Consider the following 229385-nt stretch of genomic DNA (forward strand, 5'->3'; position numbering starts at 1 on the left):
GAAATGGCATGTGATAGCATCGTGCAGAAAGTTAACACTTCCGGCAGTCGTTTACAAGAAAAATGCCGCTAAGAGCTTAACTTAGCGGCATTAGGGTCAGTGCCGACATTCGGACACGCACTCAACCATATGGCTGTTGGGCCCGTGTCTAAATGTCGGCACTGACCCCGAAGTAGACCCGAAGTAAGGGCGAAAAAAAAGCCGGCGCTGAGCCGGCTTTTGTTGTGCTGCGCGCGCTTATTTTGCGGCTGGTGCCTGTGCTGGTGCTGCTGCTGCCGGCTTGTTCTGGTAGATGATCCAGAAGCGGGCCAGGTCGCCGCGGCCGTCGTCGCCTTTGATGGTTTCGAGCAGCTTGATCGATTCGTCCTTCTTGCCGGCCATGGCCAGGGCATAGCCCAGGCGCAGTTTGGCGTCTTCAGGATTTTTCGCCACGCCCTTGGCAATACCTTGCTTCATCAGGTCGATACCCTTGTCGAACTGGCCCAGGGTGATGTAGTTGTAACCGAGGTTGACCAGGCCGATGCCGTCTTTCGACTTCTGGGCGGAGGCGATGCCCGAATCGATGTTCTTGGCATCGTCGGCAGCACCACGGGTGGCGGTGTCGCGGATCTTGGTGATCGCTGCCTTGTCCTTGCCGGCCGGAATGTTGCCGTTCGGGTAGGCCTTGTCGATGGCGATCTTCGCTTCGGTGAAGAAGCCGCCCAGCGAGGCCAGCTCGGCTTGTTCCAGGTAGTCTTCGGTTTCCATTTTGCTCGGGGCAGCCACCATTTTCAGGCGGGCCATGTCCAGGTCCAGGCGCTGGGCATAGGTTTTCTTGCCGCGCGTGCGGTTCAGCAGGTCGAACCAGTAGTCTTCGCTCGGGTAGTAGCGTACCAGTCCTTCCACGGCGGACAGGTACAGGTCGGTGTCCTTGAGCTTCAGGCCGATGTTGCCGAGCAGGTTGAGCGTGTCTTTGGTTGGCGCGGTGCCGGCCTGCTTGGCAGCTTCGATGTCTTTCAGCACTTCGGTCTTGGCGCTGGCGAAGTCATCTTTCAGGTAATACGAGCGGATGATGAACTGGCGCTGCTTGGTGGTATCGCCCGACTCCTTGCCATAGCGATCGAACCACACCAGCGCCTTGTCGTAGTCCTTGACGTTGCTGTAGTAGATGGTGCCGATGGCGTCGATGAAGCGCAGCTTGACGTCCTGCGTCAGGCGGCCCGAATCGATCATCGATTCCAGCGCCGCGATGGTCATGGCGTTGTCGCCCATGCCCTGGCCCACCTGCACACGCATCTGGTTCAGCACGAAGGTTTCGTACGGGGTCAGGTTGGGCATGGCCGCTGCGGTGTCGATGCGGGTTTTGACTTCGGCGTAGTTCTTGGCGTCGAGCAGTGGCTTGACCTCTTTCGGGTCGATCAGCTTGAAGATCTCGGGACGGACCGTGTCTTTCGGTGCTTCGGCAGCGGCCTTTTCCTTGTCCTGGGCGTGGACCATGTTCATGCCCAGCATGGCGGGAGCGGCGTTCAGGCCGATGGCGGCCAGGATCAGGCTAATACGAGCGAGACGAATGTGGGACATGTGTAATCCTTCAATCATAGACATTGGTTTTCTCAAGGCCGCAGGCGCAGGCACGGCGGCCAAACGCGCGTATTGTTACATAAAATACGTCATTTGCGCCGGATTCAAGCGTGTGCCGGCAGTGTCAGGCGGCGAAGCCCGGCACCGGCGCGGTTCCTGTCGCGGGCAGTTCCCCCGCCAGCCAGGCGTTGACGGCATCGAGCGCCGGCGCCGCAAAGCCATACGTGAGCAGGGCCGGGGCGGCGATGTCGAGCGCCTGGTACGGGTTCCACAGCGCCAGGTGCAGGTCCGGGCGCCAGGTGCTGCGCGCATGGGCGCCGTAGCGCAGGCGCGAGGTGGACGCCAGCACGGTAAAGCGCCCGTCCTGCGGCAGCGCGCTCCAGTCGAAGCTGTCGGCGTCGGCATACGTCAGCAGCTCGACGTCGTACAGGCGGCGCAGCGAGTCTGCCACCCGCGCCGCCGGCACGCCCGCTTCCGACACGCCGTCGCTCACCACGTCCTGCCGCACCACCAGGCGCAGCCTGGCGCCCGGTGCCGGGCGCTGTGGATTGCCGTGCGCGGTCAGCGCCCGTTGCCAGCCTTCGGCCATCACCGCGCGGTCGGCGGCGTCGTCCAGGTAGGGTGGTTGTGCGCACGGGTAGTCGCGCGCCAGCGCCGCCAGCTGATCGAGCCGCTGCTGCACTGCATCGACCGGCAGCTCGCCCGAGGCGATGGCGGCGGTAATCGACGCCAGGGTTTCTTCCTGGGTTTGCGGGGTGCCCAGCGCCATCACCATGTCGGCGCCGGCGGTGAGCGCGCGCACTGCCGCGTGGCCCACGCCGTAACGGTGCGCGATCGCGTGCATGTCCATGCCGTCGGTGATGATGATGCCGCGGTAGCCCCACTGCTCGCGCAGCAGGTCGTGCAGGATGGCGCGCGACATGGTGGCGGGATTGTCGGCGTCGAGCGCCGGATAGACGATGTGCGCGGTCATCAGCGCCGGCGCCGCCCGGTCGCCCGACGCGGCGGTGCGAAACGGCGCCAGCTCCAGCCGTGCGAGCTCGGTCACCGGCTTGTCCACCGTGGGCAGGTCGCGGTGCGAATCGACGTTGGTGTCGCCATGGCCGGGGAAGTGCTTGACGCAGCAGGCCACGCCTTCGGTGTGGCTGCCGTCCATCCAGGCCAGCGCCAGTTCGGCTGCGCGCTGCGGATCGGCGCCAAACGAGCGCTCGGCGATGACCGGGTTGTACGGGTTGTTGTTGAGGTCCAGCACCGGCGCGAAGTTCCAGTTGAAGCCCAGCGCTTTCACCGCGCGCGCCACCGCCGCGCCGGTGCGCCGCGCCAGGTCGACATCGTCGGCCGCACCCAGCGCCATGGCCGACGGCGGCGCCGGCACCCAGGTGGCGCGCACCACGGCGCCGCCTTCCTGGTCGATGGCGATCAGCGACTGCGGCCCCATCACCGCGCGCAGGTCTGCCGTCAGTTTGGTCAGTTGGGCGGCGTCGGTCATGTTGCCGCGAAACAGGCACACGGCGCGGATGGCGTTCGCCTTGATGAAGTCGGCTGTGGCGGCATCGAGCTCGGTGCCGGGGAAGCGGATCATGATCAGCTGGCCGGCCAGTTTACGTAAATTGTTTATATCGTTCACAGTCGTTCGCCTTCCAGGTACACGGCTTTCAGTTGCAGGTCGCGGTCCAGAACGACGACGTCGGCCCAGGCGCCGGGGACCAGGCGGCCGCGGTCGGCCAGGCCCAGGTAGTCGGCCGCATAGGTGGACACGCGGGCCGACGCATCGGCCAGATCGAGTCCGATGCCCACCAGGTTGCGCAGTGCCTGGTCCATGGTGAGCGCGCTGCCGGCCAGCGTGCCGTCGGGCAGGCGCACGCCGCCCAGGCATTTCATGACCACCTGCCGGCCCAGCATGTATTCTCCGTCCGGCATGCCGGTGGCGGCGGTGGAATCGGTCACGCAGTAAAGCTTGGGGATGCAGCGCAGCGCGGTGCGGATCGCGCCCGGGTGCACATGCAGCAGGTCGGGGATCAGCTCGGCGTACTGTGCATGTGCCAGCGCTGCGCCCACCATGCCGGGTTCGCGGTGGTGCAGGCCGGTCATGGCGTTGAACAGGTGGGTAAAGCCGTGCGCGCCATGCTCGAGCGCCGCCTTGCCGTCTTCGTACGAGCCGGCGGTGTGGCCGATCTGCACGCGCATGCCGGCGTCGGCCAGTTCTTTCACCAGCGCCAGGTGGCCGGCGATTTCAGGCGCCACCGTGATCAGTTTTAACGGCGCCAGCGCTGCCAGCGCGTGCACGTCTGCCAGCGTGGCCGCGCGCGCGTAGTCCGGTTGCGCGCCAAGCTTGCCGGGGTTGATGTACGGTCCTTCCAGGTGCGCGCCCAACACACGCGCCTCTCCCTTGCCGCGCCGGGCGGCGGCGCGGCCGATGGCGGCCAGCGCCAGCTTGATGTCGTCCGCCGGCGCGGTCATGGTGGTGGCCAGCAGGCTGGTGGTGCCGTGGCGGGCATGGATGGCGGCGATGGTGCGTACCGCGTCGCCGGCTTCCATCACGTCCTTGCCGCCGCCGCCGTGCACGTGCAGATCGATAAAGCCGGGCAGGATGTAGTCGCCGCCGTTCGATGCCGGATCGACGGCGCCGCCGGAAATCGACGCGATACGCGTGTCGAAGCCGATCTCGCCGTGGACCCAGCCTGCGGGAGTGAGGATGTTGCCGGTGATTGCAGCACGCATGGTGCGACTCCTCTAGGTGCGCTGTGGTTGGTCGAGATGCTGGCGGATCAGCCGCAGCGCGCCGGCCGCCGAATCGCCGCGCGCTGGCACCACGCGCGCCAGCAGGGCCGGTGGCAGGTACGGGCGCAGCGGTGCGGCCAGCCCGCCGCACAGCGCAATCGGCAGCGTGGCGCCGGCGTCCAGCGCCCGGGCCAGGCGTTCGACCTGCAGCCCCGCCGCGTGCACGATGGCGCGCGCGGCGTCGTCCGAGGGCGCGTGCCGCAGCACCACCGGCGCCAGCTGCGCATAGCGGGTTTGCGAGGCGCCGGCCAGCCATTGCTGGAGCACCTCGCGCGCGGCCGGGTCGCGCAGGCCTGCGGGTGCGCCGCAGGCCTGCGCCACGTCGTCGGCAAAGGCATTGGCGGGCAGGCGGCCATCGAAGCTTTGCTGCATGTGATTAATCGCGCGCAGGCCGATCCAGGCGCCTCCGGCCTCGTCGCCGGACGGGAAGCCCCAGCCGCCCACTTCCAGGTGGCGGCCGTCGGCCAGCTTGGCTTCGCCCACGCTGCCGGTGCCCAGCGCGATGATGGCGCCGGGCTGGCCGTCGTGCGCGCCCAGCACGGTGGTGTGGCCGTCCGATGCCAAAGCCAATGCGGCATAACCGGGGTTGGCGGCGATGAATTGCGCCGACCACTGGCGGTTGTGGACGCCGGCCAGGCCCAGGCCCAGCGCGGTTGCCGCGCGCGGGGCCACCGGCAGGCCGGCAGCGGCAAAGGCGGCCGCGATGGCTTGCTCGACAGCGGTCCAGGCGCTGGCGATGCCGTGCGCCAGGCCGGAGGGACCGGCGGCGCCGGTGCCGAGCAGGGCAGGTAGGCCGGGTAGGCCGGGTTGGCCTGTCTGGCAGGAAGGCGCGGGGGCCAGGATGGCGCGGGTGCCGCTGCCGCCGCCGTCCACGCCGAGGAGAAATTTGATCATGCGGCACTATAGTGGGAGGTAAAGCACACTGTCAAAAGGAGTTTGGCCCGGGTTGAACGGTAGGCGATTCAATTTGCCGCGCGCCGCGCCGATAATGTCATAATAAAGACGCATGGAAAGGGACCACATATGATCAGATACCTGGGAACCAAAAATACCAAGGACGGTGGGGTGCTGTATATTTTTCTGATTAACGGCTTGCAGAAAGAAATTCGCGAAGCCGCGTTAAAGCAATACCCCGGCTGTTACGACGCCTTGCCGGCCACCGCCAAGGCGCGCATCAGCGCCAACCGCGCCTGGTTGTCGAAGACCTGAGCCGGTGGCGTTTCTTTCTTCCTCGTTGCAGCGCGGCGCGCTGGCGATTGCTGTGACTTTGGCGCTGGCCACCGCGCCGGCGCGGGCGCAAAACGTGCCCACCACGTTCGGCACCATCATCGGCAACGGCCTGCTGTGCCGCGACCAGACCGCCAATTTTTATTACTACGATTACCTGCTCAAGCATTTCGGTCCGGCCTACAAGCACGAGGGCGGCGCGTACTGGTTCCGCACCGACGGCGCGTCGCTGTGGGGCCGCGAGATTTCCGAGGTGATGGTCAGCGACGACACCAGCACCTATATTTTCGTGGGCGCCGTGGCCGAGGCCACGCCCGAGGAACTGCAGCAGGCCATCATCACCCAGGTGGGCGTGCACCATATCCGTATCGACACGTCGGCCTTCCCGGTGCGCGAGGCCAAGCCGGCCAGCCGCATCGTCTATTTCGATACCAAATCGAAAATCTACTGCGCCAAATACAAGCCCCTGCCGCCGGTGCAACCACCGCCGGTGCGCTCACGCCCCAAGTAGGGGCTAGAATACCGGCACGCGCACTCTCAAGGTTTTCATGTACACGCAATACTTCAACCTGAAACAATCGCCGTTCTCCATCGCGCCCGACCCGCGCTACCTGTTCATGAGCGAACGCCACCGCGAGGCGCTGGCGCACCTGCTCTATGGCATCGGCAGCGGCGGCGGCTTCGTGCTGCTCACGGGGGAGATCGGCGCCGGCAAGACCACGGTCTGCCGCTGTTTCATGGAGCAGATCCCCGACAACTGCAAGCTCGGCTATATCTTCAATCCCAAGCTCACGGTCGAGGAATTGCTGCTGACCATCTGCGACGAGTTCGGTGTCGATTTGCCGCCGCAGGGGGGCGGCGCGGTCAGCGTCAAGGGTTATGTCGATGCGATCAACGCCTACTTGCTGGCCAGCCACGCCCAGGCCAAGAACAATGTCCTGATCATCGACGAGGCGCAAAACCTGTCGGCCGAGGTGCTGGAACAACTGCGCCTGCTGACCAACCTGGAAACCAGCGAGCGCAAGCTGCTGCAAATCATCCTGATCGGCCAGCCCGAACTGCGCACCATGCTGGCCCGGCCCGAACTGGAACAACTGGCGCAGCGCGTGATTGCCCGCTATCACCTCGGCTCGCTGTCGGAGGCCGAGACCTCGGCGTATATCGAGCACCGCCTGGCGGTGGCCGGGGCGGCAGCGATTGCACCGTTTCCACGCAGCCTGATGGGGCTGGTTCACAGCCTGACCAAGGGCGTGCCGCGCCGTATCAATCTGCTGTGCGACCGCGCGCTGCTGGGGGCCTACGTGGAAAACCAGCCGCAGGTGTCGCGCACCATCTTGCGGCGGGCGGCGGCGGAAGTGTTTGCCGGCGCCGATAACGTCGGATCGGTTGGGCGGGGCAGTGGCGCTGGCGGCTTCGCGCCCGGCGCGCGCTGGCCGCTGGTGGCGGCCGGCGTGGCCGGCGGCGTGGTGCTCAGCGTGCTGCTGTTGCAGTTTGCCGAGCGACAGCGGACCAGCGCGGCGGTGCCGATGGCGGCCGTGGCGGTGCCGGTCGCGGCGGGAGCCGGTAGCAGTATCGGTATCGGTACCGGTAATGGTCAGGGTACCGTGCGCGGGAGCGCGCCCGGGACGACAACCGCGACCGGGACCGTCACGTCGCCCGCGACGACAGGCGCGCCGGTGCCGGCGTCCACGTCGTTATCTGCCGTTACTCCCGCGCAGGCGGTTTCCTCTGCCGAATCCGGCGTCACTACCGACAAGGCTGCCGCCTTGCGCCAGCTGGCTGGCCTGTGGGGCCTGGCGCTCACCGACAGCGACCCGTGCGGCGCCGCTGCGCGCCTGAACCTGCGCTGCCTGCAAACCCGGGGCGGCATCGACGAGCTGCGCCAGCTCGACCGGCCGGCCGTGTTGACGCTGCGCGACAATCCGGTGATCCCCGGTTACGTGCTGCTGACCGCGCTCGACGCCAGGGGCGCCACCATCACCGCGCCGGGCGGCAAGACCGAACGCATGACCTTGGAAGCGCTGGCCGCAAGGCTCGACGGTGAGTTCACTACGTACTGGCGCGCGCCGGCCAACTGGCGCGACCAGGTGGTGGCTCGCGACCGCGGTGCCGACGTCGACTGGCTGGCCCAGCGCCTGGCGCAGCTGTACGAACTGGCCGCGCCGGCCGAAAACCAGCCGCTCGACGCCGCGCTGCGCAAACGCCTGCGCGACTTCCAGGCGTCGCAGCAACTCAAGGCGGACGGCGTGGCCGGTCCGAAAACATTTATCCGGCTGTACCAGCTGGGCGGCGTGCAGGAGCCGCGCCTGGTCGCGCAGTCCACCGCCGGAGCGGGGAAATAATATGTCTTACATCCTGGAAGCGCTGAAAAAAGCGCAAGCCGAACGCCAACTCGGCAACTCACCGACCATCCACGCGCCGACCTTGCAGGCCGGCGCGCAAGCCTCGGCGTCGGGCCGCCTCAAGCGGCCGGTCGTGCTGGCGCTGGTGGCGATGGCGGTCGCCATCGTGGTGCTGGTAGTACTGGTGTTGCGGTCAGCCACGCCGGTGGTCACCGCTGACGCCACCGCGCCGGCGGCCAGCGGTGACACGGCCGCCGCCACGCTGCCGCAGCCACCGACAGCAGCGCAACAATCGGCAGCAGCGCAACAATCGGCAGCAGCGCAACAATCGGCAGCAGCGCAACAATCGACAGCAGTGCAACGATCGGCCGCTATGCAGCCATCGTCAACCGCGCAGCAATCCGTCGCCGCGCTGCCTGCGCCGGTCACGGCCCTGCCGCCGCCGGTCGCCACGGTGACAACACCGTTGGCCCAGCCCGCCACGCCAGTTGCAGCCCCGGCGCCGGCCACCACTGCCGCGCCCGCATCGGCCACCAGGTCTGCACCGGCCCCGGCAGCGGCCGCCGTTGCCAAGGTTGAAGAACCGGTTGTCAACCTGCGCGAGCTGCCGGAACCGATACAGCGCGCGATTCCGCAGGTGGCTGTGGGCGGTTACATCTACTCTAAAAATCCTGCCGACCGGCTGCTGCTGGTGGACAAAATACTGCGCCGCGAGGGCGAGGAAGTCGCGCCCGGGCTGTTGCTGGAAAAACTGAATCCGAAAGAGGCGGTGTTCAGCTATAAAGGCTACAGGTACCGCGTTCCGTACTAAATTGTCATCAAAGCGTCACGGCGCGGTGATAACGTCGTTCCCATGCCAATCATTGCAGGGGATGATCATGAAATACCTGACGTTATTGCCTTTCCTGATAGCCGCCACCATGGTCATGCCGCGCGCCCACGCGGCGGTCCATACCATTTACACCGCCATCGATAGCGAGCCGAGCACCTATATGACGGCGCTGGTCTGCCTGCTGTTGATCCTGCTGGCCAACAGCCGCTCGCGCAGCGAGCGTTTCCGTCAACTGGACGAGGAGCAATAGGCCTTTCGGTGTCTGCCACGTGAAATATTGCTGGGTATAATGCCAGGCAAGAGCAACGATGTGGCAGGGAGAGTAGCAATGTATCAAGCAAGTTCCGCGCCGCTGCGCCAGGTGCTGGGTGTGATCGGCACGTCGGGCAGCGGCAAGACCACTCTGCTCGAGTACCTGATCGCGCAACTGGCCAACCGTGGCCTCAAGGTCAATGTCATCAAGCACAGCCATCACGACCTGGAGCTGGAGCCACCGCGCAAGGACAGCGCGCGCCTGCGCATGGCAGGCGCGGCCGAGGTGATGGTGGCGTCGCCGTTTCGTTATGCCATCGTCCACGAATTGCGCGGCGCCCTCGAACCGTCCCTCGAAGAGCAACTGGCTCGCCTGTCGCCGGCCGACCTGACGCTGCTCGAAGGGTTCAAGCAATATCCGATCGACAAGCTGGAAGTGTATCGCCGCGAGCAGGGGCGCGAACCCCTGTATCCGCACGATGCGCACGTGGTGGCGGTGGCGTCCGACCTGCCACGGCCTGCAGAGTTGTCGGCCAGCACAGCCTGGCTCGATTTGAACGCGCCGCAGGAGGTGCTGGACTGGCTGCTGGCGCTGGTGGAAAAAAAACGCCATGAAATGTCGCCACCGGCCTAAAGTTCCGGCGCGTCCTTCCGTAAATAAGGGATACGCCTTAAAGGAGGACACCATGGACGTTTCCAACATTGCCCAGCTTGCAACCAGCATCGCCGACACCGGCAACAAGCAGGCGGTAGGTATTGCCGTTTTGAAAAAGGCGCAAGATATCCAGGCGTCCAGCGCCACTGCGCTGATCGAGGCGATTCCGCCGGTGCCCTCGGCGCCGCGCCTGCCTTCCAATCTCGGCAATACCATCAACACCACTGCATAATGGCGCCATCTTCCGGGTGGACCGGCCGCGCAGACTAGCCGTGGCAGCATGATTGCTGCTACGCTGCGCCTGCACACCACCACCTTCGAGGAGAACCGACCATGAACCAACGCCACGCCCTGATCGCCGCCGCCCTGGCCGCTGTTTGCAGCGCCAGCACGGCCACCGCTGCGACCACCGGCATGAACGGCAGCGCCGATACCGAGAAATGCTATGGCGTGGCCAAGGCAGGCCAGAACGACTGCGCCGCGTCCGATGGTTCGCATTCGTGCGCGGGCCAGGCCACGACCGACAATGCCGCAGTCGAGTGGAAGCACGTGCCCAAGGGCACCTGCGAAAAAATCGGCGGCAAGACCACTGCGCCTGCCAAGTAAGCCGCCCGGTCAGCCGGCTGTGATCCCGTAGCACAAGTGACCGGTAACGATGCCGCGCCTGCTGTTGCACCGCGCCCGCTGGGCGTGGGAATCGGCTTGCGCGCGCCGCACCATCGCCAGTTCCTCGATGAACGGCCGGCGGTGGACTGGCTCGAAGTCCACACCGAAAACTATCTCGACCAATCCGGCCGCGACTGGCATGTGCTGCACCGGTTGCGGCGCGATTATCCGGTCAGCCTGCATGGCGTGGGGCTGGGCCTGGGCTCGGCACGGGGATTTTCCACGCAGCATCTCGAGCGCGTGCGCACACTGGTGCGCAGCGTCGCACCTTGCCTGGTGTCCGAACATCTTTGCTGGGGCGCGGTAGGCGACCGCCACTTGAACGACCTGTTGCCGTTGACGCTGGACGCCGCCGCGCTCGACCTGCTGTGCGAACGCGTGGACCAGGTGCAAAACCTGCTGCAACGGCAACTGTTGCTGGAGAACGTGTCCACCTATACCAGGTTCCACGGGGACAGCATGAGCGAAGCGCAGTTCCTGGCGGCGCTGGCCGCGCGCACCGGCTGCGGCCTGCTGCTCGACATCAACAACCTGTATGTCAACCAGTGCAACCACGGCGAAGATGCGCTGGCCGCCTTGCAGGCGATCGCGCCCGCCACGGTGGGCGAACTGCACCTGGGCGGTCACCTGGTAACGCCGCAGGCAGTCATCGATCACCACGGCGCTGCCGTTGCCGCGCCGGTCTGGCAACTCTACCAGGCTGCGCTGGAACGCTTCGGCGCCGTGCCAACGCTGATCGAGTGGGATACCGATATTCCGCCGCTGGCGGTGTTGATGGAAGAGGCTGCCAAGGCGCAGGCGCTGCTTCGTTGCCAAGGAATTGCGCCGACCTTGCAGCAAAGCAACGCAGCAGCGGCGACCCGACTGCCGCGCCACGCAAAGGCACCAGTTCCAGCTCCAGCTCCAGCTCCAGCTCCAGCACCAGCACCAGCATCGTCGCATGACATCGGCGCCCTCGCCACGCCTGGCGCCCAAGCTTACCCCACGCCGGCCCAAAGCCAGCAACTGTTCGCCGACGCCCTGGTGGACCCGGGTGCCGCGCCGCCGGCACTGGCCCTGTGGCGCCCGCATCAACATAACGCCCACCGGCTGACGCTGTATCGCGGCAACCTGGCGGCGACCGCCACGAAGGCGCTGGCGGCCGCCTACCCGGTGATCGCCGCGCTGGTCGGCCACGCATTTTTCGGCGCGCTGGCGCACGCGTACGTTCGCGCCCAGCCATCGCAAGACGGCGATCTCAACCGCTTCGGCGCGCAACTGGGCGATTTCCTCGACGATTTTCCACCTGCGGCCACGTTGCCATACCTGGCCGACATGGCGCGCCTGGAGTGGGCCGTGCACCTTGCTCACTACGCGGCCGACGCGGCGCCAGTGACGGCGCAGCAACTGGGCGCACTGGCGCCGGCGCAACTGGAAGCGGCCCGGCTGCGCCTGCACCACGCCTGCGTGCCGGTGCAGTCGGCGTGGGCGGTGGTGTCGCTGTGGCTGGCGCACCAGCCGGCGCACGGTCACGCTTTTCCCGCCGATATGGCGGTGGCGGAAGTTGGCGTGGTGGCGCGGCCTGGGTGGTATGCAATGGTGGCGCCGCTAGGGCGGGGCAGCCATGCCGCGCTGGCGGCGTTGCACGCGGGCGGCACCTTCGGGGGGGCGCTGGACGCGGCATTCGCGGTGGATGAACAGTTCGACGTGGCGGGGCAGTTGCAGCGCTGGCTCGCGCTGCAGCTGATCGTGGAAATCCGGACTTAATCTTCGCGGTGGAAGGCGCGCAAGAGGCGTGCTTCGCCGGTGAGATCGCGATGCAACTGGTTGGCGCGGGCGGTCAGCTCCATCATGCGGCCGATGTGGGCGTCTTCGAAGCGGGCCAGTTCTTCGGTGGCGGCCAGCAGCGCCTGCGCCAGCTTGCTGCGGGCGGTTTCGTACATGGCGCCGTTGTATTGCGTGGTGTTGTTCAACAATTCTTCGGCATTTTCGATCACTTCGCGCAGATCGCCCAGCAGGCGTTCCTGGGTTGGTGTGGTTGGTTGCGGACCGTCCATAACTTCCCCCTGTTCAAGTTCGACACATAACGGTTTTGATGAGATGACAGCAGCCGACTCCGAACTATACGAGGCGGGAATAACGGCCGGATTACGCGGCGTCATGGAAAACGCAGCGTTTCCAGCTTAGACCATTATTGCTCAAATGCAAGTAAGTTTATACGGGATCGACACTGATGCGGATGTCGCCGACGGTGACCAGCTGGCCCGCGCGGATCTTGGCGGTCTTGCGCAGTTCCTGCTTGCCATCGACCTTGACGTCGCCGCTGGCCACCAGCATCTTGCCGGCGCCGCCGCTGTCGCACAGCCCCACGAGCTTGAGCAACTGATTCAACTCAACAAATTCCCCATTCAACTCAAAACTGACTTTCTGCATTTTTTCCTCTGATACCATGGTTTTCAAGTGCGGCGCCGCGCGACAAGGATAGTGTAGCGGCATTCCGACAGGCGCACAGTTTACCGTGCCAACGCGTATTTGCCAGCAAGAAAAACTGGTAGGCTGGTTCGTACGCTCGACCCGCAACACTCAACACTCAGCGCTGTTCTACCTCTCGGGTGGCATCATGCACAAGTTTTCGATGGCGATCATCAGTTCCATGGCAAGCTGGTCTTGCTGCGCTGCCGACATGCCGCTGCCGCTGCTGGTCCAACCGGACCAGGCGCGCGCCGACTTCCGGCCGCTGCTGGCCGAGCGCAACCGCCGCTATTCGAGCATCGCGGAATTCGAAACCCATATGGGCCGCGCGGTCGGTGCCGTTACTGCCGGCATCCTGCGCCAGACCGGCCCCGAAGCCGAGCGCAACACGGCGCTGGCGCTGCGGGCGCGGCCGACCACGGCCTTTACTTCGTTGTCGATGGGCTATGCGGTCACTCCGCGCAGCTCGGTGATGGCGATGGCCACCTACGGCAAGACCGACGGCTATGGCAGTGCGGACAGCCTGATGGCGCAAGTATCCTCGGTGCGCACGGTGGCGTTCAGTGTCGGCTGGACCACGCGCGAAATATTCGACCACCGCGACCGCATCGGCGTCACCGTGTCGGTGCCCGCCAAGGTGCGCACCGGCGGCCAGCAGGGCGGCAGCCAGGCCGCCTACATGGGCAGCCAGGCGTTTGGCGCGCCGGCCTTCAACCTGCAGCCGACCGCCACCGAGCGCGATATCGAATTCGGCTACAGCACCATGCTCGGCCGCGCCCGCGACGGACGCGGCGGCAAGCTGACCGGCGCGGTGATGCTGCGCTTCAACCCCGGCCACGACGCCAACGCCGCGCCGGACTGGCTGGCCGGCGTGCGTTACGCTTACGGGTTCTGATCAGCCAGGACGCGTCATGTCGATGGGGACTATCCACTGCTCGAATTGCTCGGCCGTGACGTAGTCCAGCGCCAGCGCTGCCTGCTTGAGCGTGGTGCCTTCGTGCTGGGCCTTCTTGGCGATCGACGCCGCCTTGTCGTAGCCGATGTGCGGCGCCAGCGCGGTGACCAGCATCAGCGAGCGTTCCATCAGTTCGGCGATACGGTCGCGGTTCGGCTCGATGCCGTGGACGCAATGTTCCTCGAAGCTGCGCATGCCGTCCGCCAGCAGGCGCGCGCTCTGCAGGAAGTTGTGCGCGATCAGCGGCTTGTACACATTCAGTTCGAAATTGCCCGAGGCGCCACCCATGGTGATCGCCACGTCGTTGCCGAACACCTGGCAGCACAGCATGGTGACCGCCTCGCACTGGGTGGGATTGACCTTGCCCGGCATGATGGAGCTGCCCGGTTCGTTTTCCGGGATGGTGATTTCGCCCAGGCCCGAGCGCGGGCCCGAGGCCATCCAGCGCACGTCGTTGGCGATTTTCATCAGCGATGCCGCCAGGGTTTTCAGGGCGCCGTGGGCCGACAGCAGGGCGTCGTGGCCGGCCAGCGCGGCAAACTTGTTGTCGGCGGTGCGGAACGGCAGCGCCAGCGTGTGTTCGAGCTCGGCGGCGATGCGGGTGGCGTATTCCGGGTGGGCGTTCAGGCCCGTGCCCACCGCCGTGCCACCGGCGGCCAGTTGCAGCACGCCGGGCAGGGCGGCTTGTATCGCGTGTTCGGCAAAATCGAGGTGCGCCACGTAGCCGGAAAATTCCTGGCCCAGGGTGAGCGGGGTGGCGTCCTGCAAGTGGGTGCGGCCGATCTTGACGATGTCGGCAAAGGCTACGGCCTTGGCGTGCAGGCTGGCGCGCAGCTGGCGCAGGGCCGGCAGCACGTTGTTGGCCAGCGCCTGGGCGCACGCGACGTGGATGGCGGTGGGGAAGATATCGTTGGACGACTGGCCCTTGTTGACGTCGTCGTTCGGGTGCAGCAGGCGCGACTCGCCGCGCACGCCGCCCATCAGTTCCGAACCGCGGTTGGCCAGCACCTCGTTCATGTTCATATTCGATTGCGTGCCCGAGCCGGTTTGCCACACGGCCAGCGGGAATTCGGTGGGGTGCTGGTTGGCCAGCACCTCGTCGGCCGCGCGGGTGATCGCGGTGGCCTTGGCGCCGTCGAGCAGGCCCAGGTCGAGGTTGACACGGGCGGCGGCGCGCTTGACGCTGGCCAGCGCGTGGATCAGTTCGGGCGGCATGCGCTCGGTGGAAATATGGAAATGCTCGAGGGAGCGCTGGGTTTGCGCGCCCCACAATTGTTCAGACGGTACATCGATGGGACCAAAGCTGTCTTTTTCGCTGCGGGTACTCATAACGGTTCCTTTGTGAAATTGGTAATCATTCTCATCTGACATGCGTCAGCCAGTGTAGCGCAGTTCGGAAAAATTAACTGAGGGCTACAAAAAGTCGATTTCCAGCCGTTAATAGAGAAGATCCCCAGATGTCGCCCGGCGGCCCACCGATTATGCAACGCTACCTTCTTGATATTTTGCTTCGCCTTGTGGCCGTGCTGGCGCTGGCCATGCTCGCCGTGCTGGCGCCAACGCTGCATGCCGCCGAGTTGGGCGACGTCGCCGCGCGTTCCTATATCGGGCAGCCGCTGTCGGCCGATGTCGAACTGCTGGCTGGCGACGGTGGCCCGGTGCAGGCACGGCTGGCGCAGCCCGACGTTTATCGCGGCGCCAATATCACCATGAATCCGGCGCTGGCGTCGGTCAGGATGGCCGTGGCGCGACGCGACGGCAAGGATGTCCTGCACATCACCACCGCCGGCGCGGTCAATGCCGAATACGTGCACGTGTACGTGGAATTGAGCGCGGGCGGGCGGCGCGATATCCGCCTGGCCACGGTGTGGTTGCAGCCCGACCCCAACCCGGCGCCGCCGGTGCGGATGGCGCCGGCCGCCATCGCTGCCGCCGAGCCGGCCAGGGTGGCGGACAGCGCAGCGCCGGCGCCAGCGCGCGCGGTACGCGACCGCACCCGGCCGGCGCCGATGCCGTCGTTCCACGAGTCGGAAGTGGGCGGACCGGGCGGCTTGAAAGCGGCGCCAGCGCAGGCCCGGCCGCCAGCGCTGGTGCCGGTGCGCGATATCCCTGAACGCATTTCCGAGGCGCTCGGTTCCCGGTTGATTGCGCCGGCCAGGGTGGCTGAGAAAACGGCAGACAAAACGGCTGACAAAACGGCTGACAAAACGGCGGAAAAGCTGGCGTCAAAAGCCGACAACAAGCTCGCCGCCAAGCCCGAAGGCGCCGTTGCCAAACCAGAGGCATTAGCCGCCAAGCCCGAAGCCGCCTCTGTCAAACGCGAGGCCGTCGCCACCAAACCAGCAGCAGCCACCAAGCCTGCGGCGGTCGCGAGCACCCCAGCCACCTCTGCGCCACCACCGCTAGTGGCGCAAGCGTTGTTGCCGATGCCGCCCTTGCCATTACCGGTCGGCGTGAAAAAGGCGGCCGCTCCTGCCGCCTGCGCGCCAAGCAGTTCTGGCGCCAAAGAGTGCCAGGTGCTCGATGCCCAAAGCCAGGCGCTGTCGACCAAGCTGGTGGAGCTGGAAGGCAAAGTGAAGCAATTACAAACCGCGCTGGCCGGTTCCACCGGCGCTGCAGCTGCGGCCCAGGTGGCAAGCAAAATGGCAATCCCGATCGCAACTCCGCCCGCCCCGGCCGCCAAGCCGTTGACGATCGCCTCCGGCATGGGCGAAGCGCGGGCCGCAGAGATCAAGCCGGAGACACCGGTCGCGGCCAAGCCAGCCGCGCCCACGCCAGCGCTGAAGGCCGAGGCCGGCGTCGAGGGCGCCAAGGAAGCCGCCAAGGAAGCCGCTGTACCGGCGCCGGAAGCCGCACCAGTACAGCAACGCCGCGTGCTGCCCAAGCTCAAGTACAAAAAGGAAAAGCCGCCGGAGGAGCAATCGAGCAAGCTGCCGCTGATTCTCGGTGCGCTGGCCGCCGCCTTGCTGGCTGGCGCTGGTGTGTGGTTCTACCTGCGCCGCAAGAAGTCGGGCAAGCCGCTCAAGATATGGCAAGGCTTCCGCAAGAAGCCGCGCACGACCGAAGCGGCTGGTGACGAGTTCCGCGAAGTGCCCACGCCCGAGTGGGCCGCCCCGGGACCGGCGGTCCAGCCCTGATTCCATGTAAGAACTTTTTTCGCATAAGTATATAACTTGAAGCTCTGTCAACGCTCTGACGAACTGGGGTATAGTTATCGACGCTTTCGAGCCTCGCCTTCCCATTTTGAAAGAGCCCCATGACTGCAGCCGACCTTCCATCCCAGGACCAACAACAGTACCAAGCGTTCAAGCAACTCGGTCTCAAACTCGATATGTCACGTGGCAAGCCATCGCCCGAGCAGCTCGACCTGTCGAACGCCTTGCTCGAGGCCGTGCACGGCTACAAGGCCGCTGACGGCACCGACGGCCGCAACTACGGCGGCACGGTTGGCCTGCCGGAGGCGCGCGCATTGTTCGGCGAATTGCTGGCCGTGCCGGCCGCGCAGGTGGTGGTCGACAGCAGCGCCAGCCTGTCGCTGATGCACGACGTCATCGTCTATGCCCTGTTGAACGGCACGCCCGGCAACGCGCCGTGGGTGCGCGAGCCGGTGACCTTCCTGTGCCCGGTACCGGGCTACGACCGCCACTTCGCCATCTGCGAAACGCGCGGCATCAAGATGATCAACGTGCCGATGAACGACGATGGTCCGGACATGGACCTGGTGGAAAAACTGGTGGCCGAGGACGCCAGCATCAAGGGCATGTGGTGCGTGCCGAAGTACAGCAACCCGGGCGGCGTGGTGTATCCCGACGCCGTGGTGCAGCGCCTGGCCGCGATGAAAACCGCCGCTCCCGACTTCATCCTGATGTGGGACGACGCCTATCGCTTCCACCACTTGGGGGCGCAAAAGCTGGAGGTGCAAGATATCCTCAAAGCGTGCGCCGCCGCCGGCAACCCGGACCGTGCGTTCGTGTTCGCCTCCTCGTCGAAAGTGACCTGGGCCGGTTCGGGCATCGCCGCGCTGGCGTCGTCGCCGGCCAATATCGCCTGGTGGACCAAGCTTGCCGGCATCCGCAGCATCGGCCCGGACAAGATCAACCAGCTGCGCCACGTGCGCCTGCTGAAAGACCTGCCGACCGTGGAAGCGCTGATGGAACAGCACGCGGCCCTGCTGAAGCCGAAGTTCGACGCGGTACTGGCGCAATTCGAAGAGTACCTGGGCAATGTGCCGGGCGTGAGCTGGACCCGTCCGCAAGGCGGCTACTTCATCGACCTGGTGACGCCGGACGGCGCCGCGAAACGCACGGTGGCGCTGGCCAAGGAAGCGGGCATCACCCTCACGCCAGCCGGCGCGGCCTTCCCGTATGGTAACGATCCGAAAGACCGCCACATCCGCATCGCCCCGAGCTTCCCGTCGCTCGACGAAATCACCCAGGCAGCCCAAGGCATCGCCCTGTCCCTGCGCGTCGCCCTCGCATAAGACTTCGGGGTCAGTGCCGACATTCGGACACGAGCGCATCAATTTGCTGACCAGTGCGGTGCAAATAAGTTCAAAAATGTCCGAATGTCGGCACTGACCCCGAAGTAGGGGTGAAAAAAAAGCGCCGGGTGGGCGCTTTTTTGTTGGGCTGGCTGGTTTTACTGGCGGGCCATGCCGGGGATGGTGTTCATCCAGGGATCGGCCAGGTCGCGGATTTCGCGGTCGTTGGCCAGGATTTGTTTGAGCAGGTCGATCTTGCGCAGGCGTGGTGCGCCTTCCATTGGCGGTACGCCGGTGGCCGTGGCGCGCGCGGCGCTGGCGCAGCGGGCTTCCAGTTTGCCGACGCCATCCCAGTCGCCCATGCGCGCGGCGGCAGCCATCTGGGTGCTCAGGCCGGCAATGTTTTCGTACATCGAGAGGACTTCGGAAGTGTTCATCAGCTCACCAGGATAAGTTGCGAGATTAAGACGGATTACCGCATGTCTTGATTAACGTCCGCTTAAACGGGAACTTGAGGGCAAAATCAAAATAATTTGAAAAAAGATGAAAAAAAAGCTGCCGGACCGAAATCAGGCAGCTTTGGCGGCGAAACAGTGCGAAATATTGTCGCTTACTTCACCAATTCTTCCAGGCCTGCGGACAGTTCGTCCGGTGACGGCATGTCGTCGATCAGGGCGTCGTCTTCCAGGCCCAGTTCTTCGGCCAGCTCGGTCGGGTAGCAGGCGGTGATTTCTTCGGCCGTGAGGCCGGCCTGTTCCACGCGGGCGCGCCAGGCGGCCAGCGACACCACCGCTGCCAGGCGGTTGAGCTCGCCATCCTTGTGCGGCTCGGGGAAGGCCATGATGGTTTCAGCGAAGGTTTCCGGGAATTTCCAGCGGCGGGCCAGTTCGGCGCCGACGTCGGCGAAGGTGTAGCCGAACGAGGCCACTTCGGCGTCCAGGCGGCGCGAGTCCATCGGACCGGCCACTTTATCGAGGGCCATGGCCTTTTCCGGCATGGCCGAGTGGATCACCAGTTGGCCGATCGCGTGCATCATGCCGATGGTGAAGGCGAGGTCGGTGTTTTCGCGGGTTTTCTTGGCGATCCACTTGGCCGAGACCGCCGTGTGCAGGCTGTAGCGCCAGAATTGCTTGAGGTCGAGGCCGGGCACGGTCTTGAAACCGCTCACCAGGCCGGAGCTGATAACGAGCGTACGCACCGTGACGAAACCGAGCATCAGCACCGCATCTTCCACCGTGCCGATGCTGCGCGAGACATGGTAGTAGGCCGAGTTGGCCAATCGCAGCAGCTTGGCGCTCAGCACCGGGTCCGTCGACAGCTTCTTGGCGATCTCCTCGGTGGAGACGCTGGCCTTGTCAAAGCTGCTGATCAGTTCTTCGACGACTTTCGGGGCGGTAGGCAACGCGGTCGGATTCTGGAACAGTGCATCAAGTTTCATCTGGGATCTCCTGGGTGTTCGTCGTTGTTAGCACGTTGCTATGGGTTAACTATATAGCGATTCGCCATCAGAAAGAAGCCTTTTGCACCCGACCGTATCTTTTCTGTCGCCCACGGTTTTACATTCTTGGTGAGTGACCGCACAGAAGCTCGACCATGACCGGCCTATAGTGAAACCCATGCACACAACGTTGTGTGTCCGGTAGCTTCAACATTGACCCAAGGAGTGCATCATGAACGAAGATCAAGTCAAAGGTAAGGCGAAGGAAATCGGCGGCAAAATCCAGGAAGGCGCCGGTAAAGTAGTCGGCTCTTCGGAACAGCAGGCCAAGGGCCTCAACAAGCAAGCCGAAGGCAAGCTGCAAAAGAACGTCGGCGACGCCAAAGAAGCCATTGACGACACCCTCAAGGGCAACCGCAACTAAGCCACGCTTGGGATGCAGGTAAAACAAGGGCCGCAATCGCGGCCCTTTTGACGTCTGTCTACATTACTTGGTGGGTTCCGGCATCAGGTTCTTCTTGAAGAAGGCCTCGATCATGCCATACACGTGGCGCTGCGGCACCTTGCCCGAGATACCGTGCTTGGCGCCCGGGTAGGTCATCAGGTCGAACTGCACGTTGCGCGCCACCAGCGCATCGATCATGCGCGTGGTGTTAGTGAACAGCACGTTGTCGTCGGCCATGCCGTGCACCAGCAGCAGCTTCGATTTCAAGCCATCGACGTGCGAGAACACGCTGCCCGACTTGTAACCGGCCACGTTCAGCTTCGGCGTGCTCATGAAGCGCTCGGTGTAGTGGGTGTCGTACAGCGACCAGTCGGTCACCGGCGCCACCGACACGCCCATGGCGATCTTGTCCGAACCCTGCGACAGCAGGCGCAGGGTCATGAAGCCGCCGTAGCTCCAGCCGAACACGCCGATGCGCTTCGGATCGATAAAGCTCTGCTTGCTCAGCCACTCGATGCCGGTCAGCTGGTCTTCCACTTCGGCGCGGCCCATGTCGAGGTAGATCGGGTCGGTGAACGCGCGCTCGCGGCGGCTCGAACCGCGGTTATCGAGGCGCCACACCACGAAGCCCTGCTGCGCCATGTACTGGTCGAACAGGTTGCCCCACTTGCGCGCGACATGCTGCGCGCCCGGGCCGCCGTAGGTGGACAGAAACACCGGGTACTTTTTGGCCGGATCGAAGCCGGATGGCTTGGTGATCGAGTAGTACATGGTCTGGCCGTCTTTCGACTTGATGGTGCCGTATTCGGGGCGCAGGTGGGCGTCCAGGTATTTCGCGTACGGGTGGCTGGCGTTCAGCTCATTGTGCTCGAGCCAGCTGATCATGGTGCCGTCGGGCCGGCGGATGCTCACCTGGGGCGGCGTGCTTGGATCGGAGTAGGTATCGACGAAGACTTCGCCATTGCCGGCAAAGTTGGAATCGTGCCAGCCGTCGCCTTGGGTGATGCGGGCAGGCTTGTCGGCGCTGGAGCCGTCGAGCCTGAGCGCGTAGGTCTGGCTGTCGGTCACCGCGTCGCGGTTCGACTGCACGAACACGCGACCGGCTTTCTCGTCCACGGCCAGCACGCGGTCCACGCCCCATTCGCCGCTCGAGATCGGATGCAGCAGCTTGCCATTCATATCGTACAGGTACAGGTGCTTGCGGCCCGTGCGTTCCGACGACCACACAAAACCCTTGCCTTTGGCCAGGAAGCGCAGATCGTCGAAGATATCGACCCAGGTTTTCGAGGTTTCGGTGACCAGCACGCGCTGCGCCAGCGTGGCGGCATCGACCGAGATCAGTTCGAGTTTTTTCTGGTCGCGGCTCTGGCGCTGGAACAGCAGCGCTTTGCTGTCGCTGCTCCAGTCGGCGCGCACCAGGTAGATATCCTGTTCGCTGCCAAGGTCCACATTGCGAATCGCGCCGCCGGCAGGCGAGACGATCTTCAGTTGCACGGTGGCGTTCGGGTCGCCGGCGGCCGGGTAGCGCTGGTCGATCACGTCGGTACGGTCGGCATAGATCTCGAAGCGGCGCACCACCGGCACCTGCGCTTCGTCGTAGCGCTTGAAGGCGATGGCCGAGTCGTCCGGCGCCCAGTAGTAGCCGGTGGTCTGGTGCATTTCTTCCTGCGCCACGAACTCGGCCTCGCCGTTGTGGATGGTGCCGGCGCCGTCGCTGGTCAACTGGCGCTCGGCGTTGGTAGTCAAGTCGATCACGAACAGGTTCTGGTCGCGCACGAACGAGAGGTAGCGGCCCTTGGGCGAGATCTTCGGATCGAGCACATTGCCCTTGGCGACCAGGCGCGCGGCGTCGGGTTTGGCGGCGTCGATCAGGTACAGGTTGCCGGCGATCGGCACCAGCAGCTGCTTGCCGTCCGGCGACCAGCTGTAGTTGAGGATGCCCTTGAGGGCGGCGGTGCGGGCGCGTTCGCGGCGCGCTTTTTCGGCGTCGGACAGGTTCTCTTCCGGCACCAGGGTTTTCGAATCGACCAGGCGCTGGGTCGATTTGTTCTTCAGGTTATATTCCCACAGGTCGAGCTGGAACTGGTTGTCGTCGCGGCCCTTGAGGAAGGTGACGCGCGCGCCGTCCGGCGAGACCTTCAGGTTGCGTACGCCAGGGCCGCTGAGCGACGGGTCGGAGTGGATGCGGTCCAGGGTAAGTTTCTCGGCGGTGGCGTGGCCACCGGCAAGCATTGCACACAGCGTGATTGGTGCGAGAATAAAGCGCATGAAGAATGTCTCGGAAATTATGCAATCCGTGACGATACCAGACTGACTCACTGCTGGCGAGGTAGCAATGTTCTGAATAAGACGGTCAATACCGTTGATAGTTTGGTGCGGTTTTGGCGAACCGCACCACCGTGGTGATCAGGCCGGCGCCGTCTTTACACGCGCCAGCGAAAGTCGTTGCAGGGCCCAGCTCAGCAGCACCGCAGCCACCGTCAATCCCACCACCAGGCCGATCCAGAAACCGGACGCCGCCATCGGCTGCGCCGGCGCGAACGGCAGCCATTGCGGCGCCAGGCCCAGCCAGCAGCCGATCGGCAGTGCGAAGCCCCAGAACGCCGTCACCTGGATCACCATCGGCTGGCGCGACACCTTGTAGCCGCGAATCGCGCACGACGCCGCCACCTGGGTGGAATCCGATAACTGGAACAGCGCGGCAAACAGCAGCAGGTGCGCACACAGCTCCTGCACCGCCAGGTCCGACGTGTAGGCGCGGGCGATCTGGTAGCGGAACAGCACGATGAAGATGGCCGAGAGCACGCCGAACGCCAGCGACATCCACACGCCCACCCACGAAATGAAGCGCGCCCGCGCCGGTTCGCCTTCGCCCATCGCCTGGCCCACGCGGGTAATCAGGGCAATGCCAAAGCTGAGCGGCACCATGAACACCAGCGAGGTGAAATTGAGCGCGATCTGGTGCGCCGAAATCGGTATCACGCCGTAGCGCGCCACCAGCAGGCTCACTGCGCCGAACGCGCTGACCTCGGCAAAATAGCTGATGCCGATCGGCACACCGAGGCGCAGCATCGAGGCGATCTCGGGCCAGTGCGGGCCTTCCCAGTGCGAAAACGGATACGTGGCGCGGTAGGCCGGCGCGCGTCGGATCCACAGCAGCATGGCCGCGAGCATCAGCCACATGCACAGCGCGGTGGACACGGCGCAACCGACGCCGCCCAGTGCCGGCAGCCCCCAGTTGCCGAACACCAGCAGCCAGTTGACGAACACATTGAACAGCAGGCCCAGGATGGCGATCGCCATCACCGGCCGCGTCTCGTTGATGCTGGTGCTGTAGCCGTACAAGGCGCGGTAGGCTGCAAACGGCGGCAAGCCGAAGCTGATGATGTGGACGAACAGCTCGGCCTGGTGCTGCACGTGCGGGGTCAGGTACAGGTGGTCGAACAGCAGCGTGGCCAGGTTGGCCAGCGCCATGGCGATCACGCCCACGCCCAGCGACTTCCACAACGACTGCCGTACCGCGTGCGGCACCCGCGCCAGCTGGCCGGCGCCGATGTCGTGCGCGACGATGCTGTTAATCGCCATCATGGTACCGCTGACGGTGACCAGGATGATCGACCAGATCGAAGCGCCCAAGGAGACGGCCGCCAGCTCGTCGGCGCTGGTGTGGCCTGTCATGGCCACGTCCGCCACGCCCATGCCGACGGTGGCCAGCTGGCCGATCAGCATCGGCCAGGCCAGTTGCCACAGCGAGATGACTTCGGCGCGGATATTACGAACGGTGAACGTGTGCTGCATGGAAACCTGCCAGATGGGAGAAACCCTTGATTTTACTGTGAGACACACCAACTTGCGGATTATCATTTGCATCACGAACTCACTGCCCCCTCAAACTGCGCTAGACTGCTTTTCAGGATAGCGGGCAGCCCATACAGGAGCATCAAGGTGGAATACAAGGATTATTACCAGACCCTCGGCGTGGCCAAGACGGCCTCCGAAGACGAGATCAAGAAGGCCTACCGCAAGCTGGTCCGCAAGTATCACCCGGACGTCAGCAAGGAAGCGGACGCGCAAAAGAAAACCCAGGAGCTCAACGAAGCCTACGGCGTGCTCGGCGACGCCGAAAAGCGCGCGGCCTACGACGACCTCGGGCGCGGCCAGCAATTCCGCGCCGGCCAGGAATTCCGGCCGCCACCGGGCTGGGGCGGTGGCGGCGGCCGTGCCGGTGGGGCAGGGGGCTTTGGGGGCGGCGCCGATCCCAACGACTTTTTTTCCGACCTGTTCGCCAATTTCGGCAACGGCGGTGGTCGCCGGCGCCAGGCCTACCAGCCGCAAAAGGGCGACGATACCCACGCCAGCATCACCATCGACCTGTCCGACTCGTACACGGGCGCCACCCGCAAGATCAGCCTGATGGTGGCCGAGCGCGACGAGCACGACCGCATTCACACGCGCGAGCGCACGCTCAGCGTCAACATTCCGAAAGGCGTGACGGCCGGCCAGCAGCTGCGCCTGAGCGGCCAGGGCCAGAATGGCGAAGCGGGGCCGGGCGACCTGTACCTGGAAATCCAGTTCAGCGCCAACGCCCGCTACCGCATCGACGGCCGCGACGTCTATCAGACAGTGCCGGTGGCGCCGTGGGAAATGGCGCTGGGCGGCGAGATCGAGGTGACCACGCCATCGGGCAAGGTCAACGTGACGGTGCCGGCCGGCTCGCAAACCGGCCGCAAGCTGCGCCTGCGCGGACGCGGCATTCCGGGCAAGGAAGCGGGCGACCTGTACCTGCTGCTGGAAGTGGCGCTGCCGCCGGCTGCCACCGATAAAGCCAAAGAACTGTATCAGCAGATGGCGCGCGAGATGGCGTTCAATCCGCGCGCGGGAGGATGAGCATGGCAACGAGCAATGAAACCATCGTCACCGCGGTGGTGATCGACGAAGTGGCCCTGACCCTGGACGAACTGGCGCACGCGTGCGCGGTCGAGCCGGGCTGGGTGGTGCAGCGGGTGCGCACCGGCGTGCTGCTGGAAACCGCGCCGGACGATCACTCGGTATGGCGCTTCACCAGCGCCGACCTGGTGCGTGCGCGCCGCCTGTGGCAGATCGAGCGCGACTTCGAGGCCAACGACGACGTTGCAGCGCTGGTGGTGGACCTGACCGAAGAAATCTCGCGCCTGCGCCAGAAACTCAACGCTGCCGGAGTGCGATAGGCGCTGGCGCCGCCGGGGTTGTCAGCAACTCAGGGGGCGCATCGGCCATCGGCGGCAGCGGGCCATCCTGCGCAGCATTACCCAGCCGGTAAAAATGCGCCGGCGCTTCCTGCGCATGGTGTGGTTGCGCGTGCGCGGCGGAGTCGGCCTCGTGGCCCGCGTGTTCGAGATCGAGAAACTGCTGCATCAGCCAGCGCGTGGCCGGCCCCGGCTCCTCGTCGCCACGGCGGATCACGTACAGCGGGAAGCTGAACGAGCTGCCTTCGGCGACGTCGAGCTGCACCAGGCGGCCCGCGTCCAGGTCCCACTGCACGAATTCCACCGGCATGTTGCCCCAGCCGATGCCGCTGCGCAGCAGCGCGTGCTTCGAGCTCAAGTCGCCTAGGCGCCAGTCGCGCAGCGCCATCACGCCGAAGTCCTGGCCTTTGGTCAACGTGCTGCGGTCGGTGAGCACCAGTTGCGTGTGCTCGCGCAGTACCGCGCTCGGAATCTTGCCCTGGATCTGCGCCAGCGGATGGTCGGGCGCGGCCACCGGCACCATGGTGACATAGCCGCAGCTCTGGCGCTCGATGGTATCCGGCGTGCCCGGCATCCAGCCGCTCACGCCGATCTTGCACGTTCCCTCCATGACCAGTTGGGTGACCGCGCCCAGCGCCTCGGTGCGCAAGCGCATGGAGACCGTGGGGAACTCCTTCTGGAACGCGTGCAGGATGCGCACCAGCTTGCAAGTGGAAAACATCACATCGACCACCACCGACACTTCCGCCTCCAGCCCCGAAGACATGGCCTTGGCGCGCGCGCGCATGCCATCGACCTTGAGCGAGACGGCGCGGGCGTCGGCCAGCAGCGCCTTGCCCGCCTCGGTCAGCACCGGCTTGCGCTTGCTGCGGTCGAGCAACTCGATATTGAGCTGTTCTTCCAGGTTGGCGATGGTGTAGCTGATCACCGACTGGGTGCGGTGCAGCGCCCGCGCCGCGTGGGCAAAGCCGCCATGGTCGATGACGGCGATGAACACGCGTAGCTGGTCGAGGGAGGGGAGGCCGGGGTCGCGCATGGTGTCAGTCCTTATATCTACAATATCGATAGATATCATTGAAACTTAGTGTATTTCCTCGATACTAAACCCGATCTATGATGGATGCAACTCACCACTTACCAGGAGCCCATCATGGCAACCATTCTTCATATCGATAGCAGCGCACGTCAAACCGGTTCCCTGTCGCGCCAGTTGGGCGCCGAACTCGTGGCCAAACTGCAGGCCACCAACCCGGCCGCCACCGTGGTCCGCCGCGACGTGGCCCAGAACCCGCTGCCGCACATCACCGAACAGCTGATCGGCGCCTTCTTCACCCCGGCCGAGCAGCGCAACGCCGACCAGGCTTACGCCATCAAGACCTCCGACGCCCTGGTCGATGAACTGTTCGCTGCCGACACGATCGTCATCGGCACGCCGATGTACAACTTCTCCGTCGCGTCGACCCTGAAAGCCTGGATCGACCACATCGCCCGCGTCGGCCGCACCTTCCAGTACGGCGCCAACGGCCCCGAAGGCCTGGTCACCGGTAAAAAAGTCTATGTCGTCGTCGCCAGCGGCGGCGTGTACAGCAGCGGCCCTGCCGCCGGCTACGACCACGTGACCACCTACCTGGCCGCTGCGCTGGGCTTCATCGGCATGACCGACGTAACGTTCATCCGCGCCGAAGGCGTGTCCATGGGCGAAGCGGCCGTGGCCGACGCCATCGCCAACGCGCGCAGCCAGATCGCCGCCATCGCCGGCTAAGTTCCACCAGGCTTTATCGATGCAAGCTCCGCTCGGCGGAGCTTCGTCGTTGGCGCGCCACAAGTCTGCAAGGCTGGCAGCCGGTCCGGGATATGATGGGGACTACCCGTTACGGAGCCCTGCATGAAACGCCACCTGCACCTGTTGATCATCGACCCGCAAAACGATTTTTGCGACCTGCCGCCAGCCTATTTACCGGTGCATCCGGTCACCGGCGCCGCGCGCGCTCCGGCCTTGCCCGTGCCTGGCGCCCACGCCGACATGCAGCGCCTGGCCAGCCTGATCAATCGCGGCCGCGACGGCATCACCGCCATCAGCGTCACGCTCGACTCGCACCACCGCTTCGACATCGCCCATCCCACTTTCTGGACCGCCGGCGACGGCCAGCCGGTGACGCCCTTCACCGAAATTACCGCCGCCCAGGTGCGCGCCGGCCAGTACCTGCCGCGCGATGCGGCCGGCCTGGGCCGCGCACTGAACTACCTCGACCGCCTGGAAGCCGCCGGGCGCTACAAGCTCATGGTCTGGCCCGTGCACTGCGAAATCGGCAGCTGGGGCAACAACGTCCACGACGACGTGCGCACCGCCTACAACGCCTGGGAGGACAGCCAGCACAAGATGGTGACCAAGCTGGCCAAAGGTTCCAATCCGTGGACCGAACATTACTCGGCCGTGATGGCCGAAGTGCCGTACGACGACGACACCGCCACGCAATTCAACACCGCCTTCGTGGCAGCGCTGGCCGCCGCCGACACCATTTACGTGGCAGGAGAGGCCGGCAGCCACTGCGTAAAAGCCACGGTCGAACACATCGCCGACCATTTCGGCACCGATGCTGCGAAACTGGTGCTGGTCACCGACTGCATCAGCCCGGTTGCCGGCTTCGACGCCCAGTACCAGGCCTTCCTGCAGGCGATGGCCGCGCGCGGCGTACGGCTGATGCAGTCGGGCGACGTGCTGCCCGAACTGCTGGCCAACGCTAGCTGACGCTGCGATGATCACCCGGCGCCAGCTGCTGGCCGCCTCGGCTGCGCTGCCCATCGCGGGGCACGTGGCCGCTGCTGCGCCGGCGTCGGACGTGCTGCGGTTCGTGTTCTCGCGTCCGCACGACAACCCGCGCACCCAGTGGCTGATCCGCGTGTACACCCAGCTCACCACCGAGCTGGGGCTGGGCTTCGACTTCGTCGAGGTGCCGCCCAAGCGCGCCACCGCGATGGTGCTCAGCGGCGAGGTCGATGGCGAGCTGGGCCGCACCTTCGATTACCAGTTGCTGTACCCGAGCCTGGTACGGGTGCCCGAGCCCAACAACGCGGTGCGCTTTGCCGCCTACGCCACCCGCCCAAGCCTGCGCTTCGATACCTGGCAGGCACTGCGCGCCGGCGGCATCCAGTGCGAATACCGGCTCGGCATCGTCGAACTCGAACACATGCTGCTGCGCGAACTGCCGGCCAGGCAAGTATCGACCATTGCCACCATCGCCCAGGGCGTGAAGAAATTGCAGCTGGGGCGCACCGACCTGTACTTCGACGTCGAGGAAGCGGTGAGCGATTACCTGTATTTTCTCGGCGCCGAGCAGCGCAAGGCCGCCAGTGCCATGCGCCAGGCCGGCGTGGTGCTGGCCACCACCGGCCACGCCTACCTCAATTCGTCGCGGGCGGCGCTGGCGGGGCCCATGGCCGCCGGCCTGGCCCGCCTCAAGCGCCAGGGCGATGTGCAGCGGCATTTGCTGGCCAGCCTGGCTGCCTACAAAGCCAGGCTGTAACAGGTGGACAACGTTCCCGGCCGTGATCGCGTAAGATCATGGACACAAGCAATTTGGAGACCCACAGACACCATGAAGCAGCCCATCGTCCGCAGCCTGCTGGAGACAGATTTATACAAATTCACCATGTGGCAGGCCCTGCTGCATGGCCATCCGAACGCCCACACCGAGTACGAATTTGTATGCCGTAACCAGACCGCCTATCCGCTGACGGAATTGATCGAGGAAATCGAGCGCGAGCTCGACCACCTGTGTTCGATGAGCTTCCGCGACGAAGAACTCGATTTCCTGCGCGCGCTGCGCTACATCAAGAGCGATTTCGTCGACTTCTTGACCGTGTTCCGCTTCCAGCGCAAGTTCATCGACGTGCGTGCCGACGCCGCCTCCAATACGCTGGTGATCCACGCGGCCGGTCCTCAGGTGCACGTGATGGGCTTCGAGATTTATGTGCTGTACATCGTCAACGAGCTCTACTTCCGCCGCTTCGACCAGGACGCTGCGCTGGCCGAGGGCCGCCAGCGCCTGGGCGCCAAGATCGCCTTGTTAAAGGAATTCGGCCAGACCGAGCCGCAGCGCCTGAACCCGTTCGAGTTTTCCGACTTCGGCGTGCGGCGCCGCTTTTCCGGCGCCTGGCACGACGAGGTGGTGCAGCGCCTGTCGCGCGAAGTGCCCGAGTATTTCAAGGGCACGTCCAACGTGTACCAGGCGATGAAGTTCGACCTGGTGCCGATCGGCACCATGGCGCACGAATACATGCAATCGTTCCAGGCGTTCGGCGTGCGGCTGCGCGATTTTCAGAAGGCGTCGCTCGAAGCGTGGGTGCAGGAATACCGCGGCGACCTGGGCGTTGCGCTGACCGACGTGGTGGGAATGGATGCGTTCCTGGACGACTTCGACCTGTATTTTGCCAAGCTGTTCGACGGCCTGCGCCACGATTCGGGCGACCCGGTCGTGTGGGGCGAAAAGGCGCTGGCCCATTACACCGCGCTGCGCATCGACGCCAAGACCAAGCGCCTGGTATTTTCGGACAGCCTGAACCTGGAAAAAGCGATGTCGCTGTACCGCCATTTTGCCGACCGCATCATGACCGGCTTTGGCATCGGCACTCATCTGACCAACGATGTGGGCCTGGCGCCGCTCAATATCGTCATGAAGCTGGTGGCCTGCAACGGCCAGTCGGTGGCCAAGCTGTCCGACTCGCCGGGCAAGACCGTGTGCAAGGACGAGACTTTCCTCGCGTACTTGCGGCAGGTGTTTCACCATCCTGCCGCATAAGAGGAAGACCTGGAGCGCTTAACATGACCTTCAGGGCAAGGCGCAACGACGAAGACAGTACGCAAGTACGGCGCGGAGCGGCAACGAAGCCATGGAGGTTTTGTTACGCGCTCTACGCCGCGCGGGCGCCGAAAGTGGCGATAATGGCGTCGGCCTGCTCCTGCTGCTCATCTTCGTAGATGTCGATGGTGAGCATGGCGCCGTTGCGCTCGCGCGCGTGCTCGGCAGCGTCCGGGCCGCCCGGGGTCAGGTTGTCGAGCAGGTGGCTGACGGTGCTGGTGGCGCCGTTTTGCGGCAGCGGCTTGTGACGGGTGAGGGTCACGCTGGCCGGTGGAAAACCCTTGGCCAGCAAGGCGGTGCGCGCGCTTTCGGCGTCCGTGACTTCCGTAAAATTGCGGTGGATGGTGCGTGTCATGAAGCCTCCGTGTAGTGATTGGGTGATGGGGCTTAGAAGCCGTCCACCACGGTTGCGAAATGCTCCACCTTGGGCGGCCGCGCAAAGTGGTCGCCCACCAGCGCGCGCCAGGCATGGAAATCCGTGCTCTCGCGAAAATCGACGGTGTGGTTTTCGAGCGTTTCCCAGCCGATCACCAGGTGATAGGTATCGGGGGTTTCGATATCGCGATCGAGGCGCATCGACACGCAACCCTTGGCGCCCCGGAACAGCGGCACGGCTTCGGCAACGCCAGCCTGGAAGGCGGTGTGCGACTCGGGCTTGACATAGATTTCGGCGACTTCGTAAATCATGGATTTCCTTGCCTGGTGGAGAGGATCCTATTGTGCCTCAAGTCGCGTATTTACGTCTGTGCGTCCGGCGCCGCTGGTGTGCGCAGGATGAAGCGCAGCGCCTGGCGCGCCAGCTCGGGCACATCGGCGCCCGCGTCGGGCTTGTACCACTGCACCGTCCAGTTGAGTGCGCCGAAGATCAGCAGCCGGTCGAACTGCGACGGCGTCATCCATTCGCCCGACTGGTGCAGCGCCACGATGGCGCGATCCCACACCGCCTCGTAGCGGTCCTTGAGCGCCACCACGCGCGAACGCGACGGCTCGTCGAGCGAGCGCCATTCGTACAACAGCACGGCAATATAGTGGTGGTCAGGTGCGAGCAGGGTATGCAGGTGCGCCTCGACCAGCTGCGACAGGATCTGGCAAGGCGGCAGCGGCTGCTGGCCAATGCGTTCGATGTCGGCCAGCGCCTGCTCCATGCCGTGTTCCATGATGGCGGCCAGGATATCCTGCTTGGACTTGAAGTGATAAAACCAACTGCCCGCCTGCACGCCGGCCGCCGCCGCGATATCGCGCACGGTGGTGTTTTCGTAACCTTTTGCGCGGAACAGCACGGCCGACTTCTCGATCAGCTCCGCGCGCAACCCCCCGCCTTCTCCCTTGAGTGGCCGGCCCCGTTTTTTCGGGCGGGATGCGTCGATGACGTCTGGGAGTCGCATAGGTGAAAAATCGATCATGAGAGTCGTGTCACCGTTGATTCTAATGCAGGCAATCACGAACCAATCAACAATCCGCGTGATTTTGACGCTTTTATTCTGGAAGTTGATCAGTTTGTGTTGCGTTGCAACAGCCAACTGCGCAGTCCACGCTCGTTGCCAAGTATGAGGGGAGGCGGGATCGGGTCGTGGCCCCGATCCCGCAGGAAGATGGTGCCGGTATATTTCCCGACCGCCGGCGCCGGTAGAAGCGCCCCGTAGAGCGCTAATGAGTCGTTCCATGTGAGAACTGAAGCCATCATAGCGACCGATTGTGACGGGCGTTTGACGCGGTGACGTGTGGTGAGTGCGTTCGTGGTCAAAGTGGGGTAGAATCACAAGTCTGTGGGGACGACCTGGTTTCGACGTGGGTTGCAAAGCAGAGCAGGGCATACCGAGGGCGGGCTACCTCGTAAATACAACCTGAAAAAACTTAACTGCAAACGATAACTCGTACGCACTGGCAGCTTAATTGCTGTTAGCTCCACAACACCTCGTCCCTGGGGTGGGCCGTTAAAAGCTGTGGAGTCATTTACAGGGACTCGCGCTGTGAGGGGTCACTTCAATCAGCGCTAAATCTAAGGTGAATCGCTAGTCCAAAACGTGCACGTCCGTGTTGTACTGGTTAAATTAAATGATAGTGCTAAGTATGTAGAACTGTCTGTGGAGTGCTTGCGGACGCGGGTTCGATTCCCGCCGTCTCCACCAAAAAACACTTTAATTCAAGGAGTTATGAAAATTAGGTGGTCAGTGAATGGGGTTTTCTGGGCTGTTAGGGCATCGGAATGACAACATAATAACAGCATCGTTTTCAGGTTCTTGAAGACTCGGTAAAAGAGAAGGCCTGCCAACAAGCGGGCCTTTTCTTTTGGAGAGCAACTCCGCTCGCGCTCGACCGATGACTTGCGGCCCAACTGCCGGCTGCCATACCGTCGCGCAATCATCCCCGGCCTTATCGCCCATCTGCCTGGCCGCTCGAGTAGCAACATGCCGCTACCGGCAACTCCGCCGTTCGATCGACAGTGTTCCCTAACCACTACCTCCTGCCCGGGTCATGGCTGGACGGCATCAAGAAATTTGGTCATAATATTTTTCAAACAGGCCAATGCCTTATCTTTCATCCGAGGTTCTGCACATCATGTCGAGCATTGCTGTCACCGATCTCTCTGTCTCTGGGCACATCGACAGCGTCTCGCGCCCCGTTGTGGCCTTGAGCGCAACATCGGTAGCAAAGGACTGGGAACATGCGAGGCATCGGCACCGCAAGGCGCAACTGATCTACTCCGCGCGCGGCATCCTCACCTGCGAAATCGAAGACGGCGTATGGATCGTGCCGCCGCAGTGCGCCATATGGATACCTGGAGAGGTGGTCCACTCGTCACGCGGGGCGGGTGAAACGGAATGCTATTGCCTGTTTGTCGAGCCTGACGCCGCACCGGACCTTCCCAAAACCTGTTGCACTATTTCGGTATCGCCATTGCTGCGCGAGTTGCTGCTGAAGGCGGCCGGTGTTCCTGAGTTATACACGCTGGGAGGGCGGGAGGAGCGGCTGCTTGCGACTTTGCTCGATGAGTTGGTGGCGGCGCCGGTGGAAGACCTGCATCTGCCCATGCCGCGCGACCTCCGATTGCGCCGCCTCGCAGAAATGATGCTGGCCAACCCAACGGACAAAACCTCGAAGGCCGATTGGGCGACCCGCATCGGCATGAGCGAGCGAAGCATGAGCCGTCTGCTGTTGCACGAAATCGGCATGAGCTTCGGGCGCTGGCGTCGGCAACTGCATGTGATTCTTGCGCTTCAACGTTTGACCAAGGGTGACAGCGTGCAAACGGTGGCGTTGGAACTTGGGTATGAAAACGCCAGCGGGTTCGTCACCATGTTCCGCAAGGCGGTGGGCAAGCCCCCGGCACGCTACCTCTCGGATCGCACGAGCGGCGCGGAGCTTGCTCCCGTGCCCGGCATCCTGCTCCCCGACGGCATCTCAATCTGACTGTGGCAGGCGGTCTTGCCCCGAGACCGGCGACAGCGGTCTCCCGCCCTCTGTCCTACCAGGCACGCCGGTCTGGCGCAGCCGGTCCACGTTGGCAACCGGCCGCGTTGTAATATCAGGCCAAAGTATTACTCAATACGGCCAGATTGCGTGAACTGAGCGCGGTTGGCCTGAATGAATAACAATCTGTCCTGATTTCGCTATTTGCTCAGCTTCTCCGCATTGTTAAATAAGACATCTAAATGCAAATGAGTCTTATTTATGTCTATCGTCACAGCTGCTGGGAAGTTCCGTTGGTCAATCGATGTGCGCGCAGATGCCGCCCTCCATCCTCATCTGGACGGGGCGTCCAAGGGCGCCACCTGGAGCCCGCCCCGCACCGTGCTGGGCTCGGCAGTTGCGGCGGCAGTTCTCCTTGCCGGGCAGGGCGCATTCGCCGCCGAGTCAGCGCAGATACAAACCAGGGCAGCGGAGACGTCAGAGGAAGTAGCCTTGCCTGCCATCACGGTAATGGGCCGCATGGAGCCGGCGACCACCGAAGGTACCGGCTCCTACACCACGGGCCAGACGGCAGCGGCGACGCACCTGCCGCTGTCGCTGCGGGAAACACCACAGTCGGTGACGGTGATCACGCGCCAGCGCATGGACGACCAGCAACTGAATTCCGTGCAGGGCGTGTTGGAGAACACCACGGGCGTCTCGTCGTACCAATCCGACAGCGACCGGACGAGTTTCTATTCTCGTGGTTTCTTGATCAACAACTTACAGTACGACGGCATACCCACCGAGGTCGGCAACATCATCAATGGAAGCGGTATCGGTTCTATCGATACGGCGTTCTACGATCGTGTCGAGGTCGTGCGCGGCGGCTCCGGTTTGCTCACCGGCACCGGCAATCCCTCGGCCGCCATCAACCTGGTGCGCAAACGACCGACCCGTGAATTCTCGGCAGCCGTCTCGCTTGGTGCGGGAAGCTGGGACACCTACCGGGGCATGGGCGACATCTCGACGCCGTTGAGCGAGGACGGCAGCATCCGCGCGCGCATGGTGGGGACGTACCAGGACGGACACTCGTACATCGACGGCTACAAGCCGAAGAGGAAGGCGTTCTACGGCATCGTCGAGGCGGATCTGACACCAGGCACGACGGTGAGCCTGGGCTATGATTACCAGGACATCACGCCGAAGGGTTCCACCTGGGGCGGTATGCCTTTATGGTTCAGCGACGGCACGCAGGCGCAGTATGCCCGCTCCGCGAACTACGCGCAGGACTGGAGCCATTGGGACAACACGCTCAAGACGGCATTTGCCGGGATCGAACACCGCTTCGACAACGGCTGGAACCTGCGGGGCATCGCCAACCAGTACCGCACGCAATACGGTGCCGAACTGCTAGGCCTGATCGGCCGCCCCGATCGCGCCACGGGATTGGGCACTTTTCCCAACGGGGCCTATCCGGTGGCACTGGCGTTCGACGGTCGCAGCCGCCAAAACAGCGTCGACGTGATGGCGACCGGCCCGATCGAACTGCTGGGGCGCCGACACGACCTGGTGGTGGGGGCGACGAGTTCGCGCCGCACGGCCAGTCAGGATGCCGCGCCATTCTCTCTTGGCTTTACCCCGGTCAATGTCTATGACCTGAGCCCGGCCTATCCCCGCCCTGACTTCGATGCCATGGCTTGGGTACCGACCCGCACCCGAATCAAGCAGAGCGGTGTATACAGCGCAGCCCGGTTTTCGCTGGCCGACCCTCTGAAACTCATCGTCGGCGGCCGCTTCAGCAATGTCGAAATCGACGACGCCGCCGGCGGCACGTCTTTGCACTACAAGAAGAACGGGAAATTCACACCGTATGCCGGGTTGGTCTACGACATCGACAAGACCTATTCGGCCTACGCCAGCTACACGGGCATCTTCAATCCGCAAACCGACTATCGGGACAGCAAGGGCAACGTGCTCACGCCGTCAAACGGAAAAACCGGAGAAATCGGCCTCAAAGGCGCTTACCTGGACGGGCGCCTGAATGCCTCGGTGGCCTGGTTCAGGACCCAACTGGACAACGCGGCACAGATGGTCGCCGGAACCTTTACGCCAGCCGGCGCCCAGGCCTATCAAGGCGCCGATGGGACGAAGTCGCGCGGGATCGAACTGGACTTGCAGGGCGAATTGGCGCGTGACTGGAACATCTACGCCGGTATCGCCTACTTCACCGCGCAAGACGGCGCTGGCGTCCGCTTGAATTCGCAGCTACCGCGCACCACGGCCCAGCTTTTCACCACCTGGCGGTTGCCCGGCGGGTGGAGCAAGTTGTCGCTCGGTGGCGGCGTCAAATGGCAAAGCCGCTTTTACCAGGCGCCCAACACTGGCACCAGTTCCTTGGGTGGGGAACAAAATTCCTTTGCGCTGGGATCACTGATGGCGCAATACGCGATCACGCAGAAGACCAGCCTGGCCGTCAACCTCAACAATTTGTTCGACAAGAAGTACGCGCTCCAGAAGGGCGATTTCGACACCGTCACTTATGGCGCACCACGCAACGTGATGGTGACGCTGAACTACCGGTATTGATTTGCCCCTACATCCATTGATTATCGAGAAAGTTCCTATGCCCCTTCAGTCCCCCATTAACCCCACCCAAGACCTGGCCATGCCCAACGCAAACAAGGTCGCCCTGTTCTGGTTGACGACAGCGGCCGGCGCCGTGCTGTTTGTAACCTTCCAATTGTTCTTCTATGTAAACGACTTTGTGAGGGCGCATGGCGCGACACCGGCGATTACGTTCGAGCCCGACATACTGTGGATGTTTTCCGCGTTCTATGGTTGCTGGATCGTCACGGTACTTGTCGCATTGATCGGAACCCGGACGGCCCTGTGGGTAGTCCTGGTCCTCGGCAGTTTGATGGTCTTCCTCAATACCCTCGGGGGGATCGCCGACGGCTTGCGCGACGGCTGGCACATTGCCTTCTCGGCAGTATTCTTCATCACGTTACCCGGCGTGTTCTCCATTGCGGCCACCTGGCGCCGCATCAAAAGCAAAGGCAACAACCATGTCTATCAATAGTTCCAACTTCCCCTTGGTCTGGATGAATTTTACGCAAGAACCAGGACATGATCCCCAAAAAGACTTCGACGAATTCGAGGCCAATTTGCAGCGGGGAGAGCCCTTCGTGCTCCTGACCGATACCGTACCTGCTGAAGACCACGAGCACTCGCCGGAAGACAATAAACGCAGCGCGCTCTGGATGAAAAAGCACAAGGTTCAATTGCGAAAGCTGGTTCTGGCAGCGATCATGATCGAACCCAACGCGGCCAAACGTCTTGGCTTCAAGGCCTTTGCGGTGGTTTTTGCCAAGTTCTGGGGCTACCCTCTGCTGCTTGCCGCTACACGCGAGCAGGCAATGGAGATGGCCGGAGAACTGCTCGCCAAGGATGGCATGTCATCGCACGGATAGCTCGCTGCCGATGTTTTTGGATGAAAAAAAGCCGCGCTCCGAAGAACGCGGCTTCAAATACCACCCTCCGATTAAACCATCAACCCCGACGCCGGCGACGTAACATCAAGCCCATCAACCCCAGTCCCGCCAGCATGGCCGCGTACGTCTGCGGCTCCGGCACCGCGCTCAGGTTGGTGACGTTGAGCGTGTAAGCGCCCGTGCCTTCGTATTCGGTCAGGGCGAACGTGCCCAGCTTGAACACCGGGCTGTCTTCCGGCCCGGAATACAGTTGCGGGCCATCGGTGACCAGCAACGGGTTACCCAGGTAGAAGTCTTCGATCACCAGTCCTCCGCCCGATGCCGCCGAGAAGAAGGTGATATCGGCAATCGAGAAGATCGCGTCAGGGAATCCTTCCACGTCATACACCAGGAAACCCACGCCGTCTTGCGACACGTCCGGCGTCACATTCGAGTCCAGGGTCCACTGGGCACTGTAGTCCCCCGTGACAGTGAATTGATACAGCGCTGCGTTTGCCGCCCCGGTCCACAGCAGTGCTGCGGAAATGGCGACCTGGCTCAGGAGACGTTTCACATTCATCGGACTACCTCTCATTGAAAGACTATGGTGGAAGTACTTGGCGTGCCGCAAATGATGCACTGCGGTATTGTAATATTAGCATTGTCTTTAAAATAAGTATAAATAGTTTTATAGATATGTTGTCATTACGCCCGTCAAAATCCCGGCGCCGGTACTTCGGGAATCTGGTTATGCAAGCTGGCGTTGATCACGTTCCAACCGCGTATCACGGCGATGCCATAGCTCAGTTCGATGATCTGGTTGTCGTCGAAGTGGGCTTTAAGCTGTGCGAAGTCGTCATCGCTTGGCTGCTGGTGGGGCAGGGCGTTGGCGGCTTCGGCCCAGTTGAGGGCGGCGCGTTCGCTGGCGCTGAAGAATGATGGCGGGGCTTCGCGCCAGCCGCCAATAGCATTCACGTGGCGCGGGTCCATGCCTTGTTTGATCAGGTCGCGCCAGTGCATGTCGATGCACACGCCGCAGCCGTTGATTTGCGAGACGCGCAGGTTGACCAGTTCCACCAGGCGGATGCCCAGCGAACTTTTCTTGACGCTGGTGGATAGCGCGATCATCGCCTGCAGGCTGGCGGGGGCGGCGTGGTAAAAATCGTTGATGCGGGCGGCTTGGGTCATGATGTTCCCTTTCGAAGCAGTGGAGGGCGCACCATTGCGCGCCTCATGCTCCTTAGACGCGGCAGCCACCGCGCTTGTGACAGCCTTCTAAAAAATAGCGTGGGGCACGTTGGCAAGCTTGTCGGGGTTGCGCACCACCAGCACCGCCGCGATCTTGCCGTCCTCGATCACGAACGATTGCGCCGATTCCAGCTGGCCTTCCACGTAGCGCAGCAAGCCCGGCTCGCCATTCACGCGTGCCTGGCGGTAGTCCACCCGCAGCGGGTGCTGGTGCTCGACCGACCAGAACACGCCCGCCACCCGGCCGGCTCCGTGCAGGATGCGCATGAAGGAACGGATCTTGCCGCCGCCGTCGGACACCAGTTGCACGTCGTCGGCCATCATGGCTTTCATGGCGTCGCGGTCGCCGGCCTTGGCAGCCGCCATGAAGCGGCCGAGCAGGGCATGATGAGTGTGTTTCGGGACGTCAAAGCGCGGCTGTTGCTGGCGCACGCGGTCCTGGGCGCGGTGCACCATCTGCCGGCACGCCGCTTCGGTCTTGCCCAGCATGGCGGCGATGTCGGCGTAGTCGTGGTCGAACACCTGGCGCATCAGGAAGGCGGCGCGCTCTTCGGGCGACAGGCGCTCGAGCACCCACAGAAAGGCCATCGAGATGTCGCTGGCCATCTCGGCGCTGGTCTCGGGTGTGCGTTCGTCGAGCTCGACAATGGGTTCGGGCAGCCACCAGCCGATGTAGGTGGCGCGCTCGGCCTGGCGACCGCGCAGGTAGTCGATCGCCAGCCGGGTGGTGGTGGTGACCAGCCAGGCTTCGGGTGACTGGATGGCGGCTTGGTCGCTGCCGTGCCAGCGCAGCCAGGCGTCCTGCACCACGTCTTCGGCATCGGCGCGCACGCCCAGCATGCGGTAGGCGATGGCGAACAGGCGCGGGCGCAGGGTGTTGAAGGTGTTGGCGTCGGTCATGGTTGTCGCGAACGAGTGGGCTTGGATCATAGACGGCTAACCGCCGCGGTTTGTGACAGCATCCGCGAAAATATCTTTGGTCAATATCAAGCCACCGCTACCCTGAATTCCAGGCCTGTGGAACTTATCCAGCCACCCACAGTCCAACCCTTTCCGCCGCTGCGAGCCTGAAATCCACTCAGGCTTATACACGGGGTTGCCGGGAGGCTGCACGACGGGCTGCCGGCGCCCCGGTATGCATGTTTGCGCCGGCGGGTTCGTCAGGCGCGCGCCTTGCTCGGTGCTGCCAGCGGCACCGGTGCGGTCATCACCGCGCCATCGTTGAAGGTGCAGTCGAATACATGCGCGCGCGAGGCGGGCGCGGCCACCGAATACAGGTCGTTGTACGGGTTGTCGTCGGCGATGCGCAAATCGATGCGTACGCTCTCGAGGTGGTTACTGGCCTCGATCTCGCGCAGCCGTTCGCGCCGCACGTCCACCTCGCGGCTGGTGCGTCCCTGCATGATCGGTCCCTCGAAATACCGTATCAGCGCGCATTCGATGGCGTCCACCCGGTCCTTGAGCAGCATGTCGGCCGCCACCGCGTTCTGGTTTACCGGCTGGTCGCCAGGGTCGCCGTCGTCGCACAGCACTTCCACCTGCATGCGCTGCACCAGCAGCAGCAGGTCGTTGTCTTCGCTGTTGTTGTGGTGGATGCGTTGCACGGCCGACAGCCGCGCGCGCACCAGGCGCCCGGCCGGATCCTTGGTTTGTCCCACGTACTGCACTTTGCTGGGAATTTTCAGGCTATGGTCGTAACGCTGCAGCACTTCGTGAATCGAGAAGGCCTCCACCAGGCCGCCCCAGTTGAGCGTGATGAAGCGGTCGGTCATGCTCACGACCGGCTTCTTGAGGGTGGCGGCAAACGGCACTTCCAGGTCCATTTGCACGGTGGCGCGCTTGCCTTCGCTGCCGACCAGGATCGGCACGGTGAGCTTGAGCGAGAAAAACGCCCAGCTCACGCTGCGCGTTGGATCGAAGCGCACGATGGGGCGGTTGATGACGAAATAGATCAGCCGCTTTTCCATGGTCGCCTCGAGATCGAACTGCATACGGCGCAGCTGGCGGCCAACCGGGTCGCGAATGTCGGGCCGTTCGGGAAAACCGGCAAACAGGTCGTACCAGTGGTACTTGGCGTCGGAGACGGTCACGCGCCAGGTTTGCGGCGCGCTGCTGCGCTGGGGCAGCAGCGGCAGCAGGTCGTCGAAAGCCTCGGGTGCCGTCAGCAGATCGTTGAACGGTTCGGGTGCATCCTCCGGCGGCGTTACCAGGCCCAGTTCTTCCAGCGAAGGCTCTTGATCGTCCTCGCCGGCGACCTGGTCGGGTAAATCGCTCGTCATGTGGATGCTCCAGTCTGTCAGCTCAATTGGCCAGTATAGACCTTACCGTGACTTATTTCTATCCAGCAATCTCCAAAATGTCACACTTGGCGCTTCACTTTTGCGCCGCCGGCAGGCGCCGGTGGCGTCATGCGCGACACCACCACGTCGTCGTCGGCGACAAAGCAACTGAGCAGGTGGCGCGGCGCCGCAGCTGCCAGCGCCGAGCCGATGGTGTCATACGCGCCCATTTCCGGCCACTCCAGGTCGAGCGTGAATTGCACCAGGTTGTTGGCTTGCTGCACAGCGGTGACCCGCTCGCGCCGCGCCTGGCGTTCGGCCTGCCTGCGCGTCTCGGCGGCGGTGCCTTCGAAATGACGGATCAGCGCCGCTTCCAGCAAGTCCATGCGCTCGCCTTGCAGTACGGCGGCGGCGCGCGGATGGGCGTTGTGGGGCAGTTCGGCCGGGTCGCCGCTGGCGCAGTTGACCTTGACATCGAACTGCTGCACCAGCAGCAGGGTGTCGAAGTCTTCCTTGTGTTTGGCGTGCAGCTTTTGCAGCGCCGGCAGTTGCGCGCGCGCCAGTTGCGCTTCCGGATCATGGGTCTGGCCCACGTACACCACCTCGCACGGCACCTTGTCCGGCGCGTGCGCTTGCAAGATATCGTGGACCGAGTAGGCCTCCACCAGCCCGCCCCAGTTGAGCGTGACGAAATTGGCGGTCAGTTTGACGGTCGGCTTTTTCAGCGTGGCGGCAAACGGCACGGTGAGCTCGAAGGTGATGCTGTCGCGCTTTTTTGCCTGGCCCACCAGCAGCGGCAAGGTCAGCTTGAGCGAAAAGAAGCCCCACTGGATGGCCGCTGCAGGATCGAAGCGCACCTGTGGCCGGGTGAGGGCGAAGAACAGGTGGTGGCGCGATGCCATCGCTTCGAGCTCGAACTGCATGCGGCGCTGGTAGCGGCCGATCGGGTCGTGAATGTCGAGACGCTCGGGGAAGCCGGCGATCAGGTCATACCAGTGCATCCTGGCGTCGGCCACGCTGGCGTACCAGCTTTGCGGGGCAGTATGGCGCTCGGGCAGGTATGCCGTGTAATCGGCGATTTGCTCCGCTTGAGGCCGCAGGGTTGGGGCAGCCAGCTCGGTAAGAGTCATGATGTTGGAGTGTAGGTTAAAAGGTCTCGCTGCTTTCTAGTTATTAGATTACTAATCAGTAATTCTACGCAGCAAGACGCAGGCTACCCCTGCTTTCCATGCAAATCAACAGTTTTTCGACACTGCTGAAAAAATACGCAACTTCTACAACGATTCCTGCATCAACGCCAGCAGCGCGAGCGGGTCGTTCAGCACCCGGTCGGCCTGCCAGTCCAGCGGCTTGTGCGGGCCGCAATAGCCCCAGCCGGCGGCAATGGTGGGCATGCCGGCGGCCTTGCCGGCCTGGATGTCGCGCAGGTCGTCGCCCACGTACCAGCAGTCGCGCGGGTCGAGGCCCAGGCGCGCGGCCGCCTCGAACAGCGGCGCCGGGTGCGGCTTGGCGTGCGCCGTGGTGTCGCCGGAGATCGAGCAGGCCGCGTGATCGAGGCCGATCAGCGGCAGCAGCGGGTCGGTAAAACGCTTGGGCTTGTTGGTGACCACGCCCCATTGCACGCCGGCCGCTTCGATACCGGCCAGCAGTTCCGGCACGCCGTCGAACAGCGTGCTGTGGTCGGCGATGTTGGCTGCATAGTTGTCGAAGAAGCCGTCGCGCAGCGCCAGGTAGTCGTCGTCCTCGGGCGTCAGGCCAAAGGCCACGCCGATCATGCCGCGCGCGCCGGCCGAGGCGGTAGGGCGCAGCAACTGGTAATCGGACGGCGCCAGGCCGCGCGTGGTGCGCAGCAGGTTGACGGCGGCGGCCAGGTCGGGCGCAGTGTCGGCCAGTGTGCCGTCGAGGTCGAACAGGATGGCGCGCGGCGCAGCCAGGGCAGCTAGGGCAGTGGTCATTGAGGTCAGTCGAGTGGGCGGGTGGTGGCGATCATGTAATTGACGCTGGTGTCGTCATTGAGCGAATAGATCTTGGTGAGCGGGTTATAGGTCAGCCCTTTCATGGCGCGCGTTTCGAGCCCGGCGCTGCGGACGTACTGCGCCAGTTCCGACGGCGTGATGAACTTGGCGTAGTCGTGGGTACCCTTGGGCAGCAAGCGCAGCACGTACTCGGCGCCGATGATGGCGAACAGGTAGGACTTCGGATTGCGGTTAATTGTGGAAAAGAACACGTGGCCCCCCGGTTTGACCAGGGTGGCGGCGGCGCGCACGATGGCGCCCGGATCGGGTACGTGTTCGAGCATTTCCATGCAGGTGACCACGTCGTACTGTCCCGGCTCCTGCGCGGCCATGTCTTCGGCGGCGATCAGCTTGTAGCGCACCTGCACGCCCGACTCCAGGCTGTGCAGGTCGGCCACCTTCAGCGCTTTTTCGCTGAGGTCGATGCCGGTGACGTCGGCGCCCTTGCGCGCCATCGATTCGCTGAGAATGCCGCCGCCGCAACCGATGTCGATCACCTTCTTGCCGGCCAGCGGCACGCGGGCGTTGATCCACTCCAGACGCAGCGGGTTCAGTTCGTGCAGCGGGCGGAATTCGGAGGTGGGGTCCCACCAGCGGTGAGCCAGGTCGGAAAATTTTTGCAGTTCTAAGGGATCGGCGTTCATGGTGCGGCTTTCATGAAAAGGGTTGCCGCTATTCTAGCCGACAACCCCGCAATCCGACGCGGTCGGACCCTGTACAGGGTCCGACCCCAGGTTTTGCCGTGCGGGCGAAAAAAAACCCTGCCGAAGCAGGGTTTTTTTACCGGGGTACTACGCTCAGCGAATATTACTTGCTGGTGCCAACGACTTCGATTTCCACGCGACGGTTCTTCGCACGGCCTTCGGCAGTCTTGTTGTCGGCTACTGGCTGTTTCTCGCCTTTGCCTTCGGTGTACACGCGGGTTGCGTCAACGCCTTTGGAGATGATGTAGGCTTTAACGGCTTCAGCGCGGCGTACCGACAGCTTCTGGTTGTACTCGTCCGAACCAACGGAGTCGGTATGACCAACAGCGATGATGACTTCCAGGTTGATGGCGCCCAGTTTCGAGGTCACTTCGTCCAGTTTCGACTTGCCTTCTGGTTTCAGGACCGATTTGTCGAAGTCGAAGAACGCGTCAGCTGCGAAGCTCACTTTTTGTGCGGTTGGCACTGGTGCTGGCATTGGTGCTGGAGCTGGTTGTACTGGTGCTGGAGCAGGAGCTGGTGGTGGTGGCGGTGCTACGCATTTGCCATTTTCCAGTTTCTCTGGCTCAACGCACAGTGGCAGGTCGCAACCTGGCACGGCATCGGCTGGCGTCCAGTAGCCGGTGCGCCAGCACAGACCGAACGGATCACGCACGATCACACCGCGTGCATCTTGCACGTAGGCGCTTTTAGGGGTGGCAGCCTTGATGTCCTGGGTCACAGGAGCGTAAGGTGGCGCGGTAGGCGCGGTTTGCGCGAATGCCGAACCTGCAAAGGCAGCCGAGATGGCCAACAACGAAATAAGTTTCTTCATATTTTTTTTCCTTTCGGGGGTGATATCCGCAGAAAAACTGCGCGACGTGCATTACGTGGGCCGGATTTTACCACGCAGGGGCGTCACGCCCGTCTCCCGATTGCGAAACAAGCAATTGACTTCTAATTCATTTTGCCACAATAGATCGTGGTGCGCGAAAGAGGTGCACTTATGCACCATTTTGCCCACTACCAATATGTTGTTTCGGCGCAACGTGATTCTGGATAATAATTGAGTAATGTGTCACGAATATTACATCGTGTTACAAGCGCCTATCGTGCGCCATCCCGCATAGGCGCTGGGCTGGCGGTCTATTTGTGCTGGCAGCCCGGTCGGCATGGTAAAATCGAATGCTTGCCTCTCTGGTAAAACAGCGTCGGCAAGCATGCAGCAAGTGCGGCATACATTGCTTAATGCTCAAGAGTTAACCCCACAGTCAAAGATCAGTCGACCCGCCAATGGATCAATTCGCAAAAGAAACAATCCCTATTTCCCTCGAAGAAGAGATGCGCAAGAGCTACCTCGATTACGCCATGAGCGTGATCGTGGGCCGCGCGTTGCCTGACGTGCGCGACGGCTTGAAGCCGGTGCACCGCCGGGTTCTGTTCGCGATGCATGAAATGAACAACGTGTGGAACCGTCCGTACGTCAAGTGCGCGCGCGTGGTCGGCGAAACCATGGGTAAATACCACCCGCACGGCGACGCCTCGATCTACGACACGCTGGTGCGCATGGCGCAGGACTTCTCGCTGCGCTACATGCTGGTCGATGGCCAGGGCAACTTCGGCTCGGTCGATGGCGACGGCGCGGCGGCGATGCGTTACACCGAGTGCCGCCTCGACAAGATCTCCAGCGAACTGCTGGCCGATATCGACAAGGACACCGTCGACTTCCAGCCCAACTACGACGGCAAGGAAAAAGAGCCGACGGTACTGCCTACCCGTATTCCCAACCTGCTGATCAACGGTTCGTCCGGTATCGCGGTGGGTATGGCCACCAATATTCCGCCGCACAATCTGCACGAAGTGATTGCCGGCGCGATGCACGTGCTGCAAAACCCGCAGTGCTCGATCGACGAACTGATCGAACTGATCCCTGCGCCCGACTTCCCGACCGGCGGCACCATTTATGGCGTCTCGGGCGTGCGCGATGGTTATCGCACCGGCCGTGGCCGCGTGGTCATGCGCGCCAAGACTCACTACGAGGAATACGGCAAGGACGGCGGCCGCACCGCCATCATCGTCGACGAGCTGCCATACCAGGTCAACAAGAAGTCGCTGCTCGAGCGCATCGCCGAAAACGTGCGTGATAAAAAGCTCGAAGGCATTTCCGACATCCGCGACGAGTCCGACAAGTCGGGCATGCGGGTGGTGATCGAGCTCAAGCGTGGCGAAGTACCTGAAGTGGTGCTGAACAACCTGTACAAGCAAACCCAACTGCAAGACACCTTCGGCATGAACATGGTGGCGCTGGTCGATGGCCAGCCGCGCCTGCTGAACCTGAAGGAAATGCTGCAGTGCTTCCTGTCGCACCGCCGCGAAGTGGTCACGCGCCGCACCGTGTTCGAACTGCGCAAGGCGCGCGAACGCGGCCACGTGCTCGAAGGCCTGGCCGTTGCGCTGGCCAATATCGACGACTTCATCGCCCTGATCAAGGCCGCGCCTACGCCGCCGGTGGCGAAAGCCTCGCTGATGGACCGTTCGTGGGATTCGTCGATCGTGCGTGAAATGCTGGCCCGTACCGGCGAAGGCGACACCGTCGGCGGCATCGATGCCTTCCGTCCCGAGCACCTGCCCAAGCACTACGGCATGCAGGCCGACGGCATGTACCGCCTGTCCGACGACCAGGCCCAGGAAATTCTGCAAATGCGCCTGCAGCGCCTCACCGGCCTGGAGCAGGACAAGATCGTCAACGAGTACAAGGACGTGATGGCCGAAATCGCCGACCTGCTCGACATCCTGTCCAAGCCGTCGCGCGTGACCACCATCATTACCGACGAAATGACCTCGGTGCTCAACGAGTTCGGCGACCGCGCCAAGGATCCGCGCCGTTCCAACATCGAACTCAATGCCACCGACCTCGGTACCGAAGACCTGATCACGCCGCAGGACATGGTCGTGACCTTGTCGCACACCGGTTACATGAAGGCGCAGCCAATTTCCGAGTACCGTTCGCAAAAACGCGGCGGTCGCGGCAAGCAGGCCATGGCCACCAAGGAAGAAGACTGGATCGACCAGTTGTTCATCGCCAACACGCACGATTACATCCTGTGCTTCTCCAACCGTGGCCGCATGTACTGGCTCAAGGTCTGGGAAGTGCCGCAAGGCTCGCGCAATTCGCGCGGCAAGCCAATCGTCAACATGTTCCCGCTGGCCGACAACGAGAAGATTACCGTGATCCTGCCGCTCTCCGGCGAGAACCGCACCTTCCCTGAAGACCACTACGTGTTCATGTCCACCAGCCTGGGTACGGTCAAGAAGACGCCGCTGAAGGACTTCAGCAACCCGCGCAAGGCCGGCATCATTGCCGTGGACCTCGACGAAGGCGACTTCCTGATCGGCGCCGCGCTTACCGATGGCGAACACGATGTGATGCTGTTCTCCGATTCCGGCAAGGCCGTGCGCTTCGACGAAAACGACGTGCGTCCGATGGGCCGTAACGCCCGTGGTGTGCGCGGCATGAATCTCGACGAAGGCCAGCGCGTGATCGCGCTGCTGGTCGCCGAGAACGAGCAGCAGTCGGTGCTCACCGCCACCGAGAACGGCTACGGCAAGCGTACGCCGATTACCGAGTACACGCGTCATGGCCGTGGCACCAAGGGCATGATCGCGATCCAGACGTCCGAGCGTAACGGCCGCGTGGTCGCCGCCACCCTGGTGGAGCCGACCGACGAGATCATGCTGATCACCACCGGCGGCGTGCTCATTCGCACCCGCGTGGCGGAGATCCGCGAAATGGGCCGCGCCACGCAAGGCGTGACCCTGATCGCGGTCGAAGACGGCACCAAGCTGTCCGGCCTGCAGCGCGTGGTGGAAACCGACATCGATGAAGTGGAGCTGGAACCAGGTCCGGACGGTGCTGCTGCTGCTGCTGTCCCTGCCGCTGCTCCCGCCGATCCTGATGCCAACCCGGATGACACAGCCGCCGAATAAGGCGTAGCCTATTTCCTGGACTCGTTCCGGGGCCGGCGGGGCCAGGTCTGTCGCAGCGATGCGGCGAGGACTGGCCCCGTTTTTATTTGAGGATCACATGAAGAAAATCGTCGCAATCCTGGCCGCATCGGCCACCCTGGCGCTGTCCGGCGCAGCTGCGGCCCAGGCGCCAGTTGCTGCTCCGGTGGCTGCTGCTGCCCCGGCAGCGCTCGACCCGGCCGCACTCAAGGCCGCGCGCGAGTTGTTCGACTCGATGAACTATCGCCAGTCGATGCAGGAAATGATGCGCCAGATGTCGCAGTCGGCCATGCAGTCGATGCGGCCGATGATGGAAGCCGCCACCAGCCAGGACAAGCGCCTGAGCGAAGCCCAGCGCAAGCAGATGCTCGACAAGATAGACGCCAAGATGCCGCAACTGAACCAGATGATGATGGAATCGATGGGCGACCCGGCGCTGGTGGACGAGTTGCTGGCGCAGGCGATTCCGATCTATGCCCGCAATTTCACTGTAGACGAATTACACCAACTGGCAGCGTTCTACGCCACCCCCGTTGGCAAGAAAATGATGGCGGTGATGCCCAAGCTGGCCAGCGAAAGCATGGCCTCGAGCCAGCAGCTGATGGCGCAGCGCATGCAGCCAATGATGGCCAGGCTGCTCACCATTTTGCAGGACTAGCATTCATTGTTTAATAAGGAACGCAACGTGACTCACATCTATAACTTCTCCGCCGGCCCGGCCGTCCTGCCCAAGGAAGTGCTGGCGCAAGCCGCCGCCGAAATGCTGGACTGGCATGGCAGCGGCATGTCGGTGATGGAGATGAGCCACCGCGGACCAGAGTTCATTTCGATCTACAAGGCGGCCGAGCGCGACCTGCGCGAGCTGCTGGCAATACCGGACAATTACAAGATCTTGTTCATGCAGGGCGGGGGCTTGTCCCAGAACGCCCTGGTTCCGTTGAACCTGGTGGGCCACAAGCCGCAGCCAGCAACCATCGATTTCATCCACACCGGTTCGTGGTCGGGCAAATCCATCAAGGAAGCCGCCAAGTACGCCAACGTCAACATCGCCGCTTCGTCGATGACGTCGGTGCCGCCGCAGTCCACCTGGCAGCTCACGCCCGGCGCGGCCTACCTGCACATGTGCACCAACGAGACCATCGACGGTGTCGAATTCGATGTCGATGCCGGTGTGCCGGCAGTGCAGCCGGACGTGCTGCTGGTGGCCGACATGTCGTCGCACATCCTGTCGCGTCGCATCGACGTGTCGAAATACGGCGTGATCTTTGCCGGCGCCCAGAAAAACATCGGCCCGGCGGGACTGACCATCGTCATCGTGCGTGACGACCTGCTGGGCAAGGCGCTGCCAGCGTGCCCGTCGGCGTTCGACTTCAAGCTGGTGGCCGACAACGACTCGATGTACAACACGCCGCCCACCTACGGCATCTACATCGCCGGGCTGGTGTTCCAGTGGCTGAAAAAGAACGGCGGCGTGGCGGCCATGGAAGAGCGCAACATCGCCAAGGCCAAGCTGCTGTACGCGGCGCTCGATGCCGACGATTTTTACCAGACCCGCGTGGATGCGGGCAGCCGCTCGCGCATGAACATTCCCTTCTACCTGAAGGACGAAAGCCGGAACGACGAATTCCTGGCCGGCGCCAAGGCGCGCGGCCTGCTGCAGCTGAAGGGCCACAAGTCCGTCGGCGGCATGCGCGCATCGATCTACAACGCCATGCCTATAGAAGGTGTGCAGGCGCTGGTAGACTATTTAAACGAATTCGCTGGGCGGCGATAACCGTTGCCTTTACCAACGTCATCCTCGCGAACGCGGGGATCCATACTGAGCGTACTGAAGACGCGTTCTATGGATTCCCGCCTGCGCGGGAATGACGGCTTTGCGTTTAGCTGATAAAGAAACCGCCATGAACGACAAACTCAAACCCCTGCGCGAACAGATCGATGCGATCGACGCGCAAATCCTCGACCTGCTCAACCGCCGCGCCCAGGTGGCGCAGGAAGTGGGCCACGTCAAGGCCGAAACCAACGCCCCGGTATTCCGTCCCGAGCGCGAAGCGCAGGTGCTGCGCGGCGTGGCCGACCGCAACCCGGGCCCCATGGGCAACGCCGAGATGCAGACCATCTTCCGCGAAATCATGTCCGCCTGCCGTTCGCTGGAAAAACGCGTGACCGTCGCCTTCCTGGGACCGGCCGGCACCTACAGCGAACAGGCCGTGTACCAGCAGTTCGGCACTGCGGTCGATGTGATGGCGTGCGCTTCCATCGACGAAGTGTTCCGCGCCACCGAGGCCGGCACCGCCGACTTTGGCGTGGTGCCGGTGGAGAACTCCACCGAGGGCGCCATCGGCCGCACGCTCGACCTGCTGCTCAACACGCCGCTGACCATCAGCGGCGAGGTGGCCATCGCCGTGCGTCACAGCCTGCTCACCGGCAGCGGCACCATGGACGGCGTGACCGCGATCTGCGCCCACGCCCAGGCGCTGGCGCAGTGCCAGATCTGGCTGAACAACAATTACCCCGAGATCGAGCGCCGCGCCGTCTCGTCCAACGCGGAAGCGGCGCGCATGGCGCGCGACGATCACTCGGTGGCGGCGATTGCCGGCGAGCGCGCCGGCGTACGCTACAGCCTGGGTACCGTGAAAGCCAATATCCAGGACGACCCGCACAACCGCACCCGCTTTGCCGTGATCGGCACCTTGCGCACCGGTCCATCGGGCATCGACCGCACGTCGATGGCGCTGGCCGCGCCGCACAAGGCCGGCTCGGTTTACCGTCTGCTCGGTTCCCTGGCGCAGAACGGCGTGTCGATGACGCGTTTCGAATCGCGCCCGGCCCGCAACGGTAACTGGGAATACTATTTTTACGTGGACGTCGAAGGCCATATCGAAAACCCCGCCGTGGCCAAGGCGCTGGAAGAATTGCAGGGCAATGCTGCCTTCTTCAAGGTACTGGGTTCCTACCCGGTAAGCCTGACTTGAACCTATAAAAAAGAGAGACCACCATGACCAAGAATTTCGGGCCGGAGTACGTCCGCGCCATTGCTCCTTACCAGGCCGGCAAACCGATCGCTGAAGTCGCGCGTGAATTCGGTTTGCAGGAAGACGCCATCGTCAAACTGGCATCCAACGAAAACCCGTTCGGCGTGCCGGAATCGGCCAAGGCCGCCATGAGCGCTGCCGCCGCCGAACTGGGCCGCTACCCGGACGCCAACGGCTTCGACCTGAAAGCCGCGCTGGCCAAGCGCTACAACGTGCCGGCCGACTGGATCACGCTGGGCAACGGCAGCAACGACATCCTGGAAATTGCCGCCCACGCCTTCGTGGAGCGCGGCCAGTCGGTCGTGTATTCGCAGTATTCGTTTGCCGTGTACGCGCTGGCCACCCAGGGCGTGGGGGCACGCCACATCGTGGTGCCGGCCAAGGCCCACGGCCATGACCTCGACGCCATGCTCGCCGCGATTGCCGAAGACACGCGCCTGGTCTTCATCGCCAACCCGAACAACCCTACCGGCACTTTCATTCCGGCTGCCGACATCGAGGCGTTCCTGCAGAAAGTGCCGGCCAGCGTGGTGGTGGTGCTCGACGAGGCGTACAACGAATTCCTGGCGCAGGAAAACCAGTTCGAGTCGGCCGACTGGGTGAAAAAATACCCGAACCTGCTGGTCTCGCGCACTTTCTCCAAGGCCTATGGCCTGGCCGGGTTGCGCGTCGGTTTTGCCATCGCCCAGCCGGCGCTGACGGACCTGATGAACCGGATTCGCCAGCCGTTCAACGTCAACTCGCTGGCGCAGGCTGCTGCCATCGCTGCGCTCAACGACAAGGAATTCCTGGCCAAGAGCGCGACCAACAACGCCGCCGGCTACCGCCAGTTTACCGAAGCGTTCGAGCAGCTTGGGCTCGAGTACGTGCCGTCGTACGGTAACTTCGTGCTGGTCAAGGTGGGCGAAGACACCGGCGCCGGCGCGCGCGTCAACCTGTCGCTGCTCAAGCAGGGCGTGATCGTGCGCCCGGTGGGCAACTACGGATTGCCCGAGTGGCTGCGCATCTCGATCGGCCTGCCGCAGGAAAACGCGGTGCTGATCGCGGCGCTGACCAAGGCGCTGGCCGAAAGCTGAAGATGAAGAAGGCAGTCATTTTTGGCGTGGGCCTGATCGGCGGCTCGTTTGCCCGTTCGCTGAAAAAGGCCGGCGTGGTCGAGACGGTGGTGGGCATGGGCCGCTCGCAGGCATCGATGCAGCGCGCGCTCGAATTGGGCATCATCGACGTGATCGGCGCCGACGTGCAGCAAGCGCTGGCTGGCGCCGACCTGGTGCTGCTGGCCGCGCCGGTGGCGCAGACCGAAGCGATCCTGGCGGCCATCGCCCCGCACCTGCAACCGGGCACCGTGGTGACCGACGCCGGCAGCACCAAGTCGGACGTGGTGGCCGCTGCGCGTAGTGCGTTGGCAGGGAAGGTAGCGCAGTTCGTACCGGGTCATCCCATCGCCGGGCGCGAAACCAATGGTCCCGAGGCGGCGATCGACGACCTCTATGTCGGCAAGAAGGTGGTGTTGACGGCGCTGGCCGAGAACAGTGCGGCCGACGTCGAGCGAGTGGCGGCCGCGTGGCGCGCGTGCGGGGCGATTATCCATCGCCTGTCGCCGGAAGAGCACGACAAGGTGTTCGCGGCGGTGAGCCATCTGCCGCACCTGCTGGCGTATGCGCTGGTGGACGATATCGCCCGCAAGCCCCATGCGGACCTGCTGTTCCAGTACGCGGCCAGCGGCTTCCGCGACTTCACCCGCATTGCCGGCTCGTCGCCGGAAATGTGGCGCGACATCAGCCTGGCCAACCAGGCCGCACTGCTGACCGAGCTCGATGCCTACATGGCGCAGCTGGCGGCGCTACGTGGCCGGCTGGCCGCTGGCGACGGCGCTGGCCTGGAACACGTGTACGGCAATGCCCAGCGCGCAAGACATCAATGGATTACCGCGATTGAAACGGCGGAAGCGCCGCAGTTGGCGGATAAAGCGGATTAACCAGATAGACCGCAAATAGTCTGCGGCCGCCGCTCCGTCATCCTCGCGCACGCGGGGATCCATACGGCATTCGAACGATGTTGGCTGATGGTGAAGCTGGCACTGCTCGAGTGTTCCATGGATCCCCGCGTCCGCGGGGATGACGGATTCGAGGGCGGCGCGTTACTGTTATTGCGGCTGTCTTTAAGGAATACCTATGAACCACGACTACATCGACCTGCAACCGGTCACCCACGTACAAGGCACCGTGCGCCTGCCGGGCTCCAAGTCCATCTCCAACCGCATCCTGCTGCTGGCCGCGCTCTCGCAGGGCGACGTCAATATCATCGACCTGCTGGCCTCGGACGACACTGCCGTCATGCTGGCGGCGCTGCGCTCGCTGGGCGTGGAATGGAGCGAAGAAGCAACCGCCACCGGCACCATCCACCACGTCAAAGGCGTGGCTGGCGTGCTGCCCAATAAATCGGCCGACCTCTTCATGGGCAATGCCGGCACGGCGATCCGGCCGCTGACCGCCGCGCTGGCCGTGATCGGCGGCGACTACACGCTGCACGGCGTGCCGCGCATGCACGAGCGGCCGATCGGCGACCTGGTCGATGCCCTGAACGCGGCCGGCACCAATGTCGACTACACGGGCAATCCCGGCTACCCGCCACTGCACATCAAGCAGGGCAAGATCCACGCGCAGCGCCTGTCGGTGCGCGGCGATGTGTCGAGCCAGTTTCTGACGGCCTTGCTGATGGTCGCACCGCTGATGGCGCGCGAGCACGCGATCACCATCGACGTCATCGGCGAGCTGATTTCCAAGCCGTATATCGAAATCACCCTGAACCTGGTGCGCCGCTTCGGCGTGCAGGTGGCGCAGGACGGCTGGTCGTCGTTCACGATTGAACCCGGCCAGGTGTACCAGTCGCCGGGCACCATCCACGTCGAGGGCGACGCGTCGTCGGCGTCGTACTTCCTGGCGGCCGGCGCGATAGGCGGCGGCCCGGTGCGCGTCGAAGGCGTGGGCCGGCAGAGCATCCAGGGCGACGTGCGCTTTGCCGCAGCGCTCGAACAGATGGGCGCGACCATCGTCATGGGCGACAACTGGATCGAAGCGAGCAGCAATGGCCCGTTAAAAGCCATCGACGCCGACTTCAACCACATTCCCGACGCCGCCATGACGATCGCGATTGCCGCCCTGTACGCGGACGGCACCAGCACCTTGCGCAACATCGCCAGCTGGCGCGTGAAGGAAACCGACCGCATCGCCGCCATGGCCACCGAGCTGCGCAAGCTGGGCGCCACGGTGGAGGAGGGCGCCGATTTCATTCGTGTGACGCCGCCCGCCGCCCTCGGTCCTGCTACTATCGATACCTACGACGACCACCGCATGGCGATGTGCTTCTCGCTGGCGTCGCTCGACGGCCTGGCGCGCAAGGGCACGGCCGTGCGCATCAACGACCCCAAGTGCGTCGGCAAAACCTTCCCTGAATACTTCGCTGCGTTTGCGGCGATTGCAAAATAGTAAACACATGCCAACATCCCAGATTCCAGTCATCACCATCGACGGCCCTACCGCATCCGGCAAGGGCACTGTCGCACATCGCGTTGCCGATAAACTCGGCTTCCACTACCTGGATTCGGGCGCGCTGTATCGCCTGACGGCGCTGTCTGCCTTGAGGCGCGATACCGACCTGGCCGACGAACATGCGCTGGCCAAGCTGGCCGAACACCTGCAATGCAGCTTCCAGGGCGAGCATATTTTGCTCGGCCACGAGGACGTGAGCGACGCCATCCGCGCCGAGGTGGTGGGCAATACCGCGTCGAAAATCGCCACGTTCCCGGCCGTGCGCCATGCGCTGGTGGGCCTGCAACTGGGCTTTCGCAAGGCGCCGGGCGTGGTGGCGGACGGGCGCGACATGGGCTCGGTGATCTTCCCGCACGCCCCGCTCAAGGTGTTTTTGACGGCAAGTGTTGCTGCCAGGGCCGAGCGGCGCTACAAGCAATTGATCGGCAAGGGAATTTCTGCTAAGATGGAAGACCTGCTGATGGATTTGCAGGCGCGGGACGACCGGGATACAAACCGGGCCATCGCGCCGCTGGTCCCTGCCGAAGGGGCGCATGTGCTCGAAACGTCGAATCTGACTGCTGACGAAGCGGTCGAACAGGTGTTGAAGTGGTACGCCGCCCTGGGGCATAAGCATTAAGTCGTATGTTTTTGGTAAGGTGTCTGGCCGCTCTGCGGCCTAGACGTGTTTCAACCCTAACCCAACTGAAGTCGCATATCGCGAGCCTTGTTGGCAAACCTGGAAGTTACAATGTCTAATATGGAAAGTTTTGCAGCCCTCTTCGAAGAATCCCTGTCGCGTCAAGACATGCGTTCGGGCGAAGTGATCTCGGCTGAAGTCGTTCGTCTGGATCACAACTTCGTGATCGTGAACGCCGGCCTGAAATCGGAAGCATTCATCCCTGTTGAAGAATTCAAGAATGACCAAGGCGAACTGGAAGTCAAAGTAGGCGACTTCGTTTCCGTGGCCATCGAATCGCTGGAAAATGGTTTCGGCGATACCATCCTGTCGCGCGACAAAGCCAAGCGTCTGGCTTCGTGGCTGGCACTGGAAAAAGCAATGGAGTCGGGCGAGATCGTCGTCGGCACCGTCAACGGTAAAGTCAAAGGCGGCCTGACCGTCCTGACCAACGGCATCCGCGCATTCCTGCCGGGTTCGCTGGTTGACACCCGTCCAGTCAAGGACACCACCCCGTTCGAAGGCAAAACCCTCGAATTCAAAGTTATCAAACTGGACCGCAAGCGTAACAACGTGGTTCTGTCGCGTCGCGCCGTCATCGAAGCTTCGATGGGCGAAGAGCGTCAGAAACTGATGGAAACGCTGAAAGAAGGCACGGTCGTGACCGGCGTTGTGAAAAACATCACCGACTACGGCGCGTTCGTGGACCTGGGCGGCATCGACGGCCTGCTGCACATCACCGACCTGGCATGGCGTCGTGTGCGTCACCCATCGGAAGTTCTGACCGTTGGTCAGGAAATCACCGCTAAAGTGCTGAAATACGATCAAGAGAAAAACCGTGTTTCGCTGGGCGTGAAGCAACTGGGCGACGATCCTTGGACCGGTCTGTCCCGTCGTTACCCACAAGGCACCCGTCTGTTCGGTAAAGTGACGAACCTCACCGACTACGGCGCGTTCGTTGAAGTGGAACAAGGTATCGAAGGTCTGGTACACGTTTCCGAAATGGACTGGACCAACAAGAACGTCGCTCCAAACAAAGTTGTCCAGCTGGGCGACGAAGTAGAAGTGATGGTTCTGGAAATCGACGAAGAGCGTCGTCGTATTTCGCTGGGCATGAAGCAGTGCAAAGCCAACCCATGGGATGACTTCGGCGTTACCCACAAGAAGGGCGACAAAGTCCGCGGCGCGATCAAGTCGATCACCGACTTCGGCGTGTTCATCGGCCTGGCTGGCAACATCGACGGCCTGGTACACCTGTCCGACCTGTCGTGGACCGAGTCCGGCGAAGAAGCCGTACGCAAGTTCAAGAAAGGTGACGAACTGGAAGCCATCGTTCTGGCCATCGACGTTGAGCGCGAGCGCGTTTCCCTGGGCGTCAAGCAACTGGAAGGTGACCCGTTCAACAACTTCGCCGCCATGAACGACAAAGGTTCGCTGGTTAACGGTACCGTGAAATCGGTGGAGCCTAAAGGCGCCGTGATTCAACTGTCGGAAGAAGTCGAAGGCTACCTGCGCGCTTCGGAAATCTCGCGTGACCGCGTTGAAGATGCTGGCACCCACCTGAAAGTCGGCGACGCCGTCGAAGCTCTGGTGATCAACATCGACCGTAAAGCACGTTCGATCCAGCTGTCGATCAAAGCAAAAGACAACGCTGAAACCCAGGAAGCGATGAAGTCGATGGCTTCGGACAGCAGCGCAGCTTCGGGCACCACCAGCCTGGGCGCACTGCTGAAAGCCAAGTTCGATAACAAGAACTAAGTAACACTAGAACCAGTCGATGACTAAGTCCGAACTCATCAACCGCCTGGCTGAGCGTTATTCTCAGCTGGTGGCCAAAGATGCGGAGTATGCGGTCAAGACCATTCTTGATGCGATGACCAACGCCCTGGCGACCGGTCAACGCATCGAGATCCGTGGTTTTGGCAGCTTTGCCCTCAACAGCCGGCCACCACGCATCGGGCGTAATCCCAAGTCGGGTGACAAGGTGATGGTGCCTGAAAAACGGGTACCCCACTTCAAACCCGGCAAGCAGTTGCGCGAGCGGGTCGACGCGATGGTCGGGCAACCGATCATCGAGGACTGAGGTTGTGACGGTTTAAACGAAAAAGCGGCGTCCTCGGATGCCGCTTTTTTTTTAGCGGTTCTAATGCCATACTGGCGCTCTTGGAAAATCCGATCAGGAATCAGGCTGATGAAATTTGTATCCACCCTCGTTGGACTTGTTCTATTCGTCCTGTTTTTTGGCTTCGCCCTGAAAAATACGCAGGAAGTCGATCTGCACCTGTTTCTCCACTATGAGCTGCGCGGCCCGCTGGTGCTGATGCTGCTCGGGTGCTTCGTGGCCGGCGCCGTACTGGGCGTGCTGGCGCTCACGCCCACGGTGTTTCGCTATCGCCGCGAAACCAATAAACACAAATCCACCATCACGACGATGCAAACGACGGCGCAGCGGGCCAATGCCCAGCCACAGCCCGACAGCGTCCTCGCTCCTTAAGCCACTGCATCATCCTCAAAAGAATAAAGCATGGAATTTGAACTCTTCTGGTTGCTGGGTATCCCGGTCTTCTTCGGCCTTGGCTGGCTGGCGGCGCGGGTCGATATCCGTCAACTGATGGCCGAATCGCGCACCCTGCCGCGCGGCTACTTCAAGGGCCTGAACCTGTTGCTCAACGACCAGCCGGACAAGGCGATCGACGCCTTCATCGAGATCGTGCGGCTCGACCCGGAATCGGCCGACATGCACTTCGCGCTCGGTAACCTGTTCCGCCGCCGCGGCGAGACCGAACGCGCCATTCGCGTGCACCAGAATTTACTGGCGCGGCCGGACCTGCCGCAGGAGCAGAAAGAACACGCCGAGTACGAACTCGGGGTCGATTACCTGAAGGCGGGCTTGCTCGACCGCGCCGAAGAAACCTTCAATCGCCTGATCAACGGCCAGTACGGCGCCCAGGCACGGCGCCAGTTGCTGGAGATCTTCCAGCGCGAAAAAGAGTGGCCGCGCGCGATCGAATCGGCGATGGGCCTGCAGGAGTCGGGCGCCGGGTCGCGTCAAAAAGAGATCGCGCAGTTTTACTGCGAGATGGCGCAGGACGCGCTGGTGCACCTCCATGTCGATGAAGCGATGGCGCTGCTCGATAAATCGCTGGCGGCCGACCGCAACAACGTGCGCGCCACCATTCTGACCGGCGACGCCCAGCTGGCCAAGGACGATGTCGAAGGCGCGCTGCTGACCTGGCGCCGCGTGGAGCAGATCAGCGTGCCGCACACGGCGCTGGTCGCCCAGCGCATCATGGACGGCTACCGCAAGGTGGGCCGGCCGCAGGAAGGCGTCAACCTGCTCAAGTCGTACCTGGAACAGGCGTCGTCGATCGACCTGCTGGAAGTGGTGTACAAGGAAGTGATGGAACTGCACGGCGTGGCCGAGGCCAAGGAACTGGTCGTCAACGAGCTGCGTCGCACGCCGACCCTGCTGGGACTCGACCGCCTGCTCGAAGCGCGCATGGTCGATGCGCCGGCGGCCATCGTCTCCGAGCTGTCGATGGTGAAGAACCTGGTGCACGGCTATACGCAAAAGCTGGCGCGCTACCAGTGCAGCCATTGCGGCTTCAAGGCGCGCCAGTTCTACTGGCAGTGCCCCGGTTGCAGCCGCTGGGAGACCTACCCGCCGCGCCGCACCGAAGAACTCAACGTGATGAACTGAACGATGGCCAACGACCTGACGACTTACACCGCACCGGACCTGAACACGGTGCGCATCCTGATCGTGGGCGACGTCATGCTGGACCGCTACTGGTTCGGCGACGTCAACCGCATTTCGCCGGAAGCGCCGGTACCGATCGTGCGCGTCAACCACCGCGAAGCGCGCCTGGGCGGCGCCGCCAACGTGGCGCGCAACGCCGCAGCCCTCGGTGCGCACACGGCCCTGCTGGGCGTGGTGGGCGCCGACGAGGCGGGCAACGAGGTGGAGCAGATGCTGGAAACCGGCGGCATCCACAGCTATCTGCAGCGCGACGCGGCGATATCGACCATCGTCAAGCTGCGCGTGATCGGCCGCCAGCAGCAGATGGTGCGCATCGACTTCGAGGAAGCGCCCACCGACACGGTGCTGCGCGACAAGCTCGAGCAATTCAAGACGCTGTTGCACGACTACGACGTGATCGTGCTGTCGGACTACGCCAAGGGCAGCCTGGTCGCCGTGGCCGACATGATCGCGTCGGCGCGCGCGGCCGGCAAGGTGGTGATGGTCGATCCGAAAGGCGACGATTTTTCGCGCTATGCGGGCGCCACCGTGCTCACGCCAAATAAATCGGAAATGCGCCAGATCGTCGGCACCTGGTCGAGTGAAGAACAGCTGACGGCCAAGGCCCAGCAACTGCGCGCCGACCTGCGCCTGGACGCCTTGCTGCTCACCCGCTCGGAAGAGGGCATGACCCTCTACACGGACGGCCAGCAGTACCACATGCCGGCCGCTGCGCGCGAAGTGTTCGACGTCTCCGGCGCAGGCGACACCGTGATCGCCACCATGGCCTGCATGCTGGGCGCGGGCGCTGGCTGGAACGAGGCGGTGCAGACCGCCAATCGCGCCGGCGGCATCGTGGTGGGCAAGCTCGGGACGGCGACGGTGACGCGCGAAGAATTGTTCGGCTGAGTGTTCGGCTGAGGTCGCTCAATATGGCCGCGCCGGCTTGACGTTGATCAAGCGGGCGGGTCAACTTGGCGCAAGCGCTGGCGTTAGGGAGTATGCAGGGTGCGATGGTCGCTCCTGCTCACTTCATAACGGAGAATGTCATGTTGAAGAAACTCATGCTCGCAGTCGTCGCACTGGTCGCCACGATGAACTTCGCTTTCGCCCAGGTCGATGTCAACAAGGCCGACGCGGCCGCACTGGACAGCGTCAACGGCATCGGCCCGGCCAAGTCCAAGGCCATCCTGGAAGAGCGCAAGAAGGGCGAATTCAAGGACTGGAGCGATTTCCAGCAGCGGGTAAAGGGCGTGGGCGAGAAGAACGCGCTCAAGCTGTCGGCAGCGGGGCTGGTAGTCAATGGCAAGGGCAAGGATGGTGCAGCGGTGGCGGCAGGTACGCCGGCCAAGCCCAAGGCTGCGGCTAAATAGGTCGCTAACGTGTACTTCGTCATTCCCGCGCAGGCGGGAATCCAATTGCGCCTGCGCCGCCTTTGTCATCAAAGCCAACACCGCGCACACAAATTGGATCCCCGCCTGCGCGGGGATGACGGCTTTGCGGTTGGCGCAAAGAGCTACATCAACTGGCCTCCATGAAAATTTCCCGCATCCTCCACGCCGGCTACGTCTTCGAATCCGGCGGCACCCAGATCCTGTTCGACCCCATCTTCGAAAACCCTTTCAGCCGCAACTGCCACGCCTTTCCCGACGTCCGCTTCGACCCGGGCCAAATCCGGCAACTCACGCCCGATGCCATCTTCATCTCGCACTTCCACGACGACCACTGCTCGTTCGACAGCCTGCACCTGCTGCCGCGCGCCACGCCGGTCTACCTCTACTGCCTGTTCGAGGAACTGTTCGCCATGTTGCGCGAACTCGGTTTCACCAACGTGCAGTCACTGGCAATTGACGCCCCGGTGCACGTGGGCGCCTTCGAGATCATCGCCCGCCGCGCGCTCGATGACGAAGTCGATTCCATGTTCCACATCCGCGCCGAGGGCCTGAACATCCTCAACGTGGTCGATTCATGGATGGACCCGCACACGCTGGAGCAGTTGAAGGCCTACGCACCGTGGGACATGGTGCTGTGGCCATTCCAGACCATGCGCGAAGTGGACGTGATCGCGCCGTCGCGCACGCGTGATGGCGACACCGCGCCAGAGTTGGTATGCGCGCCCGTGCCCGCGATGGCCGGCGCGCGCGCCACACCGGCGGTGGCGCTGCCCGACGACTGGCCCGGGCAACTGCAAGCACTGAACCCGCGCTACGTGGTGCCCAGCTCGTGCCAGTTCGTGCAGGAGCCATGGTCGTGGTACAACCACGCCATGTTCCCGATCACGTACCGCCAGTTCGCGCAGGATGCAGGCGCCTGGCTGCCGGCCGCGCACGTGGTGCGCCTCGATCCCTCGGTGGCGTTCGAACTGACCCCGCAGGCCTTGACGCCGGCCGCGCCGTTGCCGTGGGTGATCCCGGTAGGCGACCAGGACGTCGATTTCCAGTACGACCCGGCCATCGCGCCACCAGCCACGGCCGACATCGCGCGCCGCTTTCCGGCATTGACCGTGGAACAGGCGGCGCTGGTGCTGGACTTCTGCCAGCGCGGCCTGCTGCAAAAGTATGAAGAGATGGAACTGCCCGACGACAGTTATTTCATGGAGCCGCGCCGGTGGCAGCTGACGGTGTTCGATCATGACGGGGCAGGGCGCCGCTTCCGCTATCGCATTCACGGTGACAGCATCGAGCGCGCTGATATTGAAGACGGCAGCATTGCAGCAGCCACCGGCAGCCAGCCATTGGGCTGGACCACCGAAATCCCCGCTGCCAAGCTGTACGCCGGCCTGGCGCTGGGCGAGTCGCTCACCTCGATGTATTTGCGCATCAACGGTGCGCCCGAGGACGCCGACATCGCCGACGACCCGCTGATCCGCTGCCTGTTCAACGACGCCTTCGGCGCCTACCAGGCCGCCCAACTCAAACGCCTCAAGGAGACTGCATGAAACGATTGATCCTGGCCGTGGCCGCCACTGCCACCGCCATTGTGTGCACACTGGGCACGGCTGCCGCACAAACCGTCGCCTTCACCTTCGACGACGGCCCGCGCCTGGAACAAACGCCTTTGATGACCCCGCAGCAGCGCAACGATGCGCTGCTCGGCGCGCTGGCCGCGCACCACGTCTCGGCCGCGTTATTCGTCACCTGCGGCAACGGCGCCAACGAGCCGGCCGGGCTGGCGCTGGCGAAGGCCTGGGGCGACGCCGGCCACGCGGTAGGCAATCACACCATGACGCACCCGGACCTGAACAGCACCAAGGTAACGCTGGCGCAGTACCAGCAGGAAGTGCTCGATTGCGACCGCATCATCGCGCCGCTGCCCGGCTATCAAAAATGGTTCCGCTACACCTATCTGCGCGAGGGCAACACGCCGGAGAAGCGCGACGGCATGCGCGCCTTCCTCAAGCAGCACGGCTACCGCAATGGCGGCGTTTCGCTCGACACCAGTGACTGGCGCCTCGACGAAAAACTCAACGAGGTCCTCGAGGCCAATCCCAAGGCAGATCTGACCGTGATCCGGCAAGCCTACCTGGACCACCTGCGCCAGCGCGCCACCGCCTACCGCGACCTGTCGCGCCAGTACCAAGGCCGAGACATCCCGCAAGTGATCCTGCTGCACCACAACCTGGTCAATGCGCTGTGGCTCAAGGACGCGATCGCGCAGTTCAAGGACATGGGCTGGACCATCATCACGCCCGCGCAGGCGTTTGCCGATCCGTTCTACCAGCAGGTGCCCGATCGCCCGGTGCCAGGCCAGAGCCTGGTGCTGTCGGTCATGCGCAGCAAGGGCATCGACCGCTTCCCGGGGCGGGAGCGGCTGGTCGATGACGGTGATTTCGAAATTAATGCCATCGATGCGGCGGCAAGGTAAGGCGATGGCAAATTATCTGCAAACATTGATCGCGGACGCGTCATGCGCACATACGCTGCCTGACCTGAGCCGGTACGCCGCCAATTGTTCCGGTTATGTACGGGAGGCTGCCGTGCGCCGATGTGGTCAGCTGGGCCAGCCCGACTTGCTGCCCATCGTCAACGAGCGTCTCAACGACTGGGTGCCCGAAGTGCGCGAGGCTGCGCGCCAGGCGCTGTCGGAATTGCTGCTGACCTCGCCCAAGGCGCAATTGCTGGCCAACTTGCCCGGCATGTTGCGGCTGCGTGGCGGTAGCGGCCGGGGCGACAGCGCGCAGTGGCTCGCAACGTTCGAGGCCAGGCTGATCGCGCTGCTGGGGACCGATGTGATTGCCGAGCAGGCGCGCCATGGCGATATTGTCAGCGCGCGCGCCTGCATCGGGTTGCTGATGCGCTACCGGCTCGTCGATACGCACGCCCTGATCGCGCTGATACTGGGCCGTGGTGACGATATCGTGCTGTGCCTGGAAGCGGTGCAACTGATCGGTGACTTGCCTGCCGGTCAGCAGCCTGCTTGCCAGGCGCTGGCGCTGCGTTCGCATTTTGGCACGGTGCGTACCCGGGCCTTGCGTGGTTTGCTGGCACAGGACGATGCGACGCCGGAAGCGCGGAAGACAGCCGCGATGCGCGCCCTGGGCGATACCCAGTCGTCTGCCAGGTACGTGGCACGCGAGTATCTTGGCGCGCTGGGCGTCGATGTGCGAGCCTATTACCGCACCTTGCTTGGCCAGGCGGTAACGGCCAGAACCGCGCAGATCTGCTTGGCCGAACTGGCTGCGCTGCGCGCCCTGGGCGATACGGAACTGGTGCGCTCATGCGCTGCCGACACTCGCGCCATAGTACGTCTGGCCGCGTTGACTGCGTGGTTCAAACTGGCCGCAGCCGACAAGGATCATATCGCGGCGGTCGCGCTGGCAGATAGCGCGCCCCGGGTGCGCAAGTTTGGCGCCATGCTGGTACAGCGTGACGGCGCCTATCTGCCGTTCGAGCAGGTCGCGCGCATGCTCGAGGCGGTAGGCGACCTGCGGCTGCTGTTGCGCATGGCGGAAAGCCATCCGTGGCAGTGGCTCGAATGGATTGCCCGGCTCAGCCTGCGGCTCGACCGGGAACAGGTGCTGGCGCTGCGACTCGATGCGTCGTTGGGCAAATGGCTGACGCAATCGCAGATCTGGTACGACAACCTCGGCAGCGAGCAGTCTGCACGGCTGCGCGCCGAACCCGCGCGCAGCAGCCTGCGCGCCTTGGTAAGCGGGTCGAGTGCCGCCTTGGCGGAGGTGGAGCGGGAGCTCGACGCAAGGGCGTAAGCCTGTTCAGACAGGTCCCGAGAAAAGCCGCTGCCAGGTCGGTTACACCGCTCGCTTGTCCACCGGCAGGTTCGCCAGAAATTGGTGGATTTGCGAGACCACCGCCGCGCCTTCGCCCACCGCTGCGGCCACCCGCTTGGTGGAGGTGGCGCGCACGTCGCCGATGGCGAACACGCCCGGCACGCTGGTTTCCAGCGCCGCGCGGCTGGGCAGCTCGCGCGGATAGACGCCGTTTTCGAAGTTGGCGCGGCACTGGGCCTTGGTGACGTCGAAACCGGTGCGGATGAAACCGTGGTCGTCCACATCGACACCGCAGTCGCCGAGCCACGCCGTGTTGGGATCGGCGCCGATGAACAGGAATACGCGGCACACATCGTAGTCGGTCTCTTGCCCGGTTTTTGAATTGTGCACGCGGATCTGTTTCAGGCCGTCGTCGTTGCCCTCGAGTGCGACGATTTCGCTGTACGTGTGCAGCTCGATATTCGGCGTGGCTTCGATCCGTTCGATCAGGTAGCTCGACATGGTGGCGGACAGGCTGTCGCGGCGGATCAGCATGTGCACCTTGGACGCGTGGGCCGACAGGAACACGGCGGCCTGGCCGGCCGAGTTGCCGCCGCCGACCAGCACGATTTCCTCCGAGCGGCACAGCCTGGCTTCGATGGGCGAGGCCCAGTAATACACGCCCTTGCCCTCGAACTGCTTGAGGTTGGCCAGCGAGGGGCGGCGGTAGCGCGCTCCGCACGACAGCACCACGGTGCGGGCCTTGAGGCGCTGGTAGCTGCCGCACATTTCCACTTGCAGCGGCCAGGTGTCGCAGATCAGGCGGCCGCTGGGCGCGGGGATGGCGATCTCCACGCCGAACTTCTGCGCCTGCACGTACGCGCGCCCGGCCAGGGCGCCACCCGAGACACCGGTGGGGAAGCCCAGGTAGTTTTCGATACGGGCGCTGGCGCCGGCCTGGCCGCCGTAGGCGCGCGTTTCCAGCGCCAGCACCGACAGCCCTTCGGACGCGGCATACACGGCGGTGGCCAGGCCGGCCGGGCCGGCGCCCACCACGATCACGTCCCACACCTTGTTGTCATCGAGTTCGGGCAGCATGCCCAGGCAGCGGCCCATGTCCACCGTGGTCGGATTCTTCTTGATGGCGCCGTCGGGGCAGACCACCAGCGGCAGGTCGTCGCCGCTGGCGTCATGCGCGGCGATCAGGTCGGCGGCGCGCTGGTCTTCGGCCGGATCGATCACGCTGTAAGGATGACCGTTGGCCGACAAAAAACTCTGCAGCGCATGGACCCGGCCCTGGCTGCGTGCGCCGATGATGGTGGGGCCGCCCGAGTTCTGTTCGATCAGGCCCACCCGGCGCAGGATCAGCGCGCGCACGATGCGCTCGCCGAGGTCGGCGTGCGCCACCAGCAGCGCGCGCAGCGACTCCGGCGGCACCACCAGCACGTCGGTGGCGCCAACCGCGTAGCCATTGGCCAGCGGCGAGCGGCCCGACAGCTGCGCCACTTCGCCGGCGAACTGGCCCACGGTGTGGGTGGTAAACAGCATCGGCTCGTCGAGGCCGTTGGTGCGGTACATGGCCAGCGCGCCCTTGAGCACCAGCATCAGGCCGTAGCAGGTCTTGCCCGCCTCGATCACCGGTTCGCCGTCCTGGTAAATACGCTGCTGGCCGAAGCGCAGCATCTGCTTGACGTCGCCGGGGCTGAGCGTGGGGAAGATCTGGTAGCCGCGTTTATCGAGGTCGAGCGTGGGAGCGGCGTGGGCCGGCACAGGCGCAGTGGGCGAGGTGGCCAGGGCGTCGTGCGTTTCTGCGGCGATGGGGTCGAGTGGGGAGATGGCCATGGTGTGGAAAGAAGTAGGGATGCGCCGGAGTGGCGGTTTGGTGAAAGTCTAGCGCAAGGCGTGGCGCGCGTGTGAAGAGTTGGCGCGTCTTGTCCTTTCGGGAGGGGCTTGCCATACACGCAAGCCCAACTCGGATTAAAATGGCTGTTCTGACGCACTCACCGACAAAGACAACGATGGCTTACAAGACTCTGGAAGATACGATCGGCAACACGCCGCTGGTGCAGCTGACGCGCCTGCCGGGCGCCGAGGCGGCCGCACGCAACAACATCATTTTGGGCAAGCTCGAAGGCAACAACCCGGCCGGTTCGGTCAAGGACCGCGCCGCCATGTCCATGCTCAAGCGCGCCGAGGAACGCGGCGACATCAAGCCTGGCGACACCCTGATCGAAGCGACCAGCGGCAATACCGGCATTGCGCTGGCCATGGCCGCTGCGCTGCGCGGCTACAAGATGCTGCTGCTGATGCCGGAAAACCTGAGCATCGAACGGCGCCAGAGCATGGCCGCCTACGGCGCCCAGATCATGCTCACGCCCAAGACCGGCGGCATGGAATACGCGCGCGACATGGCCGACCAACTGCAAAAGGACGGCAAGGGCATCATCCTCGACCAGTTCGGCAACCAGGACAACGCCCGCGCCCACTACGACAGCACCGGCCCGGAAATCTGGCGCGACACCGACGGCCGGGTCACGCATTTTGTCAGCGCCATGGGCACCACCGGCACCATCATGGGCGTGTCGCGGTACCTGAAGGAGCAGAACCCCGACGTGCAGATCATCGGCGCCGAGCCCGAAGAAGGTTCGTCGATACCGGGCATCCGCAAATGGCCCGAAGCCTATCTGCCGAAAATTTACGACCGTACGCGGGTAGACAAGGTGGAATCGGTGTCGCAGGCCGCAGCCGAACGCATGGCGCGCCGCATGGCGGCGGAAGAGGGCATATTCTGTGGGATTTCGGCGGCGGGCGCCTGCGAGATCGCGCTGCGGCTGTCGCAAACGGTGGAGAACGCAACGATCGTGTTCATCGTGTGCGACCGTGGCGACCGTTACCTGTCGACCGGTGTGTTCCCAGCCTGACAATGCAGATAATCCCGCGCCCCCGTAAGGGGCCGGGATGATGTGACGACCGGGGTAAATTAACCCTGGCTGCCCGAACCGGAATCGACCGGATCTTTCGGTTTGAACTGCTTGTCGCTGATGCGGAACTTGTTGCGGCGATCGCCCATCAGGTAACGCAGGTCGCGAATGCTCAGATCGCTCACTTCGTGCATGCGGATCAGCAGCGAAGCGCCGACCGGCAGGCGGTGGTGACGAATTTTCGAAATGACCGGCGGCGCGACTTCCAACGCACGCGACAGTGCTGCATCGTTTTTCAGACGCAGGTTCTCGATCAGCGTATCGAGCAGGCGGTTGGGATTGTATTGCAGCAGATCATCGCCATCCGCATCGTTGTTCATATCTATGCCGACTTGGTTTGTCATGATATCGTCTTTTCCTTCGGGTAAAGTTGTCCTGCTAAGTACAACACTCGGAACTCGCTTTGCCGCGTAACGTTCTTCCCTCGACAGGAAAACTCACACATGGACGCAATTCCGGGATAAAAAGTTTCATAATATATACACAATTATACAACATCGCGCAATATAATACTCAGCAGCAATTAAAAAAAGCGTTGTTGGTGTTATCTTGTTGTCACGATGCAACATTGTGTGAGAATTATACACCGCTTCGTGTGCTAAGCTTCCGTGCACACATCATATTAGCAACTAAACTTAATTGTAAGGCAATTCAGTTGTTGTGCCGGATATTTTTTTGCCGCGCTAAGTTAGTTGTCGCACGGAAGATAATTTCTAAATGGTAATTAAGATAGTGCTCTCAGGAACTTGTCCCAAGAGCATTTACGCTTACTTACATCCTTATGGATTGCCAGCCGCCGTGCCAGTACTTGTGGTGGCACGCGCATCCTTGATCGCCTTCCCCAGGTCCACCACCGACATCGCGTAGAAATAGCTGCGGTTGTATTGGGTGATGGCAAAGAAGTTCGGGTTGGCCGCCCAGTACTCGGTCGCCTCGCCGCCGTTCTGCAAATCCACCAGGCCGTACATCGCTTGTTCCGGCAATGCTACGGTGGGGACGACACCGGCCGCCGTCAAGTCCTGCGGCTTGTATTTTGCCGTCAAGCCCTGTTGCAGCAGCGGTTCCCAGGCGCGGTTGGGCGACACCTTGACCGGGTAGGCGATCGGCCCCGTGACCTCGCGCTGCCAGCCGTGCGCGGCCAGGAACGACGCCACGCTGCCGACCACGTCGGTGCTCGAGCCAAGCAGGTCGATCTTGCCGCTGCCGTCGAAATCGACCGCGTATTTCATTGCGCTGCTGGGCATGAATTGCGGCATGCCCATGGCGCCGGCAAACGAGCCGCGCAGCGACAGCGGGTCCAGGCCGTCGGCGCGGGCAAACAGCAGCGCCGCTTCCAGCTCGCCCTTGAAGTACGTCATGCGCGCTTCGCGCGATGGCGACTCGGGATAGGCAAATGCCAGCGTGGCCAGGGTGTCGAGCACGCGGAAGCGGCCGGTGATGCGGCCGTACACGGTTTCCACGCCAACGATGGCGACGATGATCTCGGCCGGCACGCCGTACAGCGATTCGGCGCGCGCCAGCGCCTCGGCGTTCTCGTTCCAGAACCGCACGCCGGCGCTGGTGCGTACCGGATCGACATTGAGGGCCCGGTACGCCTGCCAGTTCTTCGGCTTGCCCGGCGGCGCCGGTTTCACCAGTTGCACCACCGAGTCGAGGTAGCGCACCTGGCTCATCATGGTGTCGAGCTCCTTGCGGTCGAAATTGTCGCGGATGGCAACGTCGTCGAGGAATGCCCGCACTTCCTTCCACTCGCCGAAGTTGACGTATTCGCCGACGTAATCGGTGGCCGCCTTGGGTGCCGGCTTGGGCTCGGCCTTTTTCTTGGGCGCGGCCTTTTTTTGCGGCGGCTGCTTGTAGCCGTAGCGGTCCACCGGCTGGTTTTGGGCATGGGCGCCGGCGGCGCAGGTGAGCAGCACGGAGGCCAGCAAGGGAGCAATCAGGGTTTTTGTCGGCATAGGGGTAACAGTGTTGTAAGCGTCGCCAGCGACGCTGTGCGTGATTCGGGGTCGGGCGCGGCGTATTTGAGCGTCCCGTACAGTAACAAAAACTGGTCGGCGGCGGCGTGCTGTTCCGCACTTGCCGGCCGCGTGCGCAAGCGGGCAGCATAGGCGGCCGGCCCTTCGTCGGGCTGGCGCGGGTTGCCGTGGCGCGCTTGCTGGCGGCAAAAGGCCTCGTATACAGCCTCGAGCGGATCGACCGCGCGCCGCTGGCGCCGCCAGCGCCACAGCGCCACCAGCACAGCGATCATGAGCGCCGCCAGGGCTGCGCGCCAGGTCGCCAGGCTGGTGCTCAACTGCGCAAGAAAACTGCGCTGCCGCTCTGGATTGTAATCGAGGATGTATTGATTCCAAGCATTATTGAGCGCCGCGTAGCGGAATCTGAAGCCTGCCAGCCAGGAATCGGGATCGTTTTGCAGCGCAAACAACGGCGCAAAGCCGGCCGGCGCCGGCAGCGCCCGCGCCAGGTTGCGCGATACGCGCTCGGGCGCCACGGCTGCAGTGGGATCCACCCGGCGCCAGCCACGCCCTGGCAGCCAGATCTCGGCCCAGGCATGGGCGTCGGACTGGCGCACCGCCAGGTAACCATCGACCGGGTTGCGCTCGCCGCCCTGGTAGCCGGTAACCACGCGCGCCGGCACGCCCATGGCGCGCATCAGTACCACGTACGCGCTGGCGTAGTGTTCGCAAAAGCCGGCGCGGCTGGCGAACAGAAAATCGTCGACCAGGTTACGTCCTCCCAGCGGCGGCTGCAGGGTGTAGCTGAAGGCCTCCCGGCGGAATTTGTCGAGCACTTGCTGCGACAGTGCGGCGCCATCGGCATGCGGCGCGGCCTGGCGCAGTTGCCGCGCCAGCGCCAGTGTGCGCGGGTTGAAGCCGGCCGGCAGTTCCAGCCAGCGCGTCAGGCTCTCCGGCTGGGCGTTGGCCTGCAGCGCGTAGTCTGGATACGAGGTCGCGCTGTAGCGCGCACGGCGGTCCACCGGCGTGGTGGTGAAGTACTCCATCTCGTCCGAATCGCGCACGCCGTAGCCCGCCATCTCCACCTGCGGGCCACCCAGTTCCAGCACCGCCAGCCAGCGCTGGCCGCTGGGCTCCATGGTGACCTCCTGGCGCACCGGTGCGCCGCGCAGGGCGATGGCAATCTCCTGGCGCTGCGGTCCGCGCCGGCGCGGCACCCGGGTCCAGGTACTGCCGTCGTAGTCGCCCAGCACGATGCTGCGCCAGTAAAGCTGCTGCTGCGGCGGCGTCTGCGCGCCCGGGAAGCGCACGCGGAACGCCACCTCGTCGGAAAGCGCCAGCGACGACAGCGTGCCGGGCGCCATGCTGTCGGACAGGCCGGTGCGGCCGCTGGCGGCGTCGCCCGGCATGCCCCACAGCGGCCCATGGATGCGCGGGAAGACGATGAAGATCATCACCGCCAGCGGCGCCGCCAGCGCGAACAGCCGCGCCGACGTGCGCAGGCGAGCGCCCAGCGGCGGCACCATGCCCGTGTACTGAAAGGTTTGCAGGGCGGTGAGCAGCACGATCAGCGTGGCCACCATGAACAGCGCGGTGGGCATGCTTTGCGAGTAGAAGAAATTCGTCAGCAGCACGAAGAACGCCAGGAATACGACCACGAACAGGTCGCGCCGTGCGCGCATCTCGAGCAGTTTGAACGCCAGCAGCAGCGTGAGCATGGCCACGCCGGGGTCGCGCCCCAGCAGCGTGCCGAAGCTGGCGTACACGCCGGCCATGCTGGACACCGACACCGGCAGCAGCACCCGGAACGACGGCATGCGCCGGCCGCGCCAGGTGAGTACCGCGCGCCACAGCAGGATTGCGCAGACGGCCACGCTGGTCCACGGCGGCAGGTGGCCGAAGTGGGGCGCCAGCACCATCAGCGCGGCCACCAGGAGCAGCAGCGTGTCCGATTTTTCGCGCGGCAGCCGTTGCAGGCGCTCGAACAGCGGCGACTTCATGCCGCCCCCCGGTACAGCGCCAGCGCGCGCAGGCAGGCGGCGCGGTGGGCCTCGCCCAGTGCCGGGCCATACGATGCGGCGCCCAGGCGCAGGCTGTAGGGCAGGGCGTGCAGCTCCGCTTGCAGCACCCACTGGGTCAGGCGCGAGAGCCGCAGTTCGAGGCCCAGGTGGGCCGGCAGGTCGGCAAAATCGAGCGCCAGTTCGGCTACCGCGCCGCCGTCGAACTGCTTGGTCACCAGCTGGCCGCCAAGGGCCGGATCGTGGCGCGCGATCTGGCGCCAGGCCAGGTGGCGCAACGGGTCGCCCTGCTGGTAGGGACGGATGCCGGCAAAATTGTCGAGGCCCACCGCGCCGTGGCCGTCCTCGCTGGCGGCGCCGTGCGAGGGCAACGGCGGCCCCGGCGTTTCGGGCGCCGGGTACACCAGCACCGCCAGCTCGGGCGGTACCGGCTTCCAGTACGACCAGGCGCGAAACAGCCCGAGCGGAAAACTGGTGACCAGGCGAATGCGCGGCGCGGCCAGCCAGCCCCGGGCAGTTGCCGGCGCCGACAGCACCACGGCGCTGCTGGCGCCGGCCGCCACGTCGGTGGCATGGGTGGGCGCGCCGGCCTTGTTTGCGCTGGCAGCGTCTTCGAAGCCGACCATGATCGCAAAGCGGTCGCGCCGCGTGGGGTTGTGCAGGTGTATTTCGAACTGCGCCTGCTCGCCGGCAAACACCGGCGCCGCGCGGCCTGCCGTCAGCCTGAGCGCCACCAGGTTGCGGGTGGTGAGATACATATCGGCCACGGCGCAGGCGCCGGTAAAGAAGGTCAGCGCGAAACCCAGGCCCAGGTTGTAGTTGAGGGCGCCGATCAGCATGATCAGCAGCAGGACGGTAAACGACAGGCCGGGCCGGGTAGGCAGGATGTACACGCGGCGCGGGGTGAGCGTGAGGCCGCTGCCTGCATGGTCCTCGCGCCGGTCACGTTCAATCAGCCAGCGCTCACGGCGTTCGCGGTACCACGCCTGCCATCGGGACCGGGCTGCCATCGTCGCCTACACCGGCACCGATTTTTGCCACTGCAGCACCAGGTCGCCGCTGGCCAGCGCCGTGCCGTGCGCCGCCTTGACCGGCCGCAGGCGGTGCGCGCACACGGGCGCCAGCACCGCCTGCACGTCCTCGGGCAGCACGTGGTTGCGGCCTTCGAGCGCGGCCCAGGCGCGCGCCGCCTGCAGCAGCGCAATCGCCGCGCGCGGACTCAGGCCCTCGGCAAACATGCCGTTCTGGCGCGAGGCGGCGGCCAGGCGCTGCACGTAGTCGGCCAGCGTGGGCGCCACGTGCAGTGCGCGCAGCGACTGCTGGGCGTCGGCCAGTTCGTTCGACGTCATCGCCGCCGGCAGCGTCTTGAGCAGGGCGCGGCGGTCGTCGCCCAGCAGCAGTGCGCGTTCGGCGGCGGCGTCCGGGTAGCCGAGCGAGAGGCACATCAAAAAGCGGTCGAGCTGCGATTCCGGCAGCGGGAAGGTGCCGATCTGGTGGGTGGGATTTTGCGTGGCGATCACGAAGAACGGCGTGGGCAGTTCGCGCGTGACGCCGTCGGCGCTGACCTGGCGCTCCTCCATCGCCTCGAGCAGGCCGGACTGGGTTTTCGGCGTGGCGCGGTTGATTTCGTCGGCCAGCAGCACTTGCGTGAAGATGGGGCCGGGGTGGAACACGAAGCCGTTCTGTTCGCGGTCGTAGATCGAGATGCCGTTCACGTCGGCCGGCAGCAGGTCGCTGGTAAACTGGATGCGGTTGAAGCGCAGTCCCAGCGAAATGGCCAGCGCGTGCGCCAGCGTGGTTTTGCCCACGCCCGGCACGTCTTCCACCAGCAGGTGGCCACCCGCCAGCAGGCAGGCCAGTGCCTGTCGGATCTGCAAGTCCTTGCCGACGATGATGGTGCCCACCTGCCGTGCTGCCGCGTGCAATTTTGTGTACATGATATGTGGTAGATTAGCGCATAGAAAGCATGGAACAGCTGGGCATCTTGCATACAGTCGATTCTATGCGAGAAACTGCGCCGGAGACACAAGAGAGTCATGACCACCGCCATTTACAGCCATCCAGACTGCCAACGCCACGACATGGGCGAGTGGCACCCCGAGTCCCCCGCGCGCCTGCAGGCGATTTCCGACCAGCTGATCGGCTCCCACATCAGCGACCTGCTCGACTACCGCGAGGCGCCGCTGGTCGCCGTGGCCGACCTCGAACGCAACCACAGCAAGAATGCGATCGCCATCATCCGCGACAACGTGCCCGCCCCCGGCGACACCTACCCGCTCGACGGCGACACCTCGCTCAACGCCTGGAGCTGGCTGGCGGCGCAGCGTGCGGCCGGCGCGGCGGTGGCCGCCACCGACGCTGTCATCGACGGCGAAATCGACAACGCCTTCTGCTCGGTGCGCCCGCCGGGCCACCACGCGCGTGCGATGGAGCCGATGGGCTTCTGCCTGTTCAACAACGTCGCGGTCGCCGCCAAGCATGCGCTCGACGCGCGCGGACTGGCGCGGGTGGCGATCGTCGACTTCGACGTCCACCACGGCAACGGCACCGAAGAGGCGTTCCGCGACGAGCCGCGCGCACTGATGGTGAGTTTTTTTCAGCATCCGTTTTACCCGTACAACGAGCCGCTGCCGATCACGCCCAACCGCGTCAACGTGCCGGTGCCGCTGGCGTCCAAGGGCGACGACGTGCGCCGCATCGTTACCGAACAATGGCTGCCGGCGCTGCACGCGTTCCAGCCCGAGATGATTTTTATCTCAGCCGGCTTCGATGCCCACCGCGAGGACGACCTGGGCGGCATGGGCCTGGTGGAAGCCGATTACGCCTGGATGACCGAACAGATCATGGAGATCGCGCGCCTGTACGCGCAAGGACGCATCGTCAGCTGCCTCGAAGGCGGCTACAACCTCTCCGCCCTCGGCCGCAGCGTGGTCGCCCACCTGAAGGCGCTCGCCGAAATCTAACCCGAAGCTTAGTGCTTGAGGTTGGTGTCGAGGAAGGTTTCAACGCGCTTCCAGAAATCGAGCAGGGTTTGCTGCTTGCGCCAGCCGTGCTGTTCGTCGTCGTAGATGATCAGTTCGGCTTTCGGGTTGTTCGACTTGACCGCGCGGTAGAACCTGGTGGCGTGTTCCAGTGGCACGCGCCGGTCGTCGGCGCCGTGCGCCAGTAATAAAGGTTGCTTGAGTTCGGTTGCGCGCTGCAGTGGCGAATGTTTGCGGAACAGTTCGGCGTCGGTGTCGGGGTCGCCGATCATGGTGCGCATGCTGTAGCCGAGGTTTTCCCTGGTGGCATCCGAGCTGGACGAGGTGAACATCAGTCCCAGGTCGGTCACGCCGGCCCACGCCACGCCCACCCGGAACAACTGCGGATCCTTGATCAATCCCATCAGCGTGGCATAGCCGCCGTAGCTCGCGCCCATGATGCCGATCCGCGCGGGGTCGGCCCAGCCCTGCTTGACGGCCCACTGCGCGGCGTCGGCCAGGTCGTCTTGCATGGCGGCGCCCCATTGCCGGAACCCGGCCCGCAAATGGTCGCTGCCAAAGCCGGCGCCGCCACGGAACTCGGGCTGGATCACCACGTAGCCGCGTGAAGCGAGGAAGGCCGCTTCGTCGTCCCATTCCCACGAACCGCCGCGCACTGCCGGGCCACCATGCACCAGCACCACGGCCGGCCGTGGTCCGTCCGCTTTTTCGGCTGGCAACGTAACGTAAACCGGTATCTCGCGGCCGTCGCGCGCCTTGTAACGATGGAAACTTCGTTCGCCCATCTGCGCCGGCAAGATGCCCGGGTGGGCGCTGCCCAGGCCGACCATCTTGCCGGTGGCGCGCGTGTACAACACGTACTCGGACGGTCGGCGATCGGTTTCCCGGCGCACCAGCAGGATCGGCGACGCCAGGCAGTGCGCCGCGCAAATGATGCGGTTGATGCCGGGCAGGGCGGCGTCGATTTTGGCCTGGTCAGCCTTGAGCGCAGCGTTGAACCAGACCGTGGTATTGGCGTCGGTGGTCAGGTACAAGCCCAGCATGCGTTTGCTGTCGAAGTCGATGATCGGGGCGCCGCGGAAGTCGAACCCCGGGGTTTCCACCACCGGTTCGGGATCCAGTTTCATCGCGGCCAGGTTGTAGCGGTACAACGCGGCATAGCCATTGTGCGCGGCGTTCACGTACAGGCTGTCGCTGCCGTCGAAAAACCGCGGCTGGAAGAGCGTGCCCAATTCCAGGCACTGGCCGCTGTCGATGTTGGTCCAGGTGGTGTCGTCGGGCTTGCGGTAATAGGTGGTGCAACGCCCTTGCACCTTGGACGTCACGACGCGCGGCACGCCGTCGTTGTCGGTCATCCAGTCTTTGATGGCCGCTGGCTGCGAACCTTCGAATGCCGGTGTCAGTCGCTGGGTACGGGTATTGAGCCGGTACAGGCGCGACGATTCGGACATGATTTCGGTGTTATTCCAGAGGAACTTGACGACTAGGATGTCATCCGAACCATCATGCACGGCACCTACGTACATGTGCCCGGCGGTAAGCATGCGGCTGCCGATCATGGTGCCGGTGGGCGCTTCCTGGTCGTGATTCCAGTTGCCGCTGATCAGGTGGCGCCGGTCGCTGCCATCGACATCGATGGCAAATTCGTCGAGGAAGGTGCTGCTGTTCTTGCCCAGGTTCTTGAGCGTGTAGCCAAGACGCTTTTCGTTGATCCAATGGATATCGGCAATGCCGACATTGACATTGTCCACCCGCGCCAACTCGCTACCCTTGGCTGGGTTGGCCGTCTCGCGCACCTCGATGGCCAGCGTGCCGTCATCGCGCCTGATCGCCATGGCCACCATGCTGCCTTTCGGCGACAACGTTACCTCGCCCAGGTAGGGCGTTTCAAAAAAAGCGGAGACCGGCGGCAGCAACGGCGCCGCCAGCGCTGGCGCCGTTGCACCAGCGAGGAGTGCGCCGACCAGCGCGAACACGCATGAAAGGGGATGACGTCGCAGCGGCGGTGGGCAGGAGCTTGACAGTTGGATGATCATAAACGTGGAAATCAGTGCTTGAGATTGGTATCGAGGAAGGTGTCGACGCGTTGCCAGAAGTCGAGGATGGTTTGCTGTTTGCGCCAGGTGTGCTGTTCGTCGTCGTAGGTCACCAGTTGTACCTGCTTGTTGTGGGCCTTGACGGCGCCGTAGAAGTCGCTGGCGTGCTGGATCGGCACGCGCAGATCGTCGATGCCATGGGCCAGCAGCAGCGGTTGCTTCAGTTCGGCGGCGCGGCGCAGCGGCGAGTTGGTGCGGAACAGGGCTGCGTCGCGCTCGGGATCGCCGATGGTCGCGCGCATGCCGTAGTCGAGCGCATCCTCGGTGGCGTCCGATTGCAGCGAGGTAAACAGCAACTGCAGGTCGGTCACGCCGGACCAGGCCACGCCGGCACGGAAAATCGCCGGGTCCTTGATCAGGCCCATCAAGGTGGCATAGCCGCCGTAGCTCGCGCCCATGATGCCGATGCGGCGCGCATCGGCCCAGCCTTGCTTCACCGCCCACTGGGCGGCGTCGGCCAGGTCGTCCTGCATGGTGCCGCCCCATTGCCGGTAACCGGCCGTGGTGTGGTCGCTGCCGAAGCCGGTGCTGCCACGGAACTCGGGCTGGATCACCAGGTAGCCGCGCGAAGCGAGGAAGGCCGCTTCGTCATCCCATTCCCACGAACTGCCGCGCACCGTGGGGCCGCCGTGCACCAGCACGACGGCCGGGCGCGGCCCGGCGGCGCCATCGGCCGGCGTGGTCACATAAACAGGGATCTTGCGGCCGTCGCGCGCCGGGTAATGGTGGAAGCTGCGCTGGCCCATCTGCGCCGGCTTGATGTCGGGATGGCTGCTGCCCAGGCCCAGCAGCTTGCCGGTGGCGCGCACGTACAACGCGTATTCGGTCGGCAGGCGGTCGTTTTCGCGGGTGACCAGCAGCACCGGCGCGGCCAGGCAGTCGGCGGCGCACGAGATGGTGTTGATCGAACCGCTCAGCAGGGCGTCGATCTTGGCCTGCTCGGCCTTCAGCACCGGGTTGAACCAAACGGTCGTGTTGGCGTCTGTGGTCAGGTGCAGCCCGAGCAGCCGCTTCGAGGTCATGTCCACCACCGGGCTGCCCTGGAAATCGAAGCCCACGGTTTCCACGACCGGCTGCGCGTCGCGCGTGAGCGTGTTCAGATCGTACCGGTACAGCGCGTCGTAGCCCTTGTAGTTCGCTTCCACGTACAGCGAGTCGCTGCCATCGAAAAACTGCGGCCGGAAGGCCTTGCCCTCGGCGCAGGCGGCGCTGTCGATCTCGGTCCAGCTGGTGTCGTCCGGCTTGCGGTACCAGGTGGAACAGCGCCCCTTGAGTTCCGACGTCACCACGCGCGGTACCGCATCGTAGTCGTTGAGCCAGCTGCGCACCGCCGGCGGCTGGCTGCCCTCGAACGCCGGGCGGATGCGCTGGGTACGGGTATTGAGACGGTGCAGGCGCGACGAATTTGACGCGATGTCCACATTGTTCCAGCTGACCTTGGCGATCAGGATGTCGTCCGAGCCGTCGTTGATACGGTCGACATACACATACCCGGGCGGCAGCATGCGACTCGAGATCGTGCTGCCGATCGGTGCATCCGGTTTGAAACGCCAGTCGCCGCTGATCAGGTGGCGCAGGTTCTTGCAGTCGATATCGACTGCGAACACGTCGCGCTGGGTGTCCGCATTGCGGCGCAGGTCCTTGAGCAGGTAAGTAAGGCGGCCGTTGTTGACCCAATCGATGGCACTGATCCCGACGTCCACGCCGTCCACCCGCGCCAGAGCGCCGAGTTTGCCGTCGGCCTCGGTGCCGCGCACCGCGATGCCTTGCGAGCCATCGGGCAGCAGGATCGCCATCGCCACGTGGCGACCGTCGGGCGACAGTTTGACGTGGCTGAAGTGCGGCGTGCCGAAGAAGGCGGCCACGGGCGGCAAAGGTGCGGCGGCCCGGGCCGGACCGGTCAGCATGGCGACGCACACCACAACAAGGTGAAACAGGGGAGTGAGCAGTGGGCGGCGCATGGCATCGTCGATTGACCAAAAAACAATTATAGGTTCGCCACACGATCATTGTCTATCCTGAATGCAATAGCTGTGTCGCAAAAACAAAAATGCCGCCCGGCACAGCGGCGGGGCGGCATTCTTGACAGCGGAAGAGCAGCCTCAGGCAGTCACGTCCTTGCCACGCTGGCCCGCCCAGCGGTACAGCCCGGTCACCACGACCACGCCCACCACCAGCGAAACGAGCATGGTGTGCGCTGCCGTCAGCGACGTGGCAATCGCCAGCGGTTCGCCTTCGCCCGAGACCACGATCAGGCCGGCCAGCGCCACGTTGAACAGGCTTTCGCCCACGATGAAGCCGGACATGATCAGCACGGCCAGGCGCTTGGCGGTCTCGCCGGCCGGCGAGTTGCCGACCGATTTTTCGAAGTAGTAGTCCAGTACCGCACCGAGCACCACCGGGGTGATCACCGCGCTCGGCAGGTAGATCGCCAGGCCCACGCCCAGCGGCGGCAGGCTGTACTTGTCGTTCGACGATTTTTTCAGGAAGAAGTTAATCAGCACCAGGCCCAGGCCGATCAGCGCGCCATAGCCCAGCAGACCCCATTCCAGGTCGCCACCGATGACGCCCTTGGCCAGCGTGGAAATGAGCAGTGCCTGCGGCGCGGCCAGCGGCTGGTCGGAGATCGAATCGAGATTCGGTGCACCGACAAAACCGTTGGCGTGGTTGAGCAGTTCCAGCACCGGCGGCACCACGCACGAACCGGCGAACACGCCGATCAGCAGCGCCACTTGCTGCTTCCACGGCGTGGCGTTGACCAGTTGGCCGGTTTTCAGATCCTGCAGGTTGTCGTTGCCGATCACGGCCACGGCCAGCACCACGGTGGTGACGAACAGCGCGTAGGCGATCAGCGCGTGCGCCACCTGCGGGCCCATTACGCTGCGACCGACCATGCCCACGATGAGCGCGGCGCCGAGAATGGCCAGAATCGCAATACCCGATACCGGCGAGTTGGACGAACCGATCAGGCCTGCCATGTAGCCGCACACGGCGGCAGCAAACACGCCGGCGACCAGGATGTAGCCGACGCCCACCGCCACCAGCGGCAGCGACATTGACGCCAGCGGACCGCCCTGCAGGAAGCTGAACAGCAGCCAGCCGGCCGGCACCATGGCCAGCAAGGTTACCAGGCCGACCATGAAGATCGGGATGTCCTGCTCGGTGCGGTCGATGACGGCGCCGTCCAGCTTGGCGCGGCGCGCGGTGTCCATGGCGGACTTGAGGCCGCCGATGATGGGCTTGGCCAGGCCGGCCAGGGTGATGATGGCGGCCACACCGATCACGCCGGCGCCGATCATGCGTACTTCCTTGCTCCAGATCGCCAGCGCGTGGGCTTCGGCGCCTACGCCGGCGGCGGCTGGCGCCAGAGCGGTGAGCCACGGCACCAGGATGCCCCAGGCGATTACCAGGCCGGCCAGCATGGCGACGCCGACCGTGATGCCCATCAGGTGGCCGGCGCCGATCAGCGCCAGCGAACCGGCAGCGCCGATGCCGGTGGCGCCGGCAGCGCCCGTACGGAAGTAGAACGTCAGTTCGGCGGCCATCAGCTTGGCGGCGGCGCCCAGCGCCATGACGGCCGAGGCGATCGCGCCCAGCAGCACCGCCTGCAGGCCGGCCTTGCCTTCCTTGGCGCCCTCGCGGGTGGCGGTGCCGACCTTGAGCACTTCGGCGGCAGCCACGCCTTCGGGGTAGGGCAGCGTCGATTGCGACACCAGCGCGCGCCGCAGCGGCACCGTGTACATCACGCCCAGCACGCCGCCGATGGCGCAGGCGCCGAACGTCGGCCAGAACGGCACGTGCGCCCACCAGCCGACCATCAACAGGCCGGGCAGCACGAAGATCACCGACGCCAGCGTGCCGGCGGCCGAGGCGATGGTCTGGACGATGTTGTTTTCCTGGATGGTGGCGTTCTTGAACGCCGACAGCAGCGCCATCGAGATCACCGCTGCCGGGATCGACGTGGCGAAGGTGAGGCCCACCTTGAGGCCCAGGTATACCTGGGCGGCGGTAAATACCAGCGTGATGAGAATGCCGAGGAAAATCCCGCGGATGGTGATTTCCCTGGGATTGGATAATGCCGCACTATTCATCTTCAAAACTCCGGATGACAATATTGTTTATATGATTATGGAAAAGCCAGACGGACCATGATATCCGAATCCCGGACCGGTCAGCAGGTAAAATAGCGGATTGTCAGAACGATTTTGAAGGTCAGAGCATGTCGATACAATGGTATCCGGGGCATATGAACGCCGCCAAGAAGAAGGCGGCCGAGCAAATGGAAAACATCGATCTGGTGATCGAGGTGGTCGATGCGCGCCTGCCCGAGGCCAGCACCAACCCCATGGTGGACGAGCTGCGCAAGTTCCGCCAGCGGCCGTGCCTGAAAATCCTCAACAAGATCGACCTGGCCGACCCGGCCGCCACGTCCCAGTGGGCCGACTTCTACAACGCCCAGGACGGTGTGACCGCCTACCCGATGACGACCAAGAAGCCGGCCGACGTGGCGCGCGTGCTCGACCTGGCGCGCAGGCTGGCGCCGCATCGCAGCGTGCCGACCAAGCCGCTGCGCATCATGATCATGGGCATCCCCAACGTCGGTAAATCGACGCTGATGAACGCGCTGCTGAAAAAACGCGTGGCCAAGGTGGGCGACGAGCCGGCCGTGACCAAGCAGCAGCAAAAGCTCTACCTCGACAAGAACACCATCCTGGTCGATACCCCGGGCATGTTGTGGCCCAAGATCGCGCTGCCCACCGACGGCCTGATGCTCGCTGCCAGTCACGCGATTGGCTCCAACGCCCTGATCGAAGAGGAAGTGGCGGTGTACCTGGCCGACGAAATGCTGCGCTACTACCCTGATTTGCTGGTGGCGCGCTACGGCTTCAAGGAGATCGAGACTTTCGACGGCATCGCCGTGGTGGAAGGCATCGCGGCCAAGCGCGGCTTCCGCCAGAAGGGCGGCGACTTCGATTTCGAAAAAGCGTCGCACACCTTCCTGGGTGACTACCGCAGCGGCATTTTGGGACGCATTTCGCTGGAAACGCCAGCCTCGCGCGCCGAGCGCCTGGCGGCGCACGAGGCGGAGATGGCGATCAAGAATGCCGAGAAGGCGGCGGCAGCAGCCGAGAAGGCGCGCAATGCGGCCAACGGCAAGCGCGGGACGTAATATTTAAGCTGCGGCCGCTAAGCCGTCAACCTGCCGCCACTTATCCGTCATGCCCGCGCAGGCGGGCATTCAATTGAAGCGCCGACGCCATGCGAAAATATTGGATCCCCGCCTGCGCGGGGATGACGGAATTACCACTATGCCCTAAGCCTCGCGGGGATGACGGAATTGCCGTTATGCCTCAAGCATCGCAGCGACTGTCGCGTCGTCATGCCCGCGCAGGCGGGCATCCAATTTAGTACCAGCTAGCCGAACCTGAAGCTGCTCACCGCCAGCGCCCCCATGAACGCATCTTCGTGATACGGCACGGTGGCCACATCCTGCTCGGCCGCGCCCAGCACTACCATCAACGGCAGCAAATGCTCCTCCCGGGGATGGGCCATGCGCGCCCCCGGCGCCTGGTCCCATTCCAGCAAGGCCTGCGTGCGCTCTGCAGCAGGCAGCGCCATCGCCGCGCGCAGCCAGCCGTCGAACGCGTGCGACGCTGCCGCGCCCTGGGCGTTGAATGCGCGCAGGTTGTGGTAACTGAGGCCGCTGCCCACGATCAGCACACCTTCGTCGCGCAGCGGCGCCAGCAGGCGGCCCGCTTCGATATGGGTGCGCGCGTCGAGGCCGTGCTTGAGCGAGAGCTGGACGATCGGCACGTCCGCATCCGGAAACACCGGCACCATGGCGCTGAAGGTGCCGTGGTCAAACCCGCGCCCGTCGTCGAGCGACGCCGGGTGGCCGCCGGCCTGCAACAGCGCCTGCACGCGCGCGGCCAGTTCGGGCGAACCGGGGGCAGGGTATTGCACCTGGTACGTGTGCGCGGGGAAGCCGCCGTAGTCGTAAATCATCGGCGGCCTGGCCGACGACGACAGCAGGAAGTCGCGTCCCTCCCAGTGCGCGGTAATCACCAGCACCGCGCGCGGTTTGCCTTTGATCTGGCGCGGAATGTCGCGCAGCGCGGCGTCGAGCTGCTGGTACAGGTGGCCTACCTGGTCCATCATGAACGGCCACGGGCCGCCGCCGTGGGACAGGAAGTAGGTGGGCAAGGCGGTGGTCGCGGTGGTGGTCATGGCAAAGCTCCGGTGTGATCCAATCAACCAATATAGGGATGCGCACGCCGAGTGGCAATAGCGAAAAAGTAGATCGTTTCGATTCAAAAAATATCACGCGTATAATATGCGCCTTCCCGTTTTACTGGCTATCGATCCCATGTCCATTTCCCTTCGTCCGCGCCTGCTGGCAGCCGCCGTTTCCCTCTGCTTCATCGCTCCTGCCGCCCTGGCGCAGGTCACCCAGGCGCTGGCGCCGGTAGTGGTCACCGGCGCCCGTTTCGAGGCCGATGCATCGCTCGCGCCGATAGGCGCCACCGTGATCACCGCCGACGAGATCCGCCGCGCCGGCGCCGGTGATGTGAATGCCGCGATCCGCAAGATCGGCGGCGTGTACGGCCGCCAGAGCCTCACCGGCAGCCCGGACTTCGGCCTCGACCTGCGCGGCTTCGGCGCCAACAGCGCCCAGAACATGGTGATCGTGGTTGACGGCGTGCGCCTGTCCGAGAACGAGCAAGCCAACGCCATCCTGTCGACCATCCCGATCGACAGCGTCGAGCGCATCGAGATCACGCGCGGCGGCGCCAGCGTGTTGTACGGCGACGGCGCCACCGGTGGCGTGATCAACATCGTCACCAAGCGCCCGAGTCAGCGCGCCGGCAGTGGCACGGTTTTTGTTGAAGGCGGCAGCTTCAATGCCGGCGAAGCGCGTGCCAGCATGGCGCAGTCGTGGTCCGATTTTTCGGCTGACGTGAGCGCCGGCCACCAGCGTACAGACAACTACCGCGACAACAACGACTTCAAGCAAACCCAGTTGAGCGGCGGCCTGCAATGGCACAACGACGCCGGCCGCGTGGGCGTGCGCTACGAAGGCGCGCGCCAGGACTCGCGTCTGCCGGGCGCGCTGACCGAAGCCCAGTACAACGCCAACCCGCGCCAGACCTCGTCGCCCGACGACTACGGCTCGCTCGACAGCGACCGCCTGACGGCGTTTGGCGAATACCGCGTGGCTGGCCACGACGTCGCCGCCGAACTGTCGTACCGCAAGAAGACCGTCGATGCGCTGTACGTCTCGCAATTCGGACCATCGGCCAGCAGCTACGACACCAAGCAATGGCAATTCTCGCCGCGCGTGCGCAAGCTTGGCGCGGTGGGCGGCATGGTCAATGAACTGGTGTTCGGCGCCGACTTCACCAAGTGGGACCGCACCACCACCGCCAGTTTTTCCGCCGCCGACGCGCAGCAGAAATCGAAAGCCATCTACATCCGCGACGAGCTGCGTTACGACCCGGTGCACGAAGGCCGCGTTTCGGCCGGCGTGCGCCGCGAGTTGTTCGACAAGACCTTCCGCGATCCGCAGGGTTTTGCCACCACCGGCTACGACACCACCCAGGGCGTGAACGCCTGGGAAGTACAGCTGAGCTACATGCCGGTGAGCGGCCTGACCGTGTTCGGCAAGGCCGGGCAGAGTTATCGCCTGGCCAACGCCGATGACAACGCCGGCACGCCGGTGGTCAACCAGGTGCTGCGTCCGCAAAAATCGAAGGACCTGGAACTGGGCGCCACCTATGCCATGGGCGCCGGCAGCAAGGCCACCGCGCGCATTTTCCGCAGCAACCTGACTGACGAAATCTTCTACGATCCGACCGTGGCGCCGTTCGGCGCCAACGCCAATCTCGACCCGACCAAGCGCCAGGGCTTCGAGCTCGATGCCGAGCAGCGCATTGCCGCCGACTGGAGCGTGAGCGCCCATTACCAGTACGTGGACGCCAAGTTCCGCGCTGGCGCCAATAGCGGCAAGCAGATCGCGCTGGTGCCGGAAAACACCGTGACCGCGCGCCTGAGCTGGATGCCGGCCAGCGGCCAGAGCGCCGACATCGGCGTGCAGTGGGTGGACGACCAGCGTTACGGCGACGATTACGCCAACAGCTGCTCGAGCAAGATCGCGTCGTACACCACGCTTGATGCCCGCTACGCGCGCAAGTTCGGACCATGGGAGCTGGCGCTGTCGGGCCAGAACCTGACCGACAAGCGCTACACCTCTCAGGCGTTCAACTGCGTGTTCGGCAACGGCGGCATTTACACCGCCGATGGCCGCCAGCTGAAACTCTCGGCGCGCTACGACTTTTAAGCAGCCGATAAGTCAAACAGTGGTAACCTCGCGTCGTGGCAAGTCCGCGACGCGCGGGTGCAGATCGATACGATGGGATCAGTGATGAAAGAAATCAGCAAGGAACGCAAGGCTGCCGAAGGCAAGGTGATGCATATCTATAAAGAATCGTCACCGGCCGTCGAAAACCTGTACGAGTTTTCCTATATCAACCATATCGCCTGGACCGCAGCAGTCGTGCTGCTCGGGTTGGTGGTGTGGTTGTCGGTGGCGCTGGTCAATGCCGAAAACCAGCGCCATGCGCTGATGACCAAGCAGTGCCAGGACAAGGTGTTTACCACCGAGATCGACAAGAAGTGCCTGCGCATGGTCGACTCGCGCGAGCACTGGTGGCAGCACCTGCACTACGCGCTCACGCATACCTCTCCCGAGGTGTAATCAGTTGCCCGAGCCCGCGCCAGCGGGCTTTTCTACGTGTGGTGGATCACCACCGTGCAGGTGGTGCCTGCCACCAGTGTCAGGTCTTTCGGCTGCTGGTCGATATGGATGCGCACCGGCACCCGCTGCGCCAGCCTTACCCAGCTGAAGGTGGGGTTGACGTCGGCCAGCAGTTCGCGGCCCAGGTTGGCGTCGCGGTCGGTGATGCCGCGCGCGATGCTTTCGATGTGGCCGTGCAGCGCGGTGTCGCCGCTCATCAGGCGCATCTCGACCTTGTCGTTCAGTTTCAACAGCGGCAGCTTGGTCTCTTCGAAATACCCCACCACGTAGAACGAGGCGCTGTCGATCACCGCCAGCTTCGACGCGCCCACGGCGGCGAAGTCGCCCGCGTGCACATTGAGGTTGGTCACGTAGCCGGTGACCGGCGCGCGCACGGTGGTGCGCTCGACGTTGAGCGCGGCCATGTCGCGTGCGGCCAGTGCTGCCTGGTACTGCGCCGACGCGGTGCCGACTGCAAACTGCGCGGTCTCGCGGTTTTCGGCCGAGATGATCGACGCGTCGAGCGCGGCGCGGCGGTTGGCCTCCTTGGTGCGACGGCCTTTTTCCACCTGCTGCGCGCGCAGCGCGGCGCTGGCCTGCGCCAGCGTGTTTTCATAGCGCGCCTTGTCCACCACGAACAGCACGTCGCCCTTGTGGACGAACTGGTTATCGCGCACCAGCACCTCGGTGACGGTGCCCGCCACGTCGGCGCTGATGGTGACCACGTCGGCCTTGACGCGACCGTCGCGGGTCCAGGCGGAATCCATGTAACGGTCCCAGGCCATGCGGCCCAGGAACAGGGCGGCGCCCAGCAACAGCAGGGTAAGGAAGAAGCGGAAGATTTTGGATGCGCTCACGTTTTGATCTCGCAGAGGTTTATTGAACTTATTGATAAAGGGTGATCAGCAGGGCGCTAAAGATGCAGACGAACAGGCACACGCGTACCAGTGCCGGATGCCAGCTAAGGCGGTAGGCGCCCACGCGGTTGAGTACACTGTCGAGCGCGACCTGCAACAGCAGCGTCAGCAAAAACAGCGGCAGCACGCCTGGCAGCAGCACGCCAAAAAAATTGATATCACGCGGCATGGCGGGTTTCTCCTGTTGAAATCTGGTCCAGCAAGGACGTGTAAATGGAATGCAGGTCGGCCAGCGCGGTGTTGAGTGCCGGCAGGCGCTCTGGTGCGGCGTCGGGCAATACCGCGCGGATGGCCGATCCCGCTTGCAGGATGGCCGCCAATGCCAGCTGGCCCTGGCCGCGCTGCGGCGTGTGCAGGTAGTCGGCCACCGCCGCCACCACCTGCTGCAGGCTGTGGCGCACCGGGCCCGGCTGCGAGGCGGCGATCAGCTGGCGCAGTTCGATCACCGCGTGGCCCAGTTCCAGCAAGGTCAAGCCCTGGCGCACCACGGCGCGGGCGGCGTCGCCCGGCGCCGGGCCGGAGGCCGCGTTCAGTTGGCTCAGCAGGTCGCGCACGCGGTTGTCGAAACGGCGTTTCAGGCGTCCCAGTTTTGCCGTGCAGGCGCTGCGCGCTTCGCGCCACAGGGCGGCGGCCACGTGGTCGCGCTGGCCCATCGTATGCTCGGGCAGCACCACCGCGAACATCACGTACGCCACCACCACGCCCATCACCAGCGACAGTTCGCTCGACAGAAACGATTCGACGTCGTAGTGCATCTGGTTGCTGGGCACGAGCAGGGTGGCCGGGAACAGGCCCAGGCCGATGCCGATGCCGGCCCATTTCTGAATGGTGGTGATGTAGGCGCCCAGCGCGAAGATCGGCAGCGTGGCCAGCACCATGGGTGCGAAATCGTCGGCGCGCGCCACCAGCCAGAACTCGGTGAGAAAGCACAGCGGCACCGCGAACAGGAAGCCGATCAGCACCTGGCGCACCATCGCGGTGGGGCGCGGCGAGGACGACGCCAGCGCGCAGAAAATCGTCGCCATCAGGATCACGTTGCCCATGCCGGGCCAGGCCAGCCAGTACCAGGCGCCGGCGGCAACCAGCAGCGTGACCGCAGCGCGAAAGCCCGACGCCAGCACGATGGCCGGCGGCGTGCGCGGCGTGTAGGCCACCGGGTCGCTTACCTGCTGGCGCTTGTCGTCGGCCAGCCCGTGGTACAGGGCAGCGAATTCGCCGAGGTCGCGCGCGAAGCGTTGCAGCAGTTCGACGGCCGTGTCGAAATCGATCCGTTGCGGGCGCTCCAGGGGCTCGGCCTGCTTGCGGGCGGCCTCGATGTCGGCCGCCAGGCCGGTGCGCATTTGCGCCATGCGGGCGGCGGTCAGGTCGTCCTTCAGAGCCTCTGCCATGCTGGCGTGGATCGGTTCGACCAGGGCCAGGACCGGCACGGAGGCATTGGCGCGCAGGCGGTGAATCAGGCGGTGCAGCGTGTAGAACGTGGTGAGCACGTCCATGAAGGCGGCGTTGAACGCGTGCAGCTGGCGCGTGTGCGCGCTGGCGTGGCCGGCTTCGAAGTACGCTGCAGCGCGGCCCGATTCGAGCGCGGCGATATCGGCGGCGAACTTCAGGTGGTTGATCTCGGTTTCGGCCGGCGACAGGCGGTGCTCGAGCACCTTCTGGCAAAAGCCGATGAAGCTGGTGTAGCGCGCCTGCACGGTGCGCATCACGGTATGCGAGTGGCGGCGGGGGAAGATGACGTCGTGCACCACGGTGGCGACGATGATGCCCAATCCTACTTCGGTCAGGCGCGTGACGGCCAGCGTGAACACGTGGCCCGGATTGTCGATGGCGGGCACGGCGATCATGCAGGCGGTATAGCCGGCCAGCACAAAACTGTACGAGCGCTGGTTGCGGTGCATGGCCGCGCCGCCGGTGCACAGCGCGATCCACAGCGCCACGCCGATGAACAGCAGCGCCGGCGACTGCGGAAACAGCGCCACCAGGATTACCGAGGCGGTACAGCCGACCAGGGTGCCGAGCAGGCGATTGAAGGCCTTTTCCAGCACCATGCCGCTGCTGGGCAAGGCCAGGATGATGGTGGTGGCCAGGGCCGTGAAGGGGGAATCGAGTTCGAGGCGAAACGCCAGCCACAGCGCGGTGAAGGCGGCCAGCATGGCCTTGGCGACGTACATCAGGCGCGGACCTTCGACGCCGAACCAGGCCGAGGTTTCGCTGGCGATCCAGTGCAACGCTCCCCGCGCCGCGTTCTGGTGTGTGTCAGGAGTGGCGGCGCGGGGAGAGGTCATATTGGTTTGCCTAAGTGAGTGTTTCCAGGTTGTCGAGCTGCCTTGCGAGCAGCGTTTCCAGTGCGGCGATATCGGCGGCGCCATAGCCGTCATACGCCCGCGTGGTGGTGCCCCAGACTTCGGGCATGACTTTTTCGGCCATGGCGCGGCCGGCGTCGGTAAGCGTGATCATCACGCAGCGCCGGTCGCCGGGCCGGTTACCGCGCGAGATCAGGCCCTGTTTTTCCAGGTCGTTGCACACGCGCGTGAGGTTGGCCGGTTTTTCCATGCAGGCTTCTCCCAGCGTGGAAGCGGTGGAGGTTTCGTTCTCCGATCCGTACAACACCGCCAGCACCATGTAGCTGGTGTCCACCAGGTCGTGCTTGCGCAAGGCGGCGTTGCTCAAGTCCTTGATGCGTTTCTGGACGTGATAGGTCATGCGCAGCAGCCGCATGAGATCCTCTGGAAACTCGGGGATGCGGGCATGGATGTTTTTCAGGCGCTTGTTGGTCGCGTCGAAACTACTACTCATTGCCTTGCTCCTCTGCTCATCTTAAAAGGACGATTGTACTATCAGAAACTGGGGTTCAATCCAGTTTTACCCCTCCACCCAGTGCTGTCATCAGCAATGCATAGTTATCGAGTTGTTTGCTTGCCACTTGCGCCATCTGCTGCTGCTCGTTAAGCAAAGTCAGCTGTGCATTGATGACGTTGAGCGAGTCGGTCATGCCGGCTTGATAGGCCCGTTCTGCCAGCTGCTGCTGGCGCCGCGCCGACGCCAGGGCCTGCTGCGCCAGTTGGTCTTGCTGCTTGACCGATTCGATCCGCACCAGTGCGTTGGCCACGTCCGACATGGCCTGGATCACCACGCCGTTGTACTGCTCGACGGCCACGTCATACAGCGCAGTCTGGTTGCCGAGCTGGCTGCGCAGGCGGCCGCCCTCGAAGATCGGCAGACTGATCGCTGGCGTGACGCCGGCCATCTTGGCATGGCTTTCCAAAAAACGCGGGAAGCCCAGCGACTGCAAACCGACGAACGCCGCCAGGTTTACGTTCGGATAAAAGTCGGCCTTGGCGCTGCTGATGCGCGCACCGGCCGCTTCCACGCGCCAGCGCTGGGCCACGATATCGGGCCGGCGACCAACGAGTTCGGCAGGCAATGTGGCAGGCACGCGCGCTTCATTGCCGTCTTGCAGGGTCAGCGTCGGCCGGGCGATCGTTTCGCCGTCGCCCGGTCCTTTGCCGATCAGGGCTGCCAGCTGGTTGCGCAGCAGGGCGATCGAGGCGCCGATCTGCTCATGCTCGCGCTTGCCAGCTGGCAGCGTTGTTTCGATGTTGGCCACTTCCAGTTCGGTCGCCAGTCCCGCCGCGCGGCGCTGACGGGTGATCTCGAGAATGCGGTGGCGCTGTGCCAGGTTCTCGGCCACGCTGTCTTGCAGCGTGTAGTCGAGCGATAGCTGGATGTAGGCGCGCACGATTGCCGTTTCCAGCGTCAGGCGCGCCATCTGCGCTTCGGCCGAGGCCATGCGCACGTCGTCGAGCGCGGCGGCCAGCAGGTCGCGGTTGCGGCCCCACAGGTCGAGGTCATACGAGCCCGACAGCATGGCCGTGTTCTTCCACGCGGTCTTGCCGGCCAGCGCGGCGGGAATGGCGCCGTTGCCCGTATAGAGTTCGCGGTCGATGCTGGCCGACGCATCCACTTTCGGCAGGGTGCCGGCACGGGCCACGCCAGCGAGCGACTCGGCCTGGCGCACACGCGCCTCGGCAGCGCGCAGGTTGGGACTGCCGGCAATCGCGGTGGCCACCAGCGCGTTCAACTGGTCGTCGTGCAGCGCTTGCCACCAGGCTTGCGTAGGCCAGGCCACGTCGGCGCTGGCGTCGGCAATCGCCTTGCCCGCATTGAGTTCCAACGGCTTGATGGCGACTGCCTGCGGCTCGATCTTGCCCATGTCCGCGCACCCGGCCAGCACCGCCAGCGCACCCGCCAGCAATGCTGTAGCGAGGCGGCGGACCTGTGCGCGGGAGGGCAATGTCATGGCAAAGACCACTGCTTAGCGGGCGACTTGTTTGCGGGTCTGGGCGACATCGAAGTCGGCCTCGGTTTCGAGCAGCGTGCCGTTCTTGCGCGCTTCGATCACTTGCGCCTGGACTTCGGCGCGGGTCAGCTGGTGCGGCTGGTCGGCCTTGGCGGCGACCGCGGTGGTACCGGTGGCAGCTTCGGCAGCGAAGGCGCTGGTGACGGTGGTGGCAGTGGCGGCAATTGCGAAGACGACGGTGGCGGCAGCGCGCAGCAGGTCTTTGGTGGTGGTGCTCATGATGGCTCCTGGTGAGTGACGTTGTTGATGAATGTAACTATATCTCTGAATAGTACATTTGTAAAGTAAAGAATTCCTATCGGCACGATAGCGCTGCACTAATCGGCGCCGAAGTGGGATGGTATGAGCGTGTGCGCACCGAGCGTCGGCGTCGCCAGTGGTGCAATGGTGTTTTACAGTTGAAGGAGCAGATCATGGCAGACAGCACCCTGGACCCGGACTACATCCTCGGAGGTAACGACCGCAGCCTGGGCAGCGGACACGGCACCCGTGGCCTCGGACCGAGCGACAACTCCGACAGCGGCAGCGATGTGGCCAACGACCACGATCTGGCGCTCGACAGCGACACCGATTCGCAAGGCACCGGCGAGCGCATCGACGTCGGTTCGCAAACGCTGCAAGCCGGCGATGTCGGCTTCGACCACGTCGAAGCGATGCCCACCTCGGAGCGCCTGGTTGACGGCGACTTCCGCGACCCGGTGCCGCTCGATGACGATGGCAGCGTGCCCGACGACCACCTCGGCGTCGAAGCCGAACCCGACGACAGCCGCGGCGACAGCGATACCGAAGTGAAGGGCGATATCGAAGGCGGCGAGGAACTGGGCCGCCGCACCGGTGGCGTACCCACTGCGCGTCCTTAAGTTTTAACGGACGTAAAAAAGCCCGAACCCTTTGCAGGGTTCGGGCTTTTCTATAAGCCGGCTACATTCAGTTGAAGTTAGCGGCTGCGAAGTCCCAGTTCGCCAGCGCGAAGAAGGTTTCCAGGTATTTAGGACGCACGTTGCGGTAGTCGATGTAGTAAGCGTGTTCCCACAGGTCGCAGGTGATGAGTGCTTTGGCATCGGTGGTCAGTGGGGTGGCGGCGTTCGAGGTGTTGACGATGTCGAGCGAACCGTCGGCCTTTTTCACCAGCCAGGTCCAGCTCGAACCGAAGTTGCCCACGGCCGACTTGGTGAATTCTTCCTTGAACTTGTCGAACGAACCCCACTTGGCGTTGATGGCGTCGGCCAGCGCGCCGCTCACGGCTTTACCGCCCGGGGTCAGGCTGTTCCAGTAGAAGGTGTGGTTCCACACTTGTGCCGAATTGTTGAAGACGCCGCCCGACGATTTCTTGATGATTTCTTCCAGCGACAGGTTTTCGAACTCGGTACCCTTGATCAGGTTGTTCAGGTTGGTCACATAGGTCTGATGGTGCTTGCCGTAGTGGTATTCCAGCGTTTCTTGCGAGATATGTGGCGCCAGGGCGTCGATGGCATATGGCAGAGGTGGCAGGGTATGTTCCATGGAGCTTCCTTTATGGGATGGGGTTTATCAGAAACCAGGTGGTTTTTGGCGAAACGTCATTATTGTACGGGGGATGCCGCTTGGCTGCCAAAATGGCCCCGCTTGACGTGTGGGATCAATCTGACCTCAGCGTACGCGGCGCGTGGTTTCTCTCACCACCAACTCGACAGGCGGGATCTCGCCCTGCACGGTGTCGCCATTGATCAGGCGCAGCAGCGCCTGGGTGGCGATGCGGCCCATGTCGTACATCGGCTGGCGCACGGTGGTCAGCGGCGGCGTCGTGTACGACGAGCCGGGCAGGTCATCGAAGCCGACCAGGGAGATATCGTCGGGCACGCGGATGCCCTTGCGGTACAGCGCCAGGCGCGCACCGTAGGCGCTCAGGTCGTTGGCCGCAAACACGGCGGTAAATTGCTGGTGGGTGTCGAACAGGCGGTTCATGGCCATCATGCCGCTTGCCTCATGGTAATTGCCTTCCACCACCAGCGCGGGGTCGATGTCGATCTGCGACTCTGCCAGCGCGCGGCGGTAGCCGGCCAGGCGCTCGTCGGCATCGTGGTTGTTGGTGGGGCCGGAAATGAAGGCGATGCGGCGATGGCCCAGTTCGACCAGGTGGCGCACGGCCAGCCAGGCGCCGTATTCGTTGTCGGTTTTAAAACCCAGCGCCGTGCGGGTGTGCAGCGCGCGGCCGGTGGAGACGATCGGTCGCTGGCTGGAAAATCCCAGCACGGCCTCGTCGGAAATGCGGCCCGACAGCAGGATGATGCCATCGACCTTGCGCGCCAGCAGCAGCCGCACGCGGTCCGCTTCCTCTTCCGCGTTCCAGTGGCCGCTGACGATGACCGACGCGTAGCCGGTGCCTTTCAGGCCGTCGTCGATGCCGCGCAGCGTTTCATCAAAAAACGGTGATGAAATATCCTGCACCACGATGCCGATGGTGAGCGAGCGGCCCTTTTTGAGCCCTTGCGCCATCTGGTTCGGTGCGAAGCTGACCTTGTCGATAGCGGCCAGCACGGCCAGGCGCTTGTCGTCGGACACCTTGGCGGTGCCGTTGAGGATGCGCGAGACGGTACTCGGTGAGACCCCCGCCAGGCGGGCGACGTCCATTAATGTCGATGGGCCGGAGGAGGGGGAATGATCTGGCAACGTGCAATCCTTGACGAAGTATTATGAAAACCTTTTCAGCGAAGAGTACCATATTTAGGGCCTTCACTTATAATCGCCGGCAGATGTTCAGCCCAGGTTCAGCCAGGGCTTGGCTCAGCGTACAACAAAAATAATCAGAGGTCAGAGACATGGATTCGAATTTTTCCCACGGCGCCAGTGGCCCGCGCCTGCTGGCCGACATCGGCGGCAGCAGCGCCAGCTTTGCAGTGGAAACCGCACCGCAGCAGATCGACGCGGTCTGGGTGGCCGACTGCGCCGCGTATCCCACCCTGGGCGCAGCGCTGGTGGCGTACCTGTCGCAGCCGGCCACGGTGGCGGCGGGCGGCTACCAGGCGCGCTACGCCGGCATCGCGATTGCCAACCCGATCGACGGCGACTGGGTCACCATGACCAACCACCACTGGTCGTTTTCGATCGAGGCCGTGTGTTCGCAATTCAGCCTGAAGTCGCTGGTGGTGGTCAACGACCTGCGCGCGCTGGCGTCCGCGCTGCCGCACCTGGCGCCGGAAAACAAGCACCAGGTGGGCGGCGGCGCGCCGCGCGACGGCGCCGTGATCGGCCTGGTCGGCGCGGACGCGGGCCTGGGCGTGTCGTACCTGGTGCCGGTAGGCGAGCGCTGGCTGGCCATCGACAGCGAAGGCGGCCACACCACGTTCGCGCCGATGAACGAGCGTGAAATCGACATCCTGCGCTACGCGCGCCGCCACCACGAGCACGTCTCGAGCGAGCGGCTGGTGTCGGGCATCGGCCTGGGGCTGGTGTACCGGGCGCTGTGCGAACGGGCGCGCATCGAGCCGCAGATCCTGACCACGCAGGAAATCCTCGAACGCGGCCTGCACAGGCTGTGCCCGGTGTGCGAAGAGACGCTCGAGGCGTTCTGCGAAATGCTCGGCACAGTGGCCGGCAACGTGGCGCTCACCCTCGGCGCCAAGGGCGGCATCTATATCGGCGGCCGCACGGTGCTGCAAATGAGCGCGTTTTTCGAGCGCTCGGGGTTCCGCGCGCGGTTCGAGCAGAAGGGCAGGTTTTCGGACTACCTGGCGCATATTCCGACGTACGTGATGACGGAAAAATACCCGGTGCTGATCGGCATGTCGGCGATGCTGTCGACGGATTAGCGAACCGCCGCCACCTCAACGACAGCCGCCCCCTCGGCCACTCGCACCCCCAGCGCACCTCCCGCCACGATCTGTCCTGGCGAGCGTACCACTGCCCCCGCCTCGTCGGTGACGATCGCATAGCCGCGCTCGAGCGTCCTCTGCGGATTCAACAACTCCAGTTGCGACGACAACGCCGCCAGTGCCGCGCGGCGCTGCTGCACCGTGCGCGCCATGCCGATGGCCGCGCGGTGGCGCAGTGCGGCCAGCGACGAGCGCGCGGCGCGGGTGTCGGGCGTGCAGGCGGCCATCCGTTCGCCCAGGCGGTCGAGCTGGTGGCGCGCGCGCGTGAGCGGCGCGCGGTTGGCGTGCATCATCGCGGTCGATAGCGCCAGCAACTTGAGGCGCTGCTGGCGGATCTGGGCGTTGGGGTTGAGCAGGCGCCGCGTGTAGCCGTCCAGCGTTTGCGTCGATTCCGACAGCGCGCGGCGCATGGCGCGGCGCAGGTCGGTGGCGTCGGTGCGCAGCGAGGCCAGCCAGTCGGCGCGCGGCGTGACCGCCAGTTCGGCCGCCGCTGTGGGCGTGGCCGCGCGCAGGTCGGCGGCAAAATCGCAAATCGTGAAATCGGTCTCGTGGCCCACGCCCGAGATCACCGGCATACGGCAGTTGGCCACCGCGTACGCCACGTCCTCGTCGTTGAACGACCACAAGTCCTCGATGCTGCCGCCGCCGCGGCACACGATCAATACATCGCAGTCGTTGCGCAGCGAGGCCGTGTCGATGGCTGCGGCGATTTTTTGCGCAGCCAGCTGGCCCTGCACCGGGGTGGGGTAGAGCACCACGTTGACGTGCGGCGCGCGGCGGCGCAGGGCGGTGAGCACATCGCGCAGCGCAGCGGCCTGCGGACTGGTGACGATGCCCACCGTGCGCGGAAACATGGGCAGCGCACGCTTGCGGTCGGGGTGGAACAGGCCGGCTGCATCGAGCTTCTGCTTCAAAAGCAAAAACGCCTCGAACAGCGTGCCGACCCCGGCGCGACGGATCGCCTCCACGTTGATCTGGTAATCGCCACGGGCGCCGTACAGCGTGACCAGCGCGCGCACCTCGACCTTGTCGCCTTCGCGCGGGGTGAAGTTGGCGTACTGGGCGCGGCCCCGGAACATCACCGCGCGCACCTGCGCAGCGTTGTCCTTGAGCGTGAAGTACCAGTGGCCGGAACTGGCGCGGGTGAAATTGGAAATCTCGCCGGCGATCCAGGTCAGGGGAAACGAGCGTTCGAGCAGCCGCGCCACCGCCTGGTTGAGCGCGGAAACGGTGAGCACCGGCGTGCCGGCAGCAGTGGAATCGTGGGGTTCGTCGAAGTTCATCATTTCATTCATGGAAACTATCCACACTATGTGAATTTAGTCACATAGCGGTCATCTTGTACAAAGGGCTGTAAGTATTATAGATAGGTCCATGATTTTAAACGAAAAACTTGAATGCCTGGTTTACTTGCATGTGGAAAAAACCCTTACGGATCAAGGACTTTGGCCGAGCGGGCCACGGTTACACACAAAGTTATCCACAAAATGTGTTCATTACTTGGGGACAGCCGTGGCGCGCGGCGCCTGCTAATCCGTCACTTCGAAGCTCGCCGGATCGAGCTCGTCGAGGACGGCAGGGGCACTGCGTGCCGGTTCGGCCGCCTGCCTGGCCAGCCGCGCGCCCAGTTGCGCCAGGTAATCGGCGCGGCTGCGGCGCAGCACGTAATCGCGGAAATTGGCCTGTTCCAGGTCGCGCCAGGCGCCTTCGCGCCCGGCCACCGAGCGCGCCAGCGCGTCCACGTGCATGGCGTCGGTAATCACGGCGTCGCCCCCGGACAGCCTGGCGTAGCCGTAGCGGTCCATGTACGGCCCGGTGATGGTTTCGATGACATTGATCTCGTCGGACGACAGCTGTTGCCTGAACTTGTCGATGTTGGCGGCGATCGGCGCATGGCAATTGGAGGACCAGAGCGCCGACAACTGGGCAATCTGGCGTGCTTCCGGCGAGGCGGCGACATCGAGCATGCGCGGCAGGAAGGCGATGCCGAGAAAGCGGCAGATCGTTTCCAGCGTCGCTTGCTGATGGGACAGAAAGTCTTCGTAGCGGATGGTCAGCACGCGGTCGGGATAGCGCGCGGTCACCTGGTCGGCCGCCTGGTGCGCGCGCAGCCAGATGCGGGCATTGAGCAGGGTATCGAATTCGTGGATGATGGCGCGGTTCATCGACGCCACCTGGGCGCGCGGATCGCGTACCACGTTGATGAACAGCAGGTCCGGGTGCAGCGCCATCAGCTCGTCGGCGTCATGCACGCTGTCGAGCGACTTGTCCATCACCACGCGGGCCTGGCGGCGCTGGCCGGCGCGCAGCAGCAGTTCCCAGACGATGCTGTGGATGCTGCGCGGCCGGTGCCGGATCGCCTCGAAAATATCGACCGGATCGAATGCCAGGTCGGGCCACTTGACCATGCTGGCCGCCTGCAGGCCGACCACGTCGACCACCATGCGAAAGTAGGCGTGGTCGTCGCGCAGGTCGCCGTACAGCGGCACCAGCGGCATCAGGTCGACGATGTGCAGCGGGTACGGCGAATAGAATTCGGGCGACAGGTTCAGCCGCAGGCGCAAGGCGTGGCTGCCGCAGCGGCGCAGCGGGATCATCAACGCCGGACGCGGTCGTGTCGGCACTTGCACGGCGCTCATGCGGCCTCCCGCACGAAGCGCGGCGCCAGGTGCCGGTAGATTTGCGCGCAGCATTCTGCCACCGAGTGCGCGTCGGTATCGAACACCAGGCTCGGCTGCAGCGGCACTTCGTAAGGGGCGGAGACGCCGGTAAATTCCGCAATCAGGCCGGCGCGGGCCTTGCGGTACAAGCCCTTGGGGTCGCGTGCCTCGCACACCGCGCGTTGCGTGCTGAGGTAGGTTTCGATGAAGTTGCTTTCGCCGATGATCTGGCGCGCCATGTCGCGGTCCGCGCGCAGCGGCGAGATGAAGGCGCAGATGACGATCAGCCCGGCATCATTCATCAGCTTTGCCACCTCGGCGCTGCGGCGGATGTTTTCCTGGCGGTCAGCAGGTGAAAAGCCGAGGTCGCGGTTCAGGTGGTGCCGCAGATTGTCGCCGTCCAGCACGTAAGCGGCGCGGCCCGCTTCGATCAGGCTGTGTTCGAGCGCGCAGGCCAGGGTGGATTTGCCGGCGCCGCTGAGGCCCGTGAGCCATACGGTCGCCGCTTGCTGGCCGAGCTGGCGGCCGCGCTCCCCTGCGGTGACTTGCCCTGCATGCCAGAAGATTTGCGGCGCGGCGCCGGCCCGGTTATCGATCTTGTTCAATGCGATCATGAAAGTACTCCTGGCGTCAGAACTGTTCCCATTGCGGGTCGGCGGCCTTGGCAAGGGCGGGCTTGCGTACGGCCAGCTGGCGCTGCGCGGGGCGGGGTGCCGGCACCGCTGGCCGCGCCTGCCGCGAGGCTGGCGCTGGCGCCGGCAAGCTGGTGCGCTCGCCGAGCCGGAACACGCTCACCACAGCATTGAGGCTGTTGACCTGCTCCTGCATCGCTTGCGCCGCCGCAGCAGCCTGTTCGACCAGGGCGGCGTTCTGCTGGGTGACGTCATCCATTTGCGTGACGGCAGTATTGATCTGTTCGATCCCCGAGGCCTGCTCCTTGCTGGCGGACATCATCTCGGCCATGATGTCGGTGACCCGCCTGACGCTGGCCACCACCTCGTGCATGGTGGAACCCGCCTGGTCGACCAGGCGGTTGCCGGTCTTTACTTTTTCCACCGAGTCGCCGATCAGGTCCTTGATTTCCCTGGCTGCGGCCGCCGAGCGCTGGGCCAGGTTGCGCACCTCGGTGGCGACCACGGCGAAGCCACGGCCCTGTTCACCGGCGCGCGCCGCTTCCACCGCCGCGTTCAGCGCCAGGATATTGGTCTGGAAGGCGATCCCGTCGATCACGCCGATAATGTCGACGATCTTGCGCGCCGAGACGTCGATGGCGGCCATGGTGTCGACCACCTGCGCCACCACCGCGCCACCCTTGGCGGCGACGTCGGATGCCGTTTCGGCCAGCCCATTGGCCTGCTGGGCATTGTCGTTGTTGATCCGTACGGTGCTGGTCAGCTCTTCCATCGAGGAAGCGGTTTCCTCCAGCGTACTGGCTTGCTGCTCGGTGCGCGAAGACAGGTCGAGGTTGCCCGAAGCAATCTGGCTGGCGGCGCTGGCGATGGTCCCGGTGCTGTCATGCACCTGCTTGACAATCAGCGCCAGGCTGTCGCGCATGGTTCGCATCGCAAACAGCAAGCTGTGCTGGTCGCCAGCGCGCACCGCGATATCGACCGCCAGGTTGCCGTCGGCGATCTGGCCGGCGATCATGGCGGCTTCTGCCGGCTCGCAGCCCAGTTGGCGCGTGACGCCGCGCGTGATCAGCAGCGCCGCGGCAATGCTGGTGATCAGCGCCAGGGCGCCGGTCACCAGCATCAGCTTGCGCGCGCTGTCGTAGGCCTGCGCGGCGGCCTCGGTACCTTCCTTGTTCTGCCTTTCCTCGATGCCGACCAGCTTGCGGATCTGTTCCCACCAGGCTTTTTGCACGGGACGGAACTCGAAGCGCAGCAAGGTGTACGCTTCGTCCTGTTTGCCAGCGAGCGCCAGCGCAGTGGCGCGTTCGATATACGGTGCGGCCAGTTCGGCCTGCTTTTGTATCTGTGCCAGCAGTGCGCGCTCATCGGCCGATGTGCCCTGCAAGGTGGTAAACATCCGGGCCAGCTGTTCCTGGGCCTTGCTGTACTTCTGCTGCTGGTCGGCGATACGTTTGATTTCGATCTGGATCTCTTTCGGCTCCTTGAGCAGGATCAGGTTGCGCATCGCCAGCGCGCGCTCGGTCACGGTCAGGTCCATCGTCTGTGCCAGGCGCGTCTCGACGCCGTTCACTTCCGTGATCTCGTCCATGCGTTGCTGGATATCGCGCATGCTGGTCAGTCCCAGCACGATCACGATCACCAGCAGGACGGCCACCAGCCCGAAGCCCATGCCCAAACGCTGGGCAATGGTTAGGTTATTGAGTTTCATACGGTTTCTCCACAGGATCTGTCTGCCTGCAATGGCAGGTGTCGGATCATGGTAAGGGGACGGCAGCAGCTCAATTATCTCCAAAAGTAACAACATTTTCTTATGGGACACTTTCTTTCGGTCCCGCCTGCCGCGACCGCGACTTTCTTCCATGCGCCAGAGCTAAAGTACGGAAAGTCCGGTCCTGGTCCGCCGCGACAGGATAGCCGATCGGCTGTCGTTTATATGCAACCGAAGTGTTTTTTCGACATAATTTCACCCAAAAAGTGACTTGCAAGATGTTTTCAAGCGATCCCGCGCGCCGGATCGCTGCACGGCTGCTGCCGCTTTTTGCAGCATGTAATTTATTCCGTTTAAATTCAATGGCTTGGAGTGGTAGCTGAGGCCTTGCACACAATCTTATCCACACAATGTGTGCAGAAAGGCACAGCCTGCTGGGGTGCAGTGTGGATGGCACCCGGTGCTCTGGCTGCGGCGCCTGAAATACGGGGTTTTTAACGGCGCCAGGATGGGGCTGCCAGTTTTTTACTCAAGGTCGATAAGTCCTTATAAATCAACCACCTTGCACCGTTGGCGTGACCTTGCGCACAATTTTATCCACATAAAATGTGCAGAAGTTTATCTACGCGATGTCGGTGCCAGGGAATGTGCCATGCGTCAATTTTACGCATTGAAAAAAACTTGTTTTGAATCAATGACTTGCTCATCCAGGCTGGCGCTTGCGCACAATCTTATCCACATAATTTGTGCAGAACTTTCATCGCGCAGTGGAAACCGGTGCTGCAAGGCGCCTGCAGGGCCCCTTGCCAGAATTTTGCTCAGAACAAAAAAGATCAATGAAATCAATCGCATAGAAGGTAAGGATGTGGCTTGCACACAATCTTATCAACAGAATGTGGGCATAACTGTCCCTTGCCGACCGGGGCTCAACAAGATACATTGCGCCTTCGGGGTTAATCCCGGCTCAATTCATCCACAGGAGTTTGTTTTGCTTGCCATTTTCCAAGCTGCAGGTTGGCCCATCTGGTTGTTGCTGATCGCCTCGATCGTTGCCACGGCCCTGATCATCGAACGTTTGCTGTCGCTGCGCCGCGCCAAGATCTTGCCGAAGCAACTGTTCGACGAGGTGGTGCAGGTCTATCGGGGCGGCAATATCACGCCTGACATCCTCGACAAGCTGGCAAAGAGTTCACCGCTGGGCACGGTGCTGTCGGCCGCGCTGCGCAACGTCGATGCCCCGCGCGACGTGATGAAGGAATCGATCGAGGAAGCCGGCAGCGGCGTGGCCCACACGCTCGAGCGCTTTCTGACCACGCTGGGCACCATCGCCACGCTGGCGCCGCTGATGGGCCTGTTCGGCACGGTGGTGGGCATGATCGAGATCTTCGGATCGCAAAACCCGTCGGGCGCCAATCCGGCGCAGTTGGCGCACGGCATTTCGGTAGCGTTGTACAACACCGGTTTTGGTTTGGCGATTGCCATGCCGACGCTGGTGTTCTATCGCCACTTCCGCGCGCTGGTGGACAGCTTCGTGATCGACATGGAGCAGCAGGCGGTCAAGTTCGTCGATGTCGTGCATCGCCAGCGCAAGTAAGGACCGGGCATGAATTTCCGCAAAGGCAAGGGCCGGGAAGACCCCGAGATCAACCTGATCCCGTTCATCGACGTGCTGCTGGTGATCCTGATTTTCCTGATGGTCTCCACCACCTACAGCAAGTTCACCGAATTGCAGATTACGCTGCCGACGGCCGAGGCGCAAAAGCCCGAGGAAAAACCGTTCGAACTCAACGTGACGGTGGACGCCAAGGGCAACTACACCATCAATGGCGACCCAGTCTCGTTTCGCGACGTGGCCGGGCTGGCGCAAGCCATGCGCGGCGCTGCCGAGAAGGGTGGCCTGAAGGACAAGGAGCCGGTCGTGATCGTCAACGCCGACCAGTTCGCCATGCACCAGATGGTGGTGAACGTGATGGAAGCGGCGCGCGTGGCCGGCTTCGAGAAGCTGACATTCGCGGCGCAGACTGGCGGCGGCAAGTAGTGCTGGAAGCGACGCTGACGCGCAACTGGTTGCGCCGGGGGCCGCTGGCCTGCGCGCTTTGGCCGGTGTCGCTGCTGTTCGGCGCGCTCAGCGGCGCGCGCGCGGCCATGTTCCGCGCCGGCTGGCTGGCGTCGTCGCGCCTGCCGGTGCCGGTGGTGGTGGTCGGCAATATCTACATCGGCGGCACCGGCAAGACGCCGCTGACGATCTGGCTGGTGCAGGCCTTGCAGGCGCGCGGCATGCGCCCCGGCGTGATTTCGCGCGGCCACGGCAGCGCGGCCGATACCGTGCGTGAAGTCGGCGCCGATGCCACCCCGGCCGAGGTCGGCGACGAGCCGCTGCTGATCCGCCAGCGCACCGGCTGCCCGGTGATGGTGGGGCGCGACCGCGCCGCCACCGGCCGCGCCTTGCTGGCCGCCTATCCGGACACCGACGTGCTGCTCACCGACGACGGCTTGCAGCACTACGCGCTGCAGCGCGATATCGAAATCATCCTGTTCGACGGCCGCGGCGCCGGCAACGGCTGGCTGCTGCCGGCCGGTCCGCTGCGCGAGCCGGTGTCGCGCCGGCGCGATTTTACGGTGATCAATGCGCCGGTGCTGACCGATGCACTGGTGCGGTCGGTCGGCTGCTTACCCCTGGCATCAGTGGGGTCTGACCCCGTACGGGGTCAGACCCCTGCTGTGGGGCTTGCGGGGGGCTACCCGCCACCACGCCAGATGACGCTGGCCGGCAGCCACGCCGAGCAGCTGGTCGATCGCACCCGGCGCCAGCCGTTCGCCGACCTGGCGCAGCCCGGCCTGCGCCTGGCCGCCGCTGCCGGCATTGGCAACCCGGCGCGGTTTTTCGGCATGCTCAAGGCGGCCGGCCTGACCATCGCCGAGCTGCCTTTGCCCGACCACCACGACTTCCGCGACCGGCCTTTCGACGTCCTGCACGCCGATGTGATCTTGATCACCGAGAAGGATGCAGTAAAATGTGCGCAAATTGAAGAACTCAGAGGCGACCCGCGACTATGGGTCGTCCCGGTCACGGCGCACATCGATGGCGCGCTGGCCGACCAAATCGTGGAGAAATGTCGTGGACGCTAGATTGCTTGATATCCTGGTTTGCCCGGTCTGCAAAGGCCCCCTGGAGTACGATAAGAAGGCCCAGGAAATGATTTGCAAGGGCGACCGCCTGGCGTTCCCCATCCGTGACGGCATCCCCATCATGTGGGCCGACGAGGCCCGCACCTTGCAGGACAAGGCGGAATAAGTGTCCGCGCCGTCCAACCCAGGTTCCGGCTTCGTCGTCATCATCCCGGCCCGGCTGGCTTCCACCCGGCTGCCCAACAAGCCGCTGGCCGATCTCGGCGGCAAGCCGATGGTGGTGCGGGTGGCCGAGCGCGCCCAGCTCTCCGGGGCGGCGCGCATCATCGTCGCCACCGATCATGACGACATTCGCGCCGCCTGCCAGGTGCATGGCGTGGAAGTGTGCATGACCCGCTCCGACCATCCGTCGGGCACCGACCGCATTGCCGAGGTGGCGCGTACGCTCGACCTGGCGCCCGATGCCGTGGTGGTCAACCTGCAAGGCGACGAGCCGCTGATCGATCCGAGCCTGCTGCAGGCCGCTGCCGGCTGCATCGGCGCGGACGTGCCGATGGCCACCTGCGCCCATCCGCTGCACGACGCCGCCGACGCCTTCAACCCCAACGTGGTCAAGGTGGTGCTCGACAAGCGCGCCCGCGCGCTGTACTTCTCGCGCGCCACCATCCCGTGGCACCGCGACGGCTTTGCGCAGTCGCAGGTTGATCTGCCGGCGGGCTATGTGCCGCTGCGCCATATCGGCCTGTACGCGTACCGCAACGACTTCCTGCAAGCGTATCCTGCGCTGGCCGTCTCGCCGCTCGAGGGCATCGAAGCGCTCGAGCAACTGCGGGTGCTGTGGCATGGCTATCCGATCGCGGTGCACGTGACCGACACGGCGCCAGCGGCCGGCGTCGATACGCCGGAAGATCTGGCCCGGGTGCGCTTGCTCTATTAAACGGGCTTGATCCACATCAAGCCGACCGGGCCGGTGATGCTGCTATAACGTTCCATTGTGGTGCGTTATTCATACGAATATCCCCACGAGAATGCGTTTTTGCCTGTGACAAACGGTATAAACGATATCAAACTGGCTGATGGGCCAAGTTTTGTGGTAAGTTTCGTAGCAAGATAGTCGGATAATCAGTATTAATACTGTGTCCACGCAACAACTAACAACACCAACCACACCCTCCAAAAATCTGTTTTTAGGAAACTTCATGCGTCTGATTCTGTTAGGAGCACCAGGGGCCGGCAAGGGCACCCAGGCTAATTTCATCAAAGAGAAATACAATATTCCGCAGATCTCCACCGGCGACATGCTGCGTGCCGCGATCAAGGCGGGCACGGAATTGGGCCTGGCGGCCAAGCAGGTGATGGACGCTGGCGGCCTGGTCTCCGACGACCTGATCATCGGCCTGGTCAAGGAACGCCTGAAGCAGGACGACTGCGCCAACGGCTACCTGTTCGACGGTTTCCCGCGCACCATTCCGCAAGCGGACGCCATGAAAGAAGCCGGCATCAATGTCGACTACGTGCTGGAAATCGACGTGCCCGACGCGTCCATCATCGAACGCATGGACGGCCGCCGCTGCCATCCCGGTTCGGGCCGGGTTTACCACGTCAAGTTCAACCCGCCGAAAGTTGACGGCAAGGACGATGTCACTGGCGAAGACCTGGTGCAGCGCGACGACGACAAGGCCGAGACCGTGAAAAAACGCCTGGACGTGTATCACAACCAGACCGAAGTACTGCTCGGCTATTACAACGACTGGGCCAAGTCGGGTGCCGAAGGTGCACCGAAGTATCGCCGTATTACCGGGGTCGGCGCGGTGGAGCAAATCCGCGACAGCGTTTTTGCAGCGCTGGCTGAATAAGGCCTGAAAGCGGACCGAGCGTCCGCTTTTTTCATGGCTGTTCAGGTGTCCCCGTTTTGACGTGTTGTGTGTTCGCAGTTGGGTCCGCAGTTCGTTCGATAACAAAAGGGGAGACACTATGGCAGCCAGTTTGTGGTTAGCAGTCGGTTGCGGCGTTATCGCCGTCATTTATGGCCTGTGGTCGCGCAGCTGGATCTTGCGCCAGGACCCCGGCAACGCGCGCATGCAGGAAATCGCGCTGGCCATCCAGCAGGGCGCCGCCGCCTACCTGGCGCGCCAGTACCGCACCATCGGCCTGGTGGGCGTGGTGCTGCTGATCCTGATTGCCATCTTCCTCGACTTCAATACCGCGCTCGGCTTTCTGATCGGCGCCGTGCTCTCGGGCGCGTGCGGCTTCATCGGCATGAACGTCTCGGTGCGCGCCAATGTGCGCACCGCGCAGGCGGCAACCAGGGGCATGAACGCGGCGCTCGACGTGGCCTTTCGCGGCGGCGCGATTACCGGCATGCTGGTGGTCGGCCTCGGTTTGCTGGGCGTGGTGCTGTTCTATATGTACCTGACCGCCGGCCTGCCGGCCGACCTGGCCGCCGCCACCGTCAATACCCATCAACTGATCGAGCCGCTGATCGGCCTGGCGTTCGGGGCCTCGCTGATCTCGATTTTTGCCCGGCTGGGCGGCGGCATCTTCACCAAGGGCGCCGACGTGGGCGCCGACCTGGTGGGCAAGGTGGAAGCGGGCATCCCCGAGGACGACCCGCGCAACCCGGCCGTGATCGCCGATAACGTCGGTGACAACGTCGGCGACTGCGCCGGCATGGCCGCCGACCTGTTCGAAACCTATGTGGTCACGCTGATCGCCACCATGCTGCTGGGCGCCTTGCTGATGGTGAGCGCGCCGGTCGCTGCCGTCGTGTACCCGCTGCTGCTGGGCGCGGTGTCGATCCTTGCCTCCATCATCGGCTGCTCGATGGTCAAGGCCAAGCCGGGCAAGAAGATCATGTCGGCGCTGTACACGGGGCTGTGGTGGGCGGCCGGGCTGTCGCTGCTGGGCTTTATTGCCGTCACCTGGTACGTGTGGCTCGACCCGTCGGTACGCCTGCGGCTCCTGGGCTGCACGGTGGTGGGCATCGTGCTCACCGGGTTGATGGTGTACATCACCGAGTACTACACCGGCACCGATTTTGCGCCGGTCAAGCATATCGCCCAGGCGTCCACCACCGGCCACGGCACCAACATCATCGCCGGCCTCGGCGTATCGATGAAGTCCACCGCGTACCCGGTGCTGGCCGTGTGTGCGGCGATTTTGGTCTCCTACCAGCTGGGCCAGTTGTACGGCGTGGCGATTGCGGCCACGTCCATGCTGTCGATGGCCGGCATCGTGGTGGCGCTCGACGCTTACGGCCCGATCACCGACAACGCCGGCGGCATCGCCGAAATGGCCGGCATGCCGGAATCGGTACGGGCCATTACCGATCCGCTCGACGCGGTGGGCAATACCACCAAGGCCGTCACCAAGGGCTACGCGATCGGCTCGGCGGGCCTGGCCTCGCTGGTGCTGTTTGCCGACTATACCCACGCGCTGGAATCGGCCGGGCGCAGCGTGCTGTTCGACCTGTCGAATCCGATGGTGATCGTGGGCCTGATCATCGGCGGCCTGATACCGTACCTGTTCGGCGCGATGGCGATGGAAGCGGTGGGGCGCGCGGCCGGCGCCGTGGTGGTGGAAGTGCGGCGCCAGTTCCGCGATATCAAGGGCATCATGGAAGGCACGGCCAAGCCGGAATATGACAAGGCGGTGGACATGCTGACCGCCTCGGCGATCCGCGAAATGATCATCCCGTCGCTGCTGCCGGTGGTGGTGCCGGTCATCGTCGGCATGTTGCTGGGCGCGGCCGCGCTCGGTGGCATGCTGATGGGGACCATCATCACCGGGCTGTTCGTGGCCATTTCCATGACCACCGGCGGCGGCGCCTGGGACAATGCCAAGAAATACATCGAGGACGGCCACCACGGCGGCAAGGGTTCCGAAGCGCACAAGGCAGCCGTCACCGGCGACACCGTCGGCGACCCGTACAAGGACACGGCCGGCCCTGCGATCAACCCGCTGATCAAGATCATCAATATCGTGGCGCTGCTGCTGGTGCCGCTGTTGCCGGCCTCGGGCTGGCTGGCGGTGAGCGCGCCGGTGCTGGCGCATGCCCCCGCACCGGCGCCGGTCGTGGCGCCGGATGTGATGGTGCTGCCGGGCCGATGAACCGCGCCTCCTGCCGCGCGCCGACCCCGCCTTGAACGGGGTAGGCTGGCGCCATAACAGGCAGGAGGAGATCACCATGCATCAAGTCAAATTAAACACCCGGCTGGGCGCCGCTGCGGCAGCTGCAGCAGTTGGCCTGGCCGCCGCCTTGCTGTGCACCGGGGCCGGGGCCCAGCAGCCGGACGAACCGGCAAGGCAGTCCACGCAGCAGCCACCGCAACCGCGCGCGCCAGAGGTCGATACCGAAAAAGAGGCTTACGCCAAGCTGCCGCCCTGCAAGCTCAGCGACGACGGCAAGCACCTGGCCGAGGAACCGTGCCGCACCGCCAAGGCGCTCGACCCGATGCCACGGCGGCCGGTGCCGCAAGCGATCGAGCGGGTGTCGCCGGCCGAGAGCGATCCGCGTGACCAGGCCATGCCGCCGGCAAGGGGCGCGCAGACGCCGGCCATGCCGCGTGGGCTGCCCTCAGCGGGCATGCCTGCGACGCCATCGCGGGTATTGCCCACACCGACCACGCCAGCGACGCCACCGCGCTCGGATCCGGGCGCGCGGCCCGGCGCACCGGTGCCCACCGCCGGCTGCGACGCTGCCGGCTGCAACGGCCCCAACGGCCAGCGCTACAACAACGGTCCCGGCAACACGGTAGTCAGCCCCAGCGGCAAGCTGTGCTCGCGCAACGGCGCTTTCATCCAGTGCTGAGCGGCCGGTATATCTCTCCACGCTGAATATGGCTACAATGACGATCATGACGTTTACGTAAACGTAAAGTAAACGTCAACTTAGGATCAACGTCAACCGTGGAGACACCATGCAAATAAAAGACCAGGTATTCATCATCAGCGGCGGCGCCTCGGGCCTGGGCGCGGCCACTGCGCGCATGCTGGCGCAGGCGGGCGGCAAAGTGGTGCTGGCCGACGTGCAGGAAGAGGGCGGCCAGGCGCTGGCGGCGGAACTTGCCGGCGTGTTCGTGCGCTGCGACGTCACGCTCGAAGCCGACGCCCAGGCAGCGGTGGCGGCGGCGACCGCGCTCGGACCATTGCGCGGCCTGGTCAACTGCGCCGGCATCGCGCCAGCGGCCAAAACCGTCGGCAAGGAAGGCGCCCACGCGCTGGAACTGTTCCAGCGCGTGGTGGCGATCAACCTGGTAGGCACCTTCAATATGGCGCGCCTGGCGGCCGAAGCAATGAGTAAAACCGTGCCGCTCGACAACGGCGAGCGCGGGGTGATCATCAACACGGCGTCGGTGGCGGCGTACGATGGCCAGATGGGACAGGCCGCGTATGCATCGTCCAAGGCGGCGGTAGCGGGACTGACCTTGCCGATGGCGCGCGACCTGGCGCGCAGCGGCATCCGCGTGATGGCGATCGCGCCCGGTATTTTCGAAACGCCGATGATGCTCGGCATGCCGCAGGAAGTGCGCGATGCGCTCGGCGCCATGGTGCCGTTCCCGCCACGCCTGGGCAAGCCGGACGAGTACGCGCAACTGGCGCGGGCGATAGTCGAGAACACCATGCTCAATGGCGAAGTCATACGGTTGGATGGCGCCATCCGCATGGCCGCAAAATAATCACAGTGCATGAGGTTCACCAGTAGTTCACGTGTAGTTCACCGCTGAACCATTTATACGATTTCGTGTACGATGGCCGTTCAGGCGCGCCGCAGGTTGCGCGCCCCGATCCGGAGAACCCATGATTCGTTTGAAGACACTGGCGCTTGCCGCCGCCATGCTGGGGGTATTGCACGCTCCCGTTTATGCCCAGTTACAAGCGCCTGCCAAGGTGCCCGGCGTTAACCACGACGTGGCTCCCGAGATCGCCACCGGCTACGCCGAAAAGGCAGGCAAGTCGTCGCAGAAATTCATGGTCGCTGCCGCCAATCCGCTGGCCACCCAGGCCGGCTACCAGATGCTCAAGCAGGGCGGCGCCGCCATCGATGCGGCGATTGCCACCCAGCTGGTGCTCACGCTGGTGGAGCCGCAGTCGTCGGGCATCGGCGGCGGCTCGTTCCTGCTGTACTCCGACGGCAAGCGCGTGCAGTCGTACGACGGCCGCGAAACCGCGCCGGCCGCTGCCGACGAACACCTGTTCCAGGACAAGGACGGCAAACCGGTCTCGCGCGAGACCGGCGTGGTCGGCGGCCGCTCGGTCGGCGCCCCCGGCGTGCTGCGCATGCTGGAACTGGCGCACCAGCAGCACGGCCGCCTGCCGTGGAAAGCCCTGTTCGCGCCAGCCATCAAGCTGGCCGACGACGGCTTTGCCGTCAGCCCGCGCTTAAATGCCCTGCTCAAGTGGGACAAGTACCTGGCCCGCGATCCGGTGGCGCGCGCGTACTTTTTTGACGACGCGGGCCAACCGCGCCCGGTCGGCTACATTCTGAAAAACCCCGAGCTGGCGCGCACCCTGCGCGAAATCGCCGACGGCGGCGCCGACGCTTTTTACAAGGGCCGCATCGCGCGCGACATCGTCGCCAAGGTCTCCAGCCATCCCACCAATCCTGGCAAGCTGACCGCCGCCGACATCGCCGGCTACCAGGCCAGGGAGCGCGCGCCGATCTGCAGCGACTACAAGGCGTGGACCGTGTGCGGCGCGCCGCCGCCATCGTCTGGCGGGATCGCGATTGCGCAGATGCTCGGCATCCTGGAAGTGAAGGACATCAGCCCCTACAAGCCGGTGGGCGGCATGCTGACCGCCGAGGGCATCCACCTGTTCAGTGAAGCAGGGCGGCTGGCGTACGCGGACCGCAACCGCTACGTGGCCGATACCGATTTCGTGCCGCTGCCGGGCAAGGGCGTCTCGGCCCTGCTCGATAAGCGCTACCTGGCCAAACGCGCCGCACTGATCGGCGACAAGTCGATGGGCCGCGCCAACTACGGCACGCCCGACACCATGGACGTGGCGTGGGGCGCTGACACTGCCATCGACAAGCCATCGACCTCGCACCTGGTGGCGGTGGACGCCTTCGGCGGCGGGCTGTCGATGACGACGTCGGTGGAAGACGCCTTCGGTTCGCGCCAGATGGTAGATGGCTTCATGCTCAACAACCAGCTCACCGATTTTTCATTCGACTCGCAGGACGAGAACGGTCCGATCGCCAACCGGGTGCAGGCCGGCAAGCGCCCGCGCAGCGCCATGTCGCCCACCCTGGTGTTCGACAAGGGCACCCACCGGCTGGTGCTGGCCACCGGCTCGCCGGGCGGCTCGACCATCATCAACTACGTGGCCAAGGTGCTGGTCGGTACGCTGGACTGGCAGCTCGACGTCCAGCAGGCCATCAGCCTGCCCAACCTCGGTAGCCGCAACGGCCCCACCGAGCTGGAAAAAAATCGCGTGAGCGCCTCAGTGATCGCGCAACTGAAAGCGCGCGGCCACGAGGTGCGCGAGACCGAGCAGAACTCGGGTTTGCAGGGCATCCAGCGCCGCGTCGTGGGCGGCAAACCACAGTGGTTCGGCGGCGCCGATCCGCGCCGCGAAGGCGTGGTGCTGGGGGATTAAACCTGCTACTCTGGCGTCATGGGACGTCAAAAGAAAACAGGCCTGATCCTCACCGGCGGCGGCGCGCGCGCGGCCTACCAGGTGGGGGTGTTACAGGCCATCTCCGGGATCTTGTGGGAAGCGGGCTGGCCGCCGGCACGCAACCCGTTCGATATCATCTGCGGCACGTCGGCCGGGGCCATCAACGCCACCGCGCTGGCCTGCCGCGCCGACAACTTCGGCGAGGGCGTGCAAAAGCTGCTCGACGTCTGGCAGAACATCGAAGTGGGACAGGTGTACCGCGCCGATTCGCTCGGTGTGCTGCGCTCGGGCGCGCGCTGGCTGTCCTTGCTGTCGTTCGGCTGGCTGCTGCGCAAGTGGCGCGCGGCGCCGCCCGCGTCGCTGCTCGACAACACTCCGCTGGTCGGCCTGCTGCACCGCATGCTCGACTTGCCGCGGCTTGACGCCGTGCTGTCCGAAGGCCTGCTGCACGCGCTGGCCGTCACCGCCTCGTCCTACACTGCCGGCAACCACCTCACTTTTTACCAGACCGCCGCCGACATCGCGCCGTGGGTGCGCATGCAGCGCCTGGCGCTGCAGGACCAGATCGGCGTGGAGCACTTGCTGGCGTCGTCGGCGATCCCGTTCATCTTTCCGCCCACGCCGCTGTTCTTTGGCGGCCACCGCGAATTCTGCGGCGACGGCTCGATGCGCCAGCTGGCGCCGATTTCGCCGGCCATCCACCTCGGTGCGCGCAAGGTGCTGGTGGTGGGCGCGGGACGCCTGACCGAGGCGCCGCGCACGGGTGCGGAGCACGGCGCGGCGCGGTATCCGAGCCTGGCGCAGATCGCCGGCCACGCCATGTCGTCGATCTTCCTCGATTCGCTGGCGGTCGATATCGAGCGGCTCGAACGGGTCAACAAGACGCTGTCTCTGCTGCCAGAGCATCTGCTCGAGCAGACGCCGCTCAAGCCGGTCAAGCTGCTGGTGATCGCGCCGTCCGAGCGCCTCGACGATATCGCCAGCCGCCACGTGGGCAGCCTGCCGGCGCCGATCCGCACCATGTTGTCGGGTATCGGCGCCACCGAAACGCGCGGCGCGGCGCTGGCTTCGTATTTGTTGTTCGAATCATCGTATACTTGCGACTTGATCCGTCTGGGTCAGCGCGATACCCAGGCGCGCAAGGAAGACGTGCTGGCCTTCTTCGAATCCTGAGCCACCCCTTTGGGGAGACCCCGCTTTTTGCACGCACTGAACCATCTGTGGAAACGTTTGCTGGCGCCAGCCCTGCTGTTGTGGGTGCTTGGCGCAGCCGCCGCATGGAGCGCACCGCCGCCGCGCACCCTGCGTTTCGAGCAGCTCAGCGTGGAGCACGGCCTGGCGCAGGAGTCGGTGCTGGCCATCGCCCAGGACAAGCAGGGCTTCATCTGGCTCGGCACCCAGGCTGGCCTCACGCGTTTCGACGGCTATCGCACCGTCACCTACAAGAGCGCGGTGTCCGACCCGCATACGCTGGCCGACAATTGGGTGCGGGTGCTGCACGTCGATCCGGCCGGCCAGCTGTGGGTGGGCACCGACGGCGGCCTTGATCGCTACGATCCCGCCACCCGTACCTTTGCCCACTACCTGCCGACCGCGCCGGTGGAGCGCGGCAACGGCAACCGCCACGTGCGCGCCATCGCCGACGATGGCCTGGGTGGCCTGTGGGTGGCCACCGCCGACGGCCTGCACCACCTGGACCCGGCCAGCGGGCGCTTCACCGGCTGGCACCACGATCCGCTCGATGCGGGCAGCCTGGCCAGCGACCAGGTCAACGCGCTGGCGCGCGACGCCGCCGGCCGCCTGTGGGTGGCCACCGCCACCGGGCTCGATATGCTGGCGCCGGGCGCCAGACAATTCGTTCACTACCGGCTCGATGCCGGCAGCGACAGCCGCTTCAACGCGGTGCTGGCGCTGCAAGTGGACAGCAGCCAGGCGCTGTGGGTGGGCACCATGGGCGGGCTGGAACGCTGGCACATTGGCGATATCGGCAAGGGCCGTCCGCAGCGCTGGCGCCTGGGCGCCGCCGAAGGACTGCGGCCCGGCGCCAGCATCACCACGCTGTACGAGGATAGCGAAAAGCAGCTGTGGCTGGGCACCCAGGAGGACGGCCTGCTGCGCTGGCTGCCGGCCGAGCAGCGCCTGGTGCAGTACCGCCACCAGTTCAGCGACCATCGCAGCCTTGCCGATAACCAGGTGTCGGCGCTGTTCCGCGACCGCGTGGGTACCTTCTGGGTCGGCACCTGGAACGATGGCGTCAGCCGGGTGGACATGGGCAGCGGCGGCTTTGCGCGCATCGTGCGCCACACCGAGGATGCGGACGCGCTGTCGGACAACAAGGTACGCGCCATCGCCATGGCCGGCACGGGCGAGGGCAACGACCGGCTGTGGCTGGGCACTGGCGCCGGCTTGAACCTGTACGATCCGAAGACGGGCCGCAGCAAGGTGTGGCGCCACGATCCGGCGCGACCCGACAGCCTGAGCGACGACCAGGTGACGGCCCTGTGGCGCGCGCCCGGCGCCGGCGGCGTGTGGATCGGCGGACGGGCCGGCGTCAACCACCTCGACCCGGCCACCGGCAATATGCGCGCGCTGTCGTTCGTGCGCGGCGACCCGGCCAGCGACACCGTGCGCAACATCGTGGCCGACCGCGCCGGCCTGCTGTGGATCGCCAGCCGTGGCGGCCTGCACCGGCTCGATCCGAAGACCATGGACGTGCACACGTACCGCCACAATCCGGCCGACAGCGGCAGCCTGGCCGACAACGTGGTGCGCCCGATCCTGGAGGACCGGCGCGGCCGCCTGTGGGTGGGCAGCTTCAACGGCCTCGATCTGCTAGACCGCAAGACCGGCGTGTTCCGCCACTTCCGCCGCAACCCCGCCGATCCGCAGTCGCTGAGCCACGACGAGGTGCACAGCCTGTACGAAGACGACACCGGCACGCTGTGGGTGGGCACGGCGGCCGGCTTGAATCGGATGGAGACGGGCGCCGACGGCGCCATCACGTTCCGCCGCTACCTGCGCAAGGACGGCATCGCGGACGACGCCATCGCCGCCATCCTGCCCGACGGCGCCGGCAACCTGTGGCTGAGCACCAACAGCGGCCTGTCGAAGTTCCATATCGCCACCGGCATGGTGCGCAACTACAGCGACGCCGACGGCACCATCGAAGGCGCGTACTTCGACGGCTCTGCGCTGCGCACGGCGGACGGCACGCTGTACTTCGGCGGCTTCAATGGCATCACCGCGTTTGCGCCGCAGTCGGTGCGCGAAAACAGCGTGGCGCCGCCGGTGGCGATCACCGACTTCCAGGTGTTTAACAAGTCGCTCAAGCCGGGGCAGGGCGAACACGCCGATGTCCTCAAGACCGCCATCGAACACACCGGCGAACTGACCTTGCGCCAGGCCGACTCGGTATTTTCGCTGGAATTCGCGGCGCTGCATTACGCCGCGCCGCAGCGCAACCGCTTCGCCTATCAGTTGCAGGGCTTCGACGAGGACTGGGTAGTGACCGACGCCAGCAAGCGCTTCGCCACTTACACCAATCTCGATCCCGGCGCGTACGTGTTCCGCGTCAAGGCCGCCAACAAGGACGGCGTGTGGAACGACAATGCCGCCACGCTCAAGATCACCATCCTGCCGCCTTTCTGGAAGACCTGGTGGTTCCGTGCGCTGGTCACGCTGCTGCTGCTTGGCGCCGCCTTCGCCGCCTACCAGGCGCGCATGCGCAGCCTGCACCGCCAGCAGCAGCGTCTCGAAGAACTGGTGGCGTCGCGCACGGCCGAAGTGCAGGACAAGAATCGCCTGCTGCAGCAGCAAAAGCACGAACTCGAACTGCGCCGGCTGGAGGCGGAAGCGCAGCGCGCCGAGGCCGAGCAGCGCCGCCAGCACGCCGAGCGGCAAGCCGAGGAAGTCGAAAAAGCACACCGCAATATCTCGGTGCTGAGCGAGCTCGGTCGCGAAATGAGCGCCACGCTCGATATGGAAACCCTGATGGGCACCCTCTACCGCCACGTGCACGACCTGATGCCGGCGGAGATATTCGGCATCGGCTTCGTGCGCGAGCAGGACGGCGTGATCCACTTCCCGTTCGCGGTGGAGGGCGGGGTGCGCACGCCGCCTTACCAGCGCTGGCTGGACGATCCGAACCAGCTGGCCGTCTGGTGCCTGATGCACGGCAAGCCGCTCCTGATCAATGACTTCGACGCCGAATACCGGCAATACATGGACGACAGTGGCCTCGACAAGCTGGTGCCACGCGCGCTGCAAGGTGGCGGGCACCTGCCTGCCGCGCCCTCGATGATGTACTCGCCGCTGGTGGTGGGCGAGCGCGTGGTGGGCCTGCTCAGCGTGCAGGGCCTGGAGCGCAACGCCTACCGCCAGGTGCACCTCGACATGCTGCAAACGCTGGCCACGCACGCCGCCGCCGGCCTGGAAAATGCCCGCGCCTACCAGCAGCTGGAAGACACGCTGCAAACGCTGCGCCAGACCCAGGGCCAGCTGCTGCTGCAGGAGCGCCAGGTGCGGCTGCATACCGAGGAGCTGGCGCTGGCCAACCGCGCCTTGCAGGACAACGACGAGCGTCTGCGCCAGGCCAAGCACAAGGCGGAAGACGCCACCCGCCAGAAGTCCGAATTCCTGGCCAACATGAGCCACGAGATGCGTACCCCGCTGGCCGGCGTGATCGGCATGCTGGGCTTTTCACTGCGCGATCCGACCCTGCAGGACGCGACCCGCGAACAGATCCTGCGCGGCCAGGCCAACGCCCAGTCGCTGCTCACCATCATCAACGACCTGCTCGACTTTTCCAAGATCGAGGCGGGCAAGCTCACCATCGAGAACATCGATTTTTCGCTGACGTCTACGGTGGAAAACGTGGTGAGCCTGTTCGAGGAACAGGCCGCCGCGCACAGCGTGGGATTCGAGCTGGTATTCGGCGACGACCTGCCGCAGTTCGTGGTGGGCGACCCCACGCGCCTGCGCCAGGTGCTGGTCAACCTGGTGGGCAACGCGTTCAAATTTACCCGCAGCGGCACCGTGACCATGCGCGTGGAGCGGGTGCCGGAACCGGGCGAGACGCTCGCGGACATCGCCGCGCTGGCCGGGCGCAAGGGCGTGATCAACCGCATCCGCTTCCTGGTGGAAGACACCGGCATCGGCATCGACGCCGAGGCCATTCCGCGCCTGTTCCAGAAGTTCGAACAGGCCGACGCCTCCACCACGCGCCGCTACGGCGGCACCGGCCTGGGACTGGCGATTTGCCGCCAGCTTGTGGAACTGATGGGCGGCAGCATCAACGCCGTCAGTGCACCGGGCGCCGGCAGCACCTTCACGTTCGAACTGCCGCTGGCCAATGGCGTGGCGCCGCCGACCGTGCCGCACGTGCCGCGCGAGCCGCACAGCCACCAGTTGCGGGTGCTGTGCGCGGAAGATTTCCCGACCAACCAGATCATCATCCGCATGATGCTCGAGGACCTGGGCCACAAGGTGGACATCGCCGCCAACGGCGCGCTGGCGGTCAAGGCCTGCGCGCTCACGCGCTACGACCTGATACTGATGGACGGGCGCATGCCGGAGCTCGACGGCGCCAGCGCCACCCGTCTGATCCGCGCCGGCGGGCCGGAAGATGCCCCGGTGCGCGACCAGGAGCTGATGATCATCGCGCTCACCGCCAACGCCAGCGAGGAAGATCGCAGCCGCTACCTGGCGGCGGGCATGGATGATTTTCTGACCAAGCCGATCGACGAGGACAAGCTGCACTTCCAGCTGAGCCGCGCGATCGAGCGCCAGTTGCAGCGCGGTGTCGAGTTACCGCCGATGGTGGCCAGGCGTGGTGTGCAGGATCGCCAGGGCACGCCGGAACTTGACGCCATGTTCGGCGTGGAGCCGGCCACGCCGGACACCGCGCGGCTGGCGCAGCACAGCGGCAGTGGCGATCTCAAGGCGCGCCTGCGCGGCGCCTTCCGCGCGGACGCACCGCTGCGCCTGGCCGACCTGGAGGCGGCGCTGGCGGCGGGTGACGCCGACACCGCCGCCCGCCTGCTGCACGGCATGAAAGGCAGCGCCGGCTACCTCGAGGAGCAGGAGTTGCAGGCCTTGTGCGGCGAACTCGAAACCTGCGCCGATCACGGCCAGTGGCAGCAGATCCACGCGGCGCTGCCCCGCCTGCGCGCGCTGCTGGACCAGGCCAGCCGTGGGTAAGGTTGCACGGCCCCGCAGAAAATTCGCTTGCTTGTGCTGGACGATTCAGGCACTGTTTAACATGTGTAAAGACAGTGCCGAGGCACGGGGAGCGACATGAAAGTTCTGGTAGTCGACGACGACGTCGTCTCGCGCATGGTGTTGATGCACCTGATCGACAGTTGCGGCAAATTCGACATCGTCGAAGCCGAAGATGGGCTCGATGCATGGAACCAGCTCCAGGGCGGGCTGCGGCCGGCGATCTGTTTTTGCGACCTGCGCATGCCACACCTGTCCGGGCTCGAGTTGCTGCAACGGGTCAAGAGCGATGCCGAACTGGCCGCCATGCCGTTCGTGCTGGTCACGTCTGCCACCGAAAAAGACGTGATGCAGGAAGCCTCGACTGCCGGCGCCGCCGGCTACATCATCAAGCCGTTCCAGGCCGAGCAAGTGCGGGTGCACCTGACCGCCTTCCTCGACCAGGCGGCCAGCGGTCACACCCACCAGGCCGAAGATCCTGCCGCCACGCTCAACCGCCTCGGCATCAATGGCGAGCGCCTGCTGGTGTACCTGAACGGCTTCCACAACCAGCTCACCGTGGCCGGCGCCGACCTCGAGGCGCTGCTGGGGAGGGGCGACCAGCAGGGCGCCCAGGTGCGCCTCGAGCGCCTGCTGGCCGGCTGCGTCACCCTGGGGCTGGACGGTGCTGCGGCCGCGCTCAAGGGACTGTCCGCTGCCGCGCCTTCCACCCGCCTGTCCAACGAGGCGGTGCAGGCGGTGCTGGCCGACGTGCTGCGCGCGGTGGACCAGCAGGCGGGCCTGGTCCGTCAGGCCGGTTTGATGTGAAGGTTTGATGTAAAGTTTTGATGTAGAGTTTTGATGTAAACCCGGCAGCAAGCCTTGAAGTCGAGATAGTTTAGGTTTAAAGTATCTGCTCGCGGGTGGATATCCCGATCCGACTTTCAAGGCTACCATGACAACTCCAGCCGCCACCCCGACTGCGCACGCCGACACCTTCGCGCGCGACCACCTGCCGCCGCCCGCGCTGTGGCCCGAGCTGCGCTTCGACCTGCCCGAACTGGACTATCCGGCGCGCCTCAACTGCGCGGCCGCATTGCTGGACCACGCGGCCGGTGCCCGCCCGGCGCTGCGCAGCGAGCACGAAACCTGGACCTACGACCAGCTGCGCGCCCAGGTCGACCGCATCGCCCGCGTGCTGCGCGGCCCGATGGGGCTGGTCACCGGCAACCGCGTGCTGCTGCGCGGGGCCAACACGCCGCTCTTGGCCGCCTGCGTGCTGGCCGTGATCAAGGCCGGGTGCATCGCGGTGCCCACCATGCCGCTGCTGCGCGCGCGCGAACTGGGCGCCATCGCCGGCAAGGCGCGGGTGGACGCCGTGCTGTGCGCGCAGTCGCTGCGCGTGGAGCTCGATGCGGTGGCGCTGCCCCTCGAAGCGCGCGCCCGCACCGTGTACTTCGGCGGCGCCAGCGCCGACAGCGCATCGCTCGAGGCGCTGATGGCGGCGCAGCCCGCGCAGTTTGCCGCCGTCGACACCGCCTGCGACGACATCTGCCTGATCGGCTTCACCTCTGGCACCACCGGCATCCCCAAGGGCACCATGCACTTCCACCGCGACGTGCTGGCCATCTGCGACTGCTTTCCGCGCTCGGTGCTCGGTTCGCGCGCCGACGACGTCTTCATCGGCACGCCGCCGCTGGCGTTTACCTTTGGCCTTGGCGGCCTGCTGCTGTTCCCGCTGCGCGTGGGCGCCTGCGCGGTGCTGCTGGAAAAAGCCGCACCGGAGACACTGCTGGCCGCAATCGGCTCGCATCGCGCCACCGTGTGCTTTACCGCGCCCACGTTCTACCGCCACATGGCGGCGCTGGCGCATCGTTACGACCTGGGCACCTTGCGCCGCAGCGTCTCGGCCGGCGAGGCGCTGCCGACCGCCACGCGCGACGCCTGGCGCAGCGCCACCGGCCTGGAAATGATCGACGGTCTCGGCGCCACCGAACTGCTGCACATTTTTATTTCGGCTGCCGACGGCGACGTGCGCCCCGGCGCCACCGGCAAGCCAGTACCGGGCTACCAGGCCTGCGTGCTGGACCCCGACGGCCAGCCGGTAGGGCCGGGAGTGATCGGACGGCTGGCGGTGAAAGGCCCTACCGGCTGCCGCTACCTCGACGATGACCGCCAGGCCGATTATGTGCTGGACGGCTGGAACCTGACCGGCGACGCCTACGAGACGGACGCCGACGGCTACTTTTACTACCGCTCGCGCACCGACGACATGATCATCTCGGCCGGCTACAACATCGCCGGGCCGGAAGTGGAGGATGTGCTGCTGCGCCACCCGGCGGTGGCCGAATGCGGCGTGGTCGGCCGCGACGACGAGGAGCGCGGCCAGATCGTCGAGGCCCACGTGGTGCTCAAGGCCGACTACGTGCCGTCGGCGGAGCTGGTGGCGCAGTTGCAGGACTTTGTGAAAAGCCAGATCGCGCCGTACAAGTACCCGCGCGCGGTGCGCTTTCTCGCGGCGCTGCCGCGCACCGAGACCGGCAAGCTGCAACGCTTCAAGCTGCGGCTGCCGAGCGGGGAGAACCGATGAACATCGTCTGCATCGGCGGCGGTCCCGCCGGCCTGTATTTCGCGCTGCTGATGAAGCAGCAGGATCCGTCGCATCGCATCACCGTGATCGAGCGCAACCGGCCCTACGACACCTTCGGCTGGGGCGTGGTGTTTTCCGACCAGACGCTGGACAACCTGGCCCGCGCCGATGCGCCCACCGCGCACGCCATCATGGCCGCCTTCAACCGCTGGGACGATATCGACGTCTGCTTCAAGGGCGAGGTGATCACGTCGGGCGGCCATGGCTTTTGCGGCATCGGCCGCAAGCACCTGCTCAACATCCTCCAGCACCGCTGCGAAGAACTGGGCGCAGAGCTGGTGTTCGAAACCGACGTGGCCGACGATGCGATGCTGGCCGCGCGCTACCAGGCGGACCTGGTGATCGCCGCCGACGGCATCCACAGCCGCACCCGTGCACGCTACGCGGCCAGCTACCAGCCGCAGATGGAAGAGCGCCACTGCCGCTTCGTGTGGCTGGGCACGCGCAAGAAGTTCGACGCCTTTACCTTCGCGTTCAAGCAGACGCCGCACGGCTGGTTCCAGGCCCATATCTACCAGTTCGATGCCGACACCTCCACCTTCATCGTCGAAGCGCCGGAATCGGTATGGCGCGCCGCCGGGCTGGCCGAGATGACCCTGGAACAGTCGATCGCCTTTTGCGAAAGGCTGTTTGCCGACCAGCTGGACGGCCACCCGCTCATGGCCAATCATGCCCACCAGCGCGGCGCTGCCAGCTGGATAACCTTCCCGCGCCTGGTGTGCGGCCAGTGGGTGCACTGGAATAACGCAGTGCCGGTGGTGCTGATGGGCGACGCCGCCCACTCGGCCCATTACTCGATCGGCTCGGGCACCAAGCTGGCGCTGGAAGACGCGATCGAACTGGCGCGCTGCATCGGCGCTGCCGATGGTGAGTTGCACGCTGCGCTGACTGCTTACCAGCAGGTGCGCGCGGTGGAAGTGCTCAAGCTGCAAAGCGCTGCGCGCAATTCGATGGAGTGGTTCGAGCACGTGGCCCGCTACGCCGCCATGGCCGCGCCGCAGTTCGCCTATTCGATGCTGACGCGCAGCCAGCGTCTGTCGCACGCCAACCTGCGCCTGCGCGATGCGGCTTACGTTGACGGCTACGAGGCGTGGTTCGCCGCGCGCGCGTTTGCGCAGGCGGGCCTGCCCATGCCTGACAGCGCCACGCCGCCGATGTTCACGCCGTTCAAGGTACGCGGCCTGGTGCTCAAGAACCGGGTGCTGGTCTCGCCCATGGCGCAGTACAGCGCGGTCGATGGCGTGGCCGGCGACTATCACCTGGCCCACCTCGGTGCGCGCGCGCTCGGTGGCGCCGCGCTGGTGTTTGCCGAGATGACCGGCGTATCTGCCGATGCGCGCATCACGCCTGCCTGCCCCGGCATCTACACGCAGGAACAAATGCAGGCCTGGCGCCGCATCGTCGAATTCGTCCACCAGCACAGCGATGGCGCCATCGCGCTGCAGCTGGGACACGCCGGTCCCAAGGGATCCACCCGGCCGATGTGGGACGGCATCGACCAGCCGCTCGAGAGCGGCAACTGGCCGCTGTTCGCCGCATCCGAACAGCAGTACCTGGCCGGCGTCTCGCAGATCGCGCGCGCCATGACTCTCGAAGACATGGACCGCGTGCTGGACGACTTCGTGCGCGCCACGCTGGCGGCCGAGGCGACGGGCTTCGACTGGCTGGAACTGCATTGCGCCCACGGCTACCTGCTGTCGTCGTTCATCTCGCCGCTGACCAACCAGCGCAGTGACCACTACGGCGGCAGCCTGGAAAACCGCTGCCGCTACCCGCTGCGGGTGTTTGCCGCCATGCGCGCCGCCTGGCCCGCGCACAAGCCAATGAGCGTGCGCCTCTCCGCCACCGACTGGGTCGATGGCGGCACCACGCCTGACGACGCGGTGGCGATTGCGCGCCTGTTCAAGGCCGCCGGCGCCGACATCATCGATTGCTCGTCGGGGCAGGTGAGCAAACGCGAACAGCCGGTGTATGGGCGCATGTACCAGGCGCCGTTTGCGGACCGCATCCGCAACGAGGCCGGCATCGGCACCATCGCCGTGGGGGCGATCACCAGCGCCGACCAGGCCAACGGCATCATTGCTGCCGGCCGCGCCGACCTCTGCGCGATCGGCCGCCCGCACCTGGCCAACCCGGCGTGGACGCTGGCCGAAGCGGCCGCGACCGGCTACCGCGCGCTGCGCTGGCCACGACCGTATGCCGCCGCCAAGCGCCTGCTCGAACGTGCTGCGGAACTTGACAAAGAACTCAATCAGGATATCAAGGAAGCTTCATGACCGACTCCAACTTGCCGTTAGCCGGCAAACACGCGCTGGTGACCGGCGGCGCGCGCGGCATCGGCGCCGCCTGCGCGCACGCCTTGCTGGCGCGCGGCGCGCGCGTGACGATCGCCGCGCGCGATGCCGGAACGCTGACCGCCATGCAGGCCGCGCTGGCCTCGGAGTTTGGCGCGGGCAGCGTCCATGTGCAGCCGTTCGACGTGACCGATGCCGACGCCGTGCGCATCGGCTTCGACCAGGCCGCGGGCCACATGGGGCGCATCGACATCCTGGTCAACAACGCCGGCCAGGCCGCCTCCGCGCCGCTGCTGAAAACCGACGCCGCGCTGTGGCAGCGCATGCTGGACGTGAACCTCGGTGGCGTGTTCCATTGCACCCAGGCCGCGCTGCCAGCCATGCTGGACGCCGGCTGGGGGCGCATCGTCAACGTCGCTTCCACGGCAGGCCTGACCGGCTACCGCTACGCGGCCGCCTACACCGCCGCCAAGCACGGCGTGGTGGGTCTGACGCGCGCGCTGGCGCTGGAAGTGGCCACGCGCGGCGTGACGGTGAACGCCGTGTGTCCCGGCTATACCGACACCGACATTGTCAAGGGCGCCGTCGCCAACATCGTCGCCAGGACCGGGCGCACCGCAGAGCAGGCGCGTGCCGAACTGGCCGCCGGCAATCCGCAACAGCGACTGGTGCACAGCGCCGAAGTGGCCAACGCCGTGGCCTGGCTCTGCCTGGCGGAATCGGCCGCCATGAATGGACAAGCCATCGCCGTCGCCGGCGGTGAAGTGATGTAGCGGCAAGCGCCATGGCCCTGAACCATAACCACGACGACCAGCCCGACGATCAGCCCGAACCTGTGCTCGATTTGTCCAGCCGCCTCACCCAAGACCACCACCAGTCGCTCAAGCTGTGGCTGCGCATGCTCTCGTGCACGGTCAAGATCGAGAACGAGATCCGCAGCCGGCTGCGCACCACCTTCGGCATCACCTTGCCGCGCTTCGACCTGATGGCGCAACTCGAGCGACACCCGCAAGGCTTGCGCATGGGCGAACTGTCCAGGCGCATGATGGTCACCGGCGGTAACATCACCGGCATCACCGACCAGCTGGAGCAGGAAAAGCTGGTGGTGCGCGTGCCCGACCCCAGGGATGGCCGCGTGTTCAGTGTCAAGCTCACCGCCGCCGGCCGCCGCGCCTTTGCCACCATGGCGCAGGTGCACGAGCAGTGGATCGCCGAGTTGCTGCAAGATGTCTCCGGCGCCGACAAGACCCAATTGATCGAACTGCTGTCGCACATGAAGCATAGTCTTCATGCACGCGACGACAAATAAGGAACCACCATGCGCTATCTTCCAGGCCAGGCCCAGCGACTGCCAGGCCACCACCAGCCACTGTCCGGCTACCAGGCCAGCCACTTCAAGTTCGAGGTGAGCGGCGGCGTGGCCACGCTCACGCTCGACCGCCCCGAGCGCAAGAACCCGCTCACGTTCGACTCGTACGCCGAACTGCGCGACCTGTTCCGCGCGCTGCCCATGGCAGCCGACATCAAGGCCGTGGTGATCACCGGCGCCGGCGAAAACTTCTGTTCCGGCGGCGACGTGCACGACATCATCGGCCCGCTCACGCAACTCGACATGCCCGGTCTGCTGGCGTTCACCCGCCTGACCGGCGACCTGGTAAAAGCCATCCGCGCGTGTCGGCAGCCGGTGGTGGCGGCGGTGGACGGGGTGTGCGTGGGCGCCGGCGCCATGCTGGCGCTGGCTGCCGATATCCGCTTCGGCACGGCGCGCAGCAAGACCGCATTTTTATTCACCCGCGTGGGCCTGGCCGGCTGCGACATGGGCGCCTGCGCCTTGCTGCCGCGCGTGATCGGCCAGGGCCGCGCCGCCGAGCTGCTGTACACGGGCCGCTCGATGGGCGGCGCCGAGGGCGAGCGCTGGGGCTTTTTCAACAGCCTGCACGAACCGGACGCGCTGGCGCACGCCGCCCTCACCATGGCGCGCGGCCTGGCCGACGGTCCTACTTTCGCCCACGGCATGACCAAGACCATGCTGCAGCAGGAGTGGAGCATGGGCGTGGACCAGGCCATCGAAGCGGAGGCGCAGGCGCAGGCCATCTGCATGGCCACCAACGATTTTCACCGCGCCTACCATGCCTTCGTGGCCAAACAGAAGCCCGTGTTCGAAGGCGATTGAGGACGACCATGACCGACAAAAGTTATCTCGACTGGCCGTTTTTCGAACCGCAGCATGCTGCGCTGGAAGCGGCGCTCGACGCCTGGGCCATGCAGCACCTGGCCAATGCAAACCATGCGACCCGTGACCGCGCCGACGTCGACGACGCCTGCCGTCAGCTGGTGCGCCAGCTGGGCGACGGCGGCTGGCTGCGCCACGCGGTGGCCGGCGTCGAACACGGCGGACACGCACACGCCATCGACACCCGCGCCATCTGCCTGATCCGCGAGACGCTGGCGCGCCACGACGGCCTGGCCGATTTCGCTTTCGCCATGCAGGGCCTGGGCGCCGGCGCCATCAGCCTGCACGGCAGCGCCGACCAGCGCCGCCGCTACCTGCCGCGCGTGGCCGGTGGCGCGGCGATTGCCGCGTTTGCGCTGTCGGAGCCGCAGGCCGGCTCCGACGTCGCCGCCATTCAGTGCGCGGCCACGGCTGATGGTGATCACTATATTTTAGAGGGGGAAAAGACCTGGATTTCCAACGGCGGCATCGCCGACTTTTACGTGGTGTTCGCGCGCACCGGCGAGCAGCCGGGCGCGCGCGGCATCAGCGCCTTTATCGTAGATGCCGACACGCCCGGCTTCGAGATCGCCGCACGCATCGACGTGATCGCCCCCCATCCGCTGGCACGCCTGCGGTTCAACCGGTGCCGCATCCCTGCCGCGCAGCGTATCGGCGCGGCGGGGCAGGGCTTCAAGGTGGCGATGTCCACGCTCGACGTGTTCCGCACGTCGGTGGCCGCCGCTGCGCTGGGCTTTGCGCGCCGCGCGCTGGACGAGGCGCTGGCGCACGCCACCCAGCGCCAGATGTTTGGCCAGATGCTGTCGGACTTCCAGCTCACCCAAGCCAAGCTGGCCGACATGGCCACCGGCATCGACGCCGCCGCGCTGCTGACGTACCGCGCGGCCTGGCAGCGCGATTGCGGGCGCAAGGTAACCAAAGAGGCGGCCATGGCCAAGCTTGCCGCCACTGAAACGGCGCAGCAGGTGATCGACGCCGCGCTGCAGATGTTCGGCGGCCTGGGCGTGGTGAGCGAGCAGCCGGTCGAGCGGCTGTACCGCGAAATCCGCGCGCTGCGCATCTACGAAGGCGCCACCGAAGTGCAGCAACTGATCATCGCGCGCGAGCTGCTGCGCGAGGCCGCCGCAATGAAAGGGGAAGTGTGATGGAGTTCTTGCTGCCACCGGGCTGGCCGCGCCCGCGCGGCTATTCCAACGGCGTGGCCGCCAGCGGGCGCACCGTGTATGTCAGCGGCATGATCGGCTGGGATGCGCAAGGCGTGTTCCACACCGACGATTTCGCCGGCCAGGTGCGCCAGGCGCTGCACAACATCGTGGCCGTGCTGGCCGAAGCGGGAGCAGAGCCCGAGCACATCGTGCGCATGACCTGGTATGTGCTCGACACCAAGGAATACACGGGGGCCTACAAGGCGGTGGGCGCCGCCTACCGCGAGGTGATCGGCGCCCACTACCCGGCCATGACGGCGGTGCAGGTGGCCGGGCTGGTGGAGGACCGCGCCCGGGTGGAGATCGAGGTCACCGCGGTGGTGCCGGAGACCTGACCTATCACTTGCCAACTCGCCGGGCTTACTCGGTGACGAGTACGCCGCGCGCGCGCGAGGCGGTGCCGACGCCGCTTTGCGCCAGCAGCCGCACCGATACCGTAGCGGCAGGCCACGTGAACGACGCGAACGAACCGTCGGCCAGGTAGCCGCTGTCGTAAGCGAGCGAGCTGCCGTCCCACAATTGCAGGCGGATCAGCGCGCCGCCGGCGGTGCGCGCGGTGAAGCGCATCGGCGTTTTGGCGGCTGGCATCGAGCCGGTGACCTTGCTGATGCCGTTGCTGTAGTTGACCGTGCTGATTTTCTTGGTCGTGGTCGGGAACGACACGCTCTCGAGCCAGGTGTCGTAAGCGGCATTGGCCGGCGTGGAGGTGCCGGGCACGAGCCAGTCGCCGCGCATCGACAGCAGGCTCCTGGCCTCGCCCGCCACTTTGACGGTGCTGGCCGCTTTGGCGGCATTGTTGTCATCGGCGTAGCTGCCCACGCTCACCACCTCGCGCAGCCCGGCGCGGATCTTGTCGAGGTCGGAGACGACCCTGGTATTCCAGGTACCGTTGGGCATGATGCTGAAACTGGCGCCATTTTCCACGTACAGACGGAACGCCGTATCGTAGTTTCGGTCCACCACGTAGGCGCCGTACAGCTTGAGGGTGTTGGCGATCTTGCGCAGTGCGCTGGTGCTGAGCTTGGAGGTGTCGAACGATTCCGGCAACATCAGCCGCGCGCCCAGTGGAATCACGCCGGTATTGAGCCATGCCGAGGTGTCTGCCGTGGTGGCCGGATAGACGTAGCTGGGATGGGTGATGCCGTTGGCCAGCGTATGGGATGGCAGCGACATCGCCAGCGCATGGCGGTAATGGGAGCGGTTGTCGTTGATCTCGTGCAAGCGGATCAGACCGGCGGTAGGCGCCACGCCGGCCGAACGGGCGCCCTGGCTCCAGTGCGACGGATTACCGAAGCCACGGCCATCGACGCGGGTCCACGAATACATGGTCGCGCGCCACTTGCCGCCCACCTTGCGCAACTGGTAGAACGAGTGGATCACGCCGGTCACCGTATCGATGATTTCGGCGTGGCCGTCTTCGCCGGTAGCCGGCGCAACGTCGGCCGGCCAGCGCGGAATTTTAATGGTGCGGTAATTGCCGGTGTCGGGGTCGCCCACGCCAGCGAGGCCGAGCGTGCCGATCACCGTCATTGCCGGATCGCCGGCCTTGGCCATGAACACCTTGACCGAATAGGCGCCGTCGCCGATGGACGGAATCCAGTCGAGGTTGATCAACGGCTTCTTGACGCCGTTGGTCCCCAGCACCGGGTCGACGGGCTTGAGGTTCCACAGCGAATCAGCGGCAAACGGCCGGTAATACGAGCCGAAGGTGTTGATGTGCGTATAAGTGTTTTGCGCTTGTGCAGCGCCTGCTGCAATGGTGCCCAGAACAACGGTAGTAGCGATAATGCGGCCGAGCCAGTTGGCGCGAGTTCTCATGTACAGTCCTTGAAAGATAGAAGGCTGTAACTGACCGTGAGAATATGTAAGTGCTTTTATGAAACTTATTATAGGGCAATCCGCTGCTTTTGTGAAATATATTTTTATGGATATCACAATTGTACGGCTTGATGCATCAGTGCAATGCGGTGGCTACGAACGGCGCAAACTGTTCGCCGTGCAAGGCTATCCAGGCCGGGTTGAAGTGGTCCTTATCGATAAACACAGGCATCCGGTTGCGGTCGTCATACACGCGGCACGCCACGCCCTGGCACAGGTCCTTGCGCAGCGACACCAGCGCAAAGTTCGGATCGCGCCCCAGCAGGGCGAACAGCTGGTCGAACTCGCGGTTTTTCTCCAGCAGCTCCGGCGATGGCGCGCGCGTGACCAGCTTGTGATGCCAGTAGTACTGGCGGGCGATGGTCTTGGGCACGTTGAACGAGAACTGCGGCGTGGCGTCGGCCACCACCACCCGGATGTGCTTGTCGAGCAGATTCTGCAGGGCGGCGCGGGTGCGCGTGACCGGCAGTTGCGTATCGCCTGCCTCGGCCGGCGACAGGCAACGCCCGTTTTCCACCGTGCAAATCCCGGTGGCCGTGGGCGAAAAGCCGGTCCAGTTCTGCGACAAGATCACGGTCCGATAGGCGCCCGAAGCCGCCAGCGCGAAGGCGGCCTTGGTGTAGGCGCGACAACTGCGATCCTGGCCCTTCAGTTCGAAGCCGGGGATCACCGGGCAGCCGGATTTGACGTAAAACGTCGTGTCGCTCTTGCTGTGGGCCGCAAACCACGAGTACAGGTGGCCGGCGTGCGAGTCGCCCAGCACCAGCACCTTGTTGCCGGTGCTGCCCTGGTTGAGGCGGCAGAAGCGGCTGTTGTCGGCCATGCGGTTCTCGCACTGCTCGGGATAGGTGGCGGCGCGGCTGGCCGCAGTGGTGGCCTGGAACACGGCCGGGTCGCTGACGCGTTGCTCGAGGCCACCGGTGGCGTTGTAGATGGCGGACACGCCCAGCAGCACGCCGCCTGCCGCGCACAGCGCCGCTGCTGCCGGGACCGCGCGCGCCGCGCGCAGTCGCCGCATCGGCTCGATGTAGCGGTACGACAGGTAGCCGAGCAGGATCGACAGCGGAATACCCACCAGCTTGGCCAGCTTCGGTGAGGTATCGACCAGGCCGGAGATGGTCAAGGCGATCACGATCGGCCAATGCCACAGGTAAATCGAGTACGACCAGGCGCCCAGCCGGTTCATGACCGGGTTATTGAGCAGCACATTGTTTTCAAAGCGCGCCGCCAGCAGCAGGCAGGCGCCAGCCACCGGCAAAATCGCATAGTACGACGGCCAGCGCTGCTCCAGTTGCAGCATGTGCACCACCCACGGCGACGCGAGTATCAGGGCCACGCCGCCGTAGCTGGGCACCCGGCCGCGCAGCGGCCGCAGCCACGACAGGTCGCGCGCCAGGTACACCAGGCCGCCGGCGATCATCTGCCACGAGCGCGTTGCCACCGAGAAGAAGGCGCTCTGGTTGTCCACCGCGATGCACAGCGCCAGCGAGGCGGCGGCAATCGCGGCCAGGAACAGCTTGAATACGCGATGGCGCCCGTCAGCGCCGGCCAAAGCGTCGAGCTTGAGACCGGCCCAGATGATCAGCGGGTACAGCATGTAGAACTGCCACTCGACCGAGAGCGACCAGGTATGCAGCAGCCAGCGGTCGTCGAGGCCGGCGCTGAAATACCCTTGCTGGCCGGCGTAATAGGTATTGGAGACAAACAGCAGCGCGCGCAGGCATTGCGCGGCCAGGTTGTCCAGGTCCGCCGGCGGCAGCAGCACGGCGCCGGCCAGCAGCAGCGCCAGCACCACTGCAAACAGCGCCGGGAAGATGCGCAGCGCGCGCTTGAGCAGGAACTCCCCATAGTGAAAACGCCGGGCCAGCATGCCGTCGAAGATGATCTTGGTCATCAGGTAGCCGGAAATGACGAAGAACACATCGACGCCGATAAAGCCGCCGCTGGCGATACGCAAGTTGAAGTGGTACAGCACCACCATCAGCACGCTGATTGCGCGCAGGCCGTTAATGTCGGTCTGGAGTTTGGAGTTGGACATGGGCGCCGTTAAAGTGATTTGTTCCAGCATTTACTTTAAAACAATTAACTTGTTTTAATTTTTATTGCTCGAACTATACCTTAACGGCGAACTCAACAGGAAAAATATGTGCAGCGCAGCAAATTGCTGCGCTGCCGTTATGGCTGGCTTGGCGGCCGTTTGAAGACGAAGAAGTTCGCCATCAGGAAATTGATTGTCAGTCCGGCAGCGCTGCCGCAAGCGACCGACAGCCAGGGGTTGTTCTGCGCATACGGCACATAATGGAAGGCAATCACCGATACCAGCGCATTGGTGCAGGCGCCGGGAAATTGAGACAGCGCGAAGCGCAACCATTCCTGCCAGCTGAGCGGCGTTGCCGTGATGTGGAAGGTGAACCGGCGGTTGATCAGCCAAGACAGCGTGATGGCCAGCAGCACACTGACGGTGCGGGCGATCACGCTGTTGTGGAACAGTTTTAAGGCCAGCCAAAAGCATGCCGCGTCGAACAGGGCGACGCCGCCGCCCACCAGTCCGAACTTGACAAACTTGACCAGGAACTGCTGGTTCAAGACCCGATCCCGGGCTTGGGCGCCCGGCGTGGCGTAGCCAGGAAACTGAGCTGCTTGGTCTCGCGGCGTCCCTGGGTCACCGATGCCAGGATCAGGCCGACGGCAAAGCTGAACAAGGCCAGCAGCATGACAAAGCCCGACAGGATGGCAGTTGGCAGGCGCGGCACCAGGCCGGTGTGCAGGTAATCCATCAGCACCGGATAGAACAGCGCCAGCGACAGCACCACCGACACCAGGCTGACCGTGTTGAAGAACAGCGTCGGGCGTTCCAGCTTGATCAGCTTGAAGATCATCCAGAGGATCTTCATGCCATCCTTGTAGGTGCTCAGCTTGCTGGCCGAACCTTCAGGCCGCACGCCGTAGGCGGTATCCACGTCCTCGCTGCGCATGCGCAGTTCCAGGCTGTGCACAGTCAGTTCGGTTTCAATTTCGAAACCCTGGGAGACCACCGGGAACGATTTGACGAACTTGTGCGAAAACACGCGATAGCCGGTCAGCATGTCCTTGGTGGAATTGCCGAACAGCTTGGCCACGATGGTGGTCAGCATCCAGTTGCCGAACTTGTGGCCCTGGCGGTAGGCTTCGATCTCGGTCGAATGGCGCACGCCGTTGATGCAGTCGAGATTTTTATCGAGCAGCAACTGGATCATCTGCGGCGCCACCGAGGCATCGTAGGTATCGTCGCCGTCGGCCATGATGTAGACGTCGGCCGAGATGTCCGAAAACATGCGGCGCACCACGTTGCCCTTGCCTTGCAGCGCTTCGTGCACGACCACTGCGCCAGCGGCGGCGGCGATGCCGGCTGTGTTGTCTTTGGAATTGTTGTCGTAGACATAGACGGTGCTGTTGGGCAGCGCAGCCTTGAAGTCGCGGACGACCTTGGCGATGGTGGTTGCTTCGTTGTAGCAGGGCACCAGCACCGCAACCGTGACATCCGAATACAGTTCAGCTTTGAACGACATGTTGACTAGCCTTTAAAAAAACTTGGAAGGGCCGGGCGCTTGTGCCACGGCGATATTTTCTGATTACACGCTGCGGGCAGGCGACATCGCATCGCGCGGTTTCCCGGTCTCCACTACACGCACGGTACCAGTCTTGTTTCTTATATATTCCGAAATGATAAACAGCGCGATCAGCGGCACCAGCCAGCTCACCCGGCTGCCGTAGCGGTCGTGGACCGCCGACAGGGCGCCGGTAACCATGGTGTTGAGCACCATGCCCCCCAACACGACCAGCGTGAACTGCGCCAGCGGCACGTTGCTGCGCCAGTGCAGCAGCAGGTACCCGGCGACCACCAGCGCGGAAAGGCCCAGCAGCACGTTGTCGGCGATGCGGAAGCGGTCCACATGCAGCTGCTGCTGGTACTGCCGCGACGACTGGAACGCCGCGTAGGTATCGGCGTCGAAATGGCGCGCGATGATCTGGTGAATGCTGGTGTCGGGGTTGTAGCGGATCATGTCGTCGCCCACCTGGAAGGTGACGGTCTGCGCCAGGAAGCCGCGCAAGGCCTCCTGCAGGAATTGCGACGGATAGGCGCGCATGGCGCCATTGGTGATCTCCGATGCATACTTGCTGACCACCGTCATGCCACCAAGCTGCACCAGCGGTCCGCCCCACAGGAACGTGTCCGACACCGCGCCGATGGGCTTGCCCTGGGCCACTGCGCGCGCCTTGATTTGCTTGAGTTCGGGCAAGGTGGCGCAAATCGGCCAGGCGCGCGACGGGCAGGCCTCGGTCATGTAATCGAGGGCGATGCCCTGGTCGATCAGCTTGCCGAGCAACATGACGTTGCCGGTGGACGCCAGCGTCGCACCGCGCTTGGTAATAATATTGAACGACAACATGGTCAGCACGCCCAGCGCGATCGCCGCCACCATCGAGATATTCACCTTGGTAAATACACGCGCCAGCGGCGGCGTCGGCCGGCCCGACAACAGCCGGATCAGCAGGCACAGCGCCAGTGTGCCCGACGCGATGATCAGGTAAGACAGGTGGGTAGTGATGAAGAACGCGATCAGCAGCGGGATGGCCACGCGATCGAAGCGGGCCAGCCGATCCTGGCCGATAACGGCCGTGGCGATCGCCAGGATCAGCAGGGCGGCAAAGACATCGGGCATGATCTGGCCCACGAACCACGGCGCACTCGAGCACAGGCCCAGCACCAGGACCGACAGCACCACCTGTTCTTCGCGAAATGCATGGGCAAACGTGCGGAAGAAGACGCGCACCAGGTACCAGGTCATGGCCGCCTGGACCAGCACCACCGGCCACAGCGTGAGCTTCAAGTGCAGCGGATAGATGAACAGCGAGTACAGGGCGCTGCGGTCGCCAGGCCAGAAGTGGGTAATCGCCACGTCGATATACGTGCCGCTATCGGAGAACACGAAAGGGAAGCGGTTCCAGGCTGCGGTCAACGACAGAAATACCACGCTCAGAACAAACGACGCCAGGCACTGGAGGCTCTTATTCTTTATCGACAAAAATTGAACTTGGTGACTGTCAGGCTGACGATTCATTTGTTTTACCATGGTTATTCAGGGAGGCATCAGCAGAGGCTGGCGTGATACTAGTTGCATTATGGTATAGGTGTGTAGAAATAATTGCAATGTTTATGATTTCTGTACAGGTGCGGTAGCCGCCGCCGCTGCCGCCGGGTCATGCTGCTGCGCGTTCTGTCCAACAGTGCGCTGCCACTTACGTGGCAGCATTATTGCTGACAGCACCTTGCTGCGCTTGCACAATTCCCACATCAGGGCCGGCAAGCACAGCGCCAATGGTACCGACAGCGCGACGATGATGACGCTCGAATGGATATCGCGCTGCAACAGAGGCAAAATCGTGTGCAAAATACTGACGTGGAACAGCAGGATGAAGAGGCTGGCGGCGCCGAAGTACCGCAATATTCGGGCAGCGGGCTCGATCCGGCACAGCAAGGTGCACACGCACAGCATCAGGTAGATGCCGCATAGTGCCTGCAGCGTGGTTGCCACCGGGGTGTCGTAGTGGCGCAGGTTGAAATCGATGGTGTAGCTGAACCCGAACTGGAATATCGCCATCGCAACCAGCGCCACCAGCGCCCAGGCCAGGTGAACCCGGAATTGCTTGACACTTGCCGCCAGAAAATTCCCAAGTAAAAAGTAAAAGCTGGTCATCAACAGCAGGTCCGCACTGAACGGCAGGCCGCAGGCAAGCAGCGAGGCGCTGAACTCGGACTGGTTGCGGCACGCCGGAACCACCGACGCATCGACGAACGCGTCCATCACGTAGTAGCCGCCAGCGGCCAGGGCAATCAGTAACACCACGCGCTTGAGCGGACTGTCGAGCAACAGCTTGTCCGCGCGCAGCAGCAGGGTGCTGAAGACGTACAGCAGCCACAGGTGCGCCAGGAACCAGAGCGGCACCGGATTGAGCGTGAAGCCGGCGGGGTAGATCAGGCCAAGCAAGATGGTTTGCGGCGAGCGTTCGCCAAACACCGCGTGCAGCAGGCCGGAAATGACCACGACCACCATGACCGGCTTGAGCCAGGCATCGGCGCGCTGGAGCGCTACCTGCTTGAGCGTCTTGGTCTGGGCCGAAAATGTCACACCCGCCATGAAGAAGAAAAACGGTAACCGGAAGGCCATCAGGAAATCGGCGACATCGGGAAAGCGGAATAAAAAAGCCGGGTTATGCCCGAGCACGATCAGGATGATGCCCAGCCCTTTGGCGATGTCGATAAAGGCAAGTCGGCTGCCGGATCCCTGGTAAGCGATTGCCTCGCCTGACATGTTTCCTCCTAGATACGTATCAAAAAGTCCATACTTAGCTTAAGAGAAATCTCAAAGGTCGTCCAATCGTGCGCGCCAGTTTCACGACTTTTGGTCGAAATTTTTGCCAATAAAAATATATTGCATTGCAAAATAAGCCATCATGTGAACCTGGTTTTATGCGGGGAGAGATGTTGCGGAGGGGGAGCGAGGGCGAGGCGGGTGCGGAAGGTGGTCCCCCCGACTGGAATCGAACCAGTATCCCACGCTTAGGAGGCATGTGCACTATCCATTGTGCTACGGGGAGGACGCGACGGCATTATAGCCGACGTGTCACGGGACGCTAGAGTAAAATGTCGTGCGGTATTGTCATGGTGTTATGATTCGGAAAGATGATAAGCCAGTGCAGTGGACACGGCAGGCATGTTTTAGATCTCTTCAGCAATATTTTTTTTGCACAGCAACATTCAGCGGTCACCATTCATATGAGTTTTAGCAGACAGGTAGGTCGCAGCGCGATCTGGGCGATTGTCGGGCAGGGTACTACTGCCGTGATGTCGTTGATTAATTTTGCAGTCGTGGGCCGCTTCGTGTCGCCCAACGAATACGGTAGTTTTTTATTGGCCATGATGGTGCTGACTGGCACCCAGTGGCTGGCAATGAATGCCTACAAGGAACCGGTAGTCCAGGCCAAGGAACTGACCAACAGCCTGATCAACTCCGTGTTCACCTTCAGCGTGATGGTCGGGGCCGTGCTGTGCGCGGTGATGCTCGGGGTGGCGTTGTACCTCGAACGCGGTGGCGAAACTCCGGGTGTGGGCATGTGTATCGTGGTGCTGGCGCTCAAGCTGCTGATCGATACGGCCATGTCGGTGCCCAATGCGCTGCGCGTGCGCCAGCTCGATTTCCGCTTTCTGGCGCGGGTGTCGATCATGGCCAACGTCGCTTCCACCGTGGTTAACGTGTCGCTGCTGTTCCTCGGTTTCGGCATGCTGTCGCTGGTGATTTCGCAGCTGGTCACGTCGCTGCTGAGTGCGGTCGCCTTGCTGTACACCGGCAAGCAACGCTATGCGCTGCGCTGGCACCGCGCCGACCTGCTGCTGCTCAAAGGCTATTCGCCGCACGTGATCATGTGGCAATTGATGGAAGCGCTGGGACAGACCGTTGACCGTTTCTTCATCGCGTCGCGCCTTACCCTGGCCGACCTGGGCCTGTATGGTTTCGGCAAGCGTCTCAACGATGTGATCATCGAGGTGCTCGTTGGCGCCACGTCCAACGTCTCGCTGCCGGCGTTTTCGCAGATGCAGGACGACCGCCAGCGCTTGCAGGCGGCGTTCCTGAAAGCGGTGCGGCTGGTGACGATGATGGTGTTGCCGCTGATCGCTGCGCTGTGGGTGACCGCCGACGATTTCGTGCCGTTGCTGTTCGGCCCGAAATGGGAGCAGGCCGTGCCGGTGTACCGCTGGTTCCTGCTGCTGGGGATTATCCAGACCATCGGCATCCTGCAGGGCGGGCTGCTGCGCAGCATGTGGAAGCCGGGCGTATGGACCCGCTACCAGGTGATGCAGGTAGTGGCCAATATCATCGTGCTGAGCATGGTGGCCGGGCAGAGCATCGAAGTCATTGCCGCCGCCATCGTCATCCGCGCATACGTGTTGTGGGGCTGGGTGGTGTACCAGGTGTGCAAGGCCCTGCACATGAAGTTCCGGTTCTACGCGCTGCAATTGCTGCGCCCGGTCAGTCTGGCGCTGTTGTCGGCGGCGGCCGGGTATGCGGTGCGCCACTACGTGGTGATGGACTGGAATTTGCTTCTGCGTCTGATCGCTGGCGGCCTGGTGGTGGTGGCAACCTTCATCACCCTGGTCATGCTGCTGTACCGCACCGCTGCCGACGAGTTGTTGAGTATCGTTAAAAACGTCATTTCTCGTACCAAAGCCTCCTAATTTGTCTTAACCATTTCTTTCGACTAAACACAATGAAACTCTATTACTACCGGGGCGACAAGCCGAACTTTGGTGATGACCTGAATCCATGGATGTGGCCGAAGCTGCTGCCGGGCGTCTGGGACGACAATCCGAACGAGATGTTCCTCGGCATCGGTTCGATCATTTTCGATTCGCATCCCAAACAGGCCAACAAGATCGTGTTTGGCGCCGGTTATGGCGGTTACACGCCACTGCCGGTGATCGACGACAAGTGGAAATTCTATTTCGTGCGCGGCCTGCAAACCGCGCGTGAGTGCAAGCTCGACCCGTCGATGGCGCTGGGCGACTCGGCCATCCTGCTGCGCTCGTGCATCACCGAGCGCCCCGCCAAGGTGCACAAGGTGTCGTTCATGCCGCACTTCGAGAGCACCTACGATGGCAACTGGCGCCTGGCGTGCCAGCTGGCCGGCGTCCATTACATCGACCCGACCGCCACCGTCGACCATACCCTGCAGGACATTTTGAGTTCCGAGCTGCTGATCACCGAAGCGATGCACGGCGCCATCGTGGCCGATGCGCTGCGGGTGCCGTTCGTGGCGGTGGAGCCGATCCAGCAGCGCCATCACATGAAGTGGTTCGACTGGGCCTCGGCGCTCGACCTCGACCTGCGGCCGCAACCGCTGGCGGCGTCCAGCATGGTGGAGGCGCTGATGAAAAAAGCCGGCCCCAACGAGGCGCTGGTGGTGCGCATCCGCGCCAACCGCCGCTTCCTGCGGCTGGTGCCCAAGCGTTTTGCGCAAGGCGCGGCCGAGAGCCTGCTCAAGCTCAGCCGGATTGAGCCGCAGCTGAGCGGCGACGCCAACATAGAACGCGCGCACAGCCGCATGCTGGAAAAAGTCGAGCTGCTCAAGGCCGACCTGCGCGCCGCCGCACCGCTCGTACGCTCGGCAGGTTGACCATGGAAGCACGCGCCGAGATTTTGTCGATCAGCCAGTTTCCCGTGCTGAGCACCACGGGCGACGCGCTGGCCGAACGCCTGCTGGGCCGGCTGGCGCGCGGCGAACAGACGGTGCTGTTCTACGCCAACACCAACCTGGTGGTCAAGTGCCGCTTCCTGCTCGATCACGTCAATGACCCCGGCATGTTGCTGGTCAACGATGGCATTGGGCTCGACATCGCCGCCAAGCTGTTGCACGGCAAGCGCTTCGCGGACAATCTCAACGGCACCGACTTCACGCCGCTGCTGTTTGCCCGCAGTGCGCGTCCGCTCAAGGTGTTCATGGTGGGCGGCAAGCCGGAGATCCTGGCGCGCGCCGTGGCCCACGTGCAACAGCGGCTGGGTCAGCAGGTGGTGGGCAGTTGCGACGGTTACGACGGGCTGCGCACGGCCGCCGATATCGACCGGCGCATCCATGCGAGCGGCGCCGACGTGGTGCTGGTGGCAATGGGCAATCCGATCCAGGAGCGCTGGATCCTCGAGCACCGCACCGCGCTCGAGGGCGGAATCTGGATGGGCGTGGGGGCGCTGTTCGATTTCTGGGCCGGCGACAAGCCGCGCGCGCCACGCCTGATGCAGCGCCTGCGGCTCGAATGGTTGTTCCGCCTGAGCCTGGAGCCGCGCCGCCTGCTGCGCCGCTACACCTGGGACATCCTGGTCTTCCTGCGCATGTGTTTCAAATACCGTTAAGCTGGCCGGGCCGACGATAATTCGCCCCGGTCCGCAGCTATCGGTACAATACGCACTTCGATCATTTCCCGGCGCTGCGCCGCGCGCAACGCCGGCGTTTTGCCTTCCCGGCATCCTCACGCTTCTACACCTCTAATATCACTATGGCAGTCATTTCCCTTTCTTCGGCCCAACTGGCCTTCGGCCACGTTGCCTTGCTCGACCACGCCGAGTTTTCGCTGGAAACCGGCGAGCGCGTCGGCCTGATCGGCCGCAACGGCACCGGCAAGTCCTCCTTGCTCAAAATTATCTCCGGCCGCTTCAAGCTGGATGACGGCTTGCTGGTAATGCAACAAAATCTGCAAATCGCGTACGTCGAGCAGGAGCCGGTGTTTGATCCGGAAATGACCGTGCACGACGCCGTGGCGTCCGGCATGGGCGAGTTGCCAGGCTTGCTCAAGGAATACGATGCGCTGACCGGCCAGTTCGGCCAGGGTAATGACGACGCCGTCATGGAACGCATGCACGACATCCAGGTCAAGCTCGACGCCGCCGATGCGTGGAGCCTGTCGAACAAGGTGGAAACCGTGCTCGACAAACTGAATCTGACCGGCGACATGCTGATGAAGACGCTCTCGGGCGGGATGCAGAAGCGCGTGGCGCTGGCGCGCGCGCTGGTCTCGGCGCCCGACGTGCTGCTGCTCGACGAACCGACCAACCACCTCGACTTCAGCTCCATCGTCTGGCTCGAGGGCCTGCTGCGCGACTTCCGTGGCAGCGTGTTGTTCATTACCCACGACCGCTCGTTCCTCGATAATGTCTCCACCCGGATTATCGAACTCGACCGTGGGCGCCTGCTGTCGTATCCGGGCAATTTCACGACCTACCAGGTGCGCAAGGCCGAGCAACTGGAAAACGAAGAGGTGGAAAACGCCAAGTTCGATAAATTCCTGGCGCAGGAAGAAGTCTGGATCCGCAAGGGCGTCAAGGCGCGCCGGGTGCGCGACGAAGGCCGCGTGCGCCGCCTCGAGGCCTTGCGCATGCAGCGCAGCGTGCGCCGCGACCAGCAGGGCCAGGTCAAGCTCGAAGTGGGCTCGAGCGAACGCTCGGGCAAGATCGTGGCCGAACTGGAAAACGTCAGCAAGCGCTTTGGCGACCGCGTCATCATCAACGACTTCACCGGCACCATCCTGCGCGGCGACAAGGTCGGCCTGATCGGCGCCAACGGCGCCGGCAAGACCACCTTGCTCAAGATGATCCTCGGCGAACTGGCGCCCGACAGCGGCTCCGCCAAGCTGGGCACCAAGCTGCAAGTGGCGTACTTCGACCAGATGCGTACCCAGCTCAATGAAGAAGCAAGCCTGATCGAAACCATTTCGCCGGGCAGCGACTGGGTGGAAGTAAACGGTCAGCGCAAGCACTCGATGAGCTATTTGAACGATTTCCTGTTCTCGCCCGAGCGTGCGCGTTCGCCGGTCAAGACGCTGTCAGGTGGCGAGCGCAACCGTTTGCTGCTGGCGCGCCTGTTCGCCAAGCCTGCCAACTGCCTGGTGCTCGATGAACCGACCAACGATCTCGATATCGACACCCTGGAATTGCTTGAAGAGTTGCTGGAAGAGTACACGGGCACCGTCTTCCTGGTCAGCCACGACCGTACCTTCCTCGACAACGTGGTCACCCAGGTGATCGTGGCCGAAGGGGAGGGCCACTGGCGCGAATTCGTCGGCGGCTATACCGACTGGGAGCGCGTGCGCGACACCATCGCCAAGCAGCCTGCCGCCCGTCCGGCGCCAGCCAAGGTCGAAGCAGTTGCCACCGCCCCGGCCGCCAAGACCAAAAAGCTCAGCTTCAAGGAACAACGCGAGCTCGACGAACTGCCCAAGCTGATCGCCGCGCTGGAAGACGAGCAAACCGCGCTGAACCTGCAGCTGAGCGATGCCGATTTCTACAAGAAGAACGCCAGCGAAGCCAAGCGTGTGAACACGCGCGTGGCCGAGATCGAGGAAGAGTTGCTGGCGGCGCTGGAAAAGTGGGAGCAGATCGAGGCGCGCCAGCGCAGCTAACCCGACGTTTTTGCTCGAGACAGGTGGGCCGCCAAAAAATGCTGCAATGCGATATAGACAGAGATGATTGCATGCAATATAATTTTTTGGTGCGCTTTGTGATCATAATGTTACTGGTCCAGGCCCCGGGGCCGGTAAGATGGTTTGCGCATGGTAAGAAGTTCTCCCGTGTGGCCGTTTTACCATGGTTGGTGCTAGCATCTGGCAACAGCTATTGAACGTCGATTATATTTATTGACGCAGTGCAATATGTTGGTGGCGCGCCGCCTGTCCATTTCGAATAAGAGCAAAAAAATGTTGAGTTACCTGCAACTATCCATGTCCCTCGTTGTCCTGTGCAGGGTGAACGCGTGGTGATGCGCCGCGTCCCCGGCGCCGGGAAACTGCTTGTATTACCACTGGTTATAGGCAGCCTGTATGCCCCCCACGCCCAGGCCCAGATCAGCGATACACTGACGCCGTTCGCGTCTGCCATCGTGTCGTACGACGATAACCTGCTGCGCCGCGACCTGTCCGTGGTCGGCAGCGACGGTGCCTCCGATACCTACCGCTCGGCGGTGGTTGGCGTCGGCATCAACCGACCGATCAGCCGCCAGCGCCTGACCGGCAACATCCGCGCCACCAAGGTCACGTTCAACCGCTTTGGTGAGCTCGACTACACCGGCAAGGATGCCGCGCTCGACCTCGACTGGCGTCTTGCGCAAACCCTGAGCGGCCATATCGGCGCCACCTACAGCCAGTCGCTGGCCTCGTTTGCCGACTTCCAGGTGGCCGCGCGCAACCTGCGGGTGCAGAATAAGCAGTACGGCAACGTTGCCTGGCGCCTGCATCCGTCGTGGCAACTGCGCGCCGGCTACACGTCCGAGGATTTCGATTTCGACCTGCCGTCGCAGCAGTTCAACAACCGCACCGAAAAAACCGTGGAAACCGGGTTCGACTACCTGGCCCCGAGCGAGAGCACGGTCGGCCTGCTGGCGCGCCAGATCAAGGGTAAGTATCCGACGCAGGCGCTCAACAACGGCGTGTTCATCGATAATGGTTTTACCCAGGATGAGGTCAAGCTCAATGTCGTGTGGAACGCTACCGGCATTTCGCAGGTGATCTTCGTGGGCGGCTGGGCGCGGCGCGAGGTCAATTCGTCGAGCCTGCGCAACGCTTCGGGCACCAATGGCCGCCTGATCGTGAACTGGAACAAGTTCTCCTCGGTGCAATTGACGGGCATGGCCTGGCGCGAGTTTGGCGCCGCCGAGGGCGTATTCGTCAATACGGCACTTTCTACTGGCCAAGGTATCAACGCCAAGTGGACCGCCACCTCCAAAATCGAAGTCAATGCCGCATACAAGAACGAGAAGCGCGACTTCAAGCCATTGCAGGGCGTCTTCAACCTGACCGGACTGACTGACACGACCAAGACAGCCAACCTTGGCGTCACTTACAAGCCGCTGCGCAACCTCAGTCTTGGGCTGTCTGCCTTCCATACCGAACGCGATGGCAGTATTGCTGCGAGGACCAGCAGTTTCCGCGCCAAAGGTGCCGCTTTTAACGCCACCGTGACCTTCTAAGCCTCATGAACGTCAACGAAATTCCTCTCGTCTCCTTTTTCGAGCGTGTTGTCGATCCGCTCGTCATCATGGGCATGTTGTACCTGTGCACCCTGGTGCTGGGTAATGGCTTCAACGGCTACTCGCTGATCCTGATGGTGCTGGCGTTCTTCGTCTCGTCGTCGCTGTACAAGTACATCGATCCGTACAGTACCTGGCGCACCGGCAAGTTGAGCAAGGTCGCGCGCGATATCGTGCTGGGCTGGCTGCTGTCGGTGACGGTACTGGCGCTGATCGGCGTGAGCAGCGGCATGCTGGTGCATTACGACCGCGAGGTCTTGCTGGCCTGGTGCGTCGGCACCCCGCTGGTACTGATGCTCGGTCACCTGGCCGTGTTCAGGCTGCGCGCCGCCCCGCTCGAGGGGCAGAAAACCTCGGTCGTGATCATCGGCGCCAATGACGTCAGCGTGCGCTTCGCCGCCACCATCGATCGCCATGAAAGTTCGGTTATGGCTGTGCACGGTTATTTCGACGACCGTGCCCAGGAGCGCCGTCCCCACAACATGGAACATCCGCTGCTGGGGCAGATGAGCGATATCCCGGTGTACGTACGCAAGCACAACATCAAGATGATCGTGATCAGCCAGCCGATCTCTGCCCAGCCGCGCATCATGTCTTTGCTGGAAGATCTGGAAGACACCACGGCCTCGGTTTATTTCCTGCCCGATATCTATATCTTCGACCTGATGCAGGCGCGCTTCGCCAGCGTGGGTGGCATGCCGGTGATCGGCATCCGCGAGTCGCCGTTCACAGGGTTTAACAGCATGATCAAGCGCATCAGCGACATCGTGCTGGCGCTGATCATCCAGATCATGCTCACGCCGATCATGCTGACGATTGCTGCGGCCGTGAAACTGACGTCGCCGGGCCCGGTGATCTTCCGCCAGCGCCGGTACGGGCTGTACGGCGAGGAAATCCTGGTCTACAAGTTCCGCTCGATGACGGTGGCCGAAGACGGCGCCAAGGTGGTCCAGGCCACCAAGGGCGACCAGCGCCTGACCAAAATTGGCGGTTTTCTGCGCCGTACGTCGCTCGACGAATTGCCGCAATTTATCAACGTGCTGCAAGGCCGCATGAGCATCGTCGGACCGCGACCGCACGCGGTGGCGCACAACGAGCAGTACCGCAAGCTGATCAAGGGTTACATGTTGCGCCACAAGGCCAAGCCGGGCATCACCGGCTGGGCCCAGGTAAACGGCTTGCGCGGCGAAACCGATACGCTGGACAAGATGCAGGCCCGCATCCAGTACGACCTCGACTACCTGCGCAACTGGTCGGTGTGGCTCGATATGTGGATTATCGTGCGTACCGTGCTGGTGGTCCTGAAACGCGAGAATGCTCACTGAGCACGCACATGGACCGATAACATTTTTACAAAGAAAATATGCTGCACCGCAGAGAGTTGTGTGATAATCCGGTCTTGAAATTGCTTTTAGTGCACGTGAATTGGGAAAATGGCAATGAATTACGTGGATGGCACGCTGCGCACGGCACCAACGAGAACAATGAGGAACTATCTTGAAACACAATAAATTTGGCAATACCCACCTCCAGCGCAAGCTCGGTTCGGCAGCGCTGGCAGTGACCATGGCCGTTGCGCTGGTCGCTTGCGGCAAAGGCGAAAGCAAGTCGGGCCAGGCGCTGGTCAAGGTCGGCAAGGAAGAAGTCACCGCGCTGCAGCTGAACGAAGAGCTGCAACGGGTCAATGTGCCGGTCGCGCAGCAGGCGCAGGCGCGCAAGCAGGTGCTCGAATCGCTGGTGGACCGCCAGATCGTCCTTAACCAGGCGATGGAAGAGAAAGTCGATCGCGATCCGAAAGTGGTGCAGTCCATCGAACGCGCCAAGGCGCTGATCATCGCCCAAGCCTACATGCAAAACAAGACGGGCACGCCGGCCAAGCCTACCCGCGATGAAATTGCCCAATATTTCGACAAGAATCCGGCCCTGTTTGCGCAGCGCAAGACGATGGAGCTGCGCCAGCTCAACCTGGCCACCAGCGACCTGTCCGATAACCTGAAAAAAGAAATCGACAGCGCCAAGTCGATTGACGACGTGGCGGCCTTCATGGAGCGCAACAACATCAAGTTTGCCCGTCAGCAAATAAGCCGCAGCACGGCCGACCTGGCGCCGGCCTTGAGCGAAAAAATCGTCAACCTGCCCAAGGGGCAACTGTTCATCGTCCGCGAAGGCGACCGCAGCACCCTGATGACGGTGGCTGACATCAAGGATACGCCGGTCACGCTGCAAGCCTCCGAAGCGCAGATCGCCCAGTTCCTGACCAATGCGCGCATCAAGGAAGCGGCCACCGCCGAACTGGCACGCCTGCGTGCGGCCACCAAGATCGAGTACCAGAACAAGGCCGACGAGCCAGGCGCGGCGCCAGCCGCTCCGGTTGCGGGCGCACCGGCAGCGCCGGCCACGGCAGCCGACAAGGAAGCCGACGTCCACGCGCGCGGCGTGGCTGGCCTGAAGTAACGGCCCCGTAGCGGCCTCCCGATAACACTAACTTACGATTGAGCATATGATGAAAAAAATCGCACTCTGGATGATGACGCCACTGCTGGCGCTGGTGCTGGGCACGGCCAATGCCGCCCCGCAAAACGACCTGGTACTCGGTACCGGCGACGTGGTCAAGATTTCCGTCTACAACAACCCCGACCTGAACCTGGAAACCCGGGTCAGCGCCAATGGCGCCATCACGTTCCCGCTGATCGGCCAGGTGAGCGTGGCGGGCCTGTCGGCCGCTGCGGCCGAGAAAAAAATCGCTGCGGCCCTGGTGTCCGGCAATTTTGTCAAAAACCCGCAAGTCAATATGCTGGTGACGTCGCTACAGAGCCAGCAAGTGTCGGTACTGGGCCAGGTTAACCGCCCGGGCCGCTTCCCGCTCGACGCCAGCCGCAACCTGCTCGACGTGCTGGCCCTGGCCGGTGGCGTCAGCGCCGAAGGCGGCGACCAGGTCACGGTGATGCGCAGCGCCGACGGCAAGGCCACCAAGCAGGTGATCAACCTGACCGATCTGTTCCTCAGCGGCGACCAGCCGGCCAACCTGACGCTGAGCGGCAACGACGTGGTGTACATCGAGCGCGCACCGCGTTTCTATATCTACGGTGAAGTGCAGCGTCCTGGCACCTTCCGCATCGAGCGTTCGATGACGGTGTTGCAGGCGCTGGCCACCGGCGGCGGCCTCACCCAGCGCGGCACCGAGCGTGGCCTGCGCATCAAGCGTCGCGACGCGGCCGGCAAGATCGAGATCATCGAAGCGAAATACGATGACCTGGTGCGCCCCGACGACGTGCTGTACGTCCGCGAGAGCCTGTTCTAAGGCCGATGTCGCCTGACCTTCACTGAGAAAGACCACCATGAATTTCACCCATTTGTTTTTTGCCCTGCGCGCCCGCTACAAGATCGTCCTCGTGATCCTGGCAGTCACGGTCGCAGCCGCACTGGCCATCACTGCCATGCTGCCCAAGGTCTACAAGGCCAGCACCTCGCTGGTGCTCAATACCAAGGGCGTCGATCCGGTCACCGGCGTCACGCTGCCGGTGCAGTTGATGACCGGCTACGTCGCCACCCAGGCCGACATCATCCGCAGCAAGAGCGTGGCGCTCAAGGCCGTGGAAACCCTGCGCCTGGCCGACAGCCCGGCGGTGCAGGAACAGTTCCGCCAGGCGCGCAACGGCCAGGGTTCGATCAAGGAGTGGCTGGCCGGCCTGTTGCTGGCCAAGGTGGACGTCGAGCCAGCCCGCGACAGCAGCGTGCTGACCATTAACTTCCGCGGTAACGATCCGCAGTTCGTGGCAGCGGTCGCCAATGCCTTCGCCCAGGGTTACCTCGATTTCACGGTGCAGCTCAAGACCGATCCGGCGCAGCAGGCGTCGGGCTTCATCAACACCCAGATCAAGGTGCTGCGCGAACAATACGAGCTGGCCCAGAGCCGCCTGTCGAAATACCAGAAAGAGAACAACATCTACAGCGCCGACAACCGCGTTGACGTGGAAACCGCGCGCCTGAACGAGCTGTCGAGCCAGCTGGTGCAGGCGCAGGGCCAGCTGATGGAAGCGGAATCGCGTTCGCGCCAGGCCAGCGGCAATGCCGGCGCCTCGCCAGACGTGCTCAACAACAGCCTGATCCAGAGCCTGAAATCGCAGCTGGCCACGGCCGAAGCGCGTTTCGCCGACACCTCGCAGCGCCTGGCCTCGAGCCACCCGCAATACATCGCGGCGAAGTCCGAAGTGGACAAGCTGCGCTCGAACCTGGATGAACAGATCCGCGTCGCCTCGTCCGGCGTGTCCAGCAGCAGCAACATCTACCGCCAGCGTGAAAACGAACTGCGCTCGGCACTGTCGGCGCAAAAAGCCCGCGTGCTGGAACTGAACGGCGCGCGCGACGAATTCGTCGTGCTCAGCAACGAAGTGGACAATGCCCGCCGCTCGTACGAAAGCGCCATGCAGCGCTACAACCAGACCAACCTCGAAGGCCAGGCGCGCCAGTCCGATATCGCCGTGCTGTCCACCGCCGAAGTGCCGGGCAGCCCGACGTCGCCGCGCCTGATCGTCAACCTGCTGCTGGCCGTCGTGATCGGCACCATCCTCGGCGCCGGCGCGGTCCTGGTGCTCGAGTTGCTCGACCAGCGCGTACGCTCGGCCGCGCATATGTCGCACGCCTTTGGCCTGCCGGTGCTGGGCACGATCGCCAAGCAGCGCATCGGCAAGCGCAGCAAGAACACCCCGCCGCCAGCACTGTTGCCGCAACCGCAGCAGTGACCGCCGACACCAGATCATTACGGAGTAATTCCATGAACCAGAATCCACCCATTCAACCGTATATCGTGCCGGACCTGCGCGACAAGTCGCCGGCGTCGGCCGTGCCCGACCGTTCTATCGGCGCCATCCTGATCAAGATGGGCCGCCTGTCGGTGGCCGATGCCGAGCGCGTAATGCGCCACCAGGTCGAACGCAATGTGCGTTTTGGCGACGCCGCGCTGGCGCTGGGTGTGCTTTCCGAGGCCGACATCGAGTTTGCGCTGTCGCGCCAGTACGATTACCCGTACCTGCTGCGTGGCGAGAGCGACATCAGCGAGTCCGTCGTGGCCGCTTACGAGCCGTTCACCGAGCGCGTGGAATCGTTGCGCGCGCTGCGTAATCAGCTCATGTGGCGCTGGTTCGACACCGGCGAGGAACGCCGCGCGCTGGCCATCACCGGCGCCGAGCGCGGCGATGGCCGCAGTTTCCTGGCCGCCAACCTGGCCGTGGTGTTCTCGCAGCAAGGCCAGCGCACGCTGCTGATCGATGCCGACATGCGCCATCCGAGCCAGCACACCATCTTCAGCCTGGAAAACCGGGTCGGCCTGTCGTCGGTGCTGTCGGGCCGTAACAGTGTCGAAGCGGTGCAGCGCGTGCCAGCACTGCTCGACCTGTCGGTGCTGACCGCCGGCGCGCCGCCGCCGAACCCGTCCGAGCTGCTGGGCCGGCCGGCGCTGGGCCAGCTGCTGCGCACGCTGGCAGGGCAGTACGACGTGATCCTGATCGACACCCCGGCCGGCAGCGATTCGTCGGACGCCCAGATGGTGGCCGGCCGCACCGGCGCCGCCGTGGTGGTGGCGCGCCAGGACGTGACCCACGTCGGCAAGGTGCATGAGCTGATCACCTCGTTGAACGAAGCGCGCGTGCACGTGGTTGGTTCCGTGCTCAATAATTTCTGATTCCGATATGGCCATGGCCCACACGTTGAACTCCACGGCGACACCTTCGCCTTCGCCTGCAGCGCTCGCCCCGTGGCTGGTGCTGCTTGCCGGCCTGGCGGCGCTGTATGTGCCGACCCTGATCGACCTGTTCCATGGGCCATGGAGCTCGGACCGCAACGCCCACGGTCCGATCGTCATGACCGTGGCCTTCGGTTTCCTGTATTTCCGCACGCGCCAGCTGATTTCGCAGAAGATGTTCGAACGCAATCCGATGCCGGCCATCGGCTACCCGGTGGTCGTGCTGGGTCTGCTGTGCTACGTGCTGGGCCGTTCACAACAGGTGCACGTGCTCGAAGTCGGTTCGCTGATCCTGGTGCTGGCCGGCCTGATGATCGCACTGTTCGGCGTGCGCACCTGGAGCCGCATGTGGTTTGCGTTCTTCTTCATGATGTTCATGATCCCGCTGCCGGCGTCCATCGTCGACGTGGTCACGCTGCCGATGAAGATTGCCGTGTCGGCCGCCACCGAACACCTGCTGTACTGGATGAATTACCCGATCGCCCGCAGCGGCGTGATTCTCACCATCGGCCATTACCAGCTGCTGGTGGCCGACGCCTGCGCCGGCCTGAACTCCTTGTTTACGCTCGAAGCGCTGGGCCTGCTGTACATGAACCTGGTGCGCCATCCTTCGCTGGTGCGCAACGTGCTGCTGGCCATGCTGATCATTCCGATCTCGTTTGCCGCCAACACCATCCGCATCATTTTCCTGTCGCTCATCACGTACCATTTTGGCGATGCCGCCGGCCAGGGTTTCCTGCATGGCTTCTCGGGCCTGGTGCTGTTCCTGTCGGCGCTGCTGCTGATTATCGGCGTCGATAGCGCACTGAGCTGGATGGTGCGCCGTGGCGGCGCCAGCGACGAAGGCGCCGGTCTGCAACTGCCGTCGCTCGCGCCTGGCGCCTGGGCCCAGCTGGGCCAGGTCGCCACCCGTCCGGCTGTGTTGCTGCTGGCCGGCATGTTGCTGGCGGTTGGCGGCGCCTGGGCACTTACGCCCAAGTTCACGCCCAACCCGCAAACCATCGATCTGGCTGCCAGCGTGCCCACCCGCTTCGGCGACTGGCGCGAGTTGCAAGGCGTGGTTACCCAGGCCGAGCTGTCCACCGCCGAAGACGGCGGCCGCAGCCTCGAGCAGCCGTACGACGACGTGCTGATGCGGACCTATGTCAACAGCCAGGGCCAGCAGGTGATGCTGGCGCTGGCCTACGCCAAGGAACAGCGCCAGGACGTCAAGCTGCACCTGCCTGAAATCTGCTACCCGGCGCAAGGCTACAAGGTGCTGGCGCTGTCGCCAGCGCCGATGGTGGTCACGCCCGGCGCTGCGGCGCTGCCGGCCAAGCACATGCTGGCCACCGGCCAGGGCCGGCTCGAAGCGGTCACGTACTGGACCCGTATCAGCGACGCCTACCCGCAGGGTGGTTTTGCGATGCGCATGCAGATCTTCCGCGACGGCCTGCGTGGCAAGGTGGCAGACGGCATCCTGGTGCGATCCTCGATGCTGGTGCGCGACGACACCGAAGCACCGGCCGCTTACGCCGTGCAACAGGACTTCCTGCGGCAACTGGTGGCGGCGTCGGATGCACGCGGTCACGCGCTGGTCGTGCGCTGAACGGACAGTCCGTGCACCGCGCCGGGATCCGCCAATTTATTGAGAGGTGAGTGTTAGATGTCCGTGACTTTTTCTGTCGTCATTCCTGTCTATAACGGCGCAGCCTTTATCGCCGATACGGTCAGGACGGTGCTCGCCCAGACCTGCCGCGATTTCGAACTGATCGTGGTCAACGACGGTTCGCGTGACGACACGCTGGGCCAGTTGGCCCAATTCGGCGATGCGATACGCGTCATCAGCATTCCCAACGGCGGCGTGTCGAATGCGCGCAATGTCGGTATTGCCGCCAGCGAAGGCAAGCTGGTCGCTTTCCTCGATGCGGATGACTTGTGGTCGCCCGACAAGCTGGCAGTGCAACTGGCGCTGCTCGAGCGCCATCCCGAGGTGGGTTTTCTAGCGTGTAACTACACGGTGATCGACCATTCGATCGGCGGTCCCGTGGCCCATTTCGCCCAGTTCCGGGGCGACCCCGACATCGTATTCGATACCGTGATCAACGATCCGCTCAAGGCGCTGGTCAAGGCCAATTTTGTCGGAACCTGCTCGAACGTGGTGATCCGCCGCGAGGTGCTGGCGCGGGCCGGGCAGTTCGACCCGCGCTACCGCCAGGCCGAGGATTACGACCTATGGCTGCGCTGCGCCGACGTGGGGCCGTTCCTGTTGCAGTCGCAAGTGCTGGTGGACAAGACTTCGCACGAGACCAACCTCACCAATAATTTCGTCGAGACGCTGCAATGCCACGAGCGCGTGCTGGTGGCATTGCTCGACTCGCCGCTGGTGGGCAAACGGCCGGCGCTGGCGCCGGCCGTGCGCCACGAGATCGTCGGTCTGCGTTACGACATCGGCCACCGCATGTTCAACCGCGGCCAGTCGCGTACCGGTTTCGGCTATTACTGGTCGGCGCTGCAGGCCGAAGGCTCGGCCGCCAACCTGGTGTCGTTCGTCCGCCACAGCATCCAGAAGCTGGGACGGCTCACGCTCGAGGCGCTGCACCTGCGCACGCCTTATCGAGGCTGACTGCGGCTGTCAGCAGCTGGCAGCGGCCCCAGGCCTGATTGTTTTTGTAATTTTTGCATGATATTATTTTTGCGTGTTTGCTCACAACTGACAGCGTCGGCAGCGAGGGGAACGGCGCAAGTTTTAGAGGAGCTGCACAGTGGCAAAGATAGACGTATTGTTGCCGGTTAAAAACGGCGTCGACTTCCTGGCGGAGTCGCTCGACAGCATCCAGGCGCAGACCGTCCAGGACTGGCGCGTGCTGGTGCTCGACCACGGCTCCACCGACGGCAGCCGCGAGATGGTGGAGCGCTACCACGAGCGCGATCCCCGCATCGAACTGCATTCGTTCCCTGAAGCAAAAGGCCTGTCCGGCCTGCTCAATTGCGGCCTCGACCTGGCCGACTGCGACTACGTGTTGCGCCATGACGCCGACGATGTCTGCTTCCCCGACCGCATGGCCATCAGCCTGGCCGCGTTTGCCGCCCAGCCAAATTGCGTGGCCATCGGTGGCCAGGCCGACGTGATCGACGCATCCGGCGCCAACATCGGCGAGATGAGCATGCCGATCGGCACCGCCCGGGTTGCCGCCGCCAGCCTGTTCCGCAACCCGATTGCGCACCCGACGTCGATGCTGCGCTTCGACGAAGTGCGCCGCATGGGCGTGCGCTACGGCATCGACATGCTCAAGGTGCTGCCGCCGCAGCACAGCCTGGAAGTGCCGTCGCTGGCCGAGGACTATTTTCTGTTCGGCCAGCTGGCGATCCAGGGCCGCTGCGCCAACGTGCCTGAAAAACTGATCCGCTACCGCTGGCACGGCAACAACGTCAGCGCCACCCGATTCATGGACCAGATGGAAGTGTCGCTCGATGTATCGCGTTTCCTGGTGCGGGCGTTCTGCACCATCCACCAGTTGCCGTATTTCGATCCGGCGCCGTTCTGCAACCACGGCGGCATCCTGATGGACGTCGAGGGCCAGCGCAATTTCGATGCCGAATTCGAGCGCATGGCCAGCGTGCTGCGGCGCGGCCTGGGCCCGTCCGATGAACTCGAACGCGAGCTCACCTACCGCAAAACCATTTCCACCCGCCACGAAGCGAGCCTGCTGTGGCGCTACAACCGCTTTCGCGCCGCCAACTCGCCGGAAACCGGCGAATGGAACGCGGTGCGTTCCTGGCTGATCCGTCGCTTTCCCGGCAAACGCCGCATGAGTGTATCGGCCCAGCTGGCCTGAAGTATTATTTGAGATAGGTATGTTATGCCCGCGTTGCTGAAAAGCCCTGCGTGGCGCTCGTTGAAGGCGCCCGATTTTATCAAGAACCCGTTCCGCCTCATCTACGTGATGGTGGTGCTGGCGGTATGCCTGGCCGGCTTGCTTGGCGCGGCCACGCCCATCCTGGTGGAGCTGATGGACGGCAGCCTGTCCAAGCTGGTGGCCTTGCCGGCGGCCATGGTCTTCGGGCTGCTGGTGATTTACGACCGCAAGCTCACGCTGCTGCTGATCGTCGTGCTGCGCGCGGGCGGCGACAACGCGCTCGAGTTCACCCGTTTTTCGCTGGGCGGCTACATGGTCGGCATCGGCGGCGTGATCAACGGCATCGTGATCTTGCTTGCGCTGCTGCTGGTGTTCGAGCGTCCCAAGGTGCTGCCTGGCCGCGCCTATATGGCCTGGGCGCCGTTCCTGGTCATCCTGGCACTGGGCGCGGTGCATTCGCCATTCACCGGCGAATCGGTGCGCCTGTTCCTGCAACAGCTGTCGTATTTCGCCATGTTCGTGGGCGGCTACCAGTGCGTGGCCGACCGCGCCGATTTCCGCCGCATGTTGCGGCTGGTGGTGTGGTCGTCGGCCATTCCGGTGCTGTACGCGTTTGTCGATATCGCGCTGCACTTCGGTGGCGGCTTCCGCCTGGAAAGTACGTTTGCCCACCCCAACGTGCTGGCGTTCTACCTGACCGTGATCATCGTGGTGGCGTTTTACCTGCTTAAAACCATGGACCCAGGCGCCAGCGGTGCCGCGCGCCTGGGCCTGGTCGCCTACGTGCTGTTGCTGTTGCTGATGCTGCTGCTCACCAAGACCCGCAGCGCCTGGCTGGCAACGGCGATCGGCTTTGCCTTGTATGCGCTGATCTTCGAGCGGCGCTTCCTGGTGTACATGGTGCTGCTCGGCGTCGGTGCGCTGTTTGTGCCCGGTATCGGCGACCGCCTGCTTGACCTGGGGCAGGGCAACGAAGTGGCCACCTACGCCACGCTGAACTCGTTCGCCTGGCGCGTGTACCTGTGGGAATGCGCGTTCGCCTGGATGTCGCCGCTCCATTACGTGTGGGGACTGGGACTGCAAACCTTTGCCGAGTATTCGCCGATCTTCTTCCCGCTGGCGGGCAAGACCAAGTTCGGCGCCCACAGCGTGTTCGTGCAGCTGATTTTCGAATTGGGCGTGATCGGGCTGCTGGCCTTCCTCTGGCAATCGGCCAGCCTGATCCGCCAACTGGCGCGGTTGCTGAAGTTTGACAAGCTGGCCGCGTTCTCGCTGATCCTGATCATCCTGAGTTTCCTGATCTGCTCGTTCAGCGACAATATGTTCTATTACCTGTCATATAACTGGTACCTGTGGTTCGTGGTCGGCGCCGGTTGCGCGCTGGCGCGCGTGCTGGCGGCGACTCCGTCCAAGGTTACCGCGTCGACGGTGCCCCCGCCGATGACGGCCCCGTACCAGTCCGCCGTTCAGCCACGCTACTGAACCTTTTGATGAAGAACATGCAAATGCCCGAGCCTGCCTCTGCCGTGCCGCACGGGGGCCATCTGTCGGTCCTCGACGGCTGGCGGGGCTTGAGTATTTTGCTGGTGCTGGCTGCGCATTTGCTGCCGCTGGGGCCGCATCATTTTCTGTTCAACCACAGCGCCGGAGTGTTCGGCATGGTGATCTTCTTCATCCTGTCCGGCTTCCTGATCACGTCGTTCCTGCTCCGTGATCAGCGCATCGGCGGCTTCCTGGTCAAGCGTTTTTGCCGGGTATTGCCGCTGGCCTGGTTGTACATGATCATCGCGCTGCTGCTGTCGCTGGCGCCGTTGTCGCGGTGGGCCAGCCACTTGCTGTTTTACGCCAACATGCCGCTGGACCAGGCCATGCCCAACGACCTGGTGCCCATGACCGAGCACTTGTGGAGCTTGTGCATGGAGCTGCAGTTCTACGTGGGGGTGGCGCTGCTGGTGGTGGTGCTGCGCGGCCGTGGTCTGCTGTTGCTGCCGTTCATAGGACTGGGGTTTACCGCCCTGCGCGTATGGGATGGCGTGATCGCCTCGAGTATCAGCTACTACCGCATCGATGAAATTCTGGCCGGCTGTACGCTGGCCCTGCTGTTTCACGGCAGTTTCGGCACGCGTGCGCGCGATTGCCTGCGCATGGTGCCGCTGTGGCTGCTTGCTTTGCTGCTGCTGTTTTCCAGCATGCCGCAGGGCCAGTGGCTCAATTTCCTGCGTCCGTACTTCGCGCTGCTGCTGGTGGGCGGTACGCTGATGCAGCCGTCTGCAGCCATGGTGCTGGGGCTGCACAGTCGTGTACTGGTGTTCGTGGCCGGCATTTCGTATGCGCTGTACGTGATTCATCCGATGCTCACCTTTACCTGGCTGGGCAGCGGCGACGTGATCGTCAAATACCTGAAGCGGCCGCTGTTCTTTGCCGTGCTGTTCCTGCTGGCCTATGCTTCGACCAGGTACTACGAGAGCTGGTTCATGAAGCGCGGCAAGCACTGGGCCGACACCGTCAACGGCTGGTTCGACGGCAGCCGGTCGCGCACGCCCGCCGTTGCCATTACCGCCGACGTGGTGGCCGAAGCGGCGCCCGACGCGGCGCAGCGCGAGCCGGTCGATCCGCTGGTGGAAGCGGAAGCCCCGGCCGAGGCTGAAAGCCCGGCATCGGCATGTCCCCCGTTAAAGTCAAATTGAAGAATTAATGAAAATAGCTTACCTCATCAATCAGTACCCCAAAGTCAGCCACAGCTTCATCCGTCGTGAAATCCTGGCGCTGGAGCGCCAGGGCTTCGAGGTCGAGCGCTTTGCGCTGCGCGGCTGGGCCGACCAGCTGGTCGATGCCGAAGATTTGCGCGAACGCGAAAAAACCCGGTACCTGCTGCGCGACGGCGCGCTGGCCCTGGCCAAGTCCATGTTCTCCGAACTGGTGCGTGCGCCCGGACAGTTCTTCGGCGCCGCCAAACTGGCTGTACGCATGGCGCGCCGCGCCGACCGGCCACTGCAACTGCACCTGATCTACCTGGCCGAAGCATGCCGCATGGTGGGCTGGATGCGTGCGTCCGGCGTGCGGCACCTGCACGCCCACTTCGGCACCAACCCGGCCGAGGTGGCCATGCTGGCGCGCGCGCTCGGTGGTCCGGCCTACAGTTTTACCGTGCACGGGCCCGAAGAATTCGACAAGCCCGAGTTTTTGCATATCAAGGAAAAGATTGCCCGTTCGGCGTTCGTGGTGGCGATCAGCAGCTTCGGCCGCAGCCAGCTGTTCCGCTGGATCCCGTATACCGACTGGCCGAAAGTTGAAATCGTCCATTGCGGCCTGGAGCCGGCGTTCCACGCTGGCGCAGCGGTGCCGCCGCCGGCCGCGCCGCGCCTGGTGTGCGTGGGCCGCTTGTGCGAACAGAAGGGCCAGTTGCTGCTGGTACGCGCGGTGGCGCAACTGGTGGCGCGCGGCGTGGCGGTGGAACTGGTACTGGCCGGCGACGGCGAAATGCGCGGCGAGATCGAGACCCTGATCGCGCGCCACCAGTTGCAGGACGTGGTGCGCATCACTGGCTGGATCAGCAGCGACCAGGTGCGCGCAGAAATCCTGGCATCGCGCGCGCTGGCCTTGCCGAGCTTTGCCGAAGGCCTGCCGGTGGTGGTGATGGAGTCGATGGTGCTGCGGCGGCCGGTGCTGACCACCTACGTGGCCGGCATTCCCGAACTGGTGCACGACGGCGAGAACGGCTGGCTGATTCCGGCCGGTGATGTCGATGCGGTCGCCGCCGGCCTCGAGCGCGTGCTGGCCACGCCGCTCGACCAGATCGCCGCCATGGGCGAACGCGCCCACCAGCGTGCGGTCGAGCGCCACTCGATCGATACCGAAGCGGCCAAACTGGCTGTGCTGATCAAGCGCGGACAGCGCCAGTGAAGCGTTCGCCCGCGTGTCAACCATTCGATTCTTTTTGCAGCGCCCAGACTGATGTGAAACCAAGATGAAAAAAGCACTGACCTTTGTAATTCCCGTCCGCCACCAGGACAACGCGCGTGATTGGGCCAAGCTCAAAAGTAATCTCACCGCGACCGTCAAGTCGATTGCGGCGCAGGAAAGCGCTGACTGGAAAGCGATCATCGTCGCCAATCGTGGCGCCGATCTGCCGGTATTGCCTGCCGGCTTCGATGTCAAGTGGGTCGACTTCGAGGCCAATCCCCTGCACGAGCAGGGCAGCGTGGACAAGGAAACTTTTTACGAAGCGGTCAGGCTGGACAAGGGGCGCCGGATTTTGGCGGGCATGTTGCACGCCGGTGCAATGCAACACGTGATGGTGGTCGATGACGACGATTTCATCAGCAACAAGCTGGCGGCATTGGCGGTCTCCAGCCCGCAGGCGAACGGCTGGTACATCCGCGAAGGTTATGTGTGGGGTGATGGCAGCAACTATGTCTACCGCTTTGCCGACTTCTCGAAATTGTGCGGTACGTGCTACCTGATCAGGGCTGACTTGTACGAACTGCCGGCGAGCTTCGAGCAAGCATCGGACGAATATGTCAAACGCATGTTGGGCAGCCACATTTTCATCCGCGACTTCCTGGAAAAGAACGGCAAGTCGCTGGCGCCGGTGCCGTTCGTGGGCGCGGTTTACCGCGTGGGTCACGTCGGATCGCACAGCAAGTCGGCCAGCGTGTTGACGCAATATTTCCCCAAGTGGCTGGTGAAACGTCCGATCGAGCTGCTGCGCCGCCTGCGCCGCCTGAGTTTCATCTCGTCGTCGATGCGCCGCGAGTATTTCGGCGAAAAGGTGTAACGAGTAACGCACTACAACGCCTCGATGCCAACAAAAAGGCCGCTCAATCTGCATTGAGCGGCCTTTTTGTTGGGGCGGAACCTGCGACTTAGCGGATCAGGCTGCTCTGGTAGCGCCAGGTGTCGGTGCACATCTGTTCGATGTTGCGCTGGGCCTTCCAGCCCAGCTCGCGCTCGGCCACGTCGGTGGCGGCATAGCACACGGCGATGTCGCCGGCCCGGCGCGGTTCGATCTTGTACGGAATGGTCTTGCCGCAGGCCTGTTCGAAGGCGCGCACCATGTCGAGCACGCTGCTGGCGGCGCCGGTGCCGAGGTTGTAGGTCAGCACGCCGTGGTTGTCGTCGAGCTTGTTCAGGGCCTTGACGTGGCCGATCGCCAGGTCCACCACGTGGATGTAGTCGCGCATGCCGGTGCCGTCGGTGGTGGCGTAGTCGTTGCCGAACACGGACAGACGCTCGCGGCGGCCTTCTGCCACCTGGGCGATGAACGGCATCAGGTTGTTCGGGATGCCGCGCGGATCTTCGCCGATCAGGCCGCTTTCGTGGGCGCCCACCGGGTTGAAGTAGCGCAGCAGAACGATGCCCCAGTCCGGCGCGGCCTTGGCGTGGTCGCGCATGATGTTTTCCACCATCAGCTTGGAGGCGCCGTAAGGATTGGTGGTGCGCAGCGGGAAGTCTTCGCGGATCGGCACCGTGTCCGGGTCACCGTAGACCGTGGCCGACGAGCTGAAGATGATTTTTTTGACGTTGTGGCGAGCCATGGTTTCCAGCAGCACGATGCTGCCGTGGACGTTGACGTCGTAGTAGCGCAGCGGCTGCGCTACCGATTCGCCGACTGCCTTGAGGCCGGCGAAATGGATCACCGCGTCCACCGCGTGGGCGGCGAACACCTGCTCCATGGCGGCGCGGTCGCGGATGTCGGCCTCGACGAAGATCGGCGCGCGGCCAGCCAGCGTCGTCACGCGGTCGATGACCTCGACCGTGCTGTTGGAAAGGTCGTCGACGATGACGATGTCGTGACCGGCCTGCAGCAGTTCGACGCAGGTGTGCGAGCCGATATAGCCGGCGCCGCCGGTAACCAGAACTTTCATGAGTATTCCTTGGTAGATAAAATTATTCGCTGTCGCGCTTGGAGCGCACCCATTCGACCTGGCGATTGACCAGGAAGCCGATATACACCGGCACTTTCCAGAAAATATACAGTACTGCCATGGCCAGGTTGGCCGCGCTCAGGGTCTGACGGCCGTAGCGCCACCAGGCCAGCAAGACCGCCACGCCCATCGCCACGGCGATCGACAGCGCCAGCAGCAGCGGCGCCATCGCGCCGGTAATCAGTGCGAACAGGCCGCTGGCGCCCAGCGCGGCGATCACCGCCAGCGACAGCAGCGCCAGCGGCGGCACGATCAGGTCGAGCGCCATGCCCACCATGGCCAGGCGGCCGCGCGCCAGGCCTTCGAGCAGGAAGCGCGGCGCGGCCGAGACGATCATGCTCAGGTGGCCGTGTTCCCAGCGGCGGCGCTGGCTCTGGGTACCGGCGTCGCTGCTGGGGAAGGTGCTCGAGACCAGCACGTACGGACAGAACAGTGGCGGCGTGCCGGCGCGGGTCAGGTCCATGCCCAGTTTCATGTCTTCCACGATGTGGCCGTTGGCCAGCGAGGCGGTGCTGATCACCGGCCACGGGAAGGCCATGCCGCTGCCCATCAACGGGCAAGGGATGCCCAGGCGCAGGAAGCCGAGCGGGCGCACCAGGTTTTTCACGGTCCAGGCAAATTCGGCGATCTTCTTCATCGGGCCGCTGCCCGGTGGTGAGCGCATCAGGTACAGCGCCTGCACCGGCCGGCCGCTGGCCAGCGCGGTGCGCGCCAGGCGGTCGATGGCGCCCGGTTCCACCAGGCAGTCGGCATCGACGATGAGCATCACTTCGGGCGGGTCTTCGGCCAGGCATTGCACGCCGAAGTCGAGCGCATAGCCCTTGCCGCGCTGTTCGTCATGGTGACGCTCGCGCACTTCGGCGCCGGCCGCGCGGGCGGCGCCGGCGGTGTTGTCGGAGCAGTTGTCGGCGACGACCAGCACGCGGTCGCCGGCCAGCATCTGCGGCAGCAGGGTGGCCAGGGTGGCGCCGATGCCGTCCTGTTCGTTATGGGCCGGCACCAGTACCGCTACCCGTGGGCGGCGCCCGGCCAGGACCGGGCCCGGCCCGGCCGGCTTGGCCGCCAGCAGCGACTGCACCAGCAGCACCAGCACGGGTACGGCCAGCAATGCCAGCACGGCGCAAAGAATAATGCTGAGCACGGTAATCATGCAGCCTCCCGGGCGGCAATGATGCGCGCCGGGGCGCCGACCGCAGTGGCGCCGTCGGGCACGTCGCACAGCACCACCGACATGGCGCCGATGCGCGCATTATTACCTATGCGCACGCCGCCGATCACTTGCGCATAGGCGCCGAATTCGACGTCGTCGCCGATCACCGGGGTGGGGCCGCCGGCGTGGCGGTTGCCGATGGTAACGCCCTGGCGCAGTGTGCAGCGGGCGCCGATCACGGTGTCCGGGTGCACGAAAATATTTCCGAAGTGCCAGACCCGCAGGCCGGGGCCGATGGTCGCGCTCTTGGGCAGGCTGACGCCGGTCACCGTTTCGATCACGCGGAACAAGCCCCAGTACACGGCCAGCCCGAGCTTGCGCCCGAGGCCGGGTGGACGGCGGTCGAGCCGGCGTCCGCGGCGGTAAAGCCACACCGCCCAGATCGATTGTTCCTTGAGGAAGGGGCGGCGCATGCCGTAACGGTCCAGGTCGGCCGCCCAGTCTGCATCATCAGCCATGGTGTGCGTGCTTTCGTGTCATGAGGATTAATCTTGCGGCGCCAGGGTGGCGCGCACGGTAGCGTCGGACTTGCCGCCGGCGGCGATCAGGTCATACCGCGCTTTTCCCGAAGGGCAGGGCAGGGTGGCGCTGGCGCCGTCGGCCAGCGGGCCGCTGTCGAACAACTGGCGGCTCATGTCCTCGCTGCGGACCTGCAGGGCCAGGGTGGCGCCACTGGTGGCCTGCACGCTGAAGCGGCATTGGGCGCCGGCGCGCGGCGCGGCCCAGCTGACGCGGCCGATGTCGCGCAGCACCGAGCTGCGCGACCTGGCGCCCGCTTCGAGCGTGAGCCGGTCGGTGATGGCGTCGTATGCGCCGCCCTGGCCGCGCCACGGGCCGCGCATCGAGAGCAGGTTGGTCGGCTTTTCCATTTTCATCGGTTTGCCGTTGCCATCGAGCCAGCCGCTTGTCGAGACCACCTGGCGCAGGTGGGCGCGCATGCGCTGCAGCTCCTTGCCCACTTCGACATTCCAGCCATTGCCGTGCAAATTGAAGCCGCTGCCATTTTCAACATATATATAGAACGGCGTGCCCTCGTTACGGTCGACCACGTAAGCGCCGTAGGTTTTCAGGGTGTCTGCCACCTTGCGCAGGTGCGGATTGCCGATCTTGCTGGTGTCGTAGTTGGGCGGCAGCATCATCAGCGCGCCTTCGGGGATGCTGCCGGTGTTGCGCGAGGCGTCGATATCGGCGGCGGTGGCCGGGAAGATGTAGGCTGGCGATTTCGCCAGGCCGTTAAACGTGAGCGACATGGCCAGCGCGTGGCGGTAGGTGGGCAGGCCGTCGTCGATTTCGTGGCGACGGATCAGGCCAGCAGTGGACGGGATGCCTACCGCGCGCGTGCCCTGGTAAAAGTCGGCGGGATCGCCCCAGCCCCGGCCCTTGAGACGGCTCCAGGCGTAGCCCACGGCCGACCAGTGGTCGCCACGCTGGCGCAATTGCCAGAACGAATGCAGCATGCCCGTATCCGGCTCGGCGATGTCGGCGTGGCCGTCGCTGCCGCTGGCGGGGGTGAGGCCGGCCGGCCAGTGGGTAATGGTGATCGAACGTTGAACGCCCTGGTTGTAATCCCAGACATCGGGTTTGCCCTTGGGGCCCAGTACTTCCTGCGACGGCGATTCTTTGCCACCGAGGAAACCGATGGTGGAGAAGGGGCCGCCGCCGATGTTGGGGAAATAGTTCGACGTCGGAATCTCGTCAGTACCGAAAACCGGGCCGACCGGACGGGCGTTCCAGGGAGAATCGACGGCGAATGGATGCTCTACGGTACCAAATACAGGGGGCGTGGACGCAGGCGTGGCAGCGAACGATGTATTGGCCAGGCAGAGCAGGGCCAGCGAACTGAAGAGGGAACGGTTCATGGTGCGCGGCAGCGCGGCAGCGGCGCATGCTATCTGATCATCAAGTGATGTATTTTAATTCACTTGCAGGGCGCACAGTAGGGTTTTTTGATGCACTGCAAAATGCCACTGGCCGACGCGAGGTCGGCCAGTGAGCAAGCAACGGATATTGCCGGCAATAATAGCCGGCAATTAGTTATCGCACGCCGGTACGCGCGCCGGTGTAGGTCGGCGATGCTTCGAGCAAGGTCTTCAGCGTGGCGGCCTTGGCGGCGTTGGCGGCAGCCGTCGCTGGCGCCAGTTGCACGGTGACCAGTTCGCCACGTACGCTCGAGACCTGGTTGGTGCCGTTGGTGGTGTAGAGCACGAACCAGGCGCCGGCTGGCCAGACGAAGCGCTTGATGTAACCGTTGTTCTGGTTGCCCGTATCGAACACCATGGTGCCGCCCGAGTACAGCGCCATGCGCAGGGTGGCGCCGCCGGTGCTGATGACCTTCAGCTGCTGGGTGCTGCCGACCACTGGCGCGCCCCATTTGACCTTGCTCAGGCCAGTGGAGTTGCCGTTTTGCATCACACTTTTCGTCGGCGATGCAGGGAAGACCATCGACTGCGACCAGGTATCGTAGGTGCCGGTAACGGTACCCGAATTCTTGATCCACGGCCCGCGCATCGACAGCGCATTGAGGTTGGGCTGGGCGGCATCGAACGCCTTGCCATTGCCATCCTGCCAGCTCTGGGCGCCTATCACGCGGCGCATGTTCTGGCGCATGCGGTCCAGTTCAGCGGCAACATTGTTGTCCCAGCCCTTGGCGTGCAGGCCAAGCGTGCTGCCGGTTTCCACGTAAATCACGAACGGCGTGCCGACGTTGCGGTCCACCACGTAGGCGCCGTAGTTTTTCAGCGTTTCAGCGACCTTCCGCAGCGCGAGATTGGAAATCTTCGAGGTGTCGTAGTTCGCGGGCAACATCATCAGCGCACCCTGGGGAATCTTGCCGGTGTTGGTCTTGGCGGCATCGTTGTCGGCCGAGGTCGCAGGATACACATATGGCTCGGTGGCCGACAGGGCATTGTAGGTGAGCGACATGGCCAGCGCGTGACGGTACATCGGCAAGCCGTCGTTGATTTCCTGGGCGCGGATCAGGCCGGCCGAGGCAGCCACGCCGGTGGCGCGGGCGCCAAGATAGAAGTGGGCCGGAGTGCCCCAGCCGGTGTCGTTGGCTGGCGACCACGCGTACAGCGCGGCCTGCCATTTGCCGTTGACCTTCTTGAGCTGCCAGAAAGAGTGGATGACATTGGTCACCGGATCATAGATGTCGGCGTGGCCGTCGCTGCCAGTGGCGGGCAGGGTGTTGGCAGGCCAGCGTGGCAGGGTGACTTCCGTACTGCCGCCGGCATCGGGGTTGTTGACCAGGTTGGCGCCGCCCTGGCCGTAAATTTTCATCGGCAGGTCGGTGTCCTTGGCCAGGAAGAAACCGGTCGAGTAGGCGCCCGAGTTGATCTCAGGGTAGTAGCTCGATGTAGGAATGGTGAACGAGGTGTCGAGTACCGGGTTCACCGGACGGACGTTCCACAGCGATTGCGCGGCGAACGGGTTGGTATAGGTGGCGAACGCTGGAGGCGTGCTCATGCTCACTGGCGGCGTGGTGGTGGTCTGCGCTTGCACGTTCAAGCTCAGGGCGCACGCACTCAATACCGACCAGCCGATCATTTTGGTGAGCTGGCGTGCGGACACAGAAAGCGGATTATTGAGAAACATGTCTAACTCCTGGATTTAATTTCAAATGAATGGGCGATCACTCAACCTGAAATTAATTATACACAATGTCTTTCCGTAGCGAAATTTTTTTCAATTCAATTTGGTCGAATGCAGCACCCCTGCAACAAATCGTGAGCGTATTGATCACACGCACAAAAAGCGCTGCAAGCCGCGTAGTTGCTGGGTTTTCGCAAGTCACCCACGGTTTGCTTTAACCAAAAAGCAAGCAATATAATAGATATTCAACGCACGCAAAATGTTAAATTTAGTTACTAATATAATGAATATCCGTAGATGGTAAAAATATATTGTTTTATAGAAATATTTTTATTGAAATATATTATTATCACGGCCGATATTCAATTGCTATTTAATCCCGGCGTGGCGCGCACTGCTGCCAGCGGAACCGAGTAGCGGCAGTTGGCTCTGCTATATTGCGTTGCAAGAGACCAGTCACGTCGCGCGTCCGCGACGGCGATGTGCACACGCAGCAATTTGGACTGGTCAAAAAGTTGACGCTATGTCATGATCTTGCACGATACGGTCAACAACCAGGTCTGCGGCGGCTGCCTGTGCGCGATGACGCGCACCGCGCCGCCCGCCTGTACCACACATTTTTAACTATCTAAAGGACCTCATTATGAAAGCTATGATCTTGGCCGCAGGCAAGGGCACCCGCGTGCGCCCCCTGACGTTTGACCTTCCTAAACCGATGATACCGGTGCTGGGCAAGCCGGTAATGGCTTACCTGATCGAACACCTGGCCAAGTACGGCGTCAACGAGATCATGGTCAATGTCAGCTACCTGCACGAGAAAATCGAGGACTACTTCGGCGAAGGCCATCAATACGGCGTCCAGATCGGCTATTCGTTCGAAGGCCACACCAACAACGAAGGCGAAGTCGTGCCCGAAGCGCTCGGTTCGGCCGGCGGCATGAAAAAGATCCAGCAATTCGGCGGCTTCTTCGACGACACCACCATCGTCCTGTGCGGCGATGCAGTGATCAACCTCGACCTGAAATCGGCGCTGTTCGAACACCGCCGCAAGGGTTCCAAGGCGACCGTGATCTGCCGCGAAGTACCATACGACAAGGTGTCGAGCTATGGCGTGGTGGTCAGCGACAAGGATGGCCGCATCACCCAATTCCAGGAAAAACCCAGCGAGGAAGAAGCGCTGTCGAACTTCGTCAGCACCGGTATCTATATCTTCGAACCTGAAATCCTCGACCTGATTCCGGAAAACACGGTGTTCGACATCGGTTCGCAACTGTTCCCGCTGCTGGTCGAGAAAGGCGTGCCGTTCTATGCGCAGAACCGCGCCTTCAACTGGATCGACATCGGCAGCGTCAAGGATTACTGGGAAGTGTCGCAGAGCGTCATGATGGGCGAAGTGGCGCACATGGACGTGCCGGGCATTCAGCTGGCGGACGGCATCTGGGTGGGCTTGAACACCAATATCGACTGGGAAGGCACCACCATCGAAGGTCCGGTATACATCGGCTCCGGTTGCAAGATCGAAGCGGGCAGCACCATCATCGGCCCTACCTGGATCGGCCATGGCAGTCATATCTGCGCTGGCGCCAAGATTGTGCGCAGCGTGTTGTTTGAGTACACGCGCGTGTTCGCGGATGTCAGCCTGGAAGAAATGATCGTCTTCAAGGAGTACAGCGTCAACCGCGCCGGCGAGATGAAGCACGTGTCCGAGTACACCGCCAGCGAGTGGACCAACGCCCGCGACCGCCGCAGCAAGCCGCGCAGCGACGCGGACGTTGTAGAGAAAGAGAATATCGCTTAAACACTAGCTGCTGTCGCCTCCCTGGCCGGGGGCGCTCGTCTCCGGCCACGCTCTCCTGCTCCCCCTCCTGCCTTGTCGTCCTCATTCGTCTCTTTTTGCCCCGCGTTGTCGGCTTTAATTTCCTTGTGGAAAAGTTATTTCAAAAAAATTATTTAAAGTAGGGAAATTACAACAGAATTACAGATTGTTGTGCTATCATTCTTAAAGTTGTTCTAAAAACACATTTATAGCGCAATAGCGTAGCCAATTACCTCTAAGGAATTTTCAAATGAAATTCAAAATGCTTGTTGCCAGCCTGTTGGCTGCTGCCTCGTTCAGTGCTGCTGCTGCCGACCAATCCGTACCGGTCTTCCTCAACCCGACCGATGGCAACCAGAACCACTTCAATGGTCAGTTCACCCCGACCGACGGCATCCTGTCCGCCGGCAGCGACATCATCACCCTGACCGGCCTGGCTTCGGGCATGTACAACGTGGTGGTGACCATCAGCAGCCAGAACCTGACTTTCGACAGCGCAATGTCGAACCTGAACGGCGCAAAGGGCACGTTCGATAACTACGGCAAATACAGCTTCGGTTACCTCGCTTCGACCGACAGCGCACCATTCGTGCTGTCGCTGTTCGGCAACGCAAAAGCTGGCGCCACCTACAGCGGCGACATCACTGTGACCGCCGTACCAGAACCAGAAACCTATGGCATGATGGTTGGCGGCCTGGCACTGCTGGGCTTCATGGCACGTCGTCGCAAAGCCAAGAACGCTGCCTGATTAGGCAGGTGAGGCGGCCACGCCGCCGCACCGACAAGAATCCCCCGCGCGCAGGCCCGGGGGATTTTTTTATGGCGCGCCAGCGTCACCCCTATAATGAGGCCAGCCAGGTCGTGCCGACCGGGATCTTGGGAGTGGGACGATGCGTTCATCCATCTTGTTGTCGCTGGGTTTGCTGGGGGCGACCGTCACGGGAGGCGCCCATGCCGCGCTCGGGCCCAGCCAGCTGGCGCTGGTGGTCAACGACAACGAGCCCAATAGCGTCGCGCTGGCTGCGTTGTATCGCGAGGCGCACCAGGTGCCCGAAAAAAACATCATTCACGTGCAGATCGATCCGCGCGCCCGCAAGCTCAGCCCTGAAGACTTCGCCCCGGTGCGCCAGCAGATCCTGGCCCAACTGGGGCCCGACATCCGCGCCGTGCTGATGGTGTGGACCGCGCCGTACGCGGTGGGCTGCAACGCCATCACGTCGGCGCTCACGCTCGGCTACGATGCCGACCAGTGCAACACGCCTTGCGGTCCCGGCAAGCCCAGCGCCTACTATGGCGACGCCAATGCGCTGGCGCCAGCGGCTGCTGCCATGCGTATCAGCATGCTGCTGCCCACCACGTCGCTCGACCTCGGCAAAGCCCTGATCGCGCGTGGCACCACGCGCAACTTCCGCTTGCCGCAGGCCAGTGCCTATTACCTGACCACGTCCGACACGGCGCGCAGTTCACGCGCGCGGCTGTTCCCGCCGTCGGGGCAGGTCAAGTCGCACGAACTGACCATCAGGAATATGCGTGCCGATGTGCTCGAAGGCGTGAGCGACATCATGGTGTACCAGACCGGCATGGTGAAGGTGGACAAGCTCGACACGCTGAAATTTTTGCCCGGTGCGCTGGCCGACCACCTGACGTCGACCGGCGGCGACCTGCTGGGCACCAGCCAGATGAGCAGCCTGCGCTGGCTGGAGGCGGGCGCCACGGCCAGTTACGGCACCGTGTCGGAGCCGTGCAACCACTGGCAAAAATTCCCGCAACCGGCGGTGCTGCTCAAGCGCTACCTGAGCGGCGACAGCGCCATCGAGGCGTATTGGCGCAGCGTGGCCTGGCCGGCGCAGGGCGTGTTCATCGGCGACCCGCTGGCCGCACCCTACGCGCGCTGACCTTGTCCACAACCGGGTGCTTGATCCATTCGGACCAAGCGCCTGTCATGATGTCGTCACGCAGATCCAATAATATGCAAAATGCAATATAAAAAACATTTTGATAACCTGGATCGCACATGACCCCCATTCGCATTGCCGCCAACGCCCCTGGCACCCGTACCCTGATCGCCGCCGCCCTGCTGGCGGCCCTGTCCGCCCAGGCCCGGGCCGACGCGCCCGTCGTCATCAGCCAGGTATATGGCGGTGGCGGCAACAGCGGCGCCACGTATAAAAACGATTTCATCGAAATTTTCAACCGCAGCGGCGCTGCTGTCGATATCAGCGGCTGGAGCGTGCAGTACGCCAGCGCGGCCGGCGGTACCTGGAACGCCACCCGCGTGCCCGCCAACACTGCCGTGCTCGAACCGGGCCAGTATTTCCTGTTCCAGCAAGCTGCCGGCAACGGCGGCTCGGCCGACCTGCCGGCGCCTTTCGTGCCCGGCACGCTGGCCATGAGCGGCAGCGCCGGCAAGGTGGCGCTGGTGTCGAACGGCACCGCGCTGTCCGGCACCAATCCAAGTGGCGGTGCGCTGGTGGACCTGTTCGGCTATAACGCCGGCGGTTTCGAAGGCGCGGCCGGCCCCGGCCTGTCGAACACCCTGGCCGCCTTGCGCGCCAACGGCGGCTGCACCGACACTGACAACAACGCCAGCGATTTTGCCACCGGCGCACCGGCGCCGCGCACCACCGCCAGCCCGCGCAACCAGTGCGGCGTGCCGGCGCAGCCGCCAATCGTGGCCAGTTGCCCGGCCGACCTGGCGCTGGCCGTGGGCCTGGGCGGCAGCGCCGGCGTGTCGGCCAGTGACGCCGACGGCATCGTCAATGCCGCCACGATCACCGCTGGCGCCGTGGGCGGCATCGCGTTGACCGATTTTCAGTCGGCTCCAGGCGCCGGCGGCACGGCAACGGCCAACCTGGCCGTAGCGAGCAGCCTGGCGGCCGGCACCTATCCGGTCACCATCCGCTTCGACAACGACCAGTCGCAGCAAGCGGCGTGCACGGTCAACGTCAAGATTGCCGCGCCAGCCACGCTCACCCGCACCATTCCGCAAATCCAGGGCAGCGGCGCAGCCAGCCCGGTGGCCGGCACGGTGCAGACCACCGAAGGCGTGGTCACCGCCAAGGTGGGCTCCGGCTTCTTCATCCAGGACGAGGTGGGCGACGGCGATCCGCAAACCTCGGACGGCCTGTTCATCTTCACCACGGCCGCCAACACCGCCACCGTGCAGGTGGGCGACCGCATCCGCATCACTGGCACCGTGGCCGACTACGTCCCGACCGGCAGCAGCCAACCTTATACCGAGCTGACCACCATTACCGGCATCGTCGGCCTGGCCAAGGGCATTGCGATTGCACCGACCAATATCGAGCTGCCGTTTGCCGATTTCACGCAGGTGGAAGGCATGCTGGTGCGCTTCAATAACAACCTGACCGTCTCGCAATTGCAGTACCTGGCCGATCGCGGCGAAGTGACGCTGTCGTCGGGCCGGCTGGAAAACCCCACCAACCGCTACCGCCCGGGCACACCCGAGGCGCAGGCGCTGGCGGCCGCCAATGCGCGCAACCAGATCATCCTCGACGACGGCGTTTTCACCACGCCGACCGTGATTCCGTACCTGGGCGCGGATGGCTCGCTGCGCGCCGGCGACACCGTTTCCGGCCTGACCGGCGTGGTCGATTTCGGCGCCAAGGGCGGTGGCGGCGCGGCCTTCAAGCTGCAGCCGACCGTGCCGCCGGTGTTCTCGCAGGACAATCCGCGTCCGGCGGTGCCGGCCCTGGCCAGCGGCAACGTCAAGGTGGCCAGCGCCAACGTACTCAATTACTTCACCACGTTTACCAACGGTGGCAACCACCTGGGCCAGACCGGCCAGGGTTGCAGCGTGGGCGGCGGCACGCCGTCGCGCAGCAATTGCCGCGGCGCCGACAACCTGGTGGAATTCCAGCGCCAGAGCGCCAAGATCGTCGGCGAACTGAAAGCGCTGAACGCCGACGTGGTGGGCCTGATGGAAATCCAGAACGACGGCGACTATTCGGTCTCGCAACTGGTCGATGCACTCAACGCTGCGATTGCGCCCGGCACCAGGACCTACGCGGTCGTGCCCAAGCCGGTCACCACCGGCACCGACGCCATCCGCGTGGCCATGATCTACAAGCCGGCCGCAGTGACCTTGCAAGGCACGGCCCTGACCGACAGCGACGCCATCAACAACCGGCCGCCGATGGCGCAGACCTTTGTCGCCCCCAACGGCGGCAAGTTCACGGTGGTGGTCAACCACCTCAAGTCCAAGGGCAGCTGCCCGTCGGCCGCGAGTGTCGATGGCGACAAGAATGACGGCCAGAGCTGCTGGAACGCCACCCGCGTGCAGCAGGCGCAGCGCCTGGTGGGCACCTTCGTGCCGCAGGTGGTCGCTGCCGCCGGCGACCCGAAAGTGCTGCTGATCGGCGACTTCAATGCCTACGGCCACGAAGACCCGATCCAGGCCATCGTCAACCAGGGCTTTGTGAACCAGCTCGAGCGCTTCGTGCGCGGCGCCGGCGCCATGCCGTACTCGTACGTGTTCAACGGCGAAGCCGGCTACCTGGACCACGCATTGGCCAGCGCCGCGCTCAGCGCCCAGGTGGCCGACGCGGCCGAGTGGCACAACAATGCCGATGAGCCGGTGGCAGTCGATTACAACACCGACGGCAAGCCGCAGGACAAGTACACCGACGCGCCGTACCGCGCCTCGGACCACGACCCGGTGGTGCTGACGCTGAACCTGGCAGGTCTGCCTGCCGATGTGACGGCCAGCGTGCGTACGGCGGCCTCGGGCCTGGTGTTTGCCCGCGCCAGCGGCAAGTGGACCGGCACGCTGAGCATCACCAACACCGCCGCCACCGCGCTGACCGGGCCGTTGCAGATCGCCCTGAAAGGCTTGCCGGCTGGCGTAACGTTGTTCAACGCCAGTGGCAGCCAAAGCGGTGCGCCCTATATCACTGCTGCAGTGTCCAGCCTGGCGCCCGGCGCCACCATCACTGTGCCGGTCAGCTTTACCAAGACCGGCACCGCCGCCATCACTTACACCACCACCGTCTACAGCGGCAATTTCTAAGGACCGACCATGTTTACACCTACCTTCACTTCCCTGCGTCGCGCGGCCCTGGTGCTGGCGCTGAGCGCCTGCACCAGCCTGGCGTCCGCCGCCTCGGTCTTCCAGATCGAACTCGACACCAGCTCGCTGGTGGCTGCCAACGGCCCCAGCGGCTGGATCGACCTGCAATTTAATCCTGGCAACAGCGGCACGCCGTATGCCCAGGCGCTGCTGACCAATTTTTTCGGCTTCGGCGATGCCGCCAACGCTGTCACGGCAGGCAATGTCAGCGGCTCGCTGGCGTCTGGCTACGTGATCGGCAACAATGATGCCAGCGGTTACAACGACCTGTTCCATGGCGTCAATTTCGGCGGCAAGGTGGGCTTCACGGTGACCTTCAGCGGCGACCTCGATCCGTCGCTGTCGGGGCTCGGTTCGGCGTTCGGGGTGTCGCTGTTCGACAACAGCGGCACCATGGCGCTGGGCACCGCCGCCGCCAACGGTGCGCTGGTGGTGCTGAACTGGACGTCGCTGGGCAGTGCGGTCGCCACGCCGCTGGTCAACCAGATCGGCACCTCGGTCAGTGCCGTACCGGAGCCGCACACCTGGCTGATGCTGGGCGCCGGCCTGGCATTGCTCGGTGGCGTGGCGCGGCGGAGGCGCCAGCACGGTTGATACTGAGCGGTATTTATTTGATCAGGATATAAATATCACAAGGAAAACATATTAGTCAGGGGCTGGCTGAATATTGCATAGTGTTATTTTTACACGGATATGCCATGCCAGCTGCCCACATCCTTGTCATCGAAAACGACCGCGCGGTCCAGCAGCTGATCGCGCTCAACCTCGGCATGGCCGGTCACGTCGTCCGCTGCACCCCCGACGCGGAAAGCGCGCTGATGCTGCTCGAGGACCACTGTCCCGACCTGATTCTGCTCGACTGGACCCTGCCCGGGCAGTCGGGGCTGGCGCTGGTGCGGCGGCTGCGCGCGCAGCCTCGCACGCGGACGCTGCCGGTGATGATGGTGACCGCGCGCGCCAGCGAGGCGGACAAGATCATGGCGCTCGAAGGGGGCGCCGACGACCATATGACCAAGCCGTTCAGTCCACGCGAAATGGTGGCGCGCGTGCATGCCTTGCTGCGCCGTGCGCCGGCGAGCGCGGGTTGGTCGGGCGGGCAGAGCGGTCAGAGCGGGGCGCACGACGCGATCGAGACCGCCGGGTTGCGGCTCGATCCGCACACGCTGCGGGTGATGGCCGGCGCGCGCGAACTGGCGCTGGGCCGGGTGGAATTCAAGCTGCTCGACGTGCTGATGCGCCATCCGGGCCGCATCCACAGCCGCGCCCAGTTGCTCGACCAGGTGTGGGGCAACGCCGTGGTGCTGGAAGAACGCACGGTGGACACCCACGTGGGCCGCCTGCGCAGCGCGCTGCAACCGGCCGGCTACCAGCGCCGCATCGAGACCGTGCGCGGCAGCGGCTATCGCTTCGTGGGGGCTGCCGCGTGAGCACATTACCGGTAGCAACGGCAACGGCGACGGCGACGGTCATCCTCAGCCAGCGCGAGCAGGAATACCTGCTGCACGCAGTGGAGGCAGCGGTGCCAGTGGACAATGCGCGGCAGTTTTTCCTGTGGACCCAGGGGCCGTTGCAGGCGCTGTTGCCGCACCGGGTGCTGGTGGCGCTGCACTTCGATGGCCACGACCGGTTGCTGCACGTGGAATGCCAGCACAGCACAGTGCTCGATGCCGCCCTGCGCCAGCGCCTGGCCGGCGACGACGGCCTGGCGCTGCGCCTGGCGCGCCATTGCCGCCAGCACGACTGCCGTTCCTTGCTGCTCGACGCAGCCCATGGCGCCGATTGCGCCCATGTCGCTAATGCCGCTGATGCCGCTGACGATGGCAATGGCAATGGCGATGGCGATGGCGCCGCTGCGCGATTCGCCGCGCCGTTCCGCACGCAGTTGCGCGCGCTCGGTTTCGATAACCTGGCGCTGCACGCCACCGGCCGCCTGGCGGGCGGGTCCAGTGTGTTCGTGCTGCTGGGTTTGCCGCAGCGGCCCCAGGCGCGCCACGCATATTTCCTGGCGCTGTTGCTGCCGCATTTGCACCTGATGCTGCAGCACCTGGCGCACTGCGGCGCGGCGTCGCGCGCTACCGCGGGGCTGACCGTTCTGTCACGCCCGGTCAGCGCGCGCGAGGCCGAGATTTTGCACTGGGTGCGCGAAGGCAAGAGCAACCACGAGATCGGCCAGATCCTCGGCATCAGCGGCCTGACCGTGAAGAACCACTTGCAGCGACTGTACCGCCTGCTTGGTGTGTCGAACCGGACCCATGCCATAGCACGCAGCGCCGCATTGCGGCTGTTCCAACCGCTGGCGTATGCGGCGTGAGTGCCACACTATCTGCGGTCGTGCTCGTTGAAAAAGATTGTCCTCCAAGCAAACAGCATGGTAGCCTTGTCGAGTGGTAGCCACACGGCGCCGCAAGACTTTCAAGGCAGCAGGCAACACTAAGGAGTGGTTGGATGGATGTGGTAAAGATGCGCACGCAGGTAGTAACTGGCAGCAACAAGTCGAAGGGCTTTACCTTGCTGGAATTGCTGGTAGTGATCGTGATCATCGGTTTGCTGGCGGCCTATGTAGGACCCAAGTATTTCTCGCAATTGGGCAAGTCCGAAGTGACCATGGCCAAGGCGCAAATCAATTCATTCGAAAAAGCGCTCGACACTTACCGCCTCGATGTCGGCCGCTATCCGAACACGGAAGAGGGCATGAACGCGCTGCTGGTGGCGCCGCCCACGGCCGGCGCCCGCTGGAATGGCCCGTACCTGCCCAAGGTCCCGTCCGATCCGTGGGGCCGTCCTTACCAGTACAAGGCGCCCGGCGCCAAGGCCGAATTCGAGATCACCTCGCTGGGCCGCGACGGCCAGCCGGGCGGCAGCGGCGACGATGCCGACATCGTCTCGCAATAAACGTTCCAGTCAGCGTCTCGCACAGCACAGTCTTCACCGAAAGCCGACTTCATCATGCAGTTTGACGTACGCACCCTGTCGGCCGAGATGGTCATTTCCCAGCTCGTGATCGATGGCCGCGACGAGGCCGATGCGCGCCGCCAGGTGGAGGCGCGTGGCCTGTTCGTCAGCGCCATCGCGCCTGCCGCCAAGGGGCTGCGCGCCAGTGGCAAGCGCAGCGCGCTCTCGCTGGTGCTGTTCAGCCAGGAGCTGCTGGCACTGCTCACCGCCGGCCTTGGCATTGTCGAGGGCCTGGAGGCCCTGCTGGAAAAGGAAGCCAATCCCGCCACCCGCAGCGTGCTCGAGCGGCTGCTGGCCGGCCTGCGCGAAGGCCAGCGTTTTTCGGCCGTGCTGGCCGAGCAGCCCGACCTGTTTCCGCCGCTGTATATCGGCATCGTCAAGGCGGCCGAAGGCACGTCCGACCTGCCGCGTTCGCTCTCGCGCTTCATCGACTACCAGCAGCGCATCGACATGGTGCGCGGCAAGCTGGTCTCGGCCGCGATCTACCCGTGCATCCTGCTGCTGGTCGGCGGCGGTGTCAGCCTGTTCCTGATCGGTTACGTGGTGCCGCGCTTTGCCGAGGTGTACCAGGGCGCCGGCCGCGACCTGCCGTGGTTGTCGCAGCAAATGCTCAACTGGGGCCAGTTTGCCAGCGGCCACACCAGCCTGTTGCTGGGCATGATCGCCTTCGTACTTGCGGCGCTGGTGCTTGGCGTGCGGCGCCTGCTGCGCAACGGCGGCGTGCTGCGACTGCTGGGCCGGCTGCCGGCCATCGGCGAGCGCGTGCGCATCTACGAGCTCTCGCGCCTGTACCTGACGCTGGGCATGCTCAGCGAAGGCGGCATCACCATCATCCACGCCATTAACACCGTGCAGGGCATGGTGTCGGCCGGGCTGCGCCAGAACCTGCAGGCGGCGCGCGCCGACATCGAATCGGGCCAGCCGCTGTCCACCGCCTTCGAGGCGCACCAGCTGACCACCCCCATCTCCTTGCGCATGCTGCGCGTGGGCGAGCGCACCGGCGACATGGGGCCGATGCTGACCCAGTCGGCGGCATTCTATGACGGCGAAATCACGCGCTGGATCGAACGCTTCACGCGCACCTTCGAACCGCTGCTGATGGCCGGCATCGGCCTGGTGGTGGGCGCCATCGTGGTGCTGCTTTATATGCCGATCTTCGATCTGGCCGGAGACATGTCATGAGCGCTGTCGTCAACGATCCTGTTGCGCCTGTCCTGGACGCTGCGCTGCTGGCGCGCGCGCGCCACTTGCGCGCGCAATCGAAGCGTACCCTGGTCGAGGAACTCGAAGGCCTCACCGGCGCCGAGCCGCGCGAGCTGGTCCGCGCGCTGGCGCAGCCGTTCGCCCTGCCGGTGCTGGAGACGGCCGACATGCTGGCCTGCGCGCCGGCCTTCGACCTGCTGCCGCTGTCGCAGGCCATGGCGCGCCACTGCGTGCTGCTGCGCACGCTGCCAGCGGATGCAGGGGCCGATGCTGGCCAGCTGCTGGCGGTAATCGCCGACCCGTTCGATCTCGACCTGCAAACCTGGTTATCCACGCAAGCGCGCGCCACGCCGCACGCGCCGCTGCCCGTGCGCCTGGCGCTGCAGGCCGACATCCAGGCCTATCTGTCCAAGCAGGAAGAATCGGCGCGCGCCACCGACAACCTGCTGCCCGGCGCCAGCGAAGGCCGGCGCGACGGCAAGACCGCCGCCGTGCTGTCGTTCGCCTCGGTGTCGGAGGCGGCCAGTCCTGCCGTGCGGCTGGTCAATTCCACGCTGTACGACGCGCTCAAGGCCGGCGCGTCGGACATCCACCTGGAAAGCACGGCCGGCGGGCTGGCCGTCAAATACCGCGTCGATGGCGTGCTCGATCACGCCACTGCCGTCAACGGCATCGAAGTGGCAGAACAAATCATCTCGCGGCTGAAGGTGCTGGCCGAACTCGATATCGCCGAGCGCCGCGTGCCGCAGGACGGCAGCTTCCGGGTGGAGGCAGGCGGGCGCGAGATCGACCTGCGCGTCTCGATCATGCCCAGCATCCATGGCGAAGACGCGGTGATCCGCATTCTGGACAAGCGCGCCATGATCGAGGCGTATGGTTCGCTCACGCTCGAAGCTCTGGGGTTCGATGCGCCGTCGCTGGCCACCTTGCGCGTGCTGGCGCAGGAGGCGTATGGCATGCTGCTGGTCACCGGCCCCACCGGCTCGGGCAAGACCACTACCCTGTACGCTGCGCTCACCGAGATCCATAACGGCCGCGAGAAAATCATCACCATCGAAGACCCGGTCGAGTACCAGCTGCCCGGCATCCTGCAAATTCCGGTCAACGAAAAAAAGGGCCTCACCTTTGCCAAGGGCCTGCGCTCGATCCTGCGCCATGACCCGGACAAGATCATGGTCGGCGAAATCCGCGACCGCGAGACGGCCGAAATCGCCGTGCAGTCGGCGCTGACCGGCCACCTGGTCCTCACCACCGTCCACGCCAACAACGTGTTCGACGTGTTCGGCCGCTTTACCCACATGGGCATCGACCCGTACGCGTTCGTCTCGGCCTTGAACGGCATCTGGGCCCAGCGCCTGGTGCGCATCAACTGCCCGCACTGCGCCGCCCAGTACACCCCGGACGACGCCGAACTGGCCAGCGTGGGCCTGGCGCGCGCCGAAGCGCAGGATTACCTGTTCATGCAGGGCAAAGGCTGCGGCGACTGCCGCGGCACCGGCTACAAGGGCCGCCGGTCCATCGCCGAGATCCTCACGCTCAACGACGAGATCCGCGAGCTGATCGTTGACAAGCGGCCGATCCGCCAGATCAAGCAGGCCGCCCACGCCAACGGCACCCGCAGCCTGCGCCTGGCCGCGCTGGAACTGGTCAGGCGCGGCGGCACCACGCTCACCGAAATCAAGCGGGTGACCCTGCATGCGTAGAGCCATCGGACATTCATTGCGCATCGGTGTCGCCGCCCACGCCGTCAGCCTGCTGCGGGTAAGCCGCTGGCGCGCAACAGGCTCGCCGGTGACGGTGCTGGCCGAGCACACCATCGCGACGTCGTCGGCGCATCCGTTCGATGCGATTGCCAGCGCCTTGCGCGCGCTCTTGCAGGAGCAGCAGCAGGTGCAAAGCCTGGCTGGCTGGCCGGCGGCCTTCGTGCTGGCCGACGACCTGGCGCGCCTGTGGCGCGTGACGCCGCCGCCAGGCGCCACCCGGATCGACGACCTCGAAGCGGCCGCCGGCCTGCGTTTCCAGTCGCTGTACGGCGAGGCGCCGTCGGCCTGGCAGATCGGCGCCGACTGGAACGCGGTGCAGCCGTTCTTTGCCGCCGCCGTGCCGCGCGCCTTGCTGGCGTCGCTGACCATGGTGGCCGAGGAATTCCGGCTGGCGGTGGTCGGCGTGGAACCGCATTTCGTCAGCACCTGGAACCGCTGGCACGGCGCCCTCAAACCTGGCGCCTGGTATGCGCTGGTGCACGATGGCCTGATGACGCTGGCGCCCGTGGCCGACGACGGCGTACGGGCGCTGCGGGTATTGCCTCTACCCGCAGCGCCCGCCGCCGACCCGGCCTGGCTCACGCACACTTTGCAGCGCGAGGCCCTGCTGCTCGACCTGCCGGCGCCGGCGCTGTTGCAGGCATGCGGCGCGGTGCCGGCGAGCTGGTTGCGGGCGGCCAGTGCGGCTGCGGCTGCGGCGGCCGCAGCCGCTGCCCCTGCCGCAGCCGCAGCACCGATCGGCTGCGAAGCGCTCGACCACGCGCAGCAGTCGCTGGGCGCCGGCTTCTCGCCGGTCGCGCAACTGGCCTGGGGAGGCGCCCGATGATCAGGAAATCACGCGCCATGCGCATCGATTTTGCGCCGCGCAGCCTGCGCCGCACGCTGTTCCACACCCATCCGGCGCTGCTGGCGCTCGGCTTTCTTGGCGTGCTGCTGTGCGCGGGTGCAGTGACCACGGCCACCCGGCTGGCGGACGACCGCCGCGACCGCGCGCAGCAACTGCAACACGTGCAGGAGCGCGCGGCGGCGATGTCGGCGCGGCCGGCGCAGGTGGCCACCGTGGCCATCCCCGAGGCGCAGGCGGCGTTTGTCAACGGCGCCATCGGCCAGTTGAACCTGCCGTGGCGCGCGCTGCAGGATGCGGTGGCTTCGGCCACGCCGTCCAGCATTGCGCTGGTGGCGCTGGAGCCGGACGCGCGCAAGCAGGTGCTCAAGATTACCGCCGAGGCGAAATCGAGCGACGACATGGTCGATTATGTCGCCCAGCTCAAGCAGCAGGAAGCCTTCAGCGCGGTGGCGCTCACGCGGCACGACGTGCAGGAGGCCGATCCCAACCGGCCGTTGCGCTTTCAACTGGAGGCCACGTGGGTAACCCGCTGAGCACCATCAGGATCGATGCCGCCGGCATGCAGGCGCTGGTGCTGCGCGCGCGGCTGGCGCTGGCACGCGTTGGTGCGCCGGCCTGCGTGGCGGCGGCATTGTGCGTGGCCGGCGTGGCGGCATGGGCCTGGCTGCTGCCGCAGCGCGCGGCCCAGGCCCGGCTGATGGCGCAGCCGCTGCCCACCCCGGCCTCGCTGCTGGCGCAGCAGCCGGCAGTGGCGCCACCGTCGGCCAACCAGAACCTGGCCGACTTTTATGCCACCCTGGGCGAAAAGCGCCACGCCGAGCAGCAGGTGCGCATGTTGTTCGACCTGGCAGCCAAGTCGGGCCTGGCGCTGAACCAGGGTGAATATAAATCAAGCTACGACAAGGCCAGCCGGGTGAGCACGTACCAGGTCACGCTGCCGGTCAAGGGCGGGTACCAGCCGCTGTGGCAGTTCGCCATGCAGGGCCTGCGCGACATGCCGTTTGCCGCGCTCGACGAAGTGAGCTTCCGCCGCGAGACCATCGCCGAGCCGGTGGTGGAGGCGCGGTTGCGCTTCACGTTCTACCTGAAGGACGCGCCATGAAACCGTACCAGGTTGCCATGGGACTGGCGCTGGCTGGCGCCGCTGCGCTGGTGCTGTTCGGCGACCGCACGCCTGGCGGCGAGATCGTCGAGCCGGTGGCGCGCCGTGGCGCACCGTCGCCTTCGTCGGCGGCTGCACCATCGGCGCGCGCCCAGGCCGGCGCCAAGCCGGAAATGGCGATCGCGCGCCTGGTGCCGCGTGCGCAGCTGGTGGGCGAGACCGGCGATGCCACCTTCGGCGCCGGCGAGGGCGTGTTCCTCGGCCAGAACTGGAATCCACCGGCGCCACTGCCCACGGCCGCCGAACGCGCGGCCGCCAACGCGCCGCCGCCACCGGCAGTGGCGCCGCCGGTGCCGTTCAACTATTTCGGCAAGGCTGTGCAGGACGGCGCCTGGGAGGTGTACCTGACGCGCGGCGACAAGACTTACATAGCGCGCAACCAGAGCGTGATCGAAGGCGCCTGGCGCGTCGACCGCATCGCGCCGCCGCTGCTCACCGTGACCTACCTGCCCCTGAACCAGGTGCAACAGATAAATATTGGAGCAATCGATTAATGGGAACCATGGTGGCGAGTCATCTGAAACAACACCGCCGGCGGCTGGCATTGCCGCCGCTGCTGGCCCTGGTGCTGGCGCTGGGGGGCTGCGCCGGCCAGATGGCCTACCGCGACGGCAACACGCTGATGGCGCAGGACCAGGTGGAGGCGGGCCTGCTCAAGTACCAGGAGGCGCTCAAGGCCGAACCGACCAACGCCGAATACCGCGCCGCCTACGTGCAGGCGCGCGACCGCGCCGTCCAGGGTTTTGTGCGTGAAGCCGAACGCCAGTCGGCCGACGGCCAGCCGGAACTGGCCGAGCAGGGCTGGCGCCGCGCGCTGGCGCTCGACCCGGCCAACGAGCGCGCCCGCGCCGGGTTGCGCACGCTCGAGCGTAACCAGCGCCACGCCAAGCTGCTGGCCATCGCCCGCGAACACGTGGCCAAGGGCGAGTACGACCTGGCCAAGCAGCGCCTCAATGCCTTGCTGACCGAGACACCGTCGAACGAGCCGGCGCGCCAGTTGCTGCGCGAAGTGACCGAAAAGACCGCGCCGTCCGCCGCCGAAACCGGCCTGGCAAAAGCATACAAGCAGCCGATCACCATCGAGTTCCGCGACGCGCCCTTGAAGCAGGTCTTCGAGGTGATCTCGCGCCGGTCCAATCTGAACTTCGTGTTCGACAAGGACGTCAAGACCGACCAGCGCACCACGGTCCTGCTGCGCAACAGCACGGTGGAGGCGGCGATCTATTTCCTGCTGCTGACCAACCAGCTGGAACAGCAGGTGATGGACGCCAACACGGTGCTGATCTATCCGAACACGGCCGCCAAGCAGAAGGAATACCAGGAGATGACGGTCAAGACCTTCTACCTGGCCAATGCCGACGCCAAGATGGTGGCCAACACCCTCAAGACGATTCTTAAAACGCGCGACGTGGTGGTCGATGAAAAGCTCAACCTGCTGATCGTGCGCGACAACCCGGAAGCGATCCGCCTGGCCGAACGCGTGATCGCCACCCAGGACATGCCCGAGGCGGAAGTGATGCTGGAGGTGGAAATCCTCGAGGTCAAACGCAGCACGCTGATGAACCTGGGCGTGCAGTGGCCGGGCAGTATCGGCATCACGCCGTTGACCCAGTTTGCCGATGGTGCGACGGTCAATGAGCTGCGCAACCTGAACTCGGACCGCATCCTGCTGTCCGGCATCACCGGCGCGATCAACATCAACAAGACCGATACCGACTCGAACTTGCTGGCCAATCCGCGCATCCGCGTGCGCAACAAGCAAAAGGCCAATATCGTCATCGGCGACAAGCTGCCGGTGGTCACGCCTACCGTGTCGGGCGGCGTGGGCGGCTTTGCCAGCGAGAGCGTGACCTACGTGGACGTGGGCCTGAAGCTGGCGGTGGAGCCGACCATTTACCTCAACGACGAAATCGCCATCAAGGTGGAGCTCGAGGTGAGCAACCTGGTCAGCACCTTGACGACCAGGAATGGCAGCACCGCGTATCAACTTGGTACGCGCCAGGCCAGCACCACCTTGCAACTGAAGGATGGCGAGAACCAGGTGCTGGCGGGCCTGATCAACAACGAGCAGCGCGGCACCGGCAACAAGATCCCCGGCGCCGGCGACCTGCCGATCCTGGGCCGCCTGTTCGGCACCCAGCGCGACGACAACCAGAAGACCGAGATCGTGCTGTCGATCACGCCGCGCCTGATCCGCAACGTGCAGCGGCCCGAAGCCTCGGCCTCGGAATTCTCGGCCGGCACCGACGCCAGCTTCCGCCGCCGTCCGGACATGAGCCCGCGTCCCGCCGTGCAAATGCCGGCGCTGCCGGGCGCCCAGCCACGGCCGGGCGTGGGTGCGGTGATCGAGCTGGCGCCGGCCGCGCAGACGGCGCCGGTGATGCTGTCGCCATCGCAACCGTCGCAACCTTCGCTGCCATCGCAGCCTTCGGGACCATCGCCGCAGCAGCTGCAACAGCAGCAGTTACAGCAAATGCAGCAGATCCAGCAACAACAGCGGCAACAGCAACAGCAGCGGCAAGAGCAACCGCAGCCGCAGGCGGCGCAACCGGCAGAGCAAAATGCGGAACCTGCTTTGCCTGCACCGGAATCCGCACCCGCACCCGCAGCACCAGCGGAAGAGTCGCCGATCCCGTCGGTGCCGCCGCCGGTGCAGGACGTGCCGCTGTCGCGCGATCAGCCAGCGCCGCTGCCGCCTGCCAGGGGCCAGCCGCGCCCGTTGCAATAAGCGGAGACAGGCAACCATGCGCGCGCGCGGCTTTACCCTGATCGAACTGCTGGTGACGCTGGCAATCGTCGGCCTGCTTGGCGCGCTGGTGATTCCGACCGCCCAGGTGGTGGTGCAGCGGCGCCAGGAGCAGGACCTGCGCGAGGCGCTGTACCAGATCCGCAGCGCCATCGACGCCTACAAGCTGGCCTACGACCAGGGACGCGTGACGCGCAGCGTGACGTCCACCGGTTATCCGCGCAACCTCGAGGTGCTGGTCGAAGGCGTGCCCGATATCCAGAATCCCAAGCAGGCCAGGATCTACTTCCTGCGCCGGGTGCCGCGCGATCCGTTCAACACCGACGCGGCGCTGACCGGGGCGCAAACCTGGGGCAAGCGCAGCTACGCCAGCGAAGCTGACGATCCGAAAGAGGGCGACGATGTCTACGATGTCTATAGCCAGAGCGAGCAGGCGGGCCTGAACGGCGTGCCCTACAAGAAGTGGTAGCCATGAAAAAACGCACCAGGGGATTTACGCTGATCGAGTTGCTGGTGGTGCTGGGCATCGTCGCACTGATGCTCACGCTGGCCGTGCCGCGCTACTTCCCCAGCATCGACAAGTCGAAGGAGGTGGTGCTGGCCGATAACCTGCGCAACCTGCGCGGCCTGATCGACCAGTACTACGGCGACACCGGCCGCTATCCCGACTCGCTCGACCAGCTGGTGGAGAAAAAATATCTGCGCGCGCTGCCGCGCGACCCGGTCACCGACAGCGACACTACCTGGATCATCGTGCCGCCCGAGGATGGCCTCAAGGGCAATGTGTACGACATCAAGAGCGGCGCCCCCGGCAATGACCGCAGCGGCAAGCCTTATGCCGACTGGTGATGCGCCATAGCCATGCGCGCCGCGCGGGCGGCTTCACCTATGTGAGCCTGATCATCATGGTGGCGATCATCGGCCTGGTGGCTGCCGCCTCGCTCAAGCTGGGCGCCACGGTGCAGCGCAGCCGCGCCGAGCAGCAACTGCTGGTGATCGGCGCCGCCTTCAGCGATGCGCTGCAAAGCTATGCCGACGCCACGCCGGCCGGCCAGCCGCCGCAGCCGCCATCGCTCAAGGACTTGCTGCGCGATCCGCGCTTTCCCACGCCGCGCCGGCACCTGCGCAAGATCTTTGTCGATCCGATGACGGGCAAGGCGGAGTGGGGCATCGTGTACCTGGGCGGCACCACCGGCGTGATGGCGGTGTACAGCCTGTCGCAGGCGCGGCCGGTCAAGATCGGCAATTTTCCGGCGCGTTTCCAGAGCTTGGCGGGCAAGCAGAAGATATCGGAGTGGCGTTTCGTAGCCAGCGGTCCTGGCACGCCGGGCACGCAAGGCGCCAATACCGGCGCCGCGCCGCCCGATGGGACGTCGGCGCTGGCGCCGGGTGCCCAGTCGCAGCAGGCGTTGCCGATGCCGGGAGCGGAACCACGGCCGCAACCGGCGCCGGGGCCAAATTCGCAGCCGGAACCGGGACCGGGACCGGGACCGGAACCGGGGCCGGAAACTCAACCCGTCGAGCCGCCGGCCGAAGCCGAGCCGGAACCGGAACCGGAACCGGACCCCACGCCAGAGCCAGTGCCAGCACCGTCAAGCATGCAGGCACCGCGAAGAGCAGCGGCGCCGCAGACCTGAATCAGCGCGCCATGCGCTTGAAGTCGCGCGGCCGGAAGCCCATCGCCAGCAGCGCGCCGAAATACACCACGCAGCACACGCCGATCACCAGGAACAGCGCACCCACGCGCAGCAGGGGCTGGTGCTGCAAGGCCAGCCAGTCGACATGGGCGGCGCTGTACCAGGCGGTGGCGCCCATCAGCGCGCACGCGATCACCAGTTTGGCAAAGAACAGCGGCCAGCCCGGCTTGGGCCGGTAGAGGTCGCGCTTGCGCAAGCCGGCGTACAGGAAGCTGGCGTTCACGCACGCGCCCAGGCTGATCGACAGCGCCAGGCCAGCCACCGCCAGGTACGGCACGAAGATCGCGTTCATCAGCTGGGTGGCGATCAATACGCCGACGGCGATGCGCACCGGCGTGCGGATATCCTGCTGCGCGTAGAAGGCGGGTGCGAGGATCTTGATCAGGATGATGCCCAGCAGGCCCGCGCTGTAGGCGATCAGTGGCTCGGACGAGGCCTGGGTGGCGGCAGCGGTGAATTTACCGTTCTGGAACAGGGTGGCGATCAGCGGCTCGGCCAGCGTGGCCAGGCCCACGGCAGCCGGCATGGCCAGCAGGAAGGTCAGGCGCAGGCCCCAGTCGAGCAGCGACGAGTATTCTTCGCGGTCGCCGCTGGTATTGGCTTTCGACAGGCTCGGCAGCAGGATGGTGCCCAGCGCCACGCCCAAGAGGGCGGTGGGAAATTCCATCAGGCGGTCGGCGTACGTCAGGAACGAGATACTGCCTTCGGCCAGGTGCGAGGCGATGGTGGTGTTGATCAGCAGGCTGATCTGGGCCGCAGACACGGCAAACACGGCCGGTCCCATTTTTTTCAGCACGCGGCGCACGCCAGGGTCGCGCAGGCCGATGGCCGGATTCCACGACAGCCGTGGCAGCATGCCAATCTTGATCAGCGCCGGGATCTGGATTGCCACTTGCAGCACGCCGCCCACGAACACGGCGATCGCCATCGCGTAGATAGGCTGCTCGAGATATTGCTGCAGGAACAGCGACGCCAGGATCGAACAGATATTGAGCAGCACCGGGGTGAACGCCGGAATCTTGAACTGGCTCCAGGTATTGAGGATGCCGCCGGCCAGCGCCACGAAGGCCATGAACGAAATGTAAGGGAACATCAGGCGCGTCATCCACACGCCGGCGTCGAACGACTCGGGGGCCAGGCCACCACCGACGGCCAGCAGCAGTGCCGGCGCAGCGATGATGCCGATCACGGTGACCACCAGCGTGGCCCACACCAGCGTGGTACCCACGTGGTCGGCCAGGGAGCGGGTTTCTTCGAGCGTCTTCTTGTTCTTGTACTCGGATAAAATCGGCACGAACGCCTGCGAGAAGGCGCCCTCGGCAAACAGCCGACGCAGCAGGTTGGGCAAGCGGAACGCAATATTGTAGGCGTCCGTCATGCCGCTGGCGCCGAAGGCGCGGGCAATCAGGATTTCACGCAACAAACCGGTGACACGGGACAGCATGGTCATGCTGGAGATGGCGGCGAGGGTTCTGAGCAAGTTCATGGGGCATGATTATAGTTGCTCCGAGCGGAAAACATCGCTATAATCGCTGGCTGTACAGAATTCTGTTATGCAGACAATAATTGTTTGGCAGGCAGCAGTTTGACTCACTTGGTTCGGCACACGAACGACCTGTTTGGCAAACGATAATGTTTGCAAACTACCTTTATTTTAGGAAATTCCATGGCAAATACCGCACAAGCGCGCAAACGTGCTCGTCAAGCAGTTAAACAAAACGCGCACAACTCGTCGCAGCGTTCGACCCTGCGCACTGCAATCAAAGCAGTTCGTAAAGCAATCCAGGCTGGCGACAAAGCCGCTGCTGCTGAAATCTTCCAGAAATCGGTGTCGACCATCGACAGCATCGCTGACAAGAAGATCATTCACAAAAACAAGGCCGCTCGCCACAAGAGCCGCCTGGCCGCTGCTGTCAAAGCACTGGCTACCGCCGCTTAATTCCCGCTTCGGGAATAGCTGCAAAAACCCGCCTGGCTTCGGCCAGCGCGGGTTTTTTCGCATGGGGCGCCGATTTACTGCTTGAGATCCTTCGCCGAGACTTCCATCCACTCGCCCGGCAGCAACGGATGCGTGGCCAGCGAGATGCCGCCGACCGAGGTGCGCACCAGCCGCAAGGTCGGCAAGCCCACCGCAGCCGTCATGCGTCGCACCTGGCGATTCTTCCCTTCCTGTAAAGTAATCGCCAGCCAGCTGGTGGGCTGGTCGGCGCGCTGACGGATCGGCGGGTTGCGCGGCCACAGCCATTCCGGCTCGGCAATGCGCACGGCCTGGCACGGCAGGGTGGTGAAGTCGCCGAGGTCGAGCGGCGCCTGCAACCTGGCCAGGCTGGCGGCATCGGGCACGCCGTCCACCTGCACCAGGTACACCTTGGCTTCCTTGTGGTCCGGATGGGCGATGGCGTGCTGGAGCTTGCCGTCGTCGGTCAGCAGCATCAGGCCTTCGCTGTCATAGTCGAGGCGGCCGGCGGGATAGATGTTGGGGATGTCCAGGTGGTCGGCCAGGGTGGCCTTGCCGTCCTGCGGCGAGAACTGGCACAGGACCTGGAACGGTTTGTTAAATAATATGAGCGCCATGCAGTAAAGGGTGGGATTGGTGTAGGCTAGCGCCTCGCATGATAGTCGTGCATAATGCGAAACAGTGTCTTATGTCTTATAGAAGAGTAGCTAAAATCTTCGTCCTGGAGCAGCATTGTAGCTGTTTGCCTGGTGTTCCCTGGTGCCCATTTAGGAGTACGCGATGTACCAACATATCAATGTCCCTGGCGATGGCCAGAAAATCACCGTCAACGCCGATTTTTCCCTGAATGTACCAGATAACCCGATCATTCCCTTCATCGAGGGCGACGGCACCGGCATCGACGTCACGCCGGTGATGATCAAGGTGGTCGATGCCGCTGTGGCCAAGGCGTACGGCGGCGCCCGCAAGATCCACTGGATGGAAATTTACTCGGGCGAAAAGTCGACCCGGGTGTATGGCCCCGATGTCTGGCTGCCGGAAGAAACCCTGGCTGTGCTCAAGGACTACGTGGTATCGATCAAGGGCCCGCTGACCACGCCGGTCGGTGGCGGCATCCGCTCGCTCAACGTGGCGCTGCGCCAGCAGCTGGACCTGTACGTGTGCCTGCGCCCGGTGCGCTACTTCCCGGGCGTGCCGTCGCCGGTCAAGGAACCGGAAAAAACCCAGATGGTGATCTTCCGCGAAAACTCCGAAGACATCTACGCGGGCATCGAATACGAGCAAGGTTCGGAAGGCGCCAAAAAACTGATCGATTTCCTGGTCAAGGAAATGGGCGTGAAAAAGATCCGCTTCCCGGAGACGTCCGGCATCGGCGTCAAGCCGGTTTCGATCGAAGGCACGCAGCGCCTGGTACGCAAGGCCTTCCAGTACGCCATCGACAACGACAAGCCTTCGGTCACCATCGTTCACAAGGGCAACATCATGAAGTACACCGAAGGTGGCTTCCGTGACTGGGCCTACAAATTGGCAGTCGAAGAATTCGGTGCCGAGCTGATCGACGGCGGTCCATGGTGCAAATTCAAGAACCCGAAGACCGGCCGCGATATTGTGGTCAAGGACTCGATCGCTGATGCATTCCTGCAACAAATTCTGCTGCGTCCGGCCGAGTACAGCGTGATCGCCACGCTCAATCTGAACGGCGACTACATCTCCGACGCGCTGGCCGCACAAGTGGGCGGCATCGGTATCGCGCCGGGCGCCAATATGTCGGATTCGGTAGCGATGTTCGAAGCCACCCATGGCACTGCGCCCAAGTACGCCGGCAAGGACTACGTGAACCCCGGTTCGCTGATCCTGTCGGCCGAAATGATGCTCCGCCACATGGGCTGGACCGAAGCGGCCGACCTGATCATCAAGGCCATGGAACGCTCGATCATTTCCAAAAAAGTCACCTACGACTTCGCCCGCCTGATGGACGGCGCCACCCAGGTCTCTTGCTCGGGCTTTGGTGAGGTGATGGTCGAAAACATGGATTGATTGCCACTTCCTGCCACGCACGGGCGCCATCCTCGTACGAGGTTGGCGCCTTTTCCTTTTGTGCGAACGCAATTCGATAAGCATGTCGTTGCTATAGGTTGAGCAGTTCTGGCTTATCAACTTGAACCCTACGCAAGCAACGTATATTATGGATGCGACCTTTGTAGAACTGCCGCCCTTCGAACGTCACCGCGCACAATATTTTAATGACGAAGAATTTCGTGGGTTTCAACGCCTGCTGCTGAAACAGCCGGACGCCGGTGCCGTCATCCAGGGGACAGGAGGACTGCGCAAGGTACGCTTTGCCGATTCGTCCCGGCAAAAAGGCAAGCGCGTTGGGCTGCGTGTCATTGACTACCACTGGGTTCAAGGCAACCACTTCTGGTTGTTCGCCGTGTATGGAAAGGACGTGCAGGACGATCTGAACGCCGAGCAGAAGAAAGTGCTCAGGCACATGTTAAATGCTGAACTACAAGCGAGAACGACATCATGACCAGGGATATTTTTACTGAGCTTACCGAAGGCTTCGACGCTTTGGCGCAATCGCGTGAGGGCAAGCTGACCTTGCGCACGCACACGCCCAAGCTGCGGGCGCTGGAAGCCGTCGATGGTGCAGAGCTGATCGCCTTGCGCGAAGATTTGAAAATGTCGCGTCCGGTATTTGCGATGTACCTGCGTGTCAATGCGCGGACGCTGGAGAACTGGGAGCAGGGTCGCGCCAAGCCCAATGCGCAGGCCACCACGCTGATACGATTGCTGCAAAAGTATCCGGATACGCTGGAACAGCTGGCTACACTTGCATGAACCCGCCCAGGCGTTGGCGTCGGATTGCAGCAACACTTTGCGGTCTCCGGGCTCAACCGTACAGGCGAAAAAAAACCCCGCAGACGGGGTTTTTCGTACACCAACGCCACAAATTACGTGGATTGGATGTTGGAAGCTTGCTTGCCTTTAGGGCCTTGCGTGACTTCGAATTGAACTTTTTGACCTTCTTTGAGGGTCTTAAAACCGTTCATGTTGATTGCGGAGAAGTGCGCGAACAAATCTTCGCCGCCGTCATCTGGAGTGATGAAGCCAAAACCTTTGGAATCATTGAACCACTTAACAGTACCTGTTGCCATAAAAAGAACTTTCAAAATTAAAACTGATCACACGAGCCATAAAAGCAAGATGCTTCTTGCCCCTCCTCACGCCTTACTTCTTATCAACATGTACATCTCTGCACGCAGCCGATAACGCATTGTTAGCGGACCAAATTTGAAAGTCAAGCAGATTTGTGGGCATTTTGCTACTTTTAATCGAATTGGTTCAGATGCAACTCTTGTATTTGACAATCCGGGGCCCATCTGCGGCAAGTCAGGAAAACGCGTAAGATGGAAAACAATTAGTTGTGCATGGTGAAATGCACATTGCATCAACCCCGAAAGCATTAGAATATAAGCGTATGGCAACCAAGCATGACACCGAAACCCTACTGGAGCGGCAAGCGCTGAAACCCCCACCGTTGTACCAGGTGGCGCTGCTCAATGACGACTACACGCCGATGGAGTTCGTCGTTGCCATCATCCAGGAGTATTTCAATAAAGACCGTGAAACAGCCACGCAAATAATGCTCAGTGTTCATCGCTACGGCAAAGGAGTGTGCGGCGTGTTCTCAAAAGATATAGCCAGTACCAAAGTGGAGTTCGTTTTAACGCACGCACGCAAGGCGGGGCATCCCCTGCAATGCGTGATGGAGGAAGTATGATTGCGCAGGAATTGGAAGTAAGTTTGCACATGGCGTTTGTCGAAGCACGACAAGCACGGCACGAATTCATCACGGTGGAGCACTTGTTGCTGGCTCTGCTGGACAACCCCTCGGCTGCCGAAGTGTTGCGCGCATGTGCCGTCAACATCGAGGATCTGCGCAAGACATTGACCAACTTCATCGGCGATAACACGCCGACGGTGCCCGGCACCGGCGAAGTCGATACCCAGCCTACGCTCGGTTTCCAGCGCGTCATTCAGCGCGCGATCATGCACGTGCAGTCGGCATCGAACGGCAAGAAGGAAGTGACCGGCGCCAACGTGCTGGTCGCAATCTTCGGCGAGAAGGACTCGCACGCGGTCTACTACCTGCACCAGCAAGGCGTGACCCGCCTCGACGTGGTCAATTTCATTTCGCACGGTGTGCGCAAGGACCAGCAATCGGACGCCGCCAAGGCTTCCGAAGGCGTGGAAGAGGGCGCCCCTGGCGCCGAGGGCCAACCGAAGGAAAGCCCGCTCGACCAGTTCACGCAAAACCTCAACAAGTACGCTGCCGAAGGCAAGATCGATCCGCTGATCGGTCGCGACGAGGAAGTCGACCGCGTGATCCAGATCCTGTGCCGCCGCCGCAAGAATAATCCCTTGCTGGTCGGCGAAGCCGGCGTGGGCAAGACCGCGATTGCCGAAGGCCTGGCCTACCGCATCACCCAGGGCGACGTGCCTGAAATCCTGCAAAACGCCGTGGTCTATTCGTTGGACATGGGCGCGCTGCTGGCCGGCACCAAGTATCGCGGCGACTTCGAACAGCGCCTCAAGGCTGTCCTCAAGCAATTGAAGGACAACCCGGCCGGCATCCTGTTCATCGACGAGATCCATACCATCATCGGCGCCGGTTCGGCTTCGGGCGGTACGCTCGACGCCTCGAACCTGCTCAAGCCGGCGCTGGCCAACGGCCAGCTCAAGTGCATCGGCGCGACCACGTACACGGAATTCCGTGGCGTGTTCGAAAAAGATCACGCGCTGTCGCGCCGCTTCCAGAAAGTGGATGTCAACGAGCCGACGGTCGAGCAGACCGTGCAGATCTTGCGTGGCCTGAAATCGCGCTTCGAAGAGCACCATGGCGTGAAATACACGTCGTCGGCGCTGTCCACCGCTGCCGAACTGGCAGCGCGCTTCATCAACGACCGTCACTTGCCCGACAAGGCCATCGACGTGATCGATGAGGCCGGTGCGGCGCAACGCATCCTGCCGAAATCGAAGCAGAAAAAAACCATCGGTAAAACCGAGATCGAGGACATCATCGCCAAGATCGCGCGCATCCCGCCGCAAACGGTCAACCAGGACGATCGCAGCAAGCTGCAAACCATCGACCGCGACCTGCGCAACGTGGTGTTCGGCCAGGATCCTGCCATCGAAGCGCTGGCGTCGGCCATCAAGATGGCGCGCGCCGGCCTCGGCAAGTCCGACAAGCCGATCGGTTCGTTCCTGTTCTCCGGTCCGACCGGTGTGGGCAAGACCGAGGTGGCCAAGCAGCTGGCGTTCATCCTCGGTATCGACCTGATCCGCTTCGACATGTCCGAGTACATGGAGCGTCACGCGGTGTCGCGCATGATCGGCGCGCCGCCGGGCTATGTCGGTTTCGACCAGGGCGGTTTGCTGACCGAAGCCATCACCAAGAAGCCGCACGCGGTGCTGCTGCTCGATGAAATTGAAAAAGCCCACCCGGACATTTTCAACATCCTGCTGCAGGTGATGGACCACGGCACGCTGACCGACAACAACGGCCGCAAGGCGGACTTCCGCAACGTGATCATCATCATGACCACCAACGCGGGCGCCGAGAGTTTGCAGAAGACGTCGATCGGCTTCACCAACTCGAAGCAGGCCGGCGACGAGATGGGCGACATCAAGCGCATGTTCACGCCGGAGTTCCGCAACCGCATCGACGCGATCATCAGCTTCCGTGCGCTGGACGAGGAAATCATCCTGCGCGTGGTCGATAAATTCCTGATGCAGCTGGAAGAGCAGCTGCACGAGAAAAAGGTCGAGGCCATCTTTACCGAGAACTTGCGCAAGTTCCTGGGCAAGAAGGGTTTCGATCCGCTGATGGGCGCGCGCCCGATGGCGCGCCTGATCCAGGACATGATTCGCAAGGCGCTGGCCGACGAACTGTTGTTTGGCCGCCTGGTCTCCGGTGGCAAGGTCACCGTGGACCTGGACGAGAAGGACGTGGTCAAGCTGGAGTTCCCGGAACCGCCAGATGCCGCACCAACCCTGCCACCAGAAACAGTCGAAGTCGAGTAATTCCAGGCACTTCAAGCAACCCGCCCACGCAAGTGGCGCGGGTTTTTTAACGTCCTGATTTTTTGCCCTGCGGCAGCTCAAGGTGTGACAGAATTGTCGCTCGCTCCGATAATTCGGACCGAATAACCGGTTCGACAACTTTCCGATTACCTGACCCTGCCTTCATGAATCTGTCCCGCCTGTCTCTTTGCCTGCTATCCGTCGGCCTCCTGGCCGCTCACATCAGTTCCCATGCCGCCGAGGCGTACTACCGATTTCCCGCCATCCGTGGCGACGCCGTGGTCTTTACTGCCGAAGGCGACTTGTGGAAGACCGGCGCCCAGGGCGGCGCCGCCCAGCGCCTGACCACCCACGCCGCCGCCGAAACCAACGCCGCCATCTCGCACGACGGCCGCTGGGTGGCGTTTACCGGCGCCTACGAGGGCGCGCAGGAAGCGTACGTGATGCCGCTCGCTGGCGGCCTGCCACGGCGCATCACGTTCGAGAACGGTGCCGTCATGGTGCTGGGCTGGACCGCGCAGGGCGAAGTGCTGGTCAGCACCCAGGACAGCAAGGGCCCGTCGGCGCACCGCATCGTTGCGGCAGTCACGCCCACCACTTTGGCGCGCCGCGTGTTTGCCGTGGCCGATGCCAACGACGCCGTGCTCGACGACGCAGGCAAGACCTTGTACTTCACCCGCTACGGCCTGGCGCTCACCAACGACAACGTCAAGAATTACCGGGGTGGGGCGCACGCCCAGTTGTGGCGCTACGATGTCGATGGCAAGGCCGAGGCGGTGCAACTGCTGGCGTCCGATCCTGGTAATCTCAGTTTCAACAACAAGCGGCCGATGTGGTGGCAGGGCCGCCTGTACTTCATCAGCGACCGCGATGGCGCGGACAATATCTGGTCGATGGCGCTTGACGGCGCCGACCTGCGTCAGCACACGCGTCATAAAGACTGGGACGTGCGCAACGCTGCGCTGGGCGACGGCCGCATCGCCTACCAGCTGGGCGCCGACATCCACGTGCTGGATTTGGCGGCCTCGAACGACCGCGCGCTGGCGATTGACCTGGTGTCCGATTTCGACCAGCAGCGCGCGCGCCAGATCCGTTCACCACTCGAGCAATTGACCAACGTCCAGCTGGCCGCCACGCGCGAACGCCTGGTGCTCACCGCGCGCGGGCGCGTAAGCCTGGCCGGCACCGGCGCCCAGCGTCGCGTGGAAATCGCCATCCCCGAAGGCGCGCGGGCGCGCGAGGCCGTGTTCAGTCACGACGAGCGCTGGGTGTACGCGATTGTGGACAGCACCGGCGAGAACGAAATCTGGAAGTACCCGGCCGACGGTTCGGGTCCGGGTGAACGCCTGACCAAGGACGGCATCAGCCACCGCTGGCAGTTGTACCCATCGCCGGACGGCCGCTGGCTCGGTCACACCGACAAGAAGGGCCGCTTCTGGCTACTGGACCTGGCCACCAAAACCAATGTCGTGATCGACGACGCCGGCAAGGCGGGCGTGGACAAGCACGACGAAATCGTCTGGTCGTCCGACAGCAAGAATCTGGCGATCGTGCGCGCCGCCAGCACCGAGCAGCGCGAACAGATCGGCCTGTACAACCTGGCCTCGAAGCAGCTGGCTTTTGTCACCAGCGACCGCTTCACGTCCGGCGCGCCGGTGTTTTCGAAAGACGGCAAGTGGCTGTACTTCCTCTCGGCCCGCAACTTCACGCTGGCCAATGGCTCGCCGTGGGGCGACCGCAACATGGGCCCCGTGTTCGACAAGCGCACCGGCGTGTACGCACTGGCGCTGCAACCAGGTAACCGCTTCCCGTTCAAGCCCGATGATGAACTGAGCCAGCCGGGCGAGAAGAGTGCCGACGGCACCGAAGACAAGGCGGTCGAGCAAGCCGCCGAAAAAGCGGCCGAGAAAGCCGTGGCGAAGGTGGCCAAGGCTACCGACGCCAAGCCGAAACCGGACGCCGGCAAAGCGCTGCCTGCCATCGTGTTCGCCGGCCTGCAGGACCGGCTGTACGAAGTGCCGCTGGCGCCCGGAAATTACCGCGCGCTGGCGATGGACGACAAGCGCCTGTACTACCTCGAGAGCGAAACGCCAGGCGGCAAGGCCAGCCTGAAAACCCTGGCCATCGCGGCCAATAGTCCACAGCCGGAAACCTTTGCCAGCAACGTGCGCGAGTTCGACCTGGCGCAGGACAAGAAGCATATTTACTACCGCACCTTTGCCGCCGGACCGGGCGAGATGATCATCGTCGATGCCGGCGCCAAGGCGCCGGCCGATATCTCCAAGGCGAGGGTCAAGGTGGACGACTGGAGTTTTACTTCCAATCCGCGCCTGGAGTGGAAGCAGATGTTCAGCGACGCCTGGCGCATGCACCGCGACTTCCTCTACGACGCCAATATGCGCGGCGTGGACTGGGCCGGGGTGCGTCAGAAATACGCGCCGCTGGTGGACCGCGTAACCGACCGCGCGGAACTGAACGATATCCTCGGCATGATGGTGAGCGAAGTGGGCGCGCTGCACTCGCAGATCCGTCCCGGCGACCTGCGCCGCTCTGCGCCGGAAGGCACGCCGGCGGGCCTCGGCGCGCTGCTCACCCGCACGGCGGAAGGCTACCAGGTCGATCACATCTACCGCAGCGAGCCGGAACTGCCGTCCGAACGCGGGCCGCTGGCGCAGGCCGGCGTGGAGATCAGGGAAGGCGACATCATCACCGCCGTCAACGGCAAGCCGGCCAACGAGGCGCGCGACATCGCCGACCTGCTGCTCAACCAGGCCGGCAAGCAGGTGCTGTTGCAGGTCAAGGGTAAAAACAGCCGCAGCCGGCCGGTGATCGTGCTGCCGGTGGACATGACCAAACAGGCGGCGCTTCGCTACAGCGACTGGGAGCAAAGCCGCGCGCGGCAGGTGGAGACGGCCTCCGGTGGCCGAATCGGCTACCTGCACCTGCGCGCCATGGGCGCGCGCGACATTGCCTCGTTCGCGCGCGACTTCTACGCCAACGTCAACCGTGAAGGCCTGATCATCGACGTGCGCCGCAACAACGGCGGCAATATCGACAGCTGGATCATCGAAAAGCTGCTGCGCAAGGCCTGGGCCTTCTGGTCCTCGCCGGGCAGCCAGCCGGCGCCGAACATGCAGACCACGTTCCGCGGCCACCTGGTGGTGCTGATCGACCAGCTGACCTACTCGGACGGCGAGACCTTTGCGGCCGGCGTCAAGGCGCTGGGGCTGGCGCCGCTGGTGGGCATGCGCACCGCCGGCGCCGGCGTCTGGCTCAGCGATAACAATCGCCTCAGCGACGACGGCATGGCGCGGGTGGCGCAAAACGGCCAGTTCAATACCGCCGACGGCCACTGGCTGATCGAAGGCGTGGGCGTGACACCGGACGTGGAAGTGGACAACCTGCCGCACGCCACCTTCACCGGCCAGGATCGCCAGCTGGAAGTGGCGCTGGACCTGCTGGCGCAAAAGCTCAAGGCGCAGCCGGTGCAGCCCTATACGCCGCAGAAGATCCCCGCGCTGAAGTAGATATGTGCGAAAGCGGACAGCGCCGGTGTTCGACAATGAACAGCCGGCGCTGAAAACGCCATTCGCGGCGGTGAAAACACCGTGGCACGCCGCACCATGCAGGCCGAGGGCAAGACGGTGCGCGTGGGCGCGGTGGTGCGCACGCCGCCGCCCACCACGACGGTGCCGTTCGACTCGCTGCTGGGTGTGAACTCCACGCTCACCGACCAGATGGTGCGCGACGAACTGCTCACCGGCCAGCAGGGCTGGATGGGCAAGGTGCTGATCCGCGTGCGGCCCGGCGCTTCGTTGCCGGCCATCGTCGCGACATTGCAGCAGGCGGTCGATCGTGCGCCCAGCCTGCGCAACGTGCCACCGGAAACGCTGGCGCGCCTGGGCAGGCGCAAGATCATGGACATCGGCGTCACGCCGCTGCGAGCTGCCTACTTCGACCACGCGGTGCAGCCCAACCGCGTGTTCAAACCGGGTAACCGCGCCAACCCGGCGGTGATTGCGGCACTGGCGGCTATTGCGCTGCTGGTGCTGGCGCTGGCGGCCATCAATTACGTCAACCTGGCCACCATCCGCGTGCTGCGTCGCCAGCGCGAGGTGGCGCTGCGCAAGGTGCTGGGCGCGGGCGCGCGCCGCCTCGTGCTGCAGTTCGTGACCGAGTCAGTGACGGTGTCCGTCGTGGCGACCGTGCTGGGACTGGTGCTGGCGTGGCTGGCGCTGCCGCAGTTCGCCTTGCTGATGAACCGCGACCTCGCCGGCTTGCTGTCGCTACCGCACATCGCTGCTGCGCTGGCGCTCGGCGCCTTGCTGGGCGTGGTCACCGCACTCTACCCGGCGTGGATCGCCATGCGCGTGCTGCCCACGCAGGTACTGGCCGGACGCGCCGATACCGAGTCGGCAGCCAGCACGCGCTGGCGCCGCGCACTGACAGTCGCGCAGGTGGCGATTGCCATGGGCTTTGTAAGCGTGACGGCCGCCGTGGCGTGGCAGACCGAGTTCGCGCTGCGCGCCTCGCCGGGTTTCGATCCGGCGCCGTTCGTCATTGTCGACCTGCCGGCGCCGGTGCGTTACAGCGAACCGGCGCGCGCCTTCATGGCCGCGCTGACCGCGCAGCCGGGCGTGCAGGGCATCGCCATTTCGGAAGACCCGGTGGGGCGGGTCGACCAGGCCTGGACGCGCGAGCTGCGGCGTGAAGGCGGGACTGGCGCGGGCATGGAAATGAAAGGCGTGAGCGCCAATTTCTTCGAACTGTATCGCATCGCTCCGCAAGCTGGCCGGCTGTTCCAGTCGGCACGCGACAAGGAAGACGATCCGGTGCCGGTGGTGCTCAACGCGATTGCCACCCGCGACCTGGGCTTCGCCTCGCCGCATGCAGCGGTCGGGCAAGTGGTGCTGTTTACCGATTTCGACGGCAAGGTCGTGCGCAAGCGCGTGGTGGGCATTGCACCCGATCTGCATTTTCATACGCTGCGCGAAGCGCCGCGCGCCACCGCCTACGAATTATGGACGGCCGGCGTGGCGCTGAGCGTGCGCGCTTCGGTACCGGCACCGCAGGTGGAGGCGCTGGTGCGCGGGCTGTGGCCGCGCTACTTCTCGGACGCCATCATGCGTACCCAGCGCGCCAGTGACATCCTGGCGCTGAACTACGCGGACGAGTCGCGGTTGTCCACGCTGCTCGTCATCGCCACCGCCATCACGCTGGCGATCGCCGCCTTCGGCACCTACGTGCTGTCGGCCACCACCGTGCAACGCCGGGCGAAGGAGATCGTGCTGCGCAAGCTGCACGGCGCGCGTGGCAGCGACATCGGCCTGCTGGTAGTGCGCGAGACCGGTGGGCTGGTGCTGGTGGCCGCTGTCATCGGCTTGCCGCTGGCGGCGCTGGCCATCGAGCGCTACCTCGCTGGTTATGTCGCGCAGGCGCCGGGTGGCTACTGGACCTTGCTACTGTCGCTGATGATCACTGTGATGGTGGCGCTGCTGGCGATCACCCGCCAGGCGCGCGTGGCCATGCGCATGGCGCCGGCGGACGTGCTGGGCGGCTGATGGTCGTCGTCAAAAATTGGTCAGGCTGCGGAACTGAGCGGCGCGCCGGCGCGAGACTTCGATCGCCATGCCATCGCGCAGTGTCAGATCGAGGCCGCCCGATTCATTGGCTGTCACCCGCTCGATGAAGCCGAGATTGACGATGTGGCGGCGGCTGGCGCGGAAGAACCGCTGCGGGTCGAGCCGTTCTTCCAGCTGGCTCAGTGAGCGCAGCATCAGGGGCCGATGCGTGTCGAAATAGGTGCGCGTGTAGTTGCCGTCGGACTCGAACAGGCGGATGTCGTCCAGGGCCACGAACCAGCAGCGCTCGCCGTCCTTGATGAACAGCTTGGGCGGTGTGGTGACCGGCGTGGCACCGGCGCCCGGCGCCGCGATGGCTGGCTGCCGCGCCGCACACCGTTGCAGCGCCGCCGCCATCCGCGCCGGCTGGATCGGCTTTTGCAGGTAGTCGAGCGCATTGACTTCGAAGGCCTGCAAGGCGTAGCGGTCGAAGGCCGTGGTAAAGATCACCTGCGGCGCGTGGTCGAGGGCGGCCAGCATGTCGAAGCCGCTGCCACCGGGCATTTGCACGTCGAGCAGTACCAGGTCCGGTTGCAAGGCAGCGATCTGCTGCACGCCTTCGGCGGCGTTGGCCGCTTCGCCGACGATCTCCACGTGCGGGTGCGCCGCCAGCAGGCGGCGCAATTCGGCGCGCGCGAGGCGTTCGTCGTCGATCAGCAGCACGCGCATTGATGGCGTCATGGTGTCTCCGGGATGGTCATGGTGGCGCGCACCCAGCCGCTGTCCTCGGTCAGGTCGAGCCGGGCGCCCGCGCCCAGGATCAACGCCAGCCGCTGGCGCGTGTTGGCCAACCCCACGCGGGTGGAATCGGCAAACGGTGCAATGGCGCCGTGGTTGGCGATTTCGATCTGCACCGCGTGGTCGTTACCGCGCCTGGCCTGGACGCGGATGTCGCTGCCGGTGGCGCTGGCCTCCACGCCATACTTGACGGCGTTCTCCACCAGCGTTTGCAAGGTCATGGGCGGGATGCGCACGGCTTCGAGCCCCAGGCCGATATCGATGGCGATGCGCAGCCGTTCCTCGAAGCGGATTTTCTCGATAGCCAGGTAGGCTTGTACGGCCTCGATTTCGGCGCCCAGCGGCACCGTGTCGTGGTGGCCCGATTGCAGCGCGTAGCGCATCACGCTGGCCAGCTGGTCGATCATTTGCGCGGCCGCGTCCTGGTCCTGGTAGACCAGGGCGCGCACGCTGTTCATGCTGTTGAAGAAAAAATGCGGATTGACTTGCGCCTGCAAGGCGCGCAGTTCGGCTTCTTTCGCGCTCAGTTGCAGTTGCAGCGCTTCCGCTTCGAGCCGGGCATTGCGGCGCAGGTTGGCGACGAGCATATAGAAGATGCTCCAGACCAGGTACACGCCCCACCAGAACAGCAGCGCCCCCGGCAGCCACCCCGCGCCATGCACCTCGCCGAACGGCTTGATGACGAAATAGCCGACTGTCTGTATCGCCGTGTGCACGGCGCTGAGCAAGGGCAAAGCGATGGCGATGGTTCTCCACGACACGCGCACGCGGTTGTCAATGCGGCGTTTGAGGAACCGGCGCCACAGGTGGGAAATCAGCAGGCCGCCCGTCACACCCCAGTAGCCAATCGCGATCGCGGCCAGCGTGCGCTCGGCGCTCGGTGTCATCGCCACCATCAGCAGCGGCAGGAAGTTCCAGCCGGCCAGCTGGAGGATCCAGTACCAGTTCAGGCGGGCGGGCAGGGGGCGATGGTCGGTCACGGGCATTTACAGTGCATTCATTTCAAAAACTGGTCGATGCGATCATACATCCAGTCCGGGTCGTCGAGCATGATGAAGTGGCGGGCGTTGTCCGCCAGCTCGATTTTCACGCCTGGCAGCTGGCGGTACTGGTCCTGGTAGCCCTGCAGGAACTGGTCACGGGTACCGAAGTTTTTATAGGCGATCCAGGTGCCCATCACCAGCGTGGGGGCCTTGATGCGGGCGACTTCCTGGCGCAGGTCTTGTGCCATCAGGTCCGCCATCGCGTTGGCGACCGTGGTACGGTCTGACTGCTGGCCCCACACCAGTGCGCGCTGTACATCGGCTTCGCCGGTGATCATGGTGCGCAGTGTTTGCAGCTGGCCGGCCTTGTAAGTGGCGGCATCCATGCCCAGCATCCGGGTGCGCATGCCGGCGGCCATTTCCTTCATCTGCGGACCGGTAATGCTCGGCATCTGGATGGCGGCCAGTGCCGGCAGGCTGTCCACGATGACCAGGCGGCCTACCTGGTCCGGATGGTCGGCAGCCAGTTTCAACCCCAGGAAGCCACCGAGGCTGTGACCGACGATGACCGGCTGCTGCAACTTGTTGGCGGCGATGTACTCGCTCAGTTGCTGTTCGGCGGTGGCCAGCAGCGGCGCATCGATGGCAGGCACGCCAGCAAAGCCGGCCAGGGTCAGCACGTGGCAGCGGCGCGCGCCGCAATAGCGTTTGACGGTGCCGTCCCATACCGCGCCCGCTGACGACAGGCCCGGGATCAGGATCATCGGTGTGCCGCTGGCATTGCCCGTGACGTCGACCTTGAAGGCGGTGGTGGGGGCGGCGATTGCGGATGAGGCGAGCAGCAGGCTGGCGGCGAGGGTGGCAACGATGCGGGGCAAGGACATGGTATTTCTCCGTGGTGAGTGAGTGGAACCATGTTAGCGGCGGGGTCGGCGCGCGGCGACCGCTGGCGGATGAGCGGTCGCTGGCAGATGATGAGCGGCTACGAGCACTGACATAGCCTCCATAGCTGCGTTGCAGTTCCTCGCCTACGTTCGTACTGTCTTCGTCGGCGCGCCTTGCTCTGGAGGCTAGGTCAGGCTCTAATGCCGTTAAGTTAAGCGAAAAGTCTTAAATTTGTTTGCTTAAAAACGTCGTCCCCGCGCAGGCGGGGACCCAATTTGGCGGGCATTTCGGCGAATTTCGCAGAACTTGGGTACCCGCCTGCGCGGGTACGACGGATATGCGGAGCTTAACTTAACGGCATTAAGGTCAGGCTCCGGGGCTCACAGCGTTTGCGGTTGGTGCGCCGATGTCGCTAATCGCGTTGCAGCTGCTCCTGGTTGTCAGCCTCGGCACGTAGCCGGCGCCATAGCGTGGTGCGGCTGATGCCCAGGTAGTCGGCAGCGGCGTCGCGCCGGCCGTCGAAGCGGGCCAGCACCTCTGTTGCGCTGGCCGTGTCGCGGTGCGCGCGGCCGATGCCGGGCGACGATGCAGTGGCGCCGGTAGCAGCGCCACCGGCGCCAACACCGGCGTGGCCGCCCAGCTCCGGCGCCACGCCCACGATGAACGCGGGTGTGAGCGCCTGCAGCGGCTCGGCCGCCAGGAATAGTGCCAGGCGTTCGGCCAGGTTGCGCAGCTCGCGCACGTTGCCGGGCCAGGCGTATGCTTGCAGCAGCGGCGCGCAGGCGGCCATCTCGGCGCGCAGGTTGGGATGCGGCCTGGCGCCCAGCGACGCCAGCGCATGTTTGAGCGACCACTCGGCCAGCGCTGTCACGTCGCCGGGCCGCGCGCGCAGCGGCGGCAGCGTCAGCCGCAGCACCGCCAGCCGGTAGAACAGGTCGGCGCGGAAGCGGCCATCGCGCACGCGCTGTTCCAGGTCGCAGTGGGTGGCGCTGATGATGCGCACCTCGACGCTTATCGGCCGGGTGCCGCCCACCCGCACTACCTGCCGTTCTTCCAGCACTCGTAATAAACGCGTTTGCAGCGTGAGCGGCATTTCGCCGATTTCATCGAGGAACAGGGTGCCGTGGTTGGCAGCCTCGAACAGGCCGGCGTGGCCGCCGCGCCGTGCGCCGGTAAATGCACCTTCTTCATGGCCGAACAGCTCCGATTCCAGCAGCGACTCGGCAATGGCGCCGCAGTTGACCGCCACGAAGGGCCGGTTCTGCCCCAGGCGGCGCGGGCCCTCGTTGTGGATGGCCTGGGCAGCCAGTTCCTTGCCGCTGCCGGTCTCGCCAAAGATCAATACCGTGGCCGGCGATTTCGCGTACAGCACCACCGTCTGGCGCACGGTTTCCATGGCAGCCGATTCGCCGCGCAGGTCGGTGATGCCATGGCGCGCGCGCAGGGTGTCGGCCGCCGCGCCGGTGCTGAAACCGGCGCCACGCGCGCGGCCCCGGCTCGCTTCGAGCTGGGTCAGGCGTGCCAATTCCAGCGCGTCGTCGAAGGCATGGCGCACCGACGCCGCCGAATACACGAACACGCCGGTCAATCCCGCTTCCTCGGCCAGGTCGGTAATGCGGCCAGCGCCGACGATGGCCTTGATGCCGGCCGCCTTCAGATCGTTGACCTGGTCGCGGGCATCTTCCTCGGTCACATAGGTGCGCTGCGCCACGTCGATGTCGAAGGTGGCGGTGAACTCGGCCAGTTCCTGCAGCCGCTCCTGGTAGGTGACGATGCCCACGTGCGGCGACACGCGCCGCGCCCGCGCCAGCGCCTGCAATACATCGAAACCACTGAAGCGGGCCACGACCACCGGTACCGACAGCCGGCTGCGCAGGTAGGCGGCGTTGGAGCCGGCAGCGATCACGGCGTCGCAGCGCTCGGTAGCCAGGCGCGCGCGAATATGGCGCACGGCGTCGTCGAAGCCGAGGTGGATCTGTTCGATGGTGGCGCGGTTGTCGTATTCGAGCGTGATGTGGCGGAACAGGTCGGACAGGCGCGAGACGGAAACGGTCCAGATCACCGGTTTATCGTCGGGGTCGAGCGGCAGGGAAGGTGAGGGGCGCATGTTGCAATTGTAGTGCATCCGTTTCGATGTTTCAGAGTGAAACGTTTATGAAACATTAAAATTCTCTAAGTGCTTGATTTTTAAAGATCGAAACGGTGGCACGGCGTTTGCAGTATGTTGAACAACTTCACCGCAACATTGAAAGGTCATCCATGAGTTATTCCGCAGGCGCCGCGTTCCGCCAGGCTGTGCAAGAAGAATCGCCGTTGCAGGTGGTCGGCGCCATCAACGCCAACCACGCCTTGCTGGCCAAGCGCGCCGGTTTCCGCGCCATCTATCTGTCGGGCGGCGGCGTGGCGGCCGGCTCCCTGGGCTTGCCCGACCTCGGCATCTCCAGCCTGGACGACGTGCTCACCGACATCCGCCGCATCACCGACGTGTGCGACCTGCCACTCCTGGTCGATGCCGACACCGGCTTTGGCGCTTCGGCCTTCAACGTCGCGCGCACCGTCAAGACCATGATCAAGGCCGGCGCCGCCGCCATGCACATCGAAGACCAGGTAGGCGCCAAGCGCTGCGGTCACCGGCCCGGCAAGGAAATCGTCTCGCAGCAGGAGATGGTGGACCGCGTGAGCGCCGCCGTCGATGCGCGCACCGACGACCAGTTCGTGATCATGGCCCGCACCGACGCGCTGGCCGTCGAAGGGCTGGACGCGGCGATTGCCCGCGCCGTCGCATGCGTGGAGGCGGGCGCCGACATGATCTTCCCCGAAGCGATGATCAGTCTCGAGATGTACAAGCAGTTCGCCGCCGCCGTCAAGGTGCCGGTGCTGGCCAATATCACCGAGTTCGGCTCCACCCCGCTGTTTACGGTGGACGAGCTGCGCGACGCCGACGTGGGCCTGGTGCTGTACCCGCTGTCGGCGTTCCGCGCCATGAACAAGGCGGCCGAAAACGTCTATGGCGCGATTCGCCGCGACGGCACCCAGCAGAACGTGCTCGATACCATGCAGACGCGCGCCGAGCTGTATGAACGGATCAATTACCACAGCTTCGAACAGAAGCTCGACGCCCTGTTTGCCGCGCAAAAAAAATAATCGTTTACGGATCTCAGGAGACCATCATGTCCGATACCACCACCACCTTCAAACCCAAAAAATCCGTCGCCCTGTCCGGCGTCGCTGCCGGTAACACGGCGCTGTGCTCGGTCGGCAAGACCGGCAACGACCTGCACTACCGCGGCTACGACATCCTTGACCTGGCCACCACCAGCGAGTTCGAGGAAATCGCCTACCTGCTGGTGCACGGCAAGCTGCCCAACGACGGCGAGCTGCGTGGCTACAAGGCCAAGCTGCGCTCGCTGCGCGGCCTGCCGCAGGCAGTCAAATCCGCGCTGGAAGCCTTGCCGGCAGCGGCCCACCCGATGGACGTGATGCGCACCGGCGCCTCGGTACTGGGCTGTGTGCTGCCGGAGAAGGACGACCATAACGTGCCGGGTGCGCGCGACATCGCCGACCGCCTGATGGCGTCGTTCGGCTCGATGCTGCTGTACTGGTACCATTACAGCCATAATGGCAAGCGCATCGAGGTGCAAACCGACGACGACTCGATCGGCGGCCACTTCCTGCACCTGCTGCACGGCTTCAAGCCGCCCGAGAGCTGGGTGCGCGCCATGCACACGTCGCTGATCCTGTACGCCGAACACGAATTTAATGCATCCACCTTTACCGGCCGCGTGATCGCCGGCACCGGTTCCGACATGCACTCGGCCATTACCGGCGCCATCGGCGCGCTGCGCGGTCCCAAGCACGGCGGCGCCAACGAGTTCGCGTTCGAGATACAGAAGCGCTACGAAAACGCCGACGAAGCGGAAGCGGACATCCGCAACCGCGTGGCCAACAAGGAAGTGGTGATCGGCTTCGGCCATCCCGTATACACGATTTCCGATCCGCGCAACGTGGTGATCAAGGAAGTGGCGCGCCAGCTGTCGCAGGACGGCGGCTCGATGAAAATGTTCGACATCGCCGAGCGGCTCGAAACCGTGATGTGGGACGTGAAAAAGATGTTCCCCAACCTGGACTGGTTCTCGGCCGTGTCGTACCACATGATGGGCGTGCCGACCGCGATGTTTACCCCGCTGTTCGTCATCTCGCGCACGTCGGGCTGGGCCGCGCACGTGATCGAGCAGCGCATCGACAACAAGATCATTCGCCCGTCCGCCAACTATGTCGGTCCCGAAGACCTGCAATTCGTGCCGATCGAGGACCGTGCATGATGAGCAAATCGATGAGCAAATCCATGAGCATCGCGATGAACACGCAGTTCCGCAAGCCGCTACCCGGCACCGCGCTCGATTACTTCGACGCGCGCGCCGCTGTCGAGGCGATTCAACCGGGCGCCTGGGACGGGCTGCCGTACACCTCGCGCGTGCTGGCCGAAAACCTGGCGCGCCGCTGCGACCCCGCCACGCTCGATGCCTCGCTGGCGCAACTGATCGAGCGCCGCCGCGACCTCGATTTTCCATGGTTCCCGGCCCGCGTGGTCTGCCACGACATCCTCGGCCAGACCGCGCTGGTGGACCTGGCCGGCCTGCGCGACGCCATCGCCCTGCAAGGCGGCGACCCGGCGCTGGTCAACCCGGTGGTGCCCACCCAGCTGGTGGTCGATCATTCGCTGGCGGTGGAATGCGGCGGCTTCGATCCCGATGCCTTTGCCAAGAACCGCGCCATCGAAGACCGCCGCAACGAAGACCGCTTCGACTTCATCGACTGGACCAAGAAGGCGTTCAAGAACGTCGATGTGATCCCGCCCGGTAACGGCATCCTGCACCAGATCAATCTCGAGCGCATGTCGCCGGTGATCCAGGCCCAGGACGGCGTGGCCTTTCCCGACACCCTGGTCGGCACCGACTCGCACACGCCGATGGTCGATGCGCTCGGCGTGATCGCCATCGGCGTCGGCGGCCTGGAAGCGGAAAGCGTGATGCTGGGCCGCGCCTCGTGGATGCGCCTGCCCGACATCATCGGCGTGGAACTGACCGGCAAGCCCGGCCCCGGCATCACCGCCACCGACACCGTGCTGGCGCTGACCGAATTTTTGCGCAAACAGAAAGTGGTGTCGTCGTACCTGGAGTTCTTCGGCGAAGGCGCCGCCCACCTGACGCTGGGCGACCGCGCCACGATTTCCAATATGGCGCCCGAATACGGCTCCACCGCCGCCATGTTCTACATCGACGAGCAGACGATCAAGTATTTGCGCCTGACCGGCCGCGATGAAGACACGGTCAAGCTGGTGGAAACCTATGCGAAAGAGACTGGCCTGTGGGCCGACGCGCTGGCCACTGCGCAGTACGAGCGCGTGTTGACGTTCGACTTGTCGTCGGTGGTGCGCAATATCGCCGGACCGTCGAACCCGCACAGCCGCGTGCCGACGTCCGAACTCGCCGCCCGTGGCATCAGCGGCGTGGTGGAAAACGAACCGGGCCTGATGCCCGATGGCGCCTGCATCATCGCGGCCATTACCAGTTGTACCAACACCAACAACCCGCGCAACATGATCGCCGCCGGCCTGCTGGCCCGTAACGCCAATGCGCGGGGCCTTACGCGCAAGCCGTGGGTCAAGTCGTCGCTGGCGCCCGGTTCCAAGACCGTCACGCTGTACCTGGAAGCGGCCGGGCTGATGGCCGAACTCGAACAACTGGGCTTTGGTGTGGTCGCTTACGCCTGCACGTCGTGCAATGGCATGTCGGGCGCGCTCGAGCCAAGCATCCAGCAGGAGGTGATAGAGCGCGACCTGTACGCCACCGCCGTCCTGTCGGGCAACCGCAATTTCGACGGCCGCATCCACCCGTATGCCAAGCAGGCCTTCCTGGCCTCGCCGCCGCTGGTGGTGGCGTATGCGATTGCCGGCACCATCCGCTTCGATATCGAAAAGGATGTGCTGGGCGTGGACGCTGGCGGCTGTCCGGTCAAACTGGCCGACATCTGGCCGTCCGACGCCGAGATCGATGCGGTCGTTGCGGCCAGCGTGAAACCCGAGCAGTTCCGCAAGGTGTACATCCCGATGTTCGCCCGCGAGGCTGATGATGGCGTGGCGGTCAGCCCGCTGTACGACTGGCGCCCGCACACCACCTACATCCGCCGCCCGCCCTACTGGGAAGGGGCACTGGCTGGCGCGCGGTCGCTTACCGGCATGCGGCCGCTGGCGCTGCTCGGCGATAACATCACCACCGACCACCTGTCGCCATCGAACGCCATCATGGCCGACAGCGCGGCCGGCGAGTACCTGGCAAAAATGGGCCTGCCGGAAGAGGACTTCAATTCCTACGCCACCCATCGCGGCGACCACCTGACCGCGCAGCGCGCCACGTTTGCCAATCCCACCCTGAAAAACGAGATGGTGCGCGACGCCGCCGGCAAGGTCATCGCCGGGTCGCTGGCGCGGGTGGAACCAGAGGGCACGGTCACGCGCATGTGGGAAGCCATCGAATCGTACATGGAGCGCAAGCAGCCGCTGATCGTGGTCGCTGGCGCCGACTATGGCCAGGGTTCGTCGCGCGACTGGGCCGCCAAGGGCGTGCGCCTGGCCGGCGTGGAAGCGATTGCCGCCGAGGGCTTCGAGCGCATCCACCGTACCAACCTGGTGGGCATGGGCGTGCTGCCGCTGGAATTTACGCCAGGCGTCAACCGCCTGACGCTGGCGCTGGATGGCACCGAGACCTACGACGTGGTGGGCGCGCGTACGCCGCGCGCCATGCTCACGCTGGTGATCCACCGCCGCAGCGGAGAGCGGGTGGAAACACCGGTGATCTGCCGGCTCGACACCCAGGAAGAAGTGTCGATCTACGAAGCGGGTGGCGTGCTGCAGCGCTTCGCCCAGGATTTCCTGCAACAGCATAAAACCGCATAGGCCGCATGATGAACCAACAGACCAGAATCCCCGCCACCTATATGCGTGGCGGTACCAGCAAGGGGGTATTCTTCCGCCTGCAGGATTTGCCGCCCGCTGCCCAAGTACCCGGTGCTGCGCGCGATGCGCTGCTGCTGCGCGTAATCGGCAGCCCCGACCCCTACGGCAAGCAGATCGACGGCATGGGCAACGGCACCTCGAGCACCAGCAAGGCGGTGATCGTGGCGCCGGCCACCAAAGCCGATCACGATGTCGATTACCTGTTCGGCCAGGTCGCCATCGACCGCCCGTTCGTTGACTGGAGCGGCAACTGTGGCAACCTGTCGGCAGCCGTCGGTGCGTTCGCGATCCAGGCCGGGCTGGTGGATGCCGCGCGCGTGCCGCACGACGGCGTGGCCGTGGTGCGCATCTGGCAGGCCAATATCGGCAAGACCATCATCGCCCATATCCCGATGACGGGCGGCCAGGTGCAGGAGCTGGGCGACTTCGAGCTCGATGGCGTGACCTTTCCGGCGGCCGAGGTGGTGCTCGAATTCATGGATCCGGCGGCAGACGAGGAGGGCGCCGGTGCTAACAGCACCAGCAGCGCCATGTTCCCCACCGGCCAATTGATCGACGACCTCGAAGTGCCAGGCATCGGCACGCTGCGCGCCACCATGATCAACGCCGGCATACCCACCATCTTCATCGAGGCGCAGGCGGTGGGCTGCACCGGCGCCGAACTGCAAGACGCGATCAATGGCGACGCGCGCGCGCTGGCCATGTTCGAAACCATCCGTGTGCACGGCGCCGTGCGCATGGGCCTCGTGGCCACCCTGGAGCAGGCCGCGCAACGCCAGCACACCCCCAAAGTGGCTTTCGTGGCGCCGCCGGCGCCCTACGTGGCGTCAAGCGGCAGGCAGGTGGCAGCGGGCGATATCGACTTGCTGGTGCGCGCGCTCTCGATGGGCAAACTGCACCACGCCATGATGGGTACCGCCGCAGTGGCCATCGGCGCCGCAGCCGCCATTCCCGGTACGCTGGCCAACCTGGCGGCCGGCGGCGGCGAGCGCCACGTGGTGCGCTTCGGCCACCCGTCGGGCACCTTGCGCGTGGGCGCCGAAGCCGTGCAGCAGGACGGCCAGTGGCGCGTGGTCAAAGCGGTGATGAGCCGCAGCGCGCGCATCCTGATGGAAGGTTGGGTCAGAGCTTAGTCTATCGGAGCGCGTGTAAGCCAGCGGTAAGTCTCGCAGCTTATTGTGGGCTCAAGCTCAGCTAAATGGGCAGGTTCCTCAATAAATGGAGACAGATGATGCAAGACGATTTGGTTCAAAAAATCAAAGCCGACCCCAATTACCATAAACTGGTCAAGGCGCGCTCCCGGTTCGGCTGGATCCTTACCGCGATGATGATGGTGGTCTATTACGGCTACATCCTCCTGATCGCGTTCGACAAAGAGCTGCTCGCTTCCAGGACCGGCGATGGCGTGATGACCTGGGGCATGCCGATCGGCCTGTTCGTGATCGTCTTCACCGTCATCATCACCGGCATCTACGTGCGTCGCGCCAACCGCGAATACGACGATCTGACCACCGCCATCGCCGCACGGGTGAAAGCATGAGCGCCTCGAACCGTCAACTGGCGATCGTCGCCTCCGCCCTGATCGGCGCAGCAGTCAGCGGCGTCGTGTACGCTGCCGGCGGCGACCTGGGCCAGGCCACCAAGCAGGCCACCAACTGGACCGCGATCGCCATGTTCGGCGTCTTCGTGCTGTTTACGCTGTGGGTCACCAAGTGGGCTGCCGCCAAGACCAAGTCGGCCGCCGACTTCTACACCGCCGGCGGCGGCATTACCGGCTTCCAGAACGGCCTGGCGATTGCCGGCGACTTCATGTCGGCCGCATCGTTCCTCGGTATTTCCGCCGCCGTGTTCCTCAACGGTTACGATGGCCTGATCTACGCCATCGGCTTCCTGGTCGGCTGGCCGGTGATTACCTTCCTGATGGCCGAGCGCCTGCGCAACCTGGGCCGCTTCACCTTTGCCGACGTTGCCGCTTACCGTTTCGCGCAAAAGCCGATCCGCATTTTCGCTGCCTCCGGCACCCTGGTCGTGGTGGCGTTCTACCTGATCGCGCAGATGGTCGGCGCCGGCCAGTTGATCAAACTGCTGTTCGGTCTCGAATACTGGATCGCGGTCGTGCTGGTTGGTACCTTGATGATGATTTACGTGCTGTTCGGCGGCATGACCGCCACCACCTGGGTGCAGATCATCAAGGCGGTGATGCTGCTGGGCGGCGCCAGCTTCATGGCGCTGGCGGTACTGGCGCAGTTCAGCTTCAGCCCTGAAAAACTGTTCGCCAAGGCCGTGGAAGTCCACGCCAACAAGGACGCCATCATGGGCCCGGGCACGTTCATCAAGGATCCGATTTCGGCGATCTCGTTCGGCATGGCGCTGATGTTCGGTACTGCCGGCCTGCCGCATATCCTGATGCGCTTCTTCACCGTCCCGAATGCGAAAGAAGCACGCAAGTCGGTACTGTGGGCCACCACCTGGATCGGCTACTTCTACGTGCTGACCTTCATCATCGGTTTCGGCGCCATCGTTTTGGTGGGCACCAATCCCGAATTCAAGGATGCGGCGGGCAAGCTCCTGGGCGGTAACAACATGGCGGCGGTGCACCTGGCCAAAGCGGTCGGCGGCGACGTCTTCCTCGGCTTCATTTCGGCCGTGGCCTTCGCCACCATCCTGGCGGTGGTTGCCGGCCTGACCCTGTCGGGCGCATCGGCGGTATCGCACGACATCTACGCCACCGTGATCAAGAAGGGCAAGGCCACCGGCGCCGACGAACTGCGCGTCTCGAAAATGACCACCATCGCCCTCGGTATTGTCGCCGTGGTGCTGGGCATCGTGTTCGAGAAGCAGAACATCGCGTTCATGGTGTCGCTCGCGTTCGCGATTGCTGCCTCGGCCAACTTCCCGGTCCTGTTCATGTCGGTGCTGTGGAAAGACTGCACCACCCGTGGCGCGACGGTCGGCGGTTTCCTCGGCCTGTTCACGGCGGTGGGACTGACCGTGGTGTCGAAATCGGTGTGGGTGGACGTGTTCGGCAAGGCCGAGCCACTGTTCCCTTACGCTTCGCCGGCACTGTTCTCGATGATCGTCGGCTTCGTCGGCATCTGGCTGTTCTCGATCACCGATAAAGGCCCGCGTGCCCGCATCGACCGCGACGGCTTCGAAGCCCAGACCGTGCGTTCGGAAACCGGTATCGGCGCAGAAGGCGCCAGCGGCCACTGATGTAGCGAGAAAGTAGCAAGCTTGTCACGACAATGCCCGGTTTTTACCGGGCATTGTCGTTTTATGCCCCCCAAAGCCCTGAAGATGGTTTAACATCTGTCAACTAACAATAATAAGTTGTCATGTTTATCGATTTCTCAGGGGCCTTATGCTGACCAATACGGATTTTGTCGCCGGCGCGCTGGCGCTGATCGGCGTCCCCGCTTGCGCTTATGGCGTGGACGGCACGGTCATGGCTGCCAACGCAGAACTGGTGACTTTGCTCGGGCGCGACCCGTGCGGCCTGGGCGTGGATAAATTGTTTACGCTCCATGTGCGCGAGGCCAGCGTGGCCCGCCTGGCCACCGCCACGCCCGGTGCACGCTGGGATACTTACCTGACGCCCGCCAGCGGCCACTATTTTGCGGTCCAGGCCTGGGTCAAGCCGCTGCCGGCCGGCGCCGATATCGAGGGCGCCACCATCGTCTTCAACGACATCAGCGACGTGCGACGCGACCAGCGCGCGCTGCACAACGCGCTGCTGGAAAACCAGGCCATCCTCGATAGCGCGGTGCTCGGCATCTCGGTGGTGGAGGAGGGCCGTAACCTGCACTGCAACACCAAGATGGAAGAGCTGTTCGGCTACCCGCCGGGCGGCATGAACAACCTCAGTGTGCAGGCCTTTTATGCCGACAAGGCGGCCTGGCAGGCGGCGCGTGCCGAGACCATGCGCGACTTCATGGCTGGTCGCATCAACGTGTCCGAGTACGAACTGGTACGCCGCGACGGCACCGCGTTCTGGGCGCGCCTGTCCGGCCGTCCGTTCGACCTGGCGCATCCGCGCGGCCGGTCGGTGTGGCTGGTGGATGACATCACCGCGCGCCGCGAGGCTGCCGAGGCGGTGAGCCGCGCGCGCGATGAACTGGAAGTGCGGGTGCTCGAGCGCACCGCCGAACTGGCCGGCGCCAACGCCCTGCTGCAGGGCGAGATCATCGAACGGCGCCAGGCCGAAGCCCGGGTGCACCACATGGCCTACCATGACAGCCTGACCGGCCTGCCGAACCGCGCGTTGCTGTCGGACCGGCTCGACCGCGCCATGCTCAACGCCCTGCGCTCGCAGCGCCAGCTGGCCATGATGTTCATCGACCTCGATCGCTTCAAGACCATCAACGATTCGCTCGGCCACATGACCGGCGACCAGCTGCTCAAGGAAGTAGCGAACCGCCTGTGCTGCGCAGTGCGCGCCAGCGATACCGTGGCGCGCCTGGGCGGCGACGAGTTCGTGGTGCTCTTGCCGGGTATTGCCGGCGCGGGGGAGGCGAGCGCGGTGGCCGAGCAGATCATTGCCGCGCTCGACGAGAGCTTTCCGCTCGAAGGCCGCCACCTGCACATCACGCCGTCGATCGGCATCTGCATTTATCCCGACGATGGCGCCGATGTCGCCACGCTGATGCGCAACGCGGACACTGCGATGTATCATGCCAAGGCCACCGGCAGGAACAATTATAAGTACTTCCAGCCGGTGATGAACGAGGCGGCAGCCCAGCATTTCGAGCTCGAATCGAACCTGCGCAACGCGCTCGCGCGCGACCAGTTCTCGCTGACCTACCAGCCCATCATGGACATCGGCACACGCCGTCTGCACGCGATGGAGGTACTGCTGCGCTGGCGCCGTAACGAGCAGGATCTGGTGCTGCCCGACTGCTTCATTCCCATCATCGAGGAAAATGGACTGATCGTGCCGATCGGCGAGTGGGTGATCCGCCAGGCCTGCGAGCAAAGCATGGCGTGGCTGCGCGCCGGTTTCATGCCTGTACCGCTGGCAGTCAACCTGTCGGCGCGCCAGTTCATGCATGGCGGCCTGGTGGCCTCGGTGCGGCGCATTCTCGACGAGACCGGCATCGATCCGGCGCTGCTGGAATTCGAGATCACCGAGACCGCGCTGATGCAGCATGGCGAACAGACCCAGGAAATTCTCGAGCAGATCAACGCCATGGGTATCCGCCTGTCGATTGACGATTTCGGCACCGGCTATTCCAGCCTGGCCTACCTGAAGCGCTTTCCGGTCAAGAAGATCAAGATCGACCGGGCGTTCATCAAGGATCTGGCCAACAGCGCCGAGGACCGCGCCATCGTAGCGGCCATCATCGCCTTGTCGGGCAGCCTGCAGCTGTCGGTGGTGGCGGAAGGGGTGGAGAACGAAGGCCAGTATGCGCTCTTGCAGCGCAACGGCTGCCAGTTCGCCCAGGGTTTCCTGTTTTCCGAACCGGCGTCGCACGAAGAGGCGCGGCTGCTGCTGCCGCGCCGCGATGCGGTGCTGGCTGGCGTATAACCTAGCGGTTTATTCGATCGTGGCAATCACTGGTGTGTGATCGGACGGCTGCTCCCACTTGCGCGGGGTGCGGTCGATGACGCAGGCGGTGCAGCGCTGCGCCAGCGCCGGCGACAGCAGGATGTGGTCGATGCGCAGGCCCTTGTTCAGGCGGAAGCCCAGTCCACGGTAGTCCCACCAGCTGTAAGATTTTTCCGGCTGTTCGAACAGGCGGAAGGCATCGGCCAGGCCGATATCGAGCAGCCGCCGCAAGGCAGCGCGCTCCGGTTCCGATACGTGCACCTCGCCTTCCCATGCAGCGGGATCGTGCACGTCGCGGTCTTCCGGCGCGATATTGTAGTCGCCCAGCACCGCCAGCTGCGGGTGTTGCGCCGCCTCCTGGCTGATCCATGCATGGAAGGCGTCGAGCCAGCCCATCTTGTACTGGTATTTTTCGGAACCCACGCTTTGGCCATTGGGCACGTACGCGCAGACAATGCGCATGCCGCCGATGGTTGCCGCCAGGATGCGTTGTTGCGGATCGTCCAATAGCGGATTGTTCCTGACTACATCGGTGATAGGCAGCTTTGACAAAATAGCCACACCGTTATAAGTTTTTTGCCCGGCGTACGCCACGTGGTAGCCGGCAGCCTCGATCTGGGCGAACGGGAACTTGTCGTCAGTTAATTTTGTTTCCTGTATGCAGAGCACATCCGTGGGATTTGCCTCTAGCCATGTCATAACGTGCGGCAGTCTTACGTTCAGTGAGTTAACATTCCATGTAGCTAATTTTATCACTAGTTAATGTCCTTGAAGAATTGATGCAGCAGGGGCGCGGAGCCAAAGACGCATCTTACCGCAATCGGATTTAACAGATGAGGCGGCCAGGTTGATACCAATAGTGGCGATTTTTCAGAGAAATCGTGGAATAACACTTCGCAATATTGTCTCCAGCGCCTAAAATGTTGCAGAAATTGTGAAATGCTGTGGAAATTGCCAAATCTGTCTCCTAGTTATCAAAATTGAATTCGTGCGCGAGACAGAATAGCAAATAAGAAATATACTGTTACAAAATTAAGTCAAAACTAGTGTTGCCAATGAGCAACCTCAGTACAGCAATAATCTACTATAGTGGTTATTGGGGTGATGCAATAAATGGTACTATACGGAAATATCTTGTAGTTTTAACAGTGAATTGCGCGTAGCGCATTTACAAAGGAATAAAAATGCGAGCTGCATTTGAGGCATGGGCACAACGCGACGGACATATCGTTCGTCGTCGAGAAGACAAACCGGAAGAGTATCTGGTTTTCGAAACGCAACGTCGCTGGGTGATCTGGCAAGCTGCGTTGGAACATGGTAAAACGCCTGGCGGCCGCAAGACCGCTGCGCAAAAAGAAGCCGCCGCGGCCGAAAAGCGTGCCGCCGAGGCGCTGCAACGCGTCCCGGCAGTGAGCCAGGACGAAGCTGCCGTGCGCAACCAGGTGCTCAACGAGGTGCTCGACGCATTCTCGTCGCTGGGCGGCCAGGGTGGCATGGACGACATCCTGAAGGTTGTCAACGGCCTCAAGAAAAAGCAGCAGGAGCAAGCTGAAGAGCGAGCACCTGCCGCCACCAAGGCTGCCGCCACGCAAAGCGCCTGAGTGTGCCGAACGTGACGAGTGTGACTGGCATGACACCGGTGCGTTACCGGCACTATAAAGGTGGCCTGTACGAACTGGTGTGCGAGGCCACTCTGGAAGCCGATCTGAGCACCATGATCGTTTACCGCGCAGCGGATGGATCGATCTGGTGCCGGCCAGCCGCCGTGTTTTTCGAGGTGATCGAGGTTGATGGCGTCAAAGTGCAACGCTTTACGCCTCTTGATTAAGAGAATCAACCTTCATTAGCCTTGCTACACTGTCCCGGTATCCATTACCGAGACAGACCATGGTTTTCCGTCCTACCGCACGCATCGTCGCTGCCGCACTGGCCATGTCAGGCAGTGCCGGTTGCGCATCGCTGAGCGAATCCACCGAACAAACCGTGCTGGTGCAAACCGTGCTCGACCATCGCCAGATCGGCGGCGTGGGTTGCGTGCTGTACAACGACGCCGGCAAATGGTTCGTCACTACGCCCGGCCGGGTGACCTTGCGCAAGAGCTCGGCACCATTGCGGATCGACTGCAAGAAGGAGGGGGCGGGCTGGGCGTACGAGCGTGTCGATCCCAAGCCCAATGGCAACCTGTGGGGCAACCTGATCCTGACTGCCGGCGTCGGTTACTTCATCGACCAGAACACCGGCGCCGGCTACGATTTCCCATCAACTCTGACGGTCATCATGCGGCCGACCGAGGAGCGCGACGAATTGCCGCCGCCTGCTGCCGGCGTGACGTTGTACTGAACTCTTGCTGCCTGGGGTCGGACCCTGCCAAGGTTCCGACCCCGCCTGGTCGTGCGGCTTACGCCCGGTTGATCAGGAAGTTCGACAGCAGCGGCACCGGACGGCCGGTGGCACCTTTGGCTCCGCCCGATTTCCAGGCCGTGCCGGCGATGTCCAGGTGCGCCCAGGTGTACTTGCGGGTGAAGTTCTCGAGGAACGCCGCCGCCGTGCACGACGCGCCGCCCGGGCTGCCGATATTGGCCAGATCGGCGAAGTTGGACTTCAACTGCTCGTTGTACTCTTCGCCGATCGGCAGGCGCCACGCGGTGTCGCCGGCAGCTTTGCCGGCCGCCATGATCTCGTCGGCCAGCGCGTTGTGGACGTCGTCGTCACGCGTAAACAGGCCGCTCTTGTGGTGGCCCAGCGCCACGATGCAGGCGCCGGTGAGCGTTGCCACGTCGAGCACCACGGCCGGGTTGAAGCGCTCGGCGTAGGTCAGCGCGTCGCACAGCACCAGTCGGCCTTCGGCGTCGGTGTTGAGGATCTCGATGGTCAGGCCGTTCATCGACGAGACGATATCGCCCGGCTTGGTGGCGCGGCCCGACGGCATGTTCTCGCAACTGGCGATTACGCCGATGACGTTGAGCTTCAGGTTCATCTCGCCGATAGCGCGCATGGTGCCCAGCACCGAGGCGGCGCCGCCCATGTCGTACTTCATTTCGTCCATGCCGGGACCGGCCTTGAGCGAAATGCCGCCGGTGTCGAAGGTGATGCCTTTACCGACCAGCACCACCGGCGCATCCTTGGCCTTGCCGCCCATGTGCTTGATGATGATGAACTTCGGCGGCTGCTCGCTGCCGTTGGTCACCGACAGGAAGCTGTTCATTTTCAGCGCTTCGAGCTGTTTGCGGTCCAGCACTTCGACGTCGAATTTATAGTCCTTGCCCAGCTTCTTGGCGGTGTTGGCCAGGTAGGTAGGAGTGCAGATATTGGCCGACAGGTTGCCCAGTTCCTTGGTCAGGTCCATGCCGTTGGCGATCGCCACGGCCTGGGCCAGCGCCAGCTTGGTTTCGGTGGTGGAGGGCACGGCCAGCGCGACCTTTTTCACGCCTGCCGGCGCCGGATCCTTCTTGCTCTTCTGGCCGTCGGTGCGGAACACGGTTTCGTGGCCGGTCTGGACTACGCAGCGGATCGCCCAATTGACGTCGCGCTCTTTCACTTCGGTCATCGGCAGTGCGATAATAGCGTCGCTCGCGCCCAGGGCGCCGAAGGCCTTGATGGCGGCCGACACGCCGCTGGCAAAGCTTTTCTCGCTCACAGCTTCTTCATTGCCCAGGCCTACCAGCAACACGCGCTCGGCGGCCACGCCTTGCACGCCGCGCAGCAGCAGGGTGGTGCCGGCCTTGCCGGTGATGTCGCCGGACTTGAGCGCAGCCGAGATTTCACCGGATCCATCGAGGGCCTTGGCGGCTTGCGACAGCTTTTTGTTCTCGAAGACCGCGACAGCCACTACGCCGGCTTTTGCCGAGGCGATGGTGTTCTTGGTGTCGAATGCTTTTATGCTAAAGTCCATTTGATTCTCCGTGACGTATGCGAATTTCCAGTCTGCTCGAGGTGTTCGGCCAGGCTGTTACTTTTAATTTTTTGGCCCTGTAGAAGCTATAACACGGCCATAACCACCAATTATAAACTTCGAATGATTTTTCAACGCGCCCTAAGACGAGAAATGGCCGCTGCGGCCGGCACCAGCTTCACGGTGCTCTTCAGCGTCAGCGTGACCTGGACCCTGATCGGCATCCTCGGCAAGGCCGCCGGCGGCAAAGTCGATTCCGGCGACGTGCTGGCGCTGATCATGTTCGCGACCATCAATTATCTGCCCACCATCCTGATCCTCACCAGCTTTATCTCGGTGCTGATGGTGGTCACTCGCAGCTACCGCGATTCCGAAATGGTGGTGTGGTTCGCCTCGGGCCTGAGCCTCACGCGCTGGATCTGGCCGGTGCTCAGCTTCGGCATCCCGATGGTGCTGCTCACCGGGGCACTGAGCCTGGTGGCCGCGCCGTGGGCCAAGGAGAAAAGCTCTGAGTACGTCGAACGCTTCGCCAAGCGCGAAGACCTGCAAAAAGTCTCGCCCGGCCAGTTCCGCGAATCGGCCTCGGCCAACCGCATCTTCTTCGTCGAAGGCGTGGCCGGCGACACTTCGGTGGTGCACAACGTGTTCGTCAACACCGTCGATGAACGCGGCACCGCCGTCATCGTCGCGCGCGAAGGCGTGATCAGCACCGGCGCCAAGGGTGAACGCTACCTGGTGCTCAAGAACGGCCGCCGCTACCAGGGCGTGCCGGGTCAGTCCGACTTCCAGACCATGGAGTTCGAAAGCTACAGCATGCGCGTGGCCAGCCAGTCGCAGGAGCTCGACCCCGACAGCGACACCGACGCCATTCCGACCATGGCGCTGTTTGCCGACACCAGCACCTCCGGCCGCGCCGAACTGCTGTCGCGCATCGCCTCGCCGCTCACCTGTTTGCTGCTGGTGCTGCTGGCGATACCGCTGGGTTTTGTCAATCCGCGCGCGGGCAGCTCGGCCAACCTGATCATCGCGCTGCTGATCTTCTTCTCGTATAACAACCTGGTCAAGCTGATGGAAGGCGTGGTCCAGGGCGGTAAAATATCGTTCGCGCTGGGCTGGTGGCCGCTGCACCTGGTCACCGCGCTGGTGGTGCTCGCCATGTTCGCCTGGCGTCTGAACCTGAATCACCCTTACCATCCGCTGGCCATGCTGGCGGCGATGAAACGCTCGCGCAATGGCGCCGACAACAAGGCCGTCTCGCCATGAAAATCCTGCAACGCTATTTTGCCGTCTCGATCCTGCAGGCGGTTGCCTTCGTGCTGGTGGCGTTTTTGCTGCTGCAAGCCTTCCTCGACCTCACCGGCGAACTGCGCTCGGTCGGCAAGAACGGCTACACCTTGCAATACGCGCTGCTGTACGTGGCCGCACGCATACCCGGCTATGTATACCGGGTGATGCCGGTGGCGTCGCTGATCGGCACCATCTACATCATGGCGCAGTTTGCGGCCACCTCCGAGTTCACCATCATGCGCGCGGCGTCCATGTCCACCGGCATGGTGGGCTGGATGCTGGCCAAGATCGGCATCGTGCTGGTGATCATCACCTTCATTTTCGGTGAGCTGATCACGCCGCGCACCGCGCCGATTGCCGACACCATCAAGCTCAATTCGCGCGGGGCGGCGATTTCGTCCGAGTTCCGTTCCGGCCTGTGGACCAAGGACATCGTCAAGTCCGAGGGCATGACCGGCACCGTGATCGGCTCGCGCTTTTTCAACGTGCGCGAAGTGCGGCCCGACGGTGCGCTGGTGGACGTCAAGCTCTACGAGTTCGATAACAACTTCCGCCTGCGTTCCATCACCGCCGCCAAGCGCGGCACCTTCCAGGGCAAGAACAACTGGCTGCTCACGGACGTCACCGAAAACATCTTCACCAATCCGGCACTGCTCAAGCCGGGCATGATCGCCAACCTGGAGAACAACTTCGGCCAGGAGTCGAGCCTGATCGAAACGCGCCACAGCGCCACCAAGGACCTGATCTCCGAGATCACGCCGCGCATCCTGGCGGTGTCGGGCGCCGATCCCGATCGCATGTCGGCCAACGAGCTGTTGGTCTACACGCGCCACCTGCAGGAAAACCGCCAGGAGACCGAGCGCTTCAAGATCGCCTTCTGGAAAAAGCTGTTCGACCCGCTGGCCATTTTCGTATTGATGGCGCTGGCGCTGCCGTTCGGCTACCTGCACACGCGTAGCGGTGGCGTGAGCCTGAAGATTTTCGTCGGCATCATGATCGGCGTGAGCTTCCTGTTGGTAAACACCCTGTTCTCGCACCTTGGCGTGCTCAGTACCTGGCCCGCATTCCTGACGGCGCTGGCCCCCAGCTTGATATACCTATTCCTGGCGCTCGGTGCGCTATGGTGGGTGGAAAGACATTAGATGACCAAGCAAGCCCTGATCTTATTTGCCCACGGTGCCCGCGCCGCCTCCTGGGCCGCACCGTTCGAACGGCTGCGCGACCTCACGCGCACGCGCCTGCCCGAGGTGCGGGTGGAGCTGGCATTTCTCGAACTGATGGAGCCGCGCCTGCCCGAGATGGTGGCGGACATGGCCACGCAAGGCATTGCGGACGTGACTGTGGTGCCGGTGTTCCTGGGGCAGGGTGGCCACGTGCTGCGCGACCTGCCGCTGATGGTGGAGCAGCTGCGCATCGATCATCCGCAGCTGTCGTTCAAGGTGGTGGGGGCGGCCGGCGAAGATCCGGCGGTATTGAATGCGCTAACGAACTACTGCGTCAACTCGCTCTAAGGCCGCTTCAGGGCAGCCAGCGCTTCGTAGCTCCCTGCCGTGCTGGCGCACTGTCTGCATCGCTACACCTCGCGCTGGCCGCTTCAGGGCAGCCAGCGCTTCGTTGTAGCTCCTTGCCGTGCTGGCGCACTGTCTGCGTCGCTACGCCTCGCTCTGGCAGCCCTGCAGCGGCCTTTTAATTAGTGACGCGGAATTAGCTTGACTTCGTAGAGCTTGGGCCAGAGCTTGCCGGTGACGAACAGGCGTTTTTTGGCGGCGTCGTACGCGATGCCGTTGAGGACATTGTCGGCTGCCGGGCCTTTGCCGGCTTCCGCATACAGCTTGCCCAGGTCGATCCAGCCGGTGATTTTTCCGGTCTTCTGGTCGATGCGGGCAATGGTGTTGGTCTGCCAGACATTGGCGAAGATTTCGTCGCCCACCACTTCCAGCTCGTTGAGCTGATCGACTGCGATGCCGTCGGCCGTCACCTTCACGCGCCGCACTTCGAGGAAGGTTTTCGGGTCGAGGAAGCGCAGCGTGTTGCTGCCGTCGCTGAGCACCAGCTCCTTGCCGTTTTGCGCCAGGCCCCAGCCTTCGCCGGGGTAGGCAAAGTCGCCCTTCGGCTCGAACGTCTTGAGATCGAACACGAAGCCGGTCTGCGAGCGCCAGGTGATGCTCACCAGCGTGTCGTTCCAGTCGGTCATGCCCTCGCCGAAATATTGCGCCGGAATGTCGCGGCTTTGCAGTACCTTGCCCGTTTCCAGCTGCACCTTGCGGATGGTGGACTTGCCGTTCAGGCCCGTGCTTTCGTACAAAAAACCGTCGCGGTACAGCAAACCCTGAGTGAACGCCTGGGCGTCGTGCGGGTAGCTGTGGACGATCTTGAAGTCGTAGGTAGGGATCGCGGCTGCGGCGGATGTCGATATCAGCGCCGAGCATAGGAAGAGGGAAACGCGGTTCTGGTTCACTGTGCTTGTTCGTAAAATGCGTTAAATGAGTGCGGCGTTTTGCAGCTCGACCATGGCGTCGAGGGTGGTGCCGGGGTGGGCGAATTCGGCGTCGATGCAGGCGCGCGCTTCGGCCGAGGTGACCAGGGCTGCGGCTTGCTGGCGCAGCCGGGTGGCGGCAGCGTGGTCGCCATAGCCTTCGAGCAGTTCCAGGATCAGCCGCACTTCGGTCATGTAGTTGTAGACGGTGGCCAGCAGCTCGGACATGCCGGCGTCGGACAGCAGGTCAAGCGTGGCCACGTGGGCGCTCACTTCGGCCGCGTAGTCGCCCAGGTGGGCGTCAGGATGCGGCAGGTAGGTGTGCGCCAGTGTGAAGTCGCCGCAGGCCATCATCGACGGCAGCGCCGAGTTGGCGCATTCGCGGGCCAGGCTTGCTGGCAGGCGCTGGAACAGCTGGTACGTGTGCTGGGCGTCGCCCAGCTTGTCGTTGATGGCGCGCACGTCGTTGAACAGAACCGAGTCACCTTCGATATCGCTGCCATCTCCTGCCAGCAGCCGCTCGCTATCGCGCTCGCGCAGGGCGACCAGCGCCTGGCGCGCGGGCAGGTATTCCTCGGCCAGCTTGGCCCAGGCATTGAGCACGTAGGACAAGCGCAGCGGCGCCACGTCCGAGTCGCGCTCCGAGGTAGCATCGAACAGCCAGGTGTAATCCTGCAGCGCGGCGTCGAACTGGCCGGCCGAGTGCGCGTTAAACGCACGGTCCAGGATGTCGTGAACATTATCCATTGCTGCCTCTGACACTGTGGGTAAGAGTGGATATTCTCACAATTTTGGGAAAGTTAGGCGCGGAGCTGTTGCTGTATTGCGTCGCTGATCCGGCTTTCGAGCTGCTGGTGGCTACGCGTTTGCATGGCGTCGCCGATCATGACCAGCACCGGGCCATGTGCTTCACCCAGGCCGTGGGCCATGGCGGCGATGGTCATGCGGCGGATGCGCTGGTCGGCGCGGCTGACGTTTTCGATCACGATCACCGGCGTATCGGGGCGGCGGCCGCCATCGAGCAGGCGCTGCGCGGTGGCGATCGCCTCGCGCCCGCCCATGTACTGCACCAGGGTATCGGCATCTGGAATCGCATCGTGTTCGCGCTCGTCGGGTGCGGTGGACGAGGTGAAAAAGGCCACGCTGCGCGAGACACCGCGCTTGGTCAGTGGCTGCCTGGTGGTGGCAGCGGCAGCGAGCGCGGTGGTGATGCCGGGGACGACTTCCACCTCGATACCGGCTTCCTCGAGCGCCCGCAATTCCTCGTCGGCGCGGCCGAACAGCATCGGGTCGCCGCCTTTCAGGCGCACCACCACGGCGGCCTTGTGGGCGTGATCGACCAGCTGCTTGTTGATGAACTGCTGGGCGCTGGAGAGCTGGCCGCAGCGTTTGCCGACCAGGATTTTTTCGGCTTGCGGGCACAGCTCCAGCATCTCGGCCGTGACCAGGGCGTCGTGCAGCACCACGTCGGCTTGCGCCAGGAGGCGCGCACCGCGCAGTGTCATGAGGTCCTGGGCGCCGGGACCGGCGCCGATCAGGTAGACTTTTCCGAGAGTTGGCATTGCTGTAATCCTTGGTTGGCTGAGCCACGTCGTCCTCGCGAACGCGGGGACCCATAGAACATATGCTCTGTACTGCAGCATAATTTGAGCAAACGCTGCTCAAAGGTGCTATGGATCCCCGCTTGCGCGAGGATGACGATAGCAGGGCTAACGGTATTAACCTACGTTACCGCATGCGGGTATTAATCCGCTAACCGAATCATACCCGCTGCCACCGTCTGGTGGGTTACTTCATCGATCAGGATGAAAGCCCCGGTGGCGCGGATGTCGGCGTAGGCGTCGGCCGCCAGCGGCTGCTGCACCGTCAAACCGATGCGCGCGATGTCGTTCAGTTTCAGGCCGTCGACAGCGTGGCGCTGCTGGGTATTGATGTCCAGCAGCGACTCGATGGCCGTGATCTTGGCCGACGTCTGCCTGGTGCCGTGCTTGATCCAGTACTTGCGGCGCTGGTCCAGCGGCTCGTCCGACATCCAGCAAACATCGGCTTTCAAGGTCTTGAGCAGGGTGGCCGGTTGACTTGCGCCAGCCAGCAGGTCGCCGCGCGAAATGTCCAGGTACTCTTCCAGCAGCAGGGTGACCGACTGCCCCACGACCGCCGACTGGTGCGAGCCTTCCAGGGTGACGATATCCTTGACGGTGGCGCTCTGGCCCGAAGGCTGGACCACCAGCCTGTCGCCGACCGACACCTTGCCGGCTTCGATACGGCCCATGTAGCCGCGGAAGTCGTTCGCTTCATGGCCGTTGTGGCGCGCCACCAGCTGCACCGGGAAGCGGAACGGCGCATCGTGCGATGCCTCATCGACCGACAGCGATTCGAGCAGTTCGATCAGGGTCGGGCCCTGGTACCACGCCAGCTTGTCGCTGCGATCGACCACGTTGTCGCCGGTGAGGGCAGACAGTGGAATCGGCGTCACGTCTTTCAGGCCCAGGGTGGCGGCGAATTCCTGGTAAGCCTTGACGATGCGGTCGTAGATGGCCTGGTCGTAGTTCACCAGGTCCATCTTGTTGACGGCCACGATCACATGCTCGATCTGCAGCAAATGGGCGATGGTCGAGTGGCGCTTGGTCTGGATCAGCAGATCCACACCGCCATCTTCGCGCAGTTTCACTTTCGATACATCGACCAGGATGATCACCGCGTCGGCGGTCGAAGCGCCGGTGACCATGTTGCGGGTGTACTGCTCGTGGCCCGGCGTGTCGGCGATGATGAACTTGCGCTTGGGCGTGGCGAAGTACCGGTAGGCCACGTCGATGGTGATGCCCTGTTCGCGCTCGGCTTCCAGGCCGTCGGTCAGCAGCGACAAATCGACCGCGTCGCCCACGGTGCGCTTGTGCTTGGAGCGCGACATCGCGTCGAGCTGGTCGGCGAAGATGCCCTTGCTGTCGAACAGCAAGCGGCCGATCAGGGTGCTCTTGCCGTCATCGACGGAACCGGCGGTGATGAAGCGCAGCAGGCCGCGCTCCGACAGATGTTGAACAGTGTTGTCAGTCAGTGCATTCATCAGAAGTATCCTGCTTTTTTACGTTTTTCCATCGATGCTTCGGAAGTCTGGTCGTCCATGCGGGTGGCACCGCGCTCGGTCACTTGGGTCACTGCCGTCTCGGCGATGATCGCGTCCACGGTGGCCGCGTCCGACGACACCGGGCAGGTGCACGAGATGTCACCCACGGTGCGGAAACGCACCACTTGGGTTTGCACGTTTTCGCCTTCGCGCGGCGGCGTCAGGTCGGTCAGCGGCACCAGCAGGCCGTTGCGTGGAATCACCTGGCGTTCGTGGGCGAAGTAGATCGGCGGCAGTTCCAGTTTTTCGCGCGCGATGTATTGCCACACATCGAGCTCGGTCCAGTTCGAGATCGGGAACACGCGCATGTTCTCGCCCGGATGGACGCGGGTGTTATACAGGTCCCACAGTTCCGGGCGCTGCGATTTCGGATCCCACTGGCCGAATTCATCGCGGAACGAGAAGATGCGTTCCTTGGCGCGGGCCTTTTCTTCATCGCGGCGCGCGCCGCCGATGCAGGCGTCGAAACCGTGTTCGGCGATGGTCTCCAGCAGCGTGACCGCTTGCGCGGCGTTGCGCGAGTCCGTGGCCGGGTTACGCAGGCGCACCGTGCCCTTTTTGATCGATTCTTCGACCGAGCCGACGATCAGGCGTTCGCCCAGTTCGGCCACGCGCTTGTCGCGGAAGGTGATAACTTCCGGGAAATTGTGGCCGGTATCGACGTGCACTAGCGGGAACGGGAATTTGCCGGGGCGGAAAGCCTTCTCCGCGATGCGCAGCAAGACCACCGAGTCTTTACCGCCCGAGAACAGCAGGGCAGGGTTGGCGCATTCGGCCGCCACTTCGCGCATGATGTGGATCGCTTCCGATTCCAGGGCGTCGAGGTGGCGCGCATTGACGTGCACGGCGTGGTTTTCAGCTAATGCGTTCATAGGTTCTTTCTTGTTCGGCGGCCGAAGGGAATCAGGCTACCACGGATTTAATGCGTATCAGTTTGCCGTCCACCATGTGCAGGCCGCACTCCTTCGAGTCCGGGTTTTCCCACCACCAGCGGCCGGCGCGCACATCTTCGCCCGGCTGCACGGCGCGCGTGCACGGTGCGCAGCCGATCGATGGAAAGCCCTGGTCGTGCAGCGCGTTGTATGGCACGTTGTGCTCGCGGATGTAGTTCCACACGTCTTCCTCCGACCAGTCGGCCAGTGGATTGAACTTGACCATGCCGTGCGCCGCATCGTCTTCCTGCACGTGCAGCTCGGCGCGGGTGGTCGATTGGGCGCGGCGCTGTCCGGTGACCCAGGCCTTGTTGCCGGCCAGGGCGCGGCCCAGTGGTTCCACCTTGCGGATGCGGCAGCATTCGCGGCGCATCTCCACGCTGTCGTAAAAGGCGTTCAGGCCATTTTGCGCGACGTAGGCGTCGACCGCCTCGGGCTGGGGCTTGTACAGCGCGATCTCGTAGCCGTCGTAGTGGTCTTTGACCTTGCCCAGCATGTCCAGTGTTTCGGGATGCAGGCGGCCGGTTTCAAGCGAGAAGATGCCGATATCGAGTTTCGATTTCAGTATCAGGTCGGTCAGCACCATGTCTTCGGCGGCCAGGCTCGAGGCGAAAACCGCCGGGGAAAAATCGCTGGCGATGCGCGACAGCGTGGCGCTGCTGTCGGCAATCAGCTTGCTCAAATTATCCATGGGGTAGTCCAGTCAGGCGCCGGCGGCGAGGCGTGCGTGGCGGCGGAACAGCGGTACTTTCTGGTCCACGGACGCCTGGTAGGTTTCCGAAAAATCGGACAGACCCTTGAGCGCATCGTGCACGTCGCGGTCGGCGTGCACCACGTAGGCATCGAAGCCCACGCGGCTCATCTGGAACAGCTGGTCGCGCAGCACGTCGCCAATCGCCCGCAGCTCGCCGGTCCAGCCCAGGCGCAGGCGCAGGTTGTACGCGATCGAGTAGCCACGGCCGTCGGTAAACTTGGGGAAGTCCACCGCCACCAGGGCGAACTGCGACAGGTCGTCCTTGATCGCTTCGGGACGCTCATCGCTGGCGATCCACACGCCGATTTCGCCAAGCGCAGCGCGCGCGGCCAGCAGTTCGCGCTGCACCAGCCATACCGCTTGCGGCACGATGATTTTGCCTTCGGGGACGGCGACGGTGGCCGGGTCGATGGCCGGTGCGCCTTCCACCGGTTCGGCCAGGCGCAACACCAGCCAGCTGTCTTCGACCACTTCGCGGCCCTTGATGATCAGGTTTTTCACAGCGTCAGACATATTCATCCTCTCCTACCAGGCGACCACCTTTTTCGGCGATCGGCGTGGCGTACACAAATTGCTTGAACGGGGCCACGCCCAGGCGCTGTGCGCAGTCGGCGAACGACTCGTCCTCGAAGCGCTCGCGCAGGTACACCTGCAACAGGCGGTCGATCACTTCCGGCATCTGCTGCGCCGAGAACGACGGGCCGATGATCTTGCCGATGGCAGCGTTGTTGCCCTGCGCGCCGCCGATCGACACCTGGTACCACTCGCTGCCATCTTTATCGACACCGAGCACGCCGATGGAGCCGACGTGGTGGTGGCCGCAAGCGTTGATGCAGCCCGAGATATTGAGTTCGATCTCGCCGATATCGTGCTGGAAGTCGATATTCTCGAAGCGCTCGGCGATCGACGCGGCGATCGGCAGCGACTTGGCGTTGGCCAGCGAGCAGAAGTCGCCGCCGGGGCAGCAGATCATGTCGGTCAGCAGGCCGATATTCGGTGTGGCCAGCTGGTGCGCCTTGGCTTCATGCCACAGCGCGTACAATTGCGACTGTTCCACGTCGGCCAGCACCACGTTCTGTTCGTGGGTCACACGCAGTTCGCCGAAGCTGTAACGGTCGGCCAGGTCGGCCATGAAGTCCATCTGCTCGGCGGTGGCGTCACCGGGCGGCACGCCCGGTTTTTTCAGCGACAGCACCACGGCCGCGTAGCCTGGTTGCTTGTGCGGCTTGACGTTGCGGTTCACCCAGTTGGCGAACGCTTTATTGCCATCCTGGGCGGCGACGACGTCGCTGTCGTCGAGCTGTTTATATGCTGGCGGCTGGAAGTAGTCGATAATGCGCTGCATTTCTTCGACCGTCAGGGTCTCGGGACCGTCCTTGAGGTCTGCCCATTCTGCTTCGACCTGGCGCGCGAATTCTTCGGCGCCGATGGCCTTGAGCAGGATCTTGATGCGGGCCTTGTACTTGTTGTCGCGGCGGCCGTACTGGTTGTACACGCGCATCACGGCTTCGGTATAGGTGAGCAGGTGCTGCCATGGCAGGAAGTCGCGGATCACGCTGCCGATGATCGGCGTGCGGCCCATGCCGCCGCCGGCCATGAACTTGAAGCCGATTTCGCCGGCGTCGTTGCGCACCACGGTCAGGCCAATGTCATGGATGGCGATCGCCGCGCGGTCTTCCACGGCGCCGTTGATGGCAACCTTGAACTTGCGCGGCAGGGCGATGAACTCGGGGTGGAACGTGGACCATTGGCGCAGCACTTCGGCGTAGGGACGCGGATCGATGATCTCGTCGGCAGCCACGCCGGCATACGGGTCGGACGTGGTGTTGCGGATGCAGTTGCCCGAGGTCTGGATCGCGTGCATTTCCACCGAGGCCAGGTCGGTCAGGATGTCCGGGGTCTGTTCCAGCTCCACCCAGTTGAACTGGATGTTCTGGCGCGTGGTGAAGTGGCCATAGCCGCGGTCGTACTTGCGGGCGATATGGGCGAACATGCGCATCTGCCTGGACGCCAGCAGGCCGTATGGCACGGCGATGCGCAGCATGTAGGCGTGGCGTTGCATGTACAAGCCGTTTTGCAGGCGCAGCGGCACGAACTCGGCTTCGGTCAGCTCATCGGCGAGGCGGCGGCGTACCTGGTCGCGGTACTGTGCAATGCGTTCGCGCACGATAAGATGGTCGTATTGGTCGTATTGATACATATTGTTCCTGGTTGGTCGGCGACTAGAATCCCCAAAGTAGCTGCAATAGTAATAAACTTCAGCTTTATTCCAAACTACTTAGTCTTTATTTGCTTATATAAGGATTGGGTATAAGTACGGACGTTAATTAAAGATCGGTCGAGATGAACCTTCACCAACTGCGCTTCGTGCGCGAAGCTGTACGCCAGAACTACAACCTGACCGATGCCGCCAAGGCGCTGTTTACCTCGCAACCAGGCGTGTCCAAGGCGATTATCGAGCTCGAAGAAGAGTTGGGGGTGGATATTTTTACCCGGCACGGCAAGCGCATCCGCGGCCTGACCGAGCCGGGGCGGCTGGTATTGTCGTCGGTGGAACTGATCATGCAGGAGATCGACAGTCTCAAGCGCATTGGCAAGGAATACGCGGCCCAGGACAGCGGCAGCTTTACCATCGCCACCACCCACACCCAGGCCCGCTACACCTTGCCGAAAGTGGTGCAGGCGTTCATGGTCAAGTTCCCCAAGGTGCGCTTATCGTTGCTTCAAGGTAATCCGCAGCAGATCGCCGAGATGGTCCAGCGCGACCAGGCCGACCTGGCGATTGCCACCGAATCGATCGCCGGCATTAACGGTTTGATCACCTTGCCATGTTACCAATGGGAGCACGTGCTGGTGGTGGCGCCCGACCATCCGCTGCTGCGCTACAAGGAGGTAACGCTGGAAGAAATTGCAGCGTACCCGATCATCACCTATGATGGCGCCTTTGCCGGCCGCAGCAAGATCGATCACGCGTTTGCGCTGCGCGGCCTGAAGCTCGACGTGTTGCTCGAGGCGATAGACGCCGACGTCATCAAGACCTATGTGGAGTTGGGCATGGGCATCGGTATCATCGCGGGCATGGCCTTCGACGCCGAGCGCGACAAGAATCTGCGCGCGATTCCGGTAGGACACCTGTTTGGCATGAACGTCTCGCGCGTGGCCGTCAAGCAGGGCGCCTACCTGCGCAGCTATATATATACCTTTATCGAACTGCTGGCGCCCACGCTCAACCGCAAGCTGGTGGAGCAGGCCATGAGTGGCGATAAAGAGCACTACGAACTGTAAAACGAGAAAGCACTCCCATGATTACCAATCAGTTGGCACAATTTTATGCCGTTAACGCCGACAATTACGACCAGGTGTACGCCCAGGAAGAGCGCTTCGACGACCTCGACGACCTGCAGGAAATGGTTGCCGAGATGTTCGAAGGCCACAAGGTGCTGGAACTGGCCTGCGGCACCGCGTACTGGACCGACCTGATCTCGGAGACCGCCGAGTCGGTCTACGCCACCGATCTGTTGCCGGAAATGATAGCCCTGGCCGAAACCCGTGGCCTCGACGAAGATGTGGTCACCTTCGGCATCATGGATGCCTTCAACCTGCCGGACGGCCTGGAAGGCAAGTACACGGCCGTGTTTGCCGCCGGCTTGTGGGGCCACGTGCGCCGCGAAGACCAGGAAAAATACCTGAAAGAGCTGCGCACCAAGCTGGGCAAGGACGTGTTGCTGGTGTTGCTGGACGAAACCTATGTCGATGGCAATTCGATGGTGTTCGCCCGCACGGATATGGAAGGCAATACCCACCAGATCCTCACCGCCGACGACGGCCAGCGTTACGAAATCATGAAGAACTACCTGACCGACAGCACGCTGCGCAAGCGTTTTGCCGCGTCCACCAAGCAGATTCGCATCGAGCGGCTCGAGTATTACTACCTGCTGAGCTGCCGCTTGAAGTAAGGTTTGTTGCCCTGATAAAACAGCCGCCATGTGCGGCTGTTTTGCTTTGTGGCTCAGAAACAACAGCTTGGCGTTGTCACATTGTTGAAGTATTTGATAGGCATGATTCCGCCGGTACAAGCAAATCGTGCAGCACTCTTTCAACCTTCAGTAGAGAACTTCAAGTGAAAAAACTTACTCTGGCAGCAATGATCATCGGCGGCTTCGCAGCCCAGGCCCAAGCGCAATCGAACGTCACCATCTACGGTCTGGTTGACGTCGGCATGGTTTCCGAGCGCGGTGGCGCAGCCGGCAGCGTGACCAAAGTGACCAGCGGTATCGGCGGCCAGTCGCGTCTGGGTTTCCGTGGTACCGAAGACCTGGGTAACGGCCTGTCGGCCATTTTCCAGCTGGAAGCCGGCATCAAGGTTGACGACGGTACCCTGGACAACACCAACAGCGCGCTGTTCAACCGCGCAGCCATGGTCGGCCTGAAAAGCAAGGACGCCGGCACCCTGACCATCGGTCGCCAGCAAACCATGTTGTACAACGCGTTGAGCCAGGTCGCCGACCCGTTCGGCGCCGGTTACGCCGGTAGCGCCAAGAACCTGTTCCCAACCTCGGGCAACCTGACCCGCGTAAGCAACTCGCTGGTGTACACCACCCCGACCTTCTCGGGCTTCACCATCGACGGCCAGTACGCCCTGGGCGAACAGGCCGGCAGCAGCGAAGCCGCCCGCCAGTTCGGCCTGGGCATGGCTTACTCGCAAGGTCCGCTGAATGTGCGCGTGGTGTACAACAACCGCAACAACGACACCGTCGCCAATAGCATCGTCACCGAGCGCGACACCGGCAAGAACACCCTGGTGGCCATGAACTATGACTTCCAGGTGGTGAAGGCCTACGTTGCCTACGGCACCAACAAGGGCCTGAACAGCGCGCCGCTGCCAGTGGCCAATGCCTTCGCTTACCGCGTGGCCCCAACCGCCAGCCTCGATAGCGACAACATCCTGGTCGGCGCGCAGATCCCGGTTGGCGCTGGCACCATCATGACGTCGTACACCCGCAAGAACGACAAGACCAACTTCAACCAGGACGCCGACCAGTTCGCCGTCGGTTACCTGTACGCGCTGTCCAAGCGTACCGGCGCCTACGCCAGCTACGCCAAGATCAAGAACAAGAACGGCGCCGGCTACACCGTGGGTAACAACAACGAGCCAGGCACCGGCGACAAGGCGTTCAACGTCGGCGTGCGTCACTCGTTCTAAGCAGGTTCAAGGGGCGGGCGTGCGCGGTGGCAGTGGCAGCCGGACCATGATCCGGGTGCCGCCGTCGCTGAGGATGGAAATATCGCCTTGCAGCGCCCACACCCTTTCGCGCATCCCGATCAGGCCATAGGACGAAGCTTTGTCCATGTCCTGGGCGGCGATGCCGCGGCCGTCGTCCTGGATGGAAATATCGAGCAAATCGTCCACCCGCCGCAATGACAGTTCGACCCTGGTTGCTTGCGCATGGCGCATGATATTGGTCAGCGCTTCCTGCACGATGCGGTAAATGGCCGTGCTATAGGCATCATCGAGTATCAATTCTTCTTCGTTCGCATGCAGACGGCACGCTATGCGGTAGTGCGAGACGAATTCCTGGCGCAAGCTCTCCAGCGCAAAATACAGACCACCTTCATCGAGTGCGCGCGGCCGCAGGTTGCTGGCAATGCGCCGCAGCGACGTGATCGACGCCATCAGCAACTCATCCATGCCATTGAGCAGCTTGCGCGGCCCTGGCTCACGTAACTGGCGTTGCAGCAGTGCCAGGTCCACCCGTAGCGTGGCCAGCAACTGTCCCAGGTCGTCGTGCAGTTCGCGGGCGATGTGCTTGCGTTCCTCTTCCCGGATGGTTTGCAGCGCGGCCGACAGCTCGCGCAGCTGCGTATAGGACTGCGCCAGCTTTTCCTGCACCTGTTTGCGCTCGGTAATGTCGCGCAAGATGATGGTGTAAATCGGCTTGCCGCTTTCGTATAGCGACGAGATCGACCCCTCGAGCGGCAAATGCTGGCCGTCGCTGCGCACGCCGGTGACCGCGTAATCGCTGGCGCGGCGGCCCTTCATGCGCAGGTGGATGCCGGTATTGCCGAAATAATGGGACGTCGCCGGGTTGGCGCCCAGGCGCTGGTCGCGCGGGATGAAGGCATTGAGCGGTGCGCCCTGCATGTCGTCGAGCGAGACGCCGAACATGGTGGCAGCCGCCGGGTTGGCCTGCAGGATGGATTGCTGCTCGTCGGTGACGATGATGGCGTCACTGGCGTGCTGAATGATGCCCCGGCTGCGACGCCAGGACTTGCGGCCGAGTGGCTGCAGTAGTGGTCGCAACAAGGGACGCGCCAGCCAGGCGACGCCGGTGGCGGCAGTGATGGCGAGCAGGGACAGAAGGGGGCGGGGTAGCTTCATGCAAAATCCCCAGCCGGAAAAGGGCGGCTGCACTCTGTACCATAGGACAAGCGCAGGTCCGCCCCTTGATGCCTATCAAGTGTGCATCAATGCGCATTTACATCAGCGCATTACATCGGCCAGCTACATCTGCTTGAACAAATGCAGGAAGCTGCGGCTGACCTCCAGCTTGTCGGAGCGGCCCTTGATCATCACCAGGTGGCGACCGCGGATGTCGCGGGTCACGCCTTCGATGGCGTTGACGTTCACCAGGGTGGCGCGGTGGATTTGCCAGAACAGCTTGGGATCGAGCTCCTCGGCCAGGTCGCGCACGGGCTTGCGGATCAGCGCCTCGTAACGCTCGGTCTGCACGCATGTGTATTTTTCGTCGGAACGGAAAAACAGGATTTCCTCGACCGGGATCATGCGCAGGTCCTGGCCGATGCTGGCCTGTATCCATTGCAGGTGCGATGGCTTGGGCGCCGAGATTTTCTCGGTCAGCTGCGACAGCAGCGCCGTTACGCTGGCGCTGACATCCGGCGTGGCGGGCTTGTTCAGGCGTTCTTTGAGGCGGTCGACCGTGATTTTCAGGCGTTCCGGCTCGGATGGCTTGAGCACGTAGTCGATGGCGCCGCGCTCGAAGGCTTCGACCGCGTAGGCGTCGTAGGCGGTGACGAACACGATATTGCTCTTGCTACCGATCACGGTGGCCGCTTCCATGCCGGTCTTGCCGGGCATGCGGATGTCGAGGAAGGTGAAGTCCGGCTTGAGCTGATCGACCAGCTCGATCGCTTCGTCGCCGTTCTTGGCTTCGCCAAGAATTTCAAGCTCCGGCCATACTTGTTCCAAGCGCATGCGCAGCTGGTCGCGCATCAGTCTTTCGTCATCGGCAATAATTGCAGTAGGCATCGGGTTCGCAGGCTAAGGATTATCAAAGGAATAGTCGATCAATTATTCAACGAATTGCGCTCATGGTCAATTAATCAATTGGTCTTGGACAGGTTGGTTGGTTCGGCCTTGGTTTTCGCGAGCGCGTACGGTACTTCGATGGTGGCGATCACACCGCTTGGCGTGTTGGCAGCGATCAGTAGCTGGCCTTGTTCCCCATGCAGCAGTTTCAGCCGTTCGCGGATATTGGTCAGGCCCAGCCCGGTGCCATTGCTGGGCACGGCGCCGAAGCCCAGCCCGGTATCGGAAACGATCACCCGCAGCTTGTTGTGGGCCACTTCGGCGCGCACCTTCAGCACGCCGCCCTCGGGCTTGGCTTCCAGGCCGTGCTTGATGGCGTTTTCCACCATCGACTGCAGCATCATCGGCGGGAAGGCAGCGGTGCGCAGGCCGTCGGGTACATCGAATTCCACGATCAGGCGTTCTTCCATGCGCATTTTGAGCAGGTTCAGGTAAGCCTCCACCATGTCGGCTTCACGGCCGAGGTTGGTAATCAAGGCGTTGTCGCGCATTTGCGGCAGCACCGCGCGCAGGTAGCGGATCAGGCTGCGCTGCATGGCGGAGGCGCGTGGCGGGTCGGTTTCGATCAGGTGCTCGACCGAGGCCAGGGTATTGAACAGGAAGTGCGGCTCCACCTGGGCCTGCATCATTTGCATGCGCGCTTCGGAGAGCTGGCGCTGCATGGCTTCGCGCTCGACGGCGGCGTTGGCGTTCTGGGTTTCAGCTTCCGCGCGTTTTTTGCCGCCCATTAGCGCTTTGGTGCCGAACAGGGCCAGTACCAGCAAGGTCACGAAACTCTTGAACCAGGTTGACGCCTGCACGTGGTAGCGGGCCACTTTCTGCTCGGCCGCATCGTCGACCGCTTCTTCGATGGCGTTGGACAATTCCTCGCCGATTTGCGGCGGCAGTTCGATGTGGACTTCGTCGCCCGGCAGTGACGGCAGCGATGGCACGGCGGACGCTTTGCCGCTTTTGCCCGGGGTGGCCGGGGTGACTGGTGTAGCTGGTGTAGCCGGGACGGCTGGCTCCTCAGGCGGCACATCCGGTTCTGTCGGTTCGGCAGGTTCGGCAGGCTCGACGGGATCGGCGGCTGGGGTTGGGTGTTCCGCAGCGGCTTTCTCGGCATCCTTGTTAATGTTCTTGTTGCGGGGATTGAAGCGAATGCCGCTGTCGTCGATGACGATATTGCTGTCGCCACCACGCCGCTTGGGCTTGTCGCTGCGTACCGATTCTTCCATCACCGTGTTCGACGAGAACAGCTCATCTTGCAAGATGGAGCCTGCGATCAGCATCAGGATGGCAAATACCAGGAACTTCCACCAGGATAGTTGCGTGACCCAGGTGGCGACCACATCGAAGGCGCGGTGCAACCAGGTAGCGACGGTTTTGACCGTTTCTTGAGTTTTGGGCGTAGGAAACATGTGCAACTTTCACTGGCGTGGTTTGATGATGCAACTGTAACGACCGGCGCCGCTTTGCGCCATGGCCGTGCGACAGGATGCAATAAACAGGGGATGGACCGTGTCGCAGAAATGTTTCTTGCCACGGCACGCAGAGCTGGCTATAATTCGCCCCCTCGCTGAAGCCGATATGCAAATGTTAGACGAAGCGAGGAAAAAAGAAGGTTGACGTAACGAGCGAAACGCTTCATACTCTTTCTTCTTCGCGGCTGACAAAACGATCGCTGCGAAACGCACCACCGAATAAGTTCTTTAAAAATTAACAGTCGATAAGTGTGGACGTTTGATGAAAGTGCACGCAGCGCTAGCCGCTGCGATACTTAACATATCAAATGTTCACAAGAAGTAATGAAATAGGCACTATGAAAATAGTGGCCTGTCAGTATTTTGAGTGAGCGACCCGTCGAAAGACGGTGCTGCGAAAGCAGCAAATAAACAGAGATTAAACTGAAGAGTTTGATCCTGGCTCAGATTGAACGCTGGCGGCATGCCTTACACATGCAAGTCGAACGGCAGCGCGGGG

General features: G+C 63.8%; 202 protein-coding genes, 1 tRNA gene, 1 rRNA gene and 1 other RNA gene. 128 read left to right on the forward strand and 77 right to left on the reverse strand.

The annotated features are described in order from the left end of the window. Positions 1-237: 237 nt before the first annotated feature. The 4 genes from J2X54_RS22270 to J2X54_RS22285 form a co-directional block, all read right to left on the reverse strand. Complete coding sequence (locus tag J2X54_RS22270) at positions 238-1560, reverse strand: hypothetical protein (protein WP_310183880.1); 1323 nt, start codon at positions 1558-1560, stop codon at positions 238-240. A 124-nt stretch (positions 1561-1684) separates the two neighbouring features. Further along, positions 1685-3142 carry a beta-N-acetylhexosaminidase gene (gene nagZ, locus J2X54_RS22275; RefSeq protein ID WP_404990953.1) on the reverse strand — a complete coding sequence of 486 codons (1458 nt, stop codon included), beginning with the start codon at positions 3140-3142 and terminating at the stop codon, positions 1685-1687. A 41-nt stretch (positions 3143-3183) separates the two neighbouring features. After that, positions 3184-4281 (reverse strand): N-acetylglucosamine-6-phosphate deacetylase, encoded by a 1098-nt coding sequence (gene nagA, locus J2X54_RS22280; RefSeq protein ID WP_310183884.1) that lies wholly within the window; start codon positions 4279-4281, stop codon positions 3184-3186. Between the two features lie 12 nt (positions 4282-4293). Next, entirely contained in the window at positions 4294-5235 is a 942-nt protein-coding gene (locus tag J2X54_RS22285; RefSeq protein ID WP_310183887.1) for a BadF/BadG/BcrA/BcrD ATPase family protein, read from the reverse strand. A gap of 171 nt (positions 5236-5406) precedes the next feature. Between J2X54_RS22285 and J2X54_RS22290 the strand changes: the two genes are divergently transcribed. The 9 genes from J2X54_RS22290 (at position 5407) to J2X54_RS22330 (ending at position 12061) form a co-directional block, all read left to right on the forward strand. Next, positions 5407-5550 carry a hypothetical protein gene (locus J2X54_RS22290; RefSeq protein ID WP_229255481.1) on the forward strand — a complete coding sequence of 48 codons (144 nt, stop codon included), beginning with the start codon at positions 5407-5409 and terminating at the stop codon, positions 5548-5550. 4 nt (positions 5551-5554) lie between these two features. Next, positions 5555-6079 carry a hypothetical protein gene (locus J2X54_RS22295; protein ID WP_310183891.1) on the forward strand — a complete coding sequence of 175 codons (525 nt, stop codon included), beginning with the start codon at positions 5555-5557 and terminating at the stop codon, positions 6077-6079. Positions 6080-6116: 37 nt separating this feature from the next. Continuing rightward, positions 6117-7910: an AAA family ATPase gene (locus J2X54_RS22300; protein ID WP_310183893.1), complete on the forward strand. Its 1794-nt coding sequence runs from the start codon at positions 6117-6119 to the stop codon at positions 7908-7910. 1 nt (position 7911) lies between these two features. Next, positions 7912-8721: a general secretion pathway protein GspB gene (locus J2X54_RS22305; RefSeq protein ID WP_310183895.1), complete on the forward strand. Its 810-nt coding sequence runs from the start codon at positions 7912-7914 to the stop codon at positions 8719-8721. Between the two features lie 67 nt (positions 8722-8788). Further along, on the forward strand, positions 8789-8992 hold the full coding sequence (locus J2X54_RS22310; RefSeq protein ID WP_310183899.1) for a hypothetical protein: 204 nt from the start codon (positions 8789-8791) through the stop codon (positions 8990-8992). 78 nt (positions 8993-9070) lie between these two features. Further along, positions 9071-9628, forward strand: coding sequence for a molybdopterin-guanine dinucleotide biosynthesis protein B (gene mobB / locus J2X54_RS22315; protein WP_310183902.1), 558 nt, complete (start codon positions 9071-9073; stop codon positions 9626-9628). 52 nt (positions 9629-9680) lie between these two features. Next, complete coding sequence (locus J2X54_RS22320; RefSeq protein WP_070245816.1) at positions 9681-9881, forward strand: YjfB family protein; 201 nt, start codon at positions 9681-9683, stop codon at positions 9879-9881. Between the two features lie 101 nt (positions 9882-9982). Next, a complete protein-coding gene (locus J2X54_RS22325) occupies positions 9983-10255 on the forward strand; it encodes a DUF2282 domain-containing protein (protein ID WP_070245817.1) in 273 nt (90 codons plus the stop codon). A gap of 36 nt (positions 10256-10291) precedes the next feature. Further along, complete coding sequence (locus J2X54_RS22330; protein ID WP_310183907.1) at positions 10292-12061, forward strand: DUF692 family multinuclear iron-containing protein; 1770 nt, start codon at positions 10292-10294, stop codon at positions 12059-12061. Here J2X54_RS22330 and J2X54_RS22335 read toward each other — a convergent pair. Together J2X54_RS22335 and J2X54_RS22340 are read right to left on the reverse strand one after the other, a co-directional pair. Next, positions 12058-12351: a DUF883 family protein gene (locus tag J2X54_RS22335; protein ID WP_070248984.1), complete on the reverse strand. Its 294-nt coding sequence runs from the start codon at positions 12349-12351 to the stop codon at positions 12058-12060. The genes J2X54_RS22330 and J2X54_RS22335 overlap by 4 nt on opposite strands. A 157-nt stretch (positions 12352-12508) precedes the next feature. Continuing rightward, positions 12509-12727: an RNA-binding S4 domain-containing protein gene (locus J2X54_RS22340; protein ID WP_070248988.1), complete on the reverse strand. Its 219-nt coding sequence runs from the start codon at positions 12725-12727 to the stop codon at positions 12509-12511. A gap of 187 nt (positions 12728-12914) precedes the next feature. Here J2X54_RS22340 and J2X54_RS22345 point away from each other — a divergent pair, with 187 nt between their 5' ends. Beyond that, positions 12915-13661, forward strand: a complete 747-nt coding sequence (locus J2X54_RS22345) for a hypothetical protein (RefSeq protein ID WP_310183909.1) — start codon at positions 12915-12917, stop codon at positions 13659-13661. On the opposite strand, the gene fumC is transcribed toward J2X54_RS22345, so the two are convergent. Next, positions 13662-15050 carry a class II fumarate hydratase gene (gene fumC / locus J2X54_RS22350; protein ID WP_310183912.1) on the reverse strand — a complete coding sequence of 463 codons (1389 nt, stop codon included), beginning with the start codon at positions 15048-15050 and terminating at the stop codon, positions 13662-13664. It lies immediately after the preceding gene. A 152-nt stretch (positions 15051-15202) separates the two neighbouring features. On the opposite strand from fumC, the gene J2X54_RS22355 reads away from it, so the two are divergent. Together J2X54_RS22355 and J2X54_RS22360 are read left to right on the forward strand one after the other, a co-directional pair. Next, positions 15203-16858, forward strand: coding sequence for an LPXTG cell wall anchor domain-containing protein (locus J2X54_RS22355; RefSeq protein ID WP_310183916.1), 1656 nt, complete (start codon positions 15203-15205; stop codon positions 16856-16858). Between the two features lie 119 nt (positions 16859-16977). Next, positions 16978-18201, forward strand: a complete 1224-nt coding sequence (locus tag J2X54_RS22360) for an aminotransferase class I/II-fold pyridoxal phosphate-dependent enzyme (protein ID WP_310183920.1) — start codon at positions 16978-16980, stop codon at positions 18199-18201. Positions 18202-18359: 158 nt separating this feature from the next. Here J2X54_RS22360 and J2X54_RS22365 read toward each other — a convergent pair whose 3' ends face one another. Both J2X54_RS22365 and J2X54_RS22370 read right to left on the reverse strand, forming a co-directional pair. After that, positions 18360-18638 (reverse strand): flagellar protein FliT, encoded by a 279-nt coding sequence (locus tag J2X54_RS22365; RefSeq protein ID WP_310183925.1) that lies wholly within the window; start codon positions 18636-18638, stop codon positions 18360-18362. A 173-nt stretch (positions 18639-18811) separates the two neighbouring features. Then, positions 18812-19639 (reverse strand): HDOD domain-containing protein, encoded by an 828-nt coding sequence (locus J2X54_RS22370; RefSeq protein ID WP_070251674.1) that lies wholly within the window; start codon positions 19637-19639, stop codon positions 18812-18814. A 232-nt stretch (positions 19640-19871) separates the two neighbouring features. Here J2X54_RS22370 and J2X54_RS22375 point away from each other — a divergent pair, with 232 nt between their 5' ends. Continuing rightward, positions 19872-20063: a CsbD family protein gene (locus tag J2X54_RS22375; RefSeq protein WP_019921742.1), complete on the forward strand. Its 192-nt coding sequence runs from the start codon at positions 19872-19874 to the stop codon at positions 20061-20063. Positions 20064-20126: 63 nt separating this feature from the next. On the opposite strand, the gene J2X54_RS22380 is transcribed toward J2X54_RS22375, so the two are convergent. After that, positions 20127-22352, reverse strand: coding sequence for a S9 family peptidase (locus tag J2X54_RS22380; protein ID WP_310183931.1), 2226 nt, complete (start codon positions 22350-22352; stop codon positions 20127-20129). A gap of 138 nt (positions 22353-22490) precedes the next feature. Further along, positions 22491-23882, reverse strand: a complete 1392-nt coding sequence (locus J2X54_RS22385) for an MATE family efflux transporter (RefSeq protein ID WP_310183933.1) — start codon at positions 23880-23882, stop codon at positions 22491-22493. Positions 23883-24029: 147 nt separating this feature from the next. Here J2X54_RS22385 and J2X54_RS22390 point away from each other — a divergent pair, with 147 nt between their 5' ends. Both J2X54_RS22390 and J2X54_RS22395 read left to right on the forward strand, forming a co-directional pair. Beyond that, entirely contained in the window at positions 24030-24971 is a 942-nt protein-coding gene (locus tag J2X54_RS22390) for a DnaJ C-terminal domain-containing protein (RefSeq protein WP_310183935.1), read from the forward strand. A 2-nt stretch (positions 24972-24973) separates the two neighbouring features. Next, on the forward strand, positions 24974-25291 hold the full coding sequence (locus J2X54_RS22395; RefSeq protein ID WP_229255215.1) for a chaperone modulator CbpM: 318 nt from the start codon (positions 24974-24976) through the stop codon (positions 25289-25291). Here the strand turns inward: J2X54_RS22395 and J2X54_RS22400 are convergent. Next, positions 25269-26345: a LysR family transcriptional regulator gene (locus tag J2X54_RS22400; RefSeq protein ID WP_310183940.1), complete on the reverse strand. Its 1077-nt coding sequence runs from the start codon at positions 26343-26345 to the stop codon at positions 25269-25271. The genes J2X54_RS22395 and J2X54_RS22400 overlap by 23 nt on opposite strands. A 114-nt stretch (positions 26346-26459) precedes the next feature. On the opposite strand from J2X54_RS22400, the gene J2X54_RS22405 reads away from it, so the two are divergent. The 4 genes from J2X54_RS22405 (at position 26460) to pncB (ending at position 30108) form a co-directional block, all read left to right on the forward strand. Next, entirely contained in the window at positions 26460-27071 is a 612-nt protein-coding gene (locus tag J2X54_RS22405) for an FMN-dependent NADH-azoreductase (RefSeq protein WP_310183943.1), read from the forward strand. A gap of 123 nt (positions 27072-27194) precedes the next feature. Further along, a complete protein-coding gene (locus J2X54_RS22410; protein ID WP_310183946.1) occupies positions 27195-28058 on the forward strand; it encodes an isochorismatase family protein in 864 nt (287 codons plus the stop codon). Positions 28059-28065: 7 nt separating this feature from the next. Continuing rightward, a complete protein-coding gene (locus J2X54_RS22415; RefSeq protein ID WP_310183949.1) occupies positions 28066-28833 on the forward strand; it encodes a hypothetical protein in 768 nt (255 codons plus the stop codon). Positions 28834-28905: 72 nt separating this feature from the next. After that, a complete protein-coding gene (pncB, locus tag J2X54_RS22420) occupies positions 28906-30108 on the forward strand; it encodes a nicotinate phosphoribosyltransferase (protein ID WP_070246105.1) in 1203 nt (400 codons plus the stop codon). 112 nt (positions 30109-30220) lie between these two features. Here pncB and J2X54_RS22425 read toward each other — a convergent pair whose 3' ends face one another. Genes J2X54_RS22425 through J2X54_RS22435 form a run of 3 tightly spaced genes read right to left on the reverse strand, consistent with a single transcriptional unit; the run spans position 30221 to position 31553 of the window. Next, complete coding sequence (locus J2X54_RS22425; protein ID WP_070246104.1) at positions 30221-30523, reverse strand: hypothetical protein; 303 nt, start codon at positions 30521-30523, stop codon at positions 30221-30223. Positions 30524-30555: 32 nt separating this feature from the next. Beyond that, the gene (locus J2X54_RS22430; protein WP_310183951.1) at positions 30556-30855 is read right to left on the reverse strand and encodes an antibiotic biosynthesis monooxygenase family protein; all 300 of its coding nucleotides are present in this window, start codon (positions 30853-30855) and stop codon (positions 30556-30558) included. Positions 30856-30905: 50 nt separating this feature from the next. Next, a complete protein-coding gene (locus J2X54_RS22435) occupies positions 30906-31553 on the reverse strand; it encodes a TetR family transcriptional regulator (protein WP_310183952.1) in 648 nt (215 codons plus the stop codon). A gap of 383 nt (positions 31554-31936) precedes the next feature. Between J2X54_RS22435 and ssrA the strand changes: the two genes are divergently transcribed. The 5 genes from ssrA to J2X54_RS22460 all read left to right on the forward strand — a co-directional run bounded on the left by ssrA (position 31937) and on the right by J2X54_RS22460 (position 37031). After that, positions 31937-32297: a transfer-messenger RNA gene (gene ssrA, locus J2X54_RS22440) on the forward strand. A 430-nt stretch (positions 32298-32727) separates the two neighbouring features. Then, entirely contained in the window at positions 32728-33579 is an 852-nt protein-coding gene (locus J2X54_RS22445) for a helix-turn-helix transcriptional regulator (RefSeq protein ID WP_310183954.1), read from the forward strand. Between the two features lie 261 nt (positions 33580-33840). After that, positions 33841-36147, forward strand: a complete 2307-nt coding sequence (locus J2X54_RS22450; protein WP_310183957.1) for a TonB-dependent siderophore receptor — start codon at positions 33841-33843, stop codon at positions 36145-36147. A gap of 79 nt (positions 36148-36226) precedes the next feature. Then, positions 36227-36640: a hypothetical protein gene (locus tag J2X54_RS22455; protein ID WP_310183959.1), complete on the forward strand. Its 414-nt coding sequence runs from the start codon at positions 36227-36229 to the stop codon at positions 36638-36640. After that, complete coding sequence (locus tag J2X54_RS22460) at positions 36627-37031, forward strand: hypothetical protein (protein ID WP_310183960.1); 405 nt, start codon at positions 36627-36629, stop codon at positions 37029-37031. Before J2X54_RS22455 ends, J2X54_RS22460 begins: the two co-directional genes overlap by 14 nt. Positions 37032-37110: 79 nt before the next feature. On the opposite strand, the gene J2X54_RS22465 is transcribed toward J2X54_RS22460, so the two are convergent. From J2X54_RS22465 to ompA, 8 genes are all read right to left on the reverse strand, one after another. Beyond that, complete coding sequence (locus J2X54_RS22465) at positions 37111-37605, reverse strand: PEP-CTERM sorting domain-containing protein (RefSeq protein ID WP_310183963.1); 495 nt, start codon at positions 37603-37605, stop codon at positions 37111-37113. 140 nt (positions 37606-37745) lie between these two features. Continuing rightward, positions 37746-38219, reverse strand: coding sequence for a carboxymuconolactone decarboxylase family protein (locus J2X54_RS22470; RefSeq protein ID WP_310183965.1), 474 nt, complete (start codon positions 38217-38219; stop codon positions 37746-37748). Positions 38220-38306: 87 nt separating this feature from the next. Continuing rightward, on the reverse strand, positions 38307-39179 hold the full coding sequence (locus J2X54_RS22475) for an RNA polymerase sigma-70 factor (protein WP_310183967.1): 873 nt from the start codon (positions 39177-39179) through the stop codon (positions 38307-38309). A gap of 260 nt (positions 39180-39439) precedes the next feature. Next, positions 39440-40558 (reverse strand): hypothetical protein, encoded by a 1119-nt coding sequence (locus J2X54_RS22480; protein WP_310183968.1) that lies wholly within the window; start codon positions 40556-40558, stop codon positions 39440-39442. Between the two features lie 80 nt (positions 40559-40638). Beyond that, positions 40639-41688, reverse strand: coding sequence for a hypothetical protein (locus tag J2X54_RS22485; protein WP_310183970.1), 1050 nt, complete (start codon positions 41686-41688; stop codon positions 40639-40641). Between the two features lie 144 nt (positions 41689-41832). After that, positions 41833-42513, reverse strand: coding sequence for an HAD-IA family hydrolase (locus J2X54_RS22490; protein WP_310183972.1), 681 nt, complete (start codon positions 42511-42513; stop codon positions 41833-41835). 5 nt (positions 42514-42518) lie between these two features. Beyond that, complete coding sequence (gene ubiG / locus J2X54_RS22495; protein WP_070249380.1) at positions 42519-43217, reverse strand: bifunctional 2-polyprenyl-6-hydroxyphenol methylase/3-demethylubiquinol 3-O-methyltransferase UbiG; 699 nt, start codon at positions 43215-43217, stop codon at positions 42519-42521. Between the two features lie 163 nt (positions 43218-43380). Next, a complete protein-coding gene (ompA, locus tag J2X54_RS22500; RefSeq protein WP_070249381.1) occupies positions 43381-44091 on the reverse strand; it encodes an outer membrane protein OmpA in 711 nt (236 codons plus the stop codon). A 458-nt stretch (positions 44092-44549) separates the two neighbouring features. Between ompA and gyrA the strand changes: the two genes are divergently transcribed. The 17 genes from gyrA (at position 44550) to J2X54_RS22585 (ending at position 63450) form a co-directional block, all read left to right on the forward strand. After that, positions 44550-47243 (forward strand): DNA gyrase subunit A, encoded by a 2694-nt coding sequence (gene gyrA / locus J2X54_RS22505; protein ID WP_310183976.1) that lies wholly within the window; start codon positions 44550-44552, stop codon positions 47241-47243. A 97-nt stretch (positions 47244-47340) separates the two neighbouring features. Beyond that, positions 47341-47919 carry a DUF2059 domain-containing protein gene (locus J2X54_RS22510; RefSeq protein ID WP_310183979.1) on the forward strand — a complete coding sequence of 193 codons (579 nt, stop codon included), beginning with the start codon at positions 47341-47343 and terminating at the stop codon, positions 47917-47919. 27 nt (positions 47920-47946) lie between these two features. Continuing rightward, positions 47947-49035 carry a 3-phosphoserine/phosphohydroxythreonine transaminase gene (serC, locus tag J2X54_RS22515; protein WP_310183982.1) on the forward strand — a complete coding sequence of 363 codons (1089 nt, stop codon included), beginning with the start codon at positions 47947-47949 and terminating at the stop codon, positions 49033-49035. Between the two features lie 127 nt (positions 49036-49162). Continuing rightward, the gene (pheA, locus tag J2X54_RS22520; RefSeq protein WP_070249384.1) at positions 49163-50236 is read left to right on the forward strand and encodes a prephenate dehydratase; all 1074 of its coding nucleotides are present in this window, start codon (positions 49163-49165) and stop codon (positions 50234-50236) included. A gap of 23 nt (positions 50237-50259) precedes the next feature. Then, on the forward strand, positions 50260-51372 hold the full coding sequence (gene hisC, locus J2X54_RS22525; RefSeq protein ID WP_310183986.1) for a histidinol-phosphate transaminase: 1113 nt from the start codon (positions 50260-50262) through the stop codon (positions 51370-51372). A gap of 2 nt (positions 51373-51374) precedes the next feature. Then, positions 51375-52274 carry a prephenate dehydrogenase/arogenate dehydrogenase family protein gene (locus J2X54_RS22530; RefSeq protein WP_310183988.1) on the forward strand — a complete coding sequence of 300 codons (900 nt, stop codon included), beginning with the start codon at positions 51375-51377 and terminating at the stop codon, positions 52272-52274. Between the two features lie 196 nt (positions 52275-52470). Next, a complete protein-coding gene (gene aroA, locus J2X54_RS22535; RefSeq protein WP_310183990.1) occupies positions 52471-53784 on the forward strand; it encodes a 3-phosphoshikimate 1-carboxyvinyltransferase in 1314 nt (437 codons plus the stop codon). Between the two features lie 7 nt (positions 53785-53791). Next, positions 53792-54466 carry a (d)CMP kinase gene (gene cmk / locus J2X54_RS22540; RefSeq protein ID WP_070249388.1) on the forward strand — a complete coding sequence of 225 codons (675 nt, stop codon included), beginning with the start codon at positions 53792-53794 and terminating at the stop codon, positions 54464-54466. Between the two features lie 120 nt (positions 54467-54586). Next, positions 54587-56263: a 30S ribosomal protein S1 gene (gene rpsA, locus J2X54_RS22545; protein WP_070249389.1), complete on the forward strand. Its 1677-nt coding sequence runs from the start codon at positions 54587-54589 to the stop codon at positions 56261-56263. 19 nt (positions 56264-56282) lie between these two features. Beyond that, entirely contained in the window at positions 56283-56588 is a 306-nt protein-coding gene (locus tag J2X54_RS22550; protein ID WP_008446215.1) for an integration host factor subunit beta, read from the forward strand. Positions 56589-56696: 108 nt separating this feature from the next. Beyond that, positions 56697-56999, forward strand: a complete 303-nt coding sequence (locus tag J2X54_RS22555; protein ID WP_019921782.1) for a lipopolysaccharide assembly LapA domain-containing protein — start codon at positions 56697-56699, stop codon at positions 56997-56999. 30 nt (positions 57000-57029) lie between these two features. After that, the gene (gene lapB, locus J2X54_RS22560; protein WP_070249390.1) at positions 57030-58205 is read left to right on the forward strand and encodes a lipopolysaccharide assembly protein LapB; all 1176 of its coding nucleotides are present in this window, start codon (positions 57030-57032) and stop codon (positions 58203-58205) included. Between the two features lie 3 nt (positions 58206-58208). Continuing rightward, positions 58209-59153, forward strand: coding sequence for a D-glycero-beta-D-manno-heptose-7-phosphate kinase (rfaE1, locus tag J2X54_RS22565; protein ID WP_310184055.1), 945 nt, complete (start codon positions 58209-58211; stop codon positions 59151-59153). Positions 59154-59293: 140 nt separating this feature from the next. Continuing rightward, a complete protein-coding gene (locus tag J2X54_RS22570) occupies positions 59294-59617 on the forward strand; it encodes a DUF655 domain-containing protein (RefSeq protein ID WP_070249392.1) in 324 nt (107 codons plus the stop codon). Between the two features lie 161 nt (positions 59618-59778). Beyond that, positions 59779-61182 (forward strand): MBL fold metallo-hydrolase, encoded by a 1404-nt coding sequence (locus J2X54_RS22575; RefSeq protein ID WP_310184058.1) that lies wholly within the window; start codon positions 59779-59781, stop codon positions 61180-61182. Next, positions 61179-62108, forward strand: a complete 930-nt coding sequence (locus J2X54_RS22580) for a polysaccharide deacetylase family protein (protein ID WP_310184060.1) — start codon at positions 61179-61181, stop codon at positions 62106-62108. The genes J2X54_RS22575 and J2X54_RS22580 overlap by 4 nt, the downstream gene beginning before the upstream one ends. Positions 62109-62112: 4 nt before the next feature. Further along, complete coding sequence (locus J2X54_RS22585) at positions 62113-63450, forward strand: HEAT repeat domain-containing protein (protein WP_404990951.1); 1338 nt, start codon at positions 62113-62115, stop codon at positions 63448-63450. A 42-nt stretch (positions 63451-63492) separates the two neighbouring features. On the opposite strand, the gene J2X54_RS22590 is transcribed toward J2X54_RS22585, so the two are convergent. After that, positions 63493-65292, reverse strand: coding sequence for an FAD-dependent oxidoreductase (locus tag J2X54_RS22590; protein ID WP_310184064.1), 1800 nt, complete (start codon positions 65290-65292; stop codon positions 63493-63495). 176 nt (positions 65293-65468) lie between these two features. Between J2X54_RS22590 and cysM the strand changes: the two genes are divergently transcribed. Then, the gene (gene cysM / locus J2X54_RS22595; RefSeq protein WP_070249396.1) at positions 65469-66371 is read left to right on the forward strand and encodes a cysteine synthase CysM; all 903 of its coding nucleotides are present in this window, start codon (positions 65469-65471) and stop codon (positions 66369-66371) included. Positions 66372-66430: 59 nt separating this feature from the next. Here cysM and J2X54_RS22600 read toward each other — a convergent pair whose 3' ends face one another. From J2X54_RS22600 to J2X54_RS22620, 5 genes are all read right to left on the reverse strand, one after another. Beyond that, positions 66431-66775, reverse strand: a complete 345-nt coding sequence (locus J2X54_RS22600) for a hypothetical protein (RefSeq protein ID WP_026637273.1) — start codon at positions 66773-66775, stop codon at positions 66431-66433. A 435-nt stretch (positions 66776-67210) separates the two neighbouring features. Next, on the reverse strand, positions 67211-68386 hold the full coding sequence (gene mltB / locus J2X54_RS22605; RefSeq protein WP_310184068.1) for a lytic murein transglycosylase B: 1176 nt from the start codon (positions 68384-68386) through the stop codon (positions 67211-67213). Further along, positions 68368-70386, reverse strand: a complete 2019-nt coding sequence (locus tag J2X54_RS22610; protein WP_310184070.1) for a DUF3488 and transglutaminase-like domain-containing protein — start codon at positions 70384-70386, stop codon at positions 68368-68370. Before J2X54_RS22610 ends, mltB begins: the two co-directional genes overlap by 19 nt. Continuing rightward, on the reverse strand, positions 70383-71414 hold the full coding sequence (locus J2X54_RS22615) for a DUF58 domain-containing protein (protein WP_310184071.1): 1032 nt from the start codon (positions 71412-71414) through the stop codon (positions 70383-70385). Before J2X54_RS22615 ends, J2X54_RS22610 begins: the two co-directional genes overlap by 4 nt. A 6-nt stretch (positions 71415-71420) precedes the next feature. After that, on the reverse strand, positions 71421-72341 hold the full coding sequence (locus J2X54_RS22620; protein ID WP_310184073.1) for a MoxR family ATPase: 921 nt from the start codon (positions 72339-72341) through the stop codon (positions 71421-71423). A gap of 99 nt (positions 72342-72440) precedes the next feature. Between J2X54_RS22620 and J2X54_RS22625 the strand changes: the two genes are divergently transcribed. Further along, positions 72441-73367 carry a histone deacetylase family protein gene (locus J2X54_RS22625; RefSeq protein WP_310184075.1) on the forward strand — a complete coding sequence of 309 codons (927 nt, stop codon included), beginning with the start codon at positions 72441-72443 and terminating at the stop codon, positions 73365-73367. Between the two features lie 8 nt (positions 73368-73375). Here the strand turns inward: J2X54_RS22625 and J2X54_RS22630 are convergent, their stop codons facing one another. The 3 genes from J2X54_RS22630 to J2X54_RS22640 all read right to left on the reverse strand — a co-directional run bounded on the left by J2X54_RS22630 (position 73376) and on the right by J2X54_RS22640 (position 79572). Further along, entirely contained in the window at positions 73376-75421 is a 2046-nt protein-coding gene (locus tag J2X54_RS22630) for a prolyl oligopeptidase family serine peptidase (protein WP_310184076.1), read from the reverse strand. Between the two features lie 11 nt (positions 75422-75432). Further along, positions 75433-77442, reverse strand: a complete 2010-nt coding sequence (locus J2X54_RS22635; RefSeq protein ID WP_310184077.1) for a S9 family peptidase — start codon at positions 77440-77442, stop codon at positions 75433-75435. A gap of 141 nt (positions 77443-77583) precedes the next feature. Further along, positions 77584-79572: an OPT family oligopeptide transporter gene (locus J2X54_RS22640; RefSeq protein WP_310184079.1), complete on the reverse strand. Its 1989-nt coding sequence runs from the start codon at positions 79570-79572 to the stop codon at positions 77584-77586. Positions 79573-79727: 155 nt separating this feature from the next. Here J2X54_RS22640 and ylqF point away from each other — a divergent pair, with 155 nt between their 5' ends. Continuing rightward, the gene (gene ylqF, locus J2X54_RS22645) at positions 79728-80651 is read left to right on the forward strand and encodes a ribosome biogenesis GTPase YlqF (protein WP_404990954.1); all 924 of its coding nucleotides are present in this window, start codon (positions 79728-79730) and stop codon (positions 80649-80651) included. A 245-nt stretch (positions 80652-80896) separates the two neighbouring features. On the opposite strand, the gene J2X54_RS22650 is transcribed toward ylqF, so the two are convergent. Next, the gene (locus J2X54_RS22650; protein ID WP_310184083.1) at positions 80897-81709 is read right to left on the reverse strand and encodes a class III extradiol ring-cleavage dioxygenase; all 813 of its coding nucleotides are present in this window, start codon (positions 81707-81709) and stop codon (positions 80897-80899) included. Positions 81710-81848: 139 nt separating this feature from the next. On the opposite strand from J2X54_RS22650, the gene J2X54_RS22655 reads away from it, so the two are divergent. Both J2X54_RS22655 and J2X54_RS22660 read left to right on the forward strand, forming a co-directional pair. Continuing rightward, a complete protein-coding gene (locus J2X54_RS22655) occupies positions 81849-83819 on the forward strand; it encodes a TonB-dependent receptor (protein WP_310184085.1) in 1971 nt (656 codons plus the stop codon). An 84-nt stretch (positions 83820-83903) separates the two neighbouring features. Continuing rightward, positions 83904-84236 carry a hypothetical protein gene (locus tag J2X54_RS22660; protein ID WP_310184086.1) on the forward strand — a complete coding sequence of 111 codons (333 nt, stop codon included), beginning with the start codon at positions 83904-83906 and terminating at the stop codon, positions 84234-84236. 32 nt (positions 84237-84268) lie between these two features. Here J2X54_RS22660 and J2X54_RS22665 read toward each other — a convergent pair whose 3' ends face one another. The 6 genes from J2X54_RS22665 to J2X54_RS22690 are packed head-to-tail and all read right to left on the reverse strand — an operon-like array spanning position 84269 to position 89771. Then, complete coding sequence (locus J2X54_RS22665) at positions 84269-85132, reverse strand: efflux RND transporter periplasmic adaptor subunit (protein ID WP_310184088.1); 864 nt, start codon at positions 85130-85132, stop codon at positions 84269-84271. 28 nt (positions 85133-85160) lie between these two features. Beyond that, complete coding sequence (locus J2X54_RS22670) at positions 85161-85361, reverse strand: DUF1656 domain-containing protein (RefSeq protein ID WP_310184089.1); 201 nt, start codon at positions 85359-85361, stop codon at positions 85161-85163. Next, positions 85351-87477 carry an FUSC family protein gene (locus tag J2X54_RS22675; protein ID WP_310184091.1) on the reverse strand — a complete coding sequence of 709 codons (2127 nt, stop codon included), beginning with the start codon at positions 87475-87477 and terminating at the stop codon, positions 85351-85353. The genes J2X54_RS22670 and J2X54_RS22675 overlap by 11 nt, the downstream gene beginning before the upstream one ends. Positions 87478-87487: 10 nt before the next feature. Continuing rightward, complete coding sequence (locus tag J2X54_RS22680; protein ID WP_070249411.1) at positions 87488-87988, reverse strand: MarR family winged helix-turn-helix transcriptional regulator; 501 nt, start codon at positions 87986-87988, stop codon at positions 87488-87490. A 55-nt stretch (positions 87989-88043) separates the two neighbouring features. Beyond that, positions 88044-89492 (reverse strand): efflux transporter outer membrane subunit, encoded by a 1449-nt coding sequence (locus tag J2X54_RS22685; RefSeq protein ID WP_310184094.1) that lies wholly within the window; start codon positions 89490-89492, stop codon positions 88044-88046. A gap of 15 nt (positions 89493-89507) precedes the next feature. Continuing rightward, the gene (locus J2X54_RS22690) at positions 89508-89771 is read right to left on the reverse strand and encodes a hypothetical protein (RefSeq protein WP_070249413.1); all 264 of its coding nucleotides are present in this window, start codon (positions 89769-89771) and stop codon (positions 89508-89510) included. Between the two features lie 194 nt (positions 89772-89965). On the opposite strand from J2X54_RS22690, the gene J2X54_RS22695 reads away from it, so the two are divergent. Beyond that, entirely contained in the window at positions 89966-90412 is a 447-nt protein-coding gene (locus tag J2X54_RS22695; protein ID WP_310184096.1) for a hypothetical protein, read from the forward strand. Between the two features lie 67 nt (positions 90413-90479). On the opposite strand, the gene sodB is transcribed toward J2X54_RS22695, so the two are convergent. Together sodB and J2X54_RS22705 are read right to left on the reverse strand one after the other, a co-directional pair. Next, positions 90480-91055 carry a superoxide dismutase [Fe] gene (gene sodB / locus J2X54_RS22700; RefSeq protein ID WP_070249415.1) on the reverse strand — a complete coding sequence of 192 codons (576 nt, stop codon included), beginning with the start codon at positions 91053-91055 and terminating at the stop codon, positions 90480-90482. 126 nt (positions 91056-91181) lie between these two features. Then, complete coding sequence (locus J2X54_RS22705; RefSeq protein ID WP_070249416.1) at positions 91182-92162, reverse strand: LacI family DNA-binding transcriptional regulator; 981 nt, start codon at positions 92160-92162, stop codon at positions 91182-91184. 188 nt (positions 92163-92350) lie between these two features. Between J2X54_RS22705 and glk the strand changes: the two genes are divergently transcribed. Next, entirely contained in the window at positions 92351-93340 is a 990-nt protein-coding gene (glk, locus tag J2X54_RS22710) for a glucokinase (RefSeq protein WP_310184102.1), read from the forward strand. Here glk and xseA read toward each other — a convergent pair. The 4 genes from xseA to J2X54_RS22730 form a co-directional block, all read right to left on the reverse strand. Next, entirely contained in the window at positions 93337-94686 is a 1350-nt protein-coding gene (gene xseA / locus J2X54_RS22715) for an exodeoxyribonuclease VII large subunit (RefSeq protein WP_404990955.1), read from the reverse strand. The two genes, glk and xseA, sit on opposite strands and share 4 nt — an antisense overlap. A gap of 246 nt (positions 94687-94932) precedes the next feature. Further along, the gene (locus J2X54_RS22720) at positions 94933-96042 is read right to left on the reverse strand and encodes a sulfotransferase (RefSeq protein WP_310184106.1); all 1110 of its coding nucleotides are present in this window, start codon (positions 96040-96042) and stop codon (positions 94933-94935) included. Beyond that, a complete protein-coding gene (gene cysC / locus J2X54_RS22725; RefSeq protein ID WP_310184107.1) occupies positions 96039-96677 on the reverse strand; it encodes an adenylyl-sulfate kinase in 639 nt (212 codons plus the stop codon). Before cysC ends, J2X54_RS22720 begins: the two co-directional genes overlap by 4 nt. 16 nt (positions 96678-96693) lie before the next feature. Further along, the gene (locus J2X54_RS22730) at positions 96694-98403 is read right to left on the reverse strand and encodes a methyl-accepting chemotaxis protein (RefSeq protein WP_070249419.1); all 1710 of its coding nucleotides are present in this window, start codon (positions 98401-98403) and stop codon (positions 96694-96696) included. 988 nt (positions 98404-99391) lie between these two features. Between J2X54_RS22730 and J2X54_RS22735 the strand changes: the two genes are divergently transcribed. From J2X54_RS22735 to J2X54_RS22830, 20 genes are all read left to right on the forward strand, one after another. Beyond that, the gene (locus tag J2X54_RS22735) at positions 99392-99997 is read left to right on the forward strand and encodes a MotA/TolQ/ExbB proton channel family protein (protein WP_310184109.1); all 606 of its coding nucleotides are present in this window, start codon (positions 99392-99394) and stop codon (positions 99995-99997) included. Between the two features lie 9 nt (positions 99998-100006). Then, positions 100007-100441, forward strand: a complete 435-nt coding sequence (locus J2X54_RS22740) for a biopolymer transporter ExbD (RefSeq protein ID WP_310184110.1) — start codon at positions 100007-100009, stop codon at positions 100439-100441. After that, positions 100441-101532 (forward strand): tetraacyldisaccharide 4'-kinase, encoded by a 1092-nt coding sequence (lpxK, locus tag J2X54_RS22745; RefSeq protein WP_310184111.1) that lies wholly within the window; start codon positions 100441-100443, stop codon positions 101530-101532. The genes J2X54_RS22740 and lpxK overlap by 1 nt, the downstream gene beginning before the upstream one ends. Further along, a complete protein-coding gene (locus J2X54_RS22750; RefSeq protein ID WP_071651656.1) occupies positions 101522-101698 on the forward strand; it encodes a Trm112 family protein in 177 nt (58 codons plus the stop codon). Before lpxK ends, J2X54_RS22750 begins: the two co-directional genes overlap by 11 nt. Continuing rightward, the gene (kdsB, locus tag J2X54_RS22755) at positions 101699-102469 is read left to right on the forward strand and encodes a 3-deoxy-manno-octulosonate cytidylyltransferase (RefSeq protein ID WP_310184112.1); all 771 of its coding nucleotides are present in this window, start codon (positions 101699-101701) and stop codon (positions 102467-102469) included. It abuts the gene before it with no gap. Between the two features lie 262 nt (positions 102470-102731). Continuing rightward, positions 102732-103388 (forward strand): adenylate kinase, encoded by a 657-nt coding sequence (gene adk / locus J2X54_RS22760; RefSeq protein ID WP_056139010.1) that lies wholly within the window; start codon positions 102732-102734, stop codon positions 103386-103388. 118 nt (positions 103389-103506) lie between these two features. Further along, positions 103507-105642: a sodium-translocating pyrophosphatase gene (locus J2X54_RS22765; RefSeq protein WP_310184113.1), complete on the forward strand. Its 2136-nt coding sequence runs from the start codon at positions 103507-103509 to the stop codon at positions 105640-105642. Positions 105643-105718: 76 nt separating this feature from the next. Then, a complete protein-coding gene (locus J2X54_RS22770; RefSeq protein WP_070249425.1) occupies positions 105719-106342 on the forward strand; it encodes a hypothetical protein in 624 nt (207 codons plus the stop codon). Positions 106343-106451: 109 nt separating this feature from the next. Further along, complete coding sequence (locus tag J2X54_RS22775) at positions 106452-107210, forward strand: SDR family NAD(P)-dependent oxidoreductase (protein WP_310184115.1); 759 nt, start codon at positions 106452-106454, stop codon at positions 107208-107210. 121 nt (positions 107211-107331) lie between these two features. After that, entirely contained in the window at positions 107332-109134 is a 1803-nt protein-coding gene (ggt, locus tag J2X54_RS22780; RefSeq protein WP_310184116.1) for a gamma-glutamyltransferase, read from the forward strand. A gap of 18 nt (positions 109135-109152) precedes the next feature. After that, entirely contained in the window at positions 109153-110328 is a 1176-nt protein-coding gene (locus J2X54_RS22785) for a patatin-like phospholipase family protein (protein ID WP_310184117.1), read from the forward strand. 27 nt (positions 110329-110355) lie between these two features. Then, positions 110356-115353 carry a two-component regulator propeller domain-containing protein gene (locus tag J2X54_RS22790; protein WP_310184118.1) on the forward strand — a complete coding sequence of 1666 codons (4998 nt, stop codon included), beginning with the start codon at positions 110356-110358 and terminating at the stop codon, positions 115351-115353. 96 nt (positions 115354-115449) lie between these two features. Beyond that, positions 115450-116178 (forward strand): response regulator, encoded by a 729-nt coding sequence (locus J2X54_RS22795; RefSeq protein ID WP_310184120.1) that lies wholly within the window; start codon positions 115450-115452, stop codon positions 116176-116178. A 127-nt stretch (positions 116179-116305) separates the two neighbouring features. Beyond that, on the forward strand, positions 116306-117940 hold the full coding sequence (locus J2X54_RS22800) for an AMP-binding protein (protein ID WP_310184121.1): 1635 nt from the start codon (positions 116306-116308) through the stop codon (positions 117938-117940). After that, positions 117937-120276: a bifunctional salicylyl-CoA 5-hydroxylase/oxidoreductase gene (locus J2X54_RS22805; protein WP_310184122.1), complete on the forward strand. Its 2340-nt coding sequence runs from the start codon at positions 117937-117939 to the stop codon at positions 120274-120276. Before J2X54_RS22800 ends, J2X54_RS22805 begins: the two co-directional genes overlap by 4 nt. Then, positions 120273-121067, forward strand: coding sequence for an SDR family NAD(P)-dependent oxidoreductase (locus J2X54_RS22810; protein ID WP_310184123.1), 795 nt, complete (start codon positions 120273-120275; stop codon positions 121065-121067). Before J2X54_RS22805 ends, J2X54_RS22810 begins: the two co-directional genes overlap by 4 nt. An 11-nt stretch (positions 121068-121078) precedes the next feature. Then, positions 121079-121603, forward strand: coding sequence for a MarR family winged helix-turn-helix transcriptional regulator (locus J2X54_RS22815; RefSeq protein ID WP_070251886.1), 525 nt, complete (start codon positions 121079-121081; stop codon positions 121601-121603). Between the two features lie 9 nt (positions 121604-121612). Beyond that, complete coding sequence (locus J2X54_RS22820) at positions 121613-122467, forward strand: enoyl-CoA hydratase family protein (protein WP_310184124.1); 855 nt, start codon at positions 121613-121615, stop codon at positions 122465-122467. An 8-nt stretch (positions 122468-122475) separates the two neighbouring features. After that, a complete protein-coding gene (locus J2X54_RS22825; RefSeq protein WP_310184125.1) occupies positions 122476-123672 on the forward strand; it encodes an acyl-CoA dehydrogenase family protein in 1197 nt (398 codons plus the stop codon). After that, on the forward strand, positions 123672-124067 hold the full coding sequence (locus J2X54_RS22830; RefSeq protein WP_310184126.1) for a RidA family protein: 396 nt from the start codon (positions 123672-123674) through the stop codon (positions 124065-124067). The genes J2X54_RS22825 and J2X54_RS22830 overlap by 1 nt, the downstream gene beginning before the upstream one ends. 25 nt (positions 124068-124092) lie before the next feature. On the opposite strand, the gene J2X54_RS22835 is transcribed toward J2X54_RS22830, so the two are convergent. The 7 genes from J2X54_RS22835 to J2X54_RS22865 form a co-directional block, all read right to left on the reverse strand. After that, a complete protein-coding gene (locus J2X54_RS22835) occupies positions 124093-125550 on the reverse strand; it encodes a hypothetical protein (protein WP_084640580.1) in 1458 nt (485 codons plus the stop codon). Positions 125551-125686: 136 nt separating this feature from the next. Continuing rightward, a complete protein-coding gene (locus J2X54_RS22840; protein ID WP_310184128.1) occupies positions 125687-127648 on the reverse strand; it encodes an acyltransferase family protein in 1962 nt (653 codons plus the stop codon). 137 nt (positions 127649-127785) lie between these two features. Next, positions 127786-128196: a GtrA family protein gene (locus J2X54_RS22845; protein WP_070247145.1), complete on the reverse strand. Its 411-nt coding sequence runs from the start codon at positions 128194-128196 to the stop codon at positions 127786-127788. Beyond that, the gene (locus J2X54_RS22850) at positions 128193-129158 is read right to left on the reverse strand and encodes a glycosyltransferase family 2 protein (RefSeq protein ID WP_070247146.1); all 966 of its coding nucleotides are present in this window, start codon (positions 129156-129158) and stop codon (positions 128193-128195) included. The genes J2X54_RS22845 and J2X54_RS22850 overlap by 4 nt, the downstream gene beginning before the upstream one ends. A gap of 63 nt (positions 129159-129221) precedes the next feature. Continuing rightward, on the reverse strand, positions 129222-130625 hold the full coding sequence (locus J2X54_RS22855) for a hypothetical protein (protein WP_310184129.1): 1404 nt from the start codon (positions 130623-130625) through the stop codon (positions 129222-129224). Between the two features lie 180 nt (positions 130626-130805). Next, positions 130806-131963: an acyltransferase family protein gene (locus J2X54_RS22860; RefSeq protein ID WP_310184130.1), complete on the reverse strand. Its 1158-nt coding sequence runs from the start codon at positions 131961-131963 to the stop codon at positions 130806-130808. A gap of 211 nt (positions 131964-132174) precedes the next feature. Further along, positions 132175-132249, reverse strand: a tRNA-Arg gene (locus tag J2X54_RS22865). 178 nt (positions 132250-132427) lie between these two features. On the opposite strand from J2X54_RS22865, the gene J2X54_RS22870 reads away from it, so the two are divergent. The 17 genes from J2X54_RS22870 (at position 132428) to J2X54_RS22950 (ending at position 153574) form a co-directional block, all read left to right on the forward strand. Further along, positions 132428-133885, forward strand: a complete 1458-nt coding sequence (locus tag J2X54_RS22870; RefSeq protein WP_310184131.1) for an oligosaccharide flippase family protein — start codon at positions 132428-132430, stop codon at positions 133883-133885. A gap of 32 nt (positions 133886-133917) precedes the next feature. After that, complete coding sequence (locus J2X54_RS22875) at positions 133918-134823, forward strand: polysaccharide pyruvyl transferase family protein (protein WP_310184132.1); 906 nt, start codon at positions 133918-133920, stop codon at positions 134821-134823. 2 nt (positions 134824-134825) lie between these two features. Beyond that, positions 134826-135554 (forward strand): WecB/TagA/CpsF family glycosyltransferase, encoded by a 729-nt coding sequence (locus tag J2X54_RS22880; protein ID WP_310184133.1) that lies wholly within the window; start codon positions 134826-134828, stop codon positions 135552-135554. Positions 135555-135697: 143 nt separating this feature from the next. Next, the gene (locus J2X54_RS22885; protein ID WP_070247153.1) at positions 135698-137596 is read left to right on the forward strand and encodes an ATP-binding cassette domain-containing protein; all 1899 of its coding nucleotides are present in this window, start codon (positions 135698-135700) and stop codon (positions 137594-137596) included. 356 nt (positions 137597-137952) lie between these two features. Next, a complete protein-coding gene (gene epsL / locus J2X54_RS22890) occupies positions 137953-139158 on the forward strand; it encodes an XrtB/PEP-CTERM-associated polysaccharide biosynthesis outer membrane protein EpsL (protein ID WP_070247196.1) in 1206 nt (401 codons plus the stop codon). Between the two features lie 5 nt (positions 139159-139163). After that, a complete protein-coding gene (locus J2X54_RS22895) occupies positions 139164-140543 on the forward strand; it encodes an undecaprenyl-phosphate glucose phosphotransferase (protein WP_310184134.1) in 1380 nt (459 codons plus the stop codon). A gap of 172 nt (positions 140544-140715) precedes the next feature. Further along, positions 140716-141672 carry an EpsD family peptidyl-prolyl cis-trans isomerase gene (locus J2X54_RS22900; RefSeq protein ID WP_070247155.1) on the forward strand — a complete coding sequence of 319 codons (957 nt, stop codon included), beginning with the start codon at positions 140716-140718 and terminating at the stop codon, positions 141670-141672. A 49-nt stretch (positions 141673-141721) separates the two neighbouring features. Beyond that, positions 141722-142519, forward strand: coding sequence for a polysaccharide export protein EpsE (gene epsE / locus J2X54_RS22905; protein WP_070247156.1), 798 nt, complete (start codon positions 141722-141724; stop codon positions 142517-142519). 37 nt (positions 142520-142556) lie between these two features. Then, positions 142557-143960: a chain length determinant protein EpsF gene (epsF, locus tag J2X54_RS22910; protein WP_070247157.1), complete on the forward strand. Its 1404-nt coding sequence runs from the start codon at positions 142557-142559 to the stop codon at positions 143958-143960. Positions 143961-143992: 32 nt separating this feature from the next. Then, complete coding sequence (gene epsG, locus J2X54_RS22915; RefSeq protein ID WP_141749450.1) at positions 143993-144898, forward strand: chain length determinant protein tyrosine kinase EpsG; 906 nt, start codon at positions 143993-143995, stop codon at positions 144896-144898. A 13-nt stretch (positions 144899-144911) separates the two neighbouring features. Further along, entirely contained in the window at positions 144912-146546 is a 1635-nt protein-coding gene (xrtB, locus tag J2X54_RS22920; protein ID WP_167359042.1) for an exosortase B, read from the forward strand. Between the two features lie 57 nt (positions 146547-146603). Further along, positions 146604-147563 carry a glycosyltransferase gene (locus tag J2X54_RS22925; RefSeq protein ID WP_310184135.1) on the forward strand — a complete coding sequence of 320 codons (960 nt, stop codon included), beginning with the start codon at positions 146604-146606 and terminating at the stop codon, positions 147561-147563. Positions 147564-147702: 139 nt separating this feature from the next. Beyond that, entirely contained in the window at positions 147703-148776 is a 1074-nt protein-coding gene (locus tag J2X54_RS22930) for a glycosyltransferase (RefSeq protein ID WP_310184137.1), read from the forward strand. A 24-nt stretch (positions 148777-148800) separates the two neighbouring features. Further along, on the forward strand, positions 148801-150279 hold the full coding sequence (locus J2X54_RS22935; RefSeq protein ID WP_310184139.1) for an O-antigen ligase family protein: 1479 nt from the start codon (positions 148801-148803) through the stop codon (positions 150277-150279). Between the two features lie 8 nt (positions 150280-150287). Then, on the forward strand, positions 150288-151484 hold the full coding sequence (locus J2X54_RS22940) for an acyltransferase (protein WP_229255269.1): 1197 nt from the start codon (positions 150288-150290) through the stop codon (positions 151482-151484). Positions 151485-151491: 7 nt separating this feature from the next. Next, on the forward strand, positions 151492-152700 hold the full coding sequence (locus tag J2X54_RS22945; protein WP_310184142.1) for a glycosyltransferase family 4 protein: 1209 nt from the start codon (positions 151492-151494) through the stop codon (positions 152698-152700). A gap of 64 nt (positions 152701-152764) precedes the next feature. After that, positions 152765-153574, forward strand: coding sequence for a galactosyl transferase (locus J2X54_RS22950; RefSeq protein WP_070247163.1), 810 nt, complete (start codon positions 152765-152767; stop codon positions 153572-153574). A gap of 88 nt (positions 153575-153662) precedes the next feature. On the opposite strand, the gene galE is transcribed toward J2X54_RS22950, so the two are convergent. The 5 genes from galE to J2X54_RS22975 form a co-directional block, all read right to left on the reverse strand. Beyond that, complete coding sequence (gene galE / locus J2X54_RS22955) at positions 153663-154664, reverse strand: UDP-glucose 4-epimerase GalE (RefSeq protein ID WP_070247164.1); 1002 nt, start codon at positions 154662-154664, stop codon at positions 153663-153665. A gap of 22 nt (positions 154665-154686) precedes the next feature. Continuing rightward, positions 154687-155874 (reverse strand): glycosyltransferase family 2 protein, encoded by a 1188-nt coding sequence (locus J2X54_RS22960; RefSeq protein ID WP_310184143.1) that lies wholly within the window; start codon positions 155872-155874, stop codon positions 154687-154689. Beyond that, positions 155871-156392 carry a serine acetyltransferase gene (locus tag J2X54_RS22965; protein ID WP_056139087.1) on the reverse strand — a complete coding sequence of 174 codons (522 nt, stop codon included), beginning with the start codon at positions 156390-156392 and terminating at the stop codon, positions 155871-155873. Before J2X54_RS22965 ends, J2X54_RS22960 begins: the two co-directional genes overlap by 4 nt. A 27-nt stretch (positions 156393-156419) precedes the next feature. Beyond that, entirely contained in the window at positions 156420-157793 is a 1374-nt protein-coding gene (locus J2X54_RS22970; RefSeq protein ID WP_310184144.1) for an Atrophin-1 multi-domain protein, read from the reverse strand. Between the two features lie 175 nt (positions 157794-157968). Further along, positions 157969-159528 (reverse strand): Atrophin-1 multi-domain protein, encoded by a 1560-nt coding sequence (locus tag J2X54_RS22975; protein ID WP_310184145.1) that lies wholly within the window; start codon positions 159526-159528, stop codon positions 157969-157971. Positions 159529-160168: 640 nt separating this feature from the next. Here J2X54_RS22975 and J2X54_RS22980 point away from each other — a divergent pair. The 18 genes from J2X54_RS22980 to J2X54_RS23065 all read left to right on the forward strand — a co-directional run bounded on the left by J2X54_RS22980 (position 160169) and on the right by J2X54_RS23065 (position 178740). Continuing rightward, complete coding sequence (locus J2X54_RS22980; RefSeq protein ID WP_070247168.1) at positions 160169-161323, forward strand: sugar phosphate nucleotidyltransferase; 1155 nt, start codon at positions 160169-160171, stop codon at positions 161321-161323. Between the two features lie 268 nt (positions 161324-161591). After that, on the forward strand, positions 161592-162089 hold the full coding sequence (locus J2X54_RS22985; protein ID WP_310184146.1) for an FxDxF family PEP-CTERM protein: 498 nt from the start codon (positions 161592-161594) through the stop codon (positions 162087-162089). A 142-nt stretch (positions 162090-162231) separates the two neighbouring features. Then, on the forward strand, positions 162232-163236 hold the full coding sequence (locus J2X54_RS22990) for a TIGR03790 family protein (RefSeq protein ID WP_310184147.1): 1005 nt from the start codon (positions 162232-162234) through the stop codon (positions 163234-163236). A gap of 119 nt (positions 163237-163355) precedes the next feature. Continuing rightward, positions 163356-166370, forward strand: coding sequence for an ExeM/NucH family extracellular endonuclease (locus J2X54_RS22995; RefSeq protein WP_310184149.1), 3015 nt, complete (start codon positions 163356-163358; stop codon positions 166368-166370). Between the two features lie 9 nt (positions 166371-166379). Beyond that, positions 166380-167024 (forward strand): NF038129 family PEP-CTERM protein, encoded by a 645-nt coding sequence (locus J2X54_RS23000; RefSeq protein ID WP_310184150.1) that lies wholly within the window; start codon positions 166380-166382, stop codon positions 167022-167024. 104 nt (positions 167025-167128) lie between these two features. After that, positions 167129-167857, forward strand: coding sequence for a response regulator transcription factor (locus J2X54_RS23005; protein ID WP_310184152.1), 729 nt, complete (start codon positions 167129-167131; stop codon positions 167855-167857). Continuing rightward, positions 167854-168741: a LuxR C-terminal-related transcriptional regulator gene (locus J2X54_RS23010; protein ID WP_310184154.1), complete on the forward strand. Its 888-nt coding sequence runs from the start codon at positions 167854-167856 to the stop codon at positions 168739-168741. Before J2X54_RS23005 ends, J2X54_RS23010 begins: the two co-directional genes overlap by 4 nt. 134 nt (positions 168742-168875) lie before the next feature. Then, a complete protein-coding gene (gene gspG, locus J2X54_RS23015; protein WP_070247174.1) occupies positions 168876-169322 on the forward strand; it encodes a type II secretion system major pseudopilin GspG in 447 nt (148 codons plus the stop codon). A 54-nt stretch (positions 169323-169376) separates the two neighbouring features. Continuing rightward, complete coding sequence (locus J2X54_RS23020) at positions 169377-170564, forward strand: type II secretion system F family protein (protein WP_310184156.1); 1188 nt, start codon at positions 169377-169379, stop codon at positions 170562-170564. Continuing rightward, positions 170561-172288 (forward strand): GspE/PulE family protein, encoded by a 1728-nt coding sequence (locus J2X54_RS23025; RefSeq protein WP_310184157.1) that lies wholly within the window; start codon positions 170561-170563, stop codon positions 172286-172288. Before J2X54_RS23020 ends, J2X54_RS23025 begins: the two co-directional genes overlap by 4 nt. Next, positions 172281-173174, forward strand: a complete 894-nt coding sequence (locus J2X54_RS23030) for a hypothetical protein (RefSeq protein ID WP_310184159.1) — start codon at positions 172281-172283, stop codon at positions 173172-173174. Before J2X54_RS23025 ends, J2X54_RS23030 begins: the two co-directional genes overlap by 8 nt. Continuing rightward, on the forward strand, positions 173171-173728 hold the full coding sequence (locus J2X54_RS23035; RefSeq protein ID WP_310184160.1) for a PilN domain-containing protein: 558 nt from the start codon (positions 173171-173173) through the stop codon (positions 173726-173728). The genes J2X54_RS23030 and J2X54_RS23035 overlap by 4 nt, the downstream gene beginning before the upstream one ends. 26 nt (positions 173729-173754) lie before the next feature. Continuing rightward, positions 173755-174297 (forward strand): hypothetical protein, encoded by a 543-nt coding sequence (locus tag J2X54_RS23040; protein ID WP_310184211.1) that lies wholly within the window; start codon positions 173755-173757, stop codon positions 174295-174297. Continuing rightward, a complete protein-coding gene (locus J2X54_RS23045) occupies positions 174294-174851 on the forward strand; it encodes a hypothetical protein (RefSeq protein ID WP_310184162.1) in 558 nt (185 codons plus the stop codon). The genes J2X54_RS23040 and J2X54_RS23045 overlap by 4 nt, the downstream gene beginning before the upstream one ends. Positions 174852-174859: 8 nt before the next feature. Further along, entirely contained in the window at positions 174860-177085 is a 2226-nt protein-coding gene (locus J2X54_RS23050) for a secretin N-terminal domain-containing protein (protein ID WP_310184164.1), read from the forward strand. Between the two features lie 16 nt (positions 177086-177101). Further along, complete coding sequence (locus J2X54_RS23055; protein ID WP_310184166.1) at positions 177102-177572, forward strand: type II secretion system protein; 471 nt, start codon at positions 177102-177104, stop codon at positions 177570-177572. A gap of 2 nt (positions 177573-177574) precedes the next feature. After that, positions 177575-177952, forward strand: a complete 378-nt coding sequence (locus J2X54_RS23060; protein ID WP_310184168.1) for a type II secretion system protein — start codon at positions 177575-177577, stop codon at positions 177950-177952. Next, complete coding sequence (locus J2X54_RS23065; protein ID WP_310184169.1) at positions 177952-178740, forward strand: type II secretion system protein; 789 nt, start codon at positions 177952-177954, stop codon at positions 178738-178740. The genes J2X54_RS23060 and J2X54_RS23065 overlap by 1 nt, the downstream gene beginning before the upstream one ends. Before the next feature lies 1 nt (position 178741). Here the strand turns inward: J2X54_RS23065 and murJ are convergent, their stop codons facing one another. Next, positions 178742-180286, reverse strand: a complete 1545-nt coding sequence (murJ, locus tag J2X54_RS23070) for a murein biosynthesis integral membrane protein MurJ (RefSeq protein ID WP_310184171.1) — start codon at positions 180284-180286, stop codon at positions 178742-178744. A 180-nt stretch (positions 180287-180466) separates the two neighbouring features. Between murJ and rpsT the strand changes: the two genes are divergently transcribed. Beyond that, a complete protein-coding gene (gene rpsT, locus J2X54_RS23075) occupies positions 180467-180739 on the forward strand; it encodes a 30S ribosomal protein S20 (RefSeq protein ID WP_019921878.1) in 273 nt (90 codons plus the stop codon). Positions 180740-180813: 74 nt separating this feature from the next. On the opposite strand, the gene J2X54_RS23080 is transcribed toward rpsT, so the two are convergent. Further along, on the reverse strand, positions 180814-181374 hold the full coding sequence (locus tag J2X54_RS23080; RefSeq protein ID WP_310184173.1) for a pseudouridine synthase: 561 nt from the start codon (positions 181372-181374) through the stop codon (positions 180814-180816). A gap of 163 nt (positions 181375-181537) precedes the next feature. Here J2X54_RS23080 and icd point away from each other — a divergent pair, with 163 nt between their 5' ends. The 3 genes from icd (at position 181538) to J2X54_RS23095 (ending at position 183598) form a co-directional block, all read left to right on the forward strand. Continuing rightward, positions 181538-182794 (forward strand): NADP-dependent isocitrate dehydrogenase, encoded by a 1257-nt coding sequence (gene icd / locus J2X54_RS23085; RefSeq protein WP_310184174.1) that lies wholly within the window; start codon positions 181538-181540, stop codon positions 182792-182794. Positions 182795-182942: 148 nt separating this feature from the next. Beyond that, the gene (locus tag J2X54_RS23090) at positions 182943-183287 is read left to right on the forward strand and encodes a toxin (protein ID WP_310184175.1); all 345 of its coding nucleotides are present in this window, start codon (positions 182943-182945) and stop codon (positions 183285-183287) included. After that, complete coding sequence (locus J2X54_RS23095) at positions 183284-183598, forward strand: transcriptional regulator (RefSeq protein WP_310184176.1); 315 nt, start codon at positions 183284-183286, stop codon at positions 183596-183598. Before J2X54_RS23090 ends, J2X54_RS23095 begins: the two co-directional genes overlap by 4 nt. 113 nt (positions 183599-183711) lie before the next feature. Here J2X54_RS23095 and J2X54_RS23100 read toward each other — a convergent pair whose 3' ends face one another. Next, positions 183712-183915, reverse strand: a complete 204-nt coding sequence (locus J2X54_RS23100) for a cold-shock protein (protein WP_019921881.1) — start codon at positions 183913-183915, stop codon at positions 183712-183714. Between the two features lie 323 nt (positions 183916-184238). Here J2X54_RS23100 and clpS point away from each other — a divergent pair, with 323 nt between their 5' ends. From clpS to J2X54_RS23120, 4 genes are all read left to right on the forward strand, one after another. Then, positions 184239-184541, forward strand: a complete 303-nt coding sequence (gene clpS / locus J2X54_RS23105; protein WP_070247189.1) for an ATP-dependent Clp protease adapter ClpS — start codon at positions 184239-184241, stop codon at positions 184539-184541. Further along, positions 184538-186844: an ATP-dependent Clp protease ATP-binding subunit ClpA gene (gene clpA / locus J2X54_RS23110; RefSeq protein WP_070247190.1), complete on the forward strand. Its 2307-nt coding sequence runs from the start codon at positions 184538-184540 to the stop codon at positions 186842-186844. Before clpS ends, clpA begins: the two co-directional genes overlap by 4 nt. A gap of 164 nt (positions 186845-187008) precedes the next feature. Next, positions 187009-190371: a S41 family peptidase gene (locus J2X54_RS23115; RefSeq protein ID WP_310184178.1), complete on the forward strand. Its 3363-nt coding sequence runs from the start codon at positions 187009-187011 to the stop codon at positions 190369-190371. Positions 190372-190452: 81 nt separating this feature from the next. Continuing rightward, positions 190453-192405, forward strand: a complete 1953-nt coding sequence (locus tag J2X54_RS23120) for an FtsX-like permease family protein (protein WP_310184179.1) — start codon at positions 190453-190455, stop codon at positions 192403-192405. Positions 192406-192414: 9 nt separating this feature from the next. Here J2X54_RS23120 and J2X54_RS23125 read toward each other — a convergent pair whose 3' ends face one another. The 4 genes from J2X54_RS23125 to prpR all read right to left on the reverse strand — a co-directional run bounded on the left by J2X54_RS23125 (position 192415) and on the right by prpR (position 197178). Next, on the reverse strand, positions 192415-193146 hold the full coding sequence (locus J2X54_RS23125; RefSeq protein ID WP_310184181.1) for a response regulator: 732 nt from the start codon (positions 193144-193146) through the stop codon (positions 192415-192417). Continuing rightward, a complete protein-coding gene (locus J2X54_RS23130) occupies positions 193143-194183 on the reverse strand; it encodes a histidine kinase (protein WP_310184182.1) in 1041 nt (346 codons plus the stop codon). The genes J2X54_RS23125 and J2X54_RS23130 overlap by 4 nt, the downstream gene beginning before the upstream one ends. A gap of 17 nt (positions 194184-194200) precedes the next feature. Then, the gene (locus tag J2X54_RS23135; protein WP_310184184.1) at positions 194201-195070 is read right to left on the reverse strand and encodes an alpha/beta hydrolase; all 870 of its coding nucleotides are present in this window, start codon (positions 195068-195070) and stop codon (positions 194201-194203) included. A gap of 413 nt (positions 195071-195483) precedes the next feature. Beyond that, the gene (gene prpR / locus J2X54_RS23140; protein ID WP_310184185.1) at positions 195484-197178 is read right to left on the reverse strand and encodes a propionate catabolism operon regulatory protein PrpR; all 1695 of its coding nucleotides are present in this window, start codon (positions 197176-197178) and stop codon (positions 195484-195486) included. Positions 197179-197330: 152 nt separating this feature from the next. On the opposite strand from prpR, the gene prpB reads away from it, so the two are divergent. The 7 genes from prpB (at position 197331) to J2X54_RS23175 (ending at position 207610) form a co-directional block, all read left to right on the forward strand. Next, positions 197331-198215, forward strand: a complete 885-nt coding sequence (prpB, locus tag J2X54_RS23145; RefSeq protein ID WP_310184186.1) for a methylisocitrate lyase — start codon at positions 197331-197333, stop codon at positions 198213-198215. Positions 198216-198241: 26 nt separating this feature from the next. Then, positions 198242-199393 (forward strand): 2-methylcitrate synthase, encoded by a 1152-nt coding sequence (gene prpC / locus J2X54_RS23150; RefSeq protein ID WP_070245758.1) that lies wholly within the window; start codon positions 198242-198244, stop codon positions 199391-199393. A gap of 35 nt (positions 199394-199428) precedes the next feature. Further along, positions 199429-202026 carry a Fe/S-dependent 2-methylisocitrate dehydratase AcnD gene (gene acnD, locus J2X54_RS23155; RefSeq protein WP_310184212.1) on the forward strand — a complete coding sequence of 866 codons (2598 nt, stop codon included), beginning with the start codon at positions 199429-199431 and terminating at the stop codon, positions 202024-202026. 5 nt (positions 202027-202031) lie between these two features. Continuing rightward, entirely contained in the window at positions 202032-203219 is a 1188-nt protein-coding gene (gene prpF, locus J2X54_RS23160; protein WP_310184187.1) for a 2-methylaconitate cis-trans isomerase PrpF, read from the forward strand. A 98-nt stretch (positions 203220-203317) separates the two neighbouring features. Beyond that, positions 203318-203626: a DUF485 domain-containing protein gene (locus J2X54_RS23165; protein ID WP_070245781.1), complete on the forward strand. Its 309-nt coding sequence runs from the start codon at positions 203318-203320 to the stop codon at positions 203624-203626. Then, on the forward strand, positions 203623-205299 hold the full coding sequence (locus tag J2X54_RS23170; RefSeq protein WP_070245759.1) for a cation acetate symporter: 1677 nt from the start codon (positions 203623-203625) through the stop codon (positions 205297-205299). Before J2X54_RS23165 ends, J2X54_RS23170 begins: the two co-directional genes overlap by 4 nt. Positions 205300-205447: 148 nt before the next feature. Next, on the forward strand, positions 205448-207610 hold the full coding sequence (locus J2X54_RS23175; RefSeq protein ID WP_310184188.1) for an EAL domain-containing protein: 2163 nt from the start codon (positions 205448-205450) through the stop codon (positions 207608-207610). Positions 207611-207619: 9 nt separating this feature from the next. Here J2X54_RS23175 and xth read toward each other — a convergent pair whose 3' ends face one another. After that, positions 207620-208384: an exodeoxyribonuclease III gene (gene xth, locus J2X54_RS23180; protein WP_310184213.1), complete on the reverse strand. Its 765-nt coding sequence runs from the start codon at positions 208382-208384 to the stop codon at positions 207620-207622. Between the two features lie 554 nt (positions 208385-208938). Between xth and J2X54_RS23185 the strand changes: the two genes are divergently transcribed. From J2X54_RS23185 to J2X54_RS23195, 3 genes are read left to right on the forward strand one after another with little or no spacing between them, the layout of a single operon-like run. After that, positions 208939-209232, forward strand: coding sequence for a hypothetical protein (locus J2X54_RS23185; RefSeq protein WP_229255185.1), 294 nt, complete (start codon positions 208939-208941; stop codon positions 209230-209232). Positions 209233-209270: 38 nt separating this feature from the next. Then, positions 209271-209459 (forward strand): DUF1653 domain-containing protein, encoded by a 189-nt coding sequence (locus J2X54_RS23190; RefSeq protein ID WP_070245783.1) that lies wholly within the window; start codon positions 209271-209273, stop codon positions 209457-209459. Between the two features lie 59 nt (positions 209460-209518). After that, positions 209519-209971, forward strand: coding sequence for a hypothetical protein (locus J2X54_RS23195; RefSeq protein WP_229255186.1), 453 nt, complete (start codon positions 209519-209521; stop codon positions 209969-209971). A 58-nt stretch (positions 209972-210029) separates the two neighbouring features. Here J2X54_RS23195 and J2X54_RS23200 read toward each other — a convergent pair whose 3' ends face one another. Then, positions 210030-211523 carry a leucyl aminopeptidase gene (locus J2X54_RS23200; RefSeq protein WP_070245761.1) on the reverse strand — a complete coding sequence of 498 codons (1494 nt, stop codon included), beginning with the start codon at positions 211521-211523 and terminating at the stop codon, positions 210030-210032. Positions 211524-211646: 123 nt separating this feature from the next. On the opposite strand from J2X54_RS23200, the gene lptF reads away from it, so the two are divergent. The 3 genes from lptF to J2X54_RS23215 are packed head-to-tail and all read left to right on the forward strand — an operon-like array spanning position 211647 to position 214321. Continuing rightward, entirely contained in the window at positions 211647-212786 is a 1140-nt protein-coding gene (lptF, locus tag J2X54_RS23205) for an LPS export ABC transporter permease LptF (protein WP_310184189.1), read from the forward strand. Beyond that, positions 212783-213952, forward strand: a complete 1170-nt coding sequence (lptG, locus tag J2X54_RS23210) for an LPS export ABC transporter permease LptG (RefSeq protein ID WP_070245763.1) — start codon at positions 212783-212785, stop codon at positions 213950-213952. The genes lptF and lptG overlap by 4 nt, the downstream gene beginning before the upstream one ends. Then, positions 213953-214321 (forward strand): CbiX/SirB N-terminal domain-containing protein, encoded by a 369-nt coding sequence (locus tag J2X54_RS23215; protein ID WP_310184191.1) that lies wholly within the window; start codon positions 213953-213955, stop codon positions 214319-214321. Between the two features lie 179 nt (positions 214322-214500). Here J2X54_RS23215 and J2X54_RS23220 read toward each other — a convergent pair whose 3' ends face one another. The 8 genes from J2X54_RS23220 to J2X54_RS23255 form a co-directional block, all read right to left on the reverse strand. Next, complete coding sequence (locus J2X54_RS23220; RefSeq protein ID WP_310184193.1) at positions 214501-215268, reverse strand: glutaminyl-peptide cyclotransferase; 768 nt, start codon at positions 215266-215268, stop codon at positions 214501-214503. Between the two features lie 21 nt (positions 215269-215289). After that, positions 215290-216033, reverse strand: a complete 744-nt coding sequence (locus tag J2X54_RS23225) for a hypothetical protein (RefSeq protein ID WP_070245766.1) — start codon at positions 216031-216033, stop codon at positions 215290-215292. A 53-nt stretch (positions 216034-216086) separates the two neighbouring features. Then, the gene (gene cobA, locus J2X54_RS23230) at positions 216087-216848 is read right to left on the reverse strand and encodes a uroporphyrinogen-III C-methyltransferase (RefSeq protein ID WP_310184195.1); all 762 of its coding nucleotides are present in this window, start codon (positions 216846-216848) and stop codon (positions 216087-216089) included. Between the two features lie 182 nt (positions 216849-217030). Further along, positions 217031-218350 (reverse strand): GTP-binding protein, encoded by a 1320-nt coding sequence (locus tag J2X54_RS23235; RefSeq protein ID WP_310184196.1) that lies wholly within the window; start codon positions 218348-218350, stop codon positions 217031-217033. Next, positions 218350-219282, reverse strand: a complete 933-nt coding sequence (gene cysD / locus J2X54_RS23240) for a sulfate adenylyltransferase subunit CysD (RefSeq protein WP_310184197.1) — start codon at positions 219280-219282, stop codon at positions 218350-218352. The genes J2X54_RS23235 and cysD overlap by 1 nt, the downstream gene beginning before the upstream one ends. 31 nt (positions 219283-219313) lie before the next feature. Next, positions 219314-220033, reverse strand: coding sequence for a phosphoadenylyl-sulfate reductase (locus J2X54_RS23245; protein ID WP_310184199.1), 720 nt, complete (start codon positions 220031-220033; stop codon positions 219314-219316). A 12-nt stretch (positions 220034-220045) separates the two neighbouring features. Next, positions 220046-220609: a DUF934 domain-containing protein gene (locus tag J2X54_RS23250; protein WP_310184201.1), complete on the reverse strand. Its 564-nt coding sequence runs from the start codon at positions 220607-220609 to the stop codon at positions 220046-220048. Further along, complete coding sequence (locus J2X54_RS23255) at positions 220602-222296, reverse strand: nitrite/sulfite reductase (protein WP_310184202.1); 1695 nt, start codon at positions 222294-222296, stop codon at positions 220602-220604. The genes J2X54_RS23250 and J2X54_RS23255 overlap by 8 nt, the downstream gene beginning before the upstream one ends. 143 nt (positions 222297-222439) lie before the next feature. Between J2X54_RS23255 and J2X54_RS23260 the strand changes: the two genes are divergently transcribed. The 3 genes from J2X54_RS23260 (at position 222440) to J2X54_RS23270 (ending at position 225299) form a co-directional block, all read left to right on the forward strand. Continuing rightward, complete coding sequence (locus J2X54_RS23260) at positions 222440-223381, forward strand: CysB family HTH-type transcriptional regulator (RefSeq protein WP_019921913.1); 942 nt, start codon at positions 222440-222442, stop codon at positions 223379-223381. Between the two features lie 17 nt (positions 223382-223398). Continuing rightward, complete coding sequence (locus J2X54_RS23265) at positions 223399-224052, forward strand: class I SAM-dependent methyltransferase (protein WP_310184204.1); 654 nt, start codon at positions 223399-223401, stop codon at positions 224050-224052. Between the two features lie 188 nt (positions 224053-224240). Beyond that, the gene (locus tag J2X54_RS23270; RefSeq protein WP_310184216.1) at positions 224241-225299 is read left to right on the forward strand and encodes a porin; all 1059 of its coding nucleotides are present in this window, start codon (positions 224241-224243) and stop codon (positions 225297-225299) included. Positions 225300-225305: 6 nt separating this feature from the next. On the opposite strand, the gene J2X54_RS23275 is transcribed toward J2X54_RS23270, so the two are convergent. From J2X54_RS23275 to J2X54_RS23285, 3 genes are all read right to left on the reverse strand, one after another. Then, on the reverse strand, positions 225306-226475 hold the full coding sequence (locus J2X54_RS23275) for a PAS domain-containing sensor histidine kinase (protein WP_310184205.1): 1170 nt from the start codon (positions 226473-226475) through the stop codon (positions 225306-225308). A gap of 123 nt (positions 226476-226598) precedes the next feature. Then, the gene (locus J2X54_RS23280) at positions 226599-227363 is read right to left on the reverse strand and encodes a LytTR family DNA-binding domain-containing protein (protein WP_070245776.1); all 765 of its coding nucleotides are present in this window, start codon (positions 227361-227363) and stop codon (positions 226599-226601) included. A gap of 74 nt (positions 227364-227437) precedes the next feature. Next, a complete protein-coding gene (locus J2X54_RS23285) occupies positions 227438-228823 on the reverse strand; it encodes a histidine kinase (protein ID WP_310184208.1) in 1386 nt (461 codons plus the stop codon). Between the two features lie 483 nt (positions 228824-229306). Here J2X54_RS23285 and J2X54_RS23290 point away from each other — a divergent pair. Next, positions 229307-229385: ribosomal RNA gene (locus J2X54_RS23290) — 16S ribosomal RNA — on the forward strand; the annotation flags it as partial.

Source organism: Duganella sp. 3397 (assembly GCF_031456625.1).
Taxonomy (GTDB): Bacteria; Pseudomonadota; Gammaproteobacteria; order Burkholderiales; family Burkholderiaceae_D; genus Rugamonas; species Rugamonas phyllosphaerae.

What these genes read in the sequence shown, in the direction of transcription:
- J2X54_RS22430 (WP_310183951.1), bottom strand. Translation starts at nt 30,855, where the DNA reads ATGATTTACGAAGTCGCCGAAATCTATGTCAAGCCCGAGTCGCACACC.
- J2X54_RS22590 (WP_310184064.1), bottom strand. Translation starts at nt 65,292, where the DNA reads ATGGCCATCTCCCCACTCGACCCCATCGCCGCAGAAACGCACGACGCC.
- J2X54_RS22325 (WP_070245817.1), top strand. Translation starts at nt 9,983, where the DNA reads ATGAACCAACGCCACGCCCTGATCGCCGCCGCCCTGGCCGCTGTTTGC.
- prpC (WP_070245758.1), top strand. Translation starts at nt 198,242, where the DNA reads ATGTCCGATACCACCACCACCTTCAAACCCAAAAAATCCGTCGCCCTG.
- J2X54_RS22575 (WP_310184058.1), top strand. Translation starts at nt 59,779, where the DNA reads ATGAAAATTTCCCGCATCCTCCACGCCGGCTACGTCTTCGAATCCGGC.
- J2X54_RS22445 (WP_310183954.1), top strand. Translation starts at nt 32,728, where the DNA reads ATGTCGAGCATTGCTGTCACCGATCTCTCTGTCTCTGGGCACATCGAC.
- J2X54_RS22695 (WP_310184096.1), top strand. Translation starts at nt 89,966, where the DNA reads ATGGCAGACAGCACCCTGGACCCGGACTACATCCTCGGAGGTAACGAC.
- J2X54_RS22485 (WP_310183970.1), bottom strand. Translation starts at nt 41,688, where the DNA reads ATGACTCTTACCGAGCTGGCTGCCCCAACCCTGCGGCCTCAAGCGGAG.
- J2X54_RS23195 (WP_229255186.1), top strand. Translation starts at nt 209,519, where the DNA reads ATGGTTTTCCGTCCTACCGCACGCATCGTCGCTGCCGCACTGGCCATG.
- J2X54_RS23030 (WP_310184159.1), top strand. Translation starts at nt 172,281, where the DNA reads ATGCGTAGAGCCATCGGACATTCATTGCGCATCGGTGTCGCCGCCCAC.
- clpS (WP_070247189.1), top strand. Translation starts at nt 184,239, where the DNA reads ATGGCAACCAAGCATGACACCGAAACCCTACTGGAGCGGCAAGCGCTG.
- J2X54_RS22660 (WP_310184086.1), top strand. Translation starts at nt 83,904, where the DNA reads ATGAAAGAAATCAGCAAGGAACGCAAGGCTGCCGAAGGCAAGGTGATG.
- mltB (WP_310184068.1), bottom strand. Translation starts at nt 68,386, where the DNA reads ATGCCGACAAAAACCCTGATTGCTCCCTTGCTGGCCTCCGTGCTGCTC.
- J2X54_RS22555 (WP_019921782.1), top strand. Translation starts at nt 56,697, where the DNA reads ATGAAATTTGTATCCACCCTCGTTGGACTTGTTCTATTCGTCCTGTTT.
- lptG (WP_070245763.1), top strand. Translation starts at nt 212,783, where the DNA reads ATGAAAATCCTGCAACGCTATTTTGCCGTCTCGATCCTGCAGGCGGTT.
- J2X54_RS22345 (WP_310183909.1), top strand. Translation starts at nt 12,915, where the DNA reads ATGCACAAGTTTTCGATGGCGATCATCAGTTCCATGGCAAGCTGGTCT.
- J2X54_RS22615 (WP_310184071.1), bottom strand. Translation starts at nt 71,414, where the DNA reads ATGGCAGCCCGGTCCCGATGGCAGGCGTGGTACCGCGAACGCCGTGAG.
- J2X54_RS22775 (WP_310184115.1), top strand. Translation starts at nt 106,452, where the DNA reads ATGCAAATAAAAGACCAGGTATTCATCATCAGCGGCGGCGCCTCGGGC.
- J2X54_RS22835 (WP_084640580.1), bottom strand. Translation starts at nt 125,550, where the DNA reads ATGAGAACTCGCGCCAACTGGCTCGGCCGCATTATCGCTACTACCGTT.
- J2X54_RS23135 (WP_310184184.1), bottom strand. Translation starts at nt 195,070, where the DNA reads ATGTCCTTGCCCCGCATCGTTGCCACCCTCGCCGCCAGCCTGCTGCTC.
- J2X54_RS22985 (WP_310184146.1), top strand. Translation starts at nt 161,592, where the DNA reads ATGAAATTCAAAATGCTTGTTGCCAGCCTGTTGGCTGCTGCCTCGTTC.
- J2X54_RS23090 (WP_310184175.1), top strand. Translation starts at nt 182,943, where the DNA reads ATGGATGCGACCTTTGTAGAACTGCCGCCCTTCGAACGTCACCGCGCA.
- J2X54_RS22960 (WP_310184143.1), bottom strand. Translation starts at nt 155,874, where the DNA reads ATGATTACCGTGCTCAGCATTATTCTTTGCGCCGTGCTGGCATTGCTG.
- J2X54_RS22740 (WP_310184110.1), top strand. Translation starts at nt 100,007, where the DNA reads ATGAATTTCCGCAAAGGCAAGGGCCGGGAAGACCCCGAGATCAACCTG.
- gspG (WP_070247174.1), top strand. Translation starts at nt 168,876, where the DNA reads ATGGATGTGGTAAAGATGCGCACGCAGGTAGTAACTGGCAGCAACAAG.
- J2X54_RS22720 (WP_310184106.1), bottom strand. Translation starts at nt 96,042, where the DNA reads ATGAGCGCCGTGCAAGTGCCGACACGACCGCGTCCGGCGTTGATGATC.
- J2X54_RS22785 (WP_310184117.1), top strand. Translation starts at nt 109,153, where the DNA reads ATGGGACGTCAAAAGAAAACAGGCCTGATCCTCACCGGCGGCGGCGCG.
- J2X54_RS22600 (WP_026637273.1), bottom strand. Translation starts at nt 66,775, where the DNA reads ATGACAAACCAAGTCGGCATAGATATGAACAACGATGCGGATGGCGAT.
- J2X54_RS22460 (WP_310183960.1), top strand. Translation starts at nt 36,627, where the DNA reads ATGTCTATCAATAGTTCCAACTTCCCCTTGGTCTGGATGAATTTTACG.
- J2X54_RS22705 (WP_070249416.1), bottom strand. Translation starts at nt 92,162, where the DNA reads ATGGACGTCGCCCGCCTGGCGGGGGTCTCACCGAGTACCGTCTCGCGC.
- J2X54_RS23080 (WP_310184173.1), bottom strand. Translation starts at nt 181,374, where the DNA reads ATGGCGCTCATATTATTTAACAAACCGTTCCAGGTCCTGTGCCAGTTC.
- J2X54_RS22965 (WP_056139087.1), bottom strand. Translation starts at nt 156,392, where the DNA reads ATGGCTGATGATGCAGACTGGGCGGCCGACCTGGACCGTTACGGCATG.
- J2X54_RS23175 (WP_310184188.1), top strand. Translation starts at nt 205,448, where the DNA reads ATGCTGACCAATACGGATTTTGTCGCCGGCGCGCTGGCGCTGATCGGC.
- J2X54_RS22795 (WP_310184120.1), top strand. Translation starts at nt 115,450, where the DNA reads ATGAAAGTTCTGGTAGTCGACGACGACGTCGTCTCGCGCATGGTGTTG.
- J2X54_RS22450 (WP_310183957.1), top strand. Translation starts at nt 33,841, where the DNA reads ATGTCTATCGTCACAGCTGCTGGGAAGTTCCGTTGGTCAATCGATGTG.
- J2X54_RS23065 (WP_310184169.1), top strand. Translation starts at nt 177,952, where the DNA reads ATGCGCCATAGCCATGCGCGCCGCGCGGGCGGCTTCACCTATGTGAGC.
- rfaE1 (WP_310184055.1), top strand. Translation starts at nt 58,209, where the DNA reads ATGGCCAACGACCTGACGACTTACACCGCACCGGACCTGAACACGGTG.
- J2X54_RS22580 (WP_310184060.1), top strand. Translation starts at nt 61,179, where the DNA reads ATGAAACGATTGATCCTGGCCGTGGCCGCCACTGCCACCGCCATTGTG.
- J2X54_RS23050 (WP_310184164.1), top strand. Translation starts at nt 174,860, where the DNA reads ATGGTGGCGAGTCATCTGAAACAACACCGCCGGCGGCTGGCATTGCCG.
- sodB (WP_070249415.1), bottom strand. Translation starts at nt 91,055, where the DNA reads ATGGAACATACCCTGCCACCTCTGCCATATGCCATCGACGCCCTGGCG.
- J2X54_RS22550 (WP_008446215.1), top strand. Translation starts at nt 56,283, where the DNA reads ATGACTAAGTCCGAACTCATCAACCGCCTGGCTGAGCGTTATTCTCAG.
- prpB (WP_310184186.1), top strand. Translation starts at nt 197,331, where the DNA reads ATGAGTTATTCCGCAGGCGCCGCGTTCCGCCAGGCTGTGCAAGAAGAA.
- cmk (WP_070249388.1), top strand. Translation starts at nt 53,792, where the DNA reads ATGCCAACATCCCAGATTCCAGTCATCACCATCGACGGCCCTACCGCA.
- J2X54_RS22270 (WP_310183880.1), bottom strand. Translation starts at nt 1,560, where the DNA reads ATGTCCCACATTCGTCTCGCTCGTATTAGCCTGATCCTGGCCGCCATC.
- epsE (WP_070247156.1), top strand. Translation starts at nt 141,722, where the DNA reads ATGAAAAAAATCGCACTCTGGATGATGACGCCACTGCTGGCGCTGGTG.
- J2X54_RS22415 (WP_310183949.1), top strand. Translation starts at nt 28,066, where the DNA reads ATGATCACCCGGCGCCAGCTGCTGGCCGCCTCGGCTGCGCTGCCCATC.
- galE (WP_070247164.1), bottom strand. Translation starts at nt 154,664, where the DNA reads ATGAAAGTTCTGGTTACCGGCGGCGCCGGCTATATCGGCTCGCACACC.
- J2X54_RS23245 (WP_310184199.1), bottom strand. Translation starts at nt 220,033, where the DNA reads ATGGATAATTTGAGCAAGCTGATTGCCGACAGCAGCGCCACGCTGTCG.
- icd (WP_310184174.1), top strand. Translation starts at nt 181,538, where the DNA reads ATGTACCAACATATCAATGTCCCTGGCGATGGCCAGAAAATCACCGTC.
- cysC (WP_310184107.1), bottom strand. Translation starts at nt 96,677, where the DNA reads ATGATCGCATTGAACAAGATCGATAACCGGGCCGGCGCCGCGCCGCAA.
- J2X54_RS22805 (WP_310184122.1), top strand. Translation starts at nt 117,937, where the DNA reads ATGAACATCGTCTGCATCGGCGGCGGTCCCGCCGGCCTGTATTTCGCG.
- J2X54_RS22490 (WP_310183972.1), bottom strand. Translation starts at nt 42,513, where the DNA reads ATGACCACTGCCCTAGCTGCCCTGGCTGCGCCGCGCGCCATCCTGTTC.
- J2X54_RS23270 (WP_310184216.1), top strand. Translation starts at nt 224,241, where the DNA reads ATGATCATCGGCGGCTTCGCAGCCCAGGCCCAAGCGCAATCGAACGTC.
- J2X54_RS22670 (WP_310184089.1), bottom strand. Translation starts at nt 85,361, where the DNA reads ATGCCGCGTGATATCAATTTTTTTGGCGTGCTGCTGCCAGGCGTGCTG.
- J2X54_RS22685 (WP_310184094.1), bottom strand. Translation starts at nt 89,492, where the DNA reads ATGACATTGCCCTCCCGCGCACAGGTCCGCCGCCTCGCTACAGCATTG.
- J2X54_RS22320 (WP_070245816.1), top strand. Translation starts at nt 9,681, where the DNA reads ATGGACGTTTCCAACATTGCCCAGCTTGCAACCAGCATCGCCGACACC.
- J2X54_RS22570 (WP_070249392.1), top strand. Translation starts at nt 59,294, where the DNA reads ATGTTGAAGAAACTCATGCTCGCAGTCGTCGCACTGGTCGCCACGATG.
- J2X54_RS23280 (WP_070245776.1), bottom strand. Translation starts at nt 227,363, where the DNA reads ATGCCTACTGCAATTATTGCCGATGACGAAAGACTGATGCGCGACCAG.
- J2X54_RS23275 (WP_310184205.1), bottom strand. Translation starts at nt 226,475, where the DNA reads ATGAAGCTACCCCGCCCCCTTCTGTCCCTGCTCGCCATCACTGCCGCC.
- J2X54_RS22455 (WP_310183959.1), top strand. Translation starts at nt 36,227, where the DNA reads ATGCCCAACGCAAACAAGGTCGCCCTGTTCTGGTTGACGACAGCGGCC.
- aroA (WP_310183990.1), top strand. Translation starts at nt 52,471, where the DNA reads ATGAACCACGACTACATCGACCTGCAACCGGTCACCCACGTACAAGGC.
- nagA (WP_310183884.1), bottom strand. Translation starts at nt 4,281, where the DNA reads ATGCGTGCTGCAATCACCGGCAACATCCTCACTCCCGCAGGCTGGGTC.
- J2X54_RS22475 (WP_310183967.1), bottom strand. Translation starts at nt 39,179, where the DNA reads ATGACCGACGCCAACACCTTCAACACCCTGCGCCCGCGCCTGTTCGCC.
- J2X54_RS22810 (WP_310184123.1), top strand. Translation starts at nt 120,273, where the DNA reads ATGACCGACTCCAACTTGCCGTTAGCCGGCAAACACGCGCTGGTGACC.
- J2X54_RS22850 (WP_070247146.1), bottom strand. Translation starts at nt 129,158, where the DNA reads ATGTCGTTCAAAGCTGAACTGTATTCGGATGTCACGGTTGCGGTGCTG.
- J2X54_RS22300 (WP_310183893.1), top strand. Translation starts at nt 6,117, where the DNA reads ATGTACACGCAATACTTCAACCTGAAACAATCGCCGTTCTCCATCGCG.
- epsL (WP_070247196.1), top strand. Translation starts at nt 137,953, where the DNA reads ATGCGCCGCGTCCCCGGCGCCGGGAAACTGCTTGTATTACCACTGGTT.
- J2X54_RS23115 (WP_310184178.1), top strand. Translation starts at nt 187,009, where the DNA reads ATGAATCTGTCCCGCCTGTCTCTTTGCCTGCTATCCGTCGGCCTCCTG.
- J2X54_RS23025 (WP_310184157.1), top strand. Translation starts at nt 170,561, where the DNA reads ATGAGCGCTGTCGTCAACGATCCTGTTGCGCCTGTCCTGGACGCTGCG.
- gyrA (WP_310183976.1), top strand. Translation starts at nt 44,550, where the DNA reads ATGGATCAATTCGCAAAAGAAACAATCCCTATTTCCCTCGAAGAAGAG.
- acnD (WP_310184212.1), top strand. Translation starts at nt 199,429, where the DNA reads ATGAACACGCAGTTCCGCAAGCCGCTACCCGGCACCGCGCTCGATTAC.
- J2X54_RS22945 (WP_310184142.1), top strand. Translation starts at nt 151,492, where the DNA reads ATGAAAATAGCTTACCTCATCAATCAGTACCCCAAAGTCAGCCACAGC.
- J2X54_RS22385 (WP_310183933.1), bottom strand. Translation starts at nt 23,882, where the DNA reads ATGCAGCACACGTTCACCGTTCGTAATATCCGCGCCGAAGTCATCTCG.
- J2X54_RS22840 (WP_310184128.1), bottom strand. Translation starts at nt 127,648, where the DNA reads ATGTCCAACTCCAAACTCCAGACCGACATTAACGGCCTGCGCGCAATC.
- ggt (WP_310184116.1), top strand. Translation starts at nt 107,332, where the DNA reads ATGATTCGTTTGAAGACACTGGCGCTTGCCGCCGCCATGCTGGGGGTA.
- lapB (WP_070249390.1), top strand. Translation starts at nt 57,030, where the DNA reads ATGGAATTTGAACTCTTCTGGTTGCTGGGTATCCCGGTCTTCTTCGGC.
- J2X54_RS22935 (WP_310184139.1), top strand. Translation starts at nt 148,801, where the DNA reads ATGCCCGCGTTGCTGAAAAGCCCTGCGTGGCGCTCGTTGAAGGCGCCC.
- J2X54_RS22655 (WP_310184085.1), top strand. Translation starts at nt 81,849, where the DNA reads ATGTCCATTTCCCTTCGTCCGCGCCTGCTGGCAGCCGCCGTTTCCCTC.
- glk (WP_310184102.1), top strand. Translation starts at nt 92,351, where the DNA reads ATGGATTCGAATTTTTCCCACGGCGCCAGTGGCCCGCGCCTGCTGGCC.
- J2X54_RS22585 (WP_404990951.1), top strand. Translation starts at nt 62,113, where the DNA reads ATGGCAAATTATCTGCAAACATTGATCGCGGACGCGTCATGCGCACAT.
- J2X54_RS22425 (WP_070246104.1), bottom strand. Translation starts at nt 30,523, where the DNA reads ATGACACGCACCATCCACCGCAATTTTACGGAAGTCACGGACGCCGAA.
- J2X54_RS23235 (WP_310184196.1), bottom strand. Translation starts at nt 218,350, where the DNA reads ATGAATGCACTGACTGACAACACTGTTCAACATCTGTCGGAGCGCGGC.
- J2X54_RS23045 (WP_310184162.1), top strand. Translation starts at nt 174,294, where the DNA reads ATGAAACCGTACCAGGTTGCCATGGGACTGGCGCTGGCTGGCGCCGCT.
- cysD (WP_310184197.1), bottom strand. Translation starts at nt 219,282, where the DNA reads ATGAACGCATTAGCTGAAAACCACGCCGTGCACGTCAATGCGCGCCAC.
- J2X54_RS22970 (WP_310184144.1), bottom strand. Translation starts at nt 157,793, where the DNA reads ATGAACCGTTCCCTCTTCAGTTCGCTGGCCCTGCTCTGCCTGGCCAAT.
- J2X54_RS23170 (WP_070245759.1), top strand. Translation starts at nt 203,623, where the DNA reads ATGAGCGCCTCGAACCGTCAACTGGCGATCGTCGCCTCCGCCCTGATC.
- mobB (WP_310183902.1), top strand. Translation starts at nt 9,071, where the DNA reads ATGTATCAAGCAAGTTCCGCGCCGCTGCGCCAGGTGCTGGGTGTGATC.
- epsG (WP_141749450.1), top strand. Translation starts at nt 143,993, where the DNA reads ATGAACCAGAATCCACCCATTCAACCGTATATCGTGCCGGACCTGCGC.
- J2X54_RS22675 (WP_310184091.1), bottom strand. Translation starts at nt 87,477, where the DNA reads ATGACCTCTCCCCGCGCCGCCACTCCTGACACACACCAGAACGCGGCG.
- J2X54_RS22510 (WP_310183979.1), top strand. Translation starts at nt 47,341, where the DNA reads ATGAAGAAAATCGTCGCAATCCTGGCCGCATCGGCCACCCTGGCGCTG.
- J2X54_RS22820 (WP_310184124.1), top strand. Translation starts at nt 121,613, where the DNA reads ATGCGCTATCTTCCAGGCCAGGCCCAGCGACTGCCAGGCCACCACCAG.
- prpR (WP_310184185.1), bottom strand. Translation starts at nt 197,178, where the DNA reads ATGCGCCCCTCACCTTCCCTGCCGCTCGACCCCGACGATAAACCGGTG.
- J2X54_RS22815 (WP_070251886.1), top strand. Translation starts at nt 121,079, where the DNA reads ATGGCCCTGAACCATAACCACGACGACCAGCCCGACGATCAGCCCGAA.
- J2X54_RS23250 (WP_310184201.1), bottom strand. Translation starts at nt 220,609, where the DNA reads ATGTCTGACGCTGTGAAAAACCTGATCATCAAGGGCCGCGAAGTGGTC.
- J2X54_RS23000 (WP_310184150.1), top strand. Translation starts at nt 166,380, where the DNA reads ATGTTTACACCTACCTTCACTTCCCTGCGTCGCGCGGCCCTGGTGCTG.
- J2X54_RS22335 (WP_070248984.1), bottom strand. Translation starts at nt 12,351, where the DNA reads ATGGACGGTCCGCAACCAACCACACCAACCCAGGAACGCCTGCTGGGC.
- J2X54_RS22880 (WP_310184133.1), top strand. Translation starts at nt 134,826, where the DNA reads ATGGAAGCACGCGCCGAGATTTTGTCGATCAGCCAGTTTCCCGTGCTG.
- J2X54_RS22770 (WP_070249425.1), top strand. Translation starts at nt 105,719, where the DNA reads ATGCATCAAGTCAAATTAAACACCCGGCTGGGCGCCGCTGCGGCAGCT.
- J2X54_RS23055 (WP_310184166.1), top strand. Translation starts at nt 177,102, where the DNA reads ATGCGCGCGCGCGGCTTTACCCTGATCGAACTGCTGGTGACGCTGGCA.
- J2X54_RS22620 (WP_310184073.1), bottom strand. Translation starts at nt 72,341, where the DNA reads ATGTACACAAAATTGCACGCGGCAGCACGGCAGGTGGGCACCATCATC.
- J2X54_RS22875 (WP_310184132.1), top strand. Translation starts at nt 133,918, where the DNA reads ATGAAACTCTATTACTACCGGGGCGACAAGCCGAACTTTGGTGATGAC.
- J2X54_RS23285 (WP_310184208.1), bottom strand. Translation starts at nt 228,823, where the DNA reads ATGTTTCCTACGCCCAAAACTCAAGAAACGGTCAAAACCGTCGCTACC.
- J2X54_RS22630 (WP_310184076.1), bottom strand. Translation starts at nt 75,421, where the DNA reads ATGATCATCCAACTGTCAAGCTCCTGCCCACCGCCGCTGCGACGTCAT.
- J2X54_RS22990 (WP_310184147.1), top strand. Translation starts at nt 162,232, where the DNA reads ATGCGTTCATCCATCTTGTTGTCGCTGGGTTTGCTGGGGGCGACCGTC.
- J2X54_RS22870 (WP_310184131.1), top strand. Translation starts at nt 132,428, where the DNA reads ATGAGTTTTAGCAGACAGGTAGGTCGCAGCGCGATCTGGGCGATTGTC.
- J2X54_RS23035 (WP_310184160.1), top strand. Translation starts at nt 173,171, where the DNA reads ATGATCAGGAAATCACGCGCCATGCGCATCGATTTTGCGCCGCGCAGC.
- ubiG (WP_070249380.1), bottom strand. Translation starts at nt 43,217, where the DNA reads ATGAACGCCGATCCCTTAGAACTGCAAAAATTTTCCGACCTGGCTCAC.
- J2X54_RS22730 (WP_070249419.1), bottom strand. Translation starts at nt 98,403, where the DNA reads ATGAAACTCAATAACCTAACCATTGCCCAGCGTTTGGGCATGGGCTTC.
- pheA (WP_070249384.1), top strand. Translation starts at nt 49,163, where the DNA reads ATGAACGACAAACTCAAACCCCTGCGCGAACAGATCGATGCGATCGAC.
- J2X54_RS22800 (WP_310184121.1), top strand. Translation starts at nt 116,306, where the DNA reads ATGACAACTCCAGCCGCCACCCCGACTGCGCACGCCGACACCTTCGCG.
- J2X54_RS22480 (WP_310183968.1), bottom strand. Translation starts at nt 40,558, where the DNA reads ATGACGAGCGATTTACCCGACCAGGTCGCCGGCGAGGACGATCAAGAG.
- murJ (WP_310184171.1), bottom strand. Translation starts at nt 180,286, where the DNA reads ATGAACTTGCTCAGAACCCTCGCCGCCATCTCCAGCATGACCATGCTG.
- J2X54_RS23060 (WP_310184168.1), top strand. Translation starts at nt 177,575, where the DNA reads ATGAAAAAACGCACCAGGGGATTTACGCTGATCGAGTTGCTGGTGGTG.
- ompA (WP_070249381.1), bottom strand. Translation starts at nt 44,091, where the DNA reads ATGAAGAAACTTATTTCGTTGTTGGCCATCTCGGCTGCCTTTGCAGGT.
- J2X54_RS22410 (WP_310183946.1), top strand. Translation starts at nt 27,195, where the DNA reads ATGAAACGCCACCTGCACCTGTTGATCATCGACCCGCAAAACGATTTT.
- J2X54_RS22370 (WP_070251674.1), bottom strand. Translation starts at nt 19,639, where the DNA reads ATGAAACTTGATGCACTGTTCCAGAATCCGACCGCGTTGCCTACCGCC.
- J2X54_RS22400 (WP_310183940.1), bottom strand. Translation starts at nt 26,345, where the DNA reads ATGCGCGACCCCGGCCTCCCCTCCCTCGACCAGCTACGCGTGTTCATC.
- J2X54_RS23165 (WP_070245781.1), top strand. Translation starts at nt 203,318, where the DNA reads ATGCAAGACGATTTGGTTCAAAAAATCAAAGCCGACCCCAATTACCAT.
- fumC (WP_310183912.1), bottom strand. Translation starts at nt 15,050, where the DNA reads ATGAGTACCCGCAGCGAAAAAGACAGCTTTGGTCCCATCGATGTACCG.
- J2X54_RS22365 (WP_310183925.1), bottom strand. Translation starts at nt 18,638, where the DNA reads ATGAACACTTCCGAAGTCCTCTCGATGTACGAAAACATTGCCGGCCTG.
- J2X54_RS22375 (WP_019921742.1), top strand. Translation starts at nt 19,872, where the DNA reads ATGAACGAAGATCAAGTCAAAGGTAAGGCGAAGGAAATCGGCGGCAAA.
- cysM (WP_070249396.1), top strand. Translation starts at nt 65,469, where the DNA reads ATGGCTTACAAGACTCTGGAAGATACGATCGGCAACACGCCGCTGGTG.
- J2X54_RS22980 (WP_070247168.1), top strand. Translation starts at nt 160,169, where the DNA reads ATGAAAGCTATGATCTTGGCCGCAGGCAAGGGCACCCGCGTGCGCCCC.
- clpA (WP_070247190.1), top strand. Translation starts at nt 184,538, where the DNA reads ATGATTGCGCAGGAATTGGAAGTAAGTTTGCACATGGCGTTTGTCGAA.
- J2X54_RS22640 (WP_310184079.1), bottom strand. Translation starts at nt 79,572, where the DNA reads ATGAATAGTGCGGCATTATCCAATCCCAGGGAAATCACCATCCGCGGG.
- J2X54_RS22395 (WP_229255215.1), top strand. Translation starts at nt 24,974, where the DNA reads ATGGCAACGAGCAATGAAACCATCGTCACCGCGGTGGTGATCGACGAA.
- J2X54_RS22885 (WP_070247153.1), top strand. Translation starts at nt 135,698, where the DNA reads ATGGCAGTCATTTCCCTTTCTTCGGCCCAACTGGCCTTCGGCCACGTT.
- J2X54_RS22995 (WP_310184149.1), top strand. Translation starts at nt 163,356, where the DNA reads ATGACCCCCATTCGCATTGCCGCCAACGCCCCTGGCACCCGTACCCTG.
- pncB (WP_070246105.1), top strand. Translation starts at nt 28,906, where the DNA reads ATGAAGCAGCCCATCGTCCGCAGCCTGCTGGAGACAGATTTATACAAA.
- J2X54_RS23095 (WP_310184176.1), top strand. Translation starts at nt 183,284, where the DNA reads ATGACCAGGGATATTTTTACTGAGCTTACCGAAGGCTTCGACGCTTTG.
- J2X54_RS22610 (WP_310184070.1), bottom strand. Translation starts at nt 70,386, where the DNA reads ATGAAGTCGCCGCTGTTCGAGCGCCTGCAACGGCTGCCGCGCGAAAAA.
- J2X54_RS22925 (WP_310184135.1), top strand. Translation starts at nt 146,604, where the DNA reads ATGTCCGTGACTTTTTCTGTCGTCATTCCTGTCTATAACGGCGCAGCC.
- J2X54_RS23260 (WP_019921913.1), top strand. Translation starts at nt 222,440, where the DNA reads ATGAACCTTCACCAACTGCGCTTCGTGCGCGAAGCTGTACGCCAGAAC.
- J2X54_RS22940 (WP_229255269.1), top strand. Translation starts at nt 150,288, where the DNA reads ATGAAGAACATGCAAATGCCCGAGCCTGCCTCTGCCGTGCCGCACGGG.
- J2X54_RS22435 (WP_310183952.1), bottom strand. Translation starts at nt 31,553, where the DNA reads ATGCGACTCCCAGACGTCATCGACGCATCCCGCCCGAAAAAACGGGGC.
- hisC (WP_310183986.1), top strand. Translation starts at nt 50,260, where the DNA reads ATGACCAAGAATTTCGGGCCGGAGTACGTCCGCGCCATTGCTCCTTAC.
- J2X54_RS23020 (WP_310184156.1), top strand. Translation starts at nt 169,377, where the DNA reads ATGCAGTTTGACGTACGCACCCTGTCGGCCGAGATGGTCATTTCCCAG.
- J2X54_RS22975 (WP_310184145.1), bottom strand. Translation starts at nt 159,528, where the DNA reads ATGTTTCTCAATAATCCGCTTTCTGTGTCCGCACGCCAGCTCACCAAA.
- J2X54_RS22340 (WP_070248988.1), bottom strand. Translation starts at nt 12,727, where the DNA reads ATGCAGAAAGTCAGTTTTGAGTTGAATGGGGAATTTGTTGAGTTGAAT.
- J2X54_RS22680 (WP_070249411.1), bottom strand. Translation starts at nt 87,988, where the DNA reads ATGAGTAGTAGTTTCGACGCGACCAACAAGCGCCTGAAAAACATCCAT.
- xrtB (WP_167359042.1), top strand. Translation starts at nt 144,912, where the DNA reads ATGGCCCACACGTTGAACTCCACGGCGACACCTTCGCCTTCGCCTGCA.
- J2X54_RS22530 (WP_310183988.1), top strand. Translation starts at nt 51,375, where the DNA reads ATGAAGAAGGCAGTCATTTTTGGCGTGGGCCTGATCGGCGGCTCGTTT.
- ylqF (WP_404990954.1), top strand. Translation starts at nt 79,728, where the DNA reads ATGAACGCCGCCAAGAAGAAGGCGGCCGAGCAAATGGAAAACATCGAT.
- epsF (WP_070247157.1), top strand. Translation starts at nt 142,557, where the DNA reads ATGAATTTCACCCATTTGTTTTTTGCCCTGCGCGCCCGCTACAAGATC.
- cobA (WP_310184195.1), bottom strand. Translation starts at nt 216,848, where the DNA reads ATGCCAACTCTCGGAAAAGTCTACCTGATCGGCGCCGGTCCCGGCGCC.
- J2X54_RS22830 (WP_310184126.1), top strand. Translation starts at nt 123,672, where the DNA reads ATGGAGTTCTTGCTGCCACCGGGCTGGCCGCGCCCGCGCGGCTATTCC.
- J2X54_RS23040 (WP_310184211.1), top strand. Translation starts at nt 173,755, where the DNA reads ATGCAGGCGCTGGTGCTGCGCGCGCGGCTGGCGCTGGCACGCGTTGGT.
- J2X54_RS22625 (WP_310184075.1), top strand. Translation starts at nt 72,441, where the DNA reads ATGACCACCGCCATTTACAGCCATCCAGACTGCCAACGCCACGACATG.
- J2X54_RS22355 (WP_310183916.1), top strand. Translation starts at nt 15,203, where the DNA reads ATGCAACGCTACCTTCTTGATATTTTGCTTCGCCTTGTGGCCGTGCTG.
- J2X54_RS22860 (WP_310184130.1), bottom strand. Translation starts at nt 131,963, where the DNA reads ATGTCAGGCGAGGCAATCGCTTACCAGGGATCCGGCAGCCGACTTGCC.
- J2X54_RS23265 (WP_310184204.1), top strand. Translation starts at nt 223,399, where the DNA reads ATGATTACCAATCAGTTGGCACAATTTTATGCCGTTAACGCCGACAAT.
- J2X54_RS22380 (WP_310183931.1), bottom strand. Translation starts at nt 22,352, where the DNA reads ATGCGCTTTATTCTCGCACCAATCACGCTGTGTGCAATGCTTGCCGGT.
- J2X54_RS23125 (WP_310184181.1), bottom strand. Translation starts at nt 193,146, where the DNA reads ATGACGCCATCAATGCGCGTGCTGCTGATCGACGACGAACGCCTCGCG.
- J2X54_RS22405 (WP_310183943.1), top strand. Translation starts at nt 26,460, where the DNA reads ATGGCAACCATTCTTCATATCGATAGCAGCGCACGTCAAACCGGTTCC.
- J2X54_RS22310 (WP_310183899.1), top strand. Translation starts at nt 8,789, where the DNA reads ATGAAATACCTGACGTTATTGCCTTTCCTGATAGCCGCCACCATGGTC.
- lptF (WP_310184189.1), top strand. Translation starts at nt 211,647, where the DNA reads ATGATTTTTCAACGCGCCCTAAGACGAGAAATGGCCGCTGCGGCCGGC.
- J2X54_RS23255 (WP_310184202.1), bottom strand. Translation starts at nt 222,296, where the DNA reads ATGTATCAATACGACCAATACGACCATCTTATCGTGCGCGAACGCATT.
- prpF (WP_310184187.1), top strand. Translation starts at nt 202,032, where the DNA reads ATGATGAACCAACAGACCAGAATCCCCGCCACCTATATGCGTGGCGGT.
- J2X54_RS22825 (WP_310184125.1), top strand. Translation starts at nt 122,476, where the DNA reads ATGACCGACAAAAGTTATCTCGACTGGCCGTTTTTCGAACCGCAGCAT.
- rpsA (WP_070249389.1), top strand. Translation starts at nt 54,587, where the DNA reads ATGGAAAGTTTTGCAGCCCTCTTCGAAGAATCCCTGTCGCGTCAAGAC.
- J2X54_RS22650 (WP_310184083.1), bottom strand. Translation starts at nt 81,709, where the DNA reads ATGACCACCACCGCGACCACCGCCTTGCCCACCTACTTCCTGTCCCAC.
- nagZ (WP_404990953.1), bottom strand. Translation starts at nt 3,142, where the DNA reads ATGATCCGCTTCCCCGGCACCGAGCTCGATGCCGCCACAGCCGACTTC.
- J2X54_RS22765 (WP_310184113.1), top strand. Translation starts at nt 103,507, where the DNA reads ATGGCAGCCAGTTTGTGGTTAGCAGTCGGTTGCGGCGTTATCGCCGTC.
- J2X54_RS22895 (WP_310184134.1), top strand. Translation starts at nt 139,164, where the DNA reads ATGAACGTCAACGAAATTCCTCTCGTCTCCTTTTTCGAGCGTGTTGTC.
- J2X54_RS22950 (WP_070247163.1), top strand. Translation starts at nt 152,765, where the DNA reads ATGAAAAAAGCACTGACCTTTGTAATTCCCGTCCGCCACCAGGACAAC.
- J2X54_RS23215 (WP_310184191.1), top strand. Translation starts at nt 213,953, where the DNA reads ATGACCAAGCAAGCCCTGATCTTATTTGCCCACGGTGCCCGCGCCGCC.
- J2X54_RS23200 (WP_070245761.1), bottom strand. Translation starts at nt 211,523, where the DNA reads ATGGACTTTAGCATAAAAGCATTCGACACCAAGAACACCATCGCCTCG.
- J2X54_RS22285 (WP_310183887.1), bottom strand. Translation starts at nt 5,235, where the DNA reads ATGATCAAATTTCTCCTCGGCGTGGACGGCGGCGGCAGCGGCACCCGC.
- J2X54_RS22690 (WP_070249413.1), bottom strand. Translation starts at nt 89,771, where the DNA reads ATGAGCACCACCACCAAAGACCTGCTGCGCGCTGCCGCCACCGTCGTC.
- J2X54_RS23225 (WP_070245766.1), bottom strand. Translation starts at nt 216,033, where the DNA reads ATGGATAATGTTCACGACATCCTGGACCGTGCGTTTAACGCGCACTCG.
- J2X54_RS22305 (WP_310183895.1), top strand. Translation starts at nt 7,912, where the DNA reads ATGTCTTACATCCTGGAAGCGCTGAAAAAAGCGCAAGCCGAACGCCAA.
- J2X54_RS22360 (WP_310183920.1), top strand. Translation starts at nt 16,978, where the DNA reads ATGACTGCAGCCGACCTTCCATCCCAGGACCAACAACAGTACCAAGCG.
- J2X54_RS23005 (WP_310184152.1), top strand. Translation starts at nt 167,129, where the DNA reads ATGCCAGCTGCCCACATCCTTGTCATCGAAAACGACCGCGCGGTCCAG.
- J2X54_RS22635 (WP_310184077.1), bottom strand. Translation starts at nt 77,442, where the DNA reads ATGCGCCGCCCACTGCTCACTCCCCTGTTTCACCTTGTTGTGGTGTGC.
- J2X54_RS23100 (WP_019921881.1), bottom strand. Translation starts at nt 183,915, where the DNA reads ATGGCAACAGGTACTGTTAAGTGGTTCAATGATTCCAAAGGTTTTGGC.
- J2X54_RS22470 (WP_310183965.1), bottom strand. Translation starts at nt 38,219, where the DNA reads ATGACCCAAGCCGCCCGCATCAACGATTTTTACCACGCCGCCCCCGCC.
- rpsT (WP_019921878.1), top strand. Translation starts at nt 180,467, where the DNA reads ATGGCAAATACCGCACAAGCGCGCAAACGTGCTCGTCAAGCAGTTAAA.
- adk (WP_056139010.1), top strand. Translation starts at nt 102,732, where the DNA reads ATGCGTCTGATTCTGTTAGGAGCACCAGGGGCCGGCAAGGGCACCCAG.
- xseA (WP_404990955.1), bottom strand. Translation starts at nt 94,686, where the DNA reads ATGAACTTCGACGAACCCCACGATTCCACTGCTGCCGGCACGCCGGTG.